The organism is Candidatus Limimorpha avicola (assembly GCF_056978975.1).
In genome coordinates, this window is the sequence record NZ_DBMCYK010000004.1 from 1 (window position 1) to 169860 (window position 169860).

At 38.3% G+C, this 169860-nt stretch carries 127 protein-coding genes, 4 tRNA genes and 4 pseudogenes; 58 read left to right on the forward strand and 77 right to left on the reverse strand.

Features of this window, described 5'->3' with window-relative positions; genetic code table 11:
* The 6 genes from ACZOVS_RS02850 to msrA form a co-directional block, all read right to left on the reverse strand.
* Positions 1-2360 (reverse strand): choice-of-anchor J domain-containing protein (locus ACZOVS_RS02850; protein WP_483995724.1); only part of this gene is annotated, 2360 nt, incomplete at its 3' end.
* Between the two features lie 212 nt (positions 2361-2572).
* Positions 2573-3007, reverse strand: a complete 435-nt coding sequence (locus ACZOVS_RS02855; protein WP_483995725.1) for a 6-pyruvoyl trahydropterin synthase family protein — start codon at positions 3005-3007, stop codon at positions 2573-2575.
* 22 nt (positions 3008-3029) lie between these two features.
* Positions 3030-4082 carry an endonuclease gene (locus ACZOVS_RS02860; RefSeq protein ID WP_483995726.1) on the reverse strand — a complete coding sequence of 351 codons (1053 nt, stop codon included), beginning with the start codon at positions 4080-4082 and terminating at the stop codon, positions 3030-3032.
* Between the two features lie 185 nt (positions 4083-4267).
* Positions 4268-4804 (reverse strand): manganese efflux pump, encoded by a 537-nt coding sequence (locus ACZOVS_RS02865; protein ID WP_483995727.1) that lies wholly within the window; start codon positions 4802-4804, stop codon positions 4268-4270.
* 59 nt (positions 4805-4863) lie between these two features.
* Positions 4864-6237 (reverse strand): tryptophanase TnaA, encoded by a 1374-nt coding sequence (gene tnaA / locus ACZOVS_RS02870; RefSeq protein WP_483995728.1) that lies wholly within the window; start codon positions 6235-6237, stop codon positions 4864-4866.
* A gap of 334 nt (positions 6238-6571) precedes the next feature.
* Complete coding sequence (gene msrA, locus ACZOVS_RS02875) at positions 6572-7093, reverse strand: peptide-methionine (S)-S-oxide reductase MsrA (RefSeq protein ID WP_483995729.1); 522 nt, start codon at positions 7091-7093, stop codon at positions 6572-6574.
* Positions 7094-7402: 309 nt separating this feature from the next.
* Here msrA and ACZOVS_RS02880 point away from each other — a divergent pair.
* From ACZOVS_RS02880 to ACZOVS_RS02890, 3 genes and pseudogenes are all read left to right on the forward strand, one after another.
* Positions 7403-8430, forward strand: a pseudogene (locus ACZOVS_RS02880) (site-specific integrase); the annotation flags it as partial.
* A gap of 522 nt (positions 8431-8952) precedes the next feature.
* Positions 8953-9258 carry a hypothetical protein gene (locus ACZOVS_RS02885; protein ID WP_483995730.1) on the forward strand — a complete coding sequence of 102 codons (306 nt, stop codon included), beginning with the start codon at positions 8953-8955 and terminating at the stop codon, positions 9256-9258.
* A gap of 80 nt (positions 9259-9338) precedes the next feature.
* Positions 9339-11018: a DUF262 domain-containing protein gene (locus ACZOVS_RS02890; protein WP_483995731.1), complete on the forward strand. Its 1680-nt coding sequence runs from the start codon at positions 9339-9341 to the stop codon at positions 11016-11018.
* 480 nt (positions 11019-11498) lie between these two features.
* Here ACZOVS_RS02890 and ACZOVS_RS02895 read toward each other — a convergent pair whose 3' ends face one another.
* Positions 11499-13631, reverse strand: a complete 2133-nt coding sequence (locus ACZOVS_RS02895; RefSeq protein WP_483995732.1) for a PEGA domain-containing protein — start codon at positions 13629-13631, stop codon at positions 11499-11501.
* A gap of 238 nt (positions 13632-13869) precedes the next feature.
* Between ACZOVS_RS02895 and ACZOVS_RS02900 the strand changes: the two genes are divergently transcribed.
* The 6 genes and pseudogenes from ACZOVS_RS02900 (at position 13870) to ACZOVS_RS02925 (ending at position 22367) form a co-directional block, all read left to right on the forward strand.
* The gene (locus tag ACZOVS_RS02900) at positions 13870-15687 is read left to right on the forward strand and encodes a hypothetical protein (RefSeq protein ID WP_483995733.1); all 1818 of its coding nucleotides are present in this window, start codon (positions 13870-13872) and stop codon (positions 15685-15687) included.
* Positions 15688-15975: 288 nt separating this feature from the next.
* Positions 15976-16407 carry a MarR family winged helix-turn-helix transcriptional regulator gene (locus tag ACZOVS_RS02905; protein ID WP_483995734.1) on the forward strand — a complete coding sequence of 144 codons (432 nt, stop codon included), beginning with the start codon at positions 15976-15978 and terminating at the stop codon, positions 16405-16407.
* 54 nt (positions 16408-16461) lie between these two features.
* Positions 16462-17793 (forward strand): TolC family protein, encoded by a 1332-nt coding sequence (locus ACZOVS_RS02910; protein ID WP_483995735.1) that lies wholly within the window; start codon positions 16462-16464, stop codon positions 17791-17793.
* 13 nt (positions 17794-17806) lie between these two features.
* Positions 17807-18841, forward strand: a pseudogene (locus ACZOVS_RS02915) (HlyD family secretion protein).
* 4 nt (positions 18842-18845) lie between these two features.
* Positions 18846-20450, forward strand: a complete 1605-nt coding sequence (locus ACZOVS_RS02920) for a hypothetical protein (protein WP_483995736.1) — start codon at positions 18846-18848, stop codon at positions 20448-20450.
* Positions 20451-20909: 459 nt separating this feature from the next.
* Positions 20910-22367, forward strand: a complete 1458-nt coding sequence (locus tag ACZOVS_RS02925) for an ATP-binding protein (protein WP_483995737.1) — start codon at positions 20910-20912, stop codon at positions 22365-22367.
* A gap of 224 nt (positions 22368-22591) precedes the next feature.
* On the opposite strand, the gene ACZOVS_RS02930 is transcribed toward ACZOVS_RS02925, so the two are convergent.
* The 4 genes from ACZOVS_RS02930 to ACZOVS_RS02945 all read right to left on the reverse strand — a co-directional run bounded on the left by ACZOVS_RS02930 (position 22592) and on the right by ACZOVS_RS02945 (position 25912).
* Positions 22592-23785, reverse strand: coding sequence for a DUF2971 domain-containing protein (locus tag ACZOVS_RS02930; protein WP_483995738.1), 1194 nt, complete (start codon positions 23783-23785; stop codon positions 22592-22594).
* 121 nt (positions 23786-23906) lie between these two features.
* Positions 23907-25025, reverse strand: a complete 1119-nt coding sequence (locus ACZOVS_RS02935) for a phospholipase D family protein (RefSeq protein WP_483995739.1) — start codon at positions 25023-25025, stop codon at positions 23907-23909.
* A 292-nt stretch (positions 25026-25317) separates the two neighbouring features.
* Positions 25318-25539, reverse strand: coding sequence for a DUF2795 domain-containing protein (locus tag ACZOVS_RS02940; RefSeq protein WP_483995740.1), 222 nt, complete (start codon positions 25537-25539; stop codon positions 25318-25320).
* Between the two features lie 64 nt (positions 25540-25603).
* Positions 25604-25912 carry an ATP:cob(I)alamin adenosyltransferase gene (locus ACZOVS_RS02945; RefSeq protein WP_483995844.1) on the reverse strand — a complete coding sequence of 103 codons (309 nt, stop codon included), beginning with the start codon at positions 25910-25912 and terminating at the stop codon, positions 25604-25606.
* On the opposite strand from ACZOVS_RS02945, the gene ACZOVS_RS02950 reads away from it, so the two are divergent.
* Complete coding sequence (locus ACZOVS_RS02950) at positions 25839-27299, forward strand: efflux MFS transporter permease (protein WP_483995849.1); 1461 nt, start codon at positions 25839-25841, stop codon at positions 27297-27299. The genes ACZOVS_RS02945 and ACZOVS_RS02950 overlap by 74 nt on opposite strands.
* Positions 27300-27481: 182 nt before the next feature.
* Here the strand turns inward: ACZOVS_RS02950 and ACZOVS_RS02955 are convergent, their stop codons facing one another.
* The 8 genes from ACZOVS_RS02955 to ACZOVS_RS02990 form a co-directional block, all read right to left on the reverse strand.
* Complete coding sequence (locus tag ACZOVS_RS02955) at positions 27482-27703, reverse strand: DUF2795 domain-containing protein (protein ID WP_483995741.1); 222 nt, start codon at positions 27701-27703, stop codon at positions 27482-27484.
* Positions 27704-27796: 93 nt separating this feature from the next.
* Positions 27797-28345, reverse strand: coding sequence for a cob(I)yrinic acid a,c-diamide adenosyltransferase (locus tag ACZOVS_RS02960; protein WP_483995742.1), 549 nt, complete (start codon positions 28343-28345; stop codon positions 27797-27799).
* Between the two features lie 14 nt (positions 28346-28359).
* Positions 28360-28707, reverse strand: coding sequence for a hypothetical protein (locus ACZOVS_RS02965; RefSeq protein ID WP_483995743.1), 348 nt, complete (start codon positions 28705-28707; stop codon positions 28360-28362).
* A gap of 91 nt (positions 28708-28798) precedes the next feature.
* Entirely contained in the window at positions 28799-30484 is a 1686-nt protein-coding gene (locus tag ACZOVS_RS02970; protein ID WP_483995744.1) for a choice-of-anchor J domain-containing protein, read from the reverse strand.
* Positions 30485-30509: 25 nt separating this feature from the next.
* The gene (locus tag ACZOVS_RS02975) at positions 30510-30746 is read right to left on the reverse strand and encodes a NifU family protein (protein WP_483995745.1); all 237 of its coding nucleotides are present in this window, start codon (positions 30744-30746) and stop codon (positions 30510-30512) included.
* A gap of 2 nt (positions 30747-30748) precedes the next feature.
* A complete protein-coding gene (locus tag ACZOVS_RS02980; RefSeq protein ID WP_483995746.1) occupies positions 30749-31774 on the reverse strand; it encodes an Mrp/NBP35 family ATP-binding protein in 1026 nt (341 codons plus the stop codon).
* Positions 31775-31807: 33 nt separating this feature from the next.
* Positions 31808-32596 carry an alpha/beta fold hydrolase gene (locus ACZOVS_RS02985; protein ID WP_483995747.1) on the reverse strand — a complete coding sequence of 263 codons (789 nt, stop codon included), beginning with the start codon at positions 32594-32596 and terminating at the stop codon, positions 31808-31810.
* Between the two features lie 125 nt (positions 32597-32721).
* Complete coding sequence (locus ACZOVS_RS02990; protein ID WP_483995748.1) at positions 32722-33438, reverse strand: pyridoxine 5'-phosphate synthase; 717 nt, start codon at positions 33436-33438, stop codon at positions 32722-32724.
* A 161-nt stretch (positions 33439-33599) separates the two neighbouring features.
* On the opposite strand from ACZOVS_RS02990, the gene dtd reads away from it, so the two are divergent.
* Entirely contained in the window at positions 33600-34052 is a 453-nt protein-coding gene (dtd, locus tag ACZOVS_RS02995) for a D-aminoacyl-tRNA deacylase (RefSeq protein WP_483995749.1), read from the forward strand.
* Positions 34053-34058: 6 nt separating this feature from the next.
* Here the strand turns inward: dtd and ACZOVS_RS03000 are convergent, their stop codons facing one another.
* Positions 34059-35384, reverse strand: coding sequence for an MFS transporter (locus ACZOVS_RS03000; RefSeq protein WP_483995750.1), 1326 nt, complete (start codon positions 35382-35384; stop codon positions 34059-34061).
* A gap of 81 nt (positions 35385-35465) precedes the next feature.
* Here ACZOVS_RS03000 and rbfA point away from each other — a divergent pair, with 81 nt between their 5' ends.
* Positions 35466-35807, forward strand: coding sequence for a 30S ribosome-binding factor RbfA (rbfA, locus tag ACZOVS_RS03005; protein ID WP_483995751.1), 342 nt, complete (start codon positions 35466-35468; stop codon positions 35805-35807).
* Between the two features lie 10 nt (positions 35808-35817).
* Positions 35818-37038, forward strand: coding sequence for an FtsX-like permease family protein (locus ACZOVS_RS03010; RefSeq protein WP_483995752.1), 1221 nt, complete (start codon positions 35818-35820; stop codon positions 37036-37038).
* Between the two features lie 347 nt (positions 37039-37385).
* On the opposite strand, the gene ACZOVS_RS03015 is transcribed toward ACZOVS_RS03010, so the two are convergent.
* Both ACZOVS_RS03015 and ACZOVS_RS03020 read right to left on the reverse strand, forming a co-directional pair.
* Positions 37386-37787 carry a GtrA family protein gene (locus ACZOVS_RS03015; RefSeq protein WP_483995753.1) on the reverse strand — a complete coding sequence of 134 codons (402 nt, stop codon included), beginning with the start codon at positions 37785-37787 and terminating at the stop codon, positions 37386-37388.
* On the reverse strand, positions 37762-38655 hold the full coding sequence (locus ACZOVS_RS03020) for a lysostaphin resistance A-like protein (RefSeq protein ID WP_483995754.1): 894 nt from the start codon (positions 38653-38655) through the stop codon (positions 37762-37764). The genes ACZOVS_RS03015 and ACZOVS_RS03020 overlap by 26 nt, the downstream gene beginning before the upstream one ends.
* 47 nt (positions 38656-38702) lie before the next feature.
* Here ACZOVS_RS03020 and ACZOVS_RS03025 point away from each other — a divergent pair, with 47 nt between their 5' ends.
* Entirely contained in the window at positions 38703-39929 is a 1227-nt protein-coding gene (locus ACZOVS_RS03025) for an S-adenosylmethionine:tRNA ribosyltransferase-isomerase (protein WP_483995755.1), read from the forward strand.
* On the opposite strand, the gene ACZOVS_RS03030 is transcribed toward ACZOVS_RS03025, so the two are convergent.
* The 3 genes from ACZOVS_RS03030 to ACZOVS_RS03040 form a co-directional block, all read right to left on the reverse strand.
* The gene (locus ACZOVS_RS03030; RefSeq protein WP_483995756.1) at positions 39919-40677 is read right to left on the reverse strand and encodes a response regulator transcription factor; all 759 of its coding nucleotides are present in this window, start codon (positions 40675-40677) and stop codon (positions 39919-39921) included. The two genes, ACZOVS_RS03025 and ACZOVS_RS03030, sit on opposite strands and share 11 nt — an antisense overlap.
* 66 nt (positions 40678-40743) lie before the next feature.
* On the reverse strand, positions 40744-41718 hold the full coding sequence (locus ACZOVS_RS03035; RefSeq protein ID WP_483995757.1) for a polyprenyl synthetase family protein: 975 nt from the start codon (positions 41716-41718) through the stop codon (positions 40744-40746).
* Positions 41719-41739: 21 nt separating this feature from the next.
* Complete coding sequence (locus ACZOVS_RS03040; RefSeq protein ID WP_483995758.1) at positions 41740-44058, reverse strand: efflux RND transporter permease subunit; 2319 nt, start codon at positions 44056-44058, stop codon at positions 41740-41742.
* Between the two features lie 161 nt (positions 44059-44219).
* Between ACZOVS_RS03040 and ACZOVS_RS03045 the strand changes: the two genes are divergently transcribed.
* Positions 44220-45275 (forward strand): hypothetical protein, encoded by a 1056-nt coding sequence (locus tag ACZOVS_RS03045; RefSeq protein ID WP_483995759.1) that lies wholly within the window; start codon positions 44220-44222, stop codon positions 45273-45275.
* Between the two features lie 14 nt (positions 45276-45289).
* Positions 45290-46024, forward strand: coding sequence for a CDP-diacylglycerol--serine O-phosphatidyltransferase (gene pssA, locus ACZOVS_RS03050; protein WP_483995760.1), 735 nt, complete (start codon positions 45290-45292; stop codon positions 46022-46024).
* A gap of 71 nt (positions 46025-46095) precedes the next feature.
* Here the strand turns inward: pssA and lptB are convergent, their stop codons facing one another.
* Together lptB and ACZOVS_RS03060 are read right to left on the reverse strand one after the other, a co-directional pair.
* Positions 46096-46833, reverse strand: a complete 738-nt coding sequence (lptB, locus tag ACZOVS_RS03055) for an LPS export ABC transporter ATP-binding protein (protein ID WP_483995761.1) — start codon at positions 46831-46833, stop codon at positions 46096-46098.
* A gap of 11 nt (positions 46834-46844) precedes the next feature.
* Positions 46845-47801, reverse strand: a complete 957-nt coding sequence (locus ACZOVS_RS03060; RefSeq protein ID WP_483995762.1) for a KpsF/GutQ family sugar-phosphate isomerase — start codon at positions 47799-47801, stop codon at positions 46845-46847.
* A gap of 127 nt (positions 47802-47928) precedes the next feature.
* On the opposite strand from ACZOVS_RS03060, the gene recQ reads away from it, so the two are divergent.
* The 3 genes from recQ to ACZOVS_RS03075 all read left to right on the forward strand — a co-directional run bounded on the left by recQ (position 47929) and on the right by ACZOVS_RS03075 (position 51614).
* Complete coding sequence (gene recQ / locus ACZOVS_RS03065; RefSeq protein WP_483995763.1) at positions 47929-50130, forward strand: DNA helicase RecQ; 2202 nt, start codon at positions 47929-47931, stop codon at positions 50128-50130.
* Positions 50120-50551 (forward strand): DUF4296 domain-containing protein, encoded by a 432-nt coding sequence (locus ACZOVS_RS03070; RefSeq protein WP_483995764.1) that lies wholly within the window; start codon positions 50120-50122, stop codon positions 50549-50551. The genes recQ and ACZOVS_RS03070 overlap by 11 nt, the downstream gene beginning before the upstream one ends.
* Before the next feature lie 79 nt (positions 50552-50630).
* The gene (locus ACZOVS_RS03075) at positions 50631-51614 is read left to right on the forward strand and encodes a glycosyltransferase family 9 protein (protein WP_483995765.1); all 984 of its coding nucleotides are present in this window, start codon (positions 50631-50633) and stop codon (positions 51612-51614) included.
* Positions 51615-51767: 153 nt separating this feature from the next.
* On the opposite strand, the gene ACZOVS_RS03080 is transcribed toward ACZOVS_RS03075, so the two are convergent.
* Together ACZOVS_RS03080 and ACZOVS_RS03085 are read right to left on the reverse strand one after the other, a co-directional pair.
* A tRNA-Glu gene (locus ACZOVS_RS03080) sits at positions 51768-51840 on the reverse strand.
* A 172-nt stretch (positions 51841-52012) separates the two neighbouring features.
* Positions 52013-52663: an MBL fold metallo-hydrolase gene (locus ACZOVS_RS03085; protein ID WP_483995766.1), complete on the reverse strand. Its 651-nt coding sequence runs from the start codon at positions 52661-52663 to the stop codon at positions 52013-52015.
* A 445-nt stretch (positions 52664-53108) separates the two neighbouring features.
* On the opposite strand from ACZOVS_RS03085, the gene ACZOVS_RS03090 reads away from it, so the two are divergent.
* From ACZOVS_RS03090 to ACZOVS_RS03130, 9 genes are all read left to right on the forward strand, one after another.
* Positions 53109-55631 carry an adenosylcobalamin-dependent ribonucleoside-diphosphate reductase gene (locus tag ACZOVS_RS03090; RefSeq protein WP_483995845.1) on the forward strand — a complete coding sequence of 841 codons (2523 nt, stop codon included), beginning with the start codon at positions 53109-53111 and terminating at the stop codon, positions 55629-55631.
* Between the two features lie 244 nt (positions 55632-55875).
* Positions 55876-57033, forward strand: coding sequence for an iron-containing alcohol dehydrogenase (locus tag ACZOVS_RS03095; protein ID WP_483995767.1), 1158 nt, complete (start codon positions 55876-55878; stop codon positions 57031-57033).
* A 104-nt stretch (positions 57034-57137) separates the two neighbouring features.
* The gene (locus ACZOVS_RS03100; RefSeq protein WP_483995768.1) at positions 57138-58055 is read left to right on the forward strand and encodes a DMT family transporter; all 918 of its coding nucleotides are present in this window, start codon (positions 57138-57140) and stop codon (positions 58053-58055) included.
* Between the two features lie 105 nt (positions 58056-58160).
* Positions 58161-59597, forward strand: coding sequence for an MATE family efflux transporter (locus tag ACZOVS_RS03105; RefSeq protein ID WP_483995769.1), 1437 nt, complete (start codon positions 58161-58163; stop codon positions 59595-59597).
* A 136-nt stretch (positions 59598-59733) separates the two neighbouring features.
* The gene (locus ACZOVS_RS03110) at positions 59734-61377 is read left to right on the forward strand and encodes a PSP1 domain-containing protein (RefSeq protein ID WP_483995770.1); all 1644 of its coding nucleotides are present in this window, start codon (positions 59734-59736) and stop codon (positions 61375-61377) included.
* Between the two features lie 11 nt (positions 61378-61388).
* The gene (locus ACZOVS_RS03115; protein WP_483995771.1) at positions 61389-61862 is read left to right on the forward strand and encodes a gliding motility lipoprotein GldH; all 474 of its coding nucleotides are present in this window, start codon (positions 61389-61391) and stop codon (positions 61860-61862) included.
* A 1-nt stretch (position 61863) separates the two neighbouring features.
* Complete coding sequence (locus ACZOVS_RS03120) at positions 61864-64155, forward strand: penicillin-binding protein 1A (RefSeq protein ID WP_483995772.1); 2292 nt, start codon at positions 61864-61866, stop codon at positions 64153-64155.
* Positions 64156-64170: 15 nt separating this feature from the next.
* Entirely contained in the window at positions 64171-65178 is a 1008-nt protein-coding gene (obgE, locus tag ACZOVS_RS03125; RefSeq protein WP_483995773.1) for a GTPase ObgE, read from the forward strand.
* A gap of 3 nt (positions 65179-65181) precedes the next feature.
* The gene (locus tag ACZOVS_RS03130) at positions 65182-65763 is read left to right on the forward strand and encodes a phosphatase PAP2 family protein (protein WP_483995774.1); all 582 of its coding nucleotides are present in this window, start codon (positions 65182-65184) and stop codon (positions 65761-65763) included.
* 210 nt (positions 65764-65973) lie between these two features.
* On the opposite strand, the gene ACZOVS_RS03135 is transcribed toward ACZOVS_RS03130, so the two are convergent.
* A complete protein-coding gene (locus ACZOVS_RS03135; RefSeq protein ID WP_483995775.1) occupies positions 65974-66390 on the reverse strand; it encodes a type I restriction enzyme HsdR N-terminal domain-containing protein in 417 nt (138 codons plus the stop codon).
* A 154-nt stretch (positions 66391-66544) separates the two neighbouring features.
* Here ACZOVS_RS03135 and ACZOVS_RS03140 point away from each other — a divergent pair, with 154 nt between their 5' ends.
* The gene (locus ACZOVS_RS03140; protein WP_483995776.1) at positions 66545-66922 is read left to right on the forward strand and encodes a YccF domain-containing protein; all 378 of its coding nucleotides are present in this window, start codon (positions 66545-66547) and stop codon (positions 66920-66922) included.
* A gap of 131 nt (positions 66923-67053) precedes the next feature.
* Here ACZOVS_RS03140 and rocD read toward each other — a convergent pair whose 3' ends face one another.
* A complete protein-coding gene (rocD, locus tag ACZOVS_RS03145) occupies positions 67054-68280 on the reverse strand; it encodes an ornithine--oxo-acid transaminase (protein ID WP_483995777.1) in 1227 nt (408 codons plus the stop codon).
* A 185-nt stretch (positions 68281-68465) separates the two neighbouring features.
* Here rocD and ACZOVS_RS03150 point away from each other — a divergent pair, with 185 nt between their 5' ends.
* From ACZOVS_RS03150 to ACZOVS_RS03160, 3 genes are all read left to right on the forward strand, one after another.
* Complete coding sequence (locus ACZOVS_RS03150) at positions 68466-69338, forward strand: YicC/YloC family endoribonuclease (protein ID WP_483995778.1); 873 nt, start codon at positions 68466-68468, stop codon at positions 69336-69338.
* Positions 69335-69934 (forward strand): nicotinate (nicotinamide) nucleotide adenylyltransferase, encoded by a 600-nt coding sequence (gene nadD / locus ACZOVS_RS03155; protein ID WP_483995779.1) that lies wholly within the window; start codon positions 69335-69337, stop codon positions 69932-69934. The genes ACZOVS_RS03150 and nadD overlap by 4 nt, the downstream gene beginning before the upstream one ends.
* 91 nt (positions 69935-70025) lie before the next feature.
* Positions 70026-70871, forward strand: a complete 846-nt coding sequence (locus ACZOVS_RS03160; protein ID WP_483995780.1) for a transglutaminase-like domain-containing protein — start codon at positions 70026-70028, stop codon at positions 70869-70871.
* A gap of 101 nt (positions 70872-70972) precedes the next feature.
* On the opposite strand, the gene ACZOVS_RS03165 is transcribed toward ACZOVS_RS03160, so the two are convergent.
* From ACZOVS_RS03165 to ACZOVS_RS03175, 3 genes are read right to left on the reverse strand one after another with little or no spacing between them, the layout of a single operon-like run.
* Positions 70973-71923 carry a phosphoribosylaminoimidazolesuccinocarboxamide synthase gene (locus ACZOVS_RS03165; protein WP_483995781.1) on the reverse strand — a complete coding sequence of 317 codons (951 nt, stop codon included), beginning with the start codon at positions 71921-71923 and terminating at the stop codon, positions 70973-70975.
* 25 nt (positions 71924-71948) lie between these two features.
* Complete coding sequence (locus ACZOVS_RS03170; RefSeq protein ID WP_483995782.1) at positions 71949-72374, reverse strand: hypothetical protein; 426 nt, start codon at positions 72372-72374, stop codon at positions 71949-71951.
* Between the two features lie 18 nt (positions 72375-72392).
* Positions 72393-73379 (reverse strand): PhoH family protein, encoded by a 987-nt coding sequence (locus ACZOVS_RS03175; protein ID WP_483995783.1) that lies wholly within the window; start codon positions 73377-73379, stop codon positions 72393-72395.
* 162 nt (positions 73380-73541) lie between these two features.
* Between ACZOVS_RS03175 and ACZOVS_RS03180 the strand changes: the two genes are divergently transcribed.
* Entirely contained in the window at positions 73542-74321 is a 780-nt protein-coding gene (locus tag ACZOVS_RS03180) for an SAM hydrolase/SAM-dependent halogenase family protein (protein WP_483995784.1), read from the forward strand.
* A gap of 145 nt (positions 74322-74466) precedes the next feature.
* On the opposite strand, the gene ACZOVS_RS03185 is transcribed toward ACZOVS_RS03180, so the two are convergent.
* Both ACZOVS_RS03185 and ACZOVS_RS03190 read right to left on the reverse strand, forming a co-directional pair.
* Positions 74467-74754 (reverse strand): winged helix-turn-helix domain-containing protein, encoded by a 288-nt coding sequence (locus tag ACZOVS_RS03185; protein WP_483995785.1) that lies wholly within the window; start codon positions 74752-74754, stop codon positions 74467-74469.
* A gap of 2 nt (positions 74755-74756) precedes the next feature.
* Positions 74757-75320: a hypothetical protein gene (locus ACZOVS_RS03190; protein WP_483995786.1), complete on the reverse strand. Its 564-nt coding sequence runs from the start codon at positions 75318-75320 to the stop codon at positions 74757-74759.
* 685 nt (positions 75321-76005) lie between these two features.
* Here ACZOVS_RS03190 and ACZOVS_RS03195 point away from each other — a divergent pair.
* Complete coding sequence (locus ACZOVS_RS03195) at positions 76006-76611, forward strand: DUF6088 family protein (protein WP_483995787.1); 606 nt, start codon at positions 76006-76008, stop codon at positions 76609-76611.
* Positions 76608-77624, forward strand: a complete 1017-nt coding sequence (locus ACZOVS_RS03200) for a nucleotidyl transferase AbiEii/AbiGii toxin family protein (protein ID WP_483995846.1) — start codon at positions 76608-76610, stop codon at positions 77622-77624. Before ACZOVS_RS03195 ends, ACZOVS_RS03200 begins: the two co-directional genes overlap by 4 nt.
* A gap of 148 nt (positions 77625-77772) precedes the next feature.
* Here the strand turns inward: ACZOVS_RS03200 and ACZOVS_RS03205 are convergent, their stop codons facing one another.
* Positions 77773-79179 carry an amidophosphoribosyltransferase gene (locus ACZOVS_RS03205; RefSeq protein WP_483995788.1) on the reverse strand — a complete coding sequence of 469 codons (1407 nt, stop codon included), beginning with the start codon at positions 79177-79179 and terminating at the stop codon, positions 77773-77775.
* 207 nt (positions 79180-79386) lie between these two features.
* Here ACZOVS_RS03205 and ACZOVS_RS03210 point away from each other — a divergent pair, with 207 nt between their 5' ends.
* Together ACZOVS_RS03210 and ACZOVS_RS03215 are read left to right on the forward strand one after the other, a co-directional pair.
* Complete coding sequence (locus ACZOVS_RS03210) at positions 79387-79830, forward strand: NfeD family protein (protein ID WP_483995789.1); 444 nt, start codon at positions 79387-79389, stop codon at positions 79828-79830.
* A 4-nt stretch (positions 79831-79834) separates the two neighbouring features.
* Positions 79835-80812: an SPFH domain-containing protein gene (locus tag ACZOVS_RS03215; protein ID WP_483995790.1), complete on the forward strand. Its 978-nt coding sequence runs from the start codon at positions 79835-79837 to the stop codon at positions 80810-80812.
* Between the two features lie 194 nt (positions 80813-81006).
* On the opposite strand, the gene ACZOVS_RS03220 is transcribed toward ACZOVS_RS03215, so the two are convergent.
* Complete coding sequence (locus tag ACZOVS_RS03220) at positions 81007-82134, reverse strand: DegT/DnrJ/EryC1/StrS family aminotransferase (RefSeq protein ID WP_483995791.1); 1128 nt, start codon at positions 82132-82134, stop codon at positions 81007-81009.
* 584 nt (positions 82135-82718) lie between these two features.
* On the opposite strand from ACZOVS_RS03220, the gene ACZOVS_RS03225 reads away from it, so the two are divergent.
* The gene (locus ACZOVS_RS03225; RefSeq protein ID WP_483995792.1) at positions 82719-84629 is read left to right on the forward strand and encodes a T9SS type A sorting domain-containing protein; all 1911 of its coding nucleotides are present in this window, start codon (positions 82719-82721) and stop codon (positions 84627-84629) included.
* Positions 84630-85019: 390 nt separating this feature from the next.
* Here ACZOVS_RS03225 and ACZOVS_RS03230 read toward each other — a convergent pair whose 3' ends face one another.
* On the reverse strand, positions 85020-88007 hold the full coding sequence (locus ACZOVS_RS03230; RefSeq protein ID WP_483995793.1) for a PEP/pyruvate-binding domain-containing protein: 2988 nt from the start codon (positions 88005-88007) through the stop codon (positions 85020-85022).
* 396 nt (positions 88008-88403) lie between these two features.
* Between ACZOVS_RS03230 and rpmB the strand changes: the two genes are divergently transcribed.
* Both rpmB and ACZOVS_RS03240 read left to right on the forward strand, forming a co-directional pair.
* Positions 88404-88646: a 50S ribosomal protein L28 gene (gene rpmB / locus ACZOVS_RS03235; protein WP_483995794.1), complete on the forward strand. Its 243-nt coding sequence runs from the start codon at positions 88404-88406 to the stop codon at positions 88644-88646.
* A gap of 98 nt (positions 88647-88744) precedes the next feature.
* Complete coding sequence (locus ACZOVS_RS03240; protein WP_483995795.1) at positions 88745-91261, forward strand: TonB-dependent receptor; 2517 nt, start codon at positions 88745-88747, stop codon at positions 91259-91261.
* A 193-nt stretch (positions 91262-91454) separates the two neighbouring features.
* On the opposite strand, the gene ACZOVS_RS03245 is transcribed toward ACZOVS_RS03240, so the two are convergent.
* From ACZOVS_RS03245 to ACZOVS_RS03305, 13 genes are all read right to left on the reverse strand, one after another.
* Positions 91455-91877: a PaaI family thioesterase gene (locus tag ACZOVS_RS03245; RefSeq protein ID WP_483995796.1), complete on the reverse strand. Its 423-nt coding sequence runs from the start codon at positions 91875-91877 to the stop codon at positions 91455-91457.
* 175 nt (positions 91878-92052) lie between these two features.
* Positions 92053-93903, reverse strand: coding sequence for a tetratricopeptide repeat protein (locus ACZOVS_RS03250; protein WP_483995797.1), 1851 nt, complete (start codon positions 93901-93903; stop codon positions 92053-92055).
* A 233-nt stretch (positions 93904-94136) separates the two neighbouring features.
* Positions 94137-95696 (reverse strand): SEL1-like repeat protein, encoded by a 1560-nt coding sequence (locus ACZOVS_RS03255; protein WP_483995798.1) that lies wholly within the window; start codon positions 95694-95696, stop codon positions 94137-94139.
* 2 nt (positions 95697-95698) lie between these two features.
* The gene (locus ACZOVS_RS03260) at positions 95699-96667 is read right to left on the reverse strand and encodes a pentapeptide repeat-containing protein (RefSeq protein ID WP_483995799.1); all 969 of its coding nucleotides are present in this window, start codon (positions 96665-96667) and stop codon (positions 95699-95701) included.
* Between the two features lie 642 nt (positions 96668-97309).
* On the reverse strand, positions 97310-99640 hold the full coding sequence (locus tag ACZOVS_RS03265) for an LTA synthase family protein (RefSeq protein ID WP_483995800.1): 2331 nt from the start codon (positions 99638-99640) through the stop codon (positions 97310-97312).
* 31 nt (positions 99641-99671) lie between these two features.
* Entirely contained in the window at positions 99672-100064 is a 393-nt protein-coding gene (locus ACZOVS_RS03270) for an HIT family protein (RefSeq protein ID WP_483995801.1), read from the reverse strand.
* 5 nt (positions 100065-100069) lie between these two features.
* The gene (gene greA, locus ACZOVS_RS03275) at positions 100070-100537 is read right to left on the reverse strand and encodes a transcription elongation factor GreA (RefSeq protein WP_483995847.1); all 468 of its coding nucleotides are present in this window, start codon (positions 100535-100537) and stop codon (positions 100070-100072) included.
* A gap of 116 nt (positions 100538-100653) precedes the next feature.
* Positions 100654-101724: a PorV/PorQ family protein gene (locus ACZOVS_RS03280; protein WP_483995802.1), complete on the reverse strand. Its 1071-nt coding sequence runs from the start codon at positions 101722-101724 to the stop codon at positions 100654-100656.
* A 33-nt stretch (positions 101725-101757) separates the two neighbouring features.
* The gene (locus tag ACZOVS_RS03285) at positions 101758-106110 is read right to left on the reverse strand and encodes a T9SS type A sorting domain-containing protein (protein WP_483995803.1); all 4353 of its coding nucleotides are present in this window, start codon (positions 106108-106110) and stop codon (positions 101758-101760) included.
* Positions 106111-106130: 20 nt separating this feature from the next.
* The gene (locus ACZOVS_RS03290; protein ID WP_483995804.1) at positions 106131-109847 is read right to left on the reverse strand and encodes a TonB-dependent receptor domain-containing protein; all 3717 of its coding nucleotides are present in this window, start codon (positions 109845-109847) and stop codon (positions 106131-106133) included.
* 392 nt (positions 109848-110239) lie between these two features.
* Positions 110240-110986: a LytR/AlgR family response regulator transcription factor gene (locus tag ACZOVS_RS03295; RefSeq protein ID WP_483995805.1), complete on the reverse strand. Its 747-nt coding sequence runs from the start codon at positions 110984-110986 to the stop codon at positions 110240-110242.
* A gap of 22 nt (positions 110987-111008) precedes the next feature.
* Complete coding sequence (locus ACZOVS_RS03300) at positions 111009-114104, reverse strand: ligand-binding sensor domain-containing protein (protein WP_483995806.1); 3096 nt, start codon at positions 114102-114104, stop codon at positions 111009-111011.
* Positions 114104-114436 carry a hypothetical protein gene (locus ACZOVS_RS03305; protein WP_483995807.1) on the reverse strand — a complete coding sequence of 111 codons (333 nt, stop codon included), beginning with the start codon at positions 114434-114436 and terminating at the stop codon, positions 114104-114106. Before ACZOVS_RS03305 ends, ACZOVS_RS03300 begins: the two co-directional genes overlap by 1 nt.
* A gap of 124 nt (positions 114437-114560) precedes the next feature.
* Between ACZOVS_RS03305 and ACZOVS_RS03310 the strand changes: the two genes are divergently transcribed.
* Positions 114561-114980 carry a hypothetical protein gene (locus ACZOVS_RS03310; RefSeq protein ID WP_483995808.1) on the forward strand — a complete coding sequence of 140 codons (420 nt, stop codon included), beginning with the start codon at positions 114561-114563 and terminating at the stop codon, positions 114978-114980.
* 78 nt (positions 114981-115058) lie between these two features.
* Here the strand turns inward: ACZOVS_RS03310 and ahcY are convergent, their stop codons facing one another.
* From ahcY to ACZOVS_RS03330, 4 genes are all read right to left on the reverse strand, one after another.
* Positions 115059-116438 (reverse strand): adenosylhomocysteinase, encoded by a 1380-nt coding sequence (gene ahcY / locus ACZOVS_RS03315; protein ID WP_483995848.1) that lies wholly within the window; start codon positions 116436-116438, stop codon positions 115059-115061.
* 70 nt (positions 116439-116508) lie between these two features.
* Positions 116509-117900 carry an alpha-L-fucosidase gene (locus tag ACZOVS_RS03320; protein ID WP_483995809.1) on the reverse strand — a complete coding sequence of 464 codons (1392 nt, stop codon included), beginning with the start codon at positions 117898-117900 and terminating at the stop codon, positions 116509-116511.
* A gap of 11 nt (positions 117901-117911) precedes the next feature.
* Positions 117912-121046 (reverse strand): class I tRNA ligase family protein, encoded by a 3135-nt coding sequence (locus ACZOVS_RS03325; protein WP_483995810.1) that lies wholly within the window; start codon positions 121044-121046, stop codon positions 117912-117914.
* 49 nt (positions 121047-121095) lie between these two features.
* Positions 121096-124482, reverse strand: a complete 3387-nt coding sequence (locus ACZOVS_RS03330) for a C25 family cysteine peptidase (RefSeq protein WP_483995811.1) — start codon at positions 124480-124482, stop codon at positions 121096-121098.
* A 155-nt stretch (positions 124483-124637) separates the two neighbouring features.
* Between ACZOVS_RS03330 and ACZOVS_RS03335 the strand changes: the two genes are divergently transcribed.
* The 3 genes from ACZOVS_RS03335 to ACZOVS_RS03345 all read left to right on the forward strand — a co-directional run bounded on the left by ACZOVS_RS03335 (position 124638) and on the right by ACZOVS_RS03345 (position 129493).
* On the forward strand, positions 124638-126146 hold the full coding sequence (locus ACZOVS_RS03335; protein WP_483995812.1) for a sensor histidine kinase: 1509 nt from the start codon (positions 124638-124640) through the stop codon (positions 126144-126146).
* Positions 126147-126586: 440 nt separating this feature from the next.
* A complete protein-coding gene (locus ACZOVS_RS03340) occupies positions 126587-127318 on the forward strand; it encodes a phosphoglycerol geranylgeranyltransferase (protein WP_483995813.1) in 732 nt (243 codons plus the stop codon).
* Positions 127319-127348: 30 nt separating this feature from the next.
* Positions 127349-129493, forward strand: coding sequence for a S9 family peptidase (locus tag ACZOVS_RS03345; protein ID WP_483995814.1), 2145 nt, complete (start codon positions 127349-127351; stop codon positions 129491-129493).
* Between the two features lie 625 nt (positions 129494-130118).
* On the opposite strand, the gene ACZOVS_RS03350 is transcribed toward ACZOVS_RS03345, so the two are convergent.
* From ACZOVS_RS03350 to ACZOVS_RS03375, 6 genes and pseudogenes are all read right to left on the reverse strand, one after another.
* Positions 130119-130313 carry a hypothetical protein gene (locus ACZOVS_RS03350; RefSeq protein WP_483995815.1) on the reverse strand — a complete coding sequence of 65 codons (195 nt, stop codon included), beginning with the start codon at positions 130311-130313 and terminating at the stop codon, positions 130119-130121.
* Between the two features lie 13 nt (positions 130314-130326).
* A pseudogene (gene rhuM, locus ACZOVS_RS03355) lies at positions 130327-131248 on the reverse strand (RhuM family protein).
* A gap of 22 nt (positions 131249-131270) precedes the next feature.
* A pseudogene (locus tag ACZOVS_RS03360) lies at positions 131271-132120 on the reverse strand (virulence RhuM family protein).
* A gap of 44 nt (positions 132121-132164) precedes the next feature.
* Positions 132165-132404, reverse strand: a complete 240-nt coding sequence (locus ACZOVS_RS03365; RefSeq protein ID WP_321584784.1) for a hypothetical protein — start codon at positions 132402-132404, stop codon at positions 132165-132167.
* A 257-nt stretch (positions 132405-132661) separates the two neighbouring features.
* The gene (locus ACZOVS_RS03370; RefSeq protein ID WP_483995816.1) at positions 132662-133567 is read right to left on the reverse strand and encodes an MlaD family protein; all 906 of its coding nucleotides are present in this window, start codon (positions 133565-133567) and stop codon (positions 132662-132664) included.
* A 53-nt stretch (positions 133568-133620) separates the two neighbouring features.
* A complete protein-coding gene (locus tag ACZOVS_RS03375) occupies positions 133621-134694 on the reverse strand; it encodes an N-acetylmuramoyl-L-alanine amidase (RefSeq protein WP_483995817.1) in 1074 nt (357 codons plus the stop codon).
* 47 nt (positions 134695-134741) lie between these two features.
* Here ACZOVS_RS03375 and ACZOVS_RS03380 point away from each other — a divergent pair, with 47 nt between their 5' ends.
* The 7 genes from ACZOVS_RS03380 to ACZOVS_RS03410 all read left to right on the forward strand — a co-directional run bounded on the left by ACZOVS_RS03380 (position 134742) and on the right by ACZOVS_RS03410 (position 144366).
* Positions 134742-137540, forward strand: a complete 2799-nt coding sequence (locus tag ACZOVS_RS03380; protein WP_483995818.1) for a putative LPS assembly protein LptD — start codon at positions 134742-134744, stop codon at positions 137538-137540.
* A 101-nt stretch (positions 137541-137641) separates the two neighbouring features.
* Complete coding sequence (locus ACZOVS_RS03385) at positions 137642-138850, forward strand: murein transglycosylase domain-containing protein (protein ID WP_483995819.1); 1209 nt, start codon at positions 137642-137644, stop codon at positions 138848-138850.
* Between the two features lie 63 nt (positions 138851-138913).
* Positions 138914-139291, forward strand: a complete 378-nt coding sequence (locus ACZOVS_RS03390; RefSeq protein ID WP_483995820.1) for a RidA family protein — start codon at positions 138914-138916, stop codon at positions 139289-139291.
* Positions 139292-139300: 9 nt separating this feature from the next.
* A complete protein-coding gene (locus tag ACZOVS_RS03395; protein WP_483995821.1) occupies positions 139301-139744 on the forward strand; it encodes an NUDIX domain-containing protein in 444 nt (147 codons plus the stop codon).
* The gene (locus ACZOVS_RS03400; protein ID WP_483995822.1) at positions 139741-140130 is read left to right on the forward strand and encodes a hypothetical protein; all 390 of its coding nucleotides are present in this window, start codon (positions 139741-139743) and stop codon (positions 140128-140130) included. Before ACZOVS_RS03395 ends, ACZOVS_RS03400 begins: the two co-directional genes overlap by 4 nt.
* Before the next feature lie 8 nt (positions 140131-140138).
* Positions 140139-143381 carry a hypothetical protein gene (locus ACZOVS_RS03405; RefSeq protein ID WP_483995823.1) on the forward strand — a complete coding sequence of 1081 codons (3243 nt, stop codon included), beginning with the start codon at positions 140139-140141 and terminating at the stop codon, positions 143379-143381.
* Between the two features lie 7 nt (positions 143382-143388).
* Complete coding sequence (locus tag ACZOVS_RS03410; protein ID WP_483995824.1) at positions 143389-144366, forward strand: DoxX family protein; 978 nt, start codon at positions 143389-143391, stop codon at positions 144364-144366.
* Positions 144367-144691: 325 nt separating this feature from the next.
* Here ACZOVS_RS03410 and ACZOVS_RS03415 read toward each other — a convergent pair.
* The 5 genes from ACZOVS_RS03415 to ACZOVS_RS03435 all read right to left on the reverse strand — a co-directional run bounded on the left by ACZOVS_RS03415 (position 144692) and on the right by ACZOVS_RS03435 (position 150147).
* A tRNA-Ala gene (locus ACZOVS_RS03415) sits at positions 144692-144764 on the reverse strand.
* 253 nt (positions 144765-145017) lie between these two features.
* Positions 145018-147387 (reverse strand): ABC transporter permease, encoded by a 2370-nt coding sequence (locus ACZOVS_RS03420; RefSeq protein ID WP_483995825.1) that lies wholly within the window; start codon positions 147385-147387, stop codon positions 145018-145020.
* Between the two features lie 17 nt (positions 147388-147404).
* Complete coding sequence (locus ACZOVS_RS03425; protein ID WP_483995826.1) at positions 147405-148085, reverse strand: ABC transporter ATP-binding protein; 681 nt, start codon at positions 148083-148085, stop codon at positions 147405-147407.
* 230 nt (positions 148086-148315) lie between these two features.
* Positions 148316-148388, reverse strand: a tRNA-Ala gene (locus ACZOVS_RS03430).
* Between the two features lie 193 nt (positions 148389-148581).
* The gene (locus ACZOVS_RS03435) at positions 148582-150147 is read right to left on the reverse strand and encodes an OstA-like protein (RefSeq protein WP_483995827.1); all 1566 of its coding nucleotides are present in this window, start codon (positions 150145-150147) and stop codon (positions 148582-148584) included.
* 160 nt (positions 150148-150307) lie between these two features.
* Between ACZOVS_RS03435 and gatE the strand changes: the two genes are divergently transcribed.
* Positions 150308-152263, forward strand: coding sequence for a Glu-tRNA(Gln) amidotransferase subunit GatE (gene gatE, locus ACZOVS_RS03440; protein WP_483995828.1), 1956 nt, complete (start codon positions 150308-150310; stop codon positions 152261-152263).
* Positions 152264-152281: 18 nt separating this feature from the next.
* Positions 152282-153667 (forward strand): Glu-tRNA(Gln) amidotransferase subunit GatD, encoded by a 1386-nt coding sequence (gene gatD / locus ACZOVS_RS03445; protein WP_483995829.1) that lies wholly within the window; start codon positions 152282-152284, stop codon positions 153665-153667.
* Positions 153668-154028: 361 nt separating this feature from the next.
* Here gatD and ACZOVS_RS03450 read toward each other — a convergent pair whose 3' ends face one another.
* The 6 genes from ACZOVS_RS03450 to ACZOVS_RS03475 form a co-directional block, all read right to left on the reverse strand.
* Entirely contained in the window at positions 154029-154868 is an 840-nt protein-coding gene (locus ACZOVS_RS03450; RefSeq protein WP_483995830.1) for a formylglycine-generating enzyme family protein, read from the reverse strand.
* 15 nt (positions 154869-154883) lie between these two features.
* On the reverse strand, positions 154884-155735 hold the full coding sequence (locus tag ACZOVS_RS03455) for a porin family protein (RefSeq protein ID WP_483995831.1): 852 nt from the start codon (positions 155733-155735) through the stop codon (positions 154884-154886).
* Between the two features lie 217 nt (positions 155736-155952).
* Positions 155953-157026 (reverse strand): butyrate kinase, encoded by a 1074-nt coding sequence (gene buk / locus ACZOVS_RS03460; protein WP_483995832.1) that lies wholly within the window; start codon positions 157024-157026, stop codon positions 155953-155955.
* A gap of 31 nt (positions 157027-157057) precedes the next feature.
* Positions 157058-157960: a phosphate acyltransferase gene (locus tag ACZOVS_RS03465; RefSeq protein WP_483995833.1), complete on the reverse strand. Its 903-nt coding sequence runs from the start codon at positions 157958-157960 to the stop codon at positions 157058-157060.
* A gap of 29 nt (positions 157961-157989) precedes the next feature.
* A complete protein-coding gene (locus ACZOVS_RS03470; protein WP_483995834.1) occupies positions 157990-159132 on the reverse strand; it encodes an acyl-CoA dehydrogenase family protein in 1143 nt (380 codons plus the stop codon).
* A gap of 11 nt (positions 159133-159143) precedes the next feature.
* Entirely contained in the window at positions 159144-161099 is a 1956-nt protein-coding gene (locus ACZOVS_RS03475; RefSeq protein WP_483995835.1) for an acetyl/propionyl/methylcrotonyl-CoA carboxylase subunit alpha, read from the reverse strand.
* A 267-nt stretch (positions 161100-161366) separates the two neighbouring features.
* Between ACZOVS_RS03475 and ACZOVS_RS03480 the strand changes: the two genes are divergently transcribed.
* On the forward strand, positions 161367-162188 hold the full coding sequence (locus tag ACZOVS_RS03480) for a DNA/RNA non-specific endonuclease (RefSeq protein ID WP_483995836.1): 822 nt from the start codon (positions 161367-161369) through the stop codon (positions 162186-162188).
* Positions 162189-162453: 265 nt separating this feature from the next.
* Here ACZOVS_RS03480 and ACZOVS_RS03485 read toward each other — a convergent pair whose 3' ends face one another.
* The 4 genes from ACZOVS_RS03485 to ACZOVS_RS03500 all read right to left on the reverse strand — a co-directional run bounded on the left by ACZOVS_RS03485 (position 162454) and on the right by ACZOVS_RS03500 (position 166216).
* Positions 162454-163242: an enoyl-CoA hydratase-related protein gene (locus ACZOVS_RS03485; RefSeq protein ID WP_483995837.1), complete on the reverse strand. Its 789-nt coding sequence runs from the start codon at positions 163240-163242 to the stop codon at positions 162454-162456.
* A 17-nt stretch (positions 163243-163259) separates the two neighbouring features.
* Positions 163260-164867, reverse strand: a complete 1608-nt coding sequence (locus tag ACZOVS_RS03490) for a carboxyl transferase domain-containing protein (protein ID WP_483995838.1) — start codon at positions 164865-164867, stop codon at positions 163260-163262.
* Between the two features lie 44 nt (positions 164868-164911).
* Positions 164912-165931 (reverse strand): dual-specificity RNA methyltransferase RlmN, encoded by a 1020-nt coding sequence (gene rlmN / locus ACZOVS_RS03495; RefSeq protein WP_483995839.1) that lies wholly within the window; start codon positions 165929-165931, stop codon positions 164912-164914.
* A 201-nt stretch (positions 165932-166132) separates the two neighbouring features.
* A tRNA-Leu gene (locus ACZOVS_RS03500) sits at positions 166133-166216 on the reverse strand.
* Between the two features lie 430 nt (positions 166217-166646).
* Here ACZOVS_RS03500 and ACZOVS_RS03505 point away from each other — a divergent pair.
* From ACZOVS_RS03505 to ACZOVS_RS03520, 4 genes are all read left to right on the forward strand, one after another.
* Complete coding sequence (locus ACZOVS_RS03505) at positions 166647-167588, forward strand: ribose-phosphate pyrophosphokinase (protein WP_483995840.1); 942 nt, start codon at positions 166647-166649, stop codon at positions 167586-167588.
* Positions 167589-167610: 22 nt separating this feature from the next.
* Positions 167611-168240: a 50S ribosomal protein L25 gene (locus ACZOVS_RS03510; RefSeq protein WP_483995841.1), complete on the forward strand. Its 630-nt coding sequence runs from the start codon at positions 167611-167613 to the stop codon at positions 168238-168240.
* A gap of 77 nt (positions 168241-168317) precedes the next feature.
* Positions 168318-168881 carry an aminoacyl-tRNA hydrolase gene (gene pth, locus ACZOVS_RS03515; RefSeq protein WP_483995842.1) on the forward strand — a complete coding sequence of 188 codons (564 nt, stop codon included), beginning with the start codon at positions 168318-168320 and terminating at the stop codon, positions 168879-168881.
* Between the two features lies 1 nt (position 168882).
* Complete coding sequence (locus tag ACZOVS_RS03520; protein ID WP_483995843.1) at positions 168883-169587, forward strand: SIR2 family NAD-dependent protein deacylase; 705 nt, start codon at positions 168883-168885, stop codon at positions 169585-169587.
* The last annotated feature ends 273 nt before the right edge of the window (positions 169588-169860 follow it).

Genomic DNA, 169860 nt, shown 5'->3' on the forward strand with positions numbered 1-169860 from the left:
ACCGGGACCGGTTCAACGTTGATGTCAACTGTAAAGTTGTCATCTGTTGAAGATGCCACTATATAATATGTACCGGGTACAAGATGCATGTTTTCAACACCGGGAACAGTAGAACCCAAAGTACCTGTAATAACAATATTATCTACACCGGTTGGATAGCCATAAGCATCAAAGCAACCAAATGCGAGATAAACAGTTTGACCCGCAAGTGAAGAAAGATCAACATTTATTTCTTGCCAAGGATTAATCACATTACCATTATTTGACCATAATGTCGTCCATGGGCCATTCGCTGAACTACTGTAGTTCACAGAAAGAGTATTAACATCACCAGCCCATGATGCAGCTATTCCGTAGAAAGACAAATTAATATCGATATAACTTGTCAAGTCGATAAGAGGAGTGATCAAATAATCTGTAACATCGTCACCGCCACAATCTCTATAAGCAGCATAAGAGCCTGAGTATGGAGGGAATGTTCCAATAGGTGAAGAAGAAAGGACTTCCCATTGATAATCACCATTGTAGGTTGTTGTCCATCCTGAACCCAAAGAGCCACTTTCGAAATCTTCTTCAAAAATAACATCTCTCGTTGCTACCATATCACGTGATCCGGCACTCAAGGCTATGTCATCGACATTGATAACAAACTGATCTGAAACATTAAAATGACGCAATGCTATATATACTTCTTGTCCTGCGTATGCACTCAGGTCAACAGTCTTAAGATACCAAGCACCCTGAGCATTAGTTCCACGCATTCCTTTTGCTCCACTACTTTTTGCTGTTAAAGTCTCTTCCCATATTGTAGTGAAGTCCGATGCAGAAGCATTGCCTGTTGTAGATATTGCTATTCCGTAATGTTCAGCTGCATACGATGCATCTTGAGCACATACATAAAATGAAAGTACCGAGTTTGCACTAATCATATATTTTTCCGGAGTTACCAAATAATTGTCCGGATTCAATGCTGCATATCCCGGATTATAATATGACTCCGACATTACACAACCAAGACTGCCATTATGTGGAGTTATTATCAAATATGATGACACCTCTGAACTGTGATTCCAATTATGTCCGTCTCCGTCGGCATCAATCTTAGTCCAGCCTTGTATTCCATCTTCAAAATCGAACATGAACTCATCGCCAGAACCTCCTTGACTGCCACCACCTGCTCCGATAACAGGGCCTGTATAATTGTTGTCAATGCCGGGACCCGGTTGTCCGCCAAAATCTTCTGCATAAACAGCTACTTTTGGATTCTCTCCTGTTGAGACAACAGCTGTGAGAAGTTTGTCTTCATTTACGGTTATTTTGTAAACAGCATCATTACCATCAGGATTTGAACCGGGTAACTGATAGTTGTCATACACTCCTGATACATTGGTCGTATATGGGAATGATGAAACAACCTGTGCCAACTCCCATACGTCCGGACATACAGGGTCGTATGCAATTGCTGTCAAATCATACATATTAACAGCTCTGTCATCTGTATAAGCTATCACAAGTTGTGCATTAACAGCTCCGGCTGTCGTGCTCCCTGTGGCTATCTCAAAACCGACTTCTTCACCATAGTTCAACACCATAGGTGTCTCGATTCCTTCAACCGAGAAGAATGAATTTGTAGGTTCTATAGCATTGATAGTCGCCGGAGCTCCAAGATTAGATACGTTCACTTCCAAAGGACGCATCCATGCTCCGTTGGGGCGATAACCCAAATCCATAGTGGATGGATTTACTGTAATCTCTGCACCATCAGGAAGTGTCATGTCAAATTTGACATTGGCTGCATAACTTGATCTGGTACCTGTTCCTGTCGGATATTCGGCATAAGACAAATTAGAATCATTTTGACGATACAACACTGCATTTGAAGTAGATGTATAATAATACTGCAATCCTGACGTCCAATCATCACATGTCTTAGCTACGACAACCACTAAATTGTTCGTAGCATCATAGAAATAAGGAGTATCCAAGGTAAATGTCTGCCATCCTGTAGATGAGCCTACGGTGACATCAGTGCCTGAATATACCAATGTCAGTTCACTTTCCGGTTGCCAGTCTGACGTTGAAGAATGTGAACTTCTGCTTGTAACACCCATATAAATTTTAAGTGTCGGAAATGTTAATGCTGAAGCAGTAGCACAATTATAGGAAATTGTGTTGATTGTGCCCGGCAGCATAAAACCACTCGCCGGATAGATTGTCTCATTCCACGAGTTCTTGTAAAAATTGTTGAACGGCGCATTATAACTCGACGTCGTTCCATTGCCAACGATAATTTCATTGGCTTGTGCTGCAAATGGTGCCATAAACACCAATAGCAACAAACATGCTATAAATTTTCTCATAGCGCATCAATTTTAGTTAATAATAATGTTAATTAGACTTAATATATTAATATACAATGTATTATCACATTTACACAAGGTCATGGACCTGTATTTTCTCACTCTTTTTGACATATTTTTGTAAAATTTTACGATAATATGACAACTGAAATGAAAAAAATCCTACAAAAAATATATATATTTTTAGAAAAATAATAAAATTTAGAATGATTCTAAATAGCAAACCATTCTGCAAACGAACTGTTTGTTTCTCTCAACATCAGGCGATGTAGCTCAACTCCGGGAGGTAATTTGTACATAATTCTTTTTGCAAAATCTTCAAGCATCATTTCTGAGGTAGGTTGATATGATACTATTATCACCTTTTCGAACCTTTTTCTTACATCTTCTATAAAATCCTGTGACATATTGGCATTCATAACAAAAGCATGGTCAAATTCTGAGATAATACTATCATTGACAATCTTTTTCAAATCACCGAAATCCATTACCATACCGTTTTTCGGATTCGAAGCATCATTTGCAGGTTCACCTTTTACAGTCACCTGCAGTTCATAAGAATGGCCATGAATATTGCTGCATGCTCCATCATATCCTAAAAGCACATGAGCCGCTTCGTAATGAAATATTTTAGTAATATATATCATACACCTTATTTATATATACTATTTATTTTGCAACCATTACCGTTTTTGTCACATAGTTTCCGTTTTCGCCTACGACTTGTAAAAACAACAAAGAATTATCATAAGATGAAACGTTTATGGTATTATAACACTCTCCTTTTACATCAAAAGAAGCCATCATGACACCTAAAGTATTGAACACATTGATTTTAACAATATTATCACCTTTAATGTTCAACATCGAGTTCGTCGGGTTTGGCCATACTTCCACTGTCACATCATTATAAAGTTCTTCTGTATTCCAAGTCGAACTCCATATCATCTCGGCAAAATCGGGATTATCTATAAAAGGATTTCTATTATGCTGGATGGCATATACCTCCTCATTTCTTTGTATCTCTTTTTCACTCACGGGGTCATCTCTATGCCATTCGAGCAGCATATCCACAGCCCATGCCTTGATAACCGACTTATTTGTCATTCCGCTTGAAGACCATTGAGCATCCTCACCATAATAACGAGTACTTACATAAAACAAAGACCGAGCTATATCGCCTTTATATTCATCTATAGGCTCGAAGACCTTATCATTATACCCTGACACAGAGCAATCACCAACTTTAGAGCCATTGCGTGAAGTCCAACTCGGGGAATCAACCTCTCCGAAAGGATAATTGCTTCTTCTATTATTGACATAACCATCAGTAGGCACGAGATGGAATAAGTCAGTACGCAACACACCATCATCATCAGACCATGACAATGCCCAGATATGTTCTCTGTTATAGCAATCTCCTTCACCTGAATAATTGCCACACTGATCGTTCCCAAAATTAAACACGTAAGGTGGTGTACCACCGGGAACATCAGAATACATATCCCAAACAGTACCATCAGGTTTTGCATCCGTATTTATGAAATGTGTCCATAATGCACTATACGACACACTGTTATGTCCTTTGATAATATTGTGCAATGCTGCTCTTAACTCTTCTCCAACTTTTCCTTCGGCAGAATCATAATAACCTGCAGGTTGGGCATTACATACAGATACACCTATTAATATTAATAGAATAACAAAATACAGACGTTTCATAATCAAAACCTTAATTTCAGTTAAACATTTATGCAAAAGTAATAAAAAAACATTTGACAATTCAAATAATATCAAATGTAATAAGAAATTAACTTTCCCATTTAATTTCTACAAATAAAAAACAATACATTAAATGGATGTATCGACATCAAAAAGATGCGAACATAAACATTATCATAAAAACATTATAAAGTCAGTAATCCCATAACAAGAATCACCAAGGAGAAAACAAGATTAAGAAGGCTATTAATCAATAACTTGATTTTAGAAAAAGGAGTAAAAGCCTCGGAAAACGCCCATACAAGAGCTGCGATCAAAATGACCAAAGGGGTAATATCACCGCACAATGGGAAATATTCATATCCAAGTCCCACGAAGAACGTATTGATACCTAATGCCACTGACAAGAATGACAACTGTTTGACATTGTCAACAACAAAAAGATTGCCGCCATTTCTTATCTTTATAGTATCCAACAACATTCTGAACATGACAATGAAACAAAGAACAACCGGTACGAATTTGGCATAATCTGAGAGAAGGTGCATAAACGAAGACCCAAGCAGTCTGCCTAGTAACCACATAACAGCCTGAATTATAGAGAGCAATACAAGGAAAAAAATCTTTTTTCCCAACCTTTGCTGCATATCGAGACTGAAAGCGTTGGAAGACACTGCCACAGGGAATGTCAATGCAAAAATAAAGATTATTGCTTTTATCATGTATATAGAGTAACAAGATATGTCTCTCTCTTTCAAGAGAGAGACATATAATATAAATATTACAAACGTTCCAATTGAACAGTAAAGTGGCGCATCAATTCTGCTTCCCAGGTAATACGGACGCCGCGTTTAATTTCGTTTCTGCGGTCGTAAACATTTTTAAGGGCGGCAGCGATGACATCCATGTGATTATTGGTATAGACACGACGAGGGATGCAGAGGCGTACCAAATCGAGACCGTTGAAACGGTTTTCGCGTGTAATCGGGTCACGGTCGGCGAGAAGATAACCTATCTCACAAGCACGTATGCCGGCTTCAAGATACAACTCTATTGTCAATGTCTGAGCAGGGAACTCCTCCTTAGGTACATTAGTCAACACTTTTGGTGCATCAACGAAGATGGCGTGACCACCGGCAGGACGCTGATAAGGAATGCCATATTCATCCAATTTAGAAGCAAGATATTGCACTTGTCTGATACGAGACTCGAGGTTGTCAAATTCGGTATTCTCATCAAGACCAACGGCAAGAGCCTCCATATCGCGGCCATTCATACCGCCGTATGTGAGATAACCTTCACATACAATACCTCTCACTTTTGCCATATCGTACCATTCTTGTATGTTAGTAGCAAAAAATCCGCCCATATTGACAATAGCATCTTTTTTGGCACTCATCGTCATACCATCAGCATACGAGAACATCTCTCTGCATATCTCCTTGATAGTCTTATCTTGATAACCATTTTCTCGCGTCTTGATAAAATAAGCATTTTCAGCAAATCGGGCAGAGTCGAATATCACTTTTTTACCATATTTATCAGCTATCTGACGTACTTCGCGCAAATTTTGCATCGATACAGGCTGTCCGCCGGCAGTATTGTTGGTAATAGTAACAATGATAAACGGCACTTTGTCAGCATGTTCTGCAAGACAGGCATCGAGTTTCTTAGGATCGACATTACCTTTGAAAGGCACTTCAAGTTGAGTGTTTTTAGCCTCATCCACAGTACAGTCGATAGCAAAAGCCTTACGTGACTCTATATGACCTTTTGTAGTATCGAAATGAGAATTTCCGGGCACATAGTCACCTTCTTTAACAAGGACGCCGAACACCACATTTTCGGCTGCACGTCCCTGATGAGTAGGCAGTACATACTCAAAACCTGTAATTCTCGTTATCGTATCTTTCATTCTATAAAAAGAACGTGCGCCTGCATAACTTTCGTCTCCAAGCATAAGAGCCGACCACTGACGATCGCTCATCGCTCCGGTACCGGAGTCAGTCAGCAAATCTATATAAACCTGTTCCCCTTTCAATTGGAACACATTATAATGAGCCTCTTTAATCCATTGTTCACGTTCTGCTCGTGTACTTTTTTTGATGGGTTCAACCATCTTGATTTTCCATGATTCTGCAAATGGTAATTCCATAATTATCAATATTTTAAGTTAATAAATTTTCAAAAATTAAATAGAAAAGATTATTCATCTTAAGGCAATGTGGCACAACAAGGCATCAAAACCTGTCTCTATCTTTGATGTTCAGATAAGTAAATTTATATGTAGGTTGAAATATCATATCTTTTAACTTGCCTACAAAAGTATGAAACATTTGGCAGAAAGACAACAAAAAAATAACCTTTCGTTTAAAAAATTATTATTTAGTTAAAATATGAACTAAAAATACAATAAAACGAATCATATTCAACACTATGACAAGACAAAGAAAAAACTTATTTTTCAACAAATACTAAAATCCAATAAATCATTTTGATTTACAGTTTGCATTTTTGACAAATTCGAAAAGCTCACGAGACAAATGACAATAACCTGAAGGATTTTTGTCGAGATAATCCTGATGAAAGTCCTCTGCAGTGAAAAAGTTCTGAAGAGGCAACAATTCAACCATCATCTCGGATTTGAATTTCTTCTGCTGTTCCGAGAACACCTTTTCAATAACAGGCAAATCAGAAGGCTCGGTATAATATACACCTGTTCTATATTGTACACCCACGTCATTACCTTGTTTATTAAGACTTAAAGGGTCTATGGCATAAAAAAACATATCAAGTATTGACTCAAGACATATAACAGAACTGTCATAGCGAACCCGTACCGTTTCTGCAGCATGAGTTGTTCCGGAACACACTTCCCGATAAGAAGGATTATCTTTTACACTGTTGGCATAGCCCACTTCAGTATCCGTTACACCATTCAACATCTTAAAATAATGTTCAACGCCCCAAAAACAACCACCTGCAAGGTATATTTCCTTAATATTTTTCATAAGACATGTTTATTTTTAAAAACATATATATTAATGACAAAATTACATAAAAATGCTGGAATAACCTCGAAAAATTGGAAGAATGACGCTAATTGTCTTAACATCAATGTCATTACGGTGACAAACGATGACAAGACTGAAAAGTGTAAAACGCAATAAAAAGCGGAATATAGAAAGAGAACGGTTCTCAAATCGTTACCCGAAAAAGTGCGATTTTTTGCAGGTGGATAAATGTTGCGTCGATTGTCATCGTTTTGCATAGCAATGGTTAACTCGTTGATATTTAGTTTTGCACTTTAAAAAACGAGTATGGCAAGAAGTACATTTAAAGTGCTGTTTTACGTAAACGGCAGCAAGGAGAAAAACGGTATTGTCCCCATCATGGGACGAGTGACAATCAACGGAACGGTGGCGCAGTTCAGTTGCAAACAGAGCATTCCGAAAACCCTTTGGGATGTGAAAGGCAACCGAGCCAAAGGCAAGAGCATAGAGGCTCGTGACATCAACCACGCTTTGGATAACATCAAGGCACAAATCATCAAGCACTACCAACGCATTTCAGACCGAGAAGCGTATGTAACCACCGAAATGGTACGCAACGCATATTAAGGAATAGGCAGCGAATATGAAACGCTTATCAGAGCATTCGATAAGGATTGTGCCAACTTCCTCAAACGTGTGGGTAAAGACCGAACCATCGGAACATACAAGATAATGGTAAGGGCGAGAAACTATGTCGCAGCCTTTATAAAGTCGTTCTACAAGCGTAACGACATGTCGATGTTGGAACTTACGCCTGACTTCATCAAGGAGTTTGCCGTGTTACTTTCCACCGACAGAGGATTGCAGAACGGCAGTATCTGGACCAACTGCATGTGGCTGAAAAGTGTGGTGATGCGTGCGCACTTCAACGGACTTATTCCAAGAAGTCCGTTTGCGCAGTTCCACATCAGTCCCAACATCAAGGAACGTGAGTATCTGACGGAAGATGAGCTGAAAACATTGATGACACACGAGTTTGCGGACAGCAAGCTGTCCTATATCCGTGACATCTTCGTGTTCGCCAGCTTTAAGGCACTCTCATTCGTGGATATAAAGGAACTGACCACCGATGATATTGTGGAGGTAAACGGTGAGAAGTGGATAATATCCAAACGGCACAAGACAAAAATTCCTTTCCAAGTGAAATTGCTTGATATTCCTTTGCAGATTATCAAGCGTTACGAGCCGTTCCAAACGGACAAATCGGTATTCCACATCTGAACTACTGGTCTATCTGCAAACCGCTGAAAAAGATGATAAAAGAGTGCGGTATCACGAAAGCAATCTCATTCCATTAAAGGCGAACTGTATTCGCGCGAGTTCAACCAACATTTCAGGGCAGACAAAACGATATGTTCACTTAAAAAGGACAAGGATGGCAATTTCAACCTCAACATAGATGGTGTTTCGCATGTCAGTTGGTTCAGGCGGAAGAAAGACGAGTTTATGCAATCATTGGGAATGCCGACAAGAAAGCAAAATAATGGTATTCAATCGTAAGTCAAAAAAAAGTCTGTGATATTTGGTGTCATATCGAGAACTTTTTGTACTTTTGCATTCGGATTGAGGAAACTCTTTCCTAGACATATTTTAGAAAAGAAGCGTTATGCTTATCTTGTAAGTTAGAAACCTGAGAAATTTCAAACGTAGTACAAGGATAGCATAGTGGTTTTCACGCTATAGCGTGGACTGTTGTTTCCATATCTGTACTACAAGGTTTTCTCAGGACCTCTAACTTAAGATGTGGCATTGCAGTTCCACGCTTCGGTGTATAAATAAGAGGTCTTCAAGGGACTGGGAGATCATTTGTTTAAATTATGGCTATTTCAATGATTGATCGTCGTAGTGCATGGTATGACATCTATGACGAACGTGGAAAAAAACAAAAAACACTCAGCGAAAATATCGGTGAAGTACTTGGCTGGGCGGCAAATTTCTTCGTTGTAAGACGAAGTGCATGGTACGATTTATATGATGAATCAGGTAAAAAGTACAAAACGCTTAGTGAATATATCGGTTCATTTGTTAGTATCTCAGGTGATACATTCATTGTAAGGAGAAGTGCTTGGTTGGATACTTATGATAGATTTGGTAAGAAAATTAGTACACGTCCAGCACGTTAAACAGAAACAAATCAAGGTAGAATTTACAAATATTCTACCTTGATTTTGATAATTTTCACACAACCTCATAATTGAATAATATGGATTCTTTGACTAATATCAGCCGAATGTTATCGGGTAATAATATTTATGTACCTAATTATCAACGTGCTTATTCTTGGGATACAGAATTTGACCCAAATAAAACAGCACGGCAGGTAAATACTTTTTTGATTGATTTACAGGATTATATTAAAAGCGACTCTTCATCTCGGTACTATTTCGGACATTTCTTATTTGAAGAAAAAAGTGAAACATGTTTTGGTATTATAGATGGTCAGCAGCGTTTAACAACGATAACCATATTTATTGCAGCCCTATTCAGCAGATTAAAAGAATTTAGAGTTTTAACCGATGAAGAAGATTTTGCTTACAAAAGCATGATAAAAGTCAGACAGGTTTATCATTTTTCTACAGTTGATTATGACAATCAATTATTTAAAGATTACATAATCAATCAGATAAAAAAAGACCATAGTGGTTTGGATACTAAATCAAAACAAAGAATTGTAGATGCCTTTGACTTTTTTGTTGAGAAGTTCTCTCAAATGGAAGAGTCTCAAATAGTATCATTGTTAAATGCTGTAATGAATGCTTCCTGTACTACACACATTGTTAAAAATGAAGCGGAAGCTATTCAAATGTTCATCTTTCAGAACAATAGAGGTAAAAAGCCGTCTAATCTTGAAATTATAAAAGCTCAGTTTATGTACAATGTACATTTATACGGAGGTGCGGAAGATGAAAAGAATGATTTGATTGATGAGATTAAAAATCGATTTGAAGAGATATACAAATCAATTTCCAAGATAGAGCATAAAATAGATGAGGATAATGTATTGACTTATACACTCCGTGTTTTCTTTAATTCTTTATGGGAAAGTAATGCTATACAACGAGTTAATGCTGAATTGGAAAGCGATACCCGTATTGATTTCATTCGGGACTTTACCAGAGAATTAGCGGCTTGTTTTGAACAAATTAAGTCATTTTTCCAATCAGAAAAAGAACAGATAGCATATCATTCCTTGATTTTGTCAGGGAATTATGGATTATTATTTCCTTTCGTCATCAAAGCCCTTTTACATGGAGTATCAGACAGCGATATGCTACGACTTGCAAATTCTTTAGAGTCTATTTTTGTCAGACATCGCGTAATAGGCACAAGAGCTGATTTAACATCCCGATTAAATGATGTTTTTAAAGAATTCGACGGTAATATCGAACCAATCATTAGCCATATTGATTGGATGAAAAAACAAGATGGTTTGTGGGGCTATTGGAATGATAACGAATTAGAACGTACATTACAAGGGTGGATAAAACCCGACATTGCCAAAATATTATTATGGAAGTATGAAAATCACCTAATCCAGGCAGAAGGTAAACTTGGCTATTCTCCAGTTAGGTACGAGTCGATTAAAAATCCACATTTGGAACATATTGCACCGCAAACGGAAAATCCTGAAAGTGGATATGGTGAGTATGATGATGAATTTAAGAATCATTATATAGATTGTTTGGGCAATTACCTTTTGTTATCCGCGCATCATAATATTTCTATCGGAAACATTCCTTTTGAAGAAAAAAGAAAAACTTATACCCAATTGCGCCAACAACAAGAAGTTAGAGATATGACCGAAACAGAACGCTATTGGGATAAAAACAAAATAGCAACACGAAAAGAGAAAATTTTGAAATTCCTACTTGAAGCACTTTAAAATGTTTCATAAGTAATATAGGGGAAGTTTTTGTAGAAGAACTTCCCCTACATTACTTAATAGCATTTGTATTTTGAGTATTCAAACAATTTAAATACCTTTACAAACGAGTTATTTGAACGCAATTCATAGCAGAACGCTGCAAATGGCACAGTTGCCAAGTCATTACCTCAAAATCGGGTAATTCTCCCAAAGTCCTTATTATAAGGACCTAAGAAAGCTATTCCAAAATTACATATAAATTTTACAGAACCAACATAAGAAATATTATAAATCCCGTAAATATGATAGCAACCAACAAAAGTAAATTCTCATTGTTTCCGACTTAATATTTGTTCCCCGTTTAAACTATGTGTAATATATTTCCTGTCAATGTATTACATTCAATATCCAAACAAAATCATTTTACCTTACAACAACAGCATAAAAAATTCCAAACGAGTTATTACAATACTTTACATCATTTAAAGACGGGATCTATCAAAAGAATTTATACCCCAAAGTAATCATCAACATATATTGATTCATGTCCTCTATTTCAACAAACTCTCCTCTTGTATGATAACCCAAACCTTCAATAAAACCGGCATCACCTTCAAAATCTGTCAGACCAATATTAATACCAAGATCAACTGTTATTCTTCCCCAATCCGCACCCAGATCAATTTTCAATCCGATCATATTTTTAAAATCCGTTTTTTCAGTATTATTTTCCACTTCCACCTTCTGGTCAAGCAACAGTTGAAAAACCGGACCGACAGCAGCTCTCAATTTCAACGGCTTTTCTTCCCCCTGAAAGCCAAAAAGCAAAGGAACAGACAAAGATGAAAATTCAAGAGTAGCATTATCGTAATTTTTCATTGACAAATCATATTTAGTATTATAATAGAGCAATTCCGGTTGTAAAACAAAGCCAAAAGAATCTGATTCATCTATACGGTTTATTACAAAACGTGAAAAAACGCCAAAAGCAAATCCAAAATCCATTATTGCATAATCTTCCAAGATATCACTATTATCCAAACCACTCACATGTAAGCCCACCATAGGTCCGCAACCAAAATCCAAATGCAGTTTTTGTTGTTTTTTCCTATCAATCACTTTTTTATTTTTAACCACAGCAGTTTTTTTTATGTCATCTGCAACATTATCATATTTTTCATCTTCAAAATTTATCATTATGACATCATCACTTCCCGGCTGTATATTTTCCATTTGCATTACAGAACGTCCATTTCTTTCAACTTTAAAAATGTATTCTTTATAAGACAAGAACAATTCCAAAGGACTCTTCCCTTTATATTTACCATCCACAAATATCTTGTCTCCATCTTTATTAGTTAAGACTTTCACTCTTTTTCCCGGCAGTTCTTTCTGCATTTTCTCCTTTACCTCCAACACCTCATTCTCTTTAATTGTTATTGTTTTATCTACCGGAACAAAACCGTCTTTCACGAGTCTCAAATCACAGGAACCTATCAAAACATTTGAGACGACAGCCGGAGTCTCTCCTTTCAGTTCACCATCGAGATATATTTTTGCACCCATTGGCTCGCTCTCCACATTCAGAGTGCCATAAACCGGAACAGGGTCAGGTATCGTAACATTTGCTTCATTTTCTGTCATCAGTTCCACAGTCCGCATTGTTGTATGGTGAGAATATCTTTTTGCCTCAAACAGATGTTTCCCCTTTGAGATTTTTCCGGTCCAGGACCCCTGTCCTTTTCTCTCTCCATCGACATAAATATCTGCCTGTTTGTCAGTCGTCACCGTCACATACACAAAATCGGCTTTCATCTCCATTATCACTTCAGTAATACTGTCATCATTAACTTTCACCGTTCTCTCCATGCGTTCATACATTTCTTTCATTACAATCACACTATGTTCACCACTTGGTATCTTGTCCGACATAAAAGGTGTTTCCCCCATCTTTTTCCCGTCAACAAACACCAATGCGCCACTTTCAGGAACACTTGTCACATGGATGAATCCGTATGCAGGACGCAATTTCTTTTCTATTACCGTTTTCTCATCATAACCTATTTTTGCACTTCCGTTCTCTGTATGATACAAGTCACATTCAATTCTCCAAGTGTGTTCTTCTCCGGCCACGAACGATTTATAAACCTCTTTCTCACCCACAAAATCATCATCTATATATATCACAGCATGAGGCTGGTCTGCTTTTATCACTAAATAGTTTGTCATTATCCTGTTAACATTCTCAGCCGCTGTCAAGACCATCAAATAACATGTCTTTTCTTTCAATTCATAAGGCATGTCGTATATCACCCTGCCATAGTCATCATGAGTTATGGTAAGAGTACTTCGTCCCGGAGAAAGATAAACCCATATCTCACCTGAAGGGAAAGTCACATCCACTATCTGAGTTGCCATATCTCCGGTAAAACGGAACTTTCGTCTTTGCTCTCCATTGACCCCCACTGTCGTTATCCTCAACAATGCACAGTTAAACCCGTTACGGTCCTGTTTGGGATTTATCCTCGCCGTCAAGTCAGCCTCGTCAGGTTCTATCGACAATACCTTTATTTGTGGAAAAGACAACAATGTGGCAAATACAAACAATATGGATATCAGGAATTTCTTCATGGTTTAATATTTTTCCTGCAAAAATAAAAAACACGAATTTTATTTAAAAATTTATCCACAAGATTTTTTTAGTGTCAATAATTTTTTTGATACGGATTTATCGAGATGCCATATATGGTGTTTTTAATGGAAAATATATATATACCAAAAAACAGATTTTTTTTAATCTAAAAAAAGTCAAATGACTTCGTACAACATACAGAAAAAATTACTTAACTTTGCACATATTAAAAAAAATATGAAAAGAGCATTACTTTTATTGTGTTTATTGACATTTTTCGATCTTACAAATGCCCAATCTTCTAAAGGAAACAAAAAATTGGTCAATACCATCAAAACTGATTCAAAATATTATTACGGTGAAAGCACTGATTGTGAAAATATTGATGAATGTAACAACATAGCTTTGGATGCATTGATGGAGAATATTGAACATAACTTCAAAGCCAATATAATATATATTTCCAATGACGATGCCGAAGAATGGATAAGTAAAGTTTTCGGTACTTTTAAGAAGTTAATATCTACCAGTTCAGATCAAATTATAGCTGATGACAATCATATTTTAAGATATATTAAAAAAGATGAATTCGCTGAGATTTGCAATGAAAGAGAAAGGAACATTCATTTTTATCTTAAAGAAGCTTACGACAAAGAGCAACAGATGATGACAGGTGATGCATTAAAATATTATTATTGGAGCGCTCTGTTATGTCTGTCGCATCCGAACGGCAATGAAATACTATGCATTGACCCCGAGACAAACATCAAAGTGCCCGCATACAAATGGATAGTCAATCATATCAACGACATGCTCAACGATATAAACATTGTGCCCAACAAATACAATAGAAACGACGATGTCATAGAACTTGTGTTCACAAACAATGGAGATTACGTCAGCAACCTAAGTTATCAATACTATGACGGACAAAGCATGCGTCCCATGAGAGTCAACAACGGCAAATCCCAAATACAATTGAAGAACAAAGACATAGACAAGATAGACATACGCATTGACACAGAATTCCGCAATGAAGCTGAAAATTTCGACAGAACCGTATTTTCTGTAATGACGACTCTCAACAAACAGATACACATGACCGGTGCCAATAAAACGGTAAGTATTGAAAAACTCAAAGTCACGAAAGAACAGCCTCATGAATATCAAAGAGAAGACCTGAAAAAGAAACAGGAAAACACCAATAATCTTATAGATGAATATGGCGTTGATGAAAAGAAATACATCAAGTCGATGGAGATAATAGAAAAAGCGTTGCGCAACAGGAAAATAGAAGACGCAAAAAGTTGTTTCTCCCCTGAAGGCTATGACATGTTGCAGCGTCTTGCCAGATTCGGCAACATGAGTGTCATTGGTTTGCCGCAATACAAGTTTTTACATTTCAACAACGAGGTGATATGCCGCAGCATCACCATGCAATTCGATTTCAAAAACAATGCCGGATTTAGCGAAGACGTAGTGTTTCGTTTCGATGACAGTACCGGACTTGTTACATCTATTGCTTTCCGTTTGACCGACATGACGGAATTCGATATACTCGGCAAAAAACAATGGGATGAAAGGTCAAGACTCACACTCATCAACTTTCTTGAAGATTATCAGACTGCATACGCCTTAAAACGAATCGACTACCTTGACCAGATATTTTCGGATGACGCTTTGATAATAGTAGGACGTGTGATGCAACGCCGCAAATTAGTAGATGGTGTGTATTACAAGGACGAAAGTTTTATAGAATTGAATCAAAAAACCAAAGCGGAATATATAAAAAGTCTGAACAGGGCTTTCAACAGCAGGGAGTATATAAATCTTAAATTCAGGGATACCAATTTCATTCAGGCTGCCAATGGAGAAAACCTTTTCGGAGTACAGATAAAACAAGAATATTATTCAAATTCGTATTCCGATGTGGGTTATCTTTTCCTTATTGTTGACTTGCGTGAAAAGTTGCCTTGTATTCATGTGAGGACCTGGCAACCTAACAAGACAAAAATAGAAGATTTGATAAATCTGAACAATTTCCGTTTTAACTGATGTGAAAAAACAGTTGTAATGACGAACTGCCAATTTATTAGTTTTGTTGCAAAAATGCTGCCACTGTCCGATAAAACAGGATCTCCATTAAACTCATATACGCACAATTCAAATAACTCCAACATTCGCACAATATTAACAGATTAAGCCGATAAATTAATAATCTCAGATAACATATTTTGAAAAAATTCACTCCGAACAAAAAAAAGTAAGCAATAGCAATTATTTTTTCGACTATCTGCAAACATCTTTAAAATTTCAGTATATTTGCAGCCAAATTATTCTGAAATGAAAGAAGTTTTATTAGGAACAACCGTTGGTAAACTCAGAAATAAATTACACCGTTTAATGAAACTGAGGTATGCTTCCGAAGCCGACACCAAATTAACTGTTGAGGAGTTTATCCTGCTTAACATGATTGGAGCAAAAACCGACCAGATACTGCAGAATATCGCAATTGCTACAGGCAAAAACAAATCGGTGGTGATGCGAATGATTGACTCTTTGGAAAGTAAAGATCTCGTCAAGCGTACCGTCAACCCTGAAGATAGACGTGAAAATTTATTAAGTATCACTGAAAAAGGAGAAAAAGTTGTTGCCAAATACCAAGAAATAGAAAAAAAATTGTCATCTGAGCTGCTTCAGGATCTGTCTCCGGAAAAACTTGCTGTCTTTTTTGAAGTCATAGATGAGATATCCCATAAAGCAGACAGTATCTGATATTTTTTTATAATTTTAGTTGCTAATGTAAATTATTTATAATATCAACAATATATGAAACATTTGATTAAAACGATAATAACAAGTATAATTTTGCTTTGTGCTAACGAGATAATGGCACAAGCATCAGAACGTTTCATGAGCATAGAAGAACTTTTCACGCTGGCAGATGCCAACAATAAAATCATCAAAATCTATGAATATGCAGTTACAGGAGCGGAACAGAACATCTCCATTGCCAAGAACGCACTTCTTCCGGACATTGTTTTCTCGGCTTCTGCATCATACAACGGAGACGCATGGGTATCTGACAGGGACTTCTCCAATGGTCAGACATTTTCATCTCCTCATTTTGGAGACAATTTTTCAATAGAGGCTTCCCAAGTCGTCTTTGCCGGAGGAGCAATTTACAATGAAATCAAAGCCCTTGAAATAGGGAAAGAAATAGCAGAATGGGATCTTGAAGAACATCGGCAGGAAGTATATTTTTTATTGACAGGATATTTCTTAGACCTATATAAATACAGAAACCTGTTGACAGTATATGACCGCAACATGGAACAAACCATGCAGATCATACACGACATGAAAGCTCGTGAATCTGTTGGAATAGTACTTAACAACGATATTACCAGATATGAAGTACAATATCAAAATCTAAAATACAAGCGTACGGAATTATTAAGTTCGATAAAAATATACAATGACAAGATTGTAACATTGCTCGAGCTTCCTCCCCAAACAGAAATCTTTCCGGACTCAACATTGCTTAAAAACAGAATGGAAAAACACGAAGAATCTGAATTTCAAAACATTGCGAGCAAAAATTCTCCCCTATTAAACAAAAACCGTCTTGCAATAGACATGCTTTACAGAAAAGAAAAAACTGTAAAAGCAGGAATTATGCCGCATTTGAACTTAATGGCAGGCGACAATCTTAAAGGTCCAATAACATACGAAATTCCCGTACTTTACAACAACATCAACACATGGTATGTCGGCATGGGACTTACATTCAGCATTGGAAATCTGTATAAGACTCCCAAAGAACTCTCCTATTTAAGAACCTCAATAGAACAAGCCAATTTTGAGCTATCTTTATCAGAGAATAATATATCTCACAATGTACGGGCTGCATATATACATTATCTCGACTCTTTCGAACTTTTGAAGACACAGGAAAAAAGTCTTCAACTTGCAATTGAGAATTATGAGATTACATCAAACAGATATTCCAACGATTTAGTTCTTGTCACAGATCTTGTCGATGCCGACAATTTGAAAATAGCTGCCGAAGTTCAACTGGTCAATGCACAAATTAATGTAATCTACAGCTATTACAAACTGTTGTATGAAACCGGTACGCTTAATTCCATTAACAATTGAAAACTTAACTAATATGAATAAAAAAACAAGAAAAAACATTAACAACATTATTGCAATAACAATAATTTTATGCGGACTGTTTTGGGTCTGTTCCAAATTCATTCATCTTGGACGTGTAGAATACACCGACAATGCACAAATCAGACGTAACATAATACCGGTAAACTCAAGAGTCCAAGGATTCATACAAAAGGTATGCTTTGATGATTTCGAATTTGTCCATGAAGGAGACACTTTAGTAATAATAGAAAGTACTGAATATGAACTCAAAGTAGTACAGGCAAAAGCCAATTATGAAAAAGCACTCATGGAAAACACTGCAATGGAGACTGTCATCTCCACTACTGAAAACAATCTGACTGTTTCAGACGCAAACATAGAAGAATTGAGAATAAGGCTTACCCAAACAGAAACAGATTTTCAAAGATACAAACAATTGCTGGAGCAAAATGCAGTCACCCGACAGCAATATGACAATGTAAAAGCAGACTACGAAGCCACCAAAGCCAAATATGACATGCTTATACGTCAGAAAATGAGTACTTCATTATTGAAAAAAGAACAAACACAACGTTTGGAACAGAATCAGACCAATATTGAAGTCGCAAAAGCCGCACAGAATCTTGCTGAGCTAAACCTTTCATACACTGTAATTGTATCACCATGCGATGGTGTGACTTCACGGAAAGCAATACAGGAAGGACAGCTAATACAGCCGGGACAGACACTGCTGTCGGTTGTAGAACACGACAATGTATGAGTAATTGCCAACTATAAAGAAACTCAAACAGCAAACATCAAGTCAGGGATGCCGGTAAGCATAAAGGTTGACGCAGTACCGGGAATAGAATATTACGGAAGCGTAGAAAGACTTTCTAATGCCACAGGTGCACAATATTCGATAATTCCTCAAGACAATTCTGCCGGAAATTTTGTAAAGATAGAACAACGTATCCCTGTAAAGATTGTCTTTACTGACAAAAACAGCAGAGACGCCATAGAACTATTACGTTCCGGAATGAATGTTGAATGTAAAATAAAATATTGAAAGCATGTCTTCACCAACATCATCACCGGAAGAAATATCCTCTGCAAGACGCATTATGGTATGGAAAGATTTCGTACCATTATGGTTACGATTTCCTTTAATGATACTTATCATCATCGTTTTCATGTTTTCAGGAGGAGTTTATATGTCAGCAGTTGCCGAGATGAGCGGCAGTCTGTCGTGGATAACCGAAGATATCATGATGGCGGGATATGCTTCCATGACAGGACTAACGATGGCTTTCCCGCTATTGTTCAGGATACTTTTCAGATTCAACACAAGAGACATTCTCCTTGTTTCCGCTATAATATTCATCATAAGCGACTTTCTGTGCATGGTATCCGACTTTCTGCCATTAGTAGTTTTGCTGTCATTTATCAGCGGTTTTTTCAAGATAGTCAGCACGTTTGTATGTTGGAACAACATACAGCTCAAAATTACACCTCAACGTGATTTTGCCATATTTTTCCCATTTTTGTTTACTTTTGTTTTAGGCAGCGTCCAACTTGTCAATATTGCTACAGGATACAGCATATATGCCTTCGACTGGAAAGCAATGCACCGATTAACTGTTGGGGCATTCATACTGATATTTGCCTTGATTTATTTCTGCATGAGACGTCATTACCGGCAAGGACCGTACATACCATTCAAAGGCATTGATTATATAGGAGGGATATTGTGGAGCTTATGGTTGTTATGCATAGTATTCATCTGTGTTTACGGAGAACATTTTGACTGGTTTGACGGAGAAGAGATACCTACTGCTATCATCATCTCAATAATACTGTTAATGATGTGCCTTTACAGAGCCTGCACCATCAGGCATCCGTACATCAATCCCGGGACATTCTCCCAGCATAACATGCTGTTCATATTCATACTTTTCGGATGCATGACGTTAATGTCTGCTACTTCAACTTCCATTCAGAATACATTTACATCCGCAATATTAAATTTTGATGCACGGCACAACGCCGATCTCAACTGGGGTATAGTAACAGGGATAATCTTGGGAACAAGTTTCTTTTATTCAGCCTTGAAAAAATGGAACTGGCGTATCAAAAAGATTGTCTTGACAGGGTTCTTTTCATTCATGATTTACCAAACCTTGCTTTACTTTCTGATTGACGCCTCTACAGAAAAATACATGCTTTATTTGCCGCTAATATTCAAAGGAGCCGGAGTAAGCATTGTCTATACTTCCTTAACATACGCATTAGCGGGTTGTGTAAGCTTCAATTATTATTTTGAAGCCATGTGTGTCATAGGATTCATACGAACCAGTTTCGGAGGACCATTAAACTCAGCCATCATAAAACGCATTTTCAACTATGCAAAACAGGAAAACATTGCAAATTTAGGAAGCTACATCGACTGTATGTATCAAAACACAGATTCATTCACCTCACTGTATAATGAATTTCAAAGACAAATCATTATGGTAAGTCTCAAAGAAGTATATGGTTATGCAGTCATTGCTTCTATCTTCATTCTGATTGCCATATTAGCATCGGATTACAGAAATTTCATAGACTCAAAGACCAATAAAATGTTGAAGATGTTCAATATCTGGAAACTTGTAAACACAAAAGCAGATAAAGCGTAAAATACCGATGGAAAAAACGAAGGCAATGAATTCATTATCTACAACTACTTCCACATCAAGAAAAAAATATCATAAAGAACTGATTGACAACAACATTTTCCAAACAAGTCATATTTAAACAAAAAAAAGACTCATAGTTAGCTATGAATCTTTTTTTATTTAATTGATAACCAATTACCTTATTAATATTCGTCCTCATGGAAGAAATTTATTAGTATTGATAATCAATGTATTAAATCAAAACCAATGAAATTTGCGCAAACAAACCGCACCGTCTGAGACGGCCTGAGGCGATGGGAGGAAAGATTGGACAAAAAAAGAGTATATGGTTTTGAAGACAGATTAGCATTAACTTATGCTTTTTATATTCTTTTTTATAGTAAATCGACAAAATAAGCACATTTAATTAGCGTTATATTGCAAAGTTTTTATATCTTTGTAATATTAAAATATATTAAAATGGAATATACGGAATTATTAGAGAAACAAATCATAGGAAGATTAAAGGTGGATAATCCATGGTGGACGGAGGGACATATTCCTGATTATATTTCAAAGATGTCTCCCAGATTATATTTGAATATATTTTACCCCTTAGTACGAGAGCATGATATTCGTCGAGCTACGATACTTATGGGACCACGGCGCGTAGGTAAGACAATATTGATATATCATGCAATACAACGTCTTATTAATGAGGGTGTCCCTCCTCAAAATATTATATACATATCAGTGGAGACTCCAATTTATAATAAAATCTATTTAGAACAACTTTTCATATTGGCCTGCTCTACATTAGGAAAAATTCCCAATAATGAACAGATGTACATGTTCTATGATGAGATACAATATCTTAAAAATTGGGAGGTAGAATTAAAATCTCTTGTTGATACTTACTTTAATGTTAAATTTATTGCATCTGGTTCAGCAGCCGCAGAATTAAAGAAAAGAAGTGATGAAAGTGGAGCAGGAAGATTTACAGATTTCAGTTTACCACCACTTACATTTTATGAGTATATCCATCTTAAAGGGTATGCTAATATTATGATTACTGTTGAATATGTATGGGATAATTTCACAACGAGTGTTTATAACACTATTGATATTGTTAAACTAAACGAATTGTTTTTGGATTACATTAATTATGGAGGATATCCGGAAGTCGTTTTCTCTGATAAAATAAAAGAAAATCCGGGACAATTCATTCGTCACGACATAATTGACAAGGTGTTGCTTCGTGATTTGCCGAGTTTATATGGCATAAGTGATGTACAGGAGCTCAATTCTTTGTTTACTATGATTGCATATCATTCCGGTGCGCAATTTTCATACGAGAAATTATCAAAAGAATCGGGAGTTCAAAAAGAGACATTAAAAAAGTATATTAATTATCTTAAAGCGGCATTCCTTATACAAGTTGTAAGGCGTATAGATGATACAGCAAAGAGCTATCAAAGAGAAACCCAATTTAAGATATATCTTACCAACCCATCTCTGCGATGTGCATTATTCGAGCCTATTAATGAACATGACAATGAAATTGGAGACATGGTTGAAACAGCAGTATATGCTCAGTGGTTTCCGAGACAAAGCGTAGAACTCAGATATGCAAATTGGCGGCAAGGTAAACAACAAGGAGAAGTAGATATTGTAGGTTTGAATATTGCGCGTCAAAAACCATATTGGGCAGTAGAGATAAAATGGTCTGATTATTATTACTCCAATCCCGGTGATCTAAAATCTCTCTTTTACTTTATGGATCGTCATGCTATGAATAATGCGTTAGTGACGAGTATCAAAAAGAATGGATTAAAAGAGTTAAACGGAAAGAGACTTCATTTTATGCCGGTTGCGTGTTATGCTTATATAGTAGGAGAAAATACATTAAATCAAACTAAAAGCATGTATGGCCTTTGATTATGATTGAAGATAGATTTTCAAATAAGCATATATAAATGTGTTTATTTGGATTTTGCCGATTTAGACATTGATTTACAATCAATTATAATGGTAAAATAAGCAGTTGTTAGAATTTTAAAAAGCAATATTGATAAAATTTGTCCAAACAAACCTCACCGGCTGAAGTTTAGGAGGGAATGATGGACAAACAAAAAGCAACAAGTTTTGATTATATGAAAAAATTATTTCAATTTCATTGCTTTAAGTTGTCCAAAATGCTTTTTGTCTAAAACCATTTGATAAAATTCAATTGGCTTTGTAGTAAATACATTCCCTTCTATATCTTTTTGAACGAACTGTTTTGAACTCATAATATTTAATATGGTTTCTTTATCCTTATCCGAACATTTCAACCCAAAATAGATAGCTTCAATACAATTGGGAATATTAATTGTACCATAAGTATCTTGATTATTCAAGTCGTAAAGAAGAAGACGTAATTCGTTTTCATATTCCCAGTCCTTCCCTTTCAGAAAAAAAGCATCTTCTAAGTTTATGGCATCTTTATTTGAGTATTTACTCATTTCTCCGTTAGAATATTTAACATCTTTGAAATAGGCAACGATGCCATTGTGATCACCAGCCAATTTCGTCATAGAATGATGAAAATGATACTTGATACATATTCCTTTATGCGAGTCGGCATAATGAGCCCACATCAAAGTATTCAAAAATTCTTTTTTGTCTTTTCTATGCTTCTTTTCATTAAAAATAAATCCACCATGCCCATCATCTGATTCATTAAAATAAGGCAATTTTATGTTACTTGTGAAGCACGCAATTTTCAAACAATCTTTATATGCTTGTAGTTGTAATTTTGAAATATCATCTCCATTATTCAATAATTCTCTTATAGGACAATCAAAAGGGTCGTTGAATGTAGTAGGCGATGATAGATTCAATTGTTCGTTTACCAATGACTGATATAGAAAGTTCGTACATTTTCTAAAGGCATAAGCAGTTGGACTATATGCAGTGTGACTTGATACGATAATCAAATAATAAATATATTTTTTGAATGCTTCAACAGCTCGGTTGTCATAATCTAATTTGTGCCAGCACAAACCAAGATTTAGAAATAAAGATTGTTTTATACTAAACTGATACTTGACATTACTGTCTAAATCAAATTCATAAATCAGTTCGGACAAGCGAGTGATACCCCTTTTATTTATATTTTGTAATTCATAATACCCAAAAGAAAGTATTATAAGTGCAAGCCCATATTTTGACAATCGTTTTGGTGTTTCATCATCCATATGTTTCGTAAAATGTTTCCAATTTTCGTCAAATTCGGCTATCACTTGTCCGGCATTTTCTGCTGTTACTTTTTCGTGATATTTTTGCACGTATTGTTCAAGCGATGATATTTCCATATTAGTAGTTTTTACACCTTAATTACAATATAAATATAACATTCTATTTTTCAGCTAAAACGCAAAATATTAAAATAATAAAAGAAAAATTTAGCATTATATCTTGACTTACAGATTAGACCTATCCATCAATTCCAAAGAACCATAACCCTTTCTTAGAGCACGTATTCATAATTGGATATTTGCCAGGGAATCGCCATGCTATAAGTTCGCTAACACTCGAATCACGACAATGTCTGAGTTTGCAACATTCATTCACTTTTTCAGCTGTAATATCTCCGTGGTTCAGCAAAGCATCCCAATGATACCTAATATCGCTCAATGAATTCTCTTTGATAAAATTTGAGGCATGTCCATGCATGTCTCTTCCAAGTCCAAAGCAATTGAATGTATCAAGAACTGCTCGAACTTCTTCTTCATTTATTGTCTTTATCCTTGATGGGGAAGTTAGTTCCTTGACCAGTTTAGTACTGTTGATTCTTCTGAGTTCATAATCCCTATTCTGCTTGTAATGCGTTGATATTTCTTCAAAATATTTTTTGATCAAAGAATTTTGGGAGAATTCTGTACGCTGTTGAACTTTTGTCAGTTTTTTGGAAACGCAAACCACATGTTCAAGATAATTGAATAAATAATCTACTTCTTGAAGAAGAGTAAAGCCATCTTCAACCATATCTCGACATCGCCCCGTAATCTTTTCATAATTCTTAGCAAAGGTTTTGTATTTGGAGCACTGTGCGAGATACTTATCCATTTTTCCCATCCGTGCGGAGTATGTCGGTAAGTTCGTCAGTTTATCATATCCGACACCTCCATCCTCAAATTCAATCTGGTATTGTTTCTTGCCTTTGCTCCATGATGTTACAAGTTTGGTCTTTTTATTTTCCCAAAGTGTATTGAAGAATGTTTCCACCTCACTTATATTAACGTCATCAGTTCCAATCTCATATCTTCTGCTGAAAGCTGTTCCTGTGAGATTGGCTGAAGAGGCCAAACACCAATCATCAACAATGTAAATCTTAGCATGTAAACTTTTTAAGGTTCTAATAGAATTCGGATGGTTCTCAATAAAATCATCAAAAGTATCCTGTCGAATAAAACCCGTTTCTATATCTGTAATAACTCTGAAATCAATATCACTTCTCTTCCAAGAACCGCCTATAATACGCAAGACGTCATTTATGCCACCAATAAATGGGGTACATATCCAAATACGGTGCTTTGCGTTATCACAATGCAATCGAAATGTTGTAGCAAGTAAGTCATAAGAATATATCATATCGCTTGATTTTATTAATTATCTCTAACAAGCAAGAGACGTTTAGAACTATGATTTCTTTAGTTTTATCACACGCTCTTTCTTACTATTTTGTTATTGCAAAGGTAATGTATTTTAGACAAACAAACTCCCATTAAAAAAACGTAATTTTAATAAGCCCATCACAGCCTATACACCTTAAAAACACAACGAAACAAGCAAACCACATTACCCATCCCGCTGATATCAAATCGTTTAATTTACTTTGAGGATGTTAGTATTCGTCCTCAGGGAAGAAGAATTCATCTTTGGTAGGATAATCCGGCCATATATCTTCAATACGTTCATATATGTCGCCTTCATCTTCTATTTCACGAAGATTTTCAATAACTTCCTGAGTAACACCTACTCTTATGGCCCAATCGAGCAATTCTTCTTTAGTTGCAGGCCATGGTGCATCCTCCAATATAGATGCTAATTCTAATGTCCAGTACATTTTATATTTTGATTTTATTTAGGTTACAAAATAATGCATATCAAGAATTTGTCAAGCATTATTTTTAATAAACATCAAAATTTTTACCAACATCATGGTTTCCAAGGCTTTTCTTCTTTATTGAAGTTATTAAGATAATAAAGCGACAATAGAAAAAAATCTCCGACAAACGATTCAAATATTTCATTATCACCTCATTGACAGGATATTGACGATTAAGTCCAATTATACGGCGTTCTGCTCGACGACATACTGTACGACAGAGATGACACTTGGAAGAAAGTATATGACCACCGGGTATGATGAGATTTCTCAATGGCGGCAGTCTGTCGTGGATAACCGAAGATATCATGATGGCGGGATATGCTTCCATGACAGGACTAACGATGGCTTTCCCGCTATTGTTCAGGATACTTTTCAGATTCAACACAAGAGACATTCTCCTTGTTTCCGCTATAATATTCATCATAAGCGACTTTCTGTGCATGGTATCCGACTTTCTGCCATTAGTAGTTTTGCTGTCATTTATCAGCGGTTTTTTCAAGATAGTCAGCACGTTTGTATGTTGGAACAACATACAGCTCAAAATTACACCTCAACGTGATTTTGCCATATTTTTCCCATTTTTGTTTACTTTTGTTTTAGGCAGCGTCCAACTTGTCAATATTGCTACAGGATACAGCATATATGCCTTCGACTGGAAAGCAATGCACCGATTAACTGTTGGGGCATTCATACTGATATTTGCCTTGATTTATTTCTGCATGAGACGTCATTACCGGCAAGGACCGTACATACCATTCAAAGGCATTGATTATATAGGAGGGATATTGTGGAGCTTATGGTTGTTATGCATAGTATTCATCTGTGTTTACGGAGAACATTTTGACTGGTTTGACGGAGAAGAGATACCTACTGCTATCATCATCTCAATAATACTGTTAATGATGTGCCTTTACAGAGCCTGCACCATCAGGCATCCGTACATCAATCCCGGGACATTCTCCCAGCATAACATGCTGTTCATATTCATACTTTTCGGATGCATGACGTTAATGTCTGCTACTTCAACTTCCATTCAGAATACATTTACATCCGCAATATTAAATTTTGATGCACGGCACAACGCCGATCTCAACTGGGGTATAGTAACAGGGATAATCTTGGGAACAAGTTTCTTTTATTCAGCCTTGAAAAAATGGAACTGGCGTATCAAAAAGATTGTCTTGACAGGGTTCTTTTCATTCATGATTTACCAAACCTTGCTTTACTTTCTGATTGACGCCTCTACAGAAAAATACATGCTTTATTTGCCGCTAATATTCAAAGGAGCCGGAGTAAGCATTGTCTATACTTCCTTAACATACGCATTAGCGGGTTGTGTAAGCTTCAATTATTATTTTGAAGCCATGTGTGTCATAGGATTCATACGAACCAGTTTCGGAGGACCATTAAACTCAGCCATCATAAAACGCATTTTCAACTATGCAAAACAGGAAAACATTGCAAATTTAGGAAGCTACATCGACTGTATGTATCAAAACACAGATTCATTCACCTCACTGTATAATGAATTTCAAAGACAAATCATTATGGTAAGTCTCAAAGAAGTATATGGTTATGCAGTCATTGCTTCTATCTTCATTCTGATTGCCATATTAGCATCGGATTACAGAAATTTCATAGACTCAAAGACCAATAAAATGTTGAAGATGTTCAATATCTGGAAACTTGTAAACACAAAAGCAGATAAAGCGTAAAATACCGATGGAAAAAACGAAGGCAATGAATTCATTATCTACAACTACTTCCACATCAAGAAAAAAATATCATAAAGAACTGATTGACAACAACATTTTCCAAACAAGTCATATTTAAACAAAAAAAAGACTCATAGTTAGCTATGAATCTTTTTTTATTTAATTGATAACCAATTACCTTATTAATATTCGTCTTCATGGAAGAAGAAGTCATCTTTGGTAGGATAATCGGGCCATATATCTTCAATACGTTCATATATGTCGCCTTCATCTTCTATTTCACGAAGATTTTCAATAACTTCCTGAGGAACACCTACTCTCATGGCCCAATCGAGCAATTCCTCTTTAGTTGCAGGCCATGGTGCATCCTCCAATTTAGATGCTAATTCTAATGTCCAGTACATTTTATATTTTGATTTTATTTAGGGCGCAAAAATAATACATATTAAGAATTTGTCAAGCATTATTTTTAATAAACATCAAAATTTTTACCAACATCATGGTTTCCAAGGCTTTTCTTCTTTATTGAATTTATTAAGATAATAACGCGACAATACGAAAAACGTGTCCGATAAACGATTCAAGTATTTCATTATCACCTCATTGACAGGATATTGACGACTGAGTCCAATTATACGGCGTTCTGCACGACGACATACTGTACGACAGAGATGACATTTGGAAGAAAGTATATGACCACCGGGTATGACGAGATTTCTCAATGGCGGCAGACTGTCTGTCAGTTCATCAATCCATCGCTCCAATCTATCTACCTCTTCTTCATGAAGCTGAGGCATGTTTTTCTTGTATTCGCAGTCATTTTCAGTTGCCAACAGACTTTCAATGACAAGCAGATTGACTTGTATCCTGTCAAATTCCGGCAGATGCGAGTCATCTATGCCTTCCGAGTCCTGCAATACAGCCACAAAAGCACTCAACTCGTCAACAGTGCCGTATGCTTCAAGGCGTATATCATCTTTGGAAACCCTTGTCCCTCCGACTAATGATGTGGTTCCGGAATCACCGGTTTTAGTGTATATTTTCATACTCATTGTTCTTATTATCTTAACATAAAATCTTCTTTCTCTTTCCTATCCATTACAAAAAGCAGGCCAAAACGGTAAAAATCGACCGAGAGACGTACTTTCTCATTGTTTTTCAAGTCATTCCAAACATTCATCTTATGCTTATCTTCATGATGACCCTCAAAAATCATGACATAGTCGCCTTCTTTAAACACAGATTGATGCTCAGTCATAAAAACTTCAAGTCTTGACAACAATTCATCCTGATAATCCTTCTTTGGCAAATCATGCCACACCTTATTATATAAAGCGAAAACCAATGGCGAATGCAATCTGAAACTAGTATGGCTTTTAAAAAGATATGACAGATAATTCCAAAACATAGCGCAACGTCACATCATTATCAACAAACAGTTTAGACAAAAGAGGCCGACATACAGTCAGCCTCCAATTTTTCAACTATACTGATCAAATTTACTTCTTGATAAATTTCTTCATTGCCACAGAGCCGTTGTCGAATCTAAGACCAATGACATAAACGCCCTGTCCAAGTTCTGAAACATTGATAACAGACTCTCCCTGTGAAAGCTGGCCTTTCATAACCACTCTTCCTGCAATATCACGTATCTCCATGACAGCATCATTGTCAATATTGATAGAAAGGTTTCCTGAAGTAGGATTCGGATGTAAAGACACCTCTGTCATCATATTATCTTCAACAGAAAGATAGCCCTGACCGAAAGCCTCTACATCGGTAATCTCCCATGATGCAGCAGCAGTAGTATTGGAAGTATAAACGAATGCCACATACAGTGTATTGTTATTCAACGTTGTCAAATTAGCGAGATTAACCTCTCCTGATTCCGTCCATTCATAGTTGCCAGGAGAATAAGTAAAGTTCGAAGTAATATCTATCCACGTGAAGTCGCTTGGTTCGCTTACTCCATCATAATCTGTAGAAAGCATCACTCTGATAGGGTCTCCATCGAATTTATAGGCAGACTCAAAATTAAAGAACACATTTGTATAGCCTCCATTAGCAAACATATTAGGTGTTATAAGCCAGTCTTCATTAGCATTGGAAGCGCCAGCGGCATAACCATTCATATAGGCGTATGTCACACCATTATATGATGTTGCGGTCCACTCCTGGTCACCTAAAGCATTGTAAGCAGTAAACGGAGCAAGAGAGATTTCAAAATCTACATCTAATAAAGTTGCCATATTGGCAGTCGTTGCCGTTGCTGTAGGATAAGAACCATCAGTTTTATAATCTATATTACTTCCTCCATTAGTATAGGGGAATATGGCAAAATTATACGTAGTGTTAGGATTAAGACCTTCAAAGGTAATATCTTCATCACCTTGTAGTACATTATAAGCGATATTACCATCAGAAGCGTCTATATCATTTGCCACTGCCATTCCATCCACAGGTACTGTTATTGCAGATGTAGAACCCAAGACGAGATAAGCTCTTGGAAGTTGAGCGCCTGAAACGGCATCATCCCAAGAAAGTTCTATGGAGTTGCGGTCCACTTCAGCAATGAAGTTAGTAGGATAGTTAGTCGGTTCCGGATCTATTACAGGAACTCCACCTGCTTTGAAGAAATACACGGGACTGATGACGGTAGAAGCGCTGTTATAGCAGCTAAACAACACATTTTCAGAGTCATTGTCGTTAAAACGCATAATATTACGTGTATTCTCGCCTTGAGCAGTAGGGACACAAGAGCCATTGCCTGCGACCTCAATATTCCATTCTCCATTGGCATTATTAGGATTCTGCGTTTTGAGATAATTCTTGTCGCTTGCACCGGCATAGAGATAACCGTCGTTGAGAGCATCATAGATTGTCCATGCCCCGGCAGTACCACCGAGTTCAAACTCAAAAGGTTCTGTTGCAGAAGTGGAATTTGTAGCCACAGTGACAGTGATGCTACCACCGGATTCAGCCACATTGAGAGCAAAACGGTTGTTAGACTTCTGATAGCCCATAGCATAGGCTGCGCCATCTTCCGTGAAGCCAACGATAAGATATTTGGCACCGGCTTCAAGTTCTGCAGAAGATGTAATCATGGTATATGTTGATTGTGCCTGCAAAGTGATGCCGGTCAACAACATAGCCAAGAGGCTGATTAAGAATAAATTTTTCTTCATTGTTTTAAATTTTTATGTTAATAGTTTACACTTTTTCCACTGCTTTTATCATAGGCAGTACGCTTTTCATAGTTTTCTCAATACCGTTCTTAAGAGTCTGAGTACTATGAGGGCAGTCACCGCATACCCCGGTAAGTCTCACCAACACTACATAATCATCGGTAAGGTCAACGAAATCAACACCTCCGCCATCAGCTGCAAGATAAGGACGTATCTGGTCAAGGACGTTGTTTACTTTTTTTATGATATCTTCTTTTTTCATACTCAAAACTTATCTATTATTGTTTTAGCCAATTTCTCAAAAGCGGCAGTCACAGGTGAGAAGTTACTGAACGAGAAAGGAGTGCCCTTGTCTCCGGCAGCAGCGATATTCTCGTCTATAGGTATCTGACCAAGGAAAGGCACGCCGAGTTCCTTAGCGAAAGCATCGCCATGTCCCTGTCCGAAGATATAATATTTCTTATCAGGCATGTCTGATGGAGTAAAATAAGCCATATTCTCCACAAGACCGAGGACCGGAACATTAACGCCGCTATGGATAAACATGTTGGCTGCTCTACGCACATCGGCGAAAGCCACTTTCTGCGGTGTAGTGACTATTATGGCACCCGCGAGCTTATAGTTTTGTGCAAGCGACAGTTGTATGTCGCCTGTTCCCGGAGGCATGTCAACGACAAGGAAATCCAACTCGCCCCAATCTGTCTCTGTCATAAGCTGATTCAAAGCACTCGACGCCATAGGTCCACGCCAGATGAGCGGTGTCTCTCCACTGACAAGATGACCTATAGACAACATTTTGACACCAAATTTCTCTACCGGAATCATAAAAGTCTTGCCATCTCTTTCACAAGTTTTGGGCATGGAACCTTCAGTACCAAACATGATAGGAACTGAAGGACCATAAATATCAGCATCCAGGATTCCCACTCTCATGCCTTGTGTAGCAAGACCCACGGCAAGATTTACAGCCACTGTCGATTTACCCACACCTCCTTTGCCGGATGCCACTCCTATGATATGTTTTATATGTGCCAAAGTGTTGGTCTTGGACAACATAAGAGATACATCTATTTTGATATTGCCAAAAGCATCATTTATATATTTCGTTGCTGTCTCCACCAGGAAATTGTTCTTGTCATCTTCAATATCATCGACAATAATATTAAATCTGACAAAACCGTCTTCAACATTAAGGTTATCGATCATTCCAAGTTCGATAATATTTCCTCCCTTAGGGAAATAGACTACTTCCTTAAGGACTTCTATTACATTTTCTTTTGTCAACAACATAAACTTATTTTTTAGGTTGCAAATTTATAAAAATCATTTATTCGACATAAAAAAACTTTCCGTAGTTTTCATAAAACCCACCGGGTCGTCAACATGGATCCAATGCCCCGAATCAGGCAATGTAACAATCTTATAATCAGAAAAATGACATTCAAAATAAGGTTTATCTTTTTCTTCAATGATATAATCCGATTTACCACCTTTTATAATTAGTGTCTTTCCTGAATAATGCAACGAAGGGTCAAAACCTTTTCCTATCTCCTCAATATTACGATTTATTGCTTTGAGATAAGGTTTCCAGCGGAATCCTTTTTCACGGCTGTAAGACAGGTTTTTAAGAAGGAAAAGCACTATTCTTTTCTCATAATTTCTCTTCGACAGTTCATCTTCCACATCACTGCGTCGTGTCACTTTTTTCAAATCGACATGCGACATGGCATCAATGAAATCAACATGCTGAAGCGGATAATCAAACTGACGTGGACTAATGTCAAGAATCTCAAGACGCTCCACCATGTCGGGATGACGGAAAGCGAGCATCATGGCTATCTTGCCACCCATGCTGTGACCTATGACAGAACAACGCGTAACATTCTCATCTTTAAGAACTTTCATAACATCAGAAGCCATCACGGAATAGTTAAACGTCTCCATCCTGGGCGACTGTCCATGGTTACGCATGTCGGGAATGATGACATGATATCCCAGTTCGGCAAAATGCTTGCCGAAATAATCCCAATTGTCCGACAAACCGAGCAGCCCGTGCACCACCACAATGACAGGATTTCCAACATCACCATATTTCCTGTAAAACAAACGCATGACACATTATATTTATCTACGCATATAACATGCAGAGACTACAAAGTTAATAAAAACAATGATATCTCCAAGAAAAATAACAATAATTTTTAAATAAAAACATGTTAAAAAACGATGAAGACACCTCAAAATTCCAGACATCTTTTATACATGTGTACAGTATTTTCAAGACCGAGATACAGAGCATCGCATATCAAAGCATGACCGATAGACACTTCCAGGAGTCCTTCAACGTTTTGAGCGAAATATCTCAAGTTATCGAGGTTAAGGTCGTGACCTGCATTGATGCCGAGACCCACCTCCACGGCGGCGCGGGCTGCCTTGACAAAAGGAAGTACGGCAGCCTCGGGATTGGCAGCATAGCCGGAGGCATAACTTTCGGTATATAACTCCACACGGTCTGTGCCTGTCTCGACAGCATGGTACACCATCTCCGGAACGGCATCTACAAAAATAGAAGTACGTATTCCTGCGTCCTTGAAACGTGCTATGATCTCAGACAGTTCCTTTTTATATGTCTTGGTATCCCATCCATGGTCCGACGTCAGCTGTCCGGGTAAATCCGGAACTAAAGTCACCTGATCGGCATGATTGTCAATAACCAACTTGATAAAATCTTCAGAAGGATAACCTTCAATATTGAATTCCGTCTTGACAATTGGACGAAGCAACTGCACATCCTTATAAGTGATATGACGTTGATCGGGACGCGGATGCACTGTAATACCTTCAGCACCATAACGTTCTATGTCGATAGCAGCTTTTTGTACATCAGGCATGTTGTGCCCGCGAGCATTACGCAACGTAGCTATTTTATTAATGTTAACACTTAAACGTACCATAATAACCATGTTTTTTATCATGCAAAATTACTAATTTATATCATATATCGTCATATTATCCCTCAACAAACGCAGATTCATGTCATATAGAAAAAAAATATCAATTCACACAATAAAACAAGTATTTTTACGTTATTGCTTTCGTTTTTAAGATTACTCCGATGAGAATAGTGGCACAAAGAGTATCTAAAGCCTCAGTAACTATAGAAGGACACATAAAAGCGGAGATAGGCATTGGGATGATGATATTGTTAGGTATTGAAGAATCCGACGATGAAGAAGATGTCGAATGGTTATGTCGTAAACTAAGCAAGATACGTATTTTCGCCGATGACAACGATGCCATGAACCTTGACATAGAACAAGTCGGCGGGTCTTTTTTGGTTGTAAGTCAATTCACCTTGCATGCCATGACAAAGAAAGGCAATCGTCCGAGTTTTATCAGAGCGGCACGACCGGAACATGCCATACCATTATACGAGATGTTTTTGCGTCGTCTGCATGAAATCTCAGGGCGTGATGTTCAAAGCGGTTCTTTCGGAGCCATGATGGAGGTGTCATTGACAAATTACGGACCTGTTACTATCATCATGGACAGCAAAATCAAAGAATGACACATATTATTCAATGCGCACTCTTTGTACGGCAATTGCAGCTATAATCAAAAACAAACCTGCAGTGACAAGAGAAAAAACGGCATTACCGTTGTAGAGGTATTTTACCAGCATGCCTCCAAAAATTCCGTTAAGTATTTGTGGGAAAGTGATGAAGAAGTTAAAAAGTCCCATATAAACGCCTATCTTTTTCTGAGGCAAAGAATCTGACAGAATGGCGTATGGCATTGCGAGTACGCTTGCCCATGCTATGCCGACAGCCACCATAGAGATATTAAGCATCCATTTCATGTCAGGACTATTGACAAAAATCATGGAAACAAGGCCTAACCCACCTATGGAAAGACATAATGAATGTGTTGTCTTGCGACCGAGACGGCGTGCCAAAAGAGGCAACACCATGGCGAAACAAGCAGCCGTGAGATTATATACACCGAAAATAACACCTACATAATCAGCTGCCTCATTGAATGAAGACGATGTAGTGTCACCGGGAGAAAGTCCCCAGACATGTTGAGCCAATGCCGGAGTGGTGAATACCCACATGGAATAAAAAGCAAACCACGTAAAAAACTGAACCACACCAAGTTGTCTCATGGTACGCGGCATGTTGAACAAATCGGTAAATATATCCGAGAAACGCACCTTAGCATCGTCATTTATCTTAGACTTGTTGAAACGACGCATCATCTCGGGAGAATATTCTTTTGTAGTGACGACAGTCACCAACACCGAAACTATAAGGACTACGGCACCTATCAAAAACGAGAGTTTCACATTACGAGGCACACCTGTTTCATCAATATCGTTCACTTCAAAGACATTAAAAAGCAGATAAGGCAGCCAGGATCCCAACACGGCACCAATACCTATCAACAGGGTCTGTACCGAGAAACCGAGAGTTTGTTGCGAAGACGGGAGTTTGTCAGCCATCAGGGCACGAAAAGGCTCCATGGCGATATTGAAGGAAGCATCCATAATCATCAGAAGACCAGCCCCTATCCACAGAGGCGGCAGAACCGCAGCAAGAAGATATGAATTAGGCATGAGAATAAGACCAATGGAAGCCATTATGGCACCGAAAAGAAAATACGGCTTGCGACGTCCCAAAGCATTCCATGTATTGTCACTGTAATGTCCAATCACAGGTTGAACTATCATACCTGTAACCGGAGCGACGAGCCAAAACCAGGACAGATGTTCCACATCAGCACCAAAAGTCTGCAAGATACGACTTGCATTGGCATTCTGCAATGCAAAACCCATCTGTATCCCAAGAAAACCGAAAGTCATATTCCAAATCTGCCTAAATGTAAGTCGAGGTTTCTCCATAAGATGATATTTTTGCATTTCAACAAATAAAAACATTAATGGTTTTCGTTATGATAATACAAATTATCATATTTTTGCATTATGGAAACAACGAGACAACAAAAAATCTCTAAACTGATTCTCAAAGAATTAAGTGATATATTTCAAAGAGAGATAAAGACACATGGTGGAATAATGATAACCGTGACAAAAGTCAATGTCACTACTGACCTTTCGTATGCGAGAGTATATCTTAGTATTTTCGGTCCCGAAAAAGACGTTAAAAAAAACGTAGTGGCGGAAGTCAACAAGATGACTAAATCCATTCGCAAAATGTTGGGTGACAGAGTAAGACACCAGTTAAGAATTATTCCTGAACTTCAATTTTATGAAGACGACTCACTCGATTATATTGAGAGAATTGATAGTTTATTAAAAGAATAATGACAATGTCGTGAAACTGCCATTATACATAGCAACACGTTATTTGTTAGCAAAAAAAAGTCACAATCTCATTAACATAATCACATGGATATCAGTGATTAGCGTTTGTGTTGCTTCTTTTGCGATGATATTCGTGCTGTCTGTGTTCAATGGTTTCGAGTCTGTTATAACAAATCTTATACATCAATTGTCGCCTGACATCAGTATTACGGCAAAGAGTGGCAAGACTATCAACCTCAGAGAATTTCCCGTAGAAGATATTAAAACGATACGGTTTGTCGAACAGGTCTTCCCTACCATCACAGAAGATGCTCTTTTTAAAAACGACAACAGACAACAAATCGGGAAAATAAAAGGCGTGCCGGACGAATACGGAAATATAAAAAGAATCAGAGGTACCATACTCAACGACAGCGTTTTTGAAGTGAGAGTTGCAAACAGGAACTACGGGATACCGGGTGCCGGAATGGCTTATTATTTAGGAGTCAACATTTTTGACATGTTTTCTTCCATTCAGGTTTTTGTCCCTAAACGCGGTAACGCATCGTCTTTCAACATAGACAACAGTTTCAGCAGCGGAACACTTCTCGTGAAAGACCTGTTTTCTACCCAACAGGACACAGATGAGAAACTGATAATAGCTCCTTTTGATTGGCTGTCCAACCTGATAGGTTATGACAGTCTGTCAACAGAAATAGAAGTATTTACTACAACTACAAATGTGAGTAAGATAAAAAAGGAAATTCACGACATCATAGGTGACGATTATTATATTCACGACCAATACGAGCAACAAGCCACCATGTACAAGATGATGAGATCCGAAAAACTTGCCGTCTTTATGATACTCGCTTTCATTTTGATAATGGCAACATTCAATGTTATCAGTTCATTAAGCATGTTGATTTTAGAAAAGAAAAAAGATATAGGAATCTTACGTTCACTTGGTGCCGATAACATCCTGATAAAAAGAATATTTCTCACTGAAGGTACTATCATCTCAGTAGTCGGAGGACTTTTAGGACTCATGGCAGGAATCATTGCAGTGGCATTACAGCAACATTTCGGCATAATAAGAATGGGAGAAGGCAATTATGTCATCGATGCCTATCCCGTGGCATTGCAACTGACAGATATAATACTTGTGTTTGTCACCATAATAATAATAGGTGGCAGTTCCGCCCTGTTAACAGTAAGGCATCATATCAAATCTCAATATTTAAAAGATTGATTATAAATCATATAAATGGTTATCCCATAGATTTTGAATTGATTATCAGATAAACAAATCAAGAAATCTGCTAATTTTTGTGTTTTTTTATTAAAACCTTTCAGATTGTTATGATAAAATAAAAAAACATCAAAATCCCTATTGTTCACTTGCAGATCAGTTGGACCAAAAACAACTTTATTACTAACTCAGCCTTAAAATAAATAGCAACATTACAGTTTTGATTATGGTTGTAAGGCAAAACTTATCCACTTTAGATGCGATATGTAGATTACGAAACATCCACATTGCCGTTTCTTGAAAATCACAATACAGCAAACGCAAAATATTGTAAAACAAGAAAAAAATCATGCAAAAGTAATTAGCATGTTGCCAAAGAAATTCCAAAGTGTAGCTACGCCAATTGCAATAATTTTACTGAAATAGAAATTCAATTTGAATTTATCGGTTGCGATATAAAGAACAGTCGTATTGATTACCAAGCCAATGACAGAGACAAGCATAAACTGTAAATACTCGGCACCTATCGCTTCATTATGACTTTGGAACGTCCACAAACGATTCAACACATAATTGGACGTAGCTGCACTAACAAAGCCTATCGTATTGCTGAGATACTTATTACAATGAAAGACTTCTTTGAAAAGGCTCGTCAGTCCGAAATCCACAATCAAACCGGAAAAACCTACTGCTCCGAACTTCAAGAACTTGATAATTAGAACCTTATCTATCGTAAATAACAGTTTCATTGTCATATTTTTTATAGCAATTAACAGTGATAATAAAAGAAATTATCATGAGAATTACACTTCCGGCAAGAACAAAGAAATTGTCAGTCCTTCCAATAGTTTCAACATCTATATCGGTCAATCCTAAATTATTAAGATAATACAGCACTACAATAATAGCATTATTGATAAAGTGCATTATTATTGAAGTCCAGATACTGCGGGTATAAAAAAACATATATCCGAGCAGCATACCGAGCACGAGACGCGGCAGAAATCCATAAAACTCAAAATGAAAAGCTGAAAAAAGCACAGCGGTAAAAAATATTCCGAGATGTGCATTCTTAAACGACCTTATCATGAAAGGCTGAATCAAAGAACGAAACACCAATTCTTCTCCTAAGGCAGCAAGAACCGCCACCATGATAATATTGAGTATTAAGCCTCCTATTGTATCGACATTCAGCATTATATCAGTAGTCTCTTCTGCCACTTTCTGCATCTCTTTAAAAAAACACTCTACATTTCTCAATGATTCCGGCAAGGTAATACTCTCATTCCATTTCAGCAACAAGTCATTTATCGGAACAATAAAAAATATCATCAACACACCTATGCAACCATACAATGGCATACGATTAAATCCCAATGCCTTAGCAGGATATTTCTTCACCAATGACACATACAATAATGCTGGAAGGATAAACATACACAACTGTCCGCATATCTGAACGACGCGTAAAATATTCAACTCAGACATATAACCGCTCAACATGCCTGTTATCAAAACAGCCAACAGAGAAGAAAAAACATATCCAAAAACGAAAAGTACAAAAAACAATATTATAGAAGTCTTTTTGGATACATTATTTAACAGAGGAAAAGCCATAATTATATTTTTGTGCAAATATACACGTTTTTTATTACTTTTGCAAAATGATAAAAGATGTTAAAAATATTAATATTTCAGAATACGATTATCCTTTACCTAATGACCGTATCGCTGTATATCCATTGGCAGAACGTGACGATTCTAAACTTTTAATATTGAAAGACAACAAGATATGTCAATCTCATTTTAAAAACATAGGAGAATTTTTACCTAAAGATTCTTTGCTCGTTTTCAATGAAACCAAGGTAGTACGTGCGAGACTGCAATTTATAAAAGACAGTGGAGCAGCCATTGAAGTATTCTGCTTAGAGCCTGTCAGTCACTGTGGTGATTATCAGTTGGCATTCAGTTCGCAAGGCTCGGTAGAATGGCGTTGTCTTGTAGGCAATTCGCGTCGATGGAAAGACGGAGACCTTTCCATGACACTTACCGTAGAAGGTCGCGAAGTCATATTAAAAGCCACAAGAATAGAGCAACATGATGCCTATTCAGTGGTATGTCTGAGATGGACTCCGGAGGAACTCAGTTTTGCAGAAGTGTTGGAAGCCGCCGGCGAGATACCACTGCCTCCATATATTCATCGTGATGCTGAACCGTCCGACAGAGAACGCTACCAGACTGTCTTTGCCAAATACGAAGGTTCCGTTGCCGCTCCTACAGCAGGGTTGCATTTTACTGAGCATCTTATTAATGACCTCAAAAAACAAGGCATCAGTTTTGAAGAAATCACACTTCATGTCGGCGCCGGCACCTTCCGCCCGGTGTCTTCCGACACCATAGGCGAACATGAAATGCATTCTGAAAGTATCATAATAAAAAAGACATGTATCGAAAATCTAATAAAAAACATAAATAAAACCATTATACCTGTTGGGACGACGAGCATGCGCACCCTCGAATCCATCTATTGGATTGGCATGATGCTTGCAGAAGAAGGCATGGACAACAGACATCTACATGTAGATCAATGGTTTCCATACAAAGAAAGAACAAAACTTCTTTCTGTAGAAGATTCATTAAAAATAATAACCGAATATTTGGACTTATACGGCATGACAGCATTACATGCCACGACAGCATTAATGATAGCACCTTCGTATCCTGTTCAGATTACCAAGGCACTGATCACCAACTTTCATCAACCCAAAAGTACATTATTATTATTGGTGTCTGCTCTGATAGGCGACAAATGGAAAGAAGCTTACCATTATGCTCTTGACAACGATTTCCGTTTCCTTAGTTACGGAGACAGTTGTCTGTTTATGCCGTAACATCCTTGTCAACAGTCACAGATTCTGTTTGTGGCACATCTTCATTGATAATCAGTCTAAATCCCACGCCATGTACCGTCATTATCTTGACATTGGGATCAGCTTTAAGATATTTTCTCAAACGAGCAATGAACACATCCATGGAGCGACCAATAAAATAATCACTGTTGCCCCATATCATTTTCAAGGCTTTCTTGCGTGTCAACAACTCATTCTTGTTGTCATAGAGCACTTTTAGCAAAGCAGCCTCTTTTCTCGTCAACGACTGTTCTTTACCGTTGTATATCAGCATCATATTCTTGGTATCGAAAATAAACTTACCCAAAGTTATTTTATCATCTCCAAGAGTATAAGTAAACGGATTATTTCGTTCCATACGATGCATCACCGACTTTACTCTCAACAACAGTTCATCATTGGAGAAAGGTCTAAGAACATAATCGTCTATCCCGAACTCGAATCCTTTCAACATATCGACATGCATGCCTTTGTCTGCAATAAAAATGAAAGGCATATCAGGGTTCAATATTCTGATTTGCGCTGCCAAGGCAAAACCGTCGGTCTCATTAAGTTCTACTCCATAGATACACAAATCAATGTCGTATTTCTTAAATATCTCAAGACCTTCGACACTGCTGCGTGTAACATACACCTTGTATTCAACTGCTTCCAAACATTCTTTCAGCTGATTACGTAAGTTAAGATCATCTTCGACAACCAGAATAGAAATCTTGTTAAGTGTTTTCATAATATGAATTTTATATGATATTAACTAACAACAACTAAAAATGTTTAACACAGCATTAAAAAATCTTTATTTAACTCTATTATAAAGAATGGAAGCATATTCTCTCAAGACAGTTTTCCTGTTTTCCGGAAGACTGATTTTATCGAGATGCTGTAGGGAGCTATTATAATAATCTGTCATCACAGCAGTAACAATCTCGCGGATATTATATTTGGCATAAATATCAAGCACAGCCGTAAACTTCTTCTCATCTCTGCCTTTAGGCATTTTGAAAAGGTTTGTCAGTATATTTTTATCTTCTTCGGAAGCCAATTCCAATGCTTTGATATACAGATAAGTCTTCTTATTATCAGCAATATCGCCGCCAGGCATTTTTCCAAAGACCTTCACATCGCCATAACAATCGAACAAATCGTCCTGCAACTGGAATGCCATTCCGAGGTCGATACCGACATCATAAACAGTATTTTTCGAGGCTGCATCTGCATCAGCCACAATAGCACCTATTTTCAGCACGGAACCCAACAAGACGGCAGTTTTAAGACGTATCATCTCGAGATAATCGTCAAGACTCACATTATCGGCAGTCTCAAAATTAAGGTCTAACTGCTGACCTTCGCAGACCTCCAAAGCCACCTTACAAAGTTCGGCAAGCACGTCGGATGAATACAACGGATTGGTATTCAGTGCATAAAGAAATGCTTTTATCAACATGGTGTCACCTGACAACAAAGCGACATCAGCATTCCATTTGTGATATACCGTCTCCATGCCACGACGCAAGGCCGCCCTGTCCATGATATCATCATGAACCAAAGTGAAGTTATGAAACACCTCGGCAGCTACAGCAGGCATAAGGCACTCTCTTATATCACCACCAAACATGTCGCACGAAAGCAAACTCAACGTCGGACGCATACGTTTGCCCTTTTGCTTCATAATATATTCTATAGGCTCGTACAACTCCATGGGAACACCGGTAAAATCCTGAGCCTCAATAAATTCAGCAATAAGACCTTGTATTTTCTCGACACTTGTCATAATTTCATTTTTTATTATCAATTACTTAACGTCTTTAACATCATTATTATTTCCAAAAGTCAAAATAAGTGAAGGCAAAATTATAAGATTGGTAATTAAAGCTATCAACAAAGTAAACGGAACGAGATATCCTACCACTTGTGTCGCACCGAACGAAGAAAAGGCAAAGATAAGAAAGCCGCATATCAACACAATAGCCGAATAAATCATACTTGGTCCGGTCTCCATGATGGCATCAAAAACAGATCTTTTTACATCTCCATCATTGGATTTCAAATGCAAACGATAACGTGACAAATAATGTATGGTATTATCGACACCTATACCCAGAGCTATGCTGAAAATCAATATAGATGATGTCTTCAACGGAATACCGCACAATCCCATCATCGCTGCTGTGAGCAACAATGGTATTATATTAGGTATCAATGATATACACACTATTCTAAATGATCTGAAAGTCAATGTCAACAATATGGCAATCACTACGAAAGCCAATATCAAAGAATACAATAAGTTTCTTATCAAATAATTGGTACCCTCCAAAAACACTATACTGCTTCCGGTTATTGTAACATCATAATTTTCAGGTGGAAATATCTTTGCTATCTTGGGTTTCAGTGACTCGTTGATACTGTCAATCTTGGGTGTCGTGACATTCGCCATCTGCACACTGACACGTGTCTTTTGCATCTCACCATCTATAAAAGAATCAAGCAAACCACCGGAAACACCATTCCCAATCTCGGGCATATAATTCATTATGAAAGCAAATTCCCTATTGCTTGGAATCTTGTAATAATCTTTGTTGCCATTATAAAATGATGCCCTTGCAAATTTGACGACTTCGGCAACAGAAAGTGGCTTACTAAATTCATGATACATGGCAAGAGTATCTTCCAACTGTTGTATCTTATTGATAAACGATGTTTTAAGTATTCCCTTAGGTTTCTTGGTATCTATCGTTATTTCATAAGGCATGACGCCATTGAAATGATTCTCGAAAAACACCAGATCCTTATACAACTTATCTTTTTTTGATATATCATCGACGACACAGCCTGTCGTTTCAAGTTTTAGCGCACCGAAAACTGCTACAATTATCAACACTGTCGCAACTGTGTAAATCACAGAACGTCTTTTTTCCACAATATGGGAAACCATATTCAAAAAAACGCCTAATCTGTTGTTAGACATATAATCAAACTGTCGGCCTGCAGGTGCTTTCTGATAACTGAGAAACGTTGGTATAAGCACCACTGTCATCAAATAAGTCAATAATATATTTATAGATGACACCACCCCGAATTGCACCAACATCTCATTTCCGGTAATAATAAACGAAGCAAAACTCGCCGCCGTAGTAGCATTAGTAAGCAAATTGGCTGCACCAATACGCTGAATAACAATATTCAATGCTATCATCTTGTCTTTATGGCGCAAATATTCACGATGATACTTGTTTAACAGAAAAATGGAATTCTCAACACTTATTATTATAAGCAATGGTGGCAACACACCGGTCAGAATCGTCACCTTATAACCAAGCAATCCCAAAGTACCAAACATAAAAATCACTGACAATCCTACGATTACCAATATTGAAACTATAGTCTTAAAAGAACGGAAAAACAACAACAATATAGTAGTTGCAACAACAATAGACAATAATATAAATCCCACTATCTCAACTTTCATTTTATTTGTTGTCATCGTCCTGATATACGGCATTCCTGAAACATGCATCTCAAGACCGTTATCACTGCCGTATTGTGTAACTATTTGCTCTATGTCATTAATAACCTTATCACGTTTCTTAGTATTAACCAATTCCTTATCTATATTGATTATCACCATATACACATCATCTTCCGTATTGAAAAGCAAGCCTTCATACACTACAAGATTGTCGATGACAGACCTGATACTATCAATTTCTTCTTGTGTAACAGGACAACAAGGCACCACATCAGTCAAGGAGAAAGTTTTAAGACTGTCTATTTTTTCAAGGTTATACATCTTAGATACGGAAAGACATCCTGTAACCCCATCCACCTTATTCAAAGCTTCATTAAAATGATACCATGATTGAAAACGTTCCAATTCAAAGATATCAGGGTCATTGACACCAACAAATACCATGCAGCCATCCTGTCCATATTCATCAAGAAACCTCTGATATATCACCATCGTTGAATCCGTGTCAGGAAGAGTTCTCGCAAACTCGTATGACATCTTAACCTTGGAAGCTTCGAAAATCAAAAATATCAATATAACAACTACAATACAAATATTAAGCACCCTATGCTTAAGAATATAATCGGCTATTTTATTCCACATAAAATTTTACCTTCTAAATATCAATTACTTATCTGTCTCCAGAATAAAAAAAACGTTGTTTTTCGGTGTCAAAGTTACAATTTTAATCCAAATTACAAAAAATGGTGCGAAATTTGTTGTAAAAAAAATAGTGAATTTCAACAAAAATAAATTTTTCATAAATGAAACTGCATAGATTATTTTATATTATTGCCTTATTGGTTCTATTTTCATGTACAAGTACAAGAAATCTTTATGAATCAAAGAGATACGATGACGTAATAGAAATACTGACAAAAAAATCAAAGACTGCAACGCTCAACAACGATGAGTTGACGATGTTAAAAATGTCATATCACGAAGCCAATGAAGGCGACCATGACAAAATAATGGAACTAAAAAAAAGCGGAGAGCCGGATATATGGGGTGAAGTTTATAATCTGTACAACAGAATGGACAGAAGACAAAATCTCATGTCGCGCCAATCTGCAGATATCAAAAAGGCAATAAATTACAAGACATTGAACCTTGATGAGGAGATTGCGGCTGCTAAAAACAAGACTGAGTTATATATATGTGCAAAAGTCAATGCTTTACTTGAAGACCCTGACAAAAACAACATAGCTTCAGCAGACAGTCTTGTAAATCAACTGATAAAAATCAACCCTCATAATTCAAATATAGATGCTCTTAAAATACGTACAGTGTTATCGTCAGCAAACAGTATAGTATTTCGCGTCGCTGCCCTCAACAATATAGAAATGCCGAAAGATTATGCAAAGACAGTCCTTGATTTTCATGGCAATCTCATAGGAAACAACCCTTACGATGTAACCTTGTCAAATGATAAATCATACGACCTCATGATACGTGTACTGATAGAAGAGAGTGTAATCTCTCCAGAACGCATAGACGCTGTGACATTTAAAGAAAGCAAAGACAGCTTGACAGCTACAGTGACTGACAAAACCATCACCAAAACAGCTACGGTAAAAGGGAAGATAGAATATATAGACTTGTCTGAGGATATGACAATTATTTCTACTCCGTTTAACATTACTTCAACATTTAAATATAACTTTGCAGAAATTTCCGGTGACAAGTCAGCTTGCTCGGAACAGACATTAAGACTTCTCAACAACGACTCCATTAGGTTTCCTACCGACGAAGCCTTGTTGAAAGACACCGGCAGAAAACTTAACAAGACTTTGCAAAATATACTTTTTGAACAATTATAGATAATAAACGGATAATGAAAATAATAAAACATCTCCCAAACACTTTGACATGTTGCAACTTGCTTTCCGGCTGTATCTCAATAGCTTTACTTTTTAACGGGAATCTCATGGGAGCCGGTGTAATGATTTTCATTGCAGCTCTTTTTGATTTCTTCGACGGTTTTGCAGCACGACTCTTAAATGCACATTCTCCTATAGGTGGTGAACTCGATTCATTGTCCGATGTCGTTTCTTTTGGAGTAGCTCCTTCTTTCATCGTTTACAGGCTACTCTCCGAGTCGTCATTATCACTAATCGTCAACAATATCAACATAATACCTTTTGCAGCATTTTTAATGGCGGCATTTGCATCCATACGTCTTGCCAAATTCAACATAGATCCGGAACAAAAAAGTTCTTTTGTCGGATTGCCGACACCGGCAACAGGTATTTTTTTTGCATCCATAGCCATTGGCATTACACAAACAGAGACAGATTCCATTTTACATATCATAAACTCTCCACTGCCTCTTTTGGCTTCAATACTGATATTCAGTTTCCTCATGGTAAGCAAAATACCCTTCTTCTCTTTCAAAATCAAAAATTTCTCTTTCAAAGACAATAGTTTACGCTATACAGTAATAATATTTGCCATTATAATTTTTGTCTTATTAAAATGGCAATCATTACCGTTTATAATACTATTTTACATATTGTTATCATTTTGTTTTTACAAAGAAGAAAAGGACAAAAAACAATCAGACGCCTGATATACAGGACAAATTTATCAAAAAGCAAAATTGCCATAGTTATAGCAAATTGTAACAATATAACGAAAACACTAAAACTCTTTTCTTCTCAACTCGAAATTGGTTCCTAGATAATGGGTACGTACCGTTTCATCGGCAGAAAGTTCCTCCGGTGTTCCGGATCTAAGCAATTGTCCTTCAAAAACAAGATATGCTCTATCTGTTATTGACAATGTCTCATTGGCATTATGGTCTGTTATCAATACACCAATATTTCTATTTTTCAATTTAGCGACAATTCTTTGGATATCTTCCACAGCAATAGGGTCAACACCTGCAAAAGGTTCATCGAGCAAGATAAATTTAGGATCTACCGACAACGCTCTTGCTATCTCGCAACGGCGTCGTTCACCCCCTGAAAGTTGTATTCCTTTACTTTTTCTGATATGCTGCAATCCGAACTCATCAAGCAATGACTCCAACTTCTCCTTTTGCTGAGCCTTGGACATTCCTTCCTTAAACTGCATGACGGAAGCTATGTTGTCTTCCACCGTCATCTGGCGAAATATAGAAGCCTCTTGAGCCAAATAACCTATGCCCAATTGTGCTCTCTTATACATAGGAAATTTCGTTATGTCAACATCATCAAGAAACACATGACCGGAAAAAGGCTTAATGAGACCGACAATCATATAGAATGTTGTCGTCTTACCGGCGCCATTAGGACCGAGAAGTCCCACTATCTCACCCTGATTAACTTCAACGCTGACGTTTTTCACCACAGTGCGTTGTTTGTATTTCTTAACAAGTTGTTCAGTCCGTAGCAACATATATATAACTTTTACAAAATACCTTCATTAACGATGTCATGGATATGGATCATACCAACATATTTACCATCTTCCATCACAGGCAACTGAGTAACCTTACAATTCTGCATTATGCTTAAAGCATTGACGACAAGGTCGCTTTTCTCTATGGTTTTAGGATTACGAGTCATGATATCCTGTGCTTTAACCTTTTCAATATTAGGGTGTTTCATCAACATACGACGGAGGTCACCATCAGTAATGATCCCAATAAGAGTATCATTTTCCATCACTGCGGCAGCACCGAGCATCTTGGCTGATATTTCAATAATCACATTAGTCATTATGTCGTCCGGGCGTACTGAAGGAACAGGATTTTTGACGCAAACGTCACCAACTCTAAGATAAAGACGTTTACCGAGTGCACCACCGGGATGGAACTTGGCAAAATCCTGTGCCGTAAAACCTTTACACTCAAGTAATGCTACAGCAAGAGCGTCACCCATCACAAGCTGTGCTGTAGTACTTGATGTTGGTGCAAGATTATTAGGACAAGCCTCGAAAGGCACAGTAACATCCAAAACATAATCAGCCTGACGAGCGAGATAAGAATCCCTATTGCCTACAATGGCGACAAGAGGATTGGACCTTATTTTTATTAAAGGTGTAAGAAATTTTATTTCCGGCGTCTCACCACTTTTGGATATTATAATGACAATATCATCATCACGGATAATGCCAAGGTCCCCATGTATAGCATCGGCAGCGTGCATAAAAACAGCCTTAGTACCGGTAGAATTAAGTGTCGCTACTATCTTTTGTGCTATAATTGCACTCTTTCCAATGCCAGAAACAACTACATTACCTTTAGAATTATAGATAATTTTTACAACTTTTGCAAAATCATCAGTCAACAAATCCCTAAGACCTTTAACAGAATCAATCTCTGTATCAATAACTTCTCGTGCAATATCCAAAATATTTTTCATTAGCAATATTTTTTTGTTAATTTTGCTCGGAATAAAAACAAAAACTATTAAATTTGTACTTAATCTGAGTAAATAAGCATAGAATTCTAAATTCGATGCAAATTTAAATAATTTCTTTGGAAAAGATATGGCAAAAATAGATGAAAAAGTTTTGCAAACCTTATTAAAAGAGGTTTTTGGCTTTGAACAGTTCAAAGGCAATCAGAAGGCTATCATTAAAAGCATCTTGTCTAAGAACAATACATTCGTACTTATGCCGACGGGTGGAGGCAAGTCATTGTGTTATCAGTTACCTGCATTGCTTAGTGAAGGAACTACAATAGTAGTATCCCCCTTGATAGCATTGATGAAAAATCAAGTTGACATGTTTCGAAGTTTCGGCACCGACAATGGTGTGGCCCATGTCATGAATTCATCATTATCCAAAGCTGAACTTTTACAAGTGAGAGAAGACCTCATTCGGCAAAAGACAAAATTATTATATGTAGCACCGGAGTCCTTGACTAAGGCAGAGACATTGGAATTTCTCAGAGGACTAAAGATATCGTTTTTTGCCATAGACGAGGCTCATTGCATCTCTGAATGGGGACATGACTTTAGACCTGAATACAGCAGGCTACGTCAGATCATCAATGCTATAGACCCCAAATTACCTGTCATTGCACTTACAGCGACAGCTACGGTGAAAGTACAACAGGACATCATGAAGAATCTCGAAATCACTGATGCCAAGGTCTTTAAATCATCATTCGACAGACCTAATTTATATTATGAAGTACGTCCCAAGACAAAAGACGTGGTAAAAGACATTATAAAATACATAAAGAATAATCATGGAAAATCAGGTATAGTATATTGTCTAAGCCGCAAGAAAGTTGAAGAACTTGCAGAAACACTCGTGGTAAACGGAATACGTGCATTACCATATCATGCAGGACTCGACAGTCAGACACGTAAGGAAAATCAAGACAAATTCCTCATGGAAGAAGTGGATGTAATAGTCGCAACGATAGCCTTCGGCATGGGTATAGACAAACCGGACATACGCTTTGTCATACATCACGACATACCAAAAAGTCTTGAGAGTTATTATCAAGAGACCGGACGTGCCGGTCGCGACGGAGGCGAAGGCAACTGTATAGCATTTTACGATTACGAAGATATTCATAAACTTGAGAAGTTCAATAAAGATAAAACCGTGGCTGAACAGGAGATAGCACGCGAGCTTTTGAACGAGACAGTGTCGTATGCAGAATCGCCTGTATGCCGCCATAAGTTGTTGTTACACTATTTCGGAGAAGAATACGAAAAAGAGAACTGCGGTGCCTGCGACAATTGCCTCAATCCCAAAGTGCACTTTGATGGACAAGACGACCTTAAACTCGTCATCGAGGCTGTCATCGCCACAAAACAACTATTTAAAACCAAACATATAGCTGAACTCCTTACCGGTAAAGCTACCGGTGACATAAAAACGGCAAAACATGACACTAACGAATTCTTCGGCGCAGGCGATGACCATGATGAAAAGTATTGGACTTCCATCATAAGACAGGCTATAGTTAATAAACTTTTATTTAAAGATATAGAAAATTACGGCATCTTAAAAGTCACAAAAGAAGGTAAAGATTTCGTAAAGAAACCTTATACCATTATGGTAGCCAAAGACCATGACTATGACAATCCGGATGATGATGATTTTGACGATGAAAGAGCTGCATTTGCCAAAGATTCCGGAACAGACAAGACATTGTTCTCCATGTTAAAGGACTTGCGCAAAACCATAGCCAAAAAGAAAAATCTGCCTCCGTTTGTTATCTTCCAAGACCCGTCACTTGAAGATATGGCAATACAATATCCTATTACTATCGAAGAATTGACACAAATTGTAGGCGTAGGTCCCGGTAAAGCGCAAAAATTCGGACAACCTTTCCTCGACCTGATAAAGGAATACGTAGAAGAAAATGACATCATGCGTCCTATCGACATGATAGTCAAATCAACACAAAAATCCGACCTCAAGGTGAGCATCATACACAACATAGACAAACAAATACCACTCGAAGATATTGCAAAAGCACGCAACTTGACTTTCGATGAGCTACTTACTGAAATAGAAAGTATCGTTGCAAGCGGCATACGTCTCGATATCAGTTATGATACAAGAGATCATCTCGACCCTTATGTTCTTGAAGAAATAGAAGACTATTTCCGCAAGGCAGAATCGGATAACGTGGAAGATGCCATGAAAGCTTTAGGCGAAAACGAATATGATGAAGAAGAAGTAAGACTTGTCAGAATTAAATTCTTGTCGGAATTTGGAAACTAATCGATTATATATTTTTATCATAGGACTATTGTTCTTTGTCGGTTGCAAAAACAGTCAACCGCAAGGAACAATACCTTCTGTGCTTATCCCGGAAAACAAAATGGTTGAGATACTGACAGACATTCAGATAATGGAAAGCGCCATCAATTACAAAAAAAACACCAATCAAGCGACATACGACTTGAAAGACAAAGGATATGACACCATTTTTTCTCACTATGGCATCACCGACTCGATATTCTTTGAAAACGTCAGTTTCTATAACGCAAACACAGAAATAATGTACAGAATCTTCGACTCTATAACCAAAAGAATAGAAAGAGAACAAGTTAAAGTATTAAAGGAAAAAGAGTTATTAGAAGAAAAAGAGAAGCAGGAAAAAGAGGCTCAAGAGAAAAATTCTGACAATGACACAGAGTAACATAATTACTGCAATCATTATCAATTCATTTATGTCATACTGCAAAAAAATACTTAACTTTGCAGCAAAATAATAAATCTTGAAAAAAATACTTGTAATACGGTTCAGTTCTATAGGTGACATAGTTTTGACCACACCCGTGATACGATGTCTTAAAGAACAACTGCCTGACATTCAACTTCATGCTCTGACAAAAAAGAAATTCAGCAGTTTATATGACACAAATCCTCACATTGATAAAGTCTATGAATTCGACGATTCTTTAAGCGACATCATCAAAGAATTAAAAAAAGAGAAATATGATTATGTAATTGATTTACAGAAAAACAACCGTTCTCTCAGAGTATGTATGGCATTATCATGCAAATACAGGAGTTTTCCAAAATTAAATTTCAAGAAATTCTTACTCACTTCATTTAAGATCAATCTATTGCCCAACATCCACATTGTGGATCGTTATTTCATGGCTGTTAAAGATCTTTGTGTTCACAATGACAATAAGGGATTGGACTTTTTCATATCAGATTCCAATTTCATGCAAGAGCCCGACATACCTGAAAGTTTTCGCAACGGATTTTATGCCATAGTAATAGGCGGCACATACTTCACAAAAATATTACCTTCTGAGAAAATCATAGAAATAATAAAACGTCTCGATGAACCGGTAGTACTGCTCGGAGGCACAGGCGATATGAAAAGGGCTGACGAAATTGTCAAGGCAACAAACAATTTAGTAGTAGGCAATCCCGTAGGTAAACTGAATATCGAACAGTCAGCTTCCGTATTGCTAATGGCAAAAAAGGTACTCACCAACGACACCGGCATGATGCATATAGCAGCAGCATTGCATAAGACGGTTATCTCGGTATGGGGCAATACTGTGCCTGAGTTCGGAATGTATCCTTATCTTCCTCTTGAACCTGAGAAAGTCAAAATAATTGAATGCAAAGATGTCAAATGCCGTCCTTGCAGCAAATTGGGTTACAAAAGATGTCCCCGCAAACATTTCAAATGTATGATGAATATCGACGTTGACTATATCGTACAGAAATTAAAAGAATAAATGACAAAACACAAAACGCAGTGTGTCACGATGTCAAATCTCTTTTCTATAATTACACAATAACAATGTCTTTTTAATTATAAATCCAAGATCTTATCTTGGGAACCATAATAAAAAAGGTGCGCCAAATAACCAAATCTGACTCACCTTTAGTATCGGGTAGGGGATTCGAACCCCTGTTTCGACAGTGAGAGTGTCGTTACCTGACCGGCTAGTAGAACCCGACATTTTTCACTGTGCAAAAATACAATAATTTTATATACCAACCAAAAAAATCGGATTTTTTTTACAACATAACAAAAAAATTCAAACAGACTGTCTGTCAACACACAACAAAAAACAGACATACATTTTCATAATGAGCATAAAAACAAACACACCTATTAATATTATATAAACTAACGCAATGGAATAACGTGATTGTAAACTTTCTCATCACCTATTGTAGTAGAACGGCCATGACCGGGATAACACACAGTATTATCAGGCAATTTATAAAGACAATTTCTCACACTATTTTCCAATTCCACATAACTGCCGCCTGGGAAATCGTACCTTCCCACACTTCTATAAAACAAAGTGTCGCCTGTCAAGATAAAACCGTCTGCCTCATCATAAAAACATACATGACCAAGTGCATGACCGGGAGTATATAAAACTTTTATATAGTCCTCTCCCACTTTTATCACCTCATTTTCACTTAACTCTATCTCAGGGAATATATAATTATTTTCATCTACATCTATTCCAAAAACACCGGCATACCTCCATACTCCCATTATATACTCTTTATCGACAGGATAAGCAGCAAGGGATATACCATAGCGCTTATTTAACGAATAATTTCCCAACACATGGTCTATATGTAAATGTGTTGACAAAAGCATCAACGGTGTCAGATGATTATCATCAATAAATTTGAAAATCATCTCATCTTCAGTCTTATTACTATTACCGGCATCGACAATAACACATTGCCCCTTAGCATTATATAACACAAACGTATTCTCTGAAAGACCGTTAAAAACAAAAACTTTAATGTTCAACATATCCTTATTATTTTGCTACAAATTTAAAACTTTTTACTTCAAAATTCCGTTATTTATAAAAATTTGCAAATTACTAACCCAATAAATTTTATCAACTAAAAATGTTGATAAAAACATGACAAAAAACATATATTTTCTTGCAAATAATAAATACAGTCTTTAATTTAGCCACTGAAAACACAAGTAATCACAGAAATCATAACTCATTTATTATCAGACAAATACCATTACAATGATGAATAAAACTCAGAACAGCAGGTACGATCTTTTTTCAATGGTCGATGATACATATATCGAATCTGAAAAAGAGACAAACAATGGCAAGTTGATAGAATACCGTAATGAGACCAAGCCATCTGAAGAAAAAGTTTTTGAGAATTATTCACATTATAACATACCTGATGAGCATTGTTGTAATGATATTGAAAAGACGCAACATTACGAGATGTATTCCATTGAAGAAGTAAGAAAAGCCGCCACAGAATATTTCGGAGGTGATCAGTTGGCCGGCGATGTATGGATGAACAAATATGCCTTGAAAGACAGTGAAGGCAATATATACGAAAAGACACCTGACGATATGCATCATCGTATCGCCAAGGAGATTGCCCGTATTGAAAAAAGATACCCCAATCCTATGTCTGAAGAAGACATATTCGAGGTATTGAAAGGATTTAAATATATTGTACCACAAGGCAGTCCTATGGCCGGTATAGGCAACAATTTCCAGATCTCGTCATTATCAAACTGTTTCGTCATAGGGACCAAAGGTTCTTCAGACTCTTATGGTGCCATCATGAAGATAGACCAAGAACAAGTCCAGTTGATGAAGCGCAGAGGTGGAGTAGGTCACGACCTGTCACATATAAGACCTTCAGGAAGTGCAGTGAAAAATTGTGCCTTGACATCGACAGGCGTCGTGCCTTTTATGGAACGTTATTCCAACTCCACGAAAGAAGTGGCACAAGACGGGCGTCGTGGAGCTCTCATGATGAGCGTAAGCATAAAACATCCTGATTCTGAAGCTTTTATTGATGCTAAAATGCAGCAAGGGCGCATCACCAATGCCAATATCTCTGTACGTATCACTGATGATTTCATGAAAGCTGTCAAAGACAACACTTCTTTTACTCAACAGTATCCCGTCGACTCTCCAAATCCCAAAGTCACAAAAGAAATAGATGCCAACAATTTGTGGAACAAAATAATCCACAACGCATGGGCTTCTGCGGAACCGGGAGTCTTGTTTTGGGATACCATAATAAGAGAATCTATACCGGATTGTTATGCAGATCTTGGATTCAAGACACTGAGTACCAATCCATGCGGAGAGATACCACTCTGTGCCTATGACAGTTGCCGTCTGCTCGCCATTAACCTATACAGCTACGTTGAACATCCTTTTACAAAAGATGCACGTTTCAACGCTGATCTTTTTGCAAAACATGTACGTGTAGCACAACGCATGATGGACGACATCATAGATCTTGAAATCGAGAAAATCGATGCCATACTCGCCAAAGTGTATTCTGACCCTGAAGAAGATGAAGTAAAAAGAACTGAAATCAACTTATGGAAAAATATTCGTGAGAAAGCCTTGCAAGGACGCCGTACAGGCATAGGCATAACTGCAGAAGGCGATATGCTTGCTGCTCTCGGAAAACGTTACGCCTCCAACGAAGCAATAGCCTTCTCTACCGAAGTACATAAACTCCTCGCTCATGAGGCTTATCGTTCTTCCGTCAATCTTGCCAAAGAACGTGGCGCTTTTACCATATACGACACCAAACGCGAAGTCAACAATCCTTTTATAAGCAGGTTGCGAGAACTCGACAGCGAACTGTATGACGACATGTGCAAATACGGACGACGCAACATTGCCATGTTGACAATAGCTCCTACAGGCAGCGTTAGCATCTGTACTCAAACGACATCCGGCATAGAACCGGTATTCCTCGTGTCATATAAACGCCGCCGTAAAGTCAATCCCAACGATAAAAGCGCACACATTACATATACCGATACCGACGGTAACTCGTTTGAAGAATACAATGTGTTTCATCCGAAATTCATAACTTGGCTTCAAATCAATGGATATAATGTCGATGAAGTAAAAAAATACGACGACGAACATCTCCAGGAAGTGATAAAATCTTCACCTTATTATAAAGCCACTTCCAACGATATCGACTGGGTGAACAAGGTAAAAATGCAAGGAGAGATACAAAAATGGGTTGACCATTCCATCAGTGTCACCGTCAACATTCCAGCCAACACAAGTGAAGAGGTGGTAAGCAAGATTTACATGACAGCATGGGAATGTGGATGTAAAGGTATGACAATATATAGAGACGGTTCCCGTTCCGGCGTCTTGGTGAAAGATGACAAAAAAGAAAAAGAAGTTAAAGAAGACGACATAATAGAAACACACTCCCCTATACGTCCCAAAGTACTCGAATGCGACGTGGTGCGTTTCCAGAACAATTACGAAAAATGGATAGCTTTCGTTGGGAAAATCAACGGAAAACCTTACGAGATATTCTCGGGTAAACTCGATGATTTCTTTATTCCTCCTTTCGTAGAGACAGGACGTATCATAAAAAACAAAGACAAAGACGACAAATCACGTTATGACTTTCAATATACCGACAAACAAGGTTTTAACGTCACTATGGAAGGTCTGTCGCGTTCATTCAACAAAGAGTTCTGGAATTATGCGAAACTCATCTCCGGAGTGTTGCGTCACGGTATGCCAATAAACTATGTAGTTACCTTGATACAAAACCTCAATGTAGAGGAAGACAATATCAATACATGGAAAAACGGTATTGCCCGCGCCTTGAAACGGTATATTACCAACGGTACCAAGATAGAAAAAGAAAAATGTCCAAGTTGTCATCAGGAAACACTGATTTTTGAAGACGGCTGTAAACATTGCATGTCTTGCGGATATTCCAAATGCGGTTGATTTTCAACATTTATTAGTAATATAGTATCATAGAAAGTCACTTGTTGAATATTTTAACTTCAGCAAATCTTCTTAACTATGCACAATTTGGTATTCATGTCAAATTGTGCAATAATGTTTTTTTGTAACATTTATATTATCTTTTTTAAACAACAATAAATAAATATTGGCGTTTTGTTAAAAAAATATTCATCAAACATATTTCAAAAATAAGTATATTTGCAAATCTTAAAAAAACTAACCTATGGAAAACTTCAGATTTTGTGTCGGAACAGAGATATTATTCGGCAAAGGACAAATATCGCATCTTCCGGAAGCATTAAAAAAATTCGGTAACCGCGTACTTCTCACCTATGGTGGAGGCAGTATCAAGAAAACAGGATTATATGATAAAGTAATGCAACTACTTGCTGATTTCAAAGTCTTTGAACTAAACGGCATACAGCCAAATCCCCGCATAGAGAGTGTTTATGAAGGCATCAAGATATGCCGTGATAACAATATCGATGTGATACTCGCTGTCGGTGGTGGCAGTACCATAGATTGTTCGAAAGCCATAGCATCAGGATATTACTATGAAGGCGATGCGTGGGAGATGATAATGAATCCGCAAACAATAAAAAAAGCATTGCCAATATGTACCATACTCACCTTGGCAGCCACCGGAAGCGAGATGGATTCAGCAGCCGTGATAAGCAATATGAAAAATAACATGAAGGTCGGATTCATAAACGAACACAACCTTCCAAAATGTTCAATTCTCGACCCGGAATATACATTTACAGTACCTAAAAACCAAACTGCCGCCGGTACTGCAGACATCATGTCGCATATCATGGAAGTGTATTTTGCTTCACAAGAGGCTTATATACCTGACAGTTTCAATGAAGGAATGTTGAGAGCCTGTATAAAATACTGTCCCATAGCCCTTCAAGAACCGGACAATTATGAGGCAAGAGCTCAACTTATGTGGTGTAGTTCATTAGCAATCAACGGTATAGGCTCTACAGGAAAACCTGTAGCATGGAGTTGTCACCCTATGGAACACGAACTCAGTGCATTTTACGATATAACTCATGGCGTTGGTCTTGCAATCATCACACCTCGTTGGATGCGTTATATATTAAGCGAAAAGACTGTGGACAAATTTGTCACTTTCGCGCAAAACGTATGGGGTCTGTCTCATGAAAACGACAAATATTCCCTTGCAAACAAAGGCATTGATGCTCTTGAAATCTTCTTCAAACGCTGCGGCATACCTATGACACTGACAGAGTTGGGTATAGACAGAAAACATTTCAAGAAAATGGCTGAAGATGCTGTAACTTTGGGCAATCTGTCTCAGGCATACGTACCTCTCAACGTTGAAGACGTATGTAACATCTTTGAGATGTGTCTGTAATAATTGCAAATATTTTATAGAAATACCAATGTCTGATGTTTATGACTCTGAAGTCATAAACATCAGTTTTAATATAAGGTAAAAAATTATATAAATCCAAAAATATGCCAAGTCATAATTTCAACAGCAAATTGTCGGGGCATCTTTCATGTTTTGTAGCATATACCATATTCGGGTTCAACATCATCATCTGCAAAAGCCTGAGCAATTCGCATCTTATCTCCCCGGAATGTCTGTTTCTCATAAGAGCCACAGGCGCATCAGCTTTATTTTGGTTGGTGTCGCTGTTCTTTCCGAAAGAAAAAGTGGAACAACGCGACTTGATAAAGATATTTTTCGCTTCCATGTTGGGTCTATTCCTCACACAGTTACTGTTTCTTGAAGCCATAACCATAACAACTCCGTTAGACACCTCCATCATAACTTCTATAACCCCAATTTTCACCATGTTTGTCGCTGCCGTAGCATTGAAAGAACCCATTACATGGAAAAAAGCGGGCGGAGTGGCCCTCAGTTTCATTGGAATAGTATTCCTCATCCTCAACAGTGTAAGTCTTGGCAATGGTGCTGCCGAAACAAAGCCATTAGGAATTATCTTCATGATTCTCAATTGTTTATGTTTTGCTCTTTATCTTGGTGTTTTTAAACCCATCATAGCAAAATATTCCGTAATGACATTCATGAAATGGATGTTTCTTTTCTCCATGATAGTATCATTACCCATAAGTTTCAAAGAACTTGTGCATATAAATTTTGCTTCATTACCAACGAATCATTTGTTACAATTAGGATTTTTAGTATTATTTTCCACATTCACAGCTTATTTCTTGATTCCTGTCGGACAAAAGGTATTACGTCCCACCGTCATCAGTCTGTATTCTTATATGCAACCTCTCATTGCCACTATTGTCAGCATATTACTCGGCATGGACCGTCTGAATTGGCAAAAAATAGTTGCCGCAGCACTTGTTTTTACTGGAGTAATACTTGTCAACAAGAGCCGGGCCAAGAAACAAGACTGACATCATCAATAACAGTGCCATCCGATTGTTTTTATAAAAAAGACAACGCACAGTCATTATTTGTTATAGAAAAAAACAAATATTTTTTATTAACTTTGCATTTTGATGAATAGACATTTATTCGACATAGAATCCGAGAGTATAGAAGAGAAGCAGCAACAGCAGGAACGTTATGACCTGATGACCAAGACGCCTGTACGACCACTTGTCATAAAGATGGCAATACCGGCTATTATATCCATGGTGATCACCGCATTATACAACATCATAGACACCATGTATGTAGGAAGGCTCAGTACAGAAGCCACTGCCGGAATAGGAGTATCTTTCGCCTATATGGCTCTCATCCAGGCTTTAGGATTCTTTTTCGGCCACGGTTCAGGCAACTTCATCTCGCAATGTCTCGGAGCGAAAAAGCACAAAGATGCCGAGACAATGGCTGCAGTAGGTTTTTTCTCTCCTCTTATACTCGGTTCAATCATTGGCATGACAGGTCTTGCAATACTACCTCACCTTTCAAAAGCCATAGGCGCCACCCCCGACATTCTGAAACATACCAACGATTATCTTCGTTTCATACTCATTGCAACACCTTTCATGATGTCGTCTCTTACTCTCAACAACCAGCTACGACTTCAAGGTAATGCCCAATATGCAATGGTAGGCATAGCTATTGGCGCAATTATCAATATCATAATAGATCCTATTTTCATTTTTGTTTTTGACATGGGTGTTACAGGAGCATCCTTGGCGACAGCCATAAGTCAATTCATCAGTTGGACCGCTTTACTCAAAGGGACAAGACGCAAAGGCAATGTTCATATCAGAATCAAAAATTTCAAGCCTTCATTACATCAATACCAGCTCATTTTCGAAGGCGGATTCCCCTCATTATGCAGACAGATATTAGCAAGTATTTCGATAACACTCCTCAATCATGCGGCGGCAATATATGCCGTTCCGGGCTACGAAGCATCCACATTGGCTGCTTTTGCAGTTGTCACCCGTATTATGATGTTCATTTTTTCCATAATACTCGGCATCGGTCAAGGATTTCAACCCATTTGTGGGTTCAACTATGGTGCACGTCTCTATGAAAGAGTTCGATCTTCATATATTTTTACCATAAAAGTAATGACGGTTATTCTTATCATCATGGCAGTATCACTATCCATTTTTGCTCCCCAAATCATCAGTCTTTTCCGCAACGAAGACGCTGAACTTATCAAAATAGGTACTTATGTGATGCTTTGGCAATGTTTGGCCCTTCCTCTCAGCGGTCTAAATACAGCAACTAACATGCTTTTTCAAACCATACGCATGACATTCAAAGCCACACTACTTTCAATATGCCGTCAAGGTCTCTTTTTCATCCCTACCATACTTATAGCTCCCCTGTTTCTTGGCTTACAGGGCGTTGAAATAACCCAAGCTGTCGCAGACGCGTTAAGTTTTATGCTTACAGTTCCTTTTTCAATATGGATTATCAAAGACCTGAAGAAAAAAGAAGCTCAAAACAATTTATCAGCATCAAAAGCATAGGTCTAATGTTAAAAAGCCATCTTGCTTCTTCAAAATCGAAACTTTAAAGATCACTTTACACTTGCTATTTTTTTAATGCATTTATACATAATTTTTTATATCTTTGCAAGTTTATAAATATAAGAGATAAATATAAATGGATAAAAATAACATCAATAATAATAACGATAACAACGGCAATAAAAAAAAGTCGTTTCAACATAGAAGGAAATATTATAACAAAAAGAAATTCAATAAAAAAGAAAATTTGAATTTTGAGGATGACAATATTGAAGACATGGATAATCCAAGTAATGAGGAAATGTCCGAAAATATTGACGTTGCCGCTGAAAAAGACAATAATCAAAGCTTCGATTCTGAAAAAAAACACTACATGGGCAAGAAAGACAAAAGTCCGAAAAAAGGAATGTCATCTCAAAATATCATCGACACTCCTGAAAATGTTGCCGTTGACGATATTGTAATTGAAGAATCGTATGCTTTCGCTAATAGAGATGTCGAAAAAATGGAAGTCGGAGACGAACAAAAAATCGCTGAAGATGAGTCTTATGACACCACAACAATGACAACATCCATCAAAGAAATGATTAAAAACAAACCTTTCTCCGATGAAGAGAAAGAAGATCCCATGTTGAAACAGGAAGATGACGACGAGGACCTTGTCATCACATGGCACAGACACGACAGCATTAAAAAAGAAATGCCAAAAGACTTTCATCGCGGTTGTAATCTCAACACGGAGAATTTCGTGTTTGGCTCTAACGTACTCCGTCACGGACAATGCAAACTCGACAGTTTCAATTGGTTAAAAGACTATCAGGAAACACCACACGAAGGTGAATTACTTGTAGCTGAGGTACGTTTCAAGAACGACAGGAAAGATTTCTATTGTTATCCTTCAGAATTAGACCTTGCTGAAGGCGAGCTTGTAGCAGTAGAAACGACAATAGGGCACGACATAGGCATTGTAACTATGGTAGGCTCTCTTGTTGAAAAACAACGTATTCGCAAAAAAAACAGTACTCCTGTCGAAGAACTCAAAAAAATCTACCGTCGTGCTCGTGTCTCCGATGTTGAGAAATTTCTTGAGTCTATTCGTCTCGAAGAACGCACCCTATATAAAAGCCGTGAAATAGCCTTAAGTCTAAACCTCGACATGAAACTTAATGATATAGAATATCAAGGAGACAGAACAAAAGCTATATTTTATTATACTGCCGACGGACGTGTAGATTTTAGGGAATTGATAAAAAAACTTGCTGAAGAATTTCATGTACGTGTAGAGATGCGACAGATAGGATTTCGTCAGGAGTCAGCAAAACTCGGAGGTATAGGCTCATGCGGACGAGAATTGTGTTGTAGTTCATGGATTACCGATTTTCAATCTGTCACTACAAGTATTGCCAGAATACAGCAATTGTCACCCAATCCTCAGAAACTTGCCGGACAATGCGGCAAATTGAAATGCTGCCTTAACTATGAATACGACACATACGTCGAAGCCCTTAAATCTTTCCCGGATAACCATATAGTGCTGAAAACAAAAAAAGGTGATGCCATACATCAAAAAAGCGATATATTCAAAGGCCTTATGTGGTATTCCTACACCTTCGACAAGAATAACATGATGGCTATTCCTGCCGATAAAGTCAAAGAGATTATTGAAGACAACAACAATGGTATCTTCCCTGAACAACTGGAAGACTTCGCTTTCAGCAAAGAACAACAGAACAGCGAATACGAGGACGGACAATACGCCAACCTCAGCAAACTCGAATAATATCAAACGTCATGAAAGTAAAAACTCTGTTATACCATTTTATTTTCGTCGTCATGATGTCATTGTCATCATGCGATAATAACGCCATATTCGATGAAAGCGTGGTGATTCCCAATGCTTCATGGGACAACAAAAAATCTCCCTATTTCGACGTTACCATAGATGACACCTTGTCGAATCATATCTTTTCACTCAATATAAGACATTTGGAAAATTACCGCTACAGTAACATTTATGTTTTTCTGCATACCACTTTCCCCAACGGCAATCAAACACATGACACAATAGAATGTTTGCTGTCATACCCCGACGGACGATGGATGGGAAAAGGCAGCGGAAGTATGAGAAGTTGCAATATAATACTGAACAGAAATCTCAGATTCCCTTTAAAAGGTACTTATCATTTCGAAATAGAACAGGCAATGCGTGACAATATCCTTAACGGAATCACAGATATAGGTTTAAGAATAGAAAAAGATATTTGATATGGCTAAAAGAAATAAAGAAGAAAAGAAAAAATCCGGGATAAAGCCATTTGTAATAGTACTTTGGTCTTTATTTTTCGTTTTTGTTATATCGGTATTTTTGCTTTTTTACGGAATAGTGCATGAATGGTTTGGCAAGATGCCAACTTTTGAAGATTTGGAAAACCCGAATACCAATCTGGCTACTGAAATCATTTCTGCTGACGGGCAATTACTTGGAAATTATTACATTGAGAATCGTACTAATGTAAGCTATGAGGAGTTGTCACCATATCTTATAAATGCACTCATCGCAATAGAAGACTATCGTTTCTATGAACATTCCGGTATTGACCAAAAGGCTCTGTTTCGAGTGGCAATAGGATTGCTGACAGGTACTGAAAGAGGCGGAGGCAGCACCCTCACTCAACAACTTGCAAAAAATCTTTTCCCACGTGGAGAAAATCTCAACACCGTACAATTAGTCATTCGTAAGTTACAGGAATGGGTGACTGCCACAAAATTGGAATATAACTATTCCAAGAATGAGATTATTTCCATGTATCTTAATACTGTTTTTTTCGGACACAACTCATACGGCATCAAAAAGGCTGCCGAGACTTTTTTCAAAAAGACTCCTGCTGAACTCAACATACAGGAGGCAGCACTAATGGCAGGTGTTGTCAACGGACCTTCACGTCTCAGCCCGGTAAGAAATCCCGACCGCGCCCTTCGTCGCCGTAACCTCGTGTTGCAACAAATGGCTACATACAATTTCATAACACAACAAGAATGTGATTCAATATCTTTGATTCCCATAGACATGTCTAAATACGGCATGTCTGACCACAACACGGGACAAGCCACCTATTTCCGCGAATTTTTAAGAAACTTCCTCACCGATTGGGCAAACACACACACTAAAGCCAACGGAGAGAAATACAACATCTATAAAGACGGTCTTCGTGTATATACAACAATAGACTCAAGGATGCAGCAATATGCCGAAGACGCCATAAGAGAACATCTGGCACTTTACCTCCAACCCGCTTTTTACGAACACTGGAAAGGTATTCCGAATGCTCCTTTCGACCTCACTGATACAACTGAAATAAACCATGTTATGGAGTTGTCGATAAAACGTTCAGAACGCTACCGTGTGCTGAATAATGCAGGAATGAGTTTCGATTCCATAATGGAAAACTTCAAAAAACCCGTAAGCATGGAAGTATTCTCATGGGACGGTCCTATAGATACCGTGATGTCTCCTTTAGATTCCATCCTTTATTACAAATTTTTCCTTCAGGCTTCCTTAATGTCCATAGAGACACATACCGGACATGTCAAGGCTTATGTTGGAGGCAACGACCATAGATTTTTCCAATATGACCATGTAACACAGGCACGTCGTCAAGTAGGTTCTACTTTTAAGCCTTTCCTTTATTCGCTCGCCATGCAGGAAGGTGAATATACACCATGTACCAAAGTGCCCAATATCAGCTACAGCATTGAACTGCCCGACGGTACTTTCTGGGAACCCAAGGACTCGGGGAAAAGCAAGTTCGGCGAAGAAGTGACACTGAAATGGGCATTGGCACAATCCAACAACAGAATCTCCACATATCTGATGAAACGTTTTGGTCCTGAAGCTATTATACAGATGGCTCGTCGTATGGGCGTGACATCTCCCATACCCGCAGTGCCTTCAATATGTCTTGGAGTATGCGACCTGTCTCTTTATGAAATGGTAGGTGCCATGAACACTTTTGCCAATCAGGGCGTTTACGTCAAACCTTTATTCGTTACCAAAATTGAAGATAAAAACGGTAATGTCATAGAGTCTTTTTCTGCCGAACAATCGGAGGCTTTAGACGAGATAACCGCATATAAGATGATAGAGCTGATGAAAGGTGTGGTACAAAGCGGCACAGGCGTACGTCTGAGATACAAATATAATTTGATGAATCCAATAGCCGGCAAGACCGGCACTACCCAAAATCATAGCGATGGTTGGTTCATGGGCATCACTCCCGACCTTACGACTGGTGTATGGACCGGTGCAGAAGACCGTTCAGTGCATTTCAGAACCTTACAGCTCGGGCAGGGCGCCAATATGGCTCTGCCTATCTGGGCATTGTATATGCAAAAGATTTATGCCGACCCTCAACTGCATGTAAGCAAAGGAGACTTCCCAAAACCATTGTCCGATGTGTCATTGGATTTCGACTGTGATCTTTATGAACAGCAGAACGGCACTACAAACAACAGTCCGGATGAACCCGGCAACGAATACTTAATAGAAGAAGAGTTTTAATATCAAAGATTATTTATGTCAGGCTCAAATTTTGTCGATTACGTTAAGATATTTTGTCGTTCCGGGAAAGGCGGCAATGGGTCCATGCATTTCAACCGTGCCAAATATGTACCCAAAGGCGGTCCCGACGGAGGCGACGGTGGTAAAGGCGGCGATGTCGTAATGCGCGGCAACGCCCAGATGTGGACATTGTTGCATCTTCGCTATACCAAACATCTTTTTGCTGAAGACGGAGAATCCGGAGGCGCTAACCAGAGAACAGGCGCAAGCGGAAAAAACATTTATATTGACGTGCCGTTAGGCTCAACAGCATACGACGCTGACACTCACGAGCCTCTCGGCGAAGTGACAGAAGACGGACAGGAAATAGTATTGATGAGAGGCGGCCGCGGTGGCAAAGGTAATACCTTTTTCAAGACCTCTACCATGCAGGCTCCCAAATTCTCACAACCGGGAGAACCGTCGGAAGAACGCTGGATAGTCATAGAATTGAAACTACTTGCCGATGTTGGTTTAGTGGGATTCCCAAACGCCGGAAAATCCACCCTGCTTTCTACAGTGTCAGCCGCCAAACCTGAAATAGCCGACTATCCTTTCACCACACTGACACCTAACCTCGGAATAGTGCCTTATTATGACTTCAAATCTTTCATCATGGCTGACATTCCCGGAATAATAGAAGGTGCAGCAGAAGGCAAAGGATTGGGAATAAGATTCTTACGCCATATAGAACGCAACTCCATACTATTGTTCCTCATATCTGCCGACAGTCCCGACGTCAAGGAATCTTACGATATCCTACTTAACGAACTGAAAAAATACAATCCCGACCTGCTCGACAAAAAAAGAATACTTGCCGTAAGCAAATGTGACCTGATTGATGAAGATACAATGAAAAACATACGGCGTCACCTTCCGAAAAAAGTGCCGCATGTCTTTATCAGTTCAGCTACCAATCAAGGCATTAAAGAATTGAAAGATCTTATTTGGCTTTGTATCACCGACGATGACAATGAATTATAAATTATGGAACATATCATAAATTTAGACAAAGAGTTGTTCCTGTTTCTCAATGGTCTGCATGTCAATTGGTTAGACCCAATAATGATTTTTATTTCAGGCACTGCCTCGTGGATTCCGTTTTATGCGGTTCTTTTGTTCCTGGTGTTTTATAAATACAGATGGAAAGGTCTTATTGTCATTGCCGGCGTCATTTTACTTGTTATTTGTTCCGACCAGATCTCTGCTCATGTATTCAAGCCGGTTTTTCAGCGACCACGTCCCTGTCATGAAGAAGACATAAAAGACCTTGTATATCTTCCCAATGGACATTGCGGAGGTGCCTACGGATTCATCTCGTCACATGCATGTAATGTCTTTGCATTTGCAGTCTTCATCACTTCCTTCTTCAAACCATATTACAAAAATATTGCATGGTTAATGTTTACCTGGGCTGCCATAATAGCTTACAGCAGGATTTACATGGGTGTGCATTACCCCGGAGATGTAATCGCAGGAGCATTGACAGGATTGCTTATTGGCTGGTGTGTTACATTACTTGTTAAAATCATAATGAAGAAATTGTACAAAAACACAAGCGAAACGTAATGGATTTTACATATATGCAAGTGCTTTGTGAAATTTTTGTTTTCAATCATTGGCATCCAATTAAAGTTTGCGATTCTAAAGAAATAGATTTCTTGACTTTTAAAAATGTATAATAACAGAATTTCCATACAAGTTCAGAGTCAGATATATGGTCAATAATTCCCTTACATAGCCTCTAAATTCCAACACTTGAACCCGGTATTTCATACCCTATAAATATTCCGGAATATCATCTTGAGGCACAAGTCTCCCGTCATCAATTTTTACACATAAAGTGGTCTTAAGATTCGTCAACAGAAAATATTCACATCTCAACCCGGAATAATAACGTATAATCTGATGTAACACTTTTTCATCTATGGCTACTGATTCCGCTTTACATTCCACTATCATAAAAGGTTCACCACAACGATTGAAAACCACAATATCACACCGTTTATTCAATCCGTTAACTTTTATGGAATACTCAACAGCTACCAGCCCTGAAGGATATTTTCTGTCTTCTATAAGATGATGCAAGACTGTTTGTCGGACTTTTTCTTCCGGAGTCAAAGCACAATAAATCTTTCTTACCGGATCAAAAATCCTTATTTTACCATCTTCATTTTTCACCTTAAACCATTCCATGACAAAAATTTACCAAATACAAGCTAATACAACAGCGAAACCGTATAGTCAACCACTTCATTATCTGCAAAGATATTGATTTTTTTTGTAAATTATTAAAAAAACTTCTTTTGTCAATTGTTTTTTGTATATTTGCAGAAATAACATAATCCTTATGAAATTTATATTGAATATTTTATGGTTGATTCTTGGTGGTTTTGCCATCGCTTTGGAATATTTTTTCTCAAGTTTAATATTGATGATAACAATAATAGGCATTCCATTCGGCATACAGACACTTAAAATGGGGTCTCTTGCCATTTGGCCATTTGGACGTACTGCAATAAACATGGACATGTCTGCAGGATGCCTTCAAACTTTAATGAATATCATTTGGTTCTTTTGTGGGGGTATCTGGATTGCACTGACACATTTGTTTTTAGGGTGTGTGTTATTTATTACAATCATAGGAATACCTTTCGGAAGACAACATTTCAAACTTGCAGGATTAGCCTTGACACCATTTGGGAAAGATATTGTCATCGATGATTAAAACATAATCAAAATAATCGTCAGACAACAATTATTGCATATACATGTACAATTTTTATGATTAACATGTGATCAAAAAAAATAAAGGCGTGCCATATAAAGTGACACGCCTTTAACATCATAAACTCCCGATTAGAATGACAATATGGATTTTTTAATTCTCTCAATAGCGTCACGCAATTCTTCTTCCGTTATCACGAGCGGAGGTGCGAAACGGATGATATGCTGATGAGTAGGTTTGGCGAGGACGCCATTTTCTTTCATCTTCATACAAACGTCCCAAGCCTCTTTACCATCTTTAGGACGAATAATGACTGCATTAAGCAAGCCTTTACCTCTGACTTTTTCTATCATTGGAGAGTCGATTTTAGAGATCTCATCACGGAATATTTTGCCGAGATATTCAGCTTTTTCCATAAGATGTTCATCTTTAATGACCTGCAATGCAGCAGTACTTACTTTGGCAGCTATTGGGTTGCCCCCGAAAGTAGAACCATGTTCTCCCGGTTTGATATTCAACATAATATAATCATCAGCCAAAACAGCAGACACAGGCACCACACCACCTCCGAGTGCCTTGCCAAGGATTAATATGTCAGGACGAACACCTTCATGGTCACAAGCAAGCATCTTGCCGGTACGAGCTATACCGCTTTGTACCTCGTCAGCCATGAATAATACATTATATTTATGACAGATGTCATAACATTTCTTAAGATAACCATCATCAGGAACATAAACTCCGGCTTCACCCTGAATTGGTTCTACGAGAAAAGCAGCGATTTTTTCATGATGTTCTGCCAAGACTGCCTCCAAAGCATCAGCATCATTGTAAGGAATGCGAATAAATCCCGGAGTAAGAGGACCATAATTAGCATAAGAATCCGGGTCATTCGACATGGTGATGATGGTAATGGTACGTCCATGGAAATTACCTTCACAGCAAACTATTGTCACTTCGTCATTCGGAATGCCTTTGCATACTGTACCCCAACGACGTGCGAGCTTCAATGCTGTCTCATCGGCTTCCGCACCGGTATTCATCGGCAACACCTTGTCATATCCAAAATACTCGGTAACATATTTTTCCCACGGTCCGAGACAATCATTATAAAATGCACGAGAACTCAAAGTAAGAGTATGAGCCTGCTCACACAGGGCTTCAATAATCTTTGGATGACAATGTCCTTGATTTACAGCAGAATATGCTGACAAGAAATCATAATATTCAACACCTTCCACATCCCACACTTTAGCACCCTTGCCTTTAGCCAATACCACGGGTAGTGGGTGATAGTTGTGAGCTCCATAACGGGCTTCCAACTCCATTGCTTTTTGAGAAGTCATTTTTTCTGACATAGCTATTATTTTTTATAATATTTCTTTATATTAACAAGTTACAAAGATAATCTAATTTTCTAAACCATCAATAAAAAATTTTATAGTTTAATTTTGATATTTATATACATTAATACCAAAATTTAAACGGCATCTTATTGCTATTTTTACAAGTATGTTTTATTTTTGCAACAAATAAAATTAAGATGATTAAATCGATGACAGGATATGGCAAAGCTGAAAGAATTTGCCATGGAAAAACAATAACTGTTGAAATAAAAACCTTGAACAGCAAACAGTTAGATCTCAGCATTAAACTTCCTTCTGAACTTAAAATCTATGAGTTCGACTATAGAAACATAATGGCTGCTGCGCTTCAGAGAGGCAAAATTGACGCCGTAATTACCGTCACCAATGCTGAAAGTGAACAAAATGTAAATATTCACAAAGATGTCATCTCCTCATATCTGAAACAAATAAAAGAAATATCCGAGGAGTTCAACATCCCTCCCACTTCTGACCTTGCCATGCTCATATTCAGAATGCCCGGTATATTCGCCACCCCGGAACAACAATATGATGAGGAGTTTGAAAATAATATAAAATCTGCACTGTCCGAATCCTTAAAACAGGTCGATACATTTAGAATTAATGAAGGTGATATATTGAAAAAGGACCTTATCAACAGAATACATTTGATACTTGAGTATTTAGATCAGGTAATACCTTTTGAAGCCAAACGTCATGAAAACATAAGACAAAAACTTACAAAAAATATTTCCGACATAATCGATGACAATCAATATGATAAAAACCGTTTTGAACAGGAATTGATTTATTATTTGGAGAAATTAGATATCACTGAAGAAAAAGTAAGACTGAAAAAACATTGCTACTATTTCATAGAGTCAATAGATGAAGACTCTGCAGGTAAGAAACTCGGTTTCATCAGTCAGGAAATCGGACGCGAAATAAACACCCTGGGTTCAAAAGCAAACGATGCCGAAATCCAACGCCTCGTTGTTATGATGAAAGACGAACTTGAAAAAATAAAGGAACAATTATTCAATATCTTATGATAAAAAACAGAGTCGGTCTGTATTTCGGATCTTTTAACCCTATACATAACGGGCATACTATGCTTGCCAACTATATGGTCGAATATGCCGGACTCGACTCATTGTGGTTTGTAATATCTCCACATAACCCGTTTAAGGATAAGACAAGTCTGCTCGAAGACCGACACAGGCTGTATATGGTGGAACTCGCCACCAAAGGCGACGAACGTTTTGAAATCTGTGACATAGAGTTTTACATGCCACAACCTTCTTATACCATCGATACTTTAGTAAGACTGTCGGAACGTTATCCAAACAACGAGTTTTATCTCATCTGCGGTATGGACAATCTTCAAAATTTCCATAAATGGAAAAACTACCGTATGATTTTAGAGAATTATAATCTTCTTGTTTATCCACGTAAAGGATATGAAAACAATAAACTTATCCGTCATAAAGCCGTTACAGTCATAAATGCCCCTGAGATAGAAGTATCTTCTTCATTCATACGTAATGCCGTAGCACAGAAAAAAGACATACGTTACTTTATGAACCCTTTGGTTTACAAATATATCATCGATATGCACTTTTACGAAGACCTTTCACAAAACATTTAAACAACATTTTATAATCATATTGTATTTTTTTAATTTACTGTATTTATAAAACTTAAAGTCATTTAAGGTGTTTATCATTAAAATATCTGTCATGACTGCCATAAATACATTAAATAACCTTATAAAACTCACCGATGAGCCTGATGAGAATTTATACAGCGAAATCGCAAAAAACATCATGTATTTTGGTGCTACCGCAATACCATTATTAAAAAAAAATCTTGGCAGAAATATCGGTTATATCCAGAAAGAAAGGATAGAATCATTAATTTACAACATAGAGAATCATATTATCATTAACAAAATACAACAATGGAAAAACAACGGAGCAAGCAACATACTCGAACCTTGCCTGTTACTCGGTAAACACCGTTTTCCACATACTGATTGGAGTATGTTGACTTTTCAACTGATGCTGATGGTTGAACAAATAGATCAAGAATTAAACCGCACAATAACCCCTTTGGAACAAATAAAAGTAATTAATCACATCATTTACAACATAAACAACATAAATGGCAATATCTCCACACTGAAAAATCCGGACTTCTACTATATCAACACATTATTCGAAACACGCATAGGCAACCCATTATCCATAGGAATATTATACATATCCGTAGCCCAACGGCTCAACATTCCGATTTATGGTATCAATCTGCCACAACATTTCGTTTTGGCTTATATCAAAGATAACATCAAGATGCCAAAAGCAGAAGACGTATTGTTCTATATCAATCCTTTCAACAAAGGAATCATTCTCACTAAGAACGAAATCTTACATTATCTAAAAGGATTGGGCATAAAACCGGAGAACAAGCATTTCTCGCCTATGAATAACATTCAAATAATAAACAAACTGTTAAGGACACTTATAGAAACATGTTCAAGAGCAGGAGATTACAAACAGGCGCAAGAGTTGACTCTGTTACTTTAAAATCATATAAAGCCAAAAAACGGCATACTGTCGTGATTATCAATAATATCACAACGCATGCCGTTTAAATATTGTATTTACCGTATATAATTCAGCAAATATCAGCGGTATTGCTTAAGGAAGTTATTGATATTGTTTTCTATCCTATTAAGAATATCATCTGACTCATCCGCTTTCACGAACTTCTCTCCGGTAACTTTTTCAAACAATTCAATATAACGGTCTGAAATATTTTTGACTATAGCAGGAGTCATTTCAGGAACCTTTTGACCTTCTTTACCTTGAAAACCGTTCTCCATAAGCCATTCTCGTACAAATTCCTTCGACAACTGTTTTTGCGGCAGACCTTTTGCAAAACATTCTTCATATCTGTCTGCTATAAAATAGCGCGAAGAATCCGGTGTGTGAATTTCATCCATGAGATATATAGTGTCGCCTATCTTGCCGAACTCATATTTGGTATCAACAAGAATAAGACCATGTTTTGCAGCTATCTCTGTGCCACGTCGAAACAGTTTTCTTGTAATATCTTCTATCTGAATATAATCAGACTCACTTATGAGTCCTTGTCGTATTATCTCATCGCGGGAAATATCTTCATCATGGCCCTCTTCTGCTTTTGTCGTTGGAGTAATAACAGGCTCGTCGAATCGTTGGTGTTCCTTCATTCCATCAGGAATTTGCACGCCACATATAGTATGCTGTCCGCTTTTATAAGTACGCCATGAACTTCCGGTAAGATAACCGCGAATAATCATCTCTACAGGAAATGGTTTGCATAAATGACCTACAGTCACCATTGGGTCGGGAGTCGCGATTTTCCAATTTGGAACAATATCTGCTGTCTCATCGAGAAAAGCCGACGCAATTTGATTCAACACCTGTCCTTTGTAAGGAATACCTTCCGGAAGAATAACGTCAAAAGCCGAAATACGGTCGGTGGCTACCATGACGAGATATTTATCATCTATAAAATAGACATCACGGACTTTGCCATGATAGACCTTGGTCTGTCCGGCAAAATTGAAATCAGTTCTTGTTAATACATTCATATTCAATATATTTATAATTCAGTTTTTACTTCTCCAATTCAAAGATCTTATTGACAAACTCAGCAGCCGTAGGCTCTCCTTCAAAATAACCATGTTCTTTACGAGACTCGTCTGTGGCAAGTTCGCTGAGAATCCATTTATCTTCCGAAGCCATCTCAAGAAGATAATAATGAAATTTAGGATTATAAAGATTGATGAATATCAACCCATATCTTGCTTCCGAGACGACATAAGGCATGGGAAATGAATAAAATATCAGTGTTATCATTTCGTCAAGAGGTTGACAATCTACAGATATGTCATCCCATGAGAAATCAACCTCCATATTGTTGTTTTTCATAAAACGTTTCCAGAAGTCAATATCAGTCAAAGCATTGGCATCGACAAATTGGTCCTCAACAAGTTTCAGTATATGAGGGATAAAATGACTTTGCAATTCATGAATATGCATAATACAATATGTTAGCTATTAATTCATTTCATCAGAATTTTGTTCCATTTCATTTTCCTGCTGCTGATAATAACGTTTATAAGCATTGACAATATCAGTGACAAGTTTATGTCGGACCACATCTTTTTCATCAAGAAAGATAAATTCTATACCCTTGACCTCAGCAAGGATATTTATTGCAACAGGCAGTCCTGAAGGTTGATTCTTTGGCAAGTCTATTTGAGTAATATCACCGGTGATGACAAATTTGGCTGAACGACCCATCCTTGTAAGAAACATTTTCAGTTGGGAACGTGTAGCATTTTGAGCCTCATCGAGTATCACGAAAGCATGGTCGAGAGTACGACCTCTCATAAAGGCGAGAGGTGCTATCTCAATAGTACCGTCCTCAATGTAATTCTGCAATTTCTGTTGAGGCAGCATATCGCGCAATGCATCATAAAGAGGTTGCAGATAAGGGTCGAGTTTTTCTTTAAGGTCACCCGGCAAAAAACCGAGATTCTCACCGGCTTCCACTGCCGGGCGCGTCAAGATAATGCGTCGAACCTCTCTGTTTTTCAAAGCTCTCACCGCTAATGCCACAGCAGTATAGGTCTTTCCTGTACCGGCAGGACCTATGGCAAAAACCATGTCCTTACTGCCACATGCTTTCACCATACGTTTCTGATTTACTGTCAATGCTTTTATTTGTAAACCATTACGTCCAAACACCAGGACATCGTCATTATCCATACTCTTAACAGCATCAGAATTGGCAGATAACATAATATCTTCTATGACTTGAGCATTAACACTGCCATAACGTTCCAAATGATTAACCAACATGACAAAACGCGACAAGAAATAATCAACCTCTTCATCCTCACCAATGACTTTCACAAAATCACCACGAACTATGATTTTCAATTTCGGAAATAAAGACCTCACCATGCTGAGATTTTGGTCATTAGCTCCATAAAGCTCGCCGGGATTAACATTTTCAATTTGAATTATCTGTTCTGCCATTGTTTTTATTTTACAAATGCGGCACAAAGATACTAATGAAAAACCACATTATAAAACCTTTGAAAAAATGTTTACAAAAAATTTTTTTTAATTCTTATATTTTATATAAAAACGTATTTTTGCATATCTATTGTACAACAAAAAATAACATAAAGGTTTTTCATGGCAATCATCACATTAACAAGCGACTGGGGATTATCAGACTATTATGTTGGTGCAGTAAAAGGGGTTATTTACTCCTATTGCCCGCAAGCCGTCATTGTTGACATAACTCACAACATTACACCATTCGATCTGAAAAATGCCGGTTTTATTGTTAAAAATTGTTATAAAAACTTTCCTGAAGGTACCATACACATTCTTGGCATCGATACCGAAGAAAGTGATGAATTTTCACATATAGTTGTAAAGGCAGATGGACATTATTTTATCGGTTGCGACAACGGCATTTTTTCTATCATTATCGGAGATACTCCTTATGAGGCAGTTACCATTGAAATACCTCAGGATACAGGTTATTTCACCTTCAGCAGTCGCGATCGTTTCGCCAAAGTCGCCAGCATGCTCGCTTCAGGCTGCCAATTGTCGGAAATAGGTAATCCTCATAACTCATTGAAAATCATTTTTCCGTTACAACCAACATATAATGCCAACTTTATTCATGGTTATGTTATTTATATTGACAACTACCAAAACCTCATCACCAATATCTCAAAAGAACTGTTTGATAAAGTTAGGAACAAACGTGACTTCAATATAACTTTTACAAACATAAATTATGTAATCAAAGATATTTTAAACTGCTACAGAGATGCCAAAGATGTGAGTATAATGGCTCTGTTCGGGTCTCATGGTTTTTTGGAAATCGCAATAAACAGAGGTAATGCTTCAGAATTACTCGGACTGAATATAGACAGCGATGTGTTTGTCAAGTTCTTATAACTTGAATATTGCCCTCTTTTACTGCCATCTGCCACATTCATTTATGCCATTATGATTTTTTCAACACTTCATGTACATTGACAGGCATTATCGGGTGTAACAACAATTTGCCACACCCGATACAACCATTTGATTACTATAAAATTTACTTCCCAATATAAGATTTTAAGGCATCGACATAATCTTCAAAAGCCTTTTTTCCTTCAGGAGTGATACGACATACGGTACGAGGTTTCTTCCCGGCAAAAGTCTTTTCCACACTGATATACCCTACATTCGACAATTTGTCGAGCTGTACACTCAAATTACCGGATGTCGCCTCTGTCTTTTCTTTAATATATGTAAAATCCGCTTCTTCAAGATAATAAAGCAACGACATTATTGACAACCGTAACTCTGAATGAAGTATTGGGTCTAATTTCTTGAATTCCATAATCATTTACTCCATTTAAGAATGATGCCCGGAAAAAGAAGTGCAAAAAACGAGCCGAAAATCATCATTAGACAAGGATTTATTGACAATGCACACAAAACAGGTCCTGAAATTGCAACAATAATACCACATGCAGAGATATAATAGTGCTTTATAATCAGACCATTGACAATTGTTGTAAATCCCAATAATACCAATATCAACGATACCACGTCAAATGTGACAAAAAAACGCACCAACGACAATATACATGAAATGATACCGAACATTATCCAAGTCAAACCTATCAATTCATTGAGAAAATACTTTGCCTTAGGTTCATTATTTCTTAAAACCAATGCATTAAGTGGATAAGCTACAACAGGAATGGCAAACCAAAGAAAATTCCATCTATAGTCACCGGTTTTATTAACAAGAATCCATATAACCGCAGATACCACAATAACTATGGCACCCCACAATAAAAAGGGAACTTCCGCCTTGATTTTAAAATCTTTTCTGCTTTGATTGATAATCTCAGATATCAAACAAATACTTTTTTCAGGTGTTAATTCATTCATTTCCATGACTTTAATTTTTAAAATTCTACATTAATTTACATTTAATGCCATGTATCGCGATAATAACATTGACACCGCAAATATAAACAAGTTTATTTTATAAACTACATTATTTTATAATTTTTTAAAAAAATTTTTCAACATACTGACAATAAGTATTTTATATAATAAAAAATATTGAGCAATGTAGAAAAAAAGACGTCCCATTAAGACGTCCATATTATACAAGGAATTTACAACCAGTTATTATTCAATAGTTTGTAAGTAATAAATTAGAAATATTGCCGTAATCTTTACGAGTACTTTCTAACTAAAGGGAAAATATTTAATAATACTATTGTTTCTTAACTCGCTCGTAGTAGCATATAATAGGTGTTTTTTCAGTGCAATTTGTTTCTGATATTCCACTTCTGTTTCAGCTTATTGTTAAACCATTACAAAGGTAGTGTATTTTTCAGAAATTTAGCATGAGTTTTCTGAATAATCTTGCAAGATTCTCATCAATAAGCCAACAATCGCATATATGTAGTGTATTTTCAAAAACTTTTTTGATACAAAAACAACGCATTTGCAGTAGCTTATATTTCATCCACCCTGATATGCAAACAAAATCAAAAATTTATAAAAAAACTATCAAGAGAATGATGTAATACCACAAAAATTATGTAATTTTGTGGCAAAATTCAAGACTATGGGTGCAAACAGTTCTTACAAGGCTATGTATGATATAGTGGAACAAGCAAGAATCGGAACAATTTTCATTCCTGATGATTTCGTTGCGTATGGTACTCCCGATGCAGTTCGTTCAGGGTTAACTCGTTTGTGCCGTAATGGAAAGTTGTACCGTTTTGCCAAAGGTATTTATTTTGTGCCAATGTACGACAAATGGGATGGAACACTACGTGAGCCTTCATTGGATGCCATTGCTAAAAAAATAGCTAAGAGAGATAACGCCCGTATTATACCGACTGGAGCTTACGCTCTTAATAAACTAGGATTGTCCACGCAAGTTCCGGCAAATATCATCTACATAACGGACGGTTCTGCGCGACAGGTTAAATTTGGTGAAGGGAAAAGCATCACATTTCGTCATAGCAATGATTTAAGCAATTTCGCTTATCAATCCAAACTGATGCAGCTTGCAGTACTTGCCATGCGAGAGATTGGCGAAAAATTGATAACAGAAGAGCAAATAGCGAAAATAAAGAATATGATAACAGAACACGTTTCGGAGCAAGACTTTAATCACGATATAGTGCTTGCCCCTACATGGATAAAAATGATATTGCAACGATGAAATTTATTGATTTGTCAAAAGAGGACCGCACAGATGTGCTTGATCGTGTTTCTACTGAGCTGAACATACGACAGCGAGAAGTAATAGAAAAGGATTGGTGGGTAACAGCAGTCCTTCGAGCCATGTACAGTCTGCCATACGCTCAACATTTGTCTTTCAAGGGAGGCACATCGTTGAGCAAGTGTTGGCATTTGGTTGATCGCTTTTCTGAAGATATAGACATCACCATTGATAGGGAATATCTGGGGTTCAGCGGTACTTTATCTAAAACACAAATCAACGATAAATTGCGCCGGGCTACATGTTCTTTCGTAAGAGAGACCATGCAACATGACATTGCCGAACAGTTGCACAAAAATGGTATCGCAAAAAACAAGTTTCAAGTAAATGTGGATATTACTCATATCACTACCACTGACCCAGAAACCATAAATATCAATTATGATTCTGTCTTGACTTTCTCTATTGATGGAGGAAACGGTTTATATGTTCTACCCAAAGTCAAAGTGGAAGTGAGTGGCAGGTCAATGAATGAGCCTGTGAATGAAGTCCCTCTTGAATCTATGATCGACCAAGTTTATCCTAAAGCACCCTTTGCAGAACCGAAGTTCAATGTTCGGGCTGTTCTTCCCGAACGCACATTCCTTGAAAAATTATTCCTATTGCACGAAGAATTTGCCAAACCAAAAGATTTGATTCGAGTAGAACGAATGTCACGGCATATTTATGACATCGGTCAGATGCTAAAAACACCTATTGTGGAAAAAGCGATTCATAACGAACAGCTCTACCGTCAAGTGGTTGAACATCGTCGCAAATTCATTGGCTTGCGCGGATTTGACTACGATACGCTTTATCCTGATTCGCTAAACATCGTTCCTCCTGAGACTATCATAGAACAATGGAAAGCTGATTATGAAAATATGCGTTTGCATATGATATACGGAGAATCTGTTTCATTTGAAGAGTTGATTAATAATCTAAGAGATTTGAATGACAGAATAAAAAAATGAATATAAGTCATATAATTTTTTCAACATACTGACAATAAGTATTTTATATAATAAAAAATATTGAGCAATGTATAAAAAAGACGTCTCAATGAGACGTCCATATTATTCTACTAAGAAATACCTATTTTAAAATTAATATCCTTAAATATCAATAACCATAACTCGATCCATCGAAACAATGGGTACAAACATCACATTTTTTAAGACCTATAGCATTGCATATTGTATCCAACTTATTAAATTTCAAACTATCAACACCAATATGACGGCGCAGCATCTCAACGAGCTTAGCATATTCTTTTGTAGAAGAATCGCAATATGCCTCAAGATTTCTGGTTGGGTCACCTTCAAGTTCCTGGATACAACGGCGTGTAATAAGTTCCATTTCTGTCTTAGAAGCAGAAAAGTTCAAGAAATTGCAGCCATAGATCAACGGAGGGCAGCTAATGCGGATATGTACTTCTTTGACACCACAATCGTACAACATTTTGACATTGTCACGAAGTTGAGTGCCACGCACTATGGAATCATCACAAAACACGACACGTTTACCTTCCAGCAAAGCCTTATTAGGAATAAGTTTCATCTTGGCAACATGTTCTCTCATCTCCTGGTTTACCGGCATAAAACTACGCGACCATGTTGGAGAGTACTTCACCACAGGACGTTCATAAGGAATACCTTTTCCCATAGCATATCCTATTGCCATACCTATGCCCGAGTCCGGGATAGGTGCCACATAATCGGCTTCCACGTCATCCGACTTACCCATCTCATATCCTCCTTTGTAACGCATTTCTTCAATATTGATATTCTCATAATTACCTGCCGGAAATCCATAATAAATCCACAAGAAAGAGCATATCTGCATCTTCTTGCCTGGAGGAAGCAACTGCATCACTCCGAGAGGTGATATTTTCACTATCTCTCCGGGACCCAAAAAACGTTCAGTGGAATAATCCAAATTAAGATAACTGTGACTTTCAAACGCCACACAATAGCCGTCATCCCTCTTTCCGATAACAACAGGAGTCCTGCCATAATGATCTCGAGCTGCAATAATACCGTCACTGTTGAGTATCAACATTGAGCATGAGCCTTTTATTTTTTTGTAAACATTCTGAATGCCTTCGACAAAGTCTTTGCCCTGAGTTATCAACAATGCGACTAATTCTGTAGGATTGGTATCACCCTGACTCAACTCGGCAAAATGTTGTTTGTTATCGAGACATTCTTTTTCAAGGTCCTTAAGATTGTTGATTTTGGATACAGTAACAATAGCAAACCTTCCCAAATGAGAATTTACAACTATAGGTTGTGAATCAGTGTCACTGATAACGCCTATTCCGAAGTTACCCTTAAATTTAGTCAATTCAGAATCAAACTTGGTTCTGAAATAGGTACCCTCGATATTATGAATTGAACGATAGAAAATATTGTTTTGAACTGTAGCCATACCGGCACGTTTAGTACCAAGATGAGAATGATAATCTGTACCATAGAAAAGATCGGTTATGCACTCTCTTTTAGATACCACACCAAAGAAACCACCCATTTTTTTTGATTTTAATGTTAATATTTAGAATATGATGCTACAAAAATACAAAAAACAGAGAAATTCGTAAATTTTTTTTACATGTATGACAACATTTCTCATAACAGAAATTATTATTGAATTATATTTTAAAAATATTTTTCACATTAAAAAAAATATTATTTTTGCTATATAAAATGGGAATGAAAAATCACTAAAACTAAAAACATGGAAATATGGCATCTTTGGATAATAGGAGCATTGATAATGTTCATTATCGAAATCTTCACTGTCGGATTTGCGGCAATATGTCTCAGTCTTGGAGCCATTGCAGCTGCTATTTCGGCTGCTGTTGGTTGTTCATTTAAGATTCAACTGTTATGGTTTTCAATATTTACACTGCTTTCTTTCGTTGTAATCAGGCCTTTTGTCATGAAACTTTTCAAACAAAACAAAAACGAACGCAAAAGCGGTATAGACGCCCTTATCGGAAGAAGTGCTATAGTAACTGAAGCCATAGACCCGGAAAACAACAAAGGTAGAATTGCTGTTGATGGAGACAACTGGAAAGCCGTCAGCGAAGACAATAGCTACATCAATAAAGATTCTCATGTCATAATTACAAAAATAGACAGCATTATAGTAACAGTTAAAAGATCATCTAATAATTAAATATATGGGTACATTAATCATTGTCGGGCTTATAGCCTTAATTGTTATCGTTTTCGCTCTTTCAGGCTTGAAAATCATAAGACAAGGTGAGACAAAAATCATCGAAAGACTCGGTCGCTACCATAGGACATTGCCATCAGGCATCAACATAATTTGGCCTATTATCGACATGCCGAGAAAAGTTTATACTCGCGACCTTATCACCAATTCAAGAGGAGAGAGTTATTCCGTCATCAAGACTTCCGACATCATAGATCTGAGAGAGCAGGTTTATGATTTCCCGGAACAAAGCGTCATCACCAAAGATAACGTCACCACTCGCATCAATGCGTTATTGTATTTTCAAATTACCGACCCGTTCAAATCGGTTTACGAGATAGAGAATCTTCCAAATGCCATTGAGAAGCTCACTCAGACGACATTGCGTAATATCATAGGCGAACTTGAACTCGACGAGACATTGACATCGCGTGATACCATCAACTCAAAACTGCGTGAAGTACTCGATGAGGCTACCAACAAATGGGGCGTCAAAGTCAACAGAGTGGAACTTCAAGACATCACTCCTCCGGAAAGCGTACGCGATGCCATGGAACAACAGATGCAGGCTGAACGCGAGAGACGTGCCAAGATACTCAAGGCTGAAGGCGAAAAGACTTCCATGATACTGAAATCCGAAGGCGAACGCGAAGCTCAAATCAACAAGGCTAAAGCAGACAAGGAAGCTCAAGTCCTCAAGGCTGAAGGCGAGGCTCAAGCCAAAATCTTGCAAGCCAATGCCGAAGCGGAAGCTATACTCAAAATAGCAGAATCGATAAAAGGTTCACAAGCCGACCCGGCTTCTTATCAGATTGCTATTAAATACATTGAGACTTTGAAAGAAATGGTAAGCGGCAAAGACAACAAAACCATTTACATTCCTTACGAAGCATCCAACATGTTAAGCTCCTTGGGTTGTATCAAAGATATCTTTAAACAATAAAAACAGATTGTCTAAAATAATGTTTCAACCATTATTTTATTTAAAATATACTGCAACATAATCACTTTATATCACGTCTATATACGTAATTATAATGTGTACAAATACAAATTAAACTCCAGAAGTTATTCTCAACTTATAGAGTTCAATTTAATTTTGAAAATTACTTTAGAGATTATGCCACAAGGCATTTATCATCTAAGATATTCAAGTACTGAAGAAGTGACATATTCCAATTGTTCTTCAGTAAATTCCGTATGAATAGGCAAAGCCAGCACATGTTTGCACAGATATTCGCAATTCGGAAAATCGCCTTCCTTATAACGAGGGTCTCTGTATGCTTTCTGAATATGAAGAGGCACAGGATAATATATGGCACTTGCGATACCCTTTGACTGCAGATGCTGCATCAAGCCATCACGGTCAACATCTTTCAAGACTACGGTATATTGATGGAACACATGGGTAGTGAAGTCGGCTGTTTTTGGTGTCACTATCCTGTCGGTACAGGCAAAAGCCTTCTCGTAATAAGCAGCGACTTTTTGACGAGCTTTAATATATTCGTCAAGATGAGCAAGTTTGATATCGAGCACTGCAGCCTGAATGGCATCAAGACGAGAATTAACGCCAACATAATCATGATAATATCTCACTTTCATACCGTGGTTCACCACCACTCGCAGTTGTTCTGCCAAAGCATCATCATCAGTAAAGATTGCACCGCCATCGCCATAGCAGCCGAGATTTTTTGAAGGAAAGAACGAAGTACATCCTATATTGCCTATGGTACCGGATTTTTTCACCGTACCATCTTTAAAAGTATATTCAGCACCTATTGCCTGAGCATTATCCTCTATCACATAAAGGTTATGACGACGTGCTATATCGAGAATAGCATCCATATTGGCACACTGCCCGAAAAGATGGACAGGCACTATGGCTTTGGTTCTGTCGGTAATGGCTCGCTCAACAGCCATAGGATCAATGTTGTATGTCGTCATATCAACATCGACAAGGACAGGAGTAAGACGCAATAAGGCTATCACCTCGGCAGAAGCTATAAAAGTAAAAGAAGTAGTAATGACTTCATCACCGGGTTTCAATCCGAGAGCCATCATGGCAACCTGAAGAGCATCCGTTCCGTTGGCACATGGAATAACATGCTTGACATCAAGATATTTCTGCAAGTCTTCTTGAAATTTTTTAACAAAAGGACCGCCAATAAATCCCGCTGTTGAAAGAACCTGTTGTATTGCCGCATCGACTTCAGGTTTGATTTTGTTATATTGACCCACAAGGTCAACCATTGGTATATGTTGCATAATATTAACTTTTCTGCAAAGTTAGGATTTTTTTGTTAACGATAACAAAAAAATTCCATACTCGCATTTAAAAACAGGTTGCCTGTACGAAACGTAATAAAATGAAAAACCAAAAACTATCAAAAATGATCTTAAGATTTCATCTATTATAAAAAACACTCCCAACTCCTTGGTTAATATAGTGCATATTTAAAATACAACTTATTATATTATTCATTGCCTCCCGAAATGTCCGATAAATTTTTACATACATTTTTACAATATCAGTTGCTCAATCAATATTGAAGGTGTTGTATTCTTTTCATTCCGTTTTCATCAGATTTCCAAAACTTATATTTTATACTATCCAATTCCTTTTTTGTTTTTTTCTGATTTTCCATAATTTTGCTCTTGAATAAAATTCTTGTCTGTGTTTTTTATTTAGAACCAGAAAATATAATGCATTGAATTTTATACACTTTATATGTTTTGATGACATCATTACAAAATTTTTCAATAAATAATTGTTTTTTTAAAAAGATATATTTTATCTTTGCGCTATAGTTAATTAATAGTCAAATTTTGAACACTTAACAATTTTATCTATGAAAAAGACAATCTTTACTTTAGTATTGGTGCTTTCAATCGCTGTCAGCGGTTTCGCACAAGTAAGAATGGCATCTAAAAGTGATGCTTTGAAGAATGTTGCTACAAAACAGATTTTCAATGGAAGTGAATCATTGAAATATGTTGCAGGTGAAACTCCTATGACCAGAACAGATGGTGAGTTAGACTACACCATTTACGACTGGCAAACAAATGCTGCTTCACGTAACTGGACCATTATGTGGGATGATGGCAAAATCAATTTCGCATTTACATGCGCAACTGATGAAAGTTTTTCAACTCGTGGTACTGCTATTGGTACATACGATGCTGTAAATGACGTATGGACTCCTTCCGGAGGACGTATTGAAAATGAAAAAACCGGTTTCGGCAGTATCGCAAGATACGGTGAAAACGGTATCGTAGTAGTTGCTCACACAGCTTCAAATTGCGGTGTTTATATCATTCCTGATAAAGACAACATTACACCCAATTCATACCAGGCTGTAAGTTACCTTGATAACACATATTCACCAAGTTGGCCTGTAGTTCAAACTTCAGGTGCCAACCGTGACATCATTCACATTATGGCAACTGCAAGTGAACAAGAAATAGATGGAATTACGGAGCCTATTATTTACTTCCGTTCGCAAGACGGTGGTCAGACGTGGGACAAACAAAACGAAATCATTCCTAATTTGAACTCATCACATGCCATAACATTTAGTTCAAATGACTGCTATTTCATGGAAACAGTCGAAAGTTGCAACCGTTTAAGTCTTGTTGTAAACTCAGCATGGTGCGATGGTAAAGTTATCTATTCAGAAGATGATGGTGAAACTTGGGATGAGGTTGTTTACTATGCTCACCCGGGCTATGATCAAGATTTTACTGACATAATCTTTCTTTATCCTCGTTGGGTTTCTGCACAATGGGACAGCAACATGAAACTCCACATTGTTTACGAATTCAACGGTTCAACAGGTGTTCCGGGTTCAGGTTCATATTATCCAGGTATTGGCGGTGTTGCTTACTGGAGTGAACTCATGCCTTTGAATCCTAATGCTTTAGCAGTAGGCATCGCAGGTGAAGCAGGTCAGCCATTCGTAATGGACTCGACATATCTCTACCAAGACATTTATGCATCATGGTATTTGTTCAGCGATGCAAACCACGATGGAGTAATGTTTGATGAATATATAGGATTCCTTCCGGCATTGGACGAAAATGACCAACCTATTATGAACGGTGAGGATATCACAGAATGGTTAGTTGAAGACATGACATTACATGGATCATACAACAGTGGAACTTGTGCTATGCCGGTCCTCTGCGTGGATCCTTCTTCAAACGAAATGGTTGCAGTATGGGTTGCAATGAACGAACATAACAAAGATGGAAACGGAAACCACTTCTATAGATTGTTTGCCGCTTATTCAGATGATTTCGGTGCAACATGGAGCGACCAAAAACAATTAACCACCGACTTCATGTTCCAACTTTCAGAATTTACTTATCCTCAAGCTGTTTTACGTAACGGTCAGTTGATTATCGCAGTTCAGATGGATGAAGAAACCGGAACTTACGTACAAGGCGACGAATCAAATTCCGGAAACAACTTATACTATGGTCTCACATTTAACATCAACGACATTTTCGGTGGTACTGCTGATGTAAATGAAGTCATAGACAACAATACTACTATGAGAGTATATCCAAGCCCTGCAACAGAAAAACTAAACGTTACTTTGAGCAATAACAGTAAGATCGTCATCTACAACATTACAGGTCAAGTCATCAACACAATCGACGGACAAGCCGGTGTTAACACAATCAACGTCAGTTCATTAAGTTCAGGTGTTTACTTCATCTCAGCTGGTAACAAAACCCAGAAATTTATTGTAAAATAAACTATTAATTCAATGTGACGTCATAAAAAGCGTTACATGTTAATCAAAAAAATCTCCGTGACTCACGGAGATTTTTTTGATTCGTAAGTTTCACATCTCTGAAGTGATTGTGATATTCCAATCAAAAATTTTGTCACTCAGTGATATTAATTTCGATCAGACTGAAAAAGTATGATAGAAAGAAAAAAGTATTCAAAGTATATACATACTTTTATCGGACATCAATGATTTCTAACAATAATAAATCTTAATGTAAAAATAACATTTTCAGTTCATTCCGCACAAGAAGTTTCCGTATTTGTGACATAAAACGAAAGAGATATTCATTTTCTTCATGAATATATTATTCCGTTTTTACAAAACAACAATAAAACGATGACAAACAACATCTTACACATCAAGGTCGTATGATGTCACTATACCGGGTTTTTTGACTATTCCTTTTCTTTTTTTGCCATCCATGACAATGTCACATGGAAGTTCAAAACGGATATGACGAATATAGTCATCTTCATATTCAGCTATCTGGGCATCGAGGAATGTCACATCATAGAAGCCATCGCCAAAAAATGGCGACAAAGAGAAGCTCCCCACTCCCAAAGCCGTCATATTCTGGAAAAAATGAGAGCCTTGGCTCGGGTCTATCCTGAAATCCGGCAGTGCCGATTCCGCGAACACAGCGACAGAAGATATGTCGGACCATTTCACCGGTATGCCCAACCATGGTTCCGAAGAGCCCCAACGCCCGGGTCCTATCAATAAACAAGACCTCTTCTCTGCTGCAAGTTTGCTGTTCAACATACTTATCGTTTTTGCCATAACTTCAGTTTTGGAGGCATCAAACGACTGCGGTTTAACATAAATTACATCGTAAACATCAGTAACAATACCATTGCCGAGAGTGTTGTCGGAACGGAGTATCAAGTCTTCATCCTTAATATTTTCAAAATCAACATCCTTACGGGAAAAAGCATTACTTATCGGACGAATTTGAAGCAAATAAAAGTCAGCCACATTTTTATTATCCGGATCGAAATTCACAGCAAATTCCACCTCTACAGGGCGCATCATGGCCGCCTGACCAATTTTAAGAACATCATCAATAGCCTCTACCAATTGATACTGACCATATTTAAGATAATAGGCAAATGTCACAAGTTTAATGCCTCGAGGTCTGTACCCATCATATATGCGTTCATCTTGAAAATCGAAAGTAGAACACACCATTTGCAAAGTTCCATCCTCCTCAGCCTGCAACAAGTCATAGTGTTTTATATTTACAGCATCATCGGTAGAAGCAGTAAAATCCGACGCTTTCATATCCAAAGCATAAAACATGTTTTGCGAGTCACGTATCGTAAGTTCCGGTTTACTCAGCTGAATACACTTCTGCGGATAACGCGGTGAGAAACGCAAAGACCTGCCGCCATCGACAATTTGTTTACCGAGACCGAGGGCAAGATTCACCACTCCGTCTTCAACCTGTTCCGGTTCAACAGGATAGAAATTTATGGAACGCCCCACTCCGGATATGGTAGGATAAAAGTGGTCTCCATAACTGTTGCCGCACACCTCCTGTATTATCACAGCCATCTTCTCTTCATCAATAAGATTTTGAGTTGCTGACATATAGCTCTTACTTTCATGATAATAAACAGAAGCATAAACACTTTTTACAGCTTTTTGAAGCATCTCCACCATGACGTCACCATCTGCAAGAGGTATCATAAAGGTAGAATACACTCCGGCAAAAGGCTGATAACATGAGTCTTCCAACAGACTCGACGACCTGACGGCAAGAGGCTTCGATATCACTGATACTATGGTACGCAAGTCTTCTTTTATACCGTAAGGCAATTCCGCTTCGAGAAAACAACGTAAAATCTGTTCATCAGTAAGATTATCGGAAAACGCCTTCTCATAGAGACTGTTGGATCTCATAAACTCATCGAAAACATCGGTACACAAGACTATAGTATGAGGTATGCTTATCCTGACTTTTTCATATTTGTCTCCAAGACCTTTTTTCTTTATCAACTGATCCAAAAATGCCAGACCTCTTCCCTTGCCTCCGAGCGACCCTTGCCCTATCCTCGTAAAAGTATAATAATCATCATATTTCTTACTGTCAAACTCAGCTATGACACCATGCGACACATGAGCGCGAAAACGCGATATCACCTCACATACAAAAGTCTTGACAGCTATCATATCGACAAAGTCCTCCGGAGTGAATTTTCTAAAAACATCAGCCAAAGTAAACAATGCTCTGGCTCTCAACCATTTAGAAATATGATTGCGTTCTGTATGATACCTGAACGAAGTATCCGGAATATCGAAAATCTTCTTCTGCAAATCACGAAGATTACTTACTCTTGCCACTTCGTGTTTAGTCTTAGGATCAATGAAAACAAAATCTCCGAATGCCAGATACCTTTTAATAAAATCTGTCAATTCCCTAAGGAAAGAATTGGAGTTCTTATTTATAAAACCAGCCTCCAACATATTGGCATACAAACTATTGTCGGAGTCTGTGGACATCAGCATGAACGAAGTATTCTTATCATCCCTCTTTACCAGGTCACACAATTTTATTCCCGCCTTGTCATAGACGACACCATCGAGCGGATACGACACATCGGATATTATGCCAAGCAGATTATTCCTATATTTCTGATACAACGACACTGCATCTTCATAAGACTTTGCAAGAAATATTTTGGGACGACCTCTTTTGCGCAACATCTTCTGATGTTCATTAAGAGCCTCCGACATAAAAGATTCCGACTGCTGTATGATAATCTGATACAGTTTCGGCAAAATGCTACTATAAAAACGCACCGAGTCCTCGACAAGTATAACACACTGAACCCCAACATTCAATATGTCATAATCGGCATTCATCTTATCTTCGATAAGTTTTATAATTGCCAAGATAATACTTGCATCGCCAAGCCATGCGAACACGTAATCCACCACAGAAGAATCCACATTCATCAAGTCGAAAGAATTTTCCCGCACAAAAGGCGTAAGTACCACGACAGGAATATATGGATACAAAGTCTTTATACGTTTTGCAGAAAGATTGGAAAAAGAATCTTCAGGATTAAGCATTTCAATAATGGCATCTATTTTCTCTACTTTAAGAATCTCTTCTGCTTCTTCAAAACTTGAAGCTCTGAAAAAAGTAGGAGGATAACGCAAATTTAAAGACACATATTCATTGAATATCTGTTCATCTATGCGTCCGTCTTCCTCAAGAAGAAAAGCATCGTAAGAAGAAGCTATCATCAACACCCTGTAAATTCTGTTTCTCATAAGATGATTAAAGGGAGTATCATTGAAGACAGTGCTTTTGGAAGAAGTTATATCAGTCATAGTTGTGTTTTTAGCGGCATAGTTGCCGATAAGACAATTAAATATCTTTTTCGGCAAAGATAACAAATAATATGTGAAAAAGTATAAAAAAGAACAACGATATTTACATTTATCATACTTTTGTATTTAAAGATTAAGAAATAAAAAGAAAGACAAAAATTTACGTCAACCCATCAAAATAGTAACGATATTTATTGAAATGATATTTATACAGGAAATTTCGACAAAGAAGCAAAAGTGCACATTTTTATATACAGAATTGATTATCAATACTTTTCTATTTAAAAAGTATTTTTTAAGATTTTTTTAAACCATAGACTTGCTTAATTAAAAAAAATGTTGTTATTTTGCAGTCCATTTTGAGGGATTATATAGAACAATAAAAATAGAAGAGTCATGTCAAGAATTTGTCAGATAACAGGAAAGAAAGTCATTACCGGAAACAATGTTTCTCACTCTAATAAGAAGACCAAGAGAACATTCAAGCCGAACTTGAAGATCAAAAGATTTTATGTTCCGGAATGGAATGAATGGGTAGTATTGAAGGTTTCGGCTGCCGGATTGCGTACCATTAATAAGAAAGGTATTTATCAAGCCATGGTTGACGCTGCACAAGAGGGTCATTTAAACCGTTGGTAAGATGTTTCAATAAAAAATATTAAGCCGTCTCCACAGGGCGGCTTTTTTTATACTATTTCATCAATAAGTACGTTATAACCATTATCAAAAGTAGTCTGATGAAATTAAAAGGATTGTTATTATTGTTAATGATGGTGCCCATAATGCTGTTCGGGCAAGGAGAAGGAGTATTGTCCGGCAAAGTCAGTGATGAAAAAGGCAAAGGCATAGAATTTGTCAACATTGCCGTGATGGGTTCTACTATAGGAGTATCTTCCGATGCACGTGGCTATTACAAATTGTCATTGCCTTCGGACACCACATTGACCATAGTTTTTTCTTTTATTGGCTTCAAACAGATTGAAAAACAAATAATACTCAAAGCCGGTGAGAAACGAGTCATGAATGTGACGATGTATCTATCTTCTACCACATTACCTGACATCACCGTATCAGACAAACAGATAAAATCCGAAAACATCACCAAACTCAACGCCCGGGAAGCCGTTTTGTTGCCATCGGCAGGCGCCGGGGGCATTGAAGATCTCGTAAAGACTCTGCCCGGTGTATCGTCAACCAACGAGTTAAGCTCGCAATACAATGTAAGAGGCGGCAATTTCGATGAGAACCTCATATATGTCAACGGAATAGAGATTTACAGACCTTTTCTCATAGGGTCCGGACAGCAGGAAGGTCTCAGTTTCATCAATTCACGTCTTATCTCCAACATAGAGTTTTCTGCCGGCGGTTTCTCTGCCGAATACGGTGACAAACTCTCATCTGTTCTCGACATAACGTACAAGAAGCCCAAAGAGACCGCAGCCTCATTGACTTTAAGCATGTTAGGTGCAGAAGCTCATGTGGAGGGCGCCACTACAAACAACAAATTCAGCTATTTACTCGGAGCCAGATATAAAAACACCAAATACATACTCGGAGGATTGGAGACACAAGGCTCTTATCAGCCCAACTTCACCGACGTGCAAGGACTGCTTACATATAATATAAGTCCACGTTTCGAGATATCAGCCCTCGGCTATTATTCACGCAACAGCTACATCATGATACCGGAGACACGGCAGACAGACTTCGGCAACATACAGGAGTCATATCGTCTCACCATCTATTTCGATGGCAAGGAAGTAAGCAACTACAACACCATGTTAGGTGCCGTGACACTGAATTTCAGTCCCAACAAAAACATAAATCTGAAACTTATAGGCTCCGCATATTCAGCCATAGAATCAGAGTCTTACGACATACAAGGGCAATATTGGATAGGACAACTCGAAACCAATATGGGCAGTGAACAGGCAGGTAATGTCATCAGCAACCAGGGGATCGGAACTTACATAGAACATGCCCGCAATTTCTTCTATTCCACTGTTGTCAACATAGACCATCAGGGGGCATACAAATATGGAGAACACATACTGAAATGGGGTGTGAGATTTCAACATCAGTATTTCGATGACCAAATCAAAGAATGGGAGATGGTCGATTCTGCCGGGTACAGCCTTCCCCACCCTATCGACAGCATAGGCAGTTCTAATCCCAACCAAACACCATTGGAGTTTTTGAGTACTTCTACAGGTCACAACTTGTTAAGTATAAACAATATAGACGGATATGTCCAAAATGCCTGGACTTTTTACGGTAAAAAAGACGACATTTTCGTATTGACGGCAGGTATCAGAGCCAATTTATGGGGATATAACAACGAATTCAATGTGAGTCCACGCATTGGATTTGCATACAAGCCGAAAAGCATTAAAAACATGACATTCCGTTTGTCGGGAGGCGTTTATGTACAATCTCCTTTTTACAGAGAGTTACGTATGTTCGACGGTTCATTGGTTAAACCGCAAGATGCCAGTACTCAGAAATCATATCAGATAGTGCTCGGTCATGAATACAACTTTCAAGCTTGGGACAGACCTTTTGTTCTGACATCAGAACTTTATTACAAATACCTCAAAGACATAATACCTTACGAAGTGGACAACATAAAGATAAGATATTATGCTGACCAAAGGGCGACAGGTTATGCAACGGGAATAGACTTCAAACTCAATGGAGAATTTGTAAAAGGCATAGAAAGCTGGGCGAGTCTGTCATTCATGAAAACAGCTGAAAACATCAAATATTACATAGATTCAAAAGGAAATATCATTTCGCAGAGCGATGTCAACAACGGTGCTTCTTTTGTCTCCGACACCATTATAAAGAACATACCGCGTCCATCAGACCAGCGTGTCAACTTTGCCATTTTCTTCCAAGATTACATACCTTTCATTCCATCATTTAAAGTAAACCTAAAACTTATATTTGGCACCGGGCTGCCTTTCGGTCCGCCATATTCTGAACGTTACCAGCAAATAAAAAGAATGACACCCTACCGTCGCGTTGACATTGGATTCAGCAAACAGCTCATCGGAGAAAACACATCTTTCAACAGAAAAAATCCTTTGAGCTACATCAAAAACTGCTGGATAAGTCTTGAAATATTCAACCTGTTGGGGGTCAATAATGTAAATTCCTACATGTGGGTCACTGATGTATATAACATCCAATATGCAGTACCCAACTATCTGACGCCAAGACAGATAAATTTAAAACTCATTACAGAATTTTAAAGACATTAAATAATATTCAGGTAATTAATATAATTTACTTACCCAATTCGTAAAGACGTAATATTATTACGTTTTCATCGTAACATTGGATTATTCCCATAGAGAGAGACGCCATATCATGACATCCTACAATATTTTGTTAAAATATTGGTATTCGGTAACACGATTGATAAACAAAACCCGCCATTAACTCTCAAGGGCGACTAATGATAAAGTTGGTCAAGCGGCAGGTGAGGACGAGTTGGTCGTCTTCGTTACGTAAGTCGATATTCCACACATGCGTTCTTCCGCCTCTATGAATTATTTCGGCTTTGGCATAGACATAAGTATCGACTTTAGCCACTTTCAAATAGTTGACCGACATCTGTTGTCCGCGTATCTCGTTATGATCGAGACCAACGATAAAAGCAGAACCCACACCACCAACACTCTCAGCCATGGCAACACCTGCTCCGCCGTGCATAAATCCGAACGGCTGCGATAATTCTTTCTTCACCAACATTCTCGCATAAACATAACCATCCCTCAATTCCAAATATTCTATTCCAAGAGTCTCCATCATAGTACCCTTGTTGATGGCATGCAAGTTGTCTATTGTAGAATTTTTATATATCATTTAACAAAATTTTTGTCAAAGATATGAAAAAAACAAAAAAACGGATAAAAAAACAAAAAACATTCACCCCTAAAAAAGGCATCTTTACCCCTAAAATAGACATTTCGTCCCTAAAATTTGTCATTTCACCCCAAATAATGACTTTTTACCCCATTAAAGCTGTAAATACAAATCTTTATAAATTCATAGACTTGCTCAGTTGTTCTGCCAGAAATCGACAAGGTGTTTTCTTTGCCATCAAGATATAATCTCTTGCCTTGTTAACATCTTTACCAACATAATTACCAAAATTATACATAAGAGCAAGTATTAGCATACTGTTGCCATCTCCGAGTTCAGCACCTTCTTTTGCATAATTATATGCCTTTCTATATTCTTCCGATTGATAATAAAGACGAGAGAGAGAACCACAAGCATCACTTTTTTCAAAGTCATAAGCAGCCACATCATAAGCTTTCGCACAGTATGAGACAGCTTTTTTAAAATTCGAATCATTATTAGACTTGATTAAGGAGGCATAATGAGTAGAAAGCAAAAGTCCGGCATTTACATTACCTTCATTCAAAGCTTTTTCAAGATATGACAATGCAGTATCAATATTTTCATCACAACCTATTCCATAAAGACAACATCTGCCATAGTGATACATAGCTTTAACATTACCATTATCAGCAGCTTTTTTATACCAATAGGCAGCACGAGATTTAAGGACATCTTCAAAAGAAGGGTCATCATTATCGCCTGGTAAGGTATAATCACAATCATTCCATCTGTTAAAATAATATTCGCCCAAAAGCAACTGCGTTTCCGGCATTTCAGGACCACCAATACCTACAGATTCGGAATAATATTTGTCGGCTGACTCGATATCCGGAGTATCCTGTTCATTACGAAACCCCTTCTCACACATATAAGCATAAAGAACATATAAATCAGAACTCGGATTCTCGGTATTAAGGCTGTTAAACAGTCTTATGCCCCATGAAATATAATAATCATCATCATTTTCAGTAAGTTTGTATTCAAATATGCACAAAATCCAACGTATAATATCTTTTTCTTTTGCATCATCACTTAAAAAAGCCTTTTTCTTTTGCAAAACATTAAAAATTTCTCTTTCCATAGGATACCATTTGAATAGCAATTTTTCAGCCTCTTCATCGCCCTTTTCCATTGCCATTTTCAGATATTTTACAGCATCATCATTATTACCTTCTCCATGAAAGATATAAGACACGTTACGCATAGCCAAAGCATTACCCTGAGCAATGGCTTTCATATAATATGACATGGCTATTTTATAATCCACTTTACCATCTATGGTACCCAATCTATAACAGTCTCCCAACCAGCGTTGAGAACCGGCATGCCCTTTATCGGCTGCATAACGATACCAGCGAAAGGACTCTTTAACATCTTTTGGCATACCATTATTACCAACATAGAAATCATAACCCTTACCGACAACATCGTTAATTGTCATACCCTCGATATCCTTATTTGACAGATCATTAAAATATTTCTCGTAATCGGTCTTTAACTTATCAAGATTTTCTTTTGTTATAGAAGAAGTATTATTAAGGGCTATTTCGAAATATTTACGAGATTCGAAATAATCTTCAACAGATTCAGTTACAGATTTATATTTGTTATATCCATAAACTCTGGCAGCATCACCATAATTTTTGTCAGCTGCCATTTTAAAATACTTCATTGCCAAAGCTTCATTCTTCTCTGTACCGACACCTTGTTGAAAGCAAACACCCAAGTTATTGTAAGCATTAGTATTACCTTTTTCAGCGTCTTCTTTGCTCAATTCAAAGCCTTTTTTCAAATTTTCCGGAGTATTAATGACAGTAAAATAAATAAATGCCAATTTGACGAATGGTCCGGGATGATTTTTAGCATAAGCCTTCTCATAAGCATGAGCTGCCTTTATATAATCTTTAGAAAAACCGTTTTTACCATACATGTAATTCTCTGCTTCTTCATACCATTCCTGAGCATCTTTACCGAAAAGTCCCATAATTCAAAATTTTATTTTTTACAAATATATGAATATCATCTGATTTTTACATCATTCTACAATAAATTGACAATATTGTTTTATTCAAAAGCCGTGTCCATTACATATTACGAAATCAGAAACAGCATTGATATTGAACTTATCCAAAACACAAATCATATCATAACAATAAGATATTCCAATAATTAGCCACATGCCACTACACAACATATTTCAATAAATGTCAACAAAAACTAAACGTATGCATCATATCTGCCATCATCATCAGGGTAATCGTCATCATCTTCAGCATCTTCTTTCATAGAGTCGAATACCGGCATATAATATTGTTCTATCTCCAAATAATATTTTTTCAAGCGACCATGCAAATAGGCTATGACTGTTTCTTTCAACATTTTATCGGACCCCAGCCTGGCAGCATTAAGTGCACAATTATCCATAAAATTGAGGTCCTCGTTTATATAACCATTTTTAATCATATAGAACATCTTCTCGAAAGCCTCCGGGTCTTTCAGTAAAGCAGCCTTGGCATACCATGAGTAAGCCTTAGCATTATCCTCAGGAATATCGTACCATCCGTAGTAATAAATATCGCCAATATATACGGCAGCTTCTTTAAAACCAATTTTATAAGCGTCTTCCAATGACTCCATCAGAGTTTTTCTTTCAATAGCCTTCTGGCAATCAGACATATCATCATAGTTCTCAACCTTATGAAGAGCCAGTAAAAACCGGCACAAACAGTCTCTGTTTTCGGAGCCTTCAACAACAAGTCTGACATAAGCATCTTTATCTATCAATTCATCGTCATCATTATATGAAGATGCAACGACATAATCACTCCAGGCAGAAACAATTCCGTTTTTAGCAGCGAATTCATAATCATCTTTTGCCAATGACAATGAATGATTTTGTTGCAACGCCCAACCACGCATTTGTCTCCATTTAGCATTTTCTCTATCCTTATCTATCAGATCATCAAGCATTTCAATAGCTTTTGGAAGGTCAACCGCAACACCGAATCGGCCGAAAATCATATCTTTGATATGTATTTGTAAAGCAAACTCACAATCTTTTTCCAAACCTATATTAAAAAATTTATTAGACCAATATCTGTCAACCTTGTCAAGGTCCCCATAACGATACATTATGCCGATAGCGACAGCTGCTTCAGGAAGTTCTTTCTCATAAGCCCGTCTTATGAAATAATCTGCAATATCAGGAGATTTCATATCAGGATGAACATTAAGATGATAATATCCATAGGCGAAACAGGCATATTTATTACCGTTTATCGCGTAAGATTTGACAGTATTTATTCTTGCTTTATCTATCAAGAAAATGTTTTCACAAGAAACAAACACTTCAATAAAATATTTTGCCGCCTCAGGATTATCGTTTAATACAGGCAAAGCATTATATACCAAGGCATTGAATGAAGCATGACGAAACATGGCTGCATAATCCGAGCAGGCGACATTGGAAAATGATTTCAGCCGGAAATATACATCAACCGACTCATTGACATAATCATTAGGGACTACGGCTGAAAAAAGACGTATAGCCGACGCTCTTGCTTTCGTTTGAAAGACTTTTCCCTCAAAAGACAACTCTATGCTTTCCCCATCATAATATTCCACAACAGGAGGACTTGCAGAATAACTCCACTGAGACAAAACCTTAGACTTAACTATCTCAGAAGCATTTATTTCAATTGTTTTTATCAGATTACTCGAGACAGAACCTCTATCATTGAACACTCTATATTCAGAGATTAAAATTTCTTTCGCCATAACTATTGATTTCTGATTTTATTTCCAAGAATAAATCCGAAGATACCTGTAAGAATAATACCTATGGTAGTTTGCACAACATTCAACATATCCACAAAAGGGGAAATCTCACGAATGACTTCAGAATCCATGCCGGCCATATTTTTAAGACTTATATACAATGCCTCGCCATATTGAAGCAAAGACACCTCAGAAGTAAAAGCCCAAGCAAAGACAAACACTATTATTATATATGTTATCACCATTTTCAGCATACTTTCTCCATAACCGAACATAACATCAGAAAATACATTGGATATAATATGCCAAATATTGACAAGTTTTGTTTTGAGAGGAATTTTTGACAGTGAAAGTTCCTTTATCATTCTGTTACGTTCCATTCTTCTACCCTGTACATAAGCCCAGTTGCCGTCAGCTATAAACCCTTTTGATGTCCAAAGTGCATTAAAATTCTTATATATCTCTTCTGCCTCAGCCCATCTTCCGTCCAAACCATCCGCAGGATTCCAATCTGATATTTTACCCACATCATTGATTCTCTCTCCAGTACCATAAGTATGCCAATCTGAAAGAAACTTTTCATACAGTTTCTTGTTTTGCTGCAAGATACGGTTGCCGACGAGATTGTTCTTTCTGATGATTGCCGACTCTCCAATATACGTCTTATTGAAACTGCAATTGCTTATTTTACTGTGAGTAAATATAATCACACCATCAAGAAAAGCTCTATAGAAATCACAAAATTCAATTTCCGCTTCCTCGAATGTACCATGTTGAATGTTCACATAACGGAAATCGCTCCAAGAAATCTTAGCTTTTCGAAATCTACAATGTATCATCTCGCATCCCTTAAAATTCACACGTTCCAAACGGCATCCGGAAAAATCGACCTTTTCCAAAGTCTGTCCGGAAAAATCAACACCAACAATTACCTTTGTCGATATCATCTGCTGAAGTTCTGTCTGTGTCATATTAAAAAACTTTATCGTTTAATAAACATATAATTACCATATTCATATAAATCATATTATCAATTTTATATTGCAAATTCAAATATATATAGATTTACAAAATTTCATAAATATTATTTCCATGATACACAAAACTATTACAGCTAAATGATTCACTACATAATCAGCACACAAAATGAAAACATCACATTTTATCCGATAAAATCACATTGTCATAAATCTTAAAGTCACGACTGTTTTCATTCACAAATATTCTTTTAGCAAATATATCATGGAAATAATTCATAAAAATGAGAAAACCTGTATAAAAATCAGAATTATCCAAAATCATTTCGAAGTATTTTTCAGATATACCGAGAAAGGCAAATTCAATCATAATCAAAATTATTTTTGCCAAAGATAACAAATATTTATTACATCAATATTTTTTTCGTAAAAATGTCAGTCCAAATACCGAGGTAGCATTGTAACAATTACAGGATAACATTTACACATTCAAACAATTATCCTTATGAATCATCAAAAATTATTTTTAGATATGTTTTAATGAAGCCTCTGCGGTCTTTTCTGAGACTTCCGAGAAATTAAAAAATGTCACTGAATAAGATAAAATCAATTACACGCTTTTTGAAACATCACCAATCATTCACTCTGAGCTACATTTTTTCTGCCGCTCAAAACGACATTCAAGTCTTTGATAATAAGATCCTTATCGGAATCTTTATACAAATAAGCCTTAAAAGAAATGCCGGAAGGTGCATTATGAGACAATTTTACAACAGCATGATGCTGATAACCGTCTTCTTTGTCAGTGACTCCCTCCACTTTATGAAATACTTTTTCATTATTCTTATCTATCACCTGCATAATCATGATGCAATCTTTTATATCCCCAACAACATCGAAGGTCACATTGTAAAACAACTCATCATAACCTTCAACATAGACACCCTCAATGATATTAAAAAACTTCCCGGTAAAAAGCCTTTCTTCTCCATGAGGTTCACCATAAAGCAAATCTTTTTGTACCGATTCACAATATACTGTATCAGGCACAACATAATTATGCAATGATGTATATTCGCTCATCTTTCTCACAATTTCGAGATTATCACTCATCTCTTCAAATTTGTCATTGTCATCAACTGCCACAATGCTGAAATCATCATTAAGTTTGTACAAGACGCCTTCGCCAAGATAATATCCGTCAGAATAAAAATCTATGACATCTCTCTCCTCATTCATAAAAGCCATATTGTTACTTTCTTCGAAAAGGTTATTTCCAAAAGCAGAGCTGTAACGAGGTAACTTCACATCATATTTTGCGAGAAAAGGGAGAATAGTCTCATAAAAATCCAAATGACTTACAGTATTGTCGAACACTGCCGGCTGTCTTAGTTTCTCGGAAAATATTATCATAGGCACATGATAACGTTTAACAGGATTACGAGGAGTAATTTCAGACATGGAATGGTCGCCTGTTAACACGAAAATAGTATTTTCATAATCATCGCGTTTCGAATATTCATCAATAAATTCTTTCAAAGCATCGTCAAAAAACAAAATGGTTTTGAAATATGTACGGAATCTGTTAAAATAGTCTTTATCATTCTTATTCAACTTTTCAACAAGACTATCTAAATAATTATCATAATAAGCATCATTGCTTATTATAAAAGGAGAGTGCATGGAACCTGTAAAATACACATCAAAACGCGGCGAAGACGGCAAAGTGTCAATGACTTCAAGCGACTGCAATAAAAGAGCTCTGTCGTCATAACCCCAGAAATAGTCATCATCACCCACTATTATTTTATCATATTTGTCGGAATAACATTTATTGTCGAAAACAAGGTCTATATCATTTATTCTGAAGAAGATATCTTTTCTATGGAACCAGGCACCCTGTCCATAGAAGAAATCCGTCTGATATCCGTTAGCATCGAGAACAGAAGTGAGAGTAACATGGGTAGGCAACCTGTTGAGCAATGTAAATCCAATCTTGCCATACGGAAGACTTCCGAGCATGGTAGGCATCACCGAAAACGAACGCTCGCCGAGAGTGAAACAATGCCTCCAATAAAGACTCCGCGACATCAATTCACGAAGATTGGGCATGAGATTTACATCCATGTAATCATGAACAAAATCATCGTTAAGGCCTTCTACCACAAGCATAACTATATTTGGTTTTCCGTCAAAAGGATCAAAGTACGTACCCAGACTGTCGGCACAATCAAAATGATGTAACAGCGGATAATCACCTTTTATATAGTCATGCATAGGGAACAATTGATGATAACGTTTTATCTCCCTATCGGACATGTGATCGCAATAAGTCTTGGCTTGAGACTCATAATTTGCTGCATCTACATAAAAATACACTGATTTATTGACAGCAAATTTATCCATCCGGACAAAATACCTGACATTGACAAAGACAAATATCGGTAATGAAACATACAATAATATAAAGAGGATTCGTTTTTTGGCTATGCTCCTTACAGAAGGCAAAACAGCAAAAAGCACTATCAAGAAAATGGCAAAAAGCAGCACACAGATGCAAATTGCAAGCCATGGCAAACCGAGAGAATTTACCGTAAGTGACACTTCTTCACGGGAATAATCGAAAAGAAAAGCCCCAAGCGGCTTATATTGCGAAAAGAAATATTGCAATATGGCATAATGAGCCACAGAAAAGAAAAATATCAACACCATCATCAACACATTGGCAAGACGAGGCAGATGCTGTCTTAATAGAGAATAAAATGGCAAGACGACGGCAAAGACCGCGTTGACAAGGAGGAAATCGTATCCGAGTCCAAGCAATTCCGAAAGCCAGAGACCATCATGAGTACCATACCTATTGATGACAGTACAAAGTTCAACAACGCGAAAGGCGAGAACGAGGAGCCATGACAAAAAAAGAAGACTCCAAAAATGCGATATTTTTTTATCTCGAGTTACATACATAATAAAAAGCTGCCTCGGCAGCTTTGTGTCGTTAAATATTGTTGATTATCGAATTTTGAATATCTCTAAACTCTGCATCAGAAAGTGAAAGTTTTGGATTTTTGAAGTTAAGATCGCCTTCTTTTTGCATAGGGACAAGATGAATATGAGCATGACGCACCTCGAGACCTATGACGGCGACGCCCACTTTAACACAAGGGATAGCTTTTTTGACAGCTACAGCCACATGTTTGGCAAATACCATCATATCTGCCAACTCATCATCTGCAAGGTCGAAGATATAATCCACTTCACGTTTAGGTATCACGAGAGTATGACCTTTAGCGATAGGATTAATATCGAGGAAAGCATAAAATCTGTCATTTTCAGCGATCTTATATGAAGGTATTTCACCATTAACTATTTTCGTGAATATCGATGCCATAATCATTAAAGTCTTGTAATTTCAACTATTTCAAACATAACTTTACCGGCAGGGACCTGTATCTCCACTTTATCGCCTACAGACTTGCCGAGCAGACCTTTAGCAATAGGAGAAGTGACAGAAATCTTACCTTGTTTAAGGTTAGCCTCTTTCTCAGACACTATGGTATAAGTCATTATAGACTTGGTATTAAGATTCTTTATCTTGACGGTAGAAAGGAGCAACACCTTGGAAGTATCCATTTTAGACTCATCAAGGACGCGAGCGTTCATGATAAGTTGTTGAAGTTTCACTATTTTCATTTCAAGCAAGCCTTGAGCTTCTTTTGCTGCATCATATTCTGCATTTTCAGACAAGTCGCCTTTATCGCGTGCCTCTGCTATTGCAGCAGCAATACGAGGGCGTTCCACGACGGTAAGTTGTTCTAATTCTTCTTTTAACTTACGCAGTCCTTCTTGTGTAAAATATTCAATATCAGCCATAATCATTTAATTTAATAAGCAAAAAGAGACCCTTACCGAAATAAGGGCCCTTTTTGTTTCATAATTTGTATGCAAAGATACAAATTATTTTTTAAATACAAGTATTTTTAGAAATAAATTCTTGCACCTACAGTATGAGTACCGCTAAAGTGTTCTGTTGCGCGATAAGAATAATCGACAGCAATTTTCATACCACCTTCTTTTTTGCTAAGAGGAGCCTGAACAGAAGCGCCGAGCGACAATCCTTTATTCACGTTAGTACATTCATCAGTCTCAATATCATCCCAAATACCATTCTCGTAAGTATAACCGGCACGGAGAACAAGTATTTCTCTCAACGAACCTTCAATACCGAGAGTAAACTGGTCTTTAGAGAATGAATTAGAGGTAAAGTTACCGGCAATAGTCAAGCGGCTGTTTTTTTCAAAATTGAAATCATAAGCTGCAGCTATATTCAACTGAGCAGGAAGCTCGAAAGCATCGGCACGTTGCACGACAGTAATACTTGACGACATTCCTTCGAACAAAGTCGAGAATGCGAGACCGTCGCCAGAGAATTTCATGGTAGGTCCGATATTCTTCAAAGTGATACCGAAGTGAATATTGTCAGTAATACCGGTAACATATTGGATACCAGCATCAATAGCGACGCCGGCACCAGACATGTCAGCAATACTCTCGCTGATAATCTTCAAGACAAAACCTCCACGGATACTGTTAGAGAACGCCTTTGCCAAAGCTATATTGATATTCATCAAATTAGGTTTGAAAGTACCCAAACCGCCTTCGGGATTCTCAACAGTAGTGATCGGTATTTCCTGTGAGTTGACAGACATCACATAAAGACCCATAACAGCAGACTCTGAAATACGAGCCAAGAAACCGAATGAGAAAATATTTGTCTCAGAACCTTTCAACCAATTGGTATATGAGAAGTTCAAATCTATACTATTGGTAAAAGTGATACCGGCGACGTTGCCCCACATAGCATCGACACCCTTGACACTTGCCATACCGGCATTGCCCCAGCCTGATGCAGCTGCCCATGGGTTGATTAACAATTCTGTAGCGCCTGCTTGACCAGACCTGTCTTTATTACCTGCGAAAGCGTCTGTGCTCGTAAATCCAATAATGATTGTCAAGCTTAATATAACGATATATTTAAATAACTTTTTCATGATCGTAATCCTTTTTTATTGTTCGCAAAATAATTAGAAAGTATTTAAGTCAACCTGACGCATTGCACAATAGAATTTAACGACCTTTTCACCTCCATTGACATTGTCTTTGACATGAATAATATAAAGACCACTGGCAATAGGAGTATTAGCAAAGTTTGTCAAATCCCAGTCTATTGATGTCACAGATGAATCATCTTTCTTAAATTGACGTACCTTTACACCATCCATAGTATATATTGTAACGACACACTTGTCTGGAACATTAGCAATCTTCACTCTATGCGTAAGAGCATTCGGCTCGTATGTGGAGTAAGCATAATATGGATTAGGCACCACTGTTATCAAGTCGAGATCTGTTTCTGCCTTCTCAAGGTTGTCGTTTGTAGGCCCGAGACCCACTGTGCTGAATGTAAAGTAAGGATTATAACCCACATGGTCGATTGTATCGTACAAGCCTTCGTAAACAGAATCAAGAGTTGTTGTAGCATAACCAGGCTTATAAGGAGTAGCAACACGGATAGAAATCTTGACAGGATTACCGGGTTGCAACCATTCTCTTCCCTCCACTGCCATAGGCATACCGCACCACAATGGCTGACTCCAGAACAAAACTCGCAACACATTGGCATAACTACCGGATTCATCAATAGCCTTCATTGTATTATAAAAATATCTACCGGCATCGTATGCAGGACATTTGAAGTTGATACCCACCTTTTCACCAAGGTCTGACATCGGAAATACATAAACATAATGTTTTCCACCGAATACTGCAGTACCGTCAGCATCAAATATTGCAGGATCATAAAGTTGTGAAGTATTACCCAACACCGTTGATTCTTTCAACGCCGGAGGATTGAACAACATGTCACGTCCATTAAGTTCCGGATAGAATGAATCTTCACCAAAAATAAGATTCAAACGAGCTCCACTTTCAATGTCAATAGCATATCCCGGGAACCATCCCATACCTTGTGCAGCTATATAGTTAGGATCATCAGGATTGTCACTTGGTTCCATATCCATTGAAGCACATGGATTGCCATCCTTGTCAACAGATGGAGTACGACGTAAGGTAAACTTGGGTGCATTGCCTTCTGAAAGTTTGGAATCAAGACACATTTCGACAACAGGGCAACGAGTCCATTTTGACTTATCGGAAGTCAAAACAATGTCAATAGACCCCAACTTCATAAATAATGAGTCAATTCTACTATTACCGTGATAAACAGGACCCGGATTATATGTACCGGAATTTCCTGATACATTACAAAGTACATAAGGCGCCCATGTTCCGTCAGCAATCTTTTCATAGTTTTCATTCGGATCGTATGGTTTGGTTACACCTCCTGTCGAAGAACTTACACTATAGTCATTATTTGCTTTATCATCCTGGTCAGCATAATTACCGGAACGAATCCAATTCAAAGGCGATGATACTATGGCATCTTCATCTTTGATACCGCTTAACCATCTATTGGAACTGTCAGCGTATGTGACAGATGAAGTGATATAAGCATTATTCTGAGCGAGTATAGAATATACCGCAACCAAATTGCCCGTATTACTATCTTCCTTATCACCTACTTTATAAGGACCTACTGTCCACGGTTGCTGCATAACGACAGAGATACCACGTTCAAGGAACAATTTCTCAGTCTGAGATTCTGAAGTGGTATCCGACTTGAATATCTCACCTGTCTTTAGATCTTTCAAATACCAGTTAAATACTGTCTTGGATGCAGAGTCTCCCAAAACAGGTTCACTTGAAACGTTTGTAATATATCTTGCCTGGAAGTCATCCATCCACAAAGCATATTCAGTAGGAACAACATTGAGAGGGTCAACAATCTTAACATCGATTGGCCCATAACCTTTTTTGTATGAAGGATGATATATAACAGGATAGTTAGGTGAGCCAAATACATTTACAGAATCACCCGGCTGTCTTGACATAAGTTCTTCTATTGTCTCATCTGACAATTCCACCTGATTGCCACCATTACCTTGACCAACAAAACGAGAAATCACAGGTGAATCGCCATAATTTGAATTAATAGTAGTACCATTAACGGCTTTATGAGGAACTGCCGAATACAACTTGATATTCTTACGACCGGCAAGATAAGGTTCTTTTTGTCCGTATAAACCGTACATAACGTTAGGATCGTCGGAATAATTCAAGTAATTATTGTAAGCATAAGCTATTGCCATGAAGTAATAAGTCTTATGATTTACAAGATTAGGGTCGGAATTTGTAGTAAAGGCATCCTGAGTAATTACGAAAGAGTGAGAGATACCGGTATCACCACCCTCAACCATCAAAGTAGGTACTGAAGCACCTAAATCTTCACTATAAATATAGTTTATGATGGTACCCACATTATTTTTAACATCGCACTGATAAACAAGACGAGCCTTATCGGGATCACTAAGTTCATCAACACCTACCTCACTGTTAGCCAATTGATACACGAGATAACCCTCAAAACGGTAGATGGAGTCGCAACGTTGTGTTGAATCTGTCGGAAGAGGACCACTGATATTAGGATCGGCTTCCTGATACGATTCCTGATAGTTATTTGAAGTCTCAGAATTAGAGATGAAGAACACCAATTGTCTGTCTAATTCACGTATTGTCAAATCCGGGGCATCAGGACCATCGATAACGTCGAAGCAATTATCGAACATAGCCTGACACTTGTCATCGACTTTACGGAGCAATTCTACAGAAGCCCAGGCCGTACCCTGGTTGGAACGCGCCCACGGCACACCAAAAGTGATATAGTTAACAGCACCGGACTTAAGCGTGAAAGGACCGGCAGACTGCATGAAACGACGGTCTTCAACAGGGTTTGGACTACCATTGTCACCCGTCTCTTCGCTCCAATAGAAACCATTCTGGTTGAATCCGCCATTAGGCTGGATACCACCTGTTCCCCAGTTACATGGGTCGGAATCAAACGGGAACATAAAGTCGCATTCAGGCCCCACTGTACCGGTTTCACCAGGAACAGCAGTACCACCATATTGCATGCGTTCTCCATTCTTCCAGATACCCTGAAGGAGCAAATAATACTCAGCAGCTTTATCAGGGTCACCATTTACTGGATTACTTGTATTATTATGATAAACAAAACGTCTCATACCAAAACGTTCGTCATCTACAATACCGTTACCGAAATTAACACCATTGATACTCTCGTCGCACAATTGATTTCCATTCGCATCATATTTGGGATTGTCTATTCCATCAGGATCCAGATAAGGTCCCTGGAAGAAGTCAATACCCACAGCAGGAGGATTGGCACCGTAAGCCTCTGTCTCACCATTACCATCGATATTAACACCATTGTAACCATAACCAAGACCACGTGAAACGTCGCAACCCACATAGTCATCTTTTGAATAACCGAGGTCAACATCCGTCCAAGGTGAGAAGTAGGTATTTGTCAAAGTATAGGTAGAACGGTTTATAATCTCATAACTATAGAAAGTCATGTTGTTGATTTCGTCATTGGTAGCGAAAGCAAAAGCCTGAGCTCTGATTTCCATACCTATGGCAGAACCGCCTGTCTCGGTATGAGAGTTACCTTTGTCGTTAAACACCCACCATATTGTCTGGTCACCTTTGATAATCTGGTCAACTAATATAGAACCGTGTACCGAACCCTCTATTGATTCATCCATTGTAGGTACTTTGGTATGACATAGAACATTGTCGATGTCATAATAAGGGTAATCACCTTGAGTAGGATCATAAGTACCATCGTTGTCGTTATCATAGAAAGGAGCGAGATAATAACTCATTCCTCTCGACGGGTCGCCATGAGCCGGCCAATTGATAATATTGGCAGGAATTTCATAACCGGGGAGAGGTCTTCCGGACTCATCGCAGTTGGCGAGGAAGTCATCAACCTCAGCACGGGTAATATTATACATTTTGTCATATTCCATACAAGTGGCAGCATCAATAGCTGCAGTACCGTCTATAGTAAGGGGACCGGTCCAGAAATCGTTACCTCCCTTTCCGTCAGGACCTTGACGGAAACGTACAGCAGCACATTTGAGCTGATTGTTAACATCAAGACCGGCAATCCAAAGAGAACCAGCATATAATGATGTTGCCGAACTGTTGGCAGGGATATAATACTTGGCACCAGTGCCACCGGGAAGATCCCACCACATGTCACCACCGGCATTTACACGAACTCTTGCATTGTTGATATTCAACCAGGCAAAAGTAGAAGAAGGTGAACAACCGGCAGTGGTACCTTTAAGAGTCCGAGTCTTTTTGTCAGCCATTTTGACTTTCTCGGCTTTTACTTCTGTCACACTTACAAAAAGCAATGCGACAATCATTAAACGAAATATAGTCTTCATATTAGCAGTAAATTTTTCTGTTAGAAGTTAAATATCAAACCAACTCTAATTTGACGAGGCTGCGAATAATTAGCTGCATTATTTACATACAGACTGTACAAATCATAGTATGCAGCAGGATCTGTCTGATTCTGAATCTCACGTTGCCATTCAGGGGCTGACAGATAGCCATCATCATCAGGATTACCGGTTGAAGAATAAACACTAATGATATTCTTTGAATTAAGCAGATTCAACACCTGAAGATATACATTAAGGTATGCATCGCGCTTATTCTCACTATCTTTCTTACCAAGTTTAAGGTCAATATCTTTATCAACACGAATATCGAACCTAAATGCCCAAGGAAGACGGGAGCCATAGTATGAACCTTTCAACAGGTTGGTACCAGCTGAGATAGGTGAATTAATATTGCTCTGTGCAGTGTAAGGAGTACCGGAACCACCATTCATGGTAAGATTGAAACCTGTATTGCTCAACCATTGGATAGGTTTCTTACCGGATTTCTCACGTTTTGTGACAGGACCATTATAATCCTTGCCACTTGAGAAACGATAGTCAACCATGATATTGAACTGGTGACGACGATCCCAAGGCATAGGGAATGTAGAACGTAAATTAGGAACACCGGCAGCAATCAGAGCACTCATAGTTGTTGTTGAAGCTCCCGTTGCATTGGTAAACTGCAAGGTATAACTTGCACGCAAACGTACGTTCTTTGTTCTACGAAGGTCGTACGATGCTGTCACACCTTTAACAGTACCGAAGTCCAAATTGCTGTATGATGAATAATCCTTAGGATATGCACCGGTATATCTGTACATCTGTATCATGTTACGAATCTCACGATAGTATGCCGAAATCGTCATTGAAGATGTATTGGTCAACTTCTGTGTAAAACCAAGTTCATAATCTATTGTCTGTGAAGGTTTCAAAGAAGGATTATTGATAACATCACTTATCTGTGAGAAGTAATAATACGTATAAATGTTACAGAAAATATTGGATGGACGCTGTGTCAACACATCATAGTGAGCAAAGAACAACGCCTCGTCCGAAATAGGGAATGAGAATGAAATACGAGGCATCACACTCCATTGAGGATCGTAATCTTTAAATGACAGTGAATTGACATTCTGTTGTGAAGCATCTTTAACCCAAGGAGAAACACCACTACCCACATCCAAGGTCGTTGGGTCGCTGATTTCAGCACCTTCAGCGTTGTACCATACATTGTCGCTACGATAACCGACTATACTTGTAATATCGTCTGTCTTATTGACATACATTGCGAAATCATCACCGATATTATCGGGAACATCAACAACAGTACCGTTATCGAGTGTAATTTGTCCATTCTGGATCTTATCACCTACCGTATAATAATCATAGAGGATATATGGGTCTTTCAACACTTTCTGGTTGGCATCGAAACGGTCAACACGAAGTCCTATGTTGAAGATAAGATCTTTGAATGCAAACTTATCCTGAATGTACCCTGCCATATAAATAGGTCTGAAAGAACCAACAGGACGTGTATAGTTTCCATTCTCGTCCACTTCTGTAAAGAAGTCATCAAATGAAGGTTGTGATTTCAATTTATTTCCAAGGTAGTCATATCCATAATACGATACATAAGAATTACCATCTTGTGTCAACTCATCAGGAGTGAACAGACTGAGATCGAAACCATCGTTAAGATATGCTGTTTTCATCACACCGTTTTCATCATAATACTGAATAGAGTTGTCGTTAAAGTCGTAGGAATCTATGTTAATCCAGTCAGTACCGTTAGGATTAAGACCCAAAGCCTCACGAAGGTTATAATCGAATTGATATTGTGAAGCCTCGTCATATTTTCTATGATATATAATAGTATCGACGAAACCGTCATAGCTAATAACTTCCGGATTGTCGAGATCCAACTGTTCAATATGGAAGTTAGCGAGATTTCTCATGAGATACCACATGCTATAGCCGGAAATGCCATAACCTCTTTCGTTACGTTGTTCATAAGAAAAACCGAGTGTAAGCTCGTGGTTACCTACTGTCATGGCACCGGAAAGGTTAATGGCAAACTGATCAGATTCGCTAAATCCATAATTTGTTTGTATATAGCCAGGAGGAGCATAAAGACCATAAAATGCATTTGGAGAACTACTGTTAAGCAAAGCTCCACCGAGTTCCAAGTCAGTAAAATTTTGGTAATGATTTAAAGGGTCGGTATATAAATCATAATAAGAAGAAGTATAATTTGCCAAAAGCGGGTTAAACTCACTTCTGTCGAAAGTCACCAAAGTATCATAGTCCCATGAGTTAAGCACCCATACATTATCATAATAATGACCGTTTACTGTATCTGAACCGAGTTCATAAGATCTTGTCTTATAAATGGTATATTTTCCAAGATAACCATATTTCCAGATATCATCCCAATGGTCCGGATCGCCGTATGTATAATTATATCGAGTATAGTCAGCCTGCAAGGTATAATAGAAATTCTTGATAAGCGAAGTACTCTCCTGAGGCGTAGGGAATCTCTGTGTAAAACGTCCGTAAACGCGCCATGTCTGACTGTCAGTCAATGCGTTCTTATCCGAGTTAAAAAATGCGTGAGCACGGCTATAGGCATTAGCTCTCGATTTATTGAAAGAACCACCAAAAGTAAGGTTTATGGTTTCGGTAGTACGCACGTTGATATTACCTGTCACTGCGGTACTCCAACCGGCAGTATTCTGTGAGTTCTTAATATATTCCATAGAACCCATTCTGGTATATAGTCCGTTCTGATAAGTACCTGAGCCGGTACCTGATACACGAATAGGATTTTGTTCTATATAGTTAAGCCACTCATCAGTTGCCTTATAATGTCCAATAGCAGAAAGATAACCGTCACGGTCGTAGGTAAACTCGCCGGAAAGGAAGAAACCGAGGAGAGCTGTCTCGCTCTTCTTTCCTTTAATAAGAGGTCCCTGAACGTTAAGACCCACTCTGTTGTGGCCGTAACCGTCTAAAAATTCTGAAGTTTCAAGTTCCACGCCGGCGCCAAAAGTTCTGGAAGGTCCTTTTGTTGTCATGTTGATGATACCACCGGTGGCGTCACCATACATGGCAGGAGTACCACTCAACAGGACCTCGACCTGGTCGATAGCCGATTGAGGAACGCTTTTGGAACCGATAACACGGACACCGTCAACATAATAAACAGTACCTTCGGAACGAGCACCACGCATACTGCCCACTTCACCATCGGAAGAGAAAACACCACCGACACTTGCCGCCACAGCATCAGCTGAACGGTTAGGCATCTTGGCAATTTCTTCAGCGGTAAGAGTAGCACCTACCGAAGTCTGGTCCTTTGAAATCAAAGGCACCTTGTAATCAACAACCTCAACAGCATCCAACATCTCGGATTGCATGCTCATTGAGACGTCTTGGAAAGTGATTTTGTTGGGAGAAATAACAACACCTTTCATAATAAATGTGTTGTAACCAACAAAAGTCGCTTTCAGATCGTACGTTCCCGGAGGAATCGGGTTGATGTCGTAATTACCATCAAAGTCAGAACTCGCACCACCCACTTGTGTACCACCATTCTCAAGAATAATGTTTGCAAATGGAATAGGCTCGCCTGTGTCTTTGTCAGAAATGACACCTTGAAGTCGTCCGACTTGCGCAAGTGCTAACGACCACGACGTCAACACAATGCAGAGGGAAAAAAGTAATTTTCTTAACATACCTTGAATTTTTATGTTATACTACTCAAATTTAGTGCGTTTAAGGGGTTCAAAAATAAAACTTTTTTTAAAATCTGACAAGTAAAATCCCACTTAATACACAAAATATTAATCAACAACGAAATTTTCATTTCTTCAAAGCATTAAAAATAAAGCATTTAGAAAAATTTTCCGGTAAAAATTTTTTTTGTTAAATATTTTTTATGACCGAAAATACTCTTTTTTATCTTCTCTTTTTTTATCTTTTTATAATGCCAGATTATATTTATTTTACTCCTTTTTACTCCAAAATCAGTAATTTTTTATATTTTTTTCATTTTTTATCAAAAATACCACCCACATCTGTCAAATCCCATTACTTTAGCCCAACATTCAAGATTTCCTTTCAAACACTACAAATTGTTTATTATCTCCATTATCTTCTCTTTTTTTCTTCGTGACACCGGTATTTTGCTACCATCAACCATGACAAGCAACATTTCATCACGCAAAAAATTCTTGAGATACTTCACATTTACTAAATGAGACTTATGGGTTCTGACGAAATCATATTCCTCCAACTGTTTTTCAATCTCTTTTAAAGTTTTGGTTACCATAAGGCTACCTCCATCAAGAAATTTAAAAATAGTATAATAGTTGTCTGATTCACAAGAAACTATATCATCTATTGCCACGACATGAATCTTATCTGCCGTTGACAATGTTATCTTTTTAGTTTGTATAGCAGCAGTTCCAATATTTTTCAACAAGACATCATATTGTTTTTCAATATTTTTCTTATGTTTAGCAATTTTTACTTTTTCGACAGCTGCCACCAACTCGTCCGGTGAGATAGGTTTTAACAGATAATCAAGAGCTGCAAAACGTATTGCTTTGATAGCATATTGATCGTAGGCAGTAGTAAATATCACTTCAAAATCAATATTGTCGAGACCACTTAGCAAATTAAATCCACTGCCATCCGGCATTTCAATATCAAGGAACAAAAGGTCTGGATGGTTATTTTGGATAGCGATTCTGCCAGAACGAACATCAAAAGCCTCAGCTACAACCATAACATCGCTGCAATACTGTGACAACAAAGTCTTTAACACCTCTCTCGATGTTATTTCATCCTCAACAATAACACATCTCACCATAATATAAACATTTAATATTCAATTACTCCACTATATTTATCATAACCTCCACCCTTGTCCCTGCAGCATTACCGTCATCGTCATACAAATCTATGATATTGACAAAGTAATCCTCATCGTTAATGGTTTTCATCAGTTCAAGACGTTGTTTGGTGATTTCAATACCATAAGAACGATGTCTTTTCAAAAACATATTATTCAACTCAGCAGCTTTTTTTCTACCAATCCCGTTATCTTCAATAACACACAACAACTTGCTTTTATTCACACGATGGATTTCTATTTTCAGAAAGCCGGGACCTTCTTTATGTGCAAGTCCGTGTATGACGGCATTTTCCACAAAAGGTTGCAACAGCAACGGCATCACATCGACATCTCTGATATCTATATCATCATCTACTTCTATACTAAACGTAAATCTATTTTTCATTCTCATAGATTCCAACTCGAGATATAGACGTATAGACTCCAACTCTTCAAACAAAGTTACCAACTGCTCATGCGAAACAGTGAGCAGACGCCTCATCAATTTGGCAAAACCGGACAGATAAATGGAAGCACTTTTAGTGTCATTGGCAAGAATATAACTCTGAATGCTGTTAAGAATATTAAACAAGGAATGAGGATTTATTTGCAGTTGCAATGATTTAAATGTCAATTTCTTAATCATTTTTTCCAGATTATCCAGCTCCTGTTGATACATAATCCTCTGACGGATTTTTTCTTTTCTATAAAAAACAATCAACAGAAATAACACGAGTATTATCAGCACAACATCTATCCTGAACCATATAGTACTATGCCATTGTGGAAGTATCTGAACAACAAGTTTGAATACTTCTGAATTCCACTGTTTCGATTCACCAGAAGCAGTAAGAAGAAATGTATAAGTTCCTGCAGGAAGTTCTTTATATTCAGCATAACGTTTTTTAATATCGCGCACCACCCAATCCTTATCATAATCAACAAGTTTAAATTTGTATTTTACAGTATTGACTTTATCGATATTTATTGCAGCAAAAGACACATTGAAACTATTATTTATATCCGGCAATGTTATGGTATCGCCATTATGAATACGACTAATGTAATTTTTTTTCTTTGTGGCAAAATCTGTTATTATAACTTCCGGGTTAGTAGCATCTACTTTAACTTTGAACGGATTGAACACGTTAAATCCGTTTATGCCGCCATAAAATATATAGCCATTACTGCTTTGCTCCGCAGCATTTGGAACAAATTCAGTACCTTTGAAATCTATATTATCGCTCATATTCATTATGACACCATATTCCATGTCATATCTTATCATTCCATTATTTGTATTTGCCCATACATTATTATCTTCATCGAATATAATTGAAAACACTAACGGAGCATTAAGTTCCAAACTGTCATTTTGAAGGACAAATTGTTTGTTTTCAATGTCAAACACAATAATGCCATTAATATATGATCCAATATACAAATTACCATCAGAACGTTTACTAATTTTAAACAAGAAATTCGTTGCCATGTCATGTTCTTGAGTTTCTTCCAATCTATAAGTTATAAATTTATCATTACCAGGAGAATACAATGAGAGTCCATCGCTTGTAGATATATAAAGGACCCCATTATCCCATAAGAGGTCCATAACAATATTCGAAGGCAATGAGAAGCTGTCTGAAGGATCATGAACATAGGATTTAACCGTTTTGTTATCAAGATTCAGGAGGAAAATGCCTTTGTTTGATGCAACCCACAAAGTATTTCCAACACCTCTGACAATTTCATAAACTGTAGCATCTGCCAACTCTTTGACATTAAAATCTTCTGTTATATTAAAACACTTTTTCCTATTAGTATCGAAACAATAGAGACCATTATCACAAGTGCCGATCCACAAATATCTGTTCTCATCAAAAAATAAGGTACTCATACGATAAGATTGCAGCGGTTGATAATCCATTCCAAAATAATCGCCCAAAAGAGTAAAAGAACCATTAATGCGGTCAAAGACCAAAACGCCCACGTCGGTACCAATAAAATATTTTGGATCTGCGATCTCTTCAATACACCAAACCGGCTGTAATTTTGTACCTTGTGAATAGTATTTATGAATACTCACAGCCTTATTGTCAACAGATAACGTACCAAGACCTCCAGATGTTGCTATCCACACCACTCCACAGTTATCACAATATAAATCAATGATAAAATTATCAGATAAAATATTTTCATAAACATTTTTATCAACTATGTCCTCTTTATCGAGTGCGTGTAAATTATATTTAAACAAACCATTGCCTTTTGTACCTATTAGCAAATCATTGTCAACAATAATAATTTTCGTTATCACAGGTTCCCTTTCAGCAACAAGAGAGATATTATCATAAGTACCACATTTATAATCAAATTCATACAAACCTATATCAGTACCAACAAAAAATGTATTACCGTCATAATGCAAAATTGTATTTATCGCAATATCAAGAGTATCATTAAGCGTATAACATTCCACATCATTATTTATATCATCATATACTATCAATCCTTTATTTGAAGCTATCATCCATACACTATCAATATCATTGAATATGATATCATTGACGCTAAAGTAGTTCTGCAATTCATTGAACATTATAGGTTCAAACATTTTACTGACAAGGTCATAAGAAAACACTCCTTTATTTGTTCCAAACAATACAAGTCCATTATTGGGACTACTTATTTTTGTAATGATTTCTCCCATCATAGACAGACCCCATGCATTATCACAATAAACATTTGTAATTGCAGAAGTATTTAGATCTATGATAGACAATCCATTATCAGTACCAACAAACAAGCTGTCTCGCGCCACTGATAAACAATTAATCTTGCATTTCATATAACCGGAAGAAGTAAGATACTCATTAAATACATGTTTGTCGAAAGTATTCAATCCGTTAAGAGTACCAAACCAAAGCAACCCATAGTCATCTTGAATGATAGAATAAACAAAATTCGAATTGAGACCATTATCATATATTTTAGGCCTGAGTCCATTGACTCTGTATTCATGACCTTGTCCCGACGCATGTAGAATCTGCGTCATCAACAATGTTAAAGCAATGATATTTAATAATTTATTCACTATCTTGTATCTCTTACACCATCCATTAAAGCATTATCATTCATTTTATTACGATTCCATCTGAAAAACGAAAAGAATGACGATTTTTTCTTAAATTGTTTGTTAAACATTTCACTTTTCATTTTGTTTCTTTTGGCAACAATTTTAGTCTCTTCAGACTGTCTTTTCCAATGTTCTTCAACAGCCTTTTCATAACTAACAGGTTCTACGACCTCAGTTTCAGGAATAAATATATCCTCTTTACCAAGTTTTCTATATGAACGTGATGACGAACATGATGAAATAATTAAGCCTGATAACAATAAAAGTGATATGATTAAACGTTTATACATATATGTAATATTAAGTGCAAATTTACAAAAGAATCTGTAAATCACATAATTTTATAACTATTTTATGATTATTTTAAAGATTTTTTATATTGTCAACAGACAAAAACACATCTTGTTAAAGAAAATGAAAAGATTTTTTTCTATATTGGTTATTATATCATTCTGTACGGTTTCATGCAGAGACACCGGACATGCACCTATAATACCCGACCTTTATATCAATGTAAGCATAAATCCCAATTCCACACAGTATTTCGAATTAAATACCGTTGGTGGCTGGATGTATCTGACAGCACAAGAACCGAGTCGCGGGTTGATAGTTTACAGATATAACTGGGACGAATTCAAAGCATACGACAGACTTTCACCATACGACCCATATAATTGCGATGACAGGTTATACGTGGATTTTCCTTTTGTCATAGATCCTTGTACCGGATACAAATACAGCATTCTCGACGGTTCACTCCTGGAAGGCTCAGGTTATAACTTGATTCAATATTTTACCGAATATGACGGAAACATATTGAGAATCTATAATTAACAATAATTAATATTCTTTTAAGAAAGGCATTCACCAACTCTTTCACGAGTTATGTGAATGCCTTATGATTTCATATTATTAATATCTATAAAATTCTGACTTATAAGGGCCTTCAACAGGAACACCTATATAGTCGGCTTGTTTTTGAGTAAGTCTGGTAAGTTTTACACCTATTTTTGCAAGATGCAATCTTGCGACTTCTTCATCAAGATACTTGGGGAGACGATATACGTCAATTGCATAATTACCTCTGTTTTTCCAAAGGTCCATCTGAGCCAACACCTGATTGGTGAAAGAGTTACTCATCACGAAACTTGCATGACCAGTAGCACAACCGAGATTGACAAGACGACCCTCGGCAAGAATAAATATAGCATTGCCATTAGGCAACACATATTTGTCAACCTGTGGTTTTATATTTATTTTTTTGACATCAGGATAATTTTCGAGTTTACCGACCTGTATCTCATTATCAAAATGGCCAATGTTACATACAATAGACTGGTCTTTCATGACAAGCATGTCTTCAAGAGTAATGACGTCGCAATTACCGGTACATGTCACAAAGATATTGCCTTCTTTAAGAGCATCTTCCAAAGTAGTTACCTCATAGCCTTCCATAGCCGCCTGCAAGGCACAGATGGGGTCAATTTCCGTAATCAGGACACGGGCGCCATAGGATCGCATCGACTTGGCACAACCTTTGCCGACATCACCATATCCCAACACCACAACAACTTTACCTGCCAACATGACATCAGTAGCACGTTTTATACCATCGGCGAGCGATTCACGGCAACCATAAAGATTATCGAACTTAGACTTGGTAACACTATCATTGACATTTATTGCCGGGACAAGCAATTTACCATTTTCCATCATCTGATACAGACGATGGACACCGGTTGTTGTCTCTTCCGACACGCCTTGCAAACGAGTCACCACCTCATGCCAATGACGTGGATTATCATTATATACAGCTTTTATAACGCTCAACAAAGCTTTCTCTTCTAATGACTCCGGCTCAATATTCATCAATGAAGGGTCATTCTCACAATCATATCCTTTATGTATCAACAAAGTAGCGTCGCCACCATCATCTACGACAAGGTCAGGACCATTGCCATCCGGGAATGTCAAAGACCTCAAAGTACACCACCAATAATCTTCCAATGACTCACCTTTCCATGCAAATACAGGAGTACCTGTCTCAGCTATGGCAGCGGCGGCATGGTCTTGTGTAGAGAAGATATTACAACTAGCCCAACGCACCTCTGCTCCAAGGGTCTTTAGTGTCTCTATCAACACGGCAGTTTGTATTGTCATGTGCAAAGAGCCACTGATACGAGCTCCGGCCAGAGGTTTCTCTTTTCCATATTTCTCACGCAACGCCATCAAGCCAGGCATCTCATGTTCCGATACCTCAATTTCTTTTCTTCCCCAATCTGCGAGCCCCATATCGGCTACAAGATAAGGTAAGTTTCTGTTTTTCAATTCTTCTTTCATATTCAAATCTTTAAATATCAAATTATTTCTTCATTTCAATAACAACGGCATGTTGCAGCGGTACTTCCTCATCCACCGTTATCTGATACCCGGTTTTTGTCCTTGACAACATAGCCTTAACTTTACTGCCTTTTATCTTCAATCTGCCGGTTTTGAGTTTTTTTATTCCATTAATATTAATAAGGTGTGGAAACAGTTCATCTTCTTCCAAAAGCACTATGGCATATATTGTTCCATCTTTGCCTTGTGTATAACGCAGATTACCGTCACTATACGGATAAACAGGCCTACTGTCATAGATGGCATCGCCATTGACACGCATCCATGCACCTATTTCTTTCATTCTTTTTACTGCATCTTCCGGTAATTTTCCATCCGGACCGGGACCCACGTTAAGAAGGAAGTTCCCTCCTTTAGCCACAATATCTACAAGATAATGTATCAAAACATTAGTGGATTTATATTCATCGTTTTTGTTATAAGACCATGAGTTACCCATTGACATACAAGTCTCCCATGGATATGGCAACAAAGTATCGGGGATCTGTTGTTCCGGAGTCATATAATTCTCATATTTACCATGCACAGTTCTGTCAACTATTATCAAGTCGGGATTATTCTCACGTGCCATGGCCGCGATTTTAGGCATATCGATATCCTGAATCCAGCCATTACAACCAAGCCATTGTCTATATTCGTCAGTAAGACTGTTCTCCGGACGTATCCAACCGCCATCGAGCCATAAAATGTCTATATCACCGTAATTATGAGTCAATTCTTTAATTTGATTATAGGTAAAATCGCAAAAACGCTGCCATCTCTCAGGATAAAGGGAGGGATCGTAATTGACATTTTTGTCCGGTGTAGCCCATTCCGGTGCCCAATAGTCCTGATGATGCCAATCTGCTTTTGAGAAATACAATCCTGTCATAAAGTTCTTTTTACGAAAAGCTTTCAGCAAGGCAGCAGTAACGTCAGCATATTTATTGGAAGAGAAAGGACATGAAGCATCGGTAATACTGTATGAAGTCTCTTTAGTGTCAAACATACAAAAGCCATCATGATGTTTGGCAGTAAACACCACATAACGCATTCCTGCCTCACTTGCCACAGAAGCCCAATAATCAGGGTCAAAATCAACAGGATTAAAGGTTTTGTTCAATGCCTGATAATCGCGGACATAATCCACATAGTTAGCTCCATGCCTGTCAATCCATGGCTCGCTGCATATAGACCATGACTCCACAACACCCCATTGAGAATAAAATCCCCAATGTATCATAAACCCGAATTTAAGGTCTTGCCATTCCGATAACTTTTTAACAATCAAAGAATCTGTCTCTCTTTCCTGCTGTGCTGACGCAGTCAGCGACAAAATCACCAAAACACTAAAGAGCAACTTTCTGAAAGACATAATATCCGTCATTAAGCAACAACAATATTAATAATTTTCTTAGGTATGATGATAACTTTCTTTATAGATTTTCCCGAAACCCATTTCTCTGCTTCAGGAGCTGACAAAACTGCAATTTCCATAGCTTTGACATCCATATTCAAAGGCAACTCCATATCGAAACGTTTTTTACCATTGAAAGACACAGGATATACGAAACTGTTTTCTATTACATACAGTTCATTAAACTCTGGATAACATTGATTTACGACACTGTCATCATGTCCGAGTTGATGCCATAATTCTTCAGCTATATGAGGCGCATAAGGAGATATCATGACAGCAAGAGGTTCGAGAACAGATCTTTTATTACATCTCAAATCACTCAATTCATTGACACATATCATAAATGCTGACACTACGGTATTGAAAGACATACGTTCTATATCATCAGCCTCCTTTTTAACAAGTTTATGCAATGCTTTGAGTTCCTCTTTTGTTGCAGGTTCATCGCTGACGCAGAAATCACCATTCTCATTAAAATACAATCTCCAATATTTGCGAATGAAACGGAACACACCTTCAATACCCTGAGTATCCCATGGTTTAGACTGTTCAAGAGGACCGAGAAACATCTCATAAAACCTCAATGTATCGGCACCATATTTCACTACCAAGTCATCCGGATTCTGTACGTTATATTTTGATTTTGACATTTTCTCCACTTCCCATCCGCAGACATATATAGGATTTCCGTCTTTGTCTTTTTCAAAGATGAATTCAGAACCTGCGAGGTCGTCTCTCCATTTCACAAACTCCTCGACATCGAGAATATCATTATGTACCATATTGATATCCACGCGGATAGGGTCACTATAATATTCTCTCCCCGGAATATTTTTCGACACGAAAAGATTAGGATACTCTATTGTGTCAATACCTTCAAAAGCGGGCACTTTCTTACCTGCCACAAGGTTACGAATTTTTTGTTTTACCACTTCAAAATCTTCGTCCATGACGACCTGACGTATAGGTATGAGCAACAATTTACATCCAAGTTCCTTAGCTATATTCTCGTATGCTTCTTCCAGTTTCTCCAGAGAAGATACCTTTTTTATCTCTATGATAATATTTTTCGATTGGCAATAGAAATCGAATCTGCGGCGACCAGCTTTGAAGTCACGCACGAAAGTGACACCCAACTTATTGTCTTTCAAGAAGTCCCATACTCTATATTCTGCCATTTTCTCAAAATTGACACGATATACGAAGTTGGAACGTCCTTGTATCATGCCTTGATTTATCATCTTCCTGTAAGGCTCATCTTTACATGACACACCTATATCGAACAAAAACTTATTCCAGAAACGGCTGTAAATAAGGTGTCCTGTTGCATGTTCAGCTCCGCCTATATAAAGGTCCACTTGTTGCCAATACCTGTCAGCCTCTTCGCCAACGAGAGCATTGTCATTATGGGGGTCCATATAACGCAGATAGTAACCGCTTGAACCGGCAAAGCCAGGCATGGTATTGGTTTCTATGGGATAACCTTCTTCAGTGACCCAATTTTCGGCACGAGCCAAAGGAGGTTCACCATTCTCTGTAGGTTTAAATGCGTTGATGGAAGGCAATTCAAGAGGCAGTTTATCTTCATCGAAAGGATATGGCATACCATCCTTATAATATATAGGGAACGGTTCTCCCCAATAACGCTGTCGACTGAAAATAGCATCACGAAGACGATAGTTGGTCTTGCCTTTACCTATGCCGCGATGTTCTATCTCCTTTATCATGGCGAGTATAGCCTCTTTCACCGTCATCCCGTTAAGAAATTCCGAGTTGATCATTACACCTTCCTTGGCATCGAAAGACTCCTCCCAATTAGACGTATCAGTATTATTATCAATATCCTTGGCAACCACTTGAATCACCGGCAAATTAAAATGACGAGCAAAGGCAAAATCTCGGCTGTCATGAGCCGGCACCGCCATGATAGCTCCGGTGCCATAACCCATTAATACATAATCGGCAATCCATATCGGTATTCTGTCACCATTCATGGGGTTAATAGCATAGGAACCTGTAAAGACTCCCGATACTTTCTTAACCTCCGCCATACGTTCTCTTTCCGAACGATTTCTTGCCCACATCACATATTCTTCCACATTTTCTTTCTGGTCGTCGGATACGATATCATTTATAAGAGGATGTTCCGGTGCCAAAACCATGAAAGTCACTCCGAACAAAGTATCGGCACGTGTAGTAAACACCTCAATGTCAATATCTTTATTTTCGACTTTAAAAAAAAGAGAAGCTCCCATGGATTTGCCTATCCAATTACGTTGTACATCCTTAATAGATTCATTCCAATCCACTGTATCAAGGCCCTCAAGCAGTCTATCTGAATATGCTGTGATACGCAAAAGCCACTGTTTCATCTCCTTGCGTATTACAGGATATCCTCCTCGTACCGACAATCCTTCCGACACCTCGTCATTGGCAAGCACAGTACCAAGTTCCGGACACCAATTCACCATAGTATCGGCAAGATAAGCAAGACGATAATTCATCAGCAACGACTGTTGTTCCTTCTCCGTCATATCATTCCATTCATCTGCCGTAAAAGAGATCTGTTTTCCGCATGCCACATCGAGGTCTTTAGTGCCATAAATGGAAAAATGTTTGACAAGCTCTTTTACAGGTCTTGCTTTTTTTTCATGATTACAATAATAAGAATTGAACAGTTGTATGAACGTCCATTGTGTCCATTTATAATAGGAAGGGTCGCTTGTTCTGACCTCACGGTCCCAGTCATAACTGAATCCTATCTTATCCAACTGTTCTCGATATCTGTTGATGTTCTTCTCAGTAGTAACAGCAGGATGAGTTCCTGTCTGAATGGCATACTGTTCTGCAGGAAGTCCGTATGCATCATAACCCATGGGATGCAAGACATTAAAACCTTTCAGTCTTTTGTAACGGGCATAGATATCTGATGCTATATATCCTAACGGATGTCCCACATGCAAACCGGCTCCTGAAGGATAAGGGAACATATCCAACACATAAAATTTAGGTTTATTTTTATCTATTTCTACTTTATATGTGCCATTATCACGCCAGTACTGCTGCCATTTCTTTTCTATCGACTCAAAATTGTAATCCATAAAACAACATTAAAAGAGAGCGGGGCTTTCACCCCACTCCAAAACTTTTTTATTCTTTAATAATTCTCTTGACTATTTCCCCCTTAGCAGTGCCTATCTTCACAAAGTAAATGCCTTGTTGCATACCGTTCATACTAATACTGTTACCGGTAATTTCCTTACTTCTGAATACTTCAATGCCAAGAATATTATAAACAGAGACATATTTAATCTCTTCAGTCGTATTGATGATCAGATAATCTTTAACAGGGTTAGGACTTATTCTGAACATATTTTCATATTCGCTTATTCCATCGAAGTCAACTACTGCCTCGACAGTTTCCGATACTTCAGATTGTCCTTCTGAGCATACTGTAATTACTGAATACGAGTAAGTTCCTATTGCCAAATTGGCATCTTCCATTGTTGTGACGGTGACATCCGTTGCGATAACATCACCATCTCTCATCACAGTATAAGAAACAGCATTATCGACAGGTTGCCATGACAATGTCACAGTATTCAAATTCACTTCAGCGACAAGACTGACAGGAGCATTACATGGTTCACTTTCAGTAGAAGTACATATTTCATCAGAAGGATCAGATTCCTCGTCACCGCAAATACTTGTTACCTCATAGCAATACTCAGTATTATAATCCAAGTTAAAATCATTATAATTCGTTGACATTACGAGACCTATTGCAGTTCCATCACGATACACTCTGTATCTGTCTGCACTCGACGATGCTGTCCATGACAATGAAACTGTATTGCCATCGGCATAAGCTGTCAGATTTTCCGGTGAATAACATGGTTCATTTTCAGTAGTGGCACATGCCTGATTAGAAGAGTTGGAGTCACCGGAATTACATACGCTCTTCACTGTATAACAATAATTTGTATTGTATTGCAGATCTGTATCGGTATATGATGTAGCAGTTTGTGTAGCTATCAACGTACTTCCACGAAACACCTTATAACTGTTGGCAGTAGAAGAAGCATTCCATGAAAGATGGATATTGTTGCCCTCAGCCACTGCCGCAAGACCGGTAGGAGCGTTGCACGGATTGTTGGCAGTAAGTGTAAACGAGCCTTGCCAGTTATTGCTGCCGTTGGTAGCAGTATAGTTTATGCTGAAAGTATGACCATTAGGTGTGTTGGAAGCTGCACGTAAAGTGAATGACCCTGTCCCTGTCTGATTTGCATTCATTGCAGGGTATGAAGCTGTACCATTGACAATGGTAAGATATGAATCGGAAGATGCAAGTGTTACATTAGTATTTCCCGATGTAGCTGCAGTGCCGCTGTTTCTAAGTGTAACAGTGATATTGACATTGCTGTTAACGCCTATTGAAGCAGGAGACACAGATACAAATTCTATCTCAGGCTGTCCCGGCTGTCCGCCGCCCACAGCTATTGTCTCAATATAAGGCTGACGTTGTGGGCGTGTTACAACTATCATCACCTCTCCGGAAGACACTGGTGTCACCGGAACATTCACACTGCCGGTCGTACCAACCAATGCTGTACCTAGCAACACACCATCTTTCGATATAGCCACATAAGAGCCGGCATCGGCAGATACCGTAAAAGTAGAGGCATTGGCCGGGAAAGAAGTTGCATGTGTCACATTATTCTCTTCCGGTGCCGTATTATAAGGCATCACAGAACCGTCGCCCAAAACATGATATGCCTGCCAGTAATACGTAGGTGATGAATGTGTCTGATAATTGCCTGCATGTGCATAACAAACAGCCAGATTACCTACAAAAGTCACAGACGACAGCGTGTTGTAAGTCTCGTCCATAAACATGGCATCGTAAACACCTGTCGAGGAGTTGGACACCGAAGGTGTAGGACCATTCAACACGTTGGTTGCTCCGACACCGAAATAATAATCTTCATACCAATACGTATTCGGACATGAACCTATATAGCCAAATGCCGCCTTGTTGGCTGCACGTATCATGGCCTCACCGAAACATTCAGTTGAAAATCCCCAGTTACCGGACAGACAACAGTTGCCCATTGCCCAGAAATATTTGTCTGTATTGGTAAGAGCATATACAGATGATGTTCCTAAATAAGGATCTGCCCAACTCGTATCACTACCGTGTGCCGTATAGTTGGCAAATCCAACACCCGTTGACAGATGATTATAACACCCTGTATATGAATTAAGATAAGCATAAACATTGGTATAACCATGTGCTGCATTATAATAATTGGTTGTAGCATAGTTAATTGTAGGCTGTGCCACTCTCGGATTCCAATAAGAATCGTCTCCGGCTATCAACAGCACGTTGTCGAGATATGAATCATCCGGCATGGTATATTTCTCATACATCAATATTTTGTCTATTATTGCCGTCAATTGATTCACATTCTCTGCCGACATTCTGCTGTAGAACATATCCGGATAATAGTCATTGTCAACACTTCCATAATACAAGTCAGATACCTTCTGTGTAGAACTTGCAAAGTTGACACTGGGAGCCACCTGTGCCTTATCGCCTACTATTATCACGAAAGTGGGAGTCTCGTTATTCTGTACACCTGTGTTATACTTGTTCTGAAGGAAAGACTTTATCGCTTCGCTGCTATTACCCACCGTACTCGTATAGTTGACGTCCAAGTAGAATCCTTTCTGAGTCTTCCATTCCAACCATGGTTCCAAAGCATCAGCGAACATATCATTTGCAACCACTATCATTCTCACCGGTGCAGCCCAAAGGTCGGGGTGATCATCATACACATCATTGATAGCTCTGTAATTGAATAACTGCCTATAGACGACATCATAATAAGGAGTGAAAGTATTTACAAGCATACGTTCTGTCTCTTCCGCATCGGCTCCGGCAAATGTCACCTCTACTTCTATGTCGTTAAACACTCTGATGCTATTTGAAACAGCGTCATAACTGACAGGTTCTATAACGAGAGAGCCGACACGTACGCCACGCATCACGCCTGTCATCTCTATCATGGCATTAGGTGTTGATGCCAATGCTCTTTTTTGATAAGCTGCTTCATCATAGACAAACTCCACTTCGTTTATATCCATATCTTTTCTCAAAGAAGGTTGTCTTGGCATCAATTTATTGATACCCAAATCATTAAGTTTATATTCCGAAACAGTAAAATTCTTTATCGTCACCATAGGCTCAGCTCCGAAAGGCACAGCTATAAGCTGATGTATTGCCGGAACAGTAGGTGCACCGTATTCACCGCTCGGATAGGTATTCATCATTGAAATCTCAGAAAAGACACCTTTTTCTGTCTCAATATCGTTGCTTACGATATCAGAAAAAGAAAAAGTCGCTCTAAGACTCTCCATGTCTGACTTTATGCATTCGGCATTATTTTCTGAACGAAGCATAATCTGTTTTGTCTGCGCCATAGTGACAAAGCCAAGCAACAGCAAAACAGTCAAATAAGTAATTTTTTTCATCATCTTTCAATATTAGGTTAATAATAAATCTTTCAATTTTTCGTTTGGAAAAAATCGTGTAAAATTAGTTTTTTTTTAATTATGATGATTAAAAAAATCTGTTTTTTTCATTTCCAATAATGAAATTTATTAATTTTGGCTTATATTTTTCAATGACGATGAGTTCTAATTTATATGTAAGAAAGAAACGCTGGAAGATAGCACTTGCCATCATAGCCTTGATAATAATATGTTTTTCAATATATTATACCAATTACTTGGTAAATCACTTCGCCAAACAAGAGAGCAAACAAATTGTCATGTGGGCTGATGCCGTACAGAATCATGCCGAATTGATGAACTACACGGAAACCTTTTTTTCAGAGATAAGTACGCAAGAACGCAAAAGAGTAGAATTGTTGGCTTTGGCCTATAGAAGTTTTTTAGCTGCCTCTCCCGACGAAAACACCAATATTTATCTGCAAATCATACAAAACAATGTTTCTATTCCTGTCGTGATAACAGATGACAAAGGAAATATCAGTTTATCTGTCAATCTGCCCCCAAATCAACAGGGCAAGACATTCTTCGATGATGAGATGCTCAAGGAGTACAGCATATATCCTCCGATTAAGATAGACCTGTTCGGCAAGACTTCATGGCTGTATTACAACGAATCGCTGATATACACGGAGTTGAAAGATGTACTCAATGACTTGTTCCAATTTTTCATTGACGATGTAACGAGCAATGCTGTAGGTGCTCCAGTAATTATCATCGACAGCTCTAACAACGAAGTGCTCAGTTACGGCAATCTCGACCCTTTCAAAATGATGAACAAAGAATATGTAAGAGAGCAGTTGGAGATAATGCGTTCACAGCACAAACCTATCAAAGTAAGTTATCTGAATCAGAAAAAGGCGTACATCTATTATAGAAGTTCCGATCTTTTGATGCAGATGAAATATTACCCTTATATTCAAATACTCGTAATGACATTTTTCCTTATTGTAGCTTATCTGTTGTTCAGTTATGCACGACGTTCGGAACAAAATCAGGTATGGGCAGGAATGGCAAAAGAGACTGCTCACCAAATAGGTACGCCGTTAAGCTCTCTGATAGGATGGATAGAACTGCTCAAACTGCAGGAAACAGAGTTCATAGGAACAGCAGAGATGGAAAAAGACATCAAGAGATTGGAGACTATTACGGAACGTTTCTCCAAGATTGGCTCTATACCGACATTGGAAGATGCCGACATTGTAGAAGCAGTATCAGAAACCATGAATTATCTTCGTCATCGTTTTTCCGACAAATTCGAGTTTGACATACAACTGCCTCAACGTTCCATCATCCTGCCACTCAACAAAGCCCTTTTCAGTTGGGTGTTGGAAAATCTTACAAAAAACGCCATCGATGCCATGACTGACAAAGGCAAATTATGCGTAGAACTGATAGAAGACGAAAACAATGTCATAATAGATGTCAGTGATACCGGCAAGGGAATGAGCCGTTCCATGTTCAAACAGATATTCAACCCCGGTTTTACAAGCAAAAAACGTGGCTGGGGGTTAGGTCTGTCATTGGCAAAACGTATCATTGAAAATTATCACAAAGGTAAAATTTTTGTCAAATCTTCAGTTATCGGACAAGGAACAACTTTCAGAATCGTTTTGAACAAGAAATAATAGACCGGAATTTCTTACGAATATCCAAAACATCTGTTCATGACTATCATAACATAGAAATTTGTTTATTCAAGTCATGCAAACATCACTTTACATTTTAAATCAACATTTCATCTGTCAAATTATTTTTTCATATCACAGTTTTTAAATAACATTATGGCAAATAAATTGTTATTTCATATAACTTATTAATTTTTTATAAATACGTCATTTTATTCCATAATGGTAACAACCTTACAATAACAAAATGATTTTTACGTTTTTTCAAACAAAAGACACATTCAAAGCAGTATTTACATCAAACCAACAGTTTTTCAGACATTCGTTAAAAAAATATAAAATTATCAAGATATTAAAAACCAATATCATACAAATAATTTTCACAATTATTTCATTTTTATAAAAAAACAAGTAATTTTGTAGTTCATAAAAATAACAATATGAGTCTTTACGATAAGTTTTTAGATACCGGCAAGAAAAAACTTGTGGTACTAATAGACCCTGACAAGCCAACTGATGAACAAGTGTTGGCGACGGTACGAAATGCCAACGAAGCCGGTGTTGATTTCTTTTTTGTCGGAGGCAGTCTTCTCACCACCGACAGTTTGGAGCACTGCATAAAACTCATCAAAGCAAATTCCGAAATACCAACCCTCATATTCCCCGGCGACTCATTGCAGATCAGCAAATATTGTGATGGATTTCTGCTTCTGTCACTGATTTCCGGACGCAATGCCGAAATGTTGATAGGGCGTCATGTCATTGCGGCACCTTATCTCAAACTGTACGGCAATGAAATCATCCCTACGGGGTATATGCTCATCGACAGCGGAATGCCGACATCGGTGTCATATATGAGCAATACCATTCCCATACCGCACGACAAAGACGACATTGCCTTGTGTACAGCTCTTGCAGGCGAGATGTTGGGACTTAAACTGATATATCTCGAAGCCGGCTCCCATGCCAAGGAGCCTGTGTCGGAAAGCATGATAATGAAAGTCAAAAAGACAATTAACGTGCCTCTCATAGTGGGCGGCGGTATCAACACCCCGGAAAAAGCAGCAACAGCGGCAATGGCAGGTGCCGACTTAATAGTAATAGGCAGCGCCTTCGAAGAAGACCACAACAGAATAAAACAATTTGCCGACGCCGTTCATGACACCAAATGAAAATGCAATAACAATTTTTAAATCCATATTATGAAAAGAGTATTTTTATTTTTTGCCGTATTATGTTGTATCTCTATTACGGCAGCAGCACAGGAAAAGAAAATGTTAACTCCGGAAGATGCTGCCTTTCTCAACAGAGCAGTATTTCCACAAGGTAAATCAGTGCGATGGCTTCCCGATTCGGACAAGTTCATCTTCACTGAAGAAAACAACCTCATGGTACAAGGCGTCAAAGACAAGACTGCTAAAGTTTTGTATTCTTTAGACGACCTCAATACCATAATGACAAACAACAGTCTCGACAGCCTTAAAAGAATACCGTTCCTCAACTGGATAGATAACAACACAGCATATTACCTGACTTCAAATGATGACAATTATGTTCTGAACCGCATAGACTTCAAAAACAGAAAAGCCGAGACAATCACTTCCATGCCCAACACGGCAGAGAACATCAAAATCACCACACCTTCATTGAAAGTGGCTTATACAATAGGAAACGACTTGTATGTCAATGATGGTGAGAAACAGATACAGATAACGCAAAATCCTGAAGGTGTAATAGCGGGACAAGCGGTGCACCGTAATGAGTTTGCCATCGACGGCGGTATCTTCTGGTCACCGGACGGCAATAAAATCGCATACTATCTCATGGATGAACGTATGGTGACAGACTATCCACTCGTTGACATCACCACCCGCGTTGCTACCGACAAACCTATCAAATACCCTATGGCAGGAATGACAAGCCATCAGGTTACATTGAATATTTATGATGTAACAACAGGTAATGAGACCCTCATCAAGACTGGCGAGCCCGTTGACCAGTATCTCACTGCCATAACATGGAACAACGACAACAAGAAAATTTACATCGGCGTCCTCAACAGAGAGCAGAACCATCTGAAATTCAATGAATATGACGCTCAAACAGGCGATTTCGTCAAGACCATCTTCGAAGATACCGACGAACAGTATGTGGAACCTCAGGGACCGGCATACTTCCTGCCCGGCAGCGACCACGAGTTCTTATGGAGAGCACAAAGAGACGGATATTACCATATATACCTCCACAACACCAACACTTTAGAGGCAAAACAATTGACACAAGGCGACTTCGTCGTAACAGAGTTCAACGGATTCGACAAATCCGGAAACAACATTTATTATACTTCTACGGAGGTAAGCCCGCTGCAACGTCATTTCTACAAACAAAACATCAAAAGCGGCAAGAAAACCCGTATAACGAGACAACACGGTACGCATCAGGTACTTCCCAACAGCAACGGCAATTATTTCCTCGACTATTATTCAAGCACCGATGTGGCGAATAACATAGACCTCATGAACGACAAGGGTGTGTTCCTCAAACGCATTTATGAAGCCGTTGACCCCTTGAAAGACTATAACATCGGCACCATAGAACTCGACACTTTAGTATCGGAAGACGGGCATGCCTTATATACTCGTCTGATAAAGCCATATAACTTCGACCCCGCAAAGAAATATCCTGTCATTGTCTATGTATATGGCGGTCCTCATGCTCAGATGATTACAGACTCATGGACTGCCGGTGCCGGCATTTATCTGCATTATCTCTCTCAGGAAGGGTTTTTAGTGTTTACCTTGGACAACCGCGGCTCGGCAGACCGTGGCGAGGCGTTTGAACAAGTGATACACCGTCAGTGCGGACAAGCAGAGGTACGCGACCAGATGGTGGGCATCGAATATCTCAAAACTCTGCCTTATGTTGACACAGAACGCATAGGCAGCGACGGATGGAGCTACGGCGGATTCATGAGTACTAACCTCAAGATTTATCACCCTGAGACATTCAAAGTGTCAGTGGCAGGCGGTCCCGTGATGGACTGGAAATATTATGAGATAATGTACGGGGAACGTTATATGGATACTCCTGAAGAGAACCCTGAAGGCTATGAACTTACAAGTTTGGTAAACAAAACAGACAGATTGGAAGGAAAACTTCTCATCATACACTGCACCACAGACCCTGTTGTTGTATGGCAACACAGTCTCAGTTTCATAGAAAACTGCATCCACAACGGGAAACAAGTGGATTACTTCGTATATCCCGGTCACGACCATAATGTTTACGGTCCCGACAGAGCACATTTGATTGTGAAGATAACAGAATATTTCAAAAACAATTTATAATTCACAAACTTTCTTAATAAAAAGAAGAGACTGTCTAACAACAAAAAGATTAGACAGTCTCTTGCTTTCTGCACGAGTTTGCCATCATTATATGTATTTTGTTACAATATTCCAAATATCTCTACCAACTGATTCTTAATCAACAATATACAACAATATACAAGTTGTTTCGTTATCCTCCTGATATAGGATTATTTTATTTTCTTCGTTCATTTTCCTTATCTAAATTGCTATCTGCTATTCTTGAACGCCTCCTTCAATGCATAAATTCTCATAAACTCTTTGTTGCGTGGAATGGATATGCCATTGAAAATGGACATGGATTGTTTCAACTGTTAAACTTTCAAGCTACCTTTATTAAGTAAAAACTTATAGATTATTCATAAATGCCACACCGTTTTTCATCTTGATAACGCATTATTTTGAAATACAAGCAGATGCATTATGTTTTTGCTCCACCTCGGTGTGGGGTTCCAACCGATTATTTTTTATTCAAATTGCCAAACATATCAATAAGCAAAGATATACCATCTACAATAGTCATTGTCCCGTGTTTGGCAATTTGTTTGTTGCATTCCTCAATTTGTCGTTGGCATTCCAAAGCTAAATTATATTCTCCCTGCGTTTACCCTCCTGTGCTTCGGGCTATGTACACAATATAACTGCATATCTGTGATAATTCCACAATCATGGACCGGAAACGGGCAATTTGAGTTATGTTATATGCTAAAGAAGCACCTTCAACAATCATTTTTGCTTTCTCGTCTTTTAATGTAGCTACTTTTGCCGTAAGAAAGGCTAAATCAATTGCATTATTCATTTTCTGATATTTATTATTTATTGTTCAATTTCTTGATTTCTTTATCAAAGTCGCTTTCAAGCATATCCATTTCCCGCTTGCGGTATATCTCAAATTCCTTTTCAGCTTTTTCTATGGCTTATTTATGTGAAATATTGCCTTTGCCGATCAAGAGCTTTCGTTTGTGAGCTATAATCTGATTGTCAAGAGCTTCTATCCAGTTCTTCATAGACATAGGGTTCATCTCCAATGCCTGGAATTCTGCAAAATCAAGAAATCCTGAAACTAACAGATTCAGTCGTTGCAGTTCTATTTCTGACAAACGGTTTTTCATTGTCCACACGGTTGTATATTACCTCAGCAGCTGTATTCTCATGAACCGCATAATGCAGTTTGTTTTGCACGGTGGCGAAAAAAGTTTTAGTCATTTCACTGCGAGGGTCATAGTCTGTAGCTGTAGCATATATGTCGGTAACCTGCTGGTAAAAATTTCGCTCACTACTACGAATATCTCTGATACGCTGCAATAATTCTCGGAAATAACGGGTTCCTCCCTGTTTCAGCCGTTCATCATCCATCGCAAAACCTTTCTGAATATATTCATGCAAACGTTGTGTCGCCCAACGCCGGAAGCGTGTGGCTATTTGAGACTGGACACGATATCCCAAAGCTATGACCATATCGAGATTGTAATGAGCAACATCTCGTGATTGTGTCTTCCCTTCTATTGCTCCGTGTTGAGTGGTTATTCGGAAATTCCGAACAACCACATTTTTATCAAGCTCTCCATCCTCGAATATATGCTTAATATGCTCGCTTACATTGGATTTACTCGTTTGGTATATTTCTGACAACTGGCTCTGTGTCAGCCACAAGTCTTCATCTGCAAAGCGTACCGACACACGAGTTATTTCGTTATCGTCCTGATATAGGATTATTTTGTTTTCTTCGTTCATAGTTTCCTTTTAATTACTTATCCTAAAGTTTATCAGTTATCAAGCAGGAGTCTATCTCCAACTTAGAGAACGCGAACATTTTCTTGCCAAGGTCTTTTAAAGAAGCTCCTATATGGTACACTTCTTTGTCGTCAACTATCAGGAAACGGTCATGACTGTTCCTATAGGTTTTAATATTAATAGGAGGGTACTGGTCGTTATGTTTCTCAAGGTCAAGTTGTAGCTGGTCAGTTATCTTTTGTGTATAGATAATGGCTGACACACCTTTGTTACGCTTGCTAAGCATTAGCAATACGGATTCATCAACATAGTTGTCTATCAGTAGAAGCGATTTATTGGCAGACTTGATAAGATCCGTTGCAAATTTATATGCATCGAATATCTGTCCGTCAAAAAAAACACCTTCAATCGGTGGCAATGATGTACGGACAAAGAAATCCACCTTATTAGTCAGTTCTTCCAACTGTCTGTCATGGTTGGCAAATTTAGATTCTATCCTGCTTTCGAGTTGATTAATACGTTGATTTATGGAATATCCCTTTAAAAGATAATCCTTTAACACCTTATTTGCCCATTGACGGAACTGCGTACCGCGTTTAGACTTTACTCTATATCCAACAGAAATAATAACATCAAGACTATAAAGATATAGGTTTGTCAGAAAAAGCATTATGCAAAAAATGCATATTGCTTTCTTTATCCAGTTCTTCTTCCTTAAAAATATTATTGATATGTCTTGCTATGACAGATTGGTCACGTTGAAAAAGCTTAACCATCTGTGCCTGTGTAAGCCAGACAGTTTCATCTTCCATCCTTACTTCCAGCTTTACAGCTTCGTCAGGCTGATATAATATAATTTCACTTTGACTCATATTCTGTTAATTATGTTGAGGCTGGGTTAAAAACTATTTTCCGTTTAATATGATGCTTTTTTAATTTCCAGTTCATCTACAAATACCTGATATATAGCGACAGGTCCATAATGCCATAATTTTGTACTCTCGTCAGCCAGCCTTTTATATGTATCTGAATGATAAAAACGTCTGATAGCCTCCGAGATTGTTATATGGTATTCTTTGGCATAAATTTGTGCCACTCTGCTGATTTTAACAGGCAGCAATAAATACAGGTTATTTTCTGTTATTTCCAAATTCATAAGCTAATCTCTTTTCTTCTCTCATTTATCAGTTTATCTATTTCTTCTATTAGCCATTGATGTCCTTGTGTATGAAGTACTAAATTTGGTAGTGTTTCAAAAAGTGTGTAATTGAGTTTTCTATTTCACAGCAAAACACTTTTTTCAGGATTGGGACAATAACAATTTCGCCACATCGTCACCTGATTTCACCACAAAAAATGCCAAAAACGGCCTGTTTTGATGAATTTCACCACAAACTTGCCGATTTCACCACATCAAAAGACTTTTATCCTGATGTATTTTTTAGGATTCTCCTCTATGGCTTTCACCAACCGCTGCAATGCCTCAACAGCTTCATTGGCATTATTATAGAGAGAGTCTTCCGTCATCATCAGACCTATGGAACCCTGACCTCGATTCAGATTGGATATAAGTATGTCAAGTTCATTTATTGTAGAATGCAAAGAAGTAATAATATCGCCATATTCCATGGCAGAAAGAGTGTCACTTATGCTTGAGAGATTCGCTGATGCATTGTTGAAATTGTCGATGATATCATGTATTTTATCTTTCTCGTCATTAAAAGTATTATTTACGCCATACGACAATTCCGACAGGTTTTGCATGGATGAAGAGAAGTCCTTAACCCCGTTTTTAATATCATCACGAAGACCGTCGTCAAGGAGTGCATTAAGAGAAGCTGTGAGAGTATCGAGAGACATGACAAGGTTTTCAACCTTGTCTTTCAGCGGTATCAGTTGAGAAGACAATGCATTCATCACACCCATATTAGTTCTTGACAACAAAGTGTCGCCAACATTGGCAACTGTCGTTGAATTGCCGAGAACGAGACTAACCGAAGAATAACCAAGAAGGCTACTCGATATTGATACCACAGTATTTTCCGGTATCTTGATAGTCTCGTTGATGGAAAATTTCAATATCACAGTACCGTCATTGTCAGGATTAAGGTAAATATCATCGACCTGTCCCACGCTGACGCCGCTGACAAGTACCTGATTAGCAGGCTCTATACCTCCGGCATTATCGAAAACAGCATAATAATAAGGTTGAAAGTGAAACAGTTTTTTACCTTTCAAAAAGTTGAAGCCCCAAATAAAAAGTACCATTGCTGCCAAAAACGACAAGCCTATTATAATAGATTTTCTTTTGTTTTCCATATAGATATTTTAATACGTTAACATTACTTTTATTAAAATGTTATATAGTCTGTTCAATTTATTCTTTCTCCGTTTACGAATTTCACCACAAAAGCATCCTTATAACCTTTTGCTCGAACTGTTTTACAATATCTGTCAGCCTCCGACTTGGTACTGAACTGTCCGGCTGTATATCTGTAACTTCCCTTATAGTAATAACACGACACATTGTCAAGACCCTTATAGCAAGACTTCATATTGCTTACTTCTTCAGGCTTGCTGTCGAACTGTACTTTATACACAATGACATCATCTTTTCCATTGGCATCAGATACTGCCATTGTTTTTCTCCAATTCTCATCGGATTCTTTTTTATAATCCCTGAAGGCGCGAAAAAGAGCGGAAGCTATATAATCCTGACCCAGTTCCGACAACAGGAATTTCTCCTCATTGACATTGGACAAGAATCCAATTTCCACCAAGATGGAAGGCATGGCAGTACGGTACAACACGAGGAAGCCCGCCTGTTGCACGCCTCTATTCTTACGCCCCACTCTATTGACAAGTTGATTTTGGACACGTTCGGCAAGGTCTAAAGATTTCTGTTTATATTCACTCTGTATGAAACTGAAGGCTATGTAAGCCTCAGTACTGTTAGGGTCGAAGCCGCCATAATTGACATCGGCATCCTCTTCATACAGAATAGCGGCATTTTCCAATTTAGCGACCTCGAGATTAGCTTCATTTCTATGCTCACCCATCACAAAAGTCTCTACACCGTTGGCGGAAGTAGCCTTAGGAGCCGAGTTGCAATGTATGGAGATGAATACGTCAGCAGCCTCGTCATTAGCTATCTTGGCACGCTGATTCAATGAAACAAACACATCTTTGCTCCGAGTATAAACCACTTCCACGTCGGGACAATATTTTTCTATATAATTACCAGTCTTTAAAGCCACCTTGAGAGTAATATCCTTTTCCCGCGACTTCTTGCCGAGAGCACCCGGGTCCTTGCCGCCATGACCGGCATCGATAACGACTTTTTTTATCACTCCCTCCTGCGCCGGGAGATCAAAAACAGCCATAAACACAGCCATCACAACAAGAAAAATAAATTTCAACCGTTTTTTAGTCATTTGATAAAGCATAAAATGTATCTTTGCATCAAATTTCATCTTACAAAAATAAATAAAAATTGTCAAAACTCAGAACATATCCATTTTTTTTGTTGTTATTCCTGATTATTTCAATAATAATACATGGATGTAGGACGACAAAACCTATATTTTCTGAAGAAGACAAAGAAATTTCCGACAGCCTTGCAGTTAAAGACGAAGATAACAAGGACAGTCTTAATACACTGTACATCACACCTTTATACGAAGACACCCTCAAAGCCGGAGACAGCATAGCCCCGACATATCTTATAACAAGTAACGACAGTCTCTCAAAAAGAGACAGCATAGTCAACATAGGACAAGGCGTGATCAACGACAGTGTCAATGGCGTCACTCCGGTAAAAAAAGACTCCATATCAACAACCAAAAAGTCCGTCATCGACAGTGAAATAGAACGTTCATGCAACGATTCCACAATACAGGACTTCAAATCCAACAAAATTTTTTACTACGGAGATGCCAAGGTAAAATACGAAGATATCACCATAGAGGCAGATTATATAGAATTCGACTTTGACAAACATACAATATTCGCCTCAGGCTTGCCCGACTCTTCCGGCATAATAACAGGCAAACCTGTCTTCACGGAGGGAAATCAGAAATATCTTTCCGACGAAATGACTTTCAACTTCGACACCAAGAAAGGCATCATCAACAAGGTATTTACAGAAGATGCCCAAGGTTATATTCATGGTACCAAGGTCAAAAAGATGGATGACAACAGCATCAACATCAGATCCGGTTCATTCACCACCTGCAGCAATCAGGAACATCCACATTTCGAGTTCCGTTTTCAGAAAGCGAGAGTGATTCCCAATGACAAGATCGTCACCGGACCTGCATATTTCGTCTTGGAAGAGACGCCCATACCTGTGGGAGTGCCTTTCAGCCTTATCCCCAACAGCAAAGGACAACGTTCCGGCATAATATTCCCCTCTTTCGGAGAGTCTGCCAACCGCGGATTCTACTTCGAAAACGGAGGCTACTATTGGGGCATAAACGAACACATGGATTTAGAACTCGTAGGTGACATCTACACAAGAGGCAGCTGGGCAATAAAACCCACCTTTCGCTATGTGAAACGTTATGCCTACAACGGCTCATTTTCCGGCAGTTATGCTGTCAACAAAGTAGGCACAGAAGGCTCTGCCGACTTTACAGTAAGCAAAGACTTCAAGATAAGATGGATACACACTCAAGACCCTAAAGCGCGTCCCAAGTCATCTTTCTCCGCCAACGTGTATATCGTCAGCTCCAATTACAACCAGTATAACGCCATCTCGTCAAATGAATATCTCAGCAATACTTTTCAGTCGAGTATAGCATACCAGACGAGTTTTGCCGATTTGTTCTATCTCACCGTCAACGGCAGCCATAGCCAAAACACACTTAACAACACCATGACGATAACACTGCCGGAAGTGACACTGTCGATGAATAGAGTATATCCTTTTAAAAATCTTGGCAAACCCGGCAAGAAACACTGGTATCAGGATATCAATCTCAGTTATACTTTCAACGCGCAAAATTATATCACAGGAATAGACAGCATGATTTTCAAAAGCAACTGGGTCAACAATCTGCAAAACGGAATACAACACAGGATACCCATAAATATCCCTCTTAAAGTAATGAAACACTTCACTCTGACGACATCTTTCAATGCCGTGGACCGTATGTATTTCAATTATTTCGAGAGAGAATGGGTCAACGACTCATTGGGAGGTCATGTAGAAACCGACACTATACATTCTTTCCGCAATGTATTCTCTTTCGACATGTCAACATCTTTAACCACAAAGATTTACGGTATGGTGACATTCAAGAAAGGACCATTACGTGCCATCCGTCATGTCTTCACTCCTCAAATAGGATTTTCATACAACCCGGACTTCAGCTCGGATTTCTGGAATTATTACGACACCTACATAGATGGTAACGGAGTGGAACAACTGTACAGCCTGTTCCAAGGCAATGTTTACGGGACGCCACCTTCCGCACAATCCGGGAGACTGACTTACAGCTTTGGAAACAATTTGGAAATAAAAGTACCATCTAAAAAAGATACTGTGACGGGATTGAAGAAAGTGGTTTTGATAGATAATCTTTCATTATCAGGAAGTTATGACTTAGCAAAAGACTCTGTCAACTGGTCATATCTCTCCATAAGCGGAAGAACCACATTATTTAAAAAATTGTCAGTACAATATTCCTGCATATTAGACCCTTATGCTGTCGATTCACTCGGTCGTCAGACCAATAAATTTGAATGGGACGTAAATAAACGTCTATTCAGAAAAAACAGCTCATCATGGAATCTCAGTGTCAGCTATACACTGAACAATGATACTTTCAAGAAGAAAAAAAACAATGAAAAGAGAACAGATACCATACCCGACTCGCCTTTTGCCTCCGAACAGGAAATGAAAGACATAAGAGAGAATCCTGATTCGTATATAGACTGGAAAACAGCATGGTCTCTGTCACTGTCATATAATCTGAGACTAAGCAACAGTTTGTCGTATATCAACTTCATACTCAACGACAACAGAAGTTTAGTACAGACCTTGGGTGTCAGGGGGGATGTAAAACTGTCACCTAACTGGAAAGTGTCGGTACAGACAGGCTGGGACTTCGAGGCCAAGAAATTGTCTTACACTTCTCTGACAGTTTACAGAGACTTGCATTGTTGGGAAATGAGATTCAACTGGATACCTATGGGGACATACAAGAGTTGGAACTTCGCCATCAACGTCAAGGCATCGGCGCTTCAAGACCTGAAACTCACCAAGAAAAAAGACTATAGAGACAACTGATGACTCCTGTTTTAACTGTTCGATTATAATATTTTTGTGTTTTTCTTAATAATTGAAAAAATATTTATATCTTTACACCGAAAATAAATAAAACTTCTGATATGAAGAGATTGTTGACATTATTATTATTGATAACAGGGTTATCATGTTTTGCTCAAGTTGAAAGCGATTTCGAAAAATTCAAAAGAGAGCAACAGGAACAATTAAAGGCAATGAAAGATTCTCAGAATGACGAAATAAAGGCAATGATAAAAGAATATGACGATTACGTCAAGGCTGAAAAAGAAGCATACAATGCTTTCGTCAAGAAGATGAGTGCATTATGGGGAGAAGATAATGTCACTGAGAGCACTCAGACCAACTGGGTAGAGTATTATGACGACGGCAAGACACGTAGTGACGTTGACTTTGAGAACGGAGAAGCCACAATAGAGATAATACTCGACGAAGATACTTCACAGGAGAGCAAAGAGGAAGAACAGAACATCATAGAAAACAAGATAGAGAACAGCGTCAAGAGACTTCTCATCACTAAAGGCAAGACCAAGGACTATGACACTCCCATGGAGAAAGCCGTACCTTTGCAGTCAGAGGCGGTTTTGGAAAATCAGGTGCAGACTCCTTCAGGCAAGATGGTGACAGAAGAGACTGTTGAAGAAGATGCAAAAGAGATAGCCGCCGCCATGGTGCCGGAAGTAAAGACCATTAAAGGTTCCGACGGGAAGGAACGTAAAGTGGTGACAGTGAAGTTGGACCTTGTTCCCGACCACTTGAGGACTCGCGCCGAACAATACAAAAATGAGGTGGAAAAGTATTGTAACATGTATGACCTCGAACCGGCTTTGGTATATGCCGTGATACAGACAGAATCGGCATTTAATCCAAAAGCCAAATCTCATGTGCCTGCATACGGACTCATGCAGATAGTGCCTAACTCGGCTGGCAAAGATTGTGCCCAAAGTCTCAAGAAACCTTTCGACAAACCTACGGCAAACTATCTCTATGAACCGAATAACAACATAGAAATGGGTGTACATTATCTGTATCTGCTGAGAAAACGTTATTTCAACAAGGTGACTGATACAGACAAAAGCGTGTTGTGTATGATAGCTTCATACAATACAGGAGCCGGCAACCTCGCTCGTGCTTTGAGAGGCGATACCAACATCAGCAAGGCAATACCCAAAATAAACGAGATGTCATATAAGGAACTGTTTTCCTATCTCGAAAAACACCTTCTTCCGGAAACACAAAACTATATCAGACGCGTGTCCTCGAGAATGGATGATTTTAACAAATGGATAAAATAAACGTTAATACTTTTCAGTTTAATAAACTTATTTAAAAATCAACTTAATTAAAAAATCAAAACTATGAAAAAAGTTATTGCGACCAATAACGCTCCGGGAGCCATAGGACCTTACAGTCAGGCCATAGTAGCCAACGGTATGTTGTTTATCTCCGGCCAAATTCCGATTAACCCTGCAACAGGAAATATCGTTGAAGGAGGTATCAACGAACAGACAGAACAGGTAATGAAAAACTTGCAGGCCATTCTGGCAGAAGCAGGATGTACTTTCGCCAACGTGGTAAAATCCACATGTCTGCTCAGCGACATGGCCAACTTCGGTGCCATGAATGCCATTTATGGCAAATACTTCACCGAGAATCCTCCGGCGCGTGCCGCTTTTGCAGCAAAAACTCTCCCGAAGGACGTCATGGTAGAGATTGAGATGATAGCAGTTCTTTAATACATTATCATGCCGTACACTTATCAATATCCACGCCCGTGCGTGACTGTTGACATCGTAGTATTCAGAGCCACAGATAAGGGGTATTGTATTCTGTTGATAAAACGCAAGAACGAGCCTTTCAAAGATGCCTGGGCTCTTCCCGGCGGTTTTATCGAGATGCAAGAGACATTGGAAGAGTCGGCAGCAAGAGAATTGCGCGAAGAGACAGGTCTTACCGGTGTCGAGTTACATCAACTCGGCACCTTCGGAGACCCCGACAGAGACCCAAGAGGTCGTACAATAACAGTGGCATACTATGCCTTGGATAACTCCAACACCGAAGTCAAAGGTGAAGATGATGCCGCAGATGCTCAATGGTTTCCATTGTCATCTCTGCCTTCACCACTCGCTTTCGACCATGATATTATCATTAACACAGCTATCAACACATTAAGTTATTTAAAAAAATGAGACATTTTAAAGTATTATTATTAAGCATAATTTCCATCGTTTTGATGGCTTCATGTAGCAATAACGACAACTCCGCCGCACAACCCGATTATGGAAAACTTATCATCGGCAAATGGAGAACCGCTGACAGCACATACTTCGAGAGATATTACTCGGACGGCACCGGCAAACAATGGGATCTCAAAGACGACGTACAAGAAGATGAAGCAGTACCTTTCAGATGGGAAATGGATACGGAAGAACCTACACGTTTCATGCAATGGATACAGACAAGCGTGGGAATAGAAGTACCTCAGGCTTGCATAATATTGGAACTTACAGACAATACATTCAAATATAACAACGAAGGATTTAGAGCAGAATATTCCCTGATAAGGGCAGAATAACTTAGGCTATGAAAAAAGCACTGAAAATCACTTGGATAAGTCTTGCATCATTGTTAGGAGTAGTTATCTTGACAGTGATAATAGCATTGTGGATTTTATTAAGTCCGAAACGTGTCACTGCCATAGTGAATGAACAAGCTCCCAAATTCATAACCTGTGATTTCAACATCGATAAAGTCGATGTCACTTTGTTTAAAACCTTTCCTGACTTGGGATTGGAACTATGCAAAGTGGTGCTGATTTCTCCTGTTCAGGGCAGCCCTTCGGATACTCTTGCCTTTATAGATAATTGTGTGGTTTCTGTCAACATCGTCAAGTTTTTATTCGACAAAGAGATAATAATAAATGAGTTCTATTTGGAAAATGGTGACATCAATGTGTTTTACGATGCTGAAGGGAATACCAACATTGACATCATGACAGAAAAAGAGCCTGAAAAAGAAAACAAGAACGAAACCGAAAACACTTTCCCATACAACATCATAGATCTCAATAAAATAGAAGTCAAGAACATTAACATTAAATATACCGATACGCCCAACAGCATAATGGCTGATATCAAAGCACTCGCCATGTTGATAAAAGGCAACCTTTCCAATGATATTGTCAACGCCGACTTCAACATCAGGGCACAGGACATCAGTTATGACGGCAACGCGGATTCTCTTGCCATGAATGTGAAGCTCGACAGCGTCAAAATGAAAGGCATAGGCAGAATGTATGGCGAAGACCTCAGCGCCGACATGACTTTAGGCAGCAACAAAATATCATACAACGACAGTGACAACAATAATATCTCTCTTAACAACATAAACCTGAGATATAACGGCAAGGTGGAATCTCTCAACATAATACAGGGCATTATGGATATGAATTTCACAGACTTGTCGATGACAATAGCAGATGAATGTTTTGTTAATGACATAGATATAGAAATGACTCTGCCTTTAGCCTTAAACCTCAGTGCAACGGATGCTACTTTTGACGATTCAAAAATCAAAATCAATGATATTGAGATAGATTTTAAAGGCGACGCTTCGATGAAAGGTGAAGACATTGCCATGAATCTCGATGTCAACACCAACACGATAGACATAGAAAAGACCGCAGCCTTGCTACCAGCCTTTATAATAGAGGATGTGATGGGCAACATGAATGTAAAAGGCTCTGCCAAAATAGACGCTCATATTGAAGGGACATATAACAACTCTCAAATGCCTGTCGTCACGGCCTCAGTGACATATAATGACGGTAATGTGTTAATGCCCGATATGCTTCCCTTCCCATTATCCGATATCAACACGGCATTAACAATGAATTTAGACCTCAACAACAGGTCTGACGTCACCATAGACAATCTGAAAGTCTCGATGAACAACACTTCATTGACACTTTCAGGCAACATCAAAGATGTCATGAATAAGATGTCATGCGATGTCACAATGGACATAGATACATATTTTGATGATTTGCGGTCTTTCATTCCGGAGGACATTAATGCTGAAGGACGGTTAAAGGCACATATCAACGCTAAAGGCTATATGGATGACTTCACCAACATGAACCTGATGAAGACTTCTGTCAATGGCGACTTTGAATTGACAGACCTCGACCTGCTGTGTTTCGATACCATTGCAGCCCAATCGTCGATAATAAGAGGCGACATAACACTTCCGAATCCCAATAGCACTATGGTACCCAACAGTTTGGCTAAGATAAATATCATAGGTAACAATATGAATGCCGATATAACTAATATGTTGACAGCTCGGTTGGAGAACTTCAACTTCGACATACATACCTCCGACATCCTCAATGATGATATAAAACCTGCCATATTCGTTGATTTCGGCTTTGGAGCCATCGACTTCACCATGGATGACATGGTATTCAACGCCGACAATGCATCAGGCAGCGGTGCGATGTTGCCTTCAACAAATACAGACAACCAGTATTATATTGCTGTATTCTCGAGTGACAGCCTTTTGTTCACCATGGGTGAAGATATGCATTTCGAAACAGAACATATAAGTCTCGATGCTACTGCTGACTATAACAAAGACGAGAAAGAACTGCTCTTGCAATGGAATCCGGAAGTCAACGTGGACCTCAGCAATGCGTTGCTCGATATGAGCAGTATGCAAGAAACCGTATTTCTCCCTGAAATAAACTTTGAATATTCCGGCAACAAGTTAAATATCAACAACAGTAACGTACTTCTCGGAAATTCCGATTTCGAACTTAAGGGTGTCATTACCAATATCAACAAATTCCTAAAAAAAGAAGGCTTGTTGAAAGGCGACCTCACCTTTACATCTTCATATACCGACGTCAACGAGATTATGGATATTTTCAACGGCATGGGAGCAAACGATACTATAGTTAAAGACACCCCCGTTGAAACTAACGAATCCGTTGAAACCGCAGAAGAAGACGATCCATTCATGGTGCCTCTCGGCGTGGATATCACACTGAACACCAAGATAGAGTCAGCAAAAGCCGGCAATATGGACCTTGCAAACGTAGGCGGAATGCTCACAGTGAAGGACGGCACGCTGATACTTCAGGAAATGGGATTCACGAGCAATGCTGCCAGAATGTTGCTGACCGCCATGTACAAATCACCACGCAAGAATCATCTGTACGTAGGTCTTGACTTCCATCTCCTTGACATTGACATAGCCGAGATGATACGTATCATACCGGATTTGGATACCATTGTGCCTATGCTTAAATCATTTTCCGGCAAGGCAGAATTCCATCTTGCTGCTGAGACCAATTTGAAATCCAACTACGAGCCTAAAATCTCCACCCTCAGAGGCGCTACGTCAATAAAAGGCAAAGACCTCGTTGTCCTCGACAGTGAGACATTCAAGATGATTTCAAAATATCTTCTCATGGGTAAAGATGCCAAGAATCAGATAGACAGTCTCTCAGTGGAAATAGGTGTCTTTAAAAATGAAGTCGATGTCTATCCATTCTTAATAGCAATGGACGATTATCAGGTTGCCATATCGGGACGTCATTTCCTCGACATGACATTCGACTATAACCTGTCTGTCATAAGACCGCCCATCATCAACCGTTTGGGACTCGACATAAACGGCAGTATAGACAATCTGCAGTATCATCTGATAAAGAGCAAACATGTAAATCTCTTCAAACCCGACAAAAGGGATCATATACAAGAACAGATATTGCGTGTTAAAGCTGCTATTGCCAAGTCGCTGGAAGACAACATCAAGGAATGACATATAAATGTCAAAGAAAGGCTTACAAAATATTATTACCGTTCTAAGAATACTGCCTGGCATCATGTTTGTATGCTCGGCAGTGTTGAAACTTATATCTTTAGACAGCTTTGAGATATACCTTTACAGTTTCGGACTATTCGACTTCGTTATCACTGCACTGCTGGCACGTCTTCTTATAGCGGCGGAATTTGTCATAGGCTGTTTTCTGATATTGAAACTGCATTACAGATTCGCCTGGACTGCGACATTATTAGTATTATGTGCTTTCACCATATTTCTTGTTTATGTAATGATGTTCAGAGAAGACGATAACTGTTACTGCTTCGGTGACATAATAAAACTGAAACCGGAAGAGTCAATATTAAAAAATATAATCACCATCTTCCTGCTCATCATCACAAGAAAAGAAAAGAGTCATGAATACAGACACAAAATTCTGATTACAAGTGCCATAACAATATTATCAATAGCAATACCTTTTTTCATCATGCCGGCAGATGCACTGTATAACATGATTTATTCAAGAGAAAGAAAACTCAACAACGAAGTTTTCATAAAGACATTTCTTGAAAATGAGAAAAAAGAACTTATCACCATCGTTTCCACAGAACAAGACTTGCCGGATATAGTAATAGACAGCACTTCATTATACATACAAGGAAAGAAAATGATGATATTCATCACTCCCGGCTGCAAATTTTGCATGACAGGTATGAGAAAAATCAATATAATGGCTGAAAACCTGAATATCAATAAAAATGACATTAAAATAATAACATTCGGTCATGAAAAATCCATAGCCGGATTTATAAAAGAGACAGGCAGCGACAGTTATGAATATTGGAGAATAACGCCTCCAGAAGCCATAGATATCTGTTTAGGACGTTTCCCGACTTTTGTATTCATGAAAAACGACAGCATTACCGGTGTTTACGACTATCGGCAAATCGATGATAAAACCATGACAAAACATTTGAAATAACTCACCGCAAAATTCTGAATGTTTTTCATTTCTGTTCAAGGGAATTATTGTATTTTACAAATAATCACATATAAGTTTGTTATCTTTAGTGTCATGCAACACTTTTTATATTATATGACAATAAAAACTGTTTTTATAAAAAGAAGATTATGTTAAGAGTAATAAAAATAGTCTGCTTTTTATCATTTTTTGTTTAATTTCACACAAAAATCCCGTATTATTTAAAACATTCTAAATCATTATCAATCAGATAGATATAAACATTTTCCATCAGACATCAATGTTATAATATAAAAAAATCCCGCTCTTGAAGCAGGACTTTCAGTGGAGCATAGGAGAATCGAACTCCTGACCTTTTGAATGCCATTCAAACGCTCTACCAACTGAGCTAATACCCCTTTCGATGGTGCAAAATTACGTAATTTTTTGTTTTGTCAATATAAAAAGTCAAAAAGAATAAACTTATTCCACAGGACAACTGGCTTTTGTTAAATTAAAATCATTAAAATCCTATTTGCCCATAAATCACTTCTGTTGACAACAAAAGTGAAAATGCCGAGAGTTTCTCATAATACATATACTTTCAATTTTCAAAACAAAAAAATGAACCACAGCATCATACTGCGGTTCATCATGTTATCGTGATATGAATTATTCTGTTTTAATATATTTCACAGGATTCTCTCTTGTTGCCTTCAAAATCTGGAAAAGAACCGATAAAACTGCAATTACAAAAGTAAATATAATGGCGACTACAAATATCCATGGTGTCCACGAGATTCTGTATGAATAATTTTCAAGCCAGCCATTCATTATATACCATGACAAAGGAATCGCTATTATTGCAGAAACCACTATTGGAGCACAGAAATTTTTCAAGGTCAACCATGTAACCTCTTTCGTAGTGCTTCCCATGATTTTGCGTAAAGCTATCTCTTTTCTTTTCTGATAGAAATAAAACACCGACATACCGACAAGACCGAGCATGGAAATGATTATTGCAATAAAAGTAAACAATTCTACAATTTTAAGAGTATTTCTCATATCCTCATATTCCATGGAAATAAGCTCTTCCACACTTAAAACCATTCCGGAAACAGACCCGGCATCAGCATAACCTTCTACCTCAGCTATCACATTACATATTTCCCTATAGGCATCGTAAGAACCGTCAGTCTTGACTATATAAGAACTTAAATTTTCCCTGTCTTCAATGGTGATAATTAAAGGCGAAGGATTGTTCAGAATACTGTTAAAATGGAAATCAGCCACTATCCCTGCTAAATCAAAATGTTTGTCTCCTACCACAAATGACATATTGTTTTCATCAAGCCCTAATGAATGCAATCCTGTCTCATTGACATAAATAGCACCTTTCTTACATCCTTCATCTTTAATAAATTCAATACCATAAATTTCCATTGCCTCACTGTCAAGTTCCGTTAATAAAAAAACCTGTTTCTTTCCATTTTCATCCGTAAATGAATTATATGACCTGTTGTATCCGGCAAAAGAAGAACCGCTGAAAGCTCCAATTTTATCCACACATGTCAACTTGGCAAGTTCTTGACCTAAAACATCATAATTCTCAGGATAATAGATATAATATATATTTTTGGTTTCAAATCCCAAAGGAGCATTTGTAAGATGTCTTATCTGCAATATCATCACCAAAGAAGCTACAACCAAAACTATAGTTATGACATTTTGCACAATGATAAAGATGCGGCTCAACACCATCTTGGAATGATAACGAAACGCGCCTTTGATGACATTGATAGGTTTGTATCTCATCATCTGTATGCTTGGAATAATGCCGGAAATAACACCTGTCAATATTATGAATGCAAGACAAATAGAAACCGTGCCTACAGTAATGTCATTTTTCAATATTATCCTTCCCTTGAAGAGTGTGGCAAACTCATTTTGGAAGTTATATGCAAAGAAGAAAGCGATAAGAAAAGATACTGTGACAAGAAATATCGACTCAACTATCAAAGTAATGAAAATATTGCCCACACTGCTTCCGAGCAATCTTCTGGTTGCCATCTCTTTGGAGCGAAAACCTGTATTGGCGACAGTAAGATTGATATAATTCATAACAGCAAACAGCAACAATGCAATGACAGCAGACAGCAATATGGTCAACAATCCTTTGTTGCCTTTTTCCAATCCGTATCCATCGTTTTGAGGTGCAAACATGATTTCTCCTAATGGAGTAACAGTGATTTTTTCCTGTTTTCCATAATTATACATATCTATATTGTCAACATAGTATTGTGTGACGGCATCCAAATTCGACAACATGTCTGCATCCGGTCTCAACATCATAAAAGATTTATAATAACCTGTAGAACCATAAGCGTAAAGATGTTTGTTCAAGGTATATCCAAGCGTTTGAGGATGTCTGTCCATATTCACTATTATTTTCGTTTCATTAGGCAGCACAGTTTTGTCAAAATCCTTTATAACAGCGGATACGGTATATAATACTGTAGTGTCATACGAATCTTGTCCTCCCACAATGACATCTCTTGCACCAATAATAGTAAGAGATTTTCCTATAGGATATTCATCATTAAACAACTGTTGTGCCATAGACTCAGTAATGACACATTTATCCGGAGAATCCATGGCAGTCGCTTTGTCACCTATGACAAACTTAAAATCAAAAAAGTCGAAGAATGTCGAATCGGCAAGCAGGATAAAAGGCTCATCATCGGACTCGTAATAATGAAGGTCGCTTTTTACCTTACCATGGTGTGACATTACGCCGCACATTTTTTCTATCTCCGGGAACGACTCCGCCAAACCACTGGTGATCTCAGGCCATGAATAAAATGATGAATGAGTACCGAGGAGAAATATACGGTCTTTATTTTTGTTCCATGAATCGGTACTGTTTTGACGCCAGGCATAATCGGCAATAAGAATGACAAACATCAACGAAACGGCAAAACCCAACACATTGACCAAGGTGTACAGTTTGTTGCGATATAAAAATCTAAGATACGACAGCATATTAGAACATTTAAATATTAAAACTCATTATTATCTTCATCAACTATCTTTCCATCAAACAGATTTATTATCCTGTTTGCATAAGCGGCATCTTTACGTGAGTGAGTCACCATTACAATGGTAGAACCTTCCTCGTTAAGGGACTTCAAAAGATTCATGACATCGGTACCGTTTTTAGAGTCGAGATTTCCGGTAGGCTCGTCGGCAAGTATAAGTTTTGGACGGGACACCATTGCTCGCGCTATAGCAACTCTTTGCTGTTGTCCTCCAGACAATTGCTGCGGGAAATGATCCTGACGGTGAGTGATGGACACCTTTTTCATAATGGCATACACACGCTCCATTCTTTCTTCCTTGCCAAGTCCAAGATATTTCAACGGGAGTTCTATATTTTCATAAACAGTAAGTTCATCAATAAGATTAAAGCTTTGAAACACAAAACCTATATTGCCTTTTCTGAGAACAGTCCTGTCTTTCTCTTTCAACTCGGCAACCTCTTTGCCCATAAAAACATAACTGCCGCTTGTAGGATTGTCAAGCAAGCCAAGAATATTGAGCAAGGTGGATTTACCGCAGCCCGAAGGTCCCATAATAGCGACAAACTCTCCCTCTTTAATCTCAAAAGATACATTATCCAAAGCTGTAGTAATGATATCTTCAGTTCTAAATTCCTTAACCAAATTCTCTACTTTTATCATTTTATTCAATATTTTAAGTTTAAAATCAAAAAAATGTAAACAAACCGCGTGCCATATTTATAAAATATTGTTTATCAATTACTTACAAATATAGGTCGATTTATAACTGTCCAATTTCTGGACAATTGTATCAAATTTTTGGACAATTCGGAGAAAGAAATATTATATGTTTACATTTTAAAGATGAAAAACAGGATAAAAAAAGTCCTGCTTCTTAGCAGGACTTTCAGTGGAGCATAGGAGAATCGAACTCCTGACCTTTTGAATGCCATTCAAACGCTCTACCAACTGAGCTAATACCCCTTTCGATGGTGCAAAATTACGTATTTTTTTGTTTTGTCAAAATAAAAAGTCAAAAAAAGTAACTTTTTTGTATATTTATGATTATCATTATAATAAAAAAATAATTTAAAAACATGAAAAAACTTGCCAGTCGGATGATGACAAAAATCAGATTATGAAAGGTTAATAAATTAATGAAGTATGAAATTGTATATTATCTTCTCCTTCTTTTCTTAGGGTTGTCATCCGTATTATCTGAAGGTATGACAGGTTTTCTGAAGATATCAGTTTTATCTTTGGGACGAAGTTCATCTTGCCAGAGGAAACCTTTCAGCAAGTCTTTACCTTCCGGAAGTTTCTCCTCAGGATACAATATCTCGTCTGTTTTTTGGAAATATTTTATTCTTTGTATCTGATTTTTAACGACTGTGATAATCATGGATACTGACTGTGAAGAATTGATGCCGATAAGGCTACCGTCATCTTCACGGAGCCAATATATCGTTTCGGCATTACCGTCGTTAAATATTCTGTCCAACTCATCATTTTCAAAATAAGCCACAATAAGTTTACCTTTTATCTGGTTAAATCCTTTAATGCTGTCCTGTTGAATTATAAAGGCATTGGGAGTCATCAGCACGCTGTCTATGGCATTATTCTTAACAACGATGTTTATAGAATCGCCTGTCATCTGGCTGTCACGAGACCACAACACAGGATCACGACGCAAACGAGCGGAAGAATCCGCCACCAAATAATCGAGAGAGTCACATTTTCCCTGAATATCGGCACGATAAAAACGCACGTTATAAAAAGACTTGACTCTCAGCAAGTCATTTGTCAGAGTGTCGAAATAGAAATACAGCGAGTCGGAGTGCATAAAAAGGGTGTCTATGTCAGCATAATAGAATGTTTCAAGGCTGTCAGTTACAAAGCCATAGCCTTTCTTACTCCACAATTCAGCATACTCACCGTTGACGACAGCCTTGTTGAGAGTATCGTGCATGACTACATCACTCATCGCCTTGGCAAAGCCTACAGAACGTGAGTAATACATAGAATCGGAACTTATCGATTGTTCTTTATTCATCAGCACAGCCTTTTTGTCGAGGAAAGCAATATCAGCATTGGCATCATACCATCCGTAATTGCCTTTCAGAATATTGTCTTCATTGATGATGGTAGTAGGACCGAAAAAATGCATTGTCTCTATCTTGGTATCGTATGTCAATGTGTCGCTAAGCATCTTGTAATCAGGCATAGTCACTACAACATCTTTTCTAAAGTAGAATACTTTGATATCGTCGCGGTAGTAACCTTTCTCACTCACTAGTTGTTTTTCGTTGCGTGTTATTATGCCATGATGCGGATATGAAGCGAGATGACCTATACGGTCATAAGTAAGATAATCGGTTCTAAGGACGGTGGAATCGTCGCGCATGACTACGTCGTCGAACACCTCGGCAAAGCGTGTCTCTCCGTTATATTTAAGACGTCTGCCATAAATGTCGATACTGTCGTTAACCTCCACATGTACATTGCCGAACCCTTCGAACCATCTTGTCTTGTCATTAAGATATGCGCTGTCGCTATAAAAATAAGAAGAATCCTGACGAAGTACCACATTGCCTATAAGACGCTGAATGTCTTTGCCGAGACGGTCATCATAATCGGCTCTATCGGCATGGACGATATGTATTACCGTTTTGTTTTTCTGTGCCTTAATGCTGCCGGCAAAAAGAAAGACGAGAAAAACAACAAGACAAAGCCGTATTTTCATCATTTACCAATTTTATGCAAAAGTACAAAATCCATGTGAAATACGACAAAAAAAGATTCATTTATACAGCGATTAAAAAAACGTTAAAAAAATGTATGAATCTAAAAAAATTATCAGTAATTTAGCGGATTCTTAAAAAGCACAAACTTCTTTAAAAAATATGAGTACACATTTCGACCCTCGGGCAAATTACGAAAACACTAAAAATCAGGCAGGTTATGTAGATCGCAAAAAAGCCACACAAGCCGACTACGACCGCATAGGTTTTATGTCGGGACTTGAAGTTCATCAGCAAATAAAGACTGAAAAGAAGCTTTTCTGCCATTGTCCTGCCGGCAAATTCAACAAATTCGACAACTATCATGCAGAGTTGATACGTCACATGCGTCCCACATTGAGCGAGTTGGGAGAATATGACGGCACCGCATTGATGGAATTCAAGACTCGCAAGGAAATTGTTTACCGTATCAACAATGCCACAGCATGTACGTACGACATAGACGACACTCCTCCGTTCCCCATCAACAGAGAAGCCTTGGAAAAAGCCATCAAGATAGCTTTGCGTTCCAACTTAAACATTGTAGGTGAGGTGCATATCACCCGTAAACAATATTTGGACGGAAGTATCCCTACCGGTTTTCAACGTACCGCCATCATAGGAGTAGAAGGTCTATTGAAAATGCCAAAGAAAGACATACGTCTGATACAGTTGAGTATAGAAGAGGACGCTTGTCGGGAGATCTCCGATATAGGACATCGTAGAGTATATCAGACCGACCGTTTAGGTGTGCCGCTTATAGAGACTGTGACATATCCCGACTGTACCAATCCCGATGAGTTGCGCGATGCTGCATCATTCATTCGTTTTTTAGGAAGAAGTACCGGTTTGGTAAGGACAGGCATGGGAGCCGGCAGAGAAGATGTCAATGTCAGCTGTACCGGAGGCACACGCATAGAGATAAAAGGCGTCTCCCATATAAAATGGATTCCGGAACTGTCGCATAACGAGGCTTTCAGACAATGGTCTCTGCTGCTGCTGCGCGACAGGCTCAACAGCATAGCGGATAAAGACAACTGGCACATAGTGGCTGCCGATGTCCATGATGACGATTTCAGCTTTAAATTCGAGCCTATAGTAGAATCTCAGAAGGCAGGTGGTGCCTTGAAAATCATCAAACTGCCCAAATTCCGGGCTGCACTGTCACATTTTACGCAGCCTGGCAAGATATTTGCCGATGAGATAGCAGACAGACTTAAGGTAATAGCCTGCTTGGAACGTCCCAACATGCTGCATGACGAGATGCTTGAACCAGTGTTAAGCAAAAACATGTGGAAAGAACTCGGAGAGGTGGTACAAGCCGGTGATGAAGACGCATTGATATTGTTATGGGGACCGCGAGACGACATGAAGACAGCTCTCGAAGTGATAGAGGAACGCTGTCTCATGGCCTTTGATGGCATACCCAAGGAGACACGCAAGTCGTTTGAAAACGGGACTACCATTTTCGAGCGTGTGCTGCCCGGAGCCGACCGTATGTATCCAGATACAGACTCGGCACCTATACCGCTCGACCTCGACTGGGTGGAAAGCCTTAAAAAAGACCTTCCTACAGAAATAATAGACCAATATTATAAACTTAAAGAGTGGGACGTGCCGGAAGACTGCTTTACATACATACTGTCGAGAAACTATTTCCCTGTCATGCTAAAAATCAACGAAGAACTCGGCGTGAACGGCAAACTGCTAGGCACTTTCTTCGGTCACAGAATAAAATATATAATGGGACAACATCCTAAAGCACAGCTCACGGACGAACAGATATACAACATGTTCGCTTATCTCAAAGAGAATAATCTAAACTACCGTCTTGCATGGAAAATGTTGCCATTCATGGCATTACATCCCAAGACAAGACCTGCCAAAGTGATAGAAGCCATACATTTCCGCAAAGTATCTGAATCGGAAATAACGAAGAAAATAAGTCGCATCAAAGAAGACTTCGTACCGGTCAAGAAGAAAAACCAAGAGGAGAACCTCCGAAACTGGATTATGGGTCAGATACATGACGAGGCTGTCGGCAATGTCGATTTAGCAGAAATTTCAAAGACTATATAACTTTTAACACTTAAAGAAATGGCTGAAGATTTTTTTCAAGGATATAAAGGAGTGGCATTAGAGACACTCAAGAAGTTCAACTGTCGTGTATGGGGTCAGGCAGAATGCAAGACCACACAAGGCGTTTTCAAAGGTACCGTTTTGCCACGTGCCTGCAACGACGACGACAAACACATAGTGATGAAAGTCTCTACAGGATATAACATTGGCGTTGACGTCGATACCATATTGTCAATGAAGGAAACGGATTACAAGAAAGCCAATTATCATATACCGGAGAAGGAGTTTCCTTATACCGAAGGACTGCCTCATGTAAAACTGCTCGGCACGGGAGGCACCATAGCATCACGTTTAGACTATCGCACAGGAGCTGTCATACCGGCATTCTCTCCAGGCGAGCTATATGGCGCAGTGCCGGAGTTGGCAAGCATCTGTAACCTCGACACTGAGAAAGTCTTTGCAGTATTCTCCGAGAATATGGGCCCCAAACAGTATATAGCATTGGCAAAAAAGATAGGCGAAGAGATAGAAAACGGCATAGACGGCATAGTGATAGGGCACGGCACCGATACTTTGCATCATACGGCTTCTGCTCTATCGTTCATGTGCCAGAATCTGCCGGTGCCTGTAGTATTAGTCGGCTCACAACGTTCCTCCGACCGTCCAAGTTCCGACGCGGCACTTAACTTGATGCATGCCATGACAGCAGCCGGCACGGGCGACATAGCGGAAGTGATGGTATGTATGTTCGGACCTACTTCAGATGAATACGGATTCTTGCACAGAGGCACTCGCGTGCGCAAGATGCACTCGAGCTACCGCTCTACCTTCCGTACCATAGGCGACACTCCTGTGGCAACGGTGACAAGAGCCGGAGTGAAACCTATAAAAGAAGACTACAAACACCGCAGACAAGACCGTAATGTCAAGATAATACCCACATTCTCAGACAAAGTGACTATGTTGTATTATTATCCCGGCATGCACCCCGACATGCTCGACAGCATCATAGACAACGGATATAAAGGAGTGGTATGGGTAGGAACAGGATTAGGACATATCAACAAGGAGATGTACCCTGCCGTGGAAAGAGCTCAACGTGAAGGGATACACCAATATATGACATTGCAGACTCTGTGGGGCTATTGCGGCATGTTTGTATATGACACGGGAAGAGACATGATGGCACGCGGCATCATACCGGCAGGCAACATGCTTCCTGAGGTAGCTTGGGTGAAATTGTCATGGGCTTTGGGACAGACTGAAAACCCGGAAGAGGTGAAACGACTGATGCTGACACCTATCAATGACGAGATAACGGAAAGAGAACCTTATAATGGCTATATGGTTTACCAAGGCGGAGTACCGGAAACCGATGACTTTATAAAGAGATTCCATAAATAATATAACGTTTTTATATTATTTCAATATGAACACGTAGAGGCTGTCTAACAATAAAAAGGTCAGGCAGCCTTTGTTGTTGTGAATAGAAATTTATTTATACATGAAAAATAGATGGTAATGTTGATACTGTCCCAAAAAGTATGTAAAATTCAAAGTTTAATATTTTTGTAGTAGTTAAATTTTAAAAAAACAAAACATAAATTTTACACAGGAGCAAAGATGCTGTCCCAAAAGGAATAATATATTATTCATCCAAAAATATAGTCTTTTTTCTCAGGATTTGTAGAGACGCCATGATATGACGTCTCTACAGGAAAAATATTCTATTGTATTTTTCAATTCGAAACCATAATGGATTCCTTTATGGGACAAGGACAAGGCGAAAACCGAGAATATCGTCTTTATAGTCCGGAGGGAAACTGCTTCTATCAGATACACGGCAATATTTAGCAAAATTACCCCAACTACCACCACGATAGACACGATAAGAGCCGGTGGCAGGTCCTTGCGGATCTGTCTGTTCTCCACTGCTATAATTTCCATACCAATCACTGCACCACTCATATACATTACCACTCATATCATAAATTCCCAACTCATTAGCTTTCTTTTTTCCGACAACATGAGTCTCCAAAAGACTGTTTTCTCCAAACCATGCCACTTCGCTTATATCATTACTACCGCTGTACTTATATACATTGCTTCTGTTTCCACCTCTCGCAGCATACTCCCATTCTGCCTCGGTCGGTAAACGATAAGTCTTGCCGGTAACTTTATTCACTCTCTCAATAAACTCCTGACATTCTATCCACGACACACATTCTACAGGTCTATTAGCTCCATAAAACCTACTTGGATTATTTCCCATAACTGCTTCCCACAACTCTTGCGTAACCTCATACTTACCTATGTAAAAATCACTTAATGTTATACTCTGTACCGGATATTCATCTTCCATAGCATCTTCAACCTGTTCCTCAGTCGCACCCATTCTAAACATTCCGCCCTCCACAAATACCATATCGATAGTCTCTAACAAGGCAGTATCTATATTTAATATCGTATCAATATTTACTACATCATCTGATGAATTTTTCAAAATAAAACCGGAATAATCATTTTCCTTACACATATAGAGCATCATTGGCAATACAATCAATCCTGCCAATACAATAACTTTATTAATATTTTTTATTTTCATATACTTTATATTTTATCAAAATAATTTATAACCAACTGTCAGAGATATAACATTCTGTTTCAATTCACTTAATCCGACAAAATCATTTCCATCATAATAACCCAAATCATCAATAATATCAAAATTTCCTTTCAATGATGTCAATCCCCAATTATAATTTATATCCAATACTATCCTATTCCAATCTGCTCCTATATTAAATGCTATTCCAACTCCACTTTTGAGATTTGGTTTATGAGAAACATCATCAGTTTTTACTTTCTGACTAATTAAAAACTGACAAACAGGACCGGCCGCAAATCTCATCTTAATTGTCTTTCCTTTTGTCTGATAGCCACATAACAATGGTATAGACAAATAAGAACGAGTCAACTTGCCTTCTCCTCCCAAATCCTCTATAATAAAATTAAAAACCGAATTATGATACAACACCTCCGGTTGCAAAATGAAATTCTTTATTGCAAAACGAGTAAAAACTCCAAATGTAATGCCTGGTTTCCATTCTATATTTACCAATTTATCCACCAAAGAATTCATCTGCACTCCAATCAAAGGTCCGCAAGTAAAATCAAATTTACTTCTTTCTTTAGTATTAAGGAAAAGTTGGTTTTCTAATTCACCATCATACATATATGAAACATCATCCTTCACAGTCTGTTCTCTCATTTCAGACTCATAAGCCAGCATGTCTTCTTTCACATTAAAAACATCTTCATTTTCTGGATAACAGACATCTCCGTTATAATACTGCATTGCGTTTATCCTTGCTGTTGAAGCATTATCATAAGATTCCAATGACAATATTTTTTGAGAGTATGATAGCAAGGTAACAAAAAACAATAATAAGGTTGTCAAAAGTTTTTTCATGATTTATTATATATTTTTGCAAAAATAGAAAATAATTTAAAATTTACAAATTTATATATAAAAAATTGCAAATCATGTAAAAATTTTCAATGACGATAATTCTTTTGATACGATTATGGAGGTTATGTAAATGCCAGCCCATATTAGGGGAGTAACAAAAAGTTGTCACTTCTCTCCATTGCAAAGAGAAGTGACAACACAAATTATGAATGATTATTTATAAATAAATCTTAGGTTCTGTTTCACCATTGAGAACCATCAAGCCATTAAGGGCAAGAGCCATCATCTCATCCTCACCGGGATAGACATAAAATGGAGCCACTTTGGCGAAATAATCCTGCAATATGGAGCAGAATTGTTTGTCGTAAGCCATACCACCTGTCACTAATATTCCGTCCAAATCCATCTTAAAGACTGCCACTGCGAGGGCGCCCACTTCTTTAGCAATCTGATATGCCATGGCACGATAAACGAGTTCCCATTCCTTGTTACCGGCCTTTACTTCCTGCTCAACCTTCAAGGCGTCATTAGTGCCGAGATATGCCACAAAACCGCCCTCACCTTTCAACATCTTATCGATATCTTTTTTAGTATATTTCCCGCTGAAGCAAGCATCCATGAGAGGACCTGCCGGCAGCGAGCCGGAACGTTCCGGAGTGAATGGACCATCACCATTGAGAGCATTGTTGGTATCGACAACACGACCTTTTTTATGAGCTGAAACCGAGATACCACCGCCAAGATGTATGCATATCAGGTTGAGGTCTTCATATTTCTTACCCATATTAGCTGCATGTTGACGCGAAATAATCTTCTGATTGAGAGCATGGAAGATAGAATAACGCGGAAACAGAGGATGCCCGGAGAAACGCGCCAACTCGTCCATCTCATCGACGACAACAGGGTCGGCGATATATGCCTTTATATTCAACGATTTAGCTATATCGTTTGCAATAAGACCTCCGAGATTGGACGCATGATCGCCCAAAGGACTGTTAACAAGGTCTCTTATCATAGCATCATTGACCTCATAGACACCGGAAGTGATAGGTCTCAGCAAACCGCCACGACCCATGACAATGTCCAACTCTGAAAGGTCTATGTTTTCATTTTTCAACTCATTTACAATGACATCCTTACGAAATGTCATCTGATCACTGACTTTCTCAAAACGAGCCAGATCTTCGACTTGATGTTTTATATTTTTCTTAAAGACACATTCTTTGTCATTAAATATGGCAACTTTAGTCGAGGTCGAACCTGGATTAATAGCCAATATTTTAAAACTCATATTTACAAATTTTAGTTATACAATTCATTTATCATGCCAACATAGCTGCGAGAGCTATTGAATATAATTTCGTCTTAGATGTATCGCCACGTGAAGAGAGAACACAAGGCACTTTAGCGCCCATCACCATGGCACCTATCTCTGAATGGTCGAATTTGGTACAACATTTATAGAAGACGTTGGCACTCTCTATGTTAGGGAAGAGCAGGCAGTCGGCATCACCTGCCACCGGACTTTTAAGACCTTTTATGGCAACTGCTTCAGCATCTATAGCGAGGTCCAATGACAGAGGACCGTCAGCTATACAGCCTTTTATCTGTCCGCGGTCAACCATTTTTGCAATGATAGCAGCATCTACACAAGCCTGCATGCCGGCGCTCATCTGCTCAGTAGCAGCGATAAAAGCCACCTTGGGAGTAGCTATACCCAAAGCCTTGGCAGTGGTGGTGATATATTTCAATATCGTTTGTTTCTGTTTGAGATCCGGAGCCGGAATAATAGCACAATCACTGGCTATCAACAACTTATGATAGTTAGGATTTTCCATTACTGCTATATGGGCCAATGTCACATTAGGAGGGCACAGTCCGCGTTCTTTATTGAGGATGGCACGCATATACTTATCGGTAGGAAGCAAGCCTTTCATCAAAATATCGCCTTCCCCGCTGTTGATGATGTCGCAAGCCTTGGCTGCAGCCTTGACATCTTCCGGTTCATGAACGATTTTAAACTTCTTCATATCAATATTCTCAGAAGCACAAATCTTTGCGATGACAGCCTCGTCACCTACCAAAGTAGCATCGATAAGACCATGGTCCACGGCATTACTCACAGCGCAAATGGTATGATCATCATTAGCATAAGCTGCCACCAAACGTTTTTTAGGACGGTTGCGCAGCACTTCAAACATCTGTTCAAGTTTTCTAATTTCCATAACTAATATTTTTTAATATTACTAAACCATTAACATCCAACATATCTTGATATCACAAGACGAAGTATCTCTGAGGTACCTTCGCCAATCTGCAATATTCTCTGGTCACGATAAAAACGTTCCATGTCGAAGTCTTTAAGAAGTCCATGTCCTCCCATCACCTGTACAGCGTTGTCACACACCTCCGCTGCCACTTGTGAGCAATACAGTTTTACCATGGCAGCCTCTTTACCAAAAGGCAGATGCAAGTCTTTCATGCGGCATGCTTTATATAGCAAGCCACGCGCCGCCTCTATCTTCGTAGCCATATCGGCAAGCATGAAGCTGACAGCCTGGAACTTGCATATCGGCTTGCCAAACTGTTCTCTCTCCTTGGAATATGCCAAAGCCATCTCAAAAGCGCCCTGTGCACAACCGAGTCCCATGGCACCTATAGACAGACGTCCGGAGTCCAAGGTGGCAAGCATGATATGAGAGCCTTGTCCTCTCGCACCGAGCATATTGGCATTGTCTAATTGTACATTATTGAATATCAATTCTCCGGTATTGGAAGCGCGCCACATCATCTTGCGATTCACAGGCTTCTGTGTGAAACCTTCAGTGTCGTTTTCTATAAGAAAAGTAGTAAATTCCGGCTTGCCATTGACTTCACCAGAGATTGTCTGTATGGTGCTTCCTAAAGATATCGAGGTCGCACTATTTGTAATAAACATCTTGGAACCGTTGACTATCCATTTGCCATCGACGAAGCGGGCACATGTCTTTGTTCCTCTCGAATCAGAACCGGCAGTAGCCTCAGTAAGACCGAAACCCCATAAACGATCGCTGCACAGACGCGGCAAATATCTCATTTTCTGTTCTTCCGTGCCATAATCATTGATAGGTCCTATACCCAAAGAGTTATGCGCCGCTATTGTCGCAGCTGTAGAACCATCGACACGAGCAAGTTCCTCTACAGCAATGATATAAGACAATACATCCAACCCATGCCCGCCATAATCTTCCGATATGCACATCCCTAACAGTCCCAACTTCGACATTTTAAGGGTAAGGTCAACATCGAAAATCTCGTTTTCATCGTTATAGGAAGCAACAGGCTTCACCTCTCTCTCGGCAAATTCCCGTACCTTGGCACGCAACTCCTGTTGTTCTTTTGTCAAACCGAAATCCATATCATATATATTTATATCAAATCAATCAAAAGTGTTTTAGCATCTACCTTATCACCTTCACAAACATAAATTCTGTTGACTTTAGCATCAGTAGCTGCCACTATGTTATTTTCCATTTTCATCGCTTCCACTACACATAATACTGTTCCATTAGTAACTGTATCACCCTCCTTAACATTGATTTTCATTACATTGCCAGGCATCGGAGAATAAAAACACATATTGTCAGGCAACTTATCCTGGTGAGAATAATCTATAGATTCGTTAAGTTGGTCATCACGGCGACATATAAAATCAAGTCCTTTAAAATGAACACAATAGTCATGACTTGGCGTCTCCGAGACGAAAAGCGATTCGGTACGACCGTTGACAAGCACCTTGTCAGCAGCAGCAAGATATACCTCGCAACAGACATCATCGACACTGCATTTCAACATGTTGCGATTCAACTTTTTAATCTCCACATTAAACCGGTAACCATCCACTTCGACTATAAGATTCATACGAAATCTCCAATAGCCTATCTCTTTCCAAACATTGTCTATTTCTTTATTTTCAAGAAAATATATGTTAAGATTATGGAACAGGAACAGAGCTGCCACGTCATGTTTTCTCACTGCATCACGTTTATTCTGCATGGCATTCATCAGAACATCATGATGTTTTTTGCAATAAGAAGTATCTATTCTGTTATCTATGAAATCTTTTTCTTCTATGACACACTGAAGATAAGGTATATTGGATTTATCTGTATGTACTATATAATTACCGAGAGCATCACGCATTATCTCAATAGCATCGGCTCTCGTTTTGCCATGACAGATGAGTTTGCTTATCATAGGGTCGTAACATTCCGATATGACACATTGACCATCTATGCCGCTATCGATACGCACACCTCTTTGGCGAGGTTCATGATATAATGTCAGTTTTGAAGGAGCCGGCAGGAATCCGTTCTGAGGGTCTTCGGCATATATCCTGCATTCCATGGCATGACCTTTTGCAGTTACAGATTCTTGTGTATAACCCATCACCTTGCCTCGTGCTATCCTTATCTGTTCTTCCACAATGTCAATACCCGTACGTTGTTCAGTAACAGGATGTTCCACCTGGATACGGGTATTCATCTCGAGAAAATAAAAGTTCATGTCATTATCCACAAGGAACTCCACCGTACCGGCATTGGTATAACCAATACTTTTGCAAAGTCTCACGGCAGTATCGCATAACTCATGACGACACTGTTCCGACAATGAAGGAGACGGCGACTCTTCAATAATTTTCTGGTAACGGCGTTGCACTGAACATTCACGTTCAAACAGGTGTATCACATTGCCAAATTTGTCAGCAAGTATCTGAACCTCAATATGGCGCGGATTTTCCAAATATTTCTCCACATACACCTCTCCATTGGCGAAATAGTTCTCTGCCTCGCGGGAAGCCTGAAGCAAAGAGGAAAGCAACTCGTCTTCATTCTCCACAATGTGCATGCCTTTACCGCCGCCACCGGCAGCAGCCTTGATAAGTACCGGATAAGGCATGTCAGTAGCCGCTGCCGCTATTTCCTCAATGATACCGGTCATACCGAAAACCACAGGTATGCCATTCTCGACAGCTATACGACGCGCCTCTTTCTTATTGCCCATCAAACGCATGACATCAGCATCCGGTCCTATAAAAATAATATTGTTGGCGACACAAGCCTCCACGAAATCAGGATTCTCCGACAAAAAACCATAACCGGGATGTATGGCATCGACGCCGGTATCCAAGGCTACATCGATAATTTTCTGAATATCGAGATATGTATCTTTTACCGTACCATTGCCCAAAGAACGCACTTCATCAGCCATGCGGCAATGTAACGACATTCTGTCATCATCGGCACATACAGCAACAGAAGATATACCTAACTTCTTCAACGTCCGCATGATACGTACCGCTATCTCGCCACGATTGGCTACCAATATTTTATTTATTTTTTTTGAAGGCATATTTAAATCAAAGCGCAAAAATATTAAATCTTTCTTTTTCCCGCAAGTTTTTGCACACCTATTCAACATTTTATGACTCTTTACCTAATAAAATTAAGCTTTCTACATAAATATCATGATTTTTTTAGAAAACGAAACATCGTAAACATCGAAAACATGAAATCCACAATATATTTATGATTTTTTTCATATCTTTGCATTGTAATAAATAATTTTCTATTTAATTATAATCACTTTTTCATGAAAAGAAAAAACAGAAAGAAAGGATTCAGCCTTTCAAAATATATCGTCATAGTATTGGTTGCATTATGTCATCTGTTCATTTACAATTACATAATACAGCCACAAAAAGATAAAAAACACGACATAGACGAGCCACCCGCCACCTTGAAGGGTCGTAATGAATTGATAATAAAACATATTGGATATATCACCAACTACAATCCAGATTGGAAAATACCCAACTGGGTAGCCTACGAACTTACAGATGTAGAAGTCAACGGCATCATACCGAGAGCCAAACACTTTGTGCCGGACCCCGAAGTACCTGAACATTTATCCGCCACTACCAATGATTACAGAAATTCCGGCTGGGACAGAGGACACATGGCTCCCGCGGCAGACATGAAATGGTCGGAGACAGCAATGAAAGAATCGTTCTACCTTTCCAATATATGCCCACAAAATCAGAAACTTAACAGTGGCATCTGGAAAGACCTGGAAGAACATGTGAGACAACTTGCATTGGAAAAAGGTTCTATCTATGTCATTTGCGGACCGATAGTATCCGACAATCACAAGAGCATTGGCGACAACAAGGTGGCAGTTCCAGATTTTTTCTTCAAAGTCCTGATGCAGAACAATAATGGCGAAATGTATGCAATAGCATTTCTGTTTCCTAACAAAGCTACCGACAATCCGCTTATGACCTACGCTCTCACTGTAGATGAATTGGAAGACATTACCGACATGGACTTCTTCCCGACATTGCCGGACAAGGTAGAAAAGAAAATGGAAAGTGAAATAGATCTCAGCTTGTGGAGCATACGACGTCCCAAATAACATTCTTGAAATTGTTATTATTCATTGTTATTTGGATAAAATCATTACATGAATGTATCTATAAGATTATTATTAAAAACACAAATATTATATTATCAACATGTTTTTGAGGCATCATTATGGCATCTCAATAACATTACCGGAACATTGAATAACTTATTCTTAAAAACCATGGCGATATTCTTTTGCATCAAAAACATATCCGATACGATTATTTTTAAATAATAATCATCAAATATTCAAATATCATATATGAGGTCAGACATTATTGCGGGCACCAATAGGGTTTTCTTTTTTCAAGAAATGATGTCAGACCTTCCTGTCCGTCATCAGACATTCTTTCGCGAGCTATAATAACAGCAGTTTCTTCGAACGCCGACATATCGGTATCGGTGCCATTGACTTTTTCAATAAGATATTTGCAATCTTGTAGAGCATGTGGAGATGCCTCGAGGAAATGTTTTATGTAAAAATCCATACGTTCATTCACCTCATTCAAGTCACCAACGAAAGTGACAAGACCATAACGAAGAGCCTCATCGGCAGAAAATATGCGACCGGAAAGCATTAAATCCCGAGCTGTCGCAACGCCGCAACGCCGCAACACGAAGGGCGATATTGTAGCCGGTGTGATGCCGAGGCGTACCTCTGAAAATGCAAATCGAGTATCTCTCACAGCGAGCACTATGTCGGAAGCCGCCGTTATGCCGTTGCCACCGCCTATCACAGCACCATGCACCATGCTTATTATTGGCTTCTTACAATAATAAATTTTCTGAAAAAGAGAAGAAAGACGACGTGCATCATCCAGATTTCTATCATAATCATATTCTCCTATCCTTTTCATATATTGTATGTCGGCACCGGCACAGAACGTCTTGCCGTTACCGCATATCTCAATCACTCTGATATCATCGCGGCAATCCAACCATTCGACAGCCTCGGTAAGTTCTGTAATCATCTTCTCATTCAAGGCATTACGCACATCAGGACGATTAAGGGCTATACGTGCCACATTTTTCTCTATGCCTATCTGTATAGTTGTAAAATCCATATCGAAACAATTAAATGTCACATTCTAAATACTCCGAAGTGCTGCTGTGGGAACTGTCTGTTCAGTGAAGCCGCTATTCCTATGGCGAGAATCTTACGGGTATCGACAGGGTCTATTATGCCGTCGTCCCACAGACGTGCAGTGCTATAGAATGCAGAACCCTCATAGTCATATTTTGACAATATATCTTTTTTCAATTTCAATATCTCGTCTTCAGGCACCGGCAAGCCTTTATATTTATATTGGTCTTCCTTCACGGTAGCGAGAACGTTGGCAGCCTGTTCTCCGCCCATGACGGAGATCTTGGCATTAGGCCACATAAAGAGCAGACGCGGGCTGTAAGCACGTCCAGCCATGCCATAATTACCTGCGCCGAACGAGCCACCGAATATCACGGTGAATTTGGGCACATTGGCATTGCTCACGGCATGCACCATCTTGGCTCCATCTTTTGCTATGCCTCCCCATTCATACTGTTTTCCCACCATGAAACCCGTGATGTTCTGCAAAAACACCAATGGTATGTTTCTTTGACAGCATAACTCTATGAAATGCGTGGCTTTGAGGGCAGACTCGGAAAACAACACGCCGAAGTTGGCTATTATACCTACCGGGAAACCCATGATATGGGCGAAACCACATACTATGGTAGTAGCATACCGAGCCTTAAACTCCTGAAAACGGCTGCCATCAACGATACGCATTATCACCTCGCGAGGGTCCACTATCTTGCGAAAATCTATTGGAGCTATGCCATACAACTCTTCAGGGTCGTATAATGGCTCTTCAGGATGCAACATGTCGAGACTCTGTTTCTGAGGTTTTTGCAAGGTCTTGAAGATGTTACGGCATATCTGCATGGCGTGGGTGTCGTTCTCAGCGAGGTGGTCGGCGACGCCGCTGACGGAGGTATGCATCTCGGCACCACCCAACTCCTCGGCAGTGACTATTTCACCTATTGCCGCTTTGACGAGAGGCGGACCTCCAAGATAAATGGTACCTTGATTTCTGACTATTATTGTCTCGTCGCTCATTGCCGGGACGTATGCGCCACCGGCGGTACACATGCCCATCACTATGGCAATCTGCGGTATTCCCATGGCTGACATACGAGCCTGATTATAGAAAAAACGCCCGAAATGGTCTCTATCGGCAAACACTGTATCCTGTTCCGGCAAGAAGGCACCACCGCTGTCAACCATATAAACACATGGCAGGTTGTTGTCCATGGCTATCTCCTGTGCACGAAGGTGTTTCTTTACGGTATATTGCATATATGTACCGCCCTTCACAGTGGCGTCATTGGCGACGATGATGGTCTCTCTGCCTTGTATCACTCCAATACCTGTGACAATTCCGGCTGAAGGGAAATCGTTGTTATAGGTGTCGTAGGCTGCCATGGGCGACAACTCAAGGAAGGGAGTGTTTTTGTCGATAAGCATATTGATACGCTCTCTTGCAAGCAACTTGTTTCTCTTTTTATGTTTGGCGACGGCAGCCTCTCCACCGCCCTGCATACTAATGGACATGGCATCGCGATAGCGTGACAACAGTTCCGAATATGCTTTCTTATTATCTTGAAACTCAGCACTTCCTGTGTTAATCTGTGATTTTAATGTCTGCAAAACCGTATATTTTTAGTTATATAAACACTCTGAACGTCTTAATGTTACAACTGCATCTCATTACGAGTCGATAGAAGACCGCAAGCAGCATCTATATCCTGCCCGCGTGAAGCTCTTATGGTAGCTATGATGCCTTTGTCGTTGAGTTTATCTCTGAACTGCACCATATCTTTGTCTGAAGGGCTCTGCAACGACACCCCCGGAACCGAATGGAATCGTATCAGATTGACACGGCAGCGCATGCTTCCCAACAAACGAGCAAGCTCACGTACATGGTCTTTAGTATCGTTAAGTCCTTTAAAAACAATATATTCGAAAGACAATCTCCTTTGTCCGCTCCAGTCATATTGACGTAAGGCATGTATCACCTCAGAGATAGGATATGCTGCCTCCACCGGCATCAACGACAAACGTTCGTCATGGAAAGGACTGTGCATGCTGACTGCGAGGTTACACTTGGATTCTTTCATGAAACGCTTCATAAAAGGTATCACTCCTACTGTAGAGACAGTGAAACGTGTGGGACTCATGGCAAGACCCCATTCTGATGTCATTATCTCAAGACAACGCATCACGGCATCGTAGTTGTCCATAGGCTCTCCCATACCCATAAAAACGAAATTTGTAAGATTCTCGAACTCTGGAAGTGAAAGAATCTGATTAATTATATCGCCGGCACTCAGTTGGGTCTGAAATCCCTGTTTACCGGTCTGACAGAACTCACATCCCATTTTGCAACCCACCTGAGAAGAAACACAAAGCGTGGCACGGTCTCTGTCAGGTATATACGCAGTCTCTACATAGCCATCTTTGACATGAAAAAGATATTTTTTTGTGCCATCATTTGACACCTGTACCTTTATAGGAGAATGAAACCCTGTATCATAATTGTCATTCAACAGTTGACGTGTAGCCTTCGAGAGATTCGTCATATCATCAAAGTTACGACAACGTTTTTTATACAACCATTCCACTAACTGATTAGCAGTGAACTTGGGTAAATCGTGTTTCTGCACCAACTGTTTCATCTCATCGAAAGAAAGTCCTAACAAAGAATTGTCCATATATGTATCTCTAATATTACAATATATCTTCATCATCAAACATATGCCATGAGGGCATACATTGTCATTTTGCAAAGATAAAAAATAAACCAACCAATAGAAAAAAATAATTTCAAGTGCAATTAAAATAAAAAATGGTAATTATAAACTGCCCAAAATAAAAAACCTGTCAGTCGTATTGTCAACTAACAGGTTTTCTTGTACCCAGGGCCGGGATCGAACCGGCACGAGTATTACCTCATCGGTTTTTGAGACCGACGCGTCTACCAATTCCGCCACCTAGGCATTACTTTCAATGAACCTTTGCGACTGCAAAATTACTAATTTTTTTTAATATACAAATATTTTTTCACTTTTTTCCCACCTTAACACAACATATTTTACATGTCTCTTATTATCAATATCATACAAACATTACATCATTTTTATCATTGTTGAAGAACAACAATGATAAATCACAACAACACTAAGGCTTCATCATTAATCCCGAAATCTTTTAGTTAAAAATCATCTTTTTTATTCAATTGTTTTTATGTAAATATAATAACAAAAATATGAAACACAACACGTATTTAATATATCATATTGATTATCAACACTATTTTTTTAATAAACATATTATTCAAAATAGATAAAAACAGAGACAAAAAAATTTTTACAACATAAAAAAATGTCTTATTTTTGCGGCAAAATTGTAACAGACAACATCATTGTTATGCAAGAACCTATTGTAACGATATTTTCAGGCAGAGCCACAAGATATTTAGCAGAAAAGATTGCCGGATATTATGGCAAACCTCTTGGACAGTCGAGTGTTTTGGAGTTCTCTGACGGTGAGTTCCAGCCGAGTTTCGATGAAAACATCAGAGGAAGGGATGTGTTTTTGATCCAATCGACATTTCCTCCCACAGAAAACCTTATGGAACTGTTATTGATGATAGATGCCGCAAAACGTGCATCAGCGCGCAGGATAGTCGCCATCATTCCTTACTTCGGATTCGCACGTCAAGACAGAAAAGACCGTCCACGTATCAGTATAGCCTCTAAGTTGATTGCCAACTTATTGACCACTGCCGGTGTGACAAGAGTCATCACTTTGGACATTCATGCCGACCAGATACAGGGATTCTTCGACATTCCTGTCGATAACGTCTTTGCCTCGAAAATATTCGTTCCTTACATAGAAAGTCTTAAACTGCCGGATCTCATCATGGCATCACCCGACGCCGGCGGCACACGCCGCGCTGCATCGTACGCCAAGATGCTCAACACGGTATTCTGTATTTGTCACAAACAGCGTTCCAAACCGAACGCCATAGAACAAATGTTGCTCATAGGCGATGTAAAAGACCGTGATGTTATTCTGATAGACGACATCATCGATACTGCCGGCACCATCACAAGGGCAGGTCAGCTCTTGAAAGACAACGGAGCAAGAAGCGTACGCGCTTTCGCTACACATCCTATCTTTTCAGGCAACGCCATGGAGAAAATAGAAAACTCCGTATTCGACGAAGTCGTCGTCACCGACACCATACCGCTGAAAGACCCGTGCAGCAAAATACATGTGTTGTCAACAGCAGAACTTTTTGCCGAAGTGGTAAAACGTGTCGAAAATTATGAATCCATTAGTTCTTTGTTTAACAAGACTAAATAATAATCAACTAAAATTTTAAATCATGAAAACAGTATCATTGAGTGGTTCTCTCCGCGAGAACGTAGGGAAAAAAGATGCTAAGAAACTGCGCAAAGAGGGCTTGGTGCCCTGTGTACTCCTCGGTGCCGGTGAAGAAATGGAATTTGACTGTGGTAAAGGAAGAAAACATTTGACCTACAAAGGGAAACAACTGAGATTCTATACCGATGCCAAAAATTTCAAACATATTCTCTTCACACCCGAGACTTTTGTCATTGATTTCAACATAGATGGCAAAGTTTATCATACTATTCTTCAAGAGGTTCAGTATCATCCTGTTAATGATGAGGTGCTGCATGCCGACTTCCTCGCCATCAACGAAGAAAAACCTATCACAGTATTGCTTCCGGTACGTACTGAAGGAACATCTCCTGGCGTAATGCGTGGTGGTAAACTGAATCACAACATCTCCAAATTGAAAGTATCAGGTTTTGTCAACGACCTTCCTGATTCAATCATTCTCGATATCAGCAAATTGAACCTTAACCAGTCAATAAAAGTAAAAGACTTGGATATCCCGAATGTTACACCTATGATAGCCCCCAATACCATCATAGTAGATGTTAAGATGGCTCGTGGAGCATCTGTCTCTGAAGAAACAGAAGAGGAATAATCGTTTAGTTATACATAACTTTAGCCTTCCTTAGGGGAGGCTTTTTTTGTCCTTTATATTTTTTATATCTTTGCACTATGAAATATCTAATTGCTTGTCTCGGTAACATAGGTCAGGAATATGCCCAAACAAGGCATAACATTGGTTTCATGATAGCTGACAGAATGGCGAAGGAATTCGATGTACAATTCACCACGTCACGTTTTGCCATGATATCGGAGATGCGTTTCAAAGGACGTGTCATGCTTGTCATAAAACCCACTACTTATATGAACCTCAGCGGAAAAGCGGTACGATATTGGATGACACAGGAAAAAATACCGTTAGAAAATATTTTAGTGGTACTCGACGAGATAGCTTTGCCTCTCGGCACCTTACGTATGAAGAAGAAAGGCAGCGATGCCGGACACAACGGATTATCTGACATTATTAACTCCTTGGGAACCAATAATTTCTGTCGTCTGCGCTTTGGAATAGGCAATGATTTCCCATACGGAAAACAAATAGATTATGTAATAGGACAATGGAAAGCGTCGGAAATGACAGTGGTGGAACAACGTTTAGATATTGCAGTAGAGATGATAAAAAGTTTTGTCACTCAAGGTGCTGACTTCACTATGAACCAATATAATAACAAATAACATGAAAAAAGTCGTGATTTTAACAGGTGCCGGTATGAGTGCTGAGAGTGGAATAAGCACTTTTCGCGATGCCGGAGGATTATGGGAACAATATCCGGTGGAACAGGTCGCAACGCCGGAAGGTTATGAAGCAAACCCAAAACTCGTAATAGACTTCTATAACGCAAGAAGAAAACAGCTGCTTGAAGTTAAGCCCAATGAAGGTCATGAACTTGTGGCATCATTAGAAAAAATGTTCGACGTGACTGTGATTACACAAAATGTTGACAACCTGCATGAGAGGGCCGGAAGTTCCAATGTGCTGCATCTACATGGGGAATTGACAAAAGTATGCTCCTCGTTCAATCCCAATGACCCACGCTATATAATTGAGCTGCAACCGGATAATTATGAGGTAAAGATAGGCGACAAGGCCGGAGACGGCAGTCAACTACGACCTTACATAGTATGGTTCGGCGAAGCCGTGCCCAATATGACAAAAGCTGTCGATTATGCATCAAAAGCCGATATCTTCATTATTATAGGCACCTCTCTTAACGTCTATCCGGCTGCCGGACTGATTCATTATGTCCCAAACAAAGCCAAAATATTCCTGATCGACCCCAAACCGGTAAATATCAACAGAAGTATTGACATTACCGTTATTAATAAGGGTGCTTCGGAAGGAATGAGAGAACTCACGGAGATATTGAAAGATATGGCGTGATTCACTGTAACAATGATTAATTCAATAACATACGTGTATATTGTAATTTAATTAAAGTTTCTGACTCATTTAACAACACGAAAGCAGTTGATACAATCCTTTTCCTTCTTTGATTATCTTTTCAATGATTTCGTATCTTTGCTCTTGTGTGAAATTCATGTTTTGTTTTTTTAAATTTAACTACTACAAAAATATTAAACTTTGAATTTTACACACTTTTTGGGACAGTATCGAAAGTATCCAATTTTCCAATTCCTCAAACAAGCGACAATC

Coding starts and splice junctions, on each gene's coding strand:
- ACZOVS_RS02855 (WP_483995725.1), bottom strand. CDS start 3,007: ATGATATATATTACTAAAATATTTCATTACGAAGCGGCTCATGTGCTT.
- ACZOVS_RS02860 (WP_483995726.1), bottom strand. CDS start 4,082: ATGAAACGTCTGTATTTTGTTATTCTATTAATATTAATAGGTGTATCT.
- ACZOVS_RS02865 (WP_483995727.1), bottom strand. CDS start 4,804: ATGATAAAAGCAATAATCTTTATTTTTGCATTGACATTCCCTGTGGCA.
- tnaA (WP_483995728.1), bottom strand. CDS start 6,237: ATGGAATTACCATTTGCAGAATCATGGAAAATCAAGATGGTTGAACCC.
- msrA (WP_483995729.1), bottom strand. CDS start 7,093: ATGAAAAATATTAAGGAAATATACCTTGCAGGTGGTTGTTTTTGGGGC.
- ACZOVS_RS02885 (WP_483995730.1), top strand. CDS start 8,953: ATGGCTATTTCAATGATTGATCGTCGTAGTGCATGGTATGACATCTAT.
- ACZOVS_RS02890 (WP_483995731.1), top strand. CDS start 9,339: ATGGATTCTTTGACTAATATCAGCCGAATGTTATCGGGTAATAATATT.
- ACZOVS_RS02895 (WP_483995732.1), bottom strand. CDS start 13,631: ATGAAGAAATTCCTGATATCCATATTGTTTGTATTTGCCACATTGTTG.
- ACZOVS_RS02900 (WP_483995733.1), top strand. CDS start 13,870: ATGAAAAGAGCATTACTTTTATTGTGTTTATTGACATTTTTCGATCTT.
- ACZOVS_RS02905 (WP_483995734.1), top strand. CDS start 15,976: ATGAAAGAAGTTTTATTAGGAACAACCGTTGGTAAACTCAGAAATAAA.
- ACZOVS_RS02910 (WP_483995735.1), top strand. CDS start 16,462: ATGAAACATTTGATTAAAACGATAATAACAAGTATAATTTTGCTTTGT.
- ACZOVS_RS02920 (WP_483995736.1), top strand. CDS start 18,846: ATGTCTTCACCAACATCATCACCGGAAGAAATATCCTCTGCAAGACGC.
- ACZOVS_RS02925 (WP_483995737.1), top strand. CDS start 20,910: ATGGAATATACGGAATTATTAGAGAAACAAATCATAGGAAGATTAAAG.
- ACZOVS_RS02930 (WP_483995738.1), bottom strand. CDS start 23,785: ATGGAAATATCATCGCTTGAACAATACGTGCAAAAATATCACGAAAAA.
- ACZOVS_RS02940 (WP_483995740.1), bottom strand. CDS start 25,539: ATGTACTGGACATTAGAATTAGCATCTATATTGGAGGATGCACCATGG.
- ACZOVS_RS02950 (WP_483995849.1), top strand. CDS start 25,839: ATGATGAGATTTCTCAATGGCGGCAGTCTGTCGTGGATAACCGAAGAT.
- ACZOVS_RS02945 (WP_483995844.1), bottom strand. CDS start 25,912: ATGGAAGCATATCCCGCCATCATGATATCTTCGGTTATCCACGACAGA.
- ACZOVS_RS02955 (WP_483995741.1), bottom strand. CDS start 27,703: ATGTACTGGACATTAGAATTAGCATCTAAATTGGAGGATGCACCATGG.
- ACZOVS_RS02960 (WP_483995742.1), bottom strand. CDS start 28,345: ATGAAAATATACACTAAAACCGGTGATTCCGGAACCACATCATTAGTC.
- ACZOVS_RS02965 (WP_483995743.1), bottom strand. CDS start 28,707: ATGTTTTGGAATTATCTGTCATATCTTTTTAAAAGCCATACTAGTTTC.
- ACZOVS_RS02970 (WP_483995744.1), bottom strand. CDS start 30,484: ATGAAGAAAAATTTATTCTTAATCAGCCTCTTGGCTATGTTGTTGACC.
- ACZOVS_RS02975 (WP_483995745.1), bottom strand. CDS start 30,746: ATGAAAAAAGAAGATATCATAAAAAAAGTAAACAACGTCCTTGACCAG.
- ACZOVS_RS02980 (WP_483995746.1), bottom strand. CDS start 31,774: ATGTTGTTGACAAAAGAAAATGTAATAGAAGTCCTTAAGGAAGTAGTC.
- ACZOVS_RS02985 (WP_483995747.1), bottom strand. CDS start 32,596: ATGCGTTTGTTTTACAGGAAATATGGTGATGTTGGAAATCCTGTCATT.
- ACZOVS_RS02990 (WP_483995748.1), bottom strand. CDS start 33,438: ATGGTACGTTTAAGTGTTAACATTAATAAAATAGCTACGTTGCGTAAT.
- dtd (WP_483995749.1), top strand. CDS start 33,600: ATGAGAATAGTGGCACAAAGAGTATCTAAAGCCTCAGTAACTATAGAA.
- ACZOVS_RS03000 (WP_483995750.1), bottom strand. CDS start 35,384: ATGGAGAAACCTCGACTTACATTTAGGCAGATTTGGAATATGACTTTC.
- rbfA (WP_483995751.1), top strand. CDS start 35,466: ATGGAAACAACGAGACAACAAAAAATCTCTAAACTGATTCTCAAAGAA.
- ACZOVS_RS03015 (WP_483995753.1), bottom strand. CDS start 37,787: ATGAAACTGTTATTTACGATAGATAAGGTTCTAATTATCAAGTTCTTG.
- ACZOVS_RS03020 (WP_483995754.1), bottom strand. CDS start 38,655: ATGGCTTTTCCTCTGTTAAATAATGTATCCAAAAAGACTTCTATAATA.
- ACZOVS_RS03025 (WP_483995755.1), top strand. CDS start 38,703: ATGATAAAAGATGTTAAAAATATTAATATTTCAGAATACGATTATCCT.
- ACZOVS_RS03030 (WP_483995756.1), bottom strand. CDS start 40,677: ATGAAAACACTTAACAAGATTTCTATTCTGGTTGTCGAAGATGATCTT.
- ACZOVS_RS03035 (WP_483995757.1), bottom strand. CDS start 41,718: ATGACAAGTGTCGAGAAAATACAAGGTCTTATTGCTGAATTTATTGAG.
- ACZOVS_RS03040 (WP_483995758.1), bottom strand. CDS start 44,058: ATGTGGAATAAAATAGCCGATTATATTCTTAAGCATAGGGTGCTTAAT.
- ACZOVS_RS03045 (WP_483995759.1), top strand. CDS start 44,220: ATGAAACTGCATAGATTATTTTATATTATTGCCTTATTGGTTCTATTT.
- pssA (WP_483995760.1), top strand. CDS start 45,290: ATGAAAATAATAAAACATCTCCCAAACACTTTGACATGTTGCAACTTG.
- lptB (WP_483995761.1), bottom strand. CDS start 46,833: ATGTTGCTACGGACTGAACAACTTGTTAAGAAATACAAACAACGCACT.
- ACZOVS_RS03060 (WP_483995762.1), bottom strand. CDS start 47,801: ATGAAAAATATTTTGGATATTGCACGAGAAGTTATTGATACAGAGATT.
- recQ (WP_483995763.1), top strand. CDS start 47,929: ATGGCAAAAATAGATGAAAAAGTTTTGCAAACCTTATTAAAAGAGGTT.
- ACZOVS_RS03085 (WP_483995766.1), bottom strand. CDS start 52,663: ATGTTGAACATTAAAGTTTTTGTTTTTAACGGTCTTTCAGAGAATACG.
- ACZOVS_RS03090 (WP_483995845.1), top strand. CDS start 53,109: ATGTATTCCATTGAAGAAGTAAGAAAAGCCGCCACAGAATATTTCGGA.
- ACZOVS_RS03095 (WP_483995767.1), top strand. CDS start 55,876: ATGGAAAACTTCAGATTTTGTGTCGGAACAGAGATATTATTCGGCAAA.
- ACZOVS_RS03100 (WP_483995768.1), top strand. CDS start 57,138: ATGCCAAGTCATAATTTCAACAGCAAATTGTCGGGGCATCTTTCATGT.
- ACZOVS_RS03105 (WP_483995769.1), top strand. CDS start 58,161: ATGAATAGACATTTATTCGACATAGAATCCGAGAGTATAGAAGAGAAG.
- ACZOVS_RS03110 (WP_483995770.1), top strand. CDS start 59,734: ATGGATAAAAATAACATCAATAATAATAACGATAACAACGGCAATAAA.
- ACZOVS_RS03115 (WP_483995771.1), top strand. CDS start 61,389: ATGAAAGTAAAAACTCTGTTATACCATTTTATTTTCGTCGTCATGATG.
- ACZOVS_RS03120 (WP_483995772.1), top strand. CDS start 61,864: ATGGCTAAAAGAAATAAAGAAGAAAAGAAAAAATCCGGGATAAAGCCA.
- obgE (WP_483995773.1), top strand. CDS start 64,171: ATGTCAGGCTCAAATTTTGTCGATTACGTTAAGATATTTTGTCGTTCC.
- ACZOVS_RS03130 (WP_483995774.1), top strand. CDS start 65,182: ATGGAACATATCATAAATTTAGACAAAGAGTTGTTCCTGTTTCTCAAT.
- ACZOVS_RS03135 (WP_483995775.1), bottom strand. CDS start 66,390: ATGGAATGGTTTAAGGTGAAAAATGAAGATGGTAAAATAAGGATTTTT.
- ACZOVS_RS03140 (WP_483995776.1), top strand. CDS start 66,545: ATGAAATTTATATTGAATATTTTATGGTTGATTCTTGGTGGTTTTGCC.
- rocD (WP_483995777.1), bottom strand. CDS start 68,280: ATGTCAGAAAAAATGACTTCTCAAAAAGCAATGGAGTTGGAAGCCCGT.
- ACZOVS_RS03150 (WP_483995778.1), top strand. CDS start 68,466: ATGATTAAATCGATGACAGGATATGGCAAAGCTGAAAGAATTTGCCAT.
- nadD (WP_483995779.1), top strand. CDS start 69,335: ATGATAAAAAACAGAGTCGGTCTGTATTTCGGATCTTTTAACCCTATA.
- ACZOVS_RS03160 (WP_483995780.1), top strand. CDS start 70,026: ATGACTGCCATAAATACATTAAATAACCTTATAAAACTCACCGATGAG.
- ACZOVS_RS03165 (WP_483995781.1), bottom strand. CDS start 71,923: ATGAATGTATTAACAAGAACTGATTTCAATTTTGCCGGACAGACCAAG.
- ACZOVS_RS03170 (WP_483995782.1), bottom strand. CDS start 72,374: ATGCATATTCATGAATTGCAAAGTCATTTTATCCCTCATATACTGAAA.
- ACZOVS_RS03175 (WP_483995783.1), bottom strand. CDS start 73,379: ATGGCAGAACAGATAATTCAAATTGAAAATGTTAATCCCGGCGAGCTT.
- ACZOVS_RS03180 (WP_483995784.1), top strand. CDS start 73,542: ATGGCAATCATCACATTAACAAGCGACTGGGGATTATCAGACTATTAT.
- ACZOVS_RS03185 (WP_483995785.1), bottom strand. CDS start 74,754: ATGGAATTCAAGAAATTAGACCCAATACTTCATTCAGAGTTACGGTTG.
- ACZOVS_RS03190 (WP_483995786.1), bottom strand. CDS start 75,320: ATGGAAATGAATGAATTAACACCTGAAAAAAGTATTTGTTTGATATCT.
- ACZOVS_RS03195 (WP_483995787.1), top strand. CDS start 76,006: ATGGGTGCAAACAGTTCTTACAAGGCTATGTATGATATAGTGGAACAA.
- ACZOVS_RS03200 (WP_483995846.1), top strand. CDS start 76,608: ATGAAATTTATTGATTTGTCAAAAGAGGACCGCACAGATGTGCTTGAT.
- ACZOVS_RS03205 (WP_483995788.1), bottom strand. CDS start 79,179: ATGGGTGGTTTCTTTGGTGTGGTATCTAAAAGAGAGTGCATAACCGAT.
- ACZOVS_RS03210 (WP_483995789.1), top strand. CDS start 79,387: ATGGAAATATGGCATCTTTGGATAATAGGAGCATTGATAATGTTCATT.
- ACZOVS_RS03215 (WP_483995790.1), top strand. CDS start 79,835: ATGGGTACATTAATCATTGTCGGGCTTATAGCCTTAATTGTTATCGTT.
- ACZOVS_RS03220 (WP_483995791.1), bottom strand. CDS start 82,134: ATGCAACATATACCAATGGTTGACCTTGTGGGTCAATATAACAAAATC.
- ACZOVS_RS03225 (WP_483995792.1), top strand. CDS start 82,719: ATGAAAAAGACAATCTTTACTTTAGTATTGGTGCTTTCAATCGCTGTC.
- ACZOVS_RS03230 (WP_483995793.1), bottom strand. CDS start 88,007: ATGACTGATATAACTTCTTCCAAAAGCACTGTCTTCAATGATACTCCC.
- rpmB (WP_483995794.1), top strand. CDS start 88,404: ATGTCAAGAATTTGTCAGATAACAGGAAAGAAAGTCATTACCGGAAAC.
- ACZOVS_RS03240 (WP_483995795.1), top strand. CDS start 88,745: ATGAAATTAAAAGGATTGTTATTATTGTTAATGATGGTGCCCATAATG.
- ACZOVS_RS03245 (WP_483995796.1), bottom strand. CDS start 91,877: ATGATATATAAAAATTCTACAATAGACAACTTGCATGCCATCAACAAG.
- ACZOVS_RS03250 (WP_483995797.1), bottom strand. CDS start 93,903: ATGGGACTTTTCGGTAAAGATGCTCAGGAATGGTATGAAGAAGCAGAG.
- ACZOVS_RS03255 (WP_483995798.1), bottom strand. CDS start 95,696: ATGGCGAAAGAAATTTTAATCTCTGAATATAGAGTGTTCAATGATAGA.
- ACZOVS_RS03260 (WP_483995799.1), bottom strand. CDS start 96,667: ATGACACAGACAGAACTTCAGCAGATGATATCGACAAAGGTAATTGTT.
- ACZOVS_RS03265 (WP_483995800.1), bottom strand. CDS start 99,640: ATGTATGTAACTCGAGATAAAAAAATATCGCATTTTTGGAGTCTTCTT.
- ACZOVS_RS03270 (WP_483995801.1), bottom strand. CDS start 100,064: ATGGCATCGATATTCACGAAAATAGTTAATGGTGAAATACCTTCATAT.
- ACZOVS_RS03280 (WP_483995802.1), bottom strand. CDS start 101,724: ATGAAAAAGTTATTTAAATATATCGTTATATTAAGCTTGACAATCATT.
- ACZOVS_RS03285 (WP_483995803.1), bottom strand. CDS start 106,110: ATGAAGACTATATTTCGTTTAATGATTGTCGCATTGCTTTTTGTAAGT.
- ACZOVS_RS03290 (WP_483995804.1), bottom strand. CDS start 109,847: ATGTTAAGAAAATTACTTTTTTCCCTCTGCATTGTGTTGACGTCGTGG.
- ACZOVS_RS03295 (WP_483995805.1), bottom strand. CDS start 110,986: ATGGTGAGATGTGTTATTGTTGAGGATGAAATAACATCGAGAGAGGTG.
- ACZOVS_RS03305 (WP_483995807.1), bottom strand. CDS start 114,436: ATGTATAAACGTTTAATCATATCACTTTTATTGTTATCAGGCTTAATT.
- ACZOVS_RS03310 (WP_483995808.1), top strand. CDS start 114,561: ATGAAAAGATTTTTTTCTATATTGGTTATTATATCATTCTGTACGGTT.
- ahcY (WP_483995848.1), bottom strand. CDS start 116,438: ATGGGGCTCGCAGATTGGGGAAGAAAAGAAATTGAGGTATCGGAACAT.
- ACZOVS_RS03320 (WP_483995809.1), bottom strand. CDS start 117,900: ATGTCTTTCAGAAAGTTGCTCTTTAGTGTTTTGGTGATTTTGTCGCTG.
- ACZOVS_RS03325 (WP_483995810.1), bottom strand. CDS start 121,046: ATGGATTACAATTTTGAGTCGATAGAAAAGAAATGGCAGCAGTACTGG.
- ACZOVS_RS03330 (WP_483995811.1), bottom strand. CDS start 124,482: ATGATGAAAAAAATTACTTATTTGACTGTTTTGCTGTTGCTTGGCTTT.
- ACZOVS_RS03335 (WP_483995812.1), top strand. CDS start 124,638: ATGAGTTCTAATTTATATGTAAGAAAGAAACGCTGGAAGATAGCACTT.
- ACZOVS_RS03340 (WP_483995813.1), top strand. CDS start 126,587: ATGAGTCTTTACGATAAGTTTTTAGATACCGGCAAGAAAAAACTTGTG.
- ACZOVS_RS03345 (WP_483995814.1), top strand. CDS start 127,349: ATGAAAAGAGTATTTTTATTTTTTGCCGTATTATGTTGTATCTCTATT.
- ACZOVS_RS03350 (WP_483995815.1), bottom strand. CDS start 130,313: ATGAATAATGCAATTGATTTAGCCTTTCTTACGGCAAAAGTAGCTACA.
- ACZOVS_RS03365 (WP_321584784.1), bottom strand. CDS start 132,404: ATGAATTTGGAAATAACAGAAAATAACCTGTATTTATTGCTGCCTGTT.
- ACZOVS_RS03370 (WP_483995816.1), bottom strand. CDS start 133,567: ATGGAAAACAAAAGAAAATCTATTATAATAGGCTTGTCGTTTTTGGCA.
- ACZOVS_RS03375 (WP_483995817.1), bottom strand. CDS start 134,694: ATGCTTTATCAAATGACTAAAAAACGGTTGAAATTTATTTTTCTTGTT.
- ACZOVS_RS03385 (WP_483995819.1), top strand. CDS start 137,642: ATGAAGAGATTGTTGACATTATTATTATTGATAACAGGGTTATCATGT.
- ACZOVS_RS03390 (WP_483995820.1), top strand. CDS start 138,914: ATGAAAAAAGTTATTGCGACCAATAACGCTCCGGGAGCCATAGGACCT.
- ACZOVS_RS03395 (WP_483995821.1), top strand. CDS start 139,301: ATGCCGTACACTTATCAATATCCACGCCCGTGCGTGACTGTTGACATC.
- ACZOVS_RS03400 (WP_483995822.1), top strand. CDS start 139,741: ATGAGACATTTTAAAGTATTATTATTAAGCATAATTTCCATCGTTTTG.
- ACZOVS_RS03405 (WP_483995823.1), top strand. CDS start 140,139: ATGAAAAAAGCACTGAAAATCACTTGGATAAGTCTTGCATCATTGTTA.
- ACZOVS_RS03410 (WP_483995824.1), top strand. CDS start 143,389: ATGTCAAAGAAAGGCTTACAAAATATTATTACCGTTCTAAGAATACTG.
- ACZOVS_RS03420 (WP_483995825.1), bottom strand. CDS start 147,387: ATGCTGTCGTATCTTAGATTTTTATATCGCAACAAACTGTACACCTTG.
- ACZOVS_RS03425 (WP_483995826.1), bottom strand. CDS start 148,085: ATGATAAAAGTAGAGAATTTGGTTAAGGAATTTAGAACTGAAGATATC.
- ACZOVS_RS03435 (WP_483995827.1), bottom strand. CDS start 150,147: ATGAAAATACGGCTTTGTCTTGTTGTTTTTCTCGTCTTTCTTTTTGCC.
- gatE (WP_483995828.1), top strand. CDS start 150,308: ATGAGTACACATTTCGACCCTCGGGCAAATTACGAAAACACTAAAAAT.
- gatD (WP_483995829.1), top strand. CDS start 152,282: ATGGCTGAAGATTTTTTTCAAGGATATAAAGGAGTGGCATTAGAGACA.
- ACZOVS_RS03450 (WP_483995830.1), bottom strand. CDS start 154,868: ATGAAAATAAAAAATATTAATAAAGTTATTGTATTGGCAGGATTGATT.
- ACZOVS_RS03455 (WP_483995831.1), bottom strand. CDS start 155,735: ATGAAAAAACTTTTGACAACCTTATTATTGTTTTTTGTTACCTTGCTA.
- buk (WP_483995832.1), bottom strand. CDS start 157,026: ATGAGTTTTAAAATATTGGCTATTAATCCAGGTTCGACCTCGACTAAA.
- ACZOVS_RS03465 (WP_483995833.1), bottom strand. CDS start 157,960: ATGGAAATTAGAAAACTTGAACAGATGTTTGAAGTGCTGCGCAACCGT.
- ACZOVS_RS03470 (WP_483995834.1), bottom strand. CDS start 159,132: ATGGATTTCGGTTTGACAAAAGAACAACAGGAGTTGCGTGCCAAGGTA.
- ACZOVS_RS03480 (WP_483995836.1), top strand. CDS start 161,367: ATGAAAAGAAAAAACAGAAAGAAAGGATTCAGCCTTTCAAAATATATC.
- ACZOVS_RS03485 (WP_483995837.1), bottom strand. CDS start 163,242: ATGGATTTTACAACTATACAGATAGGCATAGAGAAAAATGTGGCACGT.
- rlmN (WP_483995839.1), bottom strand. CDS start 165,931: ATGGACAATTCTTTGTTAGGACTTTCTTTCGATGAGATGAAACAGTTG.
- ACZOVS_RS03505 (WP_483995840.1), top strand. CDS start 166,647: ATGCAAGAACCTATTGTAACGATATTTTCAGGCAGAGCCACAAGATAT.
- ACZOVS_RS03510 (WP_483995841.1), top strand. CDS start 167,611: ATGAAAACAGTATCATTGAGTGGTTCTCTCCGCGAGAACGTAGGGAAA.
- pth (WP_483995842.1), top strand. CDS start 168,318: ATGAAATATCTAATTGCTTGTCTCGGTAACATAGGTCAGGAATATGCC.
- ACZOVS_RS03520 (WP_483995843.1), top strand. CDS start 168,883: ATGAAAAAAGTCGTGATTTTAACAGGTGCCGGTATGAGTGCTGAGAGT.